Genomic DNA, 228,233 nt, shown 5'->3' on the forward strand with positions numbered 1-228,233 from the left:
TGAGCAGGTCGGCGAGGAACACGACGCCCAGCCCGCCGAGCACCGCCTGGGCGACCCAGTGCCCGCCGAAGGGCCGACCGGCCAACTCGACCAGACGCCCGCCCAGCGGGGTGAGCCCGAGCAGCAGCGCCACCACCAGCCCGAGCACGAGCGCCGACCAGCCGGCGGGGCGCAGCGCGCCGTGGAACGCCCGGCCGCGGGTCACCTGCTCGACGGGGAGCGCCCGAAGCGCGGCGAGCTGGTCGGCGCGGGGCGCCGGCGGCCGGCTCCACGGCACCAGCAGCGCCACGGCCACGACCAGCGCCACCGCCAGCCCGGCCAGGGTCAGCAGCGCCCAGCCACGCGGGGTCACCGCCCCACCCCGCCGTCGCGACCCGTCCGCGTCATGCCGCTCCCCTCCCGCTGTGACCGCCCATCCTATTGCCCGCTCCCGGCGAAGGGCCGCGGTGCCCGAGCGGACCCGACGGCGGACGGAGCGGCGCGCACGTGGGCGGGCTCAGGCCACCCGGCGGCGGGCGGCGCGGCGGGGTGCGGATGCGGAGGCGGCCGTCGGTGGCAGCACCTCCACGTCGAAGCCGGCACGGGCGAAGACCTCGATCGCGCGGTGCTCGGCCGGACCCAGGTCGGCCGCCGACGAGTCGGGGTCGAGCAGCGCGGTGACCAGGCAGCCGGAGCAGCCGGCTCCGCGGTTGCCGCAGCCGTCGCAGTCGATGAGCATGAACGCCTCCTGACGCGGTCGCCGGTGGCGCTCGGGGAAGAGACCACCACCGTCGGTCACCGAAAGGCTAAGCGGAGGGTACGACAGAACCGGACAACGAGGCAGCAGCCACCAGGAAAACGATCATCCAGCCACCACTACGCCGAAGTGGCGCGATCAGACCGCCCTCGACCCCACCACTTCGCCGAAACGGAGGCGATCACGAGCCTGGAGGCGATCATGAGCATGGAGGCGATCAGGGGCCACGCGGAAGCGCAGGAACACGAGCGTGCGCCCGCGTGCGACGGCCCGGTGGCGCGACGCGGGTCAGGACCGGGCGAGCCGCCGCACCAGGGAGTCGGCACCCAGCGGGTACGCGCCGTGCCGGCGTACCCCGTCGGCGACCTCGCGGTCCGAGGAGACCACCACCACCGGCCGGCCCGCCGGCTCGGCGCGGACCAGCCGGCGGATCAACTCGTCCGCGGTCTCGCCCTTGCGGGAGAAGAGCACCCGTACGCCGCGCGGCGCCGGCGGCAGCCCGTGGATCCGCTCGGCGCCGTCGAAGACCACGGTGACCTCGTCCCCGGTCTGCGCGGCGATCCCGCCCAGCCCGGTGATCAACCGCTTGCGCTGCTGTTCCAGCGACATGTCGCCGAAGCCGCGTTTGGTCACGTTGTAGCCGTCCACCACCAGGTGCGCCCGGGGCAGGGCGAGGAGCTGGTCCAGGCGGGCCGGGTCGTCGGTGTCGCGGGCCCGCGTCGACGCGCCGGCCGGCGCGACCCCCGGCTGGTCGGCGTAGGCGTCGGCCACGAAGTCCGCCGGAAGGGTGTCCACCGGATCCAGGGCCAGCTCCCGGCGTAGCCCGACGGCCGCCTGGCCGATCGTCTCCAGCAGCAGCCACAGCCGGGCGTCGTCGACCGAGCGGGCCTCCTTGGCGCTGGCCCGGGCCACCCCGGCCGCGGCCTCCGCCTCGGCCAGCCGGGCCCGGGCGCGGCGCAGCTCGGCGTCCGCGTCGGCCGCCGCGCGGGCCGCCCGGCCCCGCTCGGTGGCCGCCATCTCGGTGGCCTTGCGCTCCCGGGCCTGGGTCTCCCGCAGGGTACGGGCCAACTGGCGGGCCTCCTCGCGGAGCTGCCCCAGCTCCTCCCGGACCCGGGCCAGCTCGTCGCGGAGCTTCTCGGCCTCGACCCGGGCCACCGCCCGATCGTGCTCGGCCCGGCTGGCCCGCTGCTCGGCCTCCCGGACCAGCTCGGCCACGACCGCGCTGTCCGCCTCGGCCCGCACCGCCTCGCCGCTGGCCTCGATCAGCTCCCGCCAGCCCCGCGGCCGGGCCAGGTAGGCCAGGGCGGCCACCTCGACCGGGTCGGCGGCGGCCGGCGCGGTGCCCTCCACCACCGCCGCCCCGAGGTCACCGGCGTCGGCCAGCACCCGGGCGGTGACCCGCTGCCGGAACAGCGGATCGGCGGTGAGCTGGGCGGCGATCACCGGGGCGCCGAGCCGGGCGCGACGGTTCGGCGCGAACTTGGCGACCCGCCGCAGCGGCACCGGCACCTCGTCGGCGGGCAGCCCGGGCAGCACCGCGGCGGTCAACGTGACGATCCGCTGCCGAACCGGCTCGGGAAGGGTGGGCTCGGGCTCCACGGCCGACGCGTCCTCACCGGCCTCGGGCACGCCGGCCACCGGCTCCGCCGCGGAGGAGCGGTCGTCGTGCGGCTCGGCGAGGGGCATGTGGCAAGTCTCCCACCCCGAACGGGCCCACCGCCCGGTGAGTGAGCCGATCTCTCATCGTACCCCCGTGGTAACGGTGGGGGCGCAGTGACGGGAGTGTCGGACCGTGCCGTTACCGTCCCGCGGGTGACGGGTGCGGAGTACGTCCAGGAGGCGCTGGCCGGTCTGGACCGGGGGGCGGGCAGCGGGGTCGACCCGGCGCTGCCGCTCTACGCGACCACCTTCGTGGTGGTCGACCTGGAGACCACGGGCGGCGCGCCGGACGGCGGCGGGATCACCGAGATCGGCGCCGTGAAGGTCCGCGGCGGCGAGGAGCTGGGCGTGCTCGCCACGCTCGTCAACCCGGGTGTGCCGATCCCGCCGTTCATCACCGTGCTGACCGGGATCACCCAGGCCATGCTGCTGCCCGCCCCGCCGATCGAGCAGGTGCTGCCGAGCTTCCTGGAGTTTCTCACCGACGCCGTGCTGGTCGCCCACAACGCTCCCTACGACGTGGGCTTCCTCAAGGCCGCCTGCGCCCGGCACGGCTACCGCTGGCCCAACCCGCGGGTGCTGGACACCGCCGCGCTGGCCCGGCGGGTGCTGACCCGCGACGAGGTGCCCAACCGCAAGCTGGGCACGCTCGCCGCCTACTTCCGCACCGCCACCCAGCCCACCCACCGGGCGCTCGACGACGCCAAGGCCACCGTCGACGTGCTGCACGGGCTGATCGGCCGCCTGGGCGGGCACCGGGTCGACACCGTCGGCGAGGCGATCGAGTTCGCCCGCGCGGTCACCCTGACCCAGCGCCGCAAGCGGCACCTCGCCGACGGGCTGCCGAAGGTGCCGGGCGTCTACATCTTCCGGGCCGCCGACGACCGCCCGCTCTACGTCGGCACGTCCGTCGACATCGCCACCCGGGTACGCAGCTATTTCACCGCCGCCGAGAAGCGGGCCCGGATCTCCGAGATGCTCGCCGCCGCCGAGCGGGTGGAGGCGGTCGAGTGCGCCCACTCGCTGGAGGCCGAGGTCCGCGAGCTGCGGCTGATCGCCGCGCACGCCCCGCCGTACAATCGCCGGTCGAAACATCCGGAGCGCCAGGTCTGGTTGAAGCTCACCGACGAGGCGTACCCCCGGCTGTCGGTCGTGCGTGACCTCGGGCCCACCGACGTGGCCTACCTCGGCCCGTTCCGCTCGAAGCAGGCCGCCGAGCTGGCCGCCGCCGGCTTCCACGACGCGGTGCCGCTGCGGCAGTGCACCCACCGGCTCTCCCGCCGCACCACCATGCCGGCCTGCGCGCTGGCCGAGCTGGGTCGCTGCCCGGCGCCCTGCGAGCACCGGATCACCCCGGAGGAGTACGAGCTCCGGGCCGCCGCCCCGTTCCGCACCGCCACCCGGGACGATCCCGCGGTGGTGGTCGACGCCCTGCTCGCCCGGATCGAGGTGCTCGCCGCCGCCCACCGCTACGAGGAGGCGGCGGTGGTCCGCGCCCGGCTGGCCGCGGTGCTGCGGGCGGCGGTCCGGATGCAGCGCCTGGCCGCGCTGACCGGGATCGCCGAGCTGGCCGCCGCCCGGCCGGCCGCCCGGGGCGGCTGGGAGCTGGCCCTGGTCCGGCACGGTCGGCTGGCCGGGGCCGGGGTGTCCCCGCCGGGTGTCCACCCGCGACCGACCATCACGGCGATCCGGGCCACCGCCGAGACCGTGCTGCCCGGGCACGGTCCGGTGCCGGCCGCCACCGCCGAGGAGACCGAACGGATCCTGTCCTGGTTGGAGCGGCCGGAGACCCGCCTGGTCGAGACGACCGCCGGATGGGCCTCGCCGGTGGCCGGTGCGGGGCGCTTCCGCGACCTGCTGGCCAAGGCCGAGAACGGCGGATCCCACAAACTCTCGACCGAACGCTCATGACCAAGTGACCGATCGGACTACCTCCGCTCCCTTACTCTGTTAAAGAAGTGCAGACCTGCCCGATTTCGCGGGCCGGGGTGAGGAGGTGTCCCAGGTGGACGTCGACGCCGGACACGGCGCCGCCCTGGGCGGCTCCCTTCCGACCCAGGGAGAGCTGCCGCTCACCCGCCGGTTGCGCTCGCTGCTCGCCTGGCCCGTCGCCGACAGCGACCCGGTCACCGCCCTGGTCCGCGCGCACCGTGGCATCCACGCCAGCGCCGACGCCTCGGTGCTGCGCCGGGCGTACACGATCGCCGACAACATGCACCGCGGTCAGTTCCGCAAGAGCGGCGAGCCCTACATCACCCACCCGTTCGCGGTGGCACAGATCTGCGCCGACCTCGGCATGGACACCACCACCCTGGTCGCCGCGCTGCTGCACGACACCGTGGAGGACACCCGCTACACGCTCCAGGCGCTCCAGGAGGACTTCGGCCGCGAGGTGGCGCACCTGGTCGACGGGGTGACCAAGTTCGACAAGGCGTTCTACGGCACGGCCGCCGAGGCGGAGACCGTCCGCAAGATGATCGTGGCGGCGGGCAAGGACGTGCGGGTGCTCGTCATCAAGCTCGCCGACCGGCTGCACAACATGCGCACGCTCGGGGTGCGCTCCGCCGCCTCCCGGGAGCGGATCGCCCGCAAGACCCTGGAGGTGCTGGTCCCGCTCTGCGACCGGCTGGGCATCCAGACCCTCAAACGCGAGCTGGACGACGTGGTGCTGCTGCACCTGCGGCCCGAGGAGCACGCGCGGATCGCCCGGTTCGTGCACGACCGGCCGGGCTGGGACGCCTACCTGGCCGACGTGGTGGCCCGCACCCGGGTGGCGCTGCGTCGCAGCCGGGTGGACGCCGAGGTCTCCCCCCGCCCGCGGCACCTCTACTCGATCTGGAAGGACACCGTCGCCGGCGACCACACCGCCCCGTTCGACCTGCCCCGCATCGCCATCGTGGTGGACGGCCCGCCGACCGACTGCTATGCCGCGCTGGGCGCCGTGCACGGGCTCTGGCGTCCCGTGCCGGGCCGCTTCAAGGACTTCATCGCCTCCCCGAAGAACAACCTCTACCGGTCGCTGCACACGAGCGTCTGCGGCCCGCAGGACCGCACGGTGGAGGTGCTGATCCGCACCACCGAGATGCACCGCTCCGCGGAATACGGCGTGGCCGCGCACTACCGCTTCCCGGCGGCGGCGGACCGGGCCGCCGCCCGGGCGGACGAGCTGGCCTGGCTGCGCCGGGTGCTCGACTGGGAGCAGGGGACCGTCGACCCGACCCAGTTCATGGCGTCGCTGCGCTGCGACCTGGCCGAGGCGCAGATCCAGGTGGTCGCCGACGGCCGGCAGGTCGTGCTGCCGGCCGGCGCCACGCCGGTCGACCTCGCGTACGAGTTGGGCACCGAACGCGGCGACCACTGCCTCGCCGCCCGGATCAACGGCCGGCTGGCCCCGCTCTCCTCCGAGCTGGAGGAGGGCGACGTGGTGGAGATCTTCACCGAGAGCGACGCGGAGAGCGGCTTCGAGGCCGACGCGGCGCCACGCGGGCCGCGCCGGGAGTGGCTGGGCTTCGTCAAGTCGCCGCACGCGCAGATGCAGATCAACAGGTGGTTCGCCGAGCACACCGAGCCGGGCATCTCGATCGCCGACAAGGTCCGCCTCGGCCGGGCCTCGATCGGCCTGGCGCTGCGTACGCACAACCGGGGCCTCGCCAGCGACCTGCCGCTGCTGCGGCTCTCCGAGGAGCTGGGTTATCCCGACCTGGAGACGCTGCTGGTGGCCGTCTTCGACCGCTCGGTCGAGCCCGACACGGTGGTCCGGCAGCTGATCGACCTGGTCGACCACAGGCAGTGACACGAGGGGCATTCACCCGCCCCGCCCCGCCGGCCACTAGCCTGGACGGCATGATCCCCCGCGCGCGTGCCACCGGACGGGCCTTCGGCTACCGGGTTTTCTACCGGCTCCCGGTCCCGCTGCGGCGGCGGCTGGTCCGGCTGGCCGTCCCGAAATACATCGTGGGCGCGGTCACGCTGGTCCGGGACACCGAGGCCGGCGGCGCGGGGCGGATCCTGCTGCTGCGCCAGCCGCCCGGCCACAGCTGGAGCCTGCCGGCCGGCCTGCTGCAACGCAGTGAGGCGCCGGTGGCCGGCGCCGCCCGGGAGCTGCACGAGGAGTCCGGCATCCGGCTCTCCCCCGACCTGCTCCGGCCGGCCGTGCCGAACGCCGTGGTGCACGCCAAGGGCTGGGTCGACATGGTCTTCGAGGCGGAGGTGCCGGCGTCGCGCACCGCGCTGGCGGTGGACGGGGCGGAGGTCCTCGAGGCCGCCTGGCACCCGCTGGACGACCTCCCCCGGCTCAGCCGCGCCACCGCCAACCTGCTCGCCCACTACGGCATCGGCCCGCGCGCCGGCGAGGTCCCGCCGGCGACGCCACCGGCCACGTGACCGGCCCGCGCGCGAACGCCACGCGGCCGACGGCGCATGCCCCCACCGCCGGTCGCGAGCCGACGACCGGAAACGACCCGGCGACCGGCAGCGGGCCGGCGTCGGGCGTCGGGGTGTGCGCGGTGGTGCTGGCGGCCGGCGAGGGCACCCGGCTGCGACCGCTGACCGAGCGGGTGCCGAAGGCGCTCTGCCCGGTCGGGAACGTGCCGCTGCTCGACCGGGCGCTGGCCCGGCTGGCGGGGCTCGGGCTGACCGGCCCGGACCGGGTGGCGGTGAACGCCTGTCACCTGGGCGGTCAGGTGGTCGAGCGGGTCGGTGACCGGGCCCACCTGTCGGTCGAGCCGGGCGATCCGCTGGGCACCGCGGGCGGCGTGGGCCGGCTGCGGGACTGGATCGCGGGGCGGGGCGTGCTTGTCGGCAACGCCGACGCGTACCTCGCCGACCCGGCGGCCCCGCCCGGCGCGGACGTGGCCGCGCTGCTCGACGGCTGGGACGGGCGGAGCGTACGCCTGCTCGGTCAGCCGGCGGACGACCCGGACGCCCCCGGCACCTTCGCCGGCCACCGCTTCGTCGGGTTCTCGCTGTTGCCCTGGCGGCTGGTCCGCGACCTGCCGCCGGAGTTCGGTGATCTGGTCCGGGCGGTGTGGCGGCCGGCGGAGGCGGCCGGCGCGCTGACCGTGGTCTCCTACCGGGGGACGTTCTACGACACCGGCACGCCGGCCGACTACCTGGCCGCGAACCTGCACGCCGCCGGCCCGGACGGGCTTGTCGACCCGGCCGCGACGGTGGACGGGCCGGTCACCCGCTCGGTGGTCGGCGCGGGCGCGCGGGTGCACGGCACGGTGGACCGGTCGGTGATCTGGCCGGGTGCGACAGTCGCCGCCGGGGAACGCCTCGACGGTGTGATCCGGGCCGGCGCCGACCTGACCGTCCCGGCCGCGCGGTGACCGCACCGCACTAGCATGGGCCTCGTCGCCGACGAACGGAGAAACGTCCCGTGATCACCGCGATCGTGCTGATCGACTGCGCCACCGACTCCATTCCCGAGGTGGCCGAGAACCTGGCCAACCTGCCCGGCGTCAGCGAGGTCTACTCGGTGGCCGGGCACGTCGACCTGATCGCCATGGTCCGGGTCCGCGAGTTCGAGCAGATCGCCCAGGTCATCGCCGGCAGCATCTCCAAGGTGCCCGGCGTGCTGAACACCGAGTCGCACATCGCGTTCCGCGCCTACTCGCAGCACGACCTGGAGGCGGCGTTCGCGATCGGGCTCGAAAACACCGACTGACGCGCGGGTGGCCGGTCCGCCCGGGTGCGGGCGGACCGGCCACCGTCGGCCGTCGCGGCTGGTCAGCTCTGCGCGGGCGCCGGGGTCTCCGTGGTGCCCGGAGCGGGCTCCTCGGTCCCGGTGCCGCCCGGAGCCGGCGACTCGGTGCCGCCCGTCCCCGGCGACTCGGTGCCGCCCGGGCTGGGCGTGCCGCTGCCGCTGGTCTGCGGCACCGGGACGCCCAGGGTCTGGGCCAGGGCCACCAGCGCGTCGTAGTGCGCCTGAAGGACCGGCAGCGCATCCTGGGCGATCTGCACCACGGACTGCTCGGAGCCCTGTGAGATCTCGGTCTGGGTGGCCTGGATCGCCTGGACGTGGCCGGCGAGCTGGGCGGTCACCCACGCCTTGTCGAACTGGGCCCCGTTGAGGCCGTTCAGCTTGTCGAGGACCTTCTGCTGGTCGGCCGTCGGGTCCGCCGGCAACTGCACGTTGAGCTGCTGGGCGGTCGACTTCACGGTCTGGTCCAGCTGGGTGTGGTCCGTGACGAACATCTTGCCCAGGTCCTTGACCTGCTGGTTGCGGCCCTTCTGCTCGGCCAGGTTACCGGCGGTGATCTCGAACAGGTTGACCTGGTGCAACGCCTGCAGATACTGGGTGTCCTGCGTCGACGGCTGCGCCGCCGCCTGCGTCGCGGCGGCCGGCGCCAGTCCCACCACCACCAGCGCGGCCAGCAGGCCCAGGCGTTTGATTCCCCACATACGTTCCTCCCCCATGAGACGTCGGACCGCACGGATACCCGGCTGACCGGGGTTATTCCTGCGATTCCACCCGTCCGGGGCGGGGGCGGTGGGCGCGCGAGGTGTCGGACGGGGGCTCCGACCGGCCGGAAACGGGACGTGGCGCCCGCCGGAGGACTCCGGCGGGCGCCACGGTCAGTCGTACCCGGAAGGTCAGCGTCGGCTCTCGCCGCTGCTGATCTCCTCCCGCTCTCCCCGGGGCTCGACCGGGGGGTGACCCGGCGAGACGGGCGCCTCGGCCGGCTTCTCGATCGGGTAGAAGAAGCCCCGGATCGCCGGCCCGAGGGCGCCGAGCCGGTTCATCTTCTTCGGCACCACCCAGCCGGCGTAGTCGAGCGCCGGCGCGTGGCCGTCGTGCCCGTCGGCCGACGTGAGCGGCTGGTGGACCTCGACGAACCGGCCGTCGGGCAGCCGCTTGATGATGCCGGTCTCCACGCCGTGGGCCAGCACCTCCCGGTCGTGCTGCTGCAGACCCAGGCAGAGCCGGTAGGTGACGTAGTAGGCGAGCGGCGGCACCACGAGCAGGCCGACCCGACCGGCCCACGTCATCGCGTTCAAACTGATGTGGAACTTGTCGGCGATCACGTCGTTGGCGCCGGAGAGCGTCAGCACCACGTAGAAGGCGACCGCCATGGCGCCGACCGCGGTCCGTGCCGGCACGTCCCGGGGGCGCTGGAGCAGGTTGTGGTGCCGGTAGTCCTTGAGGCGGCGTGCCTCCAGGAACGGGTACATCGTCGACAGGCCCACCAGGACGCCGGGGAGCACGACCGTCGGCCAGAACAACGGCGGGATGACGTACCCGTCGCCGATCGGAATGCTGATCTCCCAACCCGGCATGAGTCGGGTCGAGCCGTCGAGGAACATGACGTACCAGTCGGGCTGGCTGGCCGCCGAGACCACCCACGCCTCGTACGGGCCGAAGTACCAGATCGGGTTGATCTGGAACAGGCCGCCCATCAGCGCGATCACGCCGAAGACGACCATGAAGAAGCCGCCCTGCTTGAGCGCGTAGCGCGGGAACATCCGCTCGCCGACCACGTTGGCGTTGGTCCGGCCGGGGCCGGGCCACTGGGTGTGCTTCTGCTTGAACACCAGGCCCAGGTGCACGCTGATCAGCGCCACCAGCAGACCCGGGATGAGCAGCACGTGGGCGATGAAGAAGCGGCTGATGATGATGGTGCCGGGGAACTCCCCGCCGAAGATCGACGAGCTGACCCAGGACCCGATCACCGGGATCGACAGGATGATGCCGGAGGCGATCCGCAGACCGGTGCCGGACAGGCCGTCGTCCGGCAGCGAGTAGCCGGTGAAGCCGGCCAGGAAGCCGACCCAGAACAGCAGCGAGCCGATGATCCAGTTGGTCTCACGCGGCTTGCGGAAGGCGCCGGTGAAGAAGACCCGGAGCATGTGGACCACGATCGCGGCCATGAACAGCAGCGCCGACCAGTGGTGCATCTGCCGCATGATCAAGCCACCCCGGACATCGAACGAGATGTCCAGGCTGGAGGCGTACGCGGCGGACATCGGGGTGCCCCGCAACGGCGCGTAGCTGCCGTCGTAGGTCACCTCGGTCATCGCCGGCTCGAAGAAGAAGGTCAGGAACACACCGGTCAGCAGCAGGACCACGAACGAGAAGAGCGCGATCTCGCCGAGCAGGAAGGACCAGTGGTCGGGGAAGACCTTGTTCAGCAGCTTGCGCAGCGGCGTGGCGACCTGGAAGCGGTCCTCCACCGCCCCGGCGGTCTTGGCCGGCAGCGCGGCCGCATCGAACTTTCGGCGCTTCATGGCCGCTCCCAGAAGTCGGGACCGATGGTCTCGGTGTAGTCGGACCTCGCCACGAAGAAGCCCTCCTCGTCCACCTCGATCGGCAACTGCGGCAGCGGCCGGTTCGCCGGGCCGAAGATCGGCTTGGCGTTGTCGGTGATGAGGAACTGGGACTGGTGGCAGGGGCAGAGCAGGCGGTTGGTCTGCTGCTCGTAGAGGCTCGCCGGGCATCCGGCGTGGGTGCAGATCTTGGAGTATGCGACGAAGTTGCCCCACATGAAGTCGCCGCGGCCCTTGCGCTCGTTGGCGGTGCGCGACTTCTGCGCGTCGTCCTCACGCAGGTGGATCAGCAGGGTCGGCGAGTCGGCGTGCTTGTTGCTGACCCCGCCCTCGATCCCCGGGAACACGGTGAGCTGGCCGCCGACGCTGACGTCCGCCGGGCGGATCGGACGGCCGTCCTCGCGGATCAGCCGGATCTTGGCACCGCCCTCGGCCGGCGCGAAGCCGGTGGTGAACATCTGGTTGTTCTTGTGCGGCTGCTCGATCAGGCCGCCGATCAGCGGCGCCGCGGCGACCGCGCCGACCGGCGCGAGGCCGGCGAGCAGCGAGATGCCGAGCAGCGGACGACGCTTCACACCCAGCTCGTCGGCCAGGTAGAGCATGGTCTCGCCGGTGATCTTGCGATCCTCCGGGTTGTCCGCCTGGTCGTGCCGGTCCTGGATCGAGACCTCCTTGGGCAGCAGCTTCTTGCCCCAGGTCAGGATGCCGAAGCCGATGCCGAGGAGAGCCAGGCCGAGGGTCAGGCCGAGCAGCGGGGTGTAGAGCTTGTCGCCGCCCCGGCCGGCCTCCCACTGCCACGGCCACCAGATGTAGATCACCAGGAAGGCGGTGGCGGCGACGCCGGTCAGCAGGAACATCAGGGCGACCGTACGGGTCAGCCGGCGCTCGGCCCGGCTGCCCGGGACCACCTGCTCCTCGTAGTGGACGATCTCGATGTCGTCCCGACGGGCGCCCTCCAGGACGACGTCGAACCGGGAGAGCCGGGGGTCGTTCACGTCGACCGGCTCCCGGCCCTGCGGGGCCTGGTGCTCGGTGTGGGTGCTCATGCCGTCACCTCGCTACGGGTGGCGCCGGTGGCCGGCACCAGGGCAATGATACAGACGTTCGGACGGGTCACGACTTACCCGCAATCCACAGGCTCGCGAAGACCAGCGCGACGATGCCGACCAGGAAGATCGCCAGGCCCTCGGTGGACGGGCCGTACCGGCCCAGGTTGAAACCGCCCTGGTCCTGGTCGTTCTTCAGCGTCTCCTGGATGTAGGCGATGATGTCCGCCTTCTCCGCCGGCGTGATCTGGTTGTCGCCGAACACCGGCATGTTCTGCGGGCCGCTCAGCATGGCGGCGTAGATCTGCCGGTCGCTGGCCGGCTTGAGGCTCGGCGCGTACTTGCCCGAGGAGAGGGCGCCGCCGCCACCGCCGAAGGCGTGGCACTGCGAGCAGTTGATCCGGAACAGCTCGCCGCCGGTGGACATGTTGGCGCCGTCACGCAGGTTGCCCGACGGCACCTGCGGGCCGCCGCCGAGCTCCTGGATGTACTGGCCGAGCTGGCGCACCTGCTCGTCGGTGAACTGCGGAGGCTTGCGCATGGCCTGGGCCTCCTGCCGGGCCATCGGCATGCGACCGCTGCCGACCTGGAACTCGACCGACGCCGACCCGACGCCGATCAGGCTCGGCCCCCGACCCTCGACGCCCTGGGCGTTGCGACCGTGACAGGTCACACAGCTCACGTCGAACAGCGCCTTGCCCTTGTTGGCGGCGGCGGTCAGGGGCGGGTTGTCCTGCGCCTGCACGCCCGGGGCGAAAACGGTGTAGGCGCCGCCGGCCAGCATCAGCGCGGCGGCCAGCCGGACCGCGGCACCCAGCCGGCGGCGGCCCCTGCTGCGCGCCACGGGCCGCCCGCGCAGTCGCGCGAGCAGACCGCGTCGGCGGTCGTTGTCAGAAGTCATGACCTGTGTCCTTAACCGGTTGGACCTTGTCTCAGGGGACGGAGCAGCGGCGCGGTTCGTGACGCGCCAAGATCACTGGAGCCAGTAGATCATGGCGTACAGCCCGATCCACACGACGTCGACGAAGTGCCAGTAGTAGGACACGACGATCGCCGAGGTGGCCTGGGCCGGGGTGAACCGGCCCATGGTGGTCCGGACCATGAAGATGATGAAGGCGATCAGACCGCCGGTCACGTGCAGACCGTGGAAGCCGGTGGTCAGGTAGAACATCGAGCCGTAACCGTCTTCGTTGATCTTGACGCCCTCGTGCACCAGGTTCCGGTACTCGTTCGCCTGACCGAGCACGAAGATCAGACCCATCACGAAGGTGATGGTGAACCACCGGCGCAGGGCGTGGACGTCGCCCTTCTCGGCCGCGAAGACACCGAGCTGGCAGGTCACCGAGGAGAGTACGAGGATCACCGTGAAGGTGGTCGCGTACGGGATGTTCAAGACCTCGGTGTGCTTCTCCCACTGCTCCGGCGCCGCCGCGCGGATCGAGAAGTACATCGCGAACAGCGCCGCGAAGAACATGAGTTCGCTGGAGAGCCAGACGATCGTCCCGACGCTGACCATGTTCGGCCGCGTCAGAGAGTGGATCCGGCTCTTGTCAATGGCTGGGGCCGCAGTCACGCGGTCATTATTGCCCTTGACCGGGACCGACGATCAGCGGGGTGGCAAACCCGCACCCACGGTGGCCCGATCGTGGTCGTCCGCTTCGCCTGACCTACGCTGAAAAGCGTGCTGCACGTCGATCAGATCCTGGCCGCCACCTCGGCGACCCTGGCCGCGGGAGGCGAAGCCGCCCCGCCGCCGTTCACGGTGGCCCGGGTGCTCACCGAGACGCGGCTGGAGAGCTGGCTCACCCTGGGCCTGGTGCTCGCCGCCGGGCTCTACCTCTACGGGGTGCACCGGCTGCGGCTGCGCGGCGACCGCTGGCCGGTGCTCCGGACGGTGGCGTTCCTCGGCCCCGGGCTGGGCGGCATCGCCCTGGTCACGGTCAGCGGGCTCGGCGCGTACGACACCGCTCTGCTCTCCGTGCACATGGTCCAGCACATGGTGCTGGCCATGGTCGCGCCGATCTTCCTGGCCCTCGGCGCCCCGGTGACGCTGGCGCTGCGCACGCTGCCGGTGCGCCCCCGCAAGCGGCTGCTCGCGGTCGTGCACAGCCGGGTGGCCCGGATCTACAGCTTCCCGCTTGTGGCGTTCGCCATCTTCGTGGCGAACCCGTTCGTGCTCTACTTCACCAGCCTCTACGAGTTCACCCTCCGGCACGAGTGGGCGCACGAGCTGGTGCACGCCCACTTCATCCTGACCGGCTGTGTCTTCTTCTGGCCGCTGCTCGGCCTGGACCCGCTGCCCGGCCGCTGGCCGTACCCGGCCCGCGCGCTGCTCATGCTGCTGTCCGTGCCGTTCCACACCGTGCTCGGGCTCACCATCATGCAGAGCGCCACCCTGCTCGGCGGCGACTGGTACCCGTCGCTGAGCCTGGCCTGGTCCGATCCTCGCAACGACCAAGTGGTCGCCGGCGGCATCCTCTGGGCCGGCGGCGAATTCGTCAGCGTCACCATGCTCGCCGTGCTGGTGATGCAGTGGATCAAGCAGTCCGAGCGCGAGGCCCGCAGGCTGGACCGCGAACTCGACCGCCAGGAGGCCCGCGAACGCGCCGCCGAGGCGAGCGCCGGGGCCGGGCCCACGGGCTGAATGTGACGCCCGCTACGATCAGCGGGCAGCTACGAGGTGGGAGCCACGTCACGATGAGCGATCGTCTTTGCACCGTCCTGCTCTACAGCGACGACCCGAAGGTCCGGGACCGGATGCGGCTCGCCGTCGGCACCCGCCCGGCGCCCGGCATCGAGATCGAGTTCGTCGAGGCCGCCGACTACGCCGGCTGCGTCCGGCTGGTCGACGACTACGAGATCGACCTGCTCCTGCTCGACGGCGAGGCGAGCCCCGGCGGCGGCATCGGCATCGCCCGCCAGATCAAGGACGACCGGGACGACGCGCCGCCGACCTGCGTGGTGCTGGCCCGCGCCGCCGACCGGTGGCTGGCCGCGTACGCCGAGGTCGACGCCACGCTCACCCACCCGCTCGACCCGGTGACCGCCGGCAGCACCGTGGCCGAGCTGCTGCGCCGCACCCACGCCGCGGCCTGATCCACCCCCGCGGCACCATCCCCCGACGCCACGGCGACGCGGCCGTGGCGCGCCCCACCGCTTCACTCACGCCGCTCGGGAGGCCCGCCATGGGCGATCGGACCTGGCCGCTTCTGCTCAACGCGCTGCTGCGCGGCGAGGAGCTCTCCACCGCCGACACCGCCTGGGCGATGGGCGAGATCATGGCCGGCTCGGCCACCCCGGCCCAGATCGCCGGGTTCGTCGTGGCGTTGCGCACCAAGGGCGAGACACCGACCGAGCTGGGCGGCCTGGTCGAGACGATGCTGACCCGCGCGGTGCCGGTGCACCTGCCCGAGGACGTCCGGTCCACCGCGCTCGACGTGGTGGGCACCGGCGGGGACCTCGCCCACACGGTCAACATCTCCACCATGGCGGCGCTCGTGGCTGCCGGCGCCGGGGTGCGCGTGGTCAAGCACGGCAACCGGGCCGCCTCCTCCTCCTGCGGCACCGCGGACGTGCTGGAGCAGCTCGGGGTGCCGCTCGACCTGACGCCGGAGCAGGTGGCCCACTGCGTCACCGAGGCCGGCATCGGTTTCTGCTTCGCCGCCCGGTTCCACCCCGGCATGCGCCACACCGGCCCGGTACGGCGGGAGATCGGCATCCCCACGGCGTTCAACTTCCTCGGCCCGCTGACCAACCCGGCGCGACCCCACGCGGCTGCGGTCGGCTGCTTCGACAGGCGGATGGCGCCGGTGATGGCGGCCGTCTTCGCGGCCCGCGGCGACTCGGCGATCGTGCTGCGCGGCGAGGACGGGCTGGACGAGTTCAGCACCGGCGCCCCGACCCGGGTCTGGGTCGCCCAGCAGGGCGCCGTCCGGGAGGTGCTGCTGGACGCGACGGAGCTCGGGGTGCCCCGGGCCACCCTGGCGGACCTGCGGGGCGGAGACGCGGTCCACAACGCCGACGTGGTCCGGCGGCTGCTGGCCGGCGAGACCGGCCCGGTGCGGGACGCCGTGCTGGTGAACGCCGCGGCGGCACTGGCGACCCAGGGGCCGCTCGACGGTGACCTGCACGAGGCGCTTCGCGCCAACCTCGGCCGGGCCGCCGAGTCGATCGACTCGGGCGCCGCCGCGGCCGTGCTGGACCGCTGGCTGGACGTCGCGCGCACCGCCTGAACGGGTGGATGTCATACCCGCATGCCAAACTACAGGGGAGTAATTTTCCGCTTTCGGGCGATGGTTCCACAGGGGACGACGGCTCCCCGCCACCGCCGGCACCCGGAGCGAGAGGAGACGCCCGTGTCGGATCGCGAGCTCTACTGCGACACCTGCGAGGGCGTCGTGCTGTTCGAGGCGCCGCTCTGCGGCGACGGGCACGGCGCCGACTGCCCCGAGCTGGTGTGCACGGGCTGCGGTGCGGCCGTGCTGGTCGCCACGATCGCGTTCCGCCCGGCGACCGTGGCGAGCACGGCGACGACAAGCGCGGCCCGCCGGCGCGCACCGCACCCCTCCCGCCGCCACGCCGCCTGACCCGTCCCGCCACGCCGCCCCCACCCGCCGGGCGTCGCCGCAGCCCGGCCCTCCCCCACCGCCACGCCGCCGGATCGGCGAGCGACCAACCGCCGGGCAGGGCGACCGACCGTAATCCGGCAGGTCCGTCCGGAGGACGGGCAGGGCCGTCCGGAGGACGGCACTCACCGCCCGAGCGGACGGTCGGCGAGCGCAGGCAGCGGGCTTACGCCGCCGAGCAGAGCGCAAACTCCACCGGCGCACACAGGCTCCGCCCGCGCCAGCTGCGCTCCCTCCCCATCCGCGACCACTCTCCGAGAGGCCCGTCCCGCTTACCGAGAAACGGCGTAGATCTTGGTATGAAACGGCCCCTGGAGGGGCCGTTTCATACCAAGATCTCTGACCGACGCCGACCCTCGCGTCGAATCCCCGTTACCCGTGGCATCGCCCCCACCCTTGTCGAGCCCGCGCCACGCTGGTGGCGGACAGGCGCCCCGGGGAGAGAGCCCCGGGAGGCCGGCGCTCGGGGCAGGGGGAGGCGAGAGGGTGGGAAGCGGCAGGCCCGCGACCCCGGAGGGGGCGCGGGCCTGCGGCGAGACGTGCGGGTCAGTGCTCGGCGGTGCGGCGGGTGCCGGAGTAGTACTCGAAGAGGAGCCCGCACGCGGCGAAGACCACCGCCACCAGGCCCAGCCCCAGCAGCCAGAACTGCCAGAACACGAGCCCCAGGCCGGCGATCGCGGCGGCCAGGGCCAGGCCGAACGGCCAGTAGCTGCCCGGGCTGAAGAAGCCGATCTCACCGGCGCCGTCGGCGATCTCGCCGTCGGCCCGGTCCTCCGGACGCAGGTCGATGCGGCGGGAGACGAACCAGAAGAAGCCGCCGCACATCGAGGTGAGCAGACCCGAGAGCATCAGCGCCACGGTGCCGACCCACTCGACCGCGCCGCTCTCGCCCCAGGTCCACAGCCCGTAGAGCATCGTGGCGCCGAAGAGGAACACCGAAATGATGGTGAAGATCTTCCACTCGGTCTTCATACCGGACCCCTCAGCTTCCCGCGCCGGCCGTCGCGTCGGACGGGTTGAAGTTGGCGGTGTTGCGCCGCGTGTCGAAGGGCTTCGTCTCGGTGGCGTACTCGGGCTCGCCGATCGCCTTGAGCGCGTCCTGCGTCGACTGGCCGTCCTTCTTGGCGGCCAGGAACTGCTCGTACTTCTCCGGTGAGACGACCCGCAGCTCGAAGTTCATGAACGCGTGGTAGCTGCCGCACAGCTCGGCGCAGCGGCCGACGAACGCGCCCTCGGTGTCGATGCTGGAGACCTCGAAGGTGTTCCGGATGTTGCCCGGCATGACGTCGCGCTTGAACAGCAGCTCCGGCACCCAGAACGAGTGGATGACGTCGCGGCTCTGCTCCTCGAACCGGATCGACCGGCCGCTCGGCAGCACCAGCACCGGGATGACCTCGCTGGTGCCCAGCACCGAGGCGACCGTGTTGGCGTCGCGGCCCTGGCCGTCGCGGTAGTTGAACTGCCAGTTCCACTTGAAGGCGACGACCTCGACGGTGACGTCGGGGTTCTTCGACTCGTTCACCACGTCGGTCTGCACGACCGCCGTGTAGTAGAAGAGCACGGAGACCACGAGGATCGGCGCGATGGTGTAGAGGAACTCCATCGGCAGGTTGTAGCGGGTCTGCACCGGCAGCTCGTTGCCGCGCTTGCGGTAGCGGACCACGCACCAGAAGATCAGGCCCCACACGAACACGCCGACGGCGAGCGCCGCGATGCAGGACGCGATCCACAGGTCGTACATGCGGTGCGACTCGGGCGTGATGCCGCCCTGCGGCCAGCCGAACCCGCCGAACGTCTTACCGACGTCACAGCCGGTGAGCGAGACCAGCAGCGCCGCCGCGCCGAGACCGAGCCCGGCGATCCGACCAGCACCACGCCGACGCCCACCGGCACCCGGGGAAGCGCTGTGCCGTACGGCCGACGGCCGTACCTCCGAACTCCTTGCGACCACCTGGTCCTGCCTCCCTAGCGCGCCGCGGCGGTTGTTTCCCTGACACCGACGGCAAAGGCGTCACCGACGGTCGCAGATTACTCGACCATGACCGGCCTGACCGTGTTGGGGTCACTGTCCGCCCCCATCGGGGGGATCTTGGGCGTACCCGGGCGATAGCGTGGGGCGTCATGAGTGACTCGCCGGTCTACCTGGACGCCGCCAGCGCCGCCCCGCTCCATCCGGTCGCGCGACAGGCGATGCTGGCCGCCCTGGACGACGGCTGGGCGGACCCGGCCCGGCTGTACGCGCCGGCCCGCCGGGCCCGCCAACTCCTCGACGCCGCCCGGGAGGCCGCCGCGCAGACGCTCGGCGTCCGCGCCGACGAGCTGTCCTTCACCCCCAGCGGTACGGCCGCCGCGCACGCCGCCGTGCTCGGAGGCCTGGCCGGGCGACGGCGGGCGGGTACGACGCTCGCGCACTCGGCGATCGAGCACTCGGCGGTGCTGCACGCCGCCCAGCGGCACACGGCGGCCGGCGGTGCGGCGGTGTCCGTACCCGTGGACCGGTCGGGCCGGCTGGACCTGGACGCCTGGGCGGCGGCGGTGGCCGCGCCCGGGGTGGCCCTCGCGGCGTTGATCGGGGCCAGCCACGAGGTGGGCACGGTGCAGCCGGTGCCCGCCGCGGCGGAGCTGTGTGCCGAGGCGGGGGTGCCGCTGTACGTGGACGCGGCGCAGGTGGTCGGCCGGGCGCCGCTGCCGTCGGGCTGGTCGGTGCTCACCGCCAGCGCGCACAAGTGGGGCGGGCCGCCCGGCGTCGGCCTGCTCGTGGTGCGCAAGGGCACCCGGTGGGAGTCGCCCTACCCGGCCGACGAGCGGGAGTCGGGGCGTACCCCCGGGGTGGTGAACCTGCCGGCGGTGGTGGCGGCGGCGGCGAGCCTGCGCGCGGCGGTGGCCGACGCGGCGGCCGAGGCGGCCCGGTTGGCGCCGCTGGTGGACCGGATCCGGGCCCGGGTGGCGGCGGAGGTGCCGGACGTCGAGGTGGTCGGCGACCCGGTGGACCGGTTGCCGCACCTGGTGACGTTCTCCTGCCTGTACGTCGACGGCGAGGCGTTGCTGCACGCGCTGGACCGGCGTGGCTTCGCGGTCTCCTCCGGCTCGTCCTGCACCTCGTCGACGCTGCGCCCGTCGCACGTGCTGGAGGCGATGGGGGTGCTGTCGCACGGCAACGTGCGGGTGTCGCTGCACCGGGAGACCACCGGGGCGGACGTGGAGCGGTTCCTGGCCGAGCTGCCCGGGATCGTCGCGGACCTGCGGGCGCAGGCGGGGGTGACCGGCCTGTGAGCGAACCGGACGAGGTGCTCGACTGCCGGGGTCAGCGCTGCCCGCTGCCCGTGATCAATCTCGCCCGCCGGGTGCCCGGGTTGCCGGCCGGCGCGGTGGTCCGGGTGCTCGCCGACGACCCGGCGGCGGCGGTGGACATCCCGGCCTGGTGCCGGCTACGCGGCCACGAGTTCCTGGAGTCCCACCCGACCGCCGGCCCCGCCTACGACGTGCGGGTGCAAGGAGGGGCCCCCGCTTAACGCCTCCGGTAGAGGAGGGGGCCCCGCTTAACACGGCGGCGGCGGTCAGGTGAGGTACGCGAGGATCCCCGGGAGCGGGTCGGTCGCCACGGCGGTGTCGACCACCAGACGCGGGCCGATCAGCGGCTCGTACTCCGCGCGGCGCACAAGCGTCTGCTCCCAGGTCACGGTCGCGTGCTCGGCCGGTGGGCGGGCCTCGATCCGGCGTCGGTGCTCCGCCTCGTCCCCGCAGTGCACCTCGATCAACCGCAGCGGCACACCGGTCCGTTCGGCCAGGTCGTGCCAGAGGCCGCGGGCGCCGGCCACCGGGTTGACCGCGTCCACGACCACGCTCAACCCCAGGCCGAGCTGCACCTCGGCGAGCCCGGCGACCGCGCCGTACGCGGCCGTCCCGGGCCCGTCGCCCACCAGGCCGTGCCGGGCCAGCGCCCGCTCGACCGGGTCGACCGGCAGGACCGGGGCGCGCAGCGCGACGCCGACCTGGGCGGCCAGAGTGCTCTTGCCCACACCGGGCAGCCCGGCGAAGACGACAAGCACCGGCCCGGCCGCCTCGCTCACAGCAGGTGCGGCCGGACGTCCTCGGCGGCCGCTTCCCCGTACGACTCGGCGAGCCGCTTCACGAACAGGTCCCGGCGGACCTCGTACTCCTGGCCACCGAAGTTCTCCAGCACCAGCGTGGCCAGCAGGCAGCCGACCTGGGCCGCACGCTCCAGCCCGACCCCCCAGTCGAGCGCGGCGAAGAAACCGGCGCGGAAGCCGTCGCCCACGCCGGTCGGGTCGACCGCCTGGATCTCCCGGGCGATCGGCACCCGGATGACGTCGATCTCCCGGCCGGCGATCTCCACCCCCTGCTTGCCGAGCGTGGTGACCCGCACCTTCACCCGGCCCAGCAGTTCCTCGTCGGTCAGGCCGGCCTTGCTCAGCAGCAGCGACTTCTCGTACTCGTTGGTCATCAGGTATTCCGCGCCGTCGACCAGGCCGAGCACGTCCGCGCCGTCCATCCGGGCGAGCTGCTGCGACGGGTCGGCGACGAACGGGTAACCCCGGTCCCGGCACTCGCCGGAGTGCCGGATCATCGCCGCCGGGTCGTTGGCGCTCACCAGCACCAGGTCGAGACCGCCGAGGCGCTGCGCCACCGGGCCCAGCTCGATGTTGCGGGCCTCGCTCATCGCCCCGGCGTAGAAGGAGGCGATCTGGCACATGTCGGTGTCGGTGGTGCAGACGAAGCGGGCCGTGTGCGCCACGTCGCTGACGTGCACCGAGTCGCAGTCGACGCCGTGCCGCTCCAGCCAGGAGCGGTAGTCGGCGAAGTCCGCGCCGACGGCGCCGAGCAGCACCGGACGCAGCCCGAGCTGGGCCATGCCGAACGCGATGTTGGCGGCCGTGCCACCGCGCCGCAGCACCAGCTCGTCGACGAGGAAGGACAGCGAGACCTTGTCGAGCTGGTCGGCGATGAGCTGGTCGGCGAAGCGGCCGGGGAAGCTCATGAGGTGGTCGGTCGCGATCGAGCCGGTTACGGCGATCTTCATGTCAACCCTCGTGGTCGGGAGCACGGCGCGGTCAGCCTACCGGTCGCCCCGGCCGTCCGAACGGCGGTCGGTCGCCGGGTGCACAACCGGACGACACCGGCCGGACACCGACCAGCCATGACAAAGCGGCGGGGCCGCCCCCGGTGGGACGGGCCCCGCCGCCAGGTCAGGCGTCGGCGGTGTCGACTCAGCTGAACGAGTCGCCGCAGGCGCAGGAGTTGCCGGCGTTCGGGTTGTCGATGGTGAAGCCCTGGGCGTCGATCCGGTCGGCGAAGTCGATGGTCGCGCCGGTCAGGTAGGGGGCGCTCATCCGGTCGACGACGACCTCGACACCGCCGAAGTCGGTGACGACGTCACCGTCGAGCGACCGCTCGTCGAAGAAGAGCTGATACCGCAGGCCGGAGCAGCCACCCGGCTGCACGGCGACCCGGAGCCGCAGGTCGTCGCGGCCCTCCTGCTCGATCAGGGCCTTGACCTTCTGCGCCGCGACGTCGGTCAGGACGACGGTGCTGGGGGCCGGCGTGGCCTCGGTCGACTCGGTCTGCGCTGGCGTGGTCACGTGGAAGTCTCCCTGCGCGGTATGAGGTCCGGACGTACTGGCCAACGCCGCACGTCCGCCAGTATTCCCGGTGGTCCGTCTCCGATCGTACGCCGCTGCCGGCGCGCCCACCCGGTGGCGTGACCAGCGGAACCGGTCAGCGGCTCCACTGGCCGGCCAGGCGGGCGCCGAGCGCCCGCAGCCCCTCGGCGGGCCGCTCCATCGCCGCCGCCACTCCCCCACGCTCCTCGCCGCCGAAGTGCTCGACCAGGCTGTAGGCCTCGGTGACGCCGGCCGCGGCGGCCTCCCGCCGGCCGGTGCTCACCCGTCCCGCCAGCACCACGCAGGGCACGCCGCGGTCGCGGGCGGACCCGGCCACCCCGGCGACGACCTTGCCGCGCAGCGACTGGTGGTCGAAGGAACCCTCCCCGGTGATCACCAGGTCGGCGGCGTCCAGCGCGGCGTCCAGGCCGACCGCCCGGGTGACCAGGCCGATGCCGGAGGAGCAGCGGCCACCGAGCGCCAGCACCGCCGCGCCGAGCCCGCCGGCCGCGCCACCGCCGGGCAGCGCGCCGAGCCCCGGCGGGCAGCCGGGCAGCGCGGCCAGCGCGTCCGCCCAGCGCTCCAGCGCCGCGTCCAGCAGCAGCACGTCCGCCCGGTCGGCGCCCTTCTGCGGGCCGAAGACGTTGCTCGCGCCGTGCAGGCCGAGCAGCGGGTTGTCCACGTCGGTGGCGGCGACGAGCGCCACACCGCGCAACCGGGGTACGCCGTCGAGCGCGGCCACCCCGGCCAGCGCCGCCCCGCCGTACGGCAGGGCCCGACCGGCGGGGTCGAGGCCGGTGACACCGAGCGGGACGAGCATCCCGGCGCCGCCGTCGTTGGTGGCGGAGCCGCCGAGCCCGATCACCACGGTCCGCGCGCCCGCCTCGACCGCGGCGGTGACGAGCAGCCCCAGCCCGTACGAGGTGGTCGCCTTCGGGTCCCGTTCCGCCGCGGACAGCAGGTGCAGGCCGCACGCCTGCGCGCTCTCCACGTACGCCACGCCGTCGTCGGTGAGGAGGATCTCACCGGCGGCGGGCCGGCCGAGCGGGTCGACCGTGGGCACCGGGATCCGCCGCCCGCCGAGCGCCCCGGCGAGCACCGCGACGAAGCCGGGGCCGCCGTCGGCGAGTGGCTTCACCAGCAGTTCGTCACCGGGGGCGACGCTTCGCCAGCCCTCGGCGATCGCGGCGGCCACCTCGGGGGCCGACAGGGTGCCGGCGAACTTGTCCGGGCAGAGCAGCACGCGCATGCCGAGCAGTGTGGCAGGCCACATCGCGGGCGGCTGCGCGGCGGCCGGGCTGTGGGACCATGGGGTCGTGACGTCGACCTGGGTTGAGCCCTCCAACACCGCCACTGCGCTGCTGCTTCTCGGCCGCGGCAGCGATCCCGCCACCGAGCGTGGCGTGGAGTGTCCGGGTGACCTCCCCGCGCCGAGCGACCCCGACCTGGTGGCCCGCGCGGCGGCGGCGAAGGCCGCGCTCGGCACGAAGGTGTTCGTGCTGGGCCACCACTACCAGCGCGACGAGGTCATCCAGTTCGCCGACGTGACGGGCGACTCGTTCAAGCTGGCCCGGGAGGCGGCGGCCCGCCCGGACGCGGAATACATCGTCTTCTGCGGCGTGCACTTCATGGCCGAGAGCGCGGACATCCTCACCACGGACGCGCAGAAGGTGATCCTGCCCGACCTCGCCGCCGGCTGTTCGATGGCCGACATGGCGGTCCTGTCGCAGGTCGAGACCGCCTGGGACACGTTGACCGACCTGGGCGTCGCGGCGGACACCGTCCCGGTGACGTACATGAACTCCTCCGCCGACATCAAGGGCTTCGTCGGCCGGCACGGCGGGGTGGTCTGCACCTCGTCCAACGCCAAGCGGGCCCTCGACTGGGCGTTCGAGCAGGGCCGCAAGGTGCTGTTCCTGCCCGACCAGCACCTGGGCCGCAACACGGCGGTGCTGGAGATGGGCTTCTCCCTCGACGACTGCGTGCTCTACGACCCGCACAAGCCGGGCGGCGGGCTCACCCCGGAGCAGGTCCGCGACGCGAAGATGATCCTGTGGCGGGGGCACTGCTCGGTGCACGGCCGCTTCACGCTCGACAGCGTGAACGACGTGCGGGCGCGGGTGCCCGGCGTCAACGTCCTGGTGCACCCGGAGTGCCGGCACGAGGTCGTCACCGCCGCCGACCTGGTGGGTTCGACCGAGTTCATCATCAAGACCATCGAGGCGGCGCCGGCCGGCTCGGCGTGGGCCGTGGGCACCGAGCTGAACCTGGTCCGCCGGCTCGCGCTGGCCCACCCGGACAAGCAGGTCATGTTCCTCGACCGGGCGGTCTGCTACTGCTCGACGATGAACCGGATCGACCTGCCGCACCTGGTCTGGGCGCTCGAAGAACTGGTCGCCGGTCGGGTGGTCAACCAGATCACGGTCGATTCCGCGACCGCCGGACACGCCCGGGCGGCGCTGGACCAGATGCTCGCCCTGCCGGGCGCTTGATCACCGTCGGTAACCTGACTGGCACGTATGTGCACCGGAAGCCCCGGTTCGTGCCCCCGCTGGTGATGTGACCGATTCCATTTTCGTCACGGAGGGCTATGCTGCCGGGGCGACGACACATGCGGGCCGGTTTTCCGGCGGCCGCGATCCGGGTAGCGAGAACCATTGCAGACCCTCACCTACACGGCAGTACCCAACGCGCTGGAGGTTGCGTTGACCGACGACGTCCTGGTCGTACACGGAGGCACTCCGCTCGAAGGGCGGATCCGCGTGCGCGGCGCGAAGAACCTCGTGTCCAAGGCGATGGTCGCCGCCCTGCTCGGCGACACACCCAGCCGGCTGTTCGACGTGCCACGGATCCGCGACGTCGAGGTGGTCCGCGGGCTGCTCGGCCTGCACGGGGTGAAGGTCACCGACGGCACGGAGGACGGCGAGCTGGTCTTCGACCCGTCCAACGTCGAGAGCGCCAGCACCGACCAGATCAACGTGCACGCCGGGTCCAGCCGGATCCCGATCCTGTTCTGCGGCCCGCTGCTGCACCGCCTCGGCCACGCGTTCATCCCCGACCTGGGCGGCTGCCACATCGGCCCCCGCCCGATCGACTTCCACCTCCAGGCGCTGCGCGAGTTCGGCGCGACCGTCGACAAGACCCCCGAGGGCCTGCACCTGTCCGCGCCGAACGGGCTGCACGGCACCAAGTTCGCGCTGCCGTACCCGAGCGTGGGCGCCACCGAGCAGGTGCTGCTCACCGCCGTGATGGCCGAGGGCGTCACCGAGCTGCGCAACGCGGCCGTCGAGCCGGAGATCATCGACCTGATCTGCATCCTGCAGAAGATGGGCGCGATCATCAAGGTCCACACCGACCGGGTGATCGAGATCCAGGGCGTCAAGCAGTTGCACGGCTACACCCACCGGCCGATCCCGGACCGGATCGAGGCGGCGAGCTGGGCGGCGGCGGCGCTGGCGACCCGCGGCCACGTCGAGGTGCTCGGCGCGCAGCAGGCCGACATGATGACCTTCCTGAACATCTTCCGGTCGGTCGGCGGCGAGTACGAGGTCACCGACGCCCGGCCGCCGAAGCTCGGCGACCCGGGCCAGGAGGGCGGCATCCGGTTCTGGCACCCGGGCGGTGAGCTGAACGCGGTGGCCCTGGAGACCGACGTGCACCCCGGCTTCATGACCGACTGGCAGCAGCCGCTCGTGGTCGCGCTCACCCAGGCCCGGGGCCTGTCGATCGTCCACGAGACGGTCTACGAGCAGCGGCTCGGCTACACCGAGGCGTTGAACACGATGGGCGCCAACATCCAGGTCTACCGGGACTGCCTCGGCGGCACCCCGTGCCGCTTCGGCCGGCGCAACTTCAAGCACTCCGCGGTGATCGCCGGCCCGAGCAAGCTGCACGCGGCCGACCTGATCATCCCGGACCTGCGGGCCGGGTTCAGCCACCTCATCGCGGCCCTGGCCGCCGAGGGCACCTCCCGGGTGTACGGCGTGGACCTGATCAACCGGGGCTACGAGGACTTCGAGGCCAAGCTGGCCGACCTCGGCGCGCACGTCGAGCGCCCCTGACCGCGTCTTCCCGGGCCCGGCGCACCGCGATGTGCGCCGGGCCCGACCGTTTGGCTACCCTTGCCGGCGTGCCGTCGCTGTTTCGTCGCAAGCCCGCCGACCTCGTCGAGGAGTCCGTCACCCCGGTGACGACCGACGAGGAGTCCGCCGCCGCCCGTCCTCGGGGCTACACGCCCAGCAAGAAGGAGCTGGGGGTGACCACCCCGAAGCGCCCGGCCGCCGGTCGCCGGCCGACCGCCCCGGCCCGCCCGCTGACCAAGGAGGAGGCCCGGGAGCAGCGCCGCGCGGCACGCGCCGAGTCCGCCGCCGAGTTCCGGCGCGAGGGCGGCCCGCGTGACCGGGGCCCGGAGCGCCTGCTGGCCCGCAACGTGGTCGACTCGCGGCGTACGGTCGGCACCTGGTTCTTCGGCGGCGCGCTGATCGTGCTGGTCGGGTCCAACCAGGCCATGCCGCCGATCGTGCGGCTGCTGTCCAACCTGCTGTGGGGCGCGCTGGCCCTCGGCGTGCTCGTCGACTCGGTGCTGATCACCCGGAAGATCAAGAAGTTGGTCCGCGAGCGCTTCCCCAGGAGCACCGAGAAGTTGGGCTCGCTCTACTTCTACGCGATCATGCGGTCGATCACGTTCCGCAAGATGCGCGCCCCCGCCCCCCGGGTCGCGATCGGCGACCCGGTCTGAGCGGAGTGTTAAGAGGGGCCCCTTCCTATACGCCAGGCGTTAACAGGGGCCCCCTCCTTTCACTGCGGTAGAGGCGGGCGACGACCTCCTCGATGTCCGGCTCGACGATGGAGATGTCGCACAACGTGGTCAGGCCGGCCAGCGCCGCCACCACCTCGGCGACGCTCGCCTCTTCCAGCGCGAAGACCAGCCGCCGCCCGTCCGCCTCCGTCCGCAGCACCGGCGCGCCGGGCAGCACCGGCGGCTCGGGCAACGCGGACTCCATCTCGGCGACGACCATGCGGCGCGAGCCGTGCCGGTGGTGCAGTTCGGCGATCGAGCCGTCGTGCACCACCCGACCGTGGTCGATGACCACCAGCCGCCGGCAGAGCCGTTCGATGTCGGCCAGGTCGTGCGTGGTGAGCACGAGCGTGGTGTCACCGGCCCCGCCCAGCTCGGCCAGGAAACCGCGGACCGCCTGCTTGCTGACCACGTCCAGCCCGATCGTCGGCTCGTCCAGGAAGAGCACCTCCGGGCCGTGCAGCAACGCGGCGGTCAGCTCGCCGCGCATCCGCTGGCCGAGGGAGAGCTGCCGGACCGGGATGTCCAGGAACTCGTCCAGGTCGAGCAGGCTCCGGCAGCGGGCCAGCCGGGCGGCGTGCTCGCCGGCCGGCACCCGGTAGATGTGCCGCAGCAGGTCGAACGAGTCCCGCAGCGGCAGGTCCCACCAGAGCTGGGACCGCTGCCCGAAGACCACCCCGATGCGCAACGCCAGCCGGGTCCGGTCGGCCACCGGCCGCAGCCCGCAGACCCGCGCCCGCCCGGCCGACGGTGTCAGCACGCCGGTGAGCATCTTCAGCGTGGTCGACTTCCCGGCGCCGTTCGGACCGATGTAGCCGAGCATCTCGCCACGCTCCACCCGCAGGTCGACCCCGTCGACCGCGGTCACCGTCCGCTTCTCGCGGCGCAGCCGCCCGGCCCGGACCCGGACCGTGAACTCCTTGCGCAGCCCGTCCATCTCGATCACGCTCATGACCCCGTACTCCGGTAGTGACGGACCCCGACCCGCCAGGCCAGGGCGGCGACCGCCGCCGCGACCACCGCGACGCCCGGCGAGGCCCAACCCACCCAGGGCGGCAGGCCGAGCGGGTCGGCGCGACCAAGCAGCGCCAGCGCCGGGTGGTAACTGACGAACGCGAACCCCATCCCGTACGCGAACAGCGCCCGGAACCAGCCGCCGTAGACGGTGATCGGGTACGAGGTGAAGTCGCGCCCGCCGTAGGTCACCGAGTTGGCCAGCTCGCCGGAGTCGACCCAGTAGAACGACACCGTGGCGGTGGTGACGAAGACCGAGCCGAAGAAGACCACCGCGGCCGGCGGGGCCAGGACGGCCAACGCGACCCGCCCCGGCGTCCAGTCGATCCCGGCCGACGCGAGCGCGAACAGCAGCACGGCCAGCCCGAACCCGGCCCGGGACGCCTTCCGCAGCGGCAGGTCCATCAGCAGCAACTGGGGCAACGCCGCGAGCGGGCGGACCAGCACCGCGTCGAAGAGGCCGGTGCGGACGTAGGTGGGCAGCCGCTCGATGTTGCCGACCAGCAGGTCGGCGGCGGCGAAACCGCACGACGACAGCCCGACCACGACGAGCGCCTCGCGCAGCGTGAAGCCGCCCAACTCGCGGGTCACCCCGAAGAGGACCAGGACGGTGACCACGTCGAACACGGTCGCGCCCACGTTGCCGACCAGGTCGACCACGAACGACGTCCGGTACGCCGCCTGCGACCGCGCCTGCGCGCCGAGCAGCGACCGGTACGCCCGCAGCACCCCCCTGTGCCCGGCCACCCCGGCGTGCTCAACCACCCTGGACCACCAGGCGGCGCTCGGCGCGCCGCTGGACCAGCCGGCAGAGCGCCAGCAGCAGCACCGCCCAGCCGAGTTGCACCCCGACCAGGCCGAGGCCGGTCGACATCGGCTCCCGCTCGACGAGCACGTCCAGCGGGACCTGGAGGAGGCTGGGGAACGGGGTGGCGTACCGCAGGGTCGCCTCCAACCAGCCGGGCAGGAAACCGAGTGGGAAGTAGAGGCCGGCAAGCGCGCCCGAACCAAGCGTCCAGAGGATCATCGGACCCCGCACGTCCTGCAACCAGTAGGCGGTGGCGTTGACCAGGTAGCGGCAGCCGAAGCAGACCACCACCGCGAGCAGGGCGGAGAGCAGGAACAGCGGCACCGTCGCCAGGTGCCGGGGCACGTGGACCGCGAAGAAGAACGGACCGATCACCAGCGGCGGCACCAGCCGGGCGAGCGCGGCGAACCCGGCCCGACCGAGGTCGATGGCGAGGTAGCTGGTGACCGGGTGCACCGGCCGCAGCAGGTCGGCGGCCACCTCGCCGGAGCGGATCCGGTCGGCCAGCTCGGTCCAGCCCCAGATGGCGATGACCGCCAGCAGCCCCTGTCCGGCCCAGACGAACGTGCCGAGCTGGGCCCGGTCGTAGCCGGCCACGGTGCCGGCCGCGTCGGTGGCGGCGAGGAAGATGTAGCAGCGCAGGAAGCCGAACACGGTGTTGGTCACGAGGCCGGCCAGGGCCACCTGGCGGTAGGTGGCGTGCCGGCGGAAACCAGCCGCCACTATCGCGCCGAATGTCCGAAACCATGGGGTAACGTGTGCGTCCGGGGGAGCTGGCACAGTGGCGGTGACCGAGCCCACGCCGTTACCCTCCTTCCGCAGCCAGGACATGCCGGACCGGGCGACTCTACCGGCACGTCCGCCGCCCGAGCGCGACAATTTCCAACGAGGTGACACCGCCGTGAGCGAGCGACGCGAGCCGGTTCCGGGGCCGCGCCGCGCGAGCCGCGGGAGGGGCTGCCGATGAGTGGCTGGGGTAGCTGGCGCGAGCCGGCGGAACCGGCCTGGGCGCTCGAGCCCACCCACGAGTGGGAGCCGCAGTTCCCCGGGCAGCGCTACCCGGGCGACATCGGCCTCGAACACCTGACGCCTCCACCGCGCCGCCGGGCCGTGGTCGGGCGGGCCGAGGTACGACCGGTCAGCCCCGCTCCCGACGACGCCTACCCGGTCAGCCCGGCGAGCCCGCACCCGATCAGCCCGACGTCGGACGCCGGCGTGTACCCGGTCAGCCCGGCGAGCCCGGACGGCACGTACCCGGTCAGCCCGGCCGAGGTGGGCACGTACCCGGTCAGCCCGGCGAGCCCCCGCGGCACGTACCCGGCCGGGCGCGGCGGCACGTACCCGGTCAGCCCGGCCGGGTCCCGCGGCACGTACCCGGTCAGTCCGGCCCTGCCGGGGACGTACCCCGTCGGTCCCGCCGACTCGCACGGACCGCGCGGGCAGCGTCCGGACGTCACGGACGGCCGGCGCTCCCGGTCCGAGGACCGGCAGCGGCCGGCCGCCGAGGCGCGGCCCGAACGTCACGACCAGCGGTGGACCCGCCCCGGGGCGGCGCCGCACCGGCCGGTCCCGACCGAGCCGGGCTGGGTGCCGGAACCGAACGAGACTCCGCACGGCGCACCGGGCTGGTCCGAGCGCCGGCCGGCGGAGGGCCGGCGCGCCCGGGCGGAGGGACGCGAGGGCTCCTCCACCGTGAGGTGGAGCCCGGCGCCCGACACCCGACGGCCGGCCGCCCCCGACGACCGGTCCGGGTCCTCGCCGGACGGGCGGCGTGAGCTGTCGCCGGAGTGGCGGCGTGAGCCTTCCCCCGACGGACGGCGCGCGCCGTCGCACGGCGGATGGCGGGACACGGGGCCCCGGGACGGTTGGCGTGAGCCGGGGGCGCGTCCCCCGGCCGACCGGCGCGAGCCAGCCGGCGACCGGTGGGAGGACAGGGCACCACGCCGGGATGAGGCCGCCCACACCGAGACCCACCGTCCGCCGCTCGGGCACGGCCGCGCCCCGCAGCGCCCGGGAACCGACCGGCACGGCGTCCCGCAGCATGCCGACACCGACCGGCACGGCGTCCCGCAGCACGCCGACGCCGACCGGCACCGCACCCCGCAGCACGCCGACACCGACCGGCACCGCACCCCGCGTCCCGCCGTCGACCAGCGGTGGAACGGTCAGCGCCCGCCCGGCGACCGGACGTACGCCCCGCAGGGCGAGTGGCCGGTCGTCGAGCGGCGACCACGTGCCGAGCCGACCGCCCGGCCCGACGAGCGGCGCCGCCCGGACGGTCACCCGGCCGACGCTCCGCGACCCGACGGTCGCACCCCCGACCAGGACGGCGTCGGCAGGTTCCGCCCGGATCCCCGGGACACCAGGCCACCCGCCAGCCGCCCGGACCACGCCGGCCCGCCCCCGGAGCCCCGGGACACCCGGCCGGCCGCGACCGGGAGCCGTCCCGAATCCGGCCGGTTCCCGCCCGAACAGGTCGGGCGACGGCCGGACTCCGCGACGCCCGCCACGTACCGGCCCCGGCCGGAGCAGTGGCCCGCCCGACCCGACGAGCCCGCCCCGGCGCGCGGTGGCGAGACGCCACCCCGGCCCGTACCGCCGGCCCGCCCGGAGGAGCCGCGACGGTCCGCTCCCCCGGGACCGGGCCCGGCCGCTCCGGCTCGCCCGGCTGCGCCGCCCGCCTACCCCGGCCCCGCGCCGACGCGGACACCCGGCGGCGGCCCGGACCAGCCCAGCCGGACCGGCCCCACGGAGGGTCGCCCGCCCCACGCCGCATCGGCCACGCCGGCGGTGGACAGCCGCCCGGAGACGCGGGACACGGGTGCGTCCCGATCGGCCCCGGCCCCGGAGCACCCTGGGCCCACCCCGCCGCGCCCGGCCCCGAACGGGCGTACCGGGGACAGCCGGCCGGCGGAGGAGGTCCGCCCGACGTCACGGGCCACGCCCGCCGGCCCGGAGCCCTGGTTCCGACCGGGCCACGCGGAGACGGCCCCCGAACGGGATCCGGCTCGGCCGACGCCCGCCGCCGGCCCGGTCCCGCCCGCCGCCGGCCCGGTCCCACCCGCCGCCGGCCCGGCGCCCTCGGTGGGCCCGGGCACGCCCGCCGAGGGCGTCGTCCCGCCGGCTCCGGCCGCACGTGACGACCAGTCGGGTGCGCCCGCCGGTCCGACGGCTGCCGGTGGCGGTCGCGACGGACGTGACGGCATGGACGGGCCGGTAAGCGCACCCGACGGCCGCGCCACCCCGGAGGAGCCGGTCGGCGCTGCCGACCTGCCCGACCCCACCCGGCGACCGGAGGGCGAGGCGGCCGGTCCAGGTACCGACGGCCGGGAGCCGTCATCCACCGGCACGCCGGCGGTCGAGGACGCCGCCCCGCCGCCGCACGCCGGTGGGGTGTCCACGGACACCACCCGGCCGGCGGCTGCCCCGCCGCGCCCCACGCCGGCCGACGACGGCCCGACCGGCACGACGACGACCGACACGGAGCCAGCCGACACCGCACCCACCGAACCGGCGCCGGCCGACACCGCACCCACGGAACCAGCGTCGGCCGACACCGCGTCCACGGAACCGGCTCCGGCCGGAACCGCGTCCACGGAACCGGTTACGGCCGACGCGAACGGGAGCGCGCCCGGCCCGGCCGACACGCGACCGGCCGACACGCAAGCGGCCGAGCCCAATCCGGTCAGCGCCACTCCCGCCGAATCAGACTCGGTCAGCGCTACAGCAGTCGAACTGGATCCGGTCGGCACCTCGACTGTCGAAGAAGATTCGGCCGGCGTGGACCGGGAGGGGCCCGAGGCGGCCGATCAGACGCCGGGGACAGAGGCGCCCGGCGACGAGGTCCGGACCGACGGGGCGCCGTACCCACCCGCTCCGGGTTCGGGGACGGCGGCCGACGACACCGCCGAGGCGGACGCCCCGGACGGACCAGACGAATCAGCCGTGCCGAGCGGGTCGGACGGACCGGACACCTCGGACGACCCGGCGGTCGAGCCGGTACCGGCGCGGCCGGTGGATCCGGAGCAGGCCCTGGCCGCCGTCGACTGGCGGCTGCACCCGGAGACGCTGCGCGAGGAGGCGCCCGATCCGGCGGAGCTGAGCCAGATCCGGGACGGCCTCACCGGCAAGCTCGGCACCGCGCTCGACAACCGCAGCCGGGCCCGGCTGCTGAGCCTGCGCTCGGTGGCGTCCCGGATCCTCGGCGACCATGACGACGCGGTCGCCGACGCGCGACTGGCCCTGACGTACGCGGAGGCCACCGGCGAGTTTCGGCGGACCTCGCTGGCCCGCGCGCGCCTCGCCGAGGTGCTGCGCTGGCGGGGCGAGCACGCGGAGGCCGACCGGCTCTTCGCCGAGGCGAACTCGTCGGAGCTGCCCGACCCGTTGCGCGCGTTGCTGCACGAGCACGCCGGACGTTCCTGCTATGACCAGGGTCGGCTGACCGAGGCGTGCCTGCACTTCGAGCGGGCGCTGGACCTGCGCCAGGGCGAGGACACGGCGTTGAACGCGCGGACCGAGGTGGCGCTGGACGCGGTCGCGGCGCGGGCCGCCGGTGACGGCTTCGGTCCGGCGCCGCGTGGCCGGGAGGAGGTGCTCGGCACGCCGCGGTACCCGGTGGCGACGTTCGACGACTCCGAGCGGCTCTGGGGGTACGCGGACGCCGACGGCGAGCTGGTGATCACCCACCGGTACGCGGAGGTGCAGCCGTTCCGCGAGGGGCTGGCCTGGGTACGACGCCCCGAGGCGTCCCGCTGGGCGTTGATCGACACCACCGGGGCGGCGCTGATCGAGGCGAACAACGGCTACCGGGCGGTGGGCGGCTTCGCCGAGGGCCTGTCGTGGGTGTCGATGGACGGCACGGGCCGGTGGATGGCCGTCGACCGGATGAACATCGTCAAGATCCCGCCCGGGTACGAGGAGGTCCGGCCGTTCCGCAACGGCCTGGCCGCGGTGCGGCGCAACGGCGGTTGGGGCGCGGTCAACCGGGATGGCGAGGTCGTGGTGCCGACCCGCTACCACGGCCTCGGCACGCCGCTGGCCGACGGCCGGCTGCTCGACGGTTTCACCGCCGACGGACTGGCCGTGGTCGAGGTGTCCGGCCGCCGGGGCGTGGTGGACCGCGCCGGCCGGATGCTCGTGGCGCCCGCGTATCCGACGCTCGTGGTGCACCCGGTGGCGTTCCTGGTCACCGTCGACTCGGGCCGCTGGGGCGCGCTGGACCGGCGCGGCGAGCCGCTGATCGACCCGGTGCACCCGGGCCGCGCCGCGGTGGCCGCGGAGATCGACCGGCTGCTCGCCGACACCAGCCCGGTGCTCTGAGCCGGGTTCACGCCGACGGGGGCGGGCCCAGCAGGTCGATGCCGTTGCGGGCGGCGGCGTGGCCGAGCGCCACCGGGTCGACCGGCCCGGGGTCGGGCAGCCGGCGTTGCGGCGCCGGCACGCCGGCCTCGGCGGCGAACCGCTCGAACCCGGCGGGGGTGGTGATCTGGAGGGCGCGCAGCGGTTCGTCCGGGCCGACCACGAAGCTGTGCGCCAGTCCCACCGGCAGCAGGACGAAGTCGCCCGGGCCGGCGGCGAGGACCTCGCCGCCGCAGTGGAACCGGGCGGTGCCGGAGAGCAGGTAGAACATCTCGTCCTCGACCCGGTGGCGGTGCAGCGGCGGGGCGAAGCCGGGCGGGTTCACGAACTCGGCGACGGTGAGCCGCTCCCGCGTGTGCCGACCGCCGGCCTTCAGTGTGCACAGGTTGCCGAGGAACCAGTAGGCCTCCCCGTCGTCGGGACCGAGCAGGTAGGGGCGGATGGACACGGCGGCCTCCCGTTTTGGATGGACAGCTCAATATTCGATAGCTGGCGTCTAGTGAATAGGTAGTTAGTATGGCGGGGACATGGCTGGAGTCAAGGACGGAAGACCCACCCGCGCCTACCGCTCGACGGTGCGCGAGGAGAACGCCAGGCGTACCCGTCAAGCCGTGGTACGGGCGGCGACCGAGCTCTTCGTGGCACGCGGCTACGCGACGACGTCACTGGCCGACGTGGCCGCCGCGGCCGGGGTGGCCCGGCCCACGGTCTTCGCCGCGTTCGGCTCCAAGGCCGCCCTGCTGCGCCAGGTGCTCGACGAGGCCCTCGCCGGCGACGACGAGCCGGTGCCGGTGGCGCGGCGCCCCTGGTTCCAGCCCGTGTTCCAGGCGCGCGACCAGGGCGCGGTGCTCGACGCGTACGCCGGGGTCTGCACGCTGATCGGCCACCGGGCCGCCGGCGCGTTCGAGACCGTGCGCCGCGCGGCGGACGAGGCGCCCGAGGTGGCCGAGCTGTGGGAGACGCTGCTGCGCAACCGGCGCGCGGGCGCCCGGATGGTGGTCGACCATCTGTTCACCGTCGACGGACCGCTGCGGCCCGACACGCCTGTCGAACCCGTCGTCGACGGGCTGTGGTTCTACAACGACCCGGCGCACTACGCGGCGCTCGTGCACCGGTGCGGGTGGGCCGAGGAGAGCTTCCGCACGTGGCTCGGCGCCCGGATGCGCGACGCCCTGCTGCCCGGCTGAGCGCCACACGGCGGCGGCGTCCGCGCGGGGCTAGGGTCGAGGGATGGAATTCCGACACCTGGGCCGCTCCGGCCTGATGGTCAGCGAGATCTCGTACGGCAACTGGATCACCCACGGCTCGCAGGTCGAGGAGGAGGCCGCGGTCGCCTGCGTGCGGGCCGCCCTCGACAGCGGCATCACCACCTTCGACACCGCCGACGTCTACGCCGGCACCCGGGCCGAGTCGGTCCTCGGTCGGGCGCTGAAGGGCGAGCGTCGCGAGGGGCTGGAGATCTTCACGAAGGTCTACTGGCCGACCGGCCCGGGCCGCAACGACCGCGGCCTGTCCCGTAAGCACATCATGGAGTCGATCGACGGCTCGCTGCGCCGCCTCCAGACCGACCACGTCGACCTCTACCAGGCCCACCGCTACGACGTCAGCACGCCGCTGGACGAGACGATGGAGGCGTTCGCCGACGTGGTGCGCGCCGGCAAGGCGCACTACATCGGCGTCTCCGAGTGGACCGCGTCACAGCTACGCGAGGCGCACGCGCTCGCCCGCGAGCTGCGCATCCCGCTGATCTCCAACCAGCCGCAGTATTCGATGCTGTGGCGGGTCATCGAGACCGAGGTGATCCCGGCCAGCGAGGAGTTGGGCGTCGGCCAGATCGTCTGGTCGCCGATGGCCCAGGGTGTGCTCTCCGGGAAGTACCTGCCCGGCCAGCCGCCGCCGGCCGGCTCCCGGGCCACCGACGAGAAGTCCGGCGCGGACTTCATCGCCAAATGGCTCACCGACGACGTGCTCACCCGGGTGCAGCAGCTCAAGCCGATCGCCGAGCAGGCCGGGCTGACCATGCCGCAGCTCGCCGTCGCCTGGGTGCTCCAGAACCCGAACGTCGCCTCGGCGATCATCGGCGCGTCCCGGCCCGAGCAGGTGCACGACAACGTGAAGGCGGCGGGCGTGAAGCTCGACGCCGGCCTGCTCAAGGCGATCGACGAGATCGTCGAGCCGGTCACCGAGCGGGACCCGGCGAAGACCGTGAGCCCGGCGCAGCGTCCGTGACACCCGTCGTCCCCGGGCCGGCGCGACGCCGGCCCGGGGGCGACAGCGGTCAGCCCTGCCAGAAGCGGATCAGGTAGAACCCGATCTGATAGAGGTCACGTGGCAGGCCGAGCGCGTCGCCGACCGCGAAGACCCCGGTGAAGAACGCGCCGCCGATCCGCGGGCTCCAGAGCAGCGCGAAGAGCAGGATGAATCCGTACGGGGCGAACAGGTCGTACATCCGCCGGTAGGCGGGACTGAGCCAGGGCTGGATCATGTTGCCGCCGTCCAGACCGGGCACCGGCAGCAGGTTGAGCACGCTCGCCATGAGCTGGAGGAACGCGAGCAGCCCGACGCCGGCCCAGAACTCCAGCGGCCCGCCCAACGACGGCCCCCAGTTCACGGCCGCGATCAACAGCAGCGTGAACAGCACGTTCGTGGCCGGCCCGGCCAGGCTGACCAGGGTGTGCCGCAGGCGGCCGGGAATGGCGTGCCGGTCCACCCAGACCGCGCCGCCGGGCAGGCCGATGCCGCCGAGCAGCAGCACCACCACCGGCAACACGATCGACAGCAGCGGGCTGGTGTATTTCAGCGGGTTGAGCGTCAGGTAGCCCCGGTGCGCGATGTCCCGGTCGCCGGACCGGTATGCGATCACGGCGTGCGCGTACTCGTGCAGGCAGAGCGAGACCAGCCAGCCGGCGACCACGAAGAGGAAGATGTCGAACCGGACGTTGCCGTACCCGTTCCAGGTCATCACCCCGCCGGCCACGAAGAGCGCGACCAGGGCCAGGAAGATCGGGCTCGGTCGGAACGCCGCCCGGGGCACGCCGAGGACCAACGGGTCGCCCGGGCGGTCGTAGCCGGTCATTCGGCCGGGGGCTGCAGGCTCATCCGGTATTCCACCCGGTCGTCCTCGACCAGGGCGACGGAGGTGACGCCGGACGTCGCGAGCTCCCGCCAGGTCTGACCGATCCACGACTCGGCGTCCGCCTGACTCGGGAACGACTCACCCGGCCCGTCGACCAGGTCGCCGTTCGTGCCCTCGTACCGCCAGCTCCACGCCATGCCGCGTCTCCCCTCGCCGCCGTCGTCCCGTGGGACGCCCAAAACCCCCGCAAGCCTAGTCGGCCGTCCCCGCGACGGCCCGCCGCCATATCGACGGGGCCGGTACGGTGGCGCGGTGCTGACTTCAGGAGCGATGCTCAGCGACCGTTACCGACTGGACGCGCGCATCGCCACCGGCGGCATGGGCGCCGTGTGGAAGTGCACGGACACGCTGCTGGGTCGCGTCGTCGCGGTGAAGGTGATGCTGCCGTCGCTGCTCGCCGACCCGGAGTTCACCACCCGCTTCCGCGCCGAGGCCCGGATGCTCGCCGCGCTGCGCCACCCCGGCATCGTGCAGGTGCACGACTTCGGCTCCGCCACGCTCGCCGGCGACAGCCGGGTCAGCTACCTGGTGATGGAGTACGTGGACGGGCGCCCGCTGACGAGTTGGGTGCGGCAGGCCGGCCGGCTCGACCCGGCGTCCACCATGTCGGTGGTGGAACAGGCCGCGCAGGCGCTGCACGCCGCCCACCTCGCCGGCATCGTGCACCGCGACGTGAAGCCGGGAAACCTGCTGGTCAAACGGGACGGCACGGTGGTGCTCGTCGACTTCGGCCTGGCCCGGGCCCACACCATGGCCGGCCTCACCGCCGCCCACATGGTGCTCGGCACCGCCTCGTACATGTCCCCGGAGCAGGCCTCCGGCCAGCCCGTCTCGCCGGCCACCGACGTCTACGCGCTCGGCGCGGTGGCGTACTACTGCCTGGTCGGCCGGCCGCCGTTCGACGGTGACCACCCGATCCAGGTGGCGATGCGGCACGTGCAGGACGAGCCGGCGCCGCTGCCGCCGACCACGCCCCCGGCGGTGGTCGAGGTGATCGCGCGGGCGCTGGCGAAGAGCCCGCGTGACCGCTTCCCGACCGCGGCGGCCCTGGCCGAGGGCGCGCGGGGCGCGCGGGACGCCACGCTCGCGGGCGGGCCGGTCCCGCCGCGCCCGCCGTGGGCGGTGAGCGGCCCGACCACCCCGGGACCGTGTGCGTCCGCGCCGCCCGGCCGCCCGGCAGCGGGGACGGATCCCGCGGACGGCCCGCCGTTACCACCCGCACCCGTCTCCCCCACGGGCGCCCCGCCGGCGCCCCTGGTCCCGCCGGGGCCGGAGGGCGGATCCGTGACGCGGCGGGAACCGGCACGGCCCGGGCGGCGGTCGATGGCGCTTGTCGGGGCCGGCGGCCTGGTGCTGGTCGCGGTGCTGACGGCCGTGGTCGTGGTGGCGCTCCGCTCTCCCGACCACCCGTCACCGGGGGCGCAGCCGACCGCGCTCGGGGGTGAGTCCGCGGTCCCCTCCCCCGTGGCGCCGGTGTCCCCGAGCGGCGCCGGACCGGCGACGCCGGGCGCGAGCCGCACCGGGCGGCCCAGCCGGTCGCCGTCGGTCACCCCGAGCCGTTCCGCGCCGCCGGCCGGCGAATCGGACGGAGACGACCCGAGCACCGGTGCGCCCACGCCGACCGGCGACCCGACGCCGCAGCCGAACCCGTACACGGCCGTCCAGGTGTGCGGCGGTGGCTACCAGGTGATCGATTCGGCCATCCTGACCAGGGGTGGGATTCGGCAGGGGCGGGTCTACCTGCTCCACAGCAGCGCGGCCGGGGCCAACTGCGTGGTGACGCTCAAGGACGCCGACGTCGGGCAGATCACCACCGTCAGCACGTACCTGCAGGTCAAGGGCGAGGGGCGGCAGACCGAGAGCGGCGGCTACCGCTACTACGCCGGCCCGGTGCGCGCGACCGCCGGCGGCGTCTGCGTGAAATGGGGTGGCTCGGCCGGCGGCGCGTCCTACGGCAGCGGCTTCGAGCACTGCGACTGACCCGCCCGTCGAGCGATCGCGGTCGCGCGGCGGCCCGCGGGCGCACCAATCGCAAGCCCCGGGGCCGAGGTGCCCGGACCCGGAGCGGGAGAACTAAGGTACGGGCATGTCCGTTGACGGGTGGCACACCCTCCTGGTGCTCGGCGGTATCCGCTCCGGCAAGTCCGGGTTCGCCGAGTCCCTGGTCGCCGACGCGCCCATGGTCCGCTACGTGGCCACCGCCCCCGCCGGGGAGCCCGACGACACCGAGTGGGCGGCTCGACTCGCGACGCACCGGGCCCGGCGGCCGGGCAGCTGGACCACCGAGGAGACCGCCGCGGACCCGGGCCGGCTGGTCGAGGTGATCGCCGCCGCCGGCCCGAACGACACGCTGCTCGTGGACGACCTGGGCGGCTGGGTCACGGTGCTGCTCGACCCGGCGCACCAGCCGGCCGACGACACCGCCACCATCGCCGAGCTGGCCGCCGCGGTGCGGGCGAGCGAGGCGCGGCTGGTGCTGGTCAGCCCGGAGGTGGGTCTGTCCCTGGTGCCCACCACCCCGCTGGGCCGGGCGTTCACCGACGCGCTGGGCGCGACCAACCGGGCGGTGGCCGACGCCTGCGACGCGGTCGCGCTCGTGGTGGCCGGGCAGACCGCCTGGCTCAAGCCCCCCACCGCGCCGATCCAGGCCACCCCGACGGACCCGGCCGCGACCTCGGCCCAGACCACTCCGGCGGACCAGACCACCCCGTCGGCCCAGGCCGCGCCGTGGGACCAGCCGGCCGGCCCGGCTCCGGTCGGGGCGCACGCCGCCCCGACCGCCACGCGATCGACGGCCACCGCGACGTCGGCCCGTCAGCGCGTCGACGACGCGGCGCTGCCGGAGGTGCTCACCCCGGCGGCGACGTCGCTGCCGGCCGCCTCCACCGCCGGCCCGGCCGACGCCGAGGACTGGGCGGCGCCCACCATGGCGCTGCCGATGATCGCCACCGGCCTGGTCATCCAGCCCGGCATGGAACTGCCGATGCCCGACGACTACACCGGCCCGCAGGCGGTCGACCGGCTCGCCACGCTGGACCTGCCCGGCGCCGGTCTGGGAGTGCTGGAGCAGGTGGTCGGCTTCGCCGCCGCCACCCAGGGCACCTCCACCCCGCGCCCGTGGGACACCGTGCGGGTGCTGCTGCTGCACGGCGACCACTCCGGCGGCGCGTCGGCCGGCACGGTGGCCGGCGAGTCGGCCCGCCGTGCCCGGCAGGCCCGCGCCGGCCGGGGCGCGCTGGCCCGGCTGGCCGCCGAGAACGGCGCCAGCCTCCAGGTCGTCGAGGCGCCCACGTCGGCGCCGTTCGAGGACGGGCCGGCGCTCTCCGACGACCAGGTCGAGGCGGCGCTGCGCTACGGCTGGCGGCTGGCCGAGCAGGCCGCCGACGCGGGCGTACACCTGCTGGTGCTGGCGGCCTGCGGGGCCGGCGCCGAGGCGGCTGCCGCGGCGGTGCTGGCGGCCACCGCCGGCGCGGAGCCGCCGGCGGTGCTCGGCCGTGTGGTCAACGACCAGGGCGAGATCGACGACAACGCCTGGATGGTCCGCTGCGCGGCCGTCCGGGACGCGCTGCACCGCACCCGGCGCTCCCCCCGGGAGGCCAAGGACGTCCTGGCCGAGCTGGGCGGCGGCGACATCGCGATGGCCACCGGCGTGCTGCTCGGCGCGACCGCCCGGCGGGTTCCGGTGCTGCTCGACGGCCCGGTCGGCACCGCCGCCGGCATGGTCAGCCGGGACCTGGCCGGGCAGGCGCGGCACTGGTGCCTGCTGCCCGACCACGGTGGCCGTCCCGGCGTGCGGCTCGCCGCCGACGTGCTCGGCCTGACGCCGCTGCTGGACCTGCGCCTCGACCTGGGCGAGGGGGCGGGCGCGCTGGCCGCCCTGCCGTTGCTGCGCTCGGCGCTCACGCTCGCCGCCACCCTGCCGGTGCACCCGTCGCTGGGCGGCGCCGAGGACGAGAGCTACGCCGAGCCCGAGCCGTCCACCCCTCGGGACGAGCCGGAGCCTGCCGAACCGGCGTTCGGCGAACCGGCGTTCGGCGAGCCCGAGTCGGCTGAGCCGGCGTTCGGCGAGCCGGCGCCGGCCGGGCCGGGTCCGACCACGATCGGGTCCGACGAGCCGGTCACGCCCGGCCGACGTGCCGACTGAGCCCCGCCTCGCCGACGGCGTCCGGCTGGCGCTCACCACGTTCACCACCGCGCCGGTCCGCGCCGGCCGGGTCGACCGGGTCACGGCCGGCACCGCGATGGCGCTGGCCCCGGCCGTCGGCGCGCTGCTCGGCGCGGTGCTCGGCGGGGCGCTGCTGCTGGCCGGGGCGCTGGCCCCGCCCCTGGTCGCCGCCGGGGTCACGGTCGGGCTGGGCGCGCTGCTCACCCGCGGCCTGCACCTGGACGGGCTGGCCGACACCGTGGACGCGCTCGGCTCGTACCGGCGGGGACCCGCCGCGCTGGCGATCATGAAGCAGCCGGACATCGGGCCGTTCGGGGTGGTCGCGCTCGTCGTCGTACTCCTGCTCCAGACCGCCGTGCTGGCGGAGCTGGCCGGTCGGGACGCGCCGGCGGCGCTCGCCGGGGTGGTCGCGGCCACGTCGGCCGGGCGGCTCGCCGCCGGCCTGGCGTGCCGCCGCGGCGTGCCGACGGCCCGGCCGGACGGGCTGGGCGCGCTGGTGGCCGGAACGGTGGGGTGGGGCGCCCTGGCGGTCGGCGCGGTCGCCGTGACGCTGCTGGCCGCGCCCGCGGTGCCGGGCCGCCCGTGGCAGGGGCCACTCGCCGTGCTCGGCGCGCTCGCCGTCGCGGCCGGGCTCCTGCGGCACCTGGTACGCCGCTTCGGCGGCATCACCGGCGACGTCCTCGGCGCCCTGGTGGAGGTCGTCACCACGCTGTCCTACCTGGGACTGGTGCTGACCGCCTGAACCGTGCCCGGTCGGGCAGGTAGCGTTCGGGTGAGTGCACCGGCGGGTCGAGGGAGACGGCATGCTCATCACGGACGACTTCCTGCCCGTACCGGTGCCGGAGTCGCTCGACGCGACCTACCTGGTGCCGATCGACGGGCTGCCCCGGGTGAGCCCGAAGACGGCGGTGGAGGGGCTGGCCGGCCGGCTCGCCGCCCCGGTGTACGGGCTGGCCCGGCAGATGCTCGACAGTCCCCTGATGAGCGTGGACACGCGCACCGTCGACGAGTTCCCCGAGCTGCCGCCGGACCTGCTCGCCGCGTTCGGGGCCACCGAGGAGCAGCTCGCCCGGCTGGCCACCGCCACCCACCTGGTGGTGGTGCAGGCCGAATACCGGCCGGGCTGGCCGCCGGCGCACGAGTGGGCGGCCCGGGCGGTCGCCGCGGCGGTCGCCGAGACGGTCGGCGGGGACGTGGTGGACGTGTTCGGGCTCCAGTTCCTCGACCCGGCGACCGCGCTGCGCTCGCTCCCGGACGAACACGGCCGGATCCGGCTCGTCGACTGGGTGCTGGTGCCCTACTCCTCCGACGCCGACGGGCTCTGGTTCACCACCAAGGGGCTGCGCCGCTTCGGGCTGCTGGAGTTGCAGGCCCAGGGCGTGCCGGACCACCTCACCCGGGCCTGGGGCGCGGTGATGACCGGGGCGGCCCGGCGGCTGCTGCGGGACTGGACCGACGGGCTGGCCGGCGAGGAGGTGCCGGCGTTCGTGCAGCTCCCGGTGCTGGCCACGGTGACCGGGCACGACATCGCGGTGGCGTACGGCAACCCGGAGCAGCACGGCGCGACCGCGCCGGTGCTGCTGCGCCTGGAGCTGGACCCGGCCACCGACCCGGACGCCGACTCGTTCCTCAGCCTCAACCCGCCGCCCGGGCATCCCGGGCCGCCGGGCCGCTACTTCGCCGCCGCCTGCGCGACGCTGTTCGACGGCATCCAGCCCGATGTCCGGTACGCCCGCACCGGCGACGCGATGAGCCGGGCGGTCGCGACCGCCCGGGCCGCGCTCGGCGACATCCGGGCCCGGTTCCTCGCCGGCGGGCTGCCGTCGGAGAGCCAGCTCGTGGTCAAGTACGGCCTGCCCGGCGACGACGGCCCGGAGTACGTCTGGGCCGGCGTCACCTCGTGGGACGCCCCGGAACGGATCGTCGGCGCGAGCGCCACCGACGCCAACAGCGACCCGAGCGTGCGGATCGGCTCGCCGGTCGTGGTGGAGGCGTCCGACGTCGTCGACTGGGCCGTCCTGGACGGCACCGGCGTGCTGGAGGGCGGCTGGACCCAGGCCGTCCTGGACGCCGGCGAGCGCCTGCGCGAGGACTGACCCGGGCGTCTCAGCCCGAGCGCCTGCGCGAGGACTGACCCGGGCGTCTCAGCGGACCGAGGGCTCGACGAACGGCGGCCGGGTCAGGCGCATCCGGGCGCGACGTCCGCGGATGTCCACCGCCAACTCCTCGCCGTCGGGCAGCTTCGGGTCGGTGTCGACCAGGGCGAGCGCGATGCCGTGCTTGAGCGTCGGGCTGAACGTGCCGCTGGTGACCACGCCGACCTGCCGGTCACCGGCGTACACGGTCATGCCGGGGCGCGGGATGGCCCGGTCCACCGCGGCGAGGCCGCGCAGCGTACGGGCCGGACCGGCGGCCTTCTCGGCGCGCAGCGCGTCCCGGCCCCAGAAGGCCGGCTTGTCCCAGCCCACCGCCCAGCCGGAGCGGCCCTGCACCGGGGTGATCTCCGGGGAGAGGTCCTGCCCGTGCAGCGGGTATCCCATCTCGGTGCGCAGCGTGTCCCGCGCGGCCAGGCCGCAGGCGCGCACGTCGGGCCCGGCGGCGAAGATCGCGTCCCAGACCGCGACCGCGTGTTCGGCGGGTACGACCAGCTCGTAGCCCAGCTCGCCGGTGTAGCCGGTGCGGCAGACGGTCAGCTCGACGCCGGCCAGCGTGGCGGCGGAGAAGCTCATGTAGTCGTGCCCGGTCGGCAGGCCGAGCGCGGTGAGCAGGTCCGCCGAGCCCGGCCCCTGGACGGCGAGCACCGCGTACGCCTCGTGCTCGTCGGTGACGGTCACGCCGGCCGGCGCGGCGGCGCGCAAGCGGCGGGCCACCTCGGCGGTGTTCGCCGCGTTCGGCACCAGGAAGACGTGGTCGTCGGCGTGCAGGTAGGCGATGATGTCGTCCACCACGCCGCCGGTGGCGTCGTCGCAGCAGAGCGTGTACTGGGCCTGGCCGGGCGCGATCCGGCCGAGGTCGTTGGTGAGGCAGGCGTTGACGAAGTCCGCCGCGCCGGGCCCGGCGACCCGGATCTTGCCCAGGTGCGAGACGTCGAAGACGCCCACCCCGGTACGCACGGCCGTGTGCTCCTTCAGCACGCCGCCACCGGCGTACTCCAGCGGCATCTGCCAGCCACCGAAGGGGGCGAGTTTCGCGCCGAGCGCGGTGTGTCGCTCGTGCAGCGGGGAACGGCGCAGCCGGGTCTCGGCAGCGGCGGAGGTCACCTCGGTCATGGGTGGCAACTTACCGGCCGGGCCCCTGGTGGTTAGCATCGGCGGGATCCCGTCGGCGCGCATCGGCGGGACAGCCACGCTTCCGGCGGGTAGGTTGCCGCCGGAGAGACCTTCATCGCCGGTACGCGACGACGCGGCCGGCCCGGCCCGCCCGGAGTAGCTTTCGTGACATCGCCCCGCACCACCCTCAGCCTGGTCGACACCGACCCCGCCGAACTCGCCGTCGACGCGATCGTGATCGGCGTGCACAGCCAGAACACCGAACCGGGCGCCGGCGCACCCGCCGCCGCCCTGCTGCTGGCCAGCGGCGCGGAGAGCATCGCCGCCGCGTTCGACGGAAAGCTGACCGAGACGCTGGCCCTGCTCGGCGCGACAGGTGGCCCGGGCGAGGTGATCAAGCTGGCCACGCTGGGCACGGTGACCGCCCCGGTGGTCGTCGCGGTCGGGCTCGGCCCGGAGCCCGCCGGCGCCGCGCCCGCCCCCGAGTCCCTGCGCCGGGCCGCCGGCGCGGCGGTGCGGGCCCTGGCCGGCGCGCCGCGGGTCGCCCTCGCCCTGCCGCTGCCCGACGACGCCGACGCCCCGGCCGCGTTGCGCGCGGTCGCCGAGGGCGCGCTGCTCGGCGGCTACCGGTTCGCCGGTTACAAGACCAAGCCGCAGCCGACCCGTCGGGAGCCGGTGGCGGAGGTGCTGATCGGGGTGCCGGACGCCGCCGACGCGACCGCCCAGGCCGAGGTGGCCCGGGCGCAGGCGGTGGCCGGCGCGGTGCGGACCAGCCGGGACTGGGTCAACACCGCCCCGAACGAGCTGCGCCCGCCGGCGTTCGCCGACTCGGTGGCGACCGCCGCCCGGGAGGCCGGGCTGGAGGTCGAGGTGCTGGACGAGGCGGCGCTGGCCGCCGGTGGCTACGGCGGCATCATCGCCGTGGGTCAGGGTTCGGAGGCGCCGCCGCGGCTGGTGAAGCTCACCTACACGCCGGCCGGCGGCGGCAACGGCAAGCGGGTCGCGCTTGTCGGCAAGGGCATCACGTTCGACACCGGTGGCATCTCGATCAAGCCGGCGCAGGGCATGTGGGAGATGAAGTCGGACATGGCCGGCGCGGCGGCGGTCGGCGCGGCCATGCTGGCGGTGGCGGCGCTCAAGCCGTCCGTGGCCGTCACCGGCTACCTCCCGATGGCGGAGAACATGCCGTCGGGCACCAGCTACCGGCCGGGCGACGTGATCAGCATGTACAACGGCAAGAAGGTGGAGGTGCTCAACACCGACGCCGAGGGCCGGATGGTGCTGGCCGACGCGATCGCCCGGGCGTGCGAGGACGGCACCGACTACCTGTTCGAGACGTCGACGCTCACCGGCGGCCAGGTGATCGCGCTGGGCAAGCGGATCGCCGGCGTGATGGGCAGCCCGGAGCTGTGCGAGCGGGTGCGGGTGGCCGGCGACGCGACCGGCGAGCCGGCCTGGCCGATGCCGCTGCCGGACGACGTACGCAAGGGCATGGAGTCCGACGTGGCCGACATCTCCCAGGTCAACGCCGGGATGGACCGGGCCGGGCACATGCTCCAGGGCGGGGTCTTCCTGCGCGAGTTCGTCACCGACGACGTGGCCTGGGCGCACATCGACATCGCCGGCCCCGGCTACCACTCGGGCGAGCCCACCGGCTATCTGACGAAGGGCGGCACCGGCGTGCCCGTCCGCACCCTGCTCGCGCTGGTCGACGACGTCGCCGCCAACGGCTGAGGTGTAAGGAGGGGCCCCCGCTTAACGCATTCTGCATAGGCGGGGGCCCCTTTTAACACCTGGCGGCGGTGGCGCTTAGAACAGCTCGGGGCGGCGCTTGCGGCGCTCGTTGTAGTCGCGCATCCGCTGGGGGTAGCCCATCAGGCGGACGTCGTAGATCGGGATGGCGGTCCGGTGCGCCCAGCGACGGGCGTCCTCCGGGCTGCCGACCCGCCGTCGGGTCCACTCGCCGTCGTCGGCGATCAATATGACTGTGGTCTCGGTGACGGTGGTCCGCGGTTCCAGAAAGGCCTCGACGCCCCGCCGGGTGCGGACAAAGTTCTCAAGGTGGTCCAGATCGGCGCGTTCGGTAGCGCGGTCGCGGCTCACCGCGGCCACCCGCTTGCGTCGTCGGAACAGCGCCACCGGACCCACTCCTCCCCCGGAATGTCATCGAAGACGGTGCCAAGGGTACGTGCCGCCGACGTGTCGTTGGGCACCTCGGTACGCGCTCGGCCGTCGGTGGTGACAAGATGACCGAGGTGGGGTGTGCCTGTTACCCCGCCGTAACCCCCGATGCAGTGACGCGACCTGGGAGTTGGATGTGAGCGAGCCGAACGACACGACCTTCGACATCGTCATCCTCGGAGGTGGTAGCGGCGGCTACGCGGCGGCGCTGCGTGCCGCCCAGCTGGATCTCTCCGTCGCGCTCATCGAGAAGGGCAAGCTCGGCGGCACCTGCCTGCACAACGGCTGCATCCCCACCAAGGCGCTGCTGCACGCCGCCGAGGTCGCCGACCAGACCCGCGAGTCCGAGCAGTTCGGCGTGAAGGCCGAGCTGGTGGGCATCGACATGGCGGCGGTCAACTCGTACAAGGACGGCGTGGTCTCCCGCCTCTACAAGGGCCTCCAGGGGATGCTCAAAAGCAACAAGGCGATCACCATCGTCGAGGGCGCCGGCAAGCTGGTCGGGAAGAACGTCGTCGAGGTCGACGGCAAGCGTTACACCGGCCGCAACATCGTGCTGGCCTCCGGCTCGTACGCGAAGACCCTGCCCGGCCTGGAGGTCGACGGCGAGCGGATCATCACCAGCGACCACGCGCTGACCCTGGACCGGATCCCGTCGTCGGCGATCGTGCTCGGCGGCGGCGTGATCGGCGTCGAGTTCGCGAGCGTCTGGAAGTCCTTCGGGGTCGACGTGACCATCGTCGAGGCGCTGCCCCGGCTGGTCGCGGCCGAGGACGAGGAGTCGTCGAAGGCGCTGGAGCGGGCGTTCCGCAAGCGGAAGATCAACTTTAAGGTCGGCAAGCCGTTCGAGAAGGTCGAGAAGACCGACAAGGGTGTCAAGCTGACCATCCAGGGCGGCGACGTGGTCGAGGCCGAGCTGCTGCTGGTCGCCGTCGGTCGCGGCCCGAACACCGCCGACCTCGGGTACGAGGAGCAGGGCGTCAAGATGGACCGCGGCTACGTGCTGACCGACGAGCGGCTGCGCACCAGCGTGCCGAACGTCTACGCGGTCGGCGACATCGTGCCCGGCCTCCAGCTCGCGCACCGCGGCTTCCAGCAGGGCATCTTCGTCGCCGAGGAGATCGCAGGGAAGACCCCCGCCGTGATCGACGAGGCCGGCATCCCGCGCGTCACCTACTGCGACCCGGAGCTGGCCTCGGTCGGGCTGACCGAGGCGAAGGCCAAGGAGCAGTACGGCGCCGACAAGGTCAAGACCTACAACTACAACCTGGGTGGCAACGGCAAGAGCCAGATCCTCAAGACCGCCGGCCACGTGAAGCTGGTCCGGGTGGACGACGGCCCGGTGGTCGGCGTGCACATGGTCGGCGCCCGGGTCGGTGAGCTGATCGGCGAGGCCCAGCTCATCTACAACTGGGAGGCGTACCCGGCCGAGGTGGCGCAGCTCGTGCACGCCCACCCGACCCAGAACGAGGCCCTGGGCGAGGCGCACCTGGCCCTGGCCGGCAAGCCGCTGCACGCGCACGCCTGACACGACAACCGCGGCGTCCGGCGACGGGCGATGATCCCACCAGGGGAATGAAGGAGTCTGGAGAACATGCCGGTATCGGTCACCATGCCCCGGCTCGGCGAGAGCGTCACCGAGGGCACCGTCACGCGCTGGCTCAAGCAGGAGGGCGACACCGTCGAGGTCGACGAGCCCCTGCTGGAGGTGTCGACCGACAAGGTGGACACCGAGATCCCGTCGCCCGCGGCGGGCGTGCTGAGCCGGATCGTCGTCGGCGAGGACGAGACCGCCGAGGTCGGCAGCGAGCTGGCGGTCATCGCCGGTGAGGGCGAGGACGCGGGCAGCGCCCCGAAGGAGGAGGCCGAGCCGGCCACCGAGCCGACGGCCGCCGCCGAGGGCACCGGCCCGGAGCCGGAGCAGGCCGCGCAGGCCGCCGCGGAGCCCGGGGCCGAGGCGGAGCAGCCGGCCGTCGAGGAGCCGGCCCAGCCCGCCGCGTCGTCGGGCGAGGGCACGCCGGTGACCATGCCGGCGCTCGGCGAGAGCGTCACCGAGGGTACGGTCACCCGCTGGCTCAAGCAGGTCGGCGAGACCGTCGAGGTGGACGAGCCTCTGCTGGAGGTGTCGACCGACAAGGTGGACACCGAGATCCCGTCGCCGGTCGCCGGCACCGTGCTGGAGATCAAGGTCCCCGAGGACGAGACCGCCGAGGTCGGCGGCGTACTGGCGATCGTCGGGGCGGCCGGCGCCGCGCCCGCCGAGGCGAAGCCCGAGCCCAAGCCCGAGCCGAAGGCGGAGGCGAAGCCCGAGCCGAAGGCCGAGCCCAAGCCGGAGCCGAAGGTCCAGGAGCCCACCCCGGGCATGTCCTACAACGAGCCGTCCGCCGAGGCGGAGCAGGCCGCCGAGCCGGCCAAGGCCGAGCAGGCGGCCCAGCCGTCCGCGCCGACCGCCGCGCCGCAGCGTCCGACCGCCCCGGCCCAGGGTGGCGGCGAGGAGGCCGCCGGTTACGTGACCCCGCTGGTCCGCAAGCTCGCCGCCGAGCACGGCGTGAACCTGGGCTCGGTCAACGGCACCGGCGTGGGTGGCCGGATCCGCAAGCAGGACGTGCTGGAGGCGGCCGAGAAGGCGAAGGCCGCCACGGCTCAGCCGGCCGCCGCCGAGCCCGCCGCCGCGAAGGCGCCGGCCCAGCCGGCCGCCAAGCCGCAGCCGAGCAGCAAGCGGGGCACCACGGAGAAGCTGCCGCGGATCCGGGCGACCATCGCCAAGCGGATGCAGCAGTCGCTGCACGAGACGGCGCAGCTCACCACCGTCGTCGAGGTGGACGTCACGAAGGTCGCCAAGCTGCGTACCCGGGCCAAGGACTCGTTCCAGGCCAAGCACGGTGTGAAGCTGTCCTTCCTGCCGTTCTTCGCGCTCGCCGCCATCGAGGCGCTCCAGACCCACCCGATCATCCAGGCCAGCATGGACCTGGAGGGCGGCACGATCACCTACCCGGCCGCCGAGCACCTCGGCATCGCGGTGGACACCGAGCGCGGGCTGCTCGTGCCGGTCATCCACAACGCCGGTGACCTCAACATGGGCGGCATCGCCAAGCGGATCGCCGACCTGGCCGAGCGCACCCGGGCCAACAAGATCACCCCGGACGAGATGGCCGGCGCGACCTTCACGCTCACCAACACCGGCAGCCGGGGCGCGCTCTTCGACACCCCGATCGTGCCGTCGCCGCAGTCGGCGATGCTCGGCACGGGCGCCGTGGTGAAGCGGCCGGTCGTGGTCAACGACCCGGATCTGGGCGAGGTCATCGCGGTCCGGTCGATGGTCTACCTGGCCATGTCGTACGACCACCGGCTGATCGACGGCGCCGACGCCGCCCGCTTCCTGACCGCGGTCAAGGAGCGGCTGGAGGGCGGCAACTTCGAGGCCGAACTCGGCCTCTGACGCACGGGACGCGAAGGGGTACGCGGCGGTCGCCGCGTACCCCTTCGTTGTTTCCGGCCCGCCGCCGGCCGCGCGCTGACAGACTCGGCCGGTGGGCGGGTACGGGTGGCGGGGGCGCCTCGGGCCGGCGGTGCCGGTGGCCCCGGGCGCCCGGGTGGACCGGTTCGAGATCTTCTTCGACCTGGTCTTCGTCTTCTCGTTCTTCATCATCACCCGGGCCACCGCGCTCCAGGTGAGCGGCGGCGCCCTGCTGCACGCCCTGCTGGTCCTCGCCGTGCTCTGGTGGTCGTGGGTGGTGCACAGCGTGGTGGCCACCCGGGTCCGGCTCGGCGAGGGTTTCGTCCCGGTGCTCATGACGGTCGGCATGGCCGCGCTGTTCACGTTCGCGCTGTCACTGCCGAACGCGTTCCGCGACCCGCGCGGCAACGACGCCGGGCCGATCGTCGCCGCGATCAGTTACACCGTGCTGCGGCTGGTGCACCTGCTGCTGTACCAGCACGCGGTGCGGGACAGCCCGGACGAACGCCGGCAACTGATCCGGTTCGCCCCGGAGGTGATCGGCAGCACCGTGCTGCTGATGGTCGCCGCGCTGGTGCCGCCGAAGATCGACGGTCTCACGTCGGCGGCCGTGGTCCGCGACGGGTTGTGGGCGACCGTCGTCCTGCTCCAGTACGGCACCGGCATCCTCGCCGGCACCTGGGGCTGGGGCGTCGCCTCCGCCGAACACTGGACGGAGCGGTACGACCTCATCCTGATCATCGCGCTGGGTGAGTCGGTCATCTCGGTCGGCGTCGGCAGCAACCTGCTCGGGCAGCCGCCCACCTGGCCGGCCGTGGTGGCGGCGGTGCTCGGCATCTTCTTCACCGCCGCGCTCTGGTGGGCGCACTACGACATGGTCGGGCCGGCCGCCCGGATCGCGCTCCACGCCGCCCGGGACGGGCCACGGGTGGCGATGGCCCGGGACGCCTACGCGTACCTGTTCCTGCCGATGATCGCGGGCATCATCCTGTTCGCGCTCGGCGCCGAGATGATCGTGCACGACATCGCCAGTCCCGACGTGCCCCCGAGCGAGTCCGCGCACGGGCCGGCCGTACCGCTGCTCTTCGGCGGGGTGGCCGCCTACATCTGCGGCAACATGCTGTTCCAGGCGCGGACGCTGCGCACGCTGAGTTGGACCCGGGTTGCGGCGGTGCTGCTGCTCGGCGCGGCCATCCCCGTCGCGCAGCGGGTGCCGGGCCTGGTCGCGATGGGGCTGCTGACCGCCATCACGGTGGGTATGGTGGCGGCCGAGGTGATCGTCTTCGATGCGGGTCGGCGTGCGCTGCGCAAGCTGGTCTTCGAGGAGCGGGCCAGCCACGAGGCGCACGAGGCGGCCTGGCGGGCCCGCTGGCACGAGCAGCCCGACGACCGCGACGAGGGCGAGTGACAGGCACGGCGTGTGAACCGGCTGTCCGGCTGCCGCGTGTCACCTCTCGGCCCCACCGTGGGGCTTTCGCGAGGGACGGGGAACCCGCATGACCATCGACACCGTTTCCGCCGGCGCGGCCGGCATCTGGCAACTCGGCGACCGGACCGTCAACCGGATGGGCCTCGGCGCGATGCGGCTGACCGCGAACGCCGACGGCAGCCCCAGCGACCGGGACCGGGCCGTCGCCGTGCTGCGTCGGGCGGTCGAGCTGGGCGTCAACCACATCGACACCGCGGCGTTCTACTTCTCGCCGCTGCGCTCGGCCAACGAGTTGATCAACCGGGCGCTGTCGCCGTACCCGGAGGATCTGGTCATCGTCACCAAGGTCGGGCCGGGCAAGGACCCGTCCGGCCAGTGGCTGCCGGCGGCCCGGCCGGAGCAACTGCGCGGCCAGGTCGAGGAGAACCTGCGCCAGCTCGGCCGCGACCACCTCGACGTGGTCAACCTGCGGGTGCACGGGCCGGAGCCGCTGGCCGAGCACTTCGGCGCGCTCACCGAGCTGGTCGACGCCGGGCTGATCCGGCACCTCGGCGTCTCCGCGGTACGCGCGCACCAGGTCGCCGAGGCGCGGACCATCGCGCCGGTGGTGTGCGTGCAGAACTCGTACGGCCTCGGCTACCGCCGGAGCCACGACGAGCTGATCCGGGACTGCGCCGCGCACGGCACCGCGTTCGTGCCGTTCTTCTCCATCGTCACCAGCGGGCGGGAGGCCGGGGCGACCGGCGAGGAGCACCCGGAGGTGCTCGCGGTGGCGCGGGAGCACGGCGTCAGCGCGGCCCAGATCCGGCTGGCCTGGGTGCTGAGCCGTGGCCCGAACGTGCTCGCCATCCCCGGCACCGGCGACCCGGCGCACCTGGAGCAGAACGTCGCCGCCGCCGCGCTCCGCCTCTCCCCCGAGGCCCTGGCGCGCCTCGACGCGGTCTGAGGTTGTTAAGCGGGGCCCCCGCCTCTACCGAATGCGTTAAGCGGGGGCCCCGCCTTACCCTTCGGCCCTCGGCAGAAGGGGCGGGTGGTGAGCGGGACGCGGGCGGACACTGGGCCGATGGCGATCTTCTCCGTGCAGGCCCGGCCCACCGACGCGACGAGCTGGGCGGAGCTGGCCCGCACCGTCGAGGCCGCCGGCTTCGACGCGCTCCACGCCGCCGACCACCCCGGTTTCGGCCCGTCGCCGTTCGTCGCGCTGGCCGCCGCCGCTGCCGTGACCAGCACGCTGGGCCTCGGTTCGTACGTGTCGAACGCCGGCGTCCGGGAACCGATCCTGCTCGCCGCCGACGTGGCCACGTTGGACGTGGTCTCCGGCGGTCGGGCGCGGCTCGGCCTGGGCGCCGGCCACACCCCCGGCGAGTGGCGGGCGGTCGGCCGGGAACGCCCCGACGTCGCCGGCCGGGTCCGCCGCTGCGTGGCGGTGGCCGAGGCGGTACGGGCGCTGCTGGCCGGGGACGAGGTCACGGTGGACACCCCGGACCTGGCCGCGCACGCCGCCCGCCTCGACGGGCCCCGGCCGGTCCAGGAGCGGATCCCGCTCACCGTCGGCACGGCCAACTCGACGCTGCTGCGCTGGGCCGGCGCGCACGCCGATGTGATCGGCCTGACCGGCTTCGGCCGCACCCTGGCCGACGGTCACCGGCACGAGGTCCGGTGGCGGGCGGACCAGCTCGACGCGCAGCTCGCCCACGTGACGGCCGGCGCGGCCGGCCGGGCCGCGCCGCCGGCCCTGGAGGCGCTGGTCCAGCGCGTCGCGGTCACCAACGACGCCGAGGCGGTCGCCGCCGAGACGGCCGCCGAGACCGGCCTCACCCCGGCGGAGCTGCTGGCCACCCCGTTCGTGCTGATCGGCACCGAAGATGAGATCGTCGCGGCGGTGGCCTCGCACCGGCGCCGCTGGGGCGTCACCCGCTTCGTGGTACGCGCCGACGCCGTCGACGCGCTCGCGCCGCTCGTGTCCCGGATGGCCGGAAACGGCTGGACTTAGAGCGCACTCGAGATAGGACACTGGGATCATGACGACGACACGACGGCTGGGCCGCAGCGGCATCGAGGTCAGCGCCATCGGCATGGGCTGCTGGGCGATCGGCGGCCCCCTCTGGGCCGGTGAGCAGCCGCTCGGCTGGGGCGAGGTGGACGACGACGAGTCGATCCGCACCGTCCACCGGGCGCTCGACCTCGGCGCGACCCTCTTCGACACCTCCAGCAACTACGGCGCGGGGCACAGCGAGCGGGTGCTCGGCCGCGCGCTCGCCGACCGCCGGGAGCAGGCGGTGATCGCCACCAAGTTCGGCTACCCGACCGACGAGGCGACCCGGCAGGCCGCCGGCGAGGACGGCACTCCCGCCTACGCGCGCCGCAGCCTGGAGGGCTCGCTGCGCCGGCTCGGCACCGACCACGTCGACCTCTACCAGCTACACCTGGGCGGCCTGCCGGTGCCGCAGGCGCTGGACCTGGTGGAGACGCTTGAGGGCCTGGTCACCGCGGGCAAGATCCGGGCGTACGGCTGGAGCACCGACGACCCGGCGTCGGCGCGGGCGTTCGCGGAGGCGGGTCCGCACTGCGCGGCGATCCAGCACGACCAGTCGGTGCTGCGGGACAACGCGGCGATGCTCGCGGTCTGCGAGGAGTTCGACCTGGCCAGCCTCAACCGGGGGCCGCTGGCGATGGGCCTGCTCACCGCCAAGTACCAGGACGCGCCGGCCGCGCGGGGCGGTGACGACGTGCGTGGGGTGGCGCCCGAGTGGCTGACCTGGTTCAGCGACGGGGTGCCGCGCGCCGAGTGGGCCGACCGGGTGGCCCGGGTCCGCGAGGCGCTCACCGCCGACGGGCGCACGCTCGCCCAGGGCGCGTTGGGTTGGCTGCTCGCGCGCAGCCCGCAGACGCTGCCCATCCCCGGCTGCCGGACCGTCGGCCAGGCCGAGGAGAACCTGGGCGCCCTGGCGTACGGGCCGCTGCCGGAGGCGTCGTTCACCGAGGTGGAACGCCTCCTCGCGGACCTGCGCACCGCTCCGGCGACCGCGTGAGCGCCGCGCCTGGGGCGTCCGACCGACGGTTCGCGTTGCCGCCCGACGCCGACGAGCGGACCCTGCTCGACGCGTTCCTGGACTTCCAGCGGGATGCCCTGGTGCGCAAGTGCGACGGCCTGTCCGACGAGCAGTTGCGGGCGCGGCCGGTGCCGTCGTCCGCGTTGTCGCTGCTCGGCCTGGTCCGGCACCTGGCGACGGTCGAACGCTGGTATTTCCAGGGCGTGTCCACGGACGCGCCCTGGCCCGGTGACCTGTTCGACCTGACCGACGATGTCGACGCGCCGTTCCACGACGTCGCCGACGCCACCGGTCCGGAAACCTTCGCGCTGTGGCGTGAACAGGTGGCGGCGTCCCGCCGCATCGCCGGTACGCGCTCCCTCGACGCGATCGGACGCACCCCGGGCTCCGGAGCCGAACGATCGCTGCGGTGGGTGCTCACCCACATGATCGACGAGTACGCCCGCCACCTGGGCCAGGCCGACATCCTGCGCGAGGCCATCGACGGCCGCACCGGGGAGTGAGCGCGTCGCGGGCTACTGGCCGAAGGTGTGGCGCAGCTCGGCGTTGATCAGTTCGTTGAGCCGCTTGCGCAGGTGGCCCAGGAGCGAGTCGTCGGGCAGCGGTTCGGCCATCAGCAGCCGCCAGCGCAGCAGGGTGCCGGCACCGCCGTCGGGCGCCAGCTCGAACCGCACCCGGGCGTCCGGCCGGCGGGGCCAGAGCGACGACCAGACGACCAGTTCCGGGTACGCGGTCTCCAGCACCCGGGGCGGCTGCTCGTCGTCGAGCAGCGCCAGCCAGGGGCGGGCGGGGTCCCGGTCGGGGTCGGTGAGCGCCTCGAACACGACCGCGGGCGGCGGCGGTTGCGTGCGTGCGCGGCTACCCACCTCGCACAGCGCCGCGTCGGTCACCGCGCCATTCTCCCCGACCCGCAGCCTTCGGGTGCGCCGAGTGAGCGATCCACCGATCTCCCCGCCGGCGGGGAGAAGTCGTGCGTGACGAGTGAGTGATTTCGCTCCACGCATCCGGATCGCGCCGCGTACCCGAAGATGTGAGCATGCGGATCCTCATGGCCGGCGTGTCCGGCTTCCTCGGCACCCGACTGGTCGGCCGTCTCACCGCGGACGGCCATCAGGTCACCCGGCTGGTCCGCCGCGCGCCGCGCACGCCGGACGAGCGGCGGTGGAATCCGTCCGCCGCGCAACTCGACCCGCAGTTCGTCGCGGACGCGGACGCGGTGGTGAACCTGGCCGGCGCGGGGGTGGGCGACAAGCGTTGGAACGACGACTACCGGAAGCTGATCCGGACCAGCCGGGTGGACAGCACGACCACGCTCGCCATCACGATCGCCGGCCTGCCGACCGCGGACCGGCCGGCGGCGCTGCTGAACTCGTCCGCGGTCGGTTGGTACGGCAACACCGGTGACCGGATCGTGGAGGAGGACGCGCCGGCCGGGGAGGGGTTCCTGGCCGACGTCTGCCGGGTCTGGGAGGCCGCGACCCGGCCGGCCGAGGACGCCGGGGTACGGGTGGTGCGGCTGCGCACCGGGCTGCCGCTGCACCGCGACGGTGGCCTGCTCAAGCCGCAACTGCTGCCGTTCCGGCTGGGTGTCGGCGGCAAGCTGGGCAACGGCCGGCAGTGGCTGCCGTGGATCTCGATGCCGGACTGGCTGGACGCGGCGGCGTTCCTGCTGGCCCGCGACGACGTGGCCGGGCCGGTCAACGTGGTCGGGCCGGCGCCTGTCACGAACGCCGAGTTCACCCGCGAGTTGGCCCGCCTGCTGCACCGGCCGGCGATCATGCCGATCCCGGCGCTGGCGTTGAAGGTGGCGCTCGGCGGGTTCGCGCACGAGGCGCTCACCAGCGCCCGGGTGCTGCCCGGGGTGCTCGGCAAGGCCGGTTTCACCTGGGCACACCCGGACCTGCCGGGCGCGCTGCGCGTCGCCCTCGCCGGGTGAGCCGGTGGGCGTTAAGCGGGGCCCCCGCCTATGCAGAATGCGTTAAGCGGGGGCCCCTCCTTGCATCTGTCAGCAGTTGATGACCCAGTAACTCGGGGCGGTCTGCTTCAGCGTGGTGGTGTAGAAGGTGTTGTAGAGGCCCATCCGCTGGCCGCTACCAAGCGCGTAGGCGTACCCGCCGGACTGGTAGGCCCGACCGGCGGCGACGTGCGCGTAGTTGCTGGCGGTGACGCAGACCGGCGCGGTGGTGGGCGACGCGGTGGGCGACGCGGTCGGGGTGGGTGCGGCGGTCGCGGTCGCCGTCGGGGTCGGGCTCGGCGTGACGCCGCCGCCTCCGAGCCCGAAGAAGAGCGCGTCGCGGTACGTCGAGCAGATGGTGTCCAGGAAGTACGCCCCGGCGGTGCCGCACTGGTCGGCGGCCGAGCCCGGGTCGACCGGGGTGCCGTGGCCCATGCCGGCGACGCGGTAGAGGCGGACCCGGTCGTTGCCGTAGACCTCCAGGCTGGTGCCGCCCGGCAGCGAGGACGTGCTGGTCGGGGTCTGCGACACGCCGAGTACGTTCGTCCACTGGTCCCGTGACTCGGTCGCGTTCGCCGTCGCCACCGTGTAGTCGCTGGCGCCGTGCCAGATGGCCACCCGGGGACGCGCTCCGGCGTATCCGGCGTACGCGCCGCGGACCAGGTCTCCCCACTGGGCGGGGGTCTTGTCCACGCCCGGGTTCATGCAGGTGAAGGCGTTGACCATGCTGGTGGCGCAGCGGTACGGGATGCCGGCGATGATCGAGCCGGCGGCGAACACGTCGGGGTAGGTGGCGAGCATGACGGCGCTCATCGCGCCCCCGGCGGAGAGGCCGCTGACGTAGACCCGGCCGGCGTCGGTGCCGTAGTTCGACTTCGCGTAGTCGACCATCTGCTTGATCGACAGCGCCTCGCCCTGGCCCCGGGCGGTGTCCCCGGTCTCGAAGAAGTTGAAGCAGGAGTTGGCGTTGTTGCCGGACGTTTGCTGCGCCACGATCAGCGCGAACTTCCACTGGTCGGCGTACTTCTGCCAGCCGGAGTTGGCGAAGTAGGTGGCGGCGTTCTGGGTGCAGCCGTGCAGCAGCACCACGGCCGGCGCGTTGCCGGGCAGGCCGTCCGGGCGGTAGGCGTACATGCTCAGGTTGCCGGGGTTGGAGCCGAAGCCGCCGACCTGGGTCAGCGAGGCGGCCTGCGCGGGCAGCGCGGCGACCAGGACACCGGCCGCGGCCAGCACGATCCCGGCCGCCGCCCCGGCGAGGCGCGTGATGAGGGTTGAGGAGCGGGACACGGGGACCTCCCGATCATGGAATGTGAACTGAATCACTCTCCGAGTTGCCGCGACGTTACGGCCGTGTTTCATCGACCGGAATGGCTGTCGGTCACACATTCACCGTCCGGGCGGTGTGCCCGGGTCCGGTTGGTAACGTCCGCTGCGTGCCGTCCTCCCCGTCCCCGGTCACCGGCCCGCCGCCCGCCCGCACCGCCCGCGACCGGCGCGCGGACCTGCTGGTGACGCTCGCGGCGCTGGCGCTGGCGCTCTGGGTGACGAGCGGGATGTGGCGGGACCCGAACACCCGCACGATCACGGTCAACTCCAGCGACCAGGCGCTGTTCGAGTGGCTGCTCGCGTTCGGCGGGCACGCGCTCACCCACGGTCAGAACCCGTTCTTCACCCACCTGATCAACGTCCCGGACGGGGTGAACCTCGCGGTCAACACCTCGATCACCGTGTACGCGGCGGTCTTCGCGCCGCTGACGTACCTGATCGGGCCGCCCGCGACGTTCCTGGTGATCCTCACGCTCAACCTGGCCGCCACGGCGGTGGCCTGGTACTGGCTGCTCAGCCGGCACCTGGTCGGCAGCCGGCTGGCCGCCGGGGTGGGCGCGCTGTTCATCGCCTACTGCCCGGCCATGGTGTCGCACGCCAACGCGCACCTGAACTGGACCGCCGGCTGGCTGGTGCCGCTGCTCGTCTGGGGCGTGTTCCGGCTGCGCCGGCCCGGCCGCGCGGTCACCGGCGGGATCGTGCTCGGCCTGCTGGTGGCGGTCGCCTTCTCGATCGCCGCCGAGGGGCTGTTCTTCACCGCTCTGGCGCTCGCCCTGTTCCTGCTGGTCCGGGCGGCACACCCGGCCCGGTGGGCGGAGGCGCGGGCCGTGCTGCCCCGGATGCTGGCCGGGCTCGGGGTGACCGCGCTGGTGGCCGGCGTGCTGCTGGCGTACCCCCTCTGGTTGCACTTCGCCGGGCCGCAACGGTTCCACGGCACCGGCTTCGACCCGCTGATCCACTCCGAGGACGTCGCCGCGTACCTGTCGTACCCGCGCCGGTCGCTCGCCGGCTGGGCCGGGTTCGGCACCTCGCTCGCGCCCAACCCGACCGAGGAGAACTCGTTCTTCGGGGTGCCGCTGCTGCTGCTCGCGGTCGCCTGCTTCGTCCTGCTGTGGCGGCGCGCGGACCGGGCGTTCCGGGCCACCCTGCTCGCGCTCGGCGTGACGGCGGTGGTCTTCGCGGTGCTCTCCTGGGGGCCGACGGTCAAGTGGAACGGCCGGCGCACCGACCAGTTGCTGCCGTTCGGGGTGCTGGACAACCTGCCGGTGGTCAACGCGGCGTTGCCGTCCCGGCTGGCCCTGGTCGTCGCGCCGGTGATCGGCCTGCTGCTGGCGTACGCGATCGACGCCCTGCGCCGCCCACCGGCGCGGCCCGACCGTCCGGACGAGCGCAGCCGGCCGTCCCGGCGGCGGGTGGCCGGCGCGGCCTGGGTGGTCGGCTTCGCCGTCGCGCTGCTGCCGCTGCTGCCCACCCCGCTGCTCACGAGCGTCCGCGAACCGGTCCCGGCGTTCATCACCGGCGGGGCCTGGAAGCGCTACGTCCCGCCCGACGGGGTCCTCACCCCGCTGCCGCTGACCGTCGACGTCTATCCGGACGGGCAGCGCTGGCAGGCGTACGCGCTGGCCCACCGGCAGGGCGAGTTCCGCATCCCGGCCGGCTTCTTCCTCGGCCCGGGCGGGCCGGACGGCCGGGGCCGGATCGGCCCGGTGCCGCGCACCTTCGACAGCCTGATGGACCAGGCCGGGAGCACCGGTCTGGTACCGATCATCACCGCGGGCAGCATCGCGGAGTCCCGGGCCGACCTGCGCTACTGGGGGGTACGGGCGGTGGTGCTGGCCGACCGGGTGCACGGCGCCAAGTACGACGTCGACGAGGAGGCGCTGCGCCGCACCGCCACCGCCCTGCTCGGCCCGCCGGAACGGGTCGAGGACGTCTGGTTGTGGCGGGTGCCGGCCGCGTGACGTCCGCCGCGGTGCCGGCGGCGTCAGGTCCGCTGCCGCGGCACCGGGCGCGTGCCGGGCGCCGGTGCCGGGACGCGACGAGTGTCACGGGTCGGCGGGCCGGGCGGCGGGACTACGCTTGCCGGGTGAGCGTGACGACTTCCGGTTTGACCACCGTCCGTGCCGGCCGGCTCGACTACCAGGCCGCCTGGGACGAGCAACGGCGGCTGCACGAGGCCGTGGTGGCCGGCGAGCGGGGCGACACGGTGCTGCTGCTGGAGCACCCGAGCGTCTACACCGCCGGCAAGCGGACCGAGCCGTGGGACCGACCGGTGGACGGCACCCCGGTGGTGGACGTGGACCGCGGCGGCAAGATCACCTGGCACGGTCCGGGGCAGCTCGTCGGCTACCCGATCGTGCGCCTGCCCGACCCGGTCGACGTGGTGGCGTACGTGCGACGCACCGAGCAACTGCTGATCGACGTCTGCGCCGAGTTCGGGCTGACCGCCGGCCGGGTCGAGGGACGCAGCGGCGTGTGGGTGCCGGAGGACGACCGGGGGCCGGCGCGCAAGGTGGCCGCCATCGGCATCCGGGTCGCCCGCGGTGTCACGCTGCACGGCTTCTCCATCAACTGCGACTGCGACCTGGGCTTCTTCGACCGGATCGTGCCCTGCGGCATCCGCGACGCCGGGGTCACCTCGCTCACCGCCGAGTTGGGCCGGTCGGTCACCGTCGCCGACGTGCTGCCGGTCGTCGAGCGGCACCTGCCCACCCTGACCCGGATCTAACCCGCCTCACCTGCGCGAATCCGCCCCAGTTCGGACAAAGATATAGATGATCATTGATATTTGATGTCGTAAATGCGACGCTAGGTATGGAAGCGCTCCCACTCCCATCCTAAGCGCCGAAGGAGGACGTAACCGTGCGTTCCCACCACCAATCCGACCAACCGCGATCAGCCGTCCGCCACCCCGTCCGCGCGCTCGTCGTGGCGCTCGCCCTGCTGGCCGGCGCGCTCGCCGTACCCGGCGCGGCCCAGGCCCACGGCACGATCGTCAGCCCGGCCACCCGCGCCTACAAGTGCTGGCAGACCTGGGGCAGCCACCACACCGACCCGGCCATGCAGCAGCAGGACCCGATGTGCTGGCAGGCGTTCCAGGCCAACGCCGACACCATGTGGAACTGGATGAGCGCCCTGCGCGACGGCCTCGGCGGGCAGTTCCAGGCCCGCACCCCCGACGGTCAACTGTGCAGCAACGCGCTGTCCCGCAACGACAGCCTGAACCGGCCCGGAGCGTGGAAGACCAGCAACATCGGCCGCAACTTCACCGTGCAGCTCTACGACCAGGCCAGCCACGGCGCCGACTACTTCAAGGTCTACGTGAGCAAGCAGGGGTTCAACCCGACCACCCAGACGCTGGGCTGGGGCAACCTCGACTACATCACGCAGACCGGCCGGTACGCGCCGTCGCAGAACATCAGCTTCAACGTCTCCACCTCCGGCTACACCGGACACCACATCCTCTTCGTCATCTGGCAGGCGTCCCACCTCGACCAGGCGTACATGTGGTGCAGTGACGTGAACTTCACCTGATCCGACCGCACCACTCCGCACCGCTCCGGCCCGGGACGCGCGCGTCCCGGGCCGGAGCGCGTCAGGGGGTGAGGCGGTGCAGGTCGCGCGGGAACGCGGTCACCTCCCGGACGTTCGCCGCGCCGGTCAACCGGGCCACGAACCGCTCCAGGCCGATCGCGAAGCCGCCGTGCGGCGGCATCCCGTGCCGGAACGCCTCCACGTACCCGGCGTACGGCTCCACCGCCTCACCCCGCGCCGCCAGAGCGGCCAGGTAGTCGGCGTACCGATGCAGCCGCTGCCCGCCGGTGACCAGCTCCATCCCCCGGAACAGCAGGTCAAAGCCATTGGAGTACGCCGGGCGGGCCGGGTCCGGGTGGGTGTAGAAGGGCCGCTTCGCCATCGGGTACCCGGTGACGAACAGGAAGTCGCTGCCGTGCTCGGTCCGGGCCCACTCCCCCAGCGCCCGCTCGTGCGCCGGCGCCAGGTCGGGCTCGTCGGCCGGCGCGCCGGCGATCGTCAGCGCGTCGGCGAAGTGCACCGCCGGGATCTCCGCGGGCACCTCCGGCACGGTCACGCCGAGCGTGTCGAGCGCGCCGCCGGCCCGGTCCACGACGCTCGCGAGCATCCCGGCCAGGGTGTCCCGCAGCACGGTCATCACGTCCCGGTGGTCGGTCACGAAGCCCAGCTCGACGTCGAGCGAGGTGTACTGGGCCAGGTGCCGGACCGTGTCGTGCGGCTCGGCGCGGAACACCGGCCCCACCTCGTACACCCGCTCGAAGACGCCCACCATGAGCTGCTTGTAGAACTGCGGCGACTGGGCCAGGTAGGCGGGGCGGCCGAACCAGTCGAGCGCGAAGACGTTCGCGCCGCTCTCGGTGGACGAGCCGACCACCTTCGGCGTGTGCACCTCGACGAAGCGCCGCCGGTCGAGCGTGGCGCGGAACCCGGCCACGGCCGCCGCCGAGATCCGCAGCGCGGCGGACCGGGTCGGGTGGCGCAGCGCGGTCGGCGCGTGGTCGAGCTGGGTGGGCAGGCTCGCGGTGAGCACCGGCCGGTACAGGTCGAACGGCGGCGGTACGGCGGGCGGGCCGAGCGGGCGTACCGTCGGCTCGACGACCTCGACCCCGGCGGGCGCGGTGGGGTTCGCGACCACCGTGCCGACCACCTCGACGACGGTCTCCTCGGTGAGCGCCTCGACCTGCGCGCGCACGTCGGGCGCGGCGACCACCACCTGGGCGAGCCCGGCGGCGTCCCGGACGATCAGGAACGCCACCGACTTGAGCAGCCGGCGGCGGTGGACCCAGCCGGCGAGCCGGACGGTCGCGCCGACGTGGGCGGGGAGCTGGTTGGACAGGATGCGTTGCACGGCGGTTACCTCCTCGATCAATCGCAACGCGATCCCCAGGGAGGTGTGGGCGAGCGGGAGCCTCGCGGTGCCACCACACCTTCGCCCCCGCCGGAGCGGGAGCCTCGTTCGTCGCCTTTTCACCGGGGCCAGCCGGGCGGGGTCTACTGGGCGCGGGTGTTAAGCGGGGGCCCCGCCTCTACCGAAAGCGTTAAGAAGGGGCCCCTCCTTACACACACACGCTGTTCTTCCCGCAGCTCGGGAGGGTCTTCGCGGACCGGCGCCAGGCCGCCTTTCCAGCATCGGCGGCTCTCTGGGCTGGCGGGTCGGTCCGCTACTCGGCTCCGTCGCAGCTCTGCCGGGCACGCTAGCACCGGGACCGCCGAGTGTGACGCCGGTTTTTTGGCTGGCCGTGTCCGGTGTCACAACGTTTCCGGGGTGACGGCGGTCGCCCGACGTTCATCGACCGCCGCCGACCGGCGTAGGCTCGATTTTGTGACGATCGAGCATTCCGCGCCGACGACTCAGCAGCCAGCGCCCACCGCGACTGTCGCTCCGGAGGGGCGGCGCATGCTGCGGATCGAGGCGCGCAACGCCGAGACGCCGATCGAGCGCAAACCGCCGTGGATCAAGGTCAAGGCCAAGATGGGCCCGGAATACACCGAGTTGCGCGGGCTCGTCTCGCGCGAGGGCCTGCACACGGTGTGCCAGGAGGCCGGCTGCCCCAACATCTACGAGTGCTGGGAGGACCGCGAGGCCACCTTCCTCATCGGCGGTGACCAGTGCACCCGGCGCTGCGACTTCTGCCAGATCGACACCGGCAAGCCGGCCGAGTTCGACGCCGACGAGCCGCGCCGGGTCGCCGAGTCGGTGGCCGCGATGGGCCTGCGCTACGCGACCATCACCGGCGTGGCCCGCGACGACCTGCCCGACGGCGGCGCCTGGCTCTACGCCGAGACGGTCCGGCAGATCCACGCCCTGCGTTCCGGCTGCGGCGTCGAGCTGCTGATCCCCGACTTCAACGCGGTGCCCGAGCAGCTCGCCGAGGTCTTCGGCGCACGCCCGGAGGTGCTGGCGCACAACGTGGAGACCGTGCCGCGCATCTTCAAGCGGATCCGCCCGGCGTTCCGCTACGAGCGGTCGCTCGACGTGATCCGCCAGGCCCGCGCCGACGGTCTGGTCACCAAGAGCAACCTCATCCTCGGCATGGGCGAGGAGCGCGCCGAGGTCTCCCAGGCGCTGCGCGACCTGCACGAGGCAGGCTGCGAGCTGATCACCATCACGCAGTACCTGCGCCCCTCCCCCCGGCACCACCCGGTCACCCGCTGGGTCAAGCCGGAGGAGTTCGTCGAGCTGCGCGAGGAGGCCGAGGAGATCGGCTTCGCCGGCGTGATGAGCGGCCCGCTGGTCCGCTCGTCCTACCGGGCCGGCCGCCTCTACCAGGCGGCGCTCACCGCACGCGAGCAGGTCGCCGTCGCCGGCTGAGGCCGGCGTCCGACCGCGTCGCCCCCCGCCGGATGCCATGATCCCAGGCATGACCGCCGGGGTACGCGAGGAGCCACGCGAGGCCGACCACCCGCGTACGCCCCGGCGTCCCCGGCTGCCGACGCTGTTGGCCCTGCTCGTCGGGTCCGCCGGGGTCGCCTACCGGCTGGCGCTGCTGCTCGCCGACGCGCCGCCCAGCAACAGCGACGAGGCGACCATGGGGCTGGCCGCCCTGCACATCGCCCGGGGTGTCGACTTCCCGGTCTGGTTCTACGGCCAGGCGTACATGGGCACGCTGGAGGCGTACCTGGCCGCGCCGCTGATCGCGGTCACCGGGCCGTCCGTGCTCGCGCTGCGGCTGCCCACCCTGGCCCTGTACGCGCTGTTCCTGCTGCTGTCCTGGCGGCTCACCCGCCGGCTCGGCGGCGACCGCTGGTACGCCCTGCTCGTCGTCGCCGTGCTCGCGCTCGGCGCGGACCGGGTGGTGAAGAACCAGCTCATCGCCGGCGGCGGCTATCCCGAGCTGAACCCGGCCGGGGCGGCGCTGGCGCTGCTCACGGTCGGGCTGTGCGCCGGCGGTCCGGGCGCGCGGCTGCCCCGCTGGGCGGCCTGGGGGCTGGTCGCCGGCGTGCTGCTCTGGGTGGACCCGCTGATCCTGCCGTTCGTGCTGACGCTCGGCGCGCTGCTGGTGGCGTGGCGGCGGCGGGAGTTGGCCGGCCGGCGCGGGGCCGTGCTTGCGGGCGCGCTGCTGCTGGGCGTCGCCCCGATGGTGTTCGACAATCTCCGGCACGGCCGTGACCCGCTCACCGCGGTGCTCGCGGCGAGCGGCTCGGGCGCGGCGGCGGGCTGGGCCGAGCGGTTGCACGGCGGTCTGGTCATCGGCCCGCCGCTGGCCCTGGGTTTCTGTTCGCCGGGGCGCTGCGCCCCGTGGCAACTGTGGTGGGCGCTCGCCTTCCCGGTCCTGCTGCTGCTCGCCGCGCTTGCCGCGTGGCGGGTGCTGCGCCGCGTCGGTCCGCCTGCCGACCGGGTGTCGGCGGGGGTGCGGTTGGCGCTGCTCGTCGGCGCGGCGGCGGTGCTGGCGGCGTACGCGTCGAGCAACGCGGCCGGGCGTACGCCGACCGAGAGTGGCCGCTACCTGTCCTGCCTCGCGGTCGCCGTCCCCGCCCTGCTCTGGCCGCTGTGGCAGGCCGCCCGCCCCTTGGCCGCCCGGCTCGCCCCACGTGCGAGCAGTGGCCGGCTCGGCGAGCGTGCCCTGGTGTCGAGCAAGCCCGAGACAGCCGGGGTCGGGGGCAGGGCGGTGGGGGCGGTGCTGGTGCTGGCGGGGGTGCTCGGGACCGGGACGGCCGCCACGGTGGACGCGATCCGGGCGGTGCCGGCCGTGCACGCCGAGGCCGACCGGCACCGGGCGCTCGTCGACACGCTCGGCGCGCTCGGCGTCCGGCACGTGCGGGGCGGCTACTGGACGTGCAACCGGCTCACGTTCGCCACCGGCGAGGACGTGGTCTGCGCGGTGGTGGACGACCACCTGCACCCCGGGTTCGACCGGCTGCCGGCGTACCGGCGGGAGGTGGCCGCGGACCCGCACGCGGCCTGGGTGGCTCCGGACGACTCACCGCTGGCCGCGACGCTGGACCGGCGGCTCGGCCCCGAACCGGGCGCGCTCGACGTGGTCACGGTGGCCGGCTGGCGGATCTATCTGCCGCGCCGCTGAGCGGGCCGGAACGCCGGGCGCGGGAACGGGCAGCCACGGATCAACGGGTTGAGCGCCGACCACTAGACTCTGCGGCATGGCAAAGCCCCAGGAGAAGGTCTCGTTCGGCCAGCGGCTGAAGCAGATCGGGATGGTGTTCACGTTCACCGCCAAGCAGGACAAGTGGTTCGCGCCGCTGGCCGCGGCGGCGGTGCTGATCCCGCTCGCGCTCACCGTGGTCGCGGTGATCGCCTGGGGCTGGATCTGGCTGCCGGTCGGCATCCTGCTCGCGCTGCTCGCCCTGCTGGTCGTGCTCAACCTGCGGTCCAACAAGGCGATGATGAACGCCGCCGAGGGGCAACCCGGCGCGGCGGCGCAGATCATGGAGAGCATGCGCGGCGACTGGCGGGTCACCCCGGCGGTCAGCTCCACCACCCAGATGGACATGATCCACCTGGTGCTGGGCCGCGCCGGCGTGATCCTGCTGGCCGAGGGGAACCCGCAGCGGGTGCGGGGCCTGCTCGGGCAGGAGAAGCGCCGGCTGGCCAAGGTGATCGGCTCGGCCCCGCTGCACGACTACGTGATCGGTCAGGGCGAGGGCGAGCTGCCGGTCCGCAAGCTGCGGATGACCGTGATGCGGCTGCCCCGCACGCTCTCCCCCAAGGACGTCAACGCCCTCGACAAGCGGCTCAAGGCGCTGACCGCGCGACCGCAGATGCCCAAGGGGGCGGTGCCGAAGAACATGCGGCCCCCGCGCGGCGCGTTCCGGCAGTCCCGGGGGCGCTGACTCCCGGCCTACTCGGAAAAAGGAGCCGGTCCCCCGCGGGGCCGGCTCCTTCGCCGTCGGGTGGGTCAGCGGCGGGGCGCGTCGGTGACGACCGCGCCGGTGAGCCGGTCGTGCAGGCCGCGCCGGTGCTGGTCCATGATCAGGGCGGGTACGACGAGGGCGAGCAGGAGCCCGCGCAGCAGCGCCCGGGCGAGCCCGATCCGGCCGCCGTCGGCCCAGGCCACGCAGCGCAGCCGGGTCAGGTACATGCCGGGGGTCTGGGCGAAGAGGCCGAGGAAGAAGCCGTATTCCAGGATCAGCACCAGGACCGGCGGCCAGCCGTCGCGGACCGGGTCGGCGAAGGACCGGGCGACAAGCAGGCAGAGCACCCAGTCGATGACGAGCGCGCCGAAGCGGCGGCCGAGGCCGGGGGGCGTGAAGGCGGGGTCGGTGGCGGGCGGCACCGGTGCGGCGGCGGTATCGGTCACAGCGGACAGGGTAACGTCGCCTCGGCACTCACCGAAAAATCCGACAATGCCTTCAAAAGCCATTAGATCGTACGGGCGCTGACGCTCCGCGAGCGACGTAACACGGCGGAAACAGGGGGGACACCCCCGGGCAACCGCCCGGCCATAGCGTCGCCAAAAGTCAGCCACCGGAGTGGACCTGCCAGGAGGACGTGTGTTCGCCAATCCCGAGGAACTCCTGCGATACCTCAGCAACGAGGACGTGAAGTTCGTCGACGTACGCTTCTGTGACCTGCCCGGGGTCATGCAGCACTTCAACATCCCGGTCGAGTCCGTCAACGACGACCTCTTCACCGACGGCCTCGCGTTCGACGGCTCGTCGATCCGCGGCTTCCAGGCGATCCACGAGTCGGACATGCTCCTGCTCCCGGACGTCGCCACCGCCTTCATCGACCCGTTCCGCGCGCAGAAGACCCTCGCGCTGAACTTCTTCATCCACGACCCGTTCACCCGCGAGGCCTACTCCCGCGACCCCCGCAACGTGGCCAAGAAGGCCGAGGCCTACCTCGCCGCCAGCGGCATCGCCGACACCGCCTACTTCGGCGCCGAGGCGGAGTTCTACATCTTCGACTCCATCCGCCACGAAACCTCCGCCAACCAGTCGTTCTACTACATCGACTCGATCGAGGGCGCCTGGAACACCGGCCGCGAGGAAGACGGCGGCAACCGCGGCTACAAGACCGCCTACAAGGGCGGCTACTTCCCGGTCCCCCCGGTCGACCACTACGCCGACCTGCGCGACTCGATCGTGCGCCGGCTCGTCGACACCGGCTTCACCGTGGAGCGCTCGCACCACGAGGTCGGCACCGCCGGCCAGGCGGAGATCAACTACAAGTTCTCCACCCTGCTGCACGCCGGTGACCAGCTCCAGCTCTTCAAGTACATCGTGAAGAACGAGGCGTGGGCCAAGGGCAAGACCGCCACGTTCATGCCCAAGCCGCTGTTCGGTGACAACGGCTCCGGCATGCACACCCACCAGAGCCTCTGGCTGAACGGCGAGCCGCTGTTCTACGACGAGACCGGCTACGCCGGCCTGTCCGACACCGCCCGCTGGTACATCGGCGGCCTCCTGCACCACGCGCCGTCGCTGCTCGCCTTCACCAACCCCACGGTCAACTCCTACCGGCGACTCGTGCCCGGCTTCGAGGCACCGGTCAACCTGGTCTACTCCCAGCGCAACCGCTCCGCCTGCACCCGCATCCCGGTCACCGGCAGCAACCCCAAGGCCAAGCGCGTCGAGTTCCGCGTGCCGGACCCGTCGGCCAACGTCTACCTCGCCTTCTCCGCGATGATGATGGCCGGCCTCGACGGCATCAAGAGCAAGATCGAGCCGCCGGCCCCGATCGACAAGGACCTCTACGACCTGCCCCCGGAGGAGTGGGGCGACGTCAAGCAGGTCCCCGGCTCGCTGCCGGCCGTGCTCGACTCGCTCGAGGCCGACCACGACTACCTGCTCGACGGCGGCGTGTTCACGCCGGACCTGATCTCCACCTGGGTCGACTGGAAGCGGGCCAACGAGGTCGACCCGGTGCGCCTGCGCCCGACCCCGCACGAGTTCGCCATGTACTACGACTGCTGAGCACGCTCGTCAGCACCGGCCGGGCCGGCTCCGCGATTGGCGGGGCCGGCCCGGCCGTTCCGTCGCCCCCCGGGATCACGCCACCTTCCGGCGGCGCAGCCCGGCCCGGACGCCTGCCACCAGGACGGTCACCACGAGCGCGGTCATCAGCACCGCGCCGGGCGCCTTGGTGAACCGGGCCAGGTTGGTGCCGTCCGGCAGCGTGAGCACCGACGCCACCACGCAGGGCGCCACGAACCAGACCGTCCGGGCCGGCGGCGTCACCACCACCGCGAGCAGCGCCAGCGGCCAGATCGCGTACCACGGGTGGAAGACCGGGGCGAGCAGCACGGTGGCGGCCAGCGCCAGGCCGGCGCCGAGCAGCGCCACCCGGATCCGGGCCGTCTCCGCCGGACGGGCCGTCCCCGGGCCGGCGTCGTCGCGCCGGCGCAGCGCGGTCCACGCCCGCCACCAGAGCGCCACCAGCACCCCGACCAGCAGCACCAGCCCGACCGCCCGGGTCACCGGCACCGCGTGCGGGTGACGACCGGCCAGCCCACCGACGTAGTCGACCACGAAACCGACAGCGGTCGGCGGCGACGTCCACTGCTGGGAGTCGGCGCTGTGGCCGAGCCCGGCCACCCAGCCCACGCCGAGGCCGGTGGCGAGCGAGACGACGAGCAACGTGCCGAGCACCACCGCGGCCAGCCGGCCACCGTCGCGTACCAGGGCCCGCCAGGTGTGACGGCCGGGCACGGCGGCGAGCGCCGCGAACGGGAGCACCACCACGGCGGTCGCCTTCACCGCGACCGCCAGGCCCAGCAGCACCCCGGCCACCGGCAGCGCGCGGAGCCGGCCCGGTCGCCCGACCAGGACCAGCAGCCCGGCCAGCATCAGGCCGAGCGCCAGCGCGTCGTTGTGCGCGCCGGCCACCAGGTGCACGCCGACGAGCGGGCAGGCCAGCACCAGCCACACCGCCCGCCGGGCCGGCACCCCGGCGGCCCGGGCCAGGCCGGGCAGGCAGGACGCGACGAGCAGCACCCCGGCCACCGCGACCACCCGGAGCAGCACGATCGCCCCGACCAGGCCACCGCCGGCGAGCACCGCCAGGCCGGCCAGCAGGACGAAGAACGGCCCGTACGGCGCCGGGGTGTCCCGCCAGATCGGCGACACCGAGTCGGTCCACGGGCAGCCGGCCGCGGCGACCCCCACCCGGTACGGGCTGGCACCCTCCGTCCAGGTCCAGCCCTGGCAGACGTACGAGTAGACGTCGCGGCTGCCCAACGGCGGCGCGGCCAGCAGCGGCAGCGCCCAGAGCCCGGCGGTCAGGTACGCCCACCGGCTCGACGGGGCGCCCCAGCGCAGCGACCACCAGGCGCCCACCAGCAGCACCGTCCCCACCAGCCAGCAGCCGAGCGTCACCGGCCCGTGTGGGGCCTGCCAGAGACCGGCGAGCGTGGTCCGGGGCGGGGCGTCGGGCCGGGCCCCGCCGAGCCAGCCGGCGGCGGTGAGCAGGGCCGCACCGGCGAGACCGGCGTACCGGGCGAGGTCGGCGGCGACCGGTCGGACCGGCGCGTCGGGCTCGCCCACCGGCACACTCCTCAGTCCGCCCCCACCGGCTCCCGCACCTTGCGAGCCGACCGTACCAACCGGACGACCAGCACGATCACGAACAGCGTCATCAACGGCGCGCCGGGCATCTTGGTGAAACGGGGCAGACCGGTCCCGTCGGCCAGCACCAGAAACGCCGACACCAGGGTGACGATCGCGAACCAACCGGTCCGGCGGGCGGTGGCGGCCAGCACCGCCAGCGGCCAGAGCCAGTACCACGGGTGGAACAGCGGGGCGAGCGCGACCGTGGCGACAAGCGCCAGCGCCGCGTGCCAGAACGGCTCGCCCCGGCGCCACGCCCGGAACCAGAGCCAGATCAGCAGCACGACAAGCACCACCATGCCGATCGCCCGGGTCGCCGGCAGCGCGTCGACGTGCACCCCGAACGGCGCCAGCAGATAACCGACGGTCTGCCCGACCGCGGTCGGCGGCGAGGTCCAGGCCACCACCAGCCCGCCCTGCTCCAGGCCGCTGACGAAGCCGAGGCCGAGACCCGCGGCCAGGGTCACGGCGGCCAGCGCGGCCAGCGCGCCGCCGACCACCCACCCGCCGTCGCGGATCAGCGCCCGGACCCGGTACGGCCCGACGACCGCGGCCAGCGCCGCGAACGGCACCACCACGAACGCGGTGACCTTGATGCTGGCGGCCAGGCCGAGCAGCAGCCCACCGGCGAGCAGCGGACCCGGCCGGCCCGGTCGGGACGCCACCACGGCCAGCCCGGCGACGAGCAGGCCGACCATCATCGCGTCGTTGTGCGCCCCAGAGGCCAGGTGCACCGGCACCAGCGGGCTGGCCAGCGCCAGCCAGAGCGCCCGCTCCGGCGGCACCCCGCAGCGGCGGGCCAGCGCCGGCAGCGCCCAGGCGGTCAGCGCCACCCCGGCCAGGGCGAGCAGCCGGAACAACGCGACGGCGCCCCACAGCGACCCGGTGGCCTTGACCACCGCGCCGGCGAGCAGCACGAACAACGGACCGTACGGCGCCGGGGTGTCCCGCCAGATGTACGAGATGGTGTCCAACCACGGGCAGGGCAGCGCCGACACGCCCTGCTCGTACGGGTTGAGCCCGGCCGAGAAGCTGGCACCCTGACAGGCGTACGCGTACACGTCCCGGCTACCGAGCGGCGGCGCGACGAGCATCGGCAGCAGCCAGATCGCGACCGTGACGAGCACCCACCGGCTGGACGGGATCCGGTCCCGCAGCGACCACCACGCCCAGGCCAGCAACGCGGTGCCGACCAGCCACAACGCGATGATCAGCGGCCCGTCCGGGCCCTGCCAGATACTGACCGGGGTGGGGCGCAGGTCGCCGTCGGGCAGGGCGCCGCCGAGGTACGCGGCCACGGCGAGCAGCACCGAGCCCGCCAGGCCGGTCCAGCGCGAGAGGTGGTGAGACACATTCGCCATGCTGCCAGTACGGTGGTCCGCGATCAGGAGGTGGGCATGCGGGGCGGTCGGGTGGTGGTGGTCTCGGCCGCGTCGGCGCTCGTCCTCGCCGCGCTGTACCTGATCCTGCCGGCCACCGGCTCGGACCTGTCCGCCCAGGTCGCCCGCGCCGGTTTCTTCGCCGCGCACGGGCCGGCCCTGGTCGACCTGCGCTGGTACGGCGGGGTGCACCCGTGGGGTTACAGCCTCGTCTCCCCGCCGCTGATGGCGCTGCTCGGGGTACGCCCCACCGGCGCGCTCGCGCTGCTCGCCTCGGCCACCGCGTTCGCGGCGCTGCTGGTCCGCCTCCGGGTGCCCCGGCCCCTGCTCGGCAGCCTGGTCGGGGTGGTCACGATCGCCGGCAACCTGGTCTCCGGCCGGGTCACCTACGCCCTCGGCGTCGCGTTCGGCCTGGCCGCGCTGCTCGCCCTCACCCTGCCCGCCCGCACGACGCGGGCCTGGGCGGTCGGCGCGGCCGATCCACTGTCCGCCGCCTCGGCCGGCCCGCCGTCCGCCGCCTCGGCCAGCCCGCCGTCCGCCGGCTCGGCCGGCCTGCCGTCCGCCAGCTCGGCCGGCCCGCTGCGTGTCGGGGCGGCCGGCCGGGTCGGTCTGTTGCGTATCGGGGCGGCCGGCCGGGTCGGTCTGTTGCGGGCCGGGGCGGTCGGCGTGGCCGCGCTGCTCGCCTCGGCGGCCAGTCCGGTGGCCGGGCTGTTCGTCGGGCTCGCCGGTGTCGCGCTGTTGCTCACCCGCCGGTGGGCCGACGGCCTGCTGCTCGCCGTGCCGGCCGCCGCGCCCCTCGCCGTGACCGGGCTGCTGTTCGGCGAGGGCGGTTGGATGAACATCAGCCGGGCCGACACGGTCCACGCCGTGGTGACGAGCCTGCTGGTGGCGGCGCTCGTGGCGTACCGGCCGGTGCGGGTGGGCGCGCTGCTCTCGGCGGCCGGGGTGCTGGCGGCGGCGCTGCTGCCCACCCCGGTCGGCTTGAACGCCACCCGCCTGGTGGTGATGTTCGCGCTGCCGGTGCTGGCCGCCGCCGCCACGCCCCCCGCATGGCTCGACGCCGGCCGGCTCGCGGGGCGGTTTCGGCGGGGCGTCGGGGTGGTCACGCTGGCCGCGCTGCTGGCGGTGGTGTGCTGGTGGCAGCCGCCGGTGGTCACGGCGGACCTGCGCAGCGCCGGCGATCCGACGGCCGACCCGGCGTACTTCGCGCCGCTGCGCGCCGAGCTGGGCCGGCGCGGCCTCACCGGGCGGGTGGAGGTGCCGCCGACCCGCAACTACTGGGAGGCGGCCCGCCTCGGCGAGGTGCCGTTGGCCCGGGGCTGGCTGCGTCAGGCCGACATCGACCGCAACCCGCTGTTCTTCACCACCGTGCCCGGCGCGCCCGGCACCGGCGTCCCGCTGACCGCCGACAGCTACCGGGCCTGGCTGCTCGACAACGCGGTGCAGTACGTCGCCGTGCCCGACGCCGAGCTGTCCTGGGTGGGGCGGCCGGAGGCGGAGCTGGTGGCCGCCGGTCAGCCGTACCTGACCGAGGTCTGGTCGGACCGGCACTGGCGGCTGTACGCGGTCGCCGCGCCCACCCCGTTGGTCGGTGCCCCCGGCGAACTGGTCCGGCAGGACGGCGCCTCGGTCACGTTCCGCGCGTCCGCTCCCGGCCCGGTCCCGATCCGGGTCCGCCACGACCGCTGGCTGACCGTCACCGGCGGCGCCACACTCTCCCCCGACGGCGACTGGCTCACGGTCACGGTCCCCCGCCCCGGCACCTACACCCTCACCAGTTGACCGCCCCCGGCGGTGTTAAGCGGGGGCCCCTGCTATACCGCAGGCGTTAAGCGGGGCCCCCGCCTTACAGGGGGGCTTCGAGGATGCGCTGGACGACGGTGCGGGAGTGCCGGGCGGTGCGCAGATAGTCGTCGAGGAACTCGCCCGGGTCCTCGTGGCCGAGCAGGCGCACCACGCCGGCCAGCTCCACCCCGTGCCGGGGCAGTTGGTCACCGGCCCGGCCCCGCACCAGCATCAGCGCGTCGCGGACCTGGGCGGCGAGCGTCCAGCCGGCGGCCAGCTCGGCCGCGTCGTCGGGGTCGAGCAGGCCGGCGTCGCGGGCGGCGGCCAGGGCGTCGAGCGTACGGGTGCCGCGCAGCGCGGGCAGCCGGCCGGCGTGCCGGAGCTGGAGGAGCTGCACCGCCCACTCCACGTCGGCGAGCCCGCCCCGGCCCAGCTTGGTGTGGGTGGCCGGGTCGGCGCCCCGGGGCAGCCGCTCGGTCTCCACCCGCGCCTTGATCCGGCGGATCTCCACCACCTGTTCGCGGGTCAGCCCGTCGGCCGGGTAGCGCACCGGTGCGATCATCGCCTCGAACTCGGCGCCCAGCTCGGCGTCGCCGCAGACGAACCGGGCCCGCAGCAGCGCCTGCGCCTCCCACACCCGCGACCAGCGCGCGTAGTACTGGGCGTACGCGGCCAGGCTGCGGACCAGCGGCCCCTGCCGGCCCTCGGGGCGCAGGTCGGCGTCGACACCGAGCGGCGGGTCGGGGGCGGGCGCGGAGAGCAGCCGGCGCAGCTCCTCGGCGATCGCGTGCGCGGCGGCGCTGGCCGCGCTCTCCTCCACCCCGGGCGGCGGGTCGTAGACGAAGAGCACGTCGGCGTCGGAGAGGTAGTTGGACTCGTAGCCGCCGAGGCGGCCCATGCCGATCACGGCGAAGCGCAGCCCCGGCGGGCCGGGCTGGGCGGCCCGGGCGGCGCACAGCGCGGCGGTCAGGGTGGCGTCGGTGACGTGGGAGAGGGCGGTGCCGACGGCGCTCACGTCCACCATGGTGGGCCGGCGTTCCCCGCCGCCGGTCGGGCGCGGGGTGAGCGGGGCGAGCGACCCGGCGCGGCTGAGCACGTCGGCGGCGGCGATCCGGACCAGTTCCCGGCGGCGCAGCGCGCGGACCGCGCGGGTGGCCTCGACCGGGTCGTCGTGCCGGGCCGCCGCGGCGACGAACCCCTCGACGAGCGTCTCCCGGCGGGGCGGGGTCAGCTCGGTGTCCTCGGCCAGCAGCCGCAGCGCCTCGGGCTCCCGGGCCAGCAGGTCGGCGGCGTAGCGGGAGGAGGAGAGCACCCGGGCCAGCCGGCGCGCCACCGGGCCGGAGTCGCGCAGCAGGCGCAGGTACCACGGGGTGCTGCCCAGCTTGTCGGAGACCTTCCGGTAGTTGAGCAGCCCGCGGTCCGGCTCGGGGGCGTCGGCGAACTCGTCGAGCAGCACCGGCAGCAGCGTGCGCTGGATCGCGGCGGTGCGGCTGACGCCGCCGGTGAGCGCCTGGAGGTGTCGCAGCGCCCCGGCCGGGTCGGCGAAGCCGAGCACCTCCAGGCGGTGCCGGGCCGCCTCGGGGGTCAGCCGCAGACCCTCGGCCGGCACCCGGGCCACCGATTCCAGCAGCGGCCGGTAGAGCAGCTTGGCGTGCAGCCGGCGTACCTCGGTGGCGTGGGTGACCCACTCGGCGCGGAACTCCTCCACGGCGCTGCGGCCGGGGGTGGCCACGTAGCCGAGCGCGGCGGCGAGCCACCGCAGCGCGGCCGGCTCGGTCGGCACGGTGTGGGTGCGGCGCAGGCCCTGGAGCTGGAGCCGGTGCTCGACGGCGCGCAGGAAGCGGTAGCCGCGCAGCAGCGCCTCGCCGTCGGCGCGGCCGACGTAGCCGCCGGCGACCAGGGCGCGCAGCGCCGGCACGGTGCCCGGCACGCGCAGCGACTCGTCGCCGCGGCCGTGTACGAGCTGAAGCAGTTGGACGGCGAACTCGATGTCGCGCAGCCCGCCCGGACCGCGCTTGATCTCGCGTTCCAGCTCCCTCGGCGGGACGTTGTCGAGGATCTTGCGGCGCATGGACCGGACGTCGGAGACCGCCTCCGGGCGTTCGGCGGCGGTCCAGACCAGCGGGGCGAGCGCGTCGATCCACTCCCGGGCCAGCTCCGGGTCCCCGGCTGCCGGACGGGCCTTGAGCAGCGCCTGGAACTCCCAGGTGCGGGCCCAGCGGCGGTAGTAGGCCAGGTGGCTGGCGAGGGTCCGGACCAGCGGGCCCCGGTTGCCCTCCGGGCGCAGCGCGGCGTCGACCGGCCAGGCGACCAGCCCGCACACACCGATCAGCCGGGTGGCGACCTGGGTGGCGGCGGTCAGGTCGTCGTCACCGGCGGCGACGAAGATGACGTCCACGTCGGAGACGTAGTTGAGTTCGTCGCCGCCGCACTTGCCCATCGCCACCACCGCCAGCCGGGGCGGGGCCGTGCCCTCGGGCAGTTCGTCGACGGCGATGTCGTAGGCGGTGGCCATGGTGGCGTCGGCGAGCCGGGACAGCGCCGCCATGGTCTGTTCCAGGCAACGCCCGCCGGTCAGGTCGGCCGCCGCGATCCGCAGCAACGCCAGCCGGTACGCGTGCCGCAGCAGCGGGACCGCGCCGGTGAGCGTGGTCAGCTTCGCGGCGGCGGTCAGGTCGAGCCGGCCGTCCGCGGTCGGGGCGAGCCCGTCCGGCTCGGTGGCCAGCACCGCCCACTGCCCGGGGTTCGCCACCAGGTGGTCACCGAGCGCCGAGGAGGCGCCGAGCACCGCGACCAGGCGGCGGCGCAGGCCGGGGTCGGCGGCCAGGGCGTCGCGGACCGCCGTCTCGTCGCCGAACCGCCGCTCGGCCTCGACGAGCCGGTGCAGTTGGCGCAGCGCCAGGTCCGGGTCGGCGGCCCGGGACAGCGCGGTGAGCAGCTCGGCGGCGTGGTCGTCGGCCGGTTCCTGGGTGTCCGGCCGCCACAGGGCGAGCCCGTCCGGGCCGACCAGGTCGACCGCGCGCGCCCCGCCGGCGCCCTCGGCGAAACCGTAGCGGGCCAGGCGCCCGTGGGTCGGCCGGGTCACCTCAGGCCCCGAGCAGCGGCAGGCTGCGGCGCGGGTTGTCGTCGCCCAGCTCGCCGAGCGCGAGCGCGGCGAACCGGATCGCGAACGGTTGCCATGCCTCCTCGACGTCGGCCATCGCCCGGTCGCACGCGGCCACCACCAGCTCCGGGTCGTAGCCCAGCTCGGCCAGCATCGCGGAGTCGCGGGACCAGTCGGCGACCATCGCGGTGTCGCACTCGATGTGGAACTGGAGCCCCCACGCCCGATCCCCGAGGCGGAACGCCTGGTGCGGATGGCGGGTGGACGCGGCCAGCAGCGTCGCGCCGTGCGGCAACTCGGTGATCTCGTCGGCGTGCCACTGGAGCACGTCGGGCATCAGCGGAACGTAGCGGAACAGTGGGTCGGTCTCGGCGGCGTCGCGCCGGCCCACCACGGTCGGCCCGACCTCCGGCCCGGACGGGCTGCGCTCGACCTGACCGGCGTGCGCGGTGGCGAGCAGTTGCGCGCCCAGGCAGATCGCCAGCGTGGGCACCCGCCCGCGGACGGCCTTGCGCAGCAACCCCTCCACCGCCGGGAACCAGGGCGCGCCGGGGCTGCCGTCGGCCAGCGGGTGGGCCTGCTGTTCGCCGCCGAGCACCACGAGCGCGGCGTACCCCTCCAGGTCGGCGGGGAGCGGATCGCCCGCGTGCGGGCGCAGGACGCGCAGCTCCAGGCCCCCCTCGGTGAGCCACTCGCCGAGGCGGCGGAGGTCGTCGGTCGGGTCGTTCTCGATCACCAGCGCGGTCGCCACGACGTCGAGGCTAGCCGGTACGCCCGAACGCGGGCGGCGCGGCTCGGCGGCACTAGGCTCGCGGACGTGCCCACCGACGACTGCCTGCGCCCACCGGCCCTGCGTCCCGGCGACGCGGTGATGCTGGTGTCGCCCTCCGGGCCGACCCGTCCCGAGCGGGTGGCCCGCGGCATGGAGCTGCTCACCGGTTGGGGCCTGCGCCCGGTGCCCGCGCCCCACGCGTACGCCCGGCGGGGTTATCTGGCCGGCGACGACGCGCAGCGGGCCGACGACCTGAACCTCGCGTTCGCCGACCCGGAGATCCGCGGGGTGATCTGCACCCGGGGCGGGTACGGCGCGCAGCGGGTGGTCGACGCGATCGACATGGCGGCGGTGCGCCGTGACCCGAAGGTGGTGGCCGGCTTCTCCGACATCACCGCGTTGCAGTTCGCGCTCTGGCGGGGCGCCCGGCTGGCCGGGGTGCACGGTCCCGGGGCCGCCTGGCGGGACGAGCGCACCCCGCTCCGCTCGGCCGAGTCGCTGCACGCCGCGCTGATGACCACCGCGCCGGTGACCGTGACGGCGGTCGAGGCGGAGGAGACGTACCCGGTGCGGGTGCCCGGCCGGGCCGAGGGCCGGCTGATCGGCGGCAACCTGTGCCTGGTCACCGCGTCGATCGGCACTCCGGACATGCCCGACCTGACGGGGGCGATCCTGCTTGTCGAGGAGGTGCAGGAGCCGCCCTACAAGGTCGACCGGATGCTGACCCACTTGCGTCGCTGCGGCGCGCTGGCCGGCGTGGCCGGGGTGGCGGTCGGGCAGTTCACCGAGTGCGCCGACGGCTGGGACACGACGGTGGTGGACGTGCTCACCGACCGCCTGGGCGACCTCGGCGTGCCGGTCCTGGGCGGCCTGCCGATCGGTCACGGCCCCGACCAGCTCACCGTCCCGGTGAACACCCGGGCCACCCTGGACACCACCACAGCCACCCTGACGGTGACCCCCGCCGTCCGCTGACGTCAGGCGGGCGGGGTGAGGTGGGCCACCGCGCCGGTTTCCAGGGCGGTCCAGACCGCGCCGTCCGGGGTGCGTGTCAGGCCGTGGGGTTCGGAGTGCGGACTGGGCAGCGGGTAATGGGTGAACGTGCCGTCCGGGTCGACGTGGGCGACGCGGTTGGCGGCCCACTCGGTGAACCAGCAACCGCCGGCCGGGTCGGCGACGATCGCGTGCGGGCGGGCCGCCCGGTCCGGCAGCGGGAACTCGTCGACGCGCCCATCCGGGGTGATCCGGCCGAGCTGCCCGGCGGCGATCTCGACGAACCAGAGCGCGCCGTCGCCGCCCCGGGTGATGCCGACCGGCCCGGCGGCGTCGGTGGGCAGCGGGTGCAGCGTCACCGAGCCGTCCAGCCCCACCCGGGCGATCGCGTTCGCCTGGTTGAGCGTGAGCCAGAGCGCGTCGTCCGGGCCGGCGGTCAGCATCGACGGGAAGCCCTTGGCCACCGGCAACGGGAACGTGCTGACCGTTCCGTCGACGGTCACCCGACCGACCGTGTCGTCCCCCATGCCGGCGTACCAGAGCGCGCCGTCGGGGCCGGCGGCCAGGCCGCACGGGGCGCAGCCGGGCGGCAGCGCCACCGAACTGCTCTCGCCGTCGACGGTGATCCGGCCGAGCCGGTGGTCGCCGGAGCGGGTGTACCAGAGCGCGCCGTCGGGGCCGGTGGTGATGATCAGGGGCCGGCTCTCCGGCGGGTCGGTGCGGTAGGTCCGTACGTCGCCGTCGCGGCCCAGCCGGGCGACGCCGCCGGAGCCGGCCAACGTCAGCCAGAGCGCGCCGTCCGGTCCGACCGTGATCGAGTACGGGCCGGAGCCCGGCCCGGTGAGCGCGACCTCGCGGATGACGGGCTGCTGTGTCATGGAGTGGCCTCTCGTCGGGAATCCGCCCAGCCTTCCCATCGTCGAGGTGAGCGCGCAACCGCATTTGTCCCGGTCCGGGGCGCGGATTGCCAGCTCGCTGACAGGTTCGCCACGGGTTGCCCCCAGCTCCGGCGGTCACTGTCGGTGACGTCATCGCACCACCACCGCGAAGGAGACCCGCATGATCCGCACGACACGGAAGCGTCTGCTGGTCGGCTTGGCCGCCGCCGGAGTGCTCAGCGCCGGAATCGCCGCCCCGACGGTGGCGCTCGCCGACGACAACAGCCCGAGCGCCAGCGCCGACCAGGGTGACCGCCGCGCCGACCGGCAGTCCGAGTTCGCCGACGCGCTCGCCAAGGAGCTTGGCGTACCGGCCGACAAGGTCACCGCCGCGCTGGAGAAGCTGCGCGACCAGCGGCAGGCCGACCGGCCGGAGCGGCCGAAGCCGCCGTCGACGGAGGACCGGCAGGCCGCCCTGAAGGAGCGGCTGGACCAGGCCGTCGAGGACGGCAAGCTGACCCAGGAGCAGGCCGACGCCGTGCTCAAGGCCGTCGAGGCCGGCGTGTTCCCCGGCCCGGGCGGCGCGGGCGGTCCCGGCCACCGCGGCTGGCACGGCCCGCACGGCAAGCCCGGCACCGCCGGTCAGGACGGCACCGCCGGTCAGGACGACGCGCCCGGCCAGGGCGGTAAGTGACCCGGTGGCCCCGTCACCCCTCGCCGGCCGCATCTCCCTCCAGGCCGGCCCCGGCGGGGCCACCCTCGCTCAGAAGGCGGGGGCCCCGCTTAACGCCTCCGGTATAGGCGGGGCCCCGCTTAACACCGCCCGTCCGCCGACGGACCTCAACGAGCTGAGGTTTGGGTGCGGTTGTCGTTGCCAGGGCGACGACAACCGCACCCGAAGCACGCTCAGCCCCCGGCCGGCGGGGTGAAGACGCCGAGCAGGTTGCCGGACGGGTCGCGCAGCCGGGCGTGGGTCAGGCCGGTCGGGGTGGTCACCGGCGACGCCACCACCGTGCCGCCGACCTTCTCGGCCTGCCGGCAGCTCTCCGCCACGTCCGCCACCTGGGCGTAGAAGATCGCGTAGTTGTCGGCGGCGGAGTCGGTGCCCCGGATCGCGCCGCCGATCCCCCGCTCACCGTCCGCCGTCGTCTGCCGGTACGACCGGCCCGGGCCACCCTGCTCCTCGAAGCTCCAGCCGAACAGGTCGGCGTAGAACCGCTGCGCCTCGTCCGGCCGGTCGGAGCCGATCTCGAACCAGGTCACGGGCGTGCTGGACATGCTGCCTCCTCATCGCGCCGGCCGGCTGGCCGGCGTCGTCAGGATCCAGCGTCGGGCAGGTCCGCGACAGCGTCCTGTCGGAGTTTCGGCGTCAGCTTCTCCGGATCCTTGACCAGCGGAACCAACCGGCGCACCAGGTCGGGCCGCCGCTCGCCGTACCGGTGGACCAACTCGTTGAGAATCGCCGCCCGGACCGGCACCGTCGCCACGCCCGTCTCGTACAGCCGAACGACCACATCCGCGACGGCCTCGTCAGTCGGGGAGTCGTGCAGCCCCAGGGGCGACTTCGCCACTGCCTCGACGACCGCGGCGAGCCGCTGGTCGACCCGCCGGTCCGCGCCGAGGACCCGGTACACACAGCGCATCATCGCCGACGGGATCACTTGGGAGTCGGGCAGGTCGAGCAGGTGCACGGCGTCCACCACGTCGGCCACCACCTCGGCGGACGCCCCGTCGTCGGAGGCCACCCGGTCGAGCAACAGGCGGAGGAAGGCGACCCGGTCCCAGTCGGGGACCACGTCCCTACCGTGCTCGGCCAGGAACACACACCGCAGGTACACCCGCCGTCGTTCCTCCTGCGTCGCCGCACGCAACGGCAGCAGCCACGCCTCGAGCAACACGTGGGCGGCGGTCGACGAGCCGCCCGAACTCAAGCCGACGACCATGGCGAGTGCCGTGGCGAGCTTGTCGAACATCGGCTCCAGCGCACCGGCCGACACCGCCCCGTCGACGTCACAGGCGAGGTGGGCGGCGCGACGGACCCGGGTCAGCATCTCGGCCGACAGGCCGAGGCCGTTGGCGTACGCCGTGCGCGGCGCGCCGAGCGCCCAGAGCGGGTCGGCGTTCGGCGGCACCGCGAGCCGGTCCCCCAGCCGCAGCCGCACGTCCCGGTCCGGCCACGCGCCGAGCCGGTCCAACGCCAGCAGGTCGCTGAGGCTCTGCCACTCCTCCGGCGCGAGCTGGGAGCGCCACAACCCCACCTGGGCCCGCCACTCGGCCACCGGATCCTCCGGAAACAGCGTCCGCCCGACGGCCTCCCTCGCCGCCACCAGGATCAGCAGCACCAGGTTGGCGGTGTAGGCGGCGCACCGGGCGGGCTCCCGCAGGCGACGGGGACGGTAGTCGTCGAAGCGGCGGCTACCGGTCGCGTAGGGCGCGGCCCGGAACAACCGCACCAGCAGGTCGGCCCAGGCACGCCAGTCGCGCAGCCGCTCCTCGACGAAGCCGAGCACGGTGGACCGGCTGCTGAGCACGGCGTACGAGAGCAGGGCGTGCAGCAGGTCGTCCTCGACCGGCTCGCCGGTGAGCGTGAGGCTTGCCGCCCGCTGCCGGGCGATCAGGTCGTCGACCACCTGCGCGGTGAGCCGGGCCACCAGGTATTCGCCGAACGTGGCGTGCAGGAACTCGTACGTCTCGCGGCGTCGCGCCTCGTCGCCGCCGCGGGCGCGGTAGATGAAGAAGAACCGGCCCAGCACCACCTCGGCGGCGGCCAGCGGCGCGCGCAGCCCGTCCCGTCGGTCCGACGCCGACGGCGACCCGCCGAACGGCAGCGCGGCCAGGTCGGCGTCCAGCTCGGCGGCGCTCACCCACTGCACGCCCCGGTTGAACATCGCGAAGGCCACCACGGCGAGCCGGCACAGCTCCGCCTCGACCGCCCGATCCAGCTCCGGCTCGGGCAGGCCGTCGCGTAGCTTGACCACCTCCCGCCGGGCGAAGCGGCGCAGCAGCCGCTCGTACAGCTCGCCGCGGCGCAGCTCGCCGGCCTGGCGCAGATCGTGGCCCTCGGCGTCGTAGAGGGCAAGCATCAACAGCAGCAGCGGCTGCTCGGCGAGCTCCCGGTGCGACAGCACCGTGGCCGGGTCGAGCCGCCGGGCTCCAGGTGCCCGGAACGCCGCGGCGTTGACCCGGTTCCAGGTGCGCACCCAGGCGTCGACGCGGGCCTCGTCGAACGGCTCCAGCCGCACCGCGACGGTGCCGGGTGGCGGCTGGGCGCGGTCGGCCACGGTGGTCCGGCTGGTCACCACCACCGCCACCGGCCGGCCCTGGTCGGCCTCCCGCCGTTGGAAGGCGGCCACCCGCCGCAGGTAGTCGGTCTGGCTGACGCCGGTGGCCTGCAACAGCTCGTCGAAGCCGTCGAGCAGCACCACCGGCAGCGCGTCGCCGGCCGAGCGGGCCAGCACCGGCCACTCGCCCCGTTCTCCGGTGACCTGGCGCACCGCCTCCTCGATCTGCTCCTGGATGTCGCCGGCCGCGTACACGTCGCGGAGCACCACCCGGACCACCAGGAAGTCGGCGGCGGGCAACCGGGCGGCGACGATCCGGGTGAGCACCGACTTGCCGGAGCCGGGTTGCCCGAGCACCAGCAACGGGGCCCGGACCGCACCGAGCGAGGTGAAGTGGACGACGAGCGCCTGCCAGAGGTCGTCGCGCTGCGGCCGGCCGTCCCACCAGCTCTCGTCGCTGGGCCGCGCGGTCGCGCCCAGGTCGGCGATCCGGCACAGCGGCGGCACGTACGCCTGGCCGAGCGTCGGCACGGTCAGCCCGGCCGGCACGTCACCCGAGGCGATGATCGGTCGGTCCAGGTCGGCGGTGTACGCGGCGGCGAGGCCGGCCCGCCGCCCGTCCGGAGCCGATCCGGTGGACAGGTCGGCCAGGGTCCGGTGCAGGTCGGCCAGGCCCAGTGACAACCGGCGGACCTCGACCCGGGTGGCCTCGTGTTCGTGCAGGCCGACCCAGAAGGACACCTCGGGGAAGTCGACGGCGAGCCGGTGCAGCAGGGCGACGTACCTGTCGACGGCGGCGTCGGGGAGACCGGCGAGGGCCCGCTCGGTGGCCCGCCAGCCCCGGTCGGAGAGCGCGTCGCCGGCCGCCAGCCCGCGAAGGAAGGCGAGGAGCCGGTGGGCCAGCCACCCGTACCAGTCGACGAGCGCCGACCGCAGCGCCGGCTGCGGCAGGTGCGGGCCGGGCGTCGGCGCCGTGGTGGCGAACAGCGCCGCGGTAAGGTCGTTCCCGGCCTGCCGGGCGCCGGCCAGCAGCAACTGGTCGGCCCGGTCGATCGCCGCCTTCCCGAGGTCGATCGGCGGGCCGACCGCGTTCAGCGCCTCGAAGAAGGCGGTCACCGCGATCACCGCGTGCGCCGCCTCCAACCGCTGCGTCCGCCCGTACCGGGACAGGCCGGAGCGCTTCTCGGACACGCCGCGCACCAGCTCGTGGCCGAGCCGGACGAACTCCGCCTTGGCGCCGAAGACGCCGAGCAGCGCCGGCACCGGCGCCGACGCGGCCACCAGCACCCCGCCCGTCAGCTTGTCGAACCAGTCGAGGACCTTGCTCTTGTCGCCGCCGAGCAGGCGGACGGCATCGGCGTAACTGAGCGTGTCGGGCACGCGCGTTCCTCCCCAAGGGACGGCGGACCCGCCAGCCTCCCCCATCGGAAACGGAAGCGCTGTCGGGTTTCAGACCAGACTGAGCGGGCGCACCCGGTCGACCGGGAGGTCGAGGTCCTCGGGGCGCAGCTCCCGGGTCACCGGCTCGGCCAACGGGTGCACGGCGCGGATCCGGTCGGTGCGGAAGCACCGGAGACCGTCCCGCAGCCGGCACCAGGCGACCAGATACCAGTGCGTCGAGTTGCCCAGGTAGGCCAGCGGCTCCACGTCGCGCAGCGAATCCGCGCCGTCGCGGTCGGCGTACCGCAGGCGCAGCACGCGCCCGGCGGCGACCGCGTCGGCGACGGCGGCCGGGACCGGCGTGCCCGGCCCGTCGCCGACCAGGTGCACCCGGCCGGCGAGCCGGTGCGCCTCGGCGACCGCGGCGGGCGGCATCACCGCGACCAGCTTGCGCAGCGCGGCGCCGGCGGCCGGGGCGAACGGGGAGCCGCCCAGCCGGTGCAGCGCCACGGCCATCGCCACCGCCTCGGCCGGGGTCAGGTTGACCGGCGGCAGCGTGCGCGCCCGGTCGACCGCGTAGCCGCCGGTGCGGCCCGGCTCGGCCCAGATCGGCACCCCGGCGCCCTGGAGAGCGGTGATGTCCCGCTCGACGGTGCGGGTGCTGACCTCGAAGCGCCGCGCCAGCCAGCGCGCGCTGCGCGGGCGCGGCGACACCGCGCGCAGCTCGTCCACCAGGGCGTAGAGACGGTCCGTGCGGTTCACTCCCCGGACGCTAGACCGGGGGTACGACACGGTGGCCTAGAGCGACAGGTAGCGCTGCCGCTCGTAGGGGGTGACCTCGCGGCGGTACTGCTCCCACTCGGCCCGCTTGTTGCGCAGGAAGAAGTCGAAGACGTGCTCGCCGAGCACCTCGGCGACCAGCTCCGAGCCGGCCATCACGTCGATCGCCTCGGACAGGTTCTCCGGCAGCGCCTCGTAGCCCATGGCGCGGCGCTCGGCGCTGCTCAGCGACCAGACGTCGTCCTCGGCGCCCGGGGGCAGCTCGTAGCCCTCCTCGATGCCCTTCAGCCCGGCGCCGAGCATGACCGCGAACGCCAGGTAGGGGTTGGTCGCCGAGTCCAGCGACCGGACCTCGACCCGGGCCGAGTTCGGCTTGCCGTAGGCGGGGACGCGGACCAGCGCGGACCGGTTGAGGTGACCCCAGCAGACGTACGCCGGGCTCTCGGTGATCCGGTCCGGCAGCGCCTGCGGGAACAGCCGCTTGTACGAGTTGACCCACTGGTTGGTGACCGCGGTGTATTCGCGGGCGTGGGTGAGCAGCCCGGCGATGAACGACTTGGCGACCTTGGACAGCTTCATCGGGTCACCGCCGTCGTGGAAGGCGTTGCGCTCCCCCTCGAACAGCGACAGGTGGGTGTGCATCCCGCTGCCCGGCTGGTCGGTGAACGGCTTCGGCATGAAGCTGGCCTGCACGCCGGTGGAGAGCGCGACCTCCTTCACCACGTGCCGGAACGTCATGATGTTGTCGGCGGTGGTGAGGGCGTCGGCGTAGCGCAGGTCGATCTCCTGCTGGCCGGGGGCGACCTCGTGGTGGCTGAACTCCACCGAGATGCCGATCCGCTCCAGCGCCAGCACCGCCTGGCGGCGGAAGTCACGCGCCACCGCGTGGGTGGTGTGCTCGAAGTAGCCGCCGGTGTCGACCGGGGTGGGCACGGAACCGTCCTGCGGGCCGTTTTCCAGCAGGAAGAACTCGATCTCCGGGTGGGTGTAGAAGGTGAAGCCCTTGTCGGCCGCCCGGGAGAGCATCCGGCGCAGCACGTGCCGCGGGTCGGCCCAGGAGGGGCTGCCGTCGGGCAGCAGGATGTCGCAGAACATCCGGGCGCTCTCGCCGCTGACGCCGCCCTCGAACGGGAACACCTGGAACGTGGTCGGGTCGGGCATGGCCACCATGTCCGACTCGAAGACCCGGGCGAAGCCCTCGATCGCGGAGCCGTCGAAGCCGATGCCCTCCTCGAAGGCGGCCTCCAGCTCCGCCGGGGCCACCGAGACGCTCTTCAGCGTACCGAGCACGTCGGTGAACCACAGCCGGACGAAACGGATGTCCCGCTCCTCCAGCGTACGGAGGACGAACTCCTGCTGACGGTCCACAGCCACCCCTCGTGACATGTACGTTTTCCACCGGTCGGGTCGGCCCGGCTGACCGCTCAGTCTTCCCCGGGCTCGTTACGCCGACGTTACGCCCTCCCCCGCCGGGTCGTCCTGCCGTGTCCCGCCCCCAGAGACGCCGGCAGGTCAGCCGACCGGTCAGCCGGCAGCTCAGCCGGCAGGTCAGCCGGCCGCTCAGCCGGCCGCGAGTGGCCGGAGTCTCCCGCGACCGGCCGGATTCGACCGGGACGGCTGGGGGAAGATGGGGACATGCCCACCCTGCGTCTCGCTCTGTGCCAGGTCAACCCGACGGTCGGCGACCTCACCGGCAACGCCGACCGGGTCCGCGCGTGGACCCGCAAGGCGGCCGACTCCGGCGCCCAGCTCGTCCTCTTCCCCGAGCTGATGGTGACCGGCTATCCGGTCGAGGACCTGGTCTTCCGCCGGTCCTTCGTCGCCGCGTCCCGGGCGACGCTGCACCGGCTCGCCGCCGACCTGGCCGGCGACGGCCTCGGTGACCTGCCGGTGCTTGTCGGCTACCTGGACGCGGACGGCCCGCCGCAGGTCAGCGCCGACGCCGAGCCGGGCCGGGGGGCCCGCAACGCCGCCGCGCTGCTGCACCGCGGCGAGGTGGCGGCCACCTACTTCAAGCACCACCTGCCCAACTACGGAGTGTTCGACGAGGACCGCTACTTCGTCCCCGGCGACACGCTGACCGTGGTGCGTCTCGGCGGGGTCGACGTGGCGCTGACCATCTGCGAGGACCTGTGGCAGGCCGGGGGCCCGTTCGCGGTGGCCCGGCAGGCCGGCGTCGGGCTCGTGCTCAGCATCAACGGCTCGCCGTACGAGCTGAACAAGGACGACGCCCGGCTGCCGCTGGTGCGCCGGCGCGCCGCCGAGGCGGGCGCCGCCGTCGCGTACGTGAACATGGTCGGCGGCCAGGACGAGCTGGTCTACGACGGCGACTCGCTGATCGTCGACGCGGACGGCACGCTGCTGGCCCGCGCGCCGCAGTTCGTGGAGCACCTGCTCGTGCACGACGTGACGCTGCCGGCGGCGCCGGAGGCGACCGGCGGCGCGTCCGACCTGGCCGACGGGATGCGGCTGGTCCGCCGCGAGGTGCCGGCGATCCCGCCCGCGCCGGCCGGACCGGCGGCCACCGGCGGGATCATCGAGCCGGTCGCCGACGAGGCCGAGGTGTGGCAGGCGCTGGTGCTGGGCCTGCGCGACTACGTCGACAAGAACCGCTTCCCCTCGGTGGTGCTCGGCCTCTCCGGCGGCATCGACTCGGCGGTGGCGGCGGCCCTCGCGGTGGACGCGCTCGGCCCGCAGCGGGTGGTCGGCGTCTCGATGCCCAGCCAGCACTCCTCCGAGCACTCCCGCACCGACGCCGAGGAACTGGCCAAGCGCACCGGCCTGGACTACCGGATCGAGCCGATCCAGCCGATGGTCGACACGTTCCTGTCCAACATGTCGCTGTCCGGCGTGGCGGTGGAGAACCTCCAGGCCCGGGTACGCGGCGTGATCCTCATGGCGCTGTCGAACCAGGAGGGCCACCTGGTGCTCACCACGGGCAACAAGAGCGAGCTGGCGGTGGGCTACTCGACGCTCTACGGCGACTCGGTGGGCGGCTACAACCCGGTCAAGGACGTGTGGAAGACGCTGGTGTGGCGGCTGGCGAAGTGGCGCAACGCGGACGCCACCCGGCGCGGCGAGACCCCGCCGATCCCGGAGAACTCGATCGGCAAGCCGCCGTCGGCCGAGCTGAGCCCCGGCCAGCTCGACAGCGACACGCTTCCCGACTACGACGTGCTCGACCCGATCCTGATCGGCTACGTCGACGGCGACCTGGGCCGGGACGGCCTGATCGAGTCCGGCCACGACCCGGCGGTCGTCGACAAGGTGCTGCGGATGGTGGATACCGCCGAGTACAAGCGGCGGCAGTCCGCGCCCGGCACCAAGATCTCCATGAAGGCGTTCGGGCGGGACCGGCGGCTGCCGATCACCAACCGTTGGCGCGAGGACGGCTGACCGTACCTCGGCCGGGGAGTGAATTCCTCCACTCCGACCTGCCCGCGGCCGGTCGCCCGGTGCGACGATCGCGGGGAACCCGGGGACCGCGCGCGCGGCCTCGAGGAAGGAGATTGTCATGGTGGAGTCCACCCCGACCGAGGTGACCGCCCTCTACGGCGGGCCGGCCACCCGGCGGATCCGCACCCGCGACCTGCTCGCCGCCAAGGAGCGTGGCGAGCGGTGGGCGATGCTCACCTCGTACGACCAGTACACCGCCTCGATCTTCGACCAGGCGGGCATCCCGGTGCTGCTGGTCGGCGACTCGGCGGCGAACAACGTCTTCGGCTACGAGACCACGCTGCCGGTGACCGTCGAGGAGCTGCTGCCGCTGGTCCGCGCCGTGGTGCGGGCCACGAAGCACTCGCTGATCGTCGGTGACCTGCCGTTCGGCTCGTACGAGGAGGGGCCGGCGCAGGCGCTGCGTACCGCGGTGCGGTTCATGAAGGAGGGCGGCTGTCACGCGGTGAAGCTGGAGGGCGGCCGGCGCTGCGCCGCCCAGATCGAGGCGATCGTCGGCGCCGGCATCCCGGTGATGGCGCACATCGGGTTCACCCCGCAGAGCGAGCACACCCTCGGCGGCTACCGGGTGCAGGGCCGCGGCGACACCGCCGAGGAGGTGCTCGCCGACGCCCGGGCGGTGACCGAGGCGGGCGCGTTCGCGGTGGTGCTGGAGATGGTGCCCGGCGAGGTGGCCAAGCGGGTCACCGGTGAGCTGCCCATCCCCACCGTCGGCATCGGCGCCGGGCCGGACACCGACGGCCAGGTGCTGGTCTGGCAGGACATGGCCGGGTTGCGCGCCGGCCGGGCGCCGCGCTTCGTCAAGCGCTACGCCGACCTGGCCGGCACGCTCACCGACGCCACCCGCCGCTTCGCCGACGAGGTGCGCGGCGGCGACTTCCCCGCCCCCGAGCACACCTTCTGAGAGGTAAGGAGGGGGCCCCGCTTAACGCTTTCGGTAGAGGCGGGGCCCCCGCTTAACACCGGACGGTTAAGCGGGGCCCCCGCCTAACCGCGGGGCGGGGGCGCTCAGAGATCCGTCACCCGGATGCCGGCGTGCGCCTTGTACCGCTTGTTGATCGCGATCAGGTTCGCGGTGAACGCCTCGATCTGGTGGGCGTTGCGCAGCCGGCCGGCGTAGATGCCCCGCATGCCGGGAATCCGGGCGGCCAGCGCGGCGACCACGCCGATCAGATCCCGGTCCTCGGTGCAGATCAGCACGTCGAGGTCGATCCGGTCGACCTCCGGGTCGGCCAGCAGCGGCGCGCTGACGTGGTTGAACGCGGCGCACACCCGGGAGTCGGGCAACAGCGCGGCGGCCTGCTGCACGGCGCTGCCCTCGGCCACGGCCAGCGCGTACGGGCCCTGCTTGTCGAAGCCGAGCGGGTTGACGCAGTCCACGACGATCTTGCCGGCGAGCGGGCCGGCGAGCGCGGCGACGGTGGCGGCGTGCCCGTCCCACGGCACCGCGACGATCACCACGTCGCTGCGCCGGGCGACCTCGTCGTTGTCGGCGCCGGAGACCGTGGCGTTGGCCGGTACGCCGGGCGACGCGGCGATCTCGGCGGCGGCCTGGGCGGCCCGGTCGGCGGCGCGGGAGCCGATCAGGACGGTCTGCCCGGCCCGGGCGAACCGGTAGGCGAGACCCCGCCCCTGGTCGCCGGTGCCACCGATGATGCCGATGGTCAGCCCGGATATGTCGGGCAGCGTGGTCGCGTCGTAAGCCATACGGCCATCCTCGCAAAGCGTGGCCGGCGTGGCGCGTCGAGGCGCTGTGAGAATCCCCGCGCCAGGCCACGCGGGCCGCTGGCGCCCGGCCCCGCTCAGGCGCCGGCGAGCGCGAGACGGCCGGGTCAGGCGCGCTCGAAGGCGACCTTCCGCTCGGCCGGGTCGGCGACGGTGAGCCGGACCCGGACGCGCTCGCCGAGCGGCAGCTCGCCGGTGCAGCGGGCCCGCACCGGCGGCTCGTCCAACGCGACCGTGCCGCCGGGCGGCCGACCGGCGCGGCCGTTGCCCGCCGGGCGCGGCTCGTCCACGTCCAGCACCGCCGCCTCGAACGTCTCCCCCACCCGGTGCGCCAGCAGCACCGCCTCGGCCAGTTCCACCGCGCCCCGGGTCGCCGCGCCGGCGACCCGGTCGGTCGTCGCCATCACCTCCGGCAGCTTCGGCAACGCCTCCCGGAGGTGCGCGGGCACCTCACGGCCGTCGTGCAGGGCCAGGCAGACCTCGGTGGCGTACCTGTCGGCGAGCCGGCGCAGCGGCGCCGTGACATGCGCGTACGCGGCGGCCACCCCGCCGTGCTCCGGCTGCTCGGGCGCCGCGCCGTCGAAGGCGGTGTACGCGGCGCCGCGCATCAGCTCGGCGGCCTGGTCGACGAAGGCGGCGGCTCGGGGTTGCGACGCGTCCAGCCCGGCGAGCACCCGCCCGACCGGGGTGCCCTCCGGCCAGGCCACGCCGAGCGGGTCGGCGGCCAGGCGCAGCCGCCGCACCGCCTCCGGTTTGGGCCGGGGCATCGTCCGCAGCAGGCCGATCCCGCCGGCGAGCATGATGTCGGCGGCGGCCATGCCGGTCAGCAGCGAGATCTGAGCGTTGTGTTCCTCCATCGCGGCGGGCCCGCGCAGCACCAGCCGCCACCCGTCGCCGTCGGGTTCGACGTCCTGCTCGGGCAGCGGCAGGTTGATCGCGCCCCGGTCCAGCCCGCGGGCGGTGAGCAGCGCGCCGATCTCGGGCAGCAGGGCGATCGGCTCGGGCAGGCGGCCGGCGTCGGCGTCGCGTTGCACGCCGCCGTAGTCGAGCTTGGCGCGGCTGCGTACCCGCGCTCGTTCGAGGCTGACCGCGACGGCGCCGCCGTCGGCGTCCAGGTCGATGGTCCAGAGCACGGCGGCCCGGTCGACGTCGGGGAGCAGGCTGGCCGCGCCCTCGCTGAGCGTGTGCGGGTGCAGCGGCACGTTGCCGTCGGGCAGATAGACGGTCTGCCCGCGCCGCCAGGTCTCCGCCTCAAGATCCCCGCCGGGGCGTACGTGGGTGAGCACGTCGGCTATCGCGTACCGCACGCGGTAGCCGCCACCGGGACGGCGGCTGAGGTGCATGGCCTGGTCGAGGTCGCGGGAGGTCGCCGGGTCGACGGTGACGAACGGGATGTCGGTCCGGTCGGCGACGGCCGGCAGCGGCGCGGCGGCAGCCCTGTCCGCCTCGCGCTGGGCCGCGGGCGGGAAGTTCTCGGGCAGTCCCAGCTCGCGGCGCAGCGCGCCGAAGTCGATGCGGGGCGCCAGTACACGTCGGATCACCACGCGGTCAATCCTGACAGCGCTCCGCACGTTCCGCTCATCGGCGCGGCGGCGCCGCGCGAGTCCACCACGCGGCGCGGCACCGCGAGGCGGCGCGCCCTGCGCGCACGCCGGCCGGGCCGAAGGACCGCCGTGTTAGGAAGGGGCCCTTCCTATACCGAATGCGTTAACCGGGGCCCCTTCCTAACACTCAGGCCCGGCGGGGCGACGCCTTGCGCGCGGTGGTCTTGCGCGCCGTCGTGGTCTTGCGCGCCGGCGCCTTCTTGGCCGTGGTGGTCTTCTTCGCGGCGGTGGTCTTGCGCGCCGTCGTGGTCTTGCGCGCGGGCGCCTTCTTGGCCGCCGCCTTGCGCGCCGTGGGACGGGTCGAGGCGGTGGTCTTCTTCGCCGCCGAGGTGACCTTCCGGGCCCCGGTGGTCTTCTTCGCGGGTGCCTTCTTCGCCGCCGTGGTCTTCTTCGCCGCGGTGCTCTTCCTGGCCGCGGTGGTCTTCTTCGCCGGCGCCTTCTTGGCGGGTGCCTTCTTCGCGGGCGCCTTCTTGGCCGCCGTCGCCTTCTTCGCAGCCGTGGCCTTCCTGGCGGGCGCGCTCTTGGCCGTGGTCCTGGACGCCGGCGCCTTGCGCGCCGCCGACACGACCTTCTTCGTGGCCGCCTTCTTCGCGACCGCCTTTCTGGCCGGCGTCCGTCCGGCGCCGGCGCCCGAGGCGTTCGGCGACGCCTTGGTGACCGTCGTCGTCCTACCCGCGGTGGTCTTCTTCGCGGTCGTCCGTTTCGCGGCCGGGCGGGTGGCCTGCTGTGCTACGGCCATCTCGGTTCCCTTTCCTGGGGACGTGCTCTCGCCCTCGCGGAGCACGGATCACCTCGACGCGGTCCGTCCCGCGCCGTCTATCGGCCCTCCCCGGCCCAACGGGCGTCCTCGGCTTCCCACGCTTCGTTGCGCTCCTGCACCCTCTGCAGGGCGTTCTCCGCGTCGGCGGCTGAGGCGTACGGTCCGAGAACGTGCTTGGCGGGGCACACGTCGGCATCGGTCTCGACCCGGTGGTGTCGCGTGCACCAGTAGTAGTGCCCACCACTTCCGTCGTCGCTCATGCGCTCACTGTGCACCGGGAAACGCCCGGCCGCCACCGGAACGCCGCAAATAGTCGCCGCCTTCTCCACATTAGACCTGGTCGGGGCCGTTTCACCGGGGAACGGCGTAACGGCTCCCGGACGCCGCTCAGGTGGCGACCGGGACGGGCTCCGGACCGGGTACGGCGGCCGGGGCCGGCCGCGCCACCGCGACGGCGTAGGCCACCGCGTAGGGCGTGCAGGCCAGGTAGAACATCGGCTCGACGAGCACCCGGTCGGTGATGAGGAACCGTTCCCACTCGGTCGGACGGGGCAGCCCGAACGACGAGTCGGTCCAGCAGGTCAGCAGCCACAGCGGCGCGGAGATCCGGTCCACCGCGTCCGGCGGCAGCTCGGTGGTCGGCGGGGTCGCCGGGATGGTGGACACCACCGTGAGGACCACCGCCGCGTCGGCGGCGACGAACGCGCCCAGCAGGCCGACCAGCCAGGCCGACCGGGTCCGCCCGCGGTGGGCCAGCACCCCGGCGGCCCAGAGGGCCGGCACCAGCAGCGCCAGCCAGAGCAGCAGCCCGGGCACCATCTCCGTCAGGCCGCTCTCGGCCCGGCTGGCGAACCAGCCGAGCACCACGGCCAGCGTGACGGCGATCGGCGCCACCACGCCGAGCGCCGTGGGCAGCGCCCCAACGCGTACGGTCCGGCGTGCGGTCCGGGTGACGACGAGCGCGAGCAGCGTCCCGAGCCCGGCCACGACGGCGGACCAGATCGGCATCTGCGCCGCGGTGGGCCACACTGCGGCGAAGGACAGCCACCCGTAGGTCGCGTTCATCACCACCGCGGCGAGCACGAGGACCGCGACGCAGGCCGGCGGCGCGAGCAGCAGGACCCCGGCGGTACGCCACAGGCGGGCCGGCACCGCGGTCCGGTCGACGAGCGGCGTGGCGGCCCGACTGGTGGCCAGGCTGGCGGCGAAGCGAAGCATGGTCCACCGCCGGCCCGTGCGGGCCAGCTCGTGCAGCTCGGCGGCCCACTCCCGGGCCAGCTCGGCCCGCAGCTCCGCCGGCCAGCGGCGCACCGCCAGGCGCAGCAGGAGAGCGGCGAGTCGCCCGGTCACCACGCCGGCGCCCCGGCCGGGCCGGGGCCCTCGTGGGGGCGTTGCGCGGGGGTGAGGGCGCGCACCTCGGCCAGGGCCAGCCGGGCGGATCGGGTCCCCTCGCCGGTGAGGCGGTAGTAGCGGCGGGCCGGGCGGCCGGCGGCGACCGGGTCGACGGCCTCCCAGTCGGCGGCGAGCCAGTCGGCCGCCTGGAGGCGGTGCAGCACCGGATAGAGCGTCCCGCTGGGCAGGCCGGTGAGCCGCATGAGGTCGAGGCCGTAGCGGGGCGCGTCGGGCTCGGCGAGCAGCGCCGAGAGCACTTTGATCACGGGTATGGTCAGCCGCACCGCCGTACTATATCGCATCTCTACATAGGGGGTGACGCATCCGCTCCCGGGCGTGGCCGTTTAGCAGGCGGCTCCACGATCGACCATCGGCCGGCGAGTCCCACTTATGGGACCGGCGGCCGGTGGGACGGGACCGCACAGGTGGATCACCAGCCGGCCGGATGCGGCCCGGACCTCCGTATGTAAGCCTCTACGCAGCATATTCGCGGGAGGCGCCGGCTGTCAGCCCGCGCGGCGACCGGCCCACCCGGACGACCCCTGGGGAGAGAACCGTGGGCAACCTCGACGTCGCGTTGAAAAACGCGATGAACATCGACGGCGCGATCGGCGCCGCGCTCGTCGACTACACGAGTGGCATGACGCTCGGCGTGGCCGGCGGCACCGGCGAGATCGACCTGACCGTCGCCGCCGCCGGCAACACCGACGTGGTGCGGGCCAAGCTGCGCACCATCGAGATGCTGAAGCTCGACGACGAGATCGAGGACATCCTGATCACGCTCGGCACCCAATACCACCTGATCCGGCCGCTGAGCAACCACACCGGCAAGGGCCTGTTCCTCTATCTGATGGTGAGCAAGAGCCGGGCCAACCTGGCGATGGCCCGGCACCAACTGCGCGCGATCGAGGAGAGCCTGGACCTGTGACCCGGGTGGAGAACCTCCCACGCCGCACGCCCGGCCGCAGGGGCGCCCTACCGCCGCCGTGCACCCTGCCACCCTCACTGGCCGGCAACCCGGCGCTGCCGTACCCGGCCATCGGGCAGGAACTGTCCGCGCTGCGGCTCCAGATCCCCGGCGTGCACGGCTGCGTCCTCGGCGGCGTCGACGGCCTGCTCATCACGCACAACCTCCAGAACGACGCCAGCCCCGACGACCTGGCCGCGCTCGCCGCCACCATGTTCGGACTGGGCCGCCAGGTCGGGTCCCGGCTGGGCCAGGGCGACTTCCAGCAGTCCACGGTCCGCAACGAGCACGGCTACCTCAGCGTCTACGCGGTCAACAAGCAGGCGCTGCTCGCCGTGGTCGGCACGGACAGCATCAACGTGGCCCGCCTGCACCTGCACGCCCCGACCACCGCGGCCCGCCTGGCCGAGCTGCTCGACGGCGTCACCCCGACCACGCCCTGACGCGCCGCCGGTCGCGCCGGCCCCTCAGGGGGTACGGCGTGACCGGCGCGCGGATCAGGCTGGTCGGCGGCCGGCTTTCAGCGCGGCTGCGGTGTCGACCACGCGCCGAGCCTGGTGACGGGCGGCCCGCAGGGTGACGTCACCGGGCGGCCCGTCGCCGACCACGTGGGACGTGCCGTAGGGATTGCCCGACCGGAACTGGATCGGGTCGGTGTAGCCGGGGGGCACGATGATCCCGCCCCAGTGGTAGAAGACGTTCGACAACGACAGGATGGTCGACTCCTGCCCGCCGTGGCGGGTGTTGGAGGCGGTGAAGGCCGAATAGACCTTGTCGGCGAGCTTGCCGTGGAACCACAGTGGACCGAGCGTGTCGATGAATGCCTTGAGCTGGCTCGACACGGCGCCGAAGCGGGTGGGGGTGCCGAACAGGACCGCGTCGGCCCAGTCCAGGTCGTCGCCGGCGGCCACGTCGACGTCGGCGGTGTCCTGGACGTGCCGGGCCCACTCCGCCCTGGCGTTGATCGCCTCGGCCGGGGCGGTCTCGGCCACCCTGCGCAGGCGTACGTCCGCGCCCGCCTCCGCCGCGCCCTCGGCGGCGGCCCTGGCCAGGCTGTGCACGGTGCCGGTGGCGCTGTAGTAGATGATCGCGAGGTGTACGGCTTCCATGATCGGTCTCCCCCGTCGGGCGCTCGTCAGGCGATAGTGTTCGGTTCACCGATACGACGGAACAGCCCCGCCGAACGTCAGGCGGCGGGACGAGGGGGAGCCGGCGGCAGCATGACCAACCCCACCGGGCCAGGGCTCGACTGGCCCGATCCGGCCCTGAGCGAGCGGCGTCGACTCGTCAATCTCGCGTACCGGATGCTCGGATCCCTCGCCGACGCCGAGGACGTCGTGCAGGAGACGTACGCCCGCTGGTTTGCCCTGACGCCCGGGCGGCGGGACGCGATCGAGGCCCCCGGCGCCTGGCTGACCACGGTCGCCGGCCGGATCTGCCTCGACCTGCTCGGCTCGGCGCGCGCCCGACGGGAACGCTACGTGGGGCAATGGCTCCCGGAGCCGCTGCCCGACCGTGCGGAGTGGACCAGCGGCCGGACGGACGGTGACCCGGTCGACCGGGTCACCCTCGACGAGTCGATCGGCATGGCCTTCCTGGTGGTGCTCGAATCGACGACCCCCGCCGAGCGCGTCGCGTTCGTCCTGCACGACGTGTTCCGCTACTCCTTCGCCGAGGTGGCCGAGGTCGTCGGCCGTACGCCGGGCGCGTGCCGCCAGTTGGCCTCGTCCGCCCGCCGCCGCGTCCGCGCGGCGCGGACCCCCGGCGTGCCGGACGCCACCCGGGCCGGCGTCGTCCGGGCCTTCAGGCAGGCGTGGGAGGCCGGCGACATCGATGCGCTCGTCGGCCTGCTGGCCCCCGACGCCACCGCGACCGGCGACGGTGGCGGGCGCGTCCGCGCCGAACTCCACCCGGTCGAGGGGGCCGCGCGGATCGCCCGGTTCTTCGTCGGTCGCGCCCGCACCGCGGCCGGCGTCACGATCCTGGAGCGTACGGTCAACGGCCAGCCCGGTCTGGTGGCGCAGGTGGACGGTGTCGTCGGGGCGGTGCTGGCGTTCGACATCGCGGGTGACCGGATCAGGAGCATCTGGACGATCCTCAACCCCGACAAGCTCCGCCCCTGGACGACCGGCTGACCCGGACGAGCGTCCCGAGACGCCGCCGGGCTGGTCCGCCCTCGCTTCAGGCGCCGAGGCGCGCCGTCCACGCCGCCACGTCGGCGACCGTGGCGTTGCCGCCGCAGAGCACCAGTCCCAGCCGGGCGCCGGCACCCACCCGGTCGCGGACGAGGCGTGCCGCCGGCACCAGGCATCCGGCGGCCGGCTCGGCCCAGACCTTCGCGTGCTCGGCCAACTCCACCGTCCCCCGCACCGCCTCCGCGTCGGAGACCACGAGCACGTCACTCACCAGCGCCGTCACGTGGTCGTAGGTGAGCTGCGAGACGGTCGGCGCGCTGAGCGTGGTGACGATCGACGACAGCGGCACCTCGACCGGCCCGCCCTTGGCCAGGGCCTGCGACATCGCCTGCGCGCCCTCGGTCTCCACCCCCCACACCCGTACCCCCGGCCGGCGTGCCCGCAGGGCCGCCGCCACCCCCGAGATCAACGCCCCGCCGCCGATGCTGACCAGCACGTCGGTCACCTCACCCGCGTCGTCGGCGAACTCCAACCCGACCGTGCCCTGCCCGGCGAGCACCACCGGGTCGTCGAACGGATGCAGCAGGGTCAGGCCGTCCTCCCGCAGCCGGGCCATGAGCGCGAACGCCTCCGCCATGCCGTCGGTCAGCCGGACGTCTGCACCGGCCGCGCGGGCCACCTCGACGGCACGCGCCGGCGCCGTCGACGGCATCACCACGGTCGCCGCCACGCCCAGGGCGCCGGCCATCACCGCGACCGCGATGCCATGGTTGCCGCCGCTGACCGCCACCACGCCCGCCGCCCGCTCGGCCTCGTCCAGGACGAGCAGCTTCGCCGCCGCGCCCCGGGCCTTGAACGATCCGGTACGTTGCAGCAGCTCCAGCTTGGCGGTGACGGGTACGCCGAGCAGCTCGGACAGGCCGGGGCTGGGCACGGTCGGCGTGTGGACCACATGACCGGCGATCCGGTCGGCGACGGCCTCGATGTCCGCAAGCTCGATCATCAGCGAAGCGTAGCCACCCGCCGGTGCAGCGACCATCGGCCCAGGTCCTGATCCGGACTCACGCAGTCTTCATGCCGGTCACGTCGTATTCGAACAACGCCTTGTTGGAGTTCCGCTTACGGATGGTCTCCACCCTGACATCCGAGTAGCCCAGTTCGCGCAGCATCACGGCATACCAGGTGTGCGCGGGCACCTCATGCTTGTAGAAGGTGGAGTTTCCGACGATGTAGGAAACGCTGCCGCCCGGCTTCAGATGCTTGGTGATGCTCTGGAAGTGGAGCCACATGTCGTGGTGATACTTGTGGACATAGGTGGCAAGCAGCGGGCCGTTCCTGCCTCCGTCTGCCGCGATGCGCTCGCGAACCACCCTCATCGCCTCGTCAACCGGCGTCTCGACCTCCGGTTTCCACGTGTTGAGCTTGCTCGTGGCGGTGCCCCACGTGCCGCCGATGGCACGCCAGTCAAGCTCGCCGGCGTCACTGGCCACGTCGAGGTGGCGGAGCCAGTACATGTACGGCCGAAGCTCACGGATATAGCTCATCCGATTGACGTACGGCGGTGAGGTCAAGACGAAATCGGCAGGTTTCAGGTCGTCCAGACCCGTCCGCGAATCGCCGTGTCGAACGACCGCCGTGCCGGCGAGATCAAACCGCGCGGATTCGATGATTGTCGCCATCTCCGTGGCATAGGTGCCGAGCGCCCGCTCGATGTCGTCCAACGCGAACAGCGTCTGCTCGGCCGAGGCTTCCTTGAAAGACATCGACTGATGGTTGAACGCCGCGTTGGAGCAGGAGATCAGCGAACGGCAGAGACCGATTTCCAGCAGGTCGCGGACCTGCCCGTCGAAACGGTCGATCTCGTGCCGGAGTGCCTTCAGCGCGTGGAGGGCACCCGGCGACCACCACTTCTCAATCTTGAACAGGCTCGGCTGCCAGAGGTCGTTGTCCCGGTCGTGGGCCCGCGCCGCGTCGAGCACACTCTTCGCCGCGTCAGCGACCGCGAGGAGCGTGCCCTCCCGGTAATTCGTCGTCTTGACCGTGCCGAGCCAGACCAGGAACGGGTTGATGTCCACCGACTGCCCCCGGTGGCCGAGCTCGGCAGCCGCGAGAGGCGTCGTACCGGTACCCGAGAAGGGGTCGGTGATGATGCTGCCGCTCGGCATGTGCGAGATGCGATCACGGACGAGACGCACCCCGTAGGCCGGCGTGAGGCGGAGCCAGCCGTGCCGCCCCTGACCCATGTTGGCGCGGAACGTCATATGCTCGTTGCGGCTGTGCGCCGCCCGCTCGATGATCGCCGTCATGTCGCCTCCAGGAGTCGCCGGAGAATGCTCTCCACGCCCGCGCGCAGCTCGGTGGTGTTCCGCTGGAAGAAGCCGGCCAGGTCGTAGCCGACAACGTCGCGCAGGAAGTCGAAGGTGCTGCGTAGGGGGTCGTTCGCGCCTACGGAGCCCAGGAGGACACTCCAGTTGCCCGTCAGGTACCGCGCGCGGACAACCATGTTGATCTGCGTACTCATAATCGCGAGGACGGGCAGATAGCCGTGGCCCAGCGCCTGCGCGGCGTTGGCGAGGTCGGCGTTCTGCCGCTTGGAGTCGGCACTCTTGTAGCCCTGCCGGACCTCGAAGACCGCACCCTTCAGGGGAACGGAAATACCAAGCGCGGCACGCTGCTGCTCAATCCAGTCGGCAACGCGACCACCTGCCGTCGCGTCGGGAATGTCTCCGACCTCGACGCGCCCATCGAGCGACAGGACCCGCATCTTCCTGGTCTCGTCCTCCGTCTCTGGAAGGATCTCGTACGACCACTTGACCTGATCCTCGGACAGTGCGAGCTCGTCCTTGAGCACTTGTCGGAACATGCGCTCGCAGCCGATGCCGAGCTGTCGATAGACCGACGTCATGCCGCCTGCGGCCTTGTGCGCGGCGAACATCAGCGGCGAGTCGAAGCCCATCCAGTGATACAGCGGGTCAGCGCCGTACAGGGCGGTGAAGCCGACAAGATCGACTTCCTCGCCACCTCCCATCTTGGGGAGGTAACCCGCCGAGGTGCGGAGTGGCGCGAGCAGGATCTCCCGGTACAGACCGTCCCGGTCCTCGGTGCTCCACGCCATGGGTTGGAAGCCTACGGCAACCCTCAGACGACCTCCGGGCACCCACGCCCCACGCACGGCGGCGCGGAAGCCCGCACGTCGACCACCGTCGAACGCCTTGCGGAAGCTGTAAGACGAGCGCCTGATCGTGGCCCGTCAGGGCAGCGGCACCTTCGTCCGCGCCAACACCGAACCCCCGGTAGGGCTACGGCCCCACATCGAGCGAGCGTTCGAGGCTACGAACGTCACGATCGACTTCGCCGGACGCTGTACAACGCGATTCAAGAGACCTTGGACAAGGTCCGCATCGGCCGGCTCACCCCGGAGTCCATCCGGGTACGCGTGCTGATCTCCGACATGACCGCCCCGACGGCGATCCCCTGCCGCGCCGAGGACCAGGCCGACGACCCCGGCATCCGCGCCCGAGCCCACCGGATCACCGACCGGTCCACCCACGCCGTCACCGACGCCGTATAGGAACTTGCCGACATCGGGCTGGCCAAGACCGCCACCATTGAGGTACGCGCGTCCACAACGCCGCACCCTTGTTCAAGCTATTCATCATCAATGAGCAGGAAGCCTTCTTCGGCTTCTATCCCGTCGTCGGGCACACCGTCTCCGTGAACGGCAAGCCGATGGCGATCTACGACGAGGCAAGGACGCGATCCTCTTCCCGTTCACGCCCAGCGACGAGGACACCAGCAATGACGCCCTCTACGTCGAGCAGGCCCGCGCCTGGTTCGACAGTCTGTGGGGCACCATCGCCCGCGAGTACGCGTCGTGACCGCCGCCAACCTGGCCAAGGTAATCGACCGCGCCCGACGGTTGGGCGCTGGCCCCACCGGTCGTATGCGGCCGGTCTCCGTTGCTGCCGCATGACCCCGGTGAGCTACTGGGAGCCCACCGTCAGGCTGCACTGGTCTTGCGTGACCGGTCTCCGTTGCGGCAGGACGTGGGCGAGGACGGCGCGGGCGATCTGCTGGTCGCTGCACCGATGGTACGCGACCGGTCTCCGTTGCGGCACGCTGGATCGACCATGACCCTCAGCAACGCGGGCACCGGTGACAAGCGGGAGCGCGAACACCACCTCACGGTCGACGTACCTCCCGGCACCTACCTGATCCGCACTGCCTACGTCGAGCCCGAGGATGGGACAGCACTGGTGCTGGTGCAACTGGCCGACCAGACGCTGGCAGCGTGAGCGCACGCGCAACAGGGATTCATCCGAGACGGCTCGCTCATCCCGCACCCGTCCGCTTCTGGCGAGGAATCCAGACCGACCTCGCGGCCTGGGCATCGGCCACGTGGATCTGTAATGGCCGTTCCACCGTCACCCGGACATAGCCCTGGAGTTCGTCCTCCCCCATCCTCTCGCCCGGACCCTTCCTCCCCCAGCGCCTAACAATCTCGACGGCCAAAGCTTCGTCAATTGTTTCCACCTCGCATTCGGGTGCCACGGATTCGCCGTCCAAGTTAACGCCCTCCTCGACTGTCAGGAGGCGGGCCATATCAGCAACGTACAGTCGGTCTTTGCTAATTTCGTGCCACTGGACTACCGGCAAGCCGAACAGCTCTCCAGAAACATATCGACCAAGGGGAGTGGCGTGGTTACGTGCCCAGTACCGCATCGATAATCCGAGGCTCCCAGCAAGCTGCCTATCCACCGGAGCGATAATGACAGAGGGATGGTAGCCTACATCCTGCAAAGATTCGATTGCCTGCCTTAAGCGCTCAACCGCTCGACCGCGTCCCCGGATTTTCGACGCATTCCTACACACTTCGAGCACAAGGGCGCCGACCTCGCTCCGAGCTAGCGAACCTCCCAGATCCTTGGCTAGGTGGTCCAGCCCCACCCAGTTTGACGGTGTGACAAAAAGTCCCTTGTGATGCAATTGGCAATAATACCCGAACTTACTGCCTGTCCAATTCTCGGCGACGAGTGAATTCACAGGGACGCGGCACAGATCCGCGAACCCGGGAAGCACCCTCTGGGCCGACCATGCCTCCAGCACATCGTTCTTGAAAGATTGAATCTTCTCGGGATCGAGTGAGCGCCTGACAAGGCGTTCGTGCTCGATCCGCACTTGGACAAGGCGGGCAGCATCCAAACCCTGGGAGGCTCTAGATGCGGCGGCCAGCCGCTGCTCCTGGACAAGCCCCGCCAATCCGATTATGGAGTCCCCCGCCAAATCGTCGATGAAGGATTTCGTTCGGTTGATCCGTTCCTCTGTCATCCAACCTGCAGGTGGAACAGCCCCTCCGCTGGGACTAATGAGGAGAATTAGAGCGAATGCATGCAGCAGAGGCCCTTGGTCGTCGATGAAGTGCGCTTCCCCGGACGGCAGCGAGGACAGGACCCAATCGGACAGCGGTCCCCGCCCTCCTTCCAGCGCCACCCCAACAGCAGGCACAACTCGTTCCAAATCATTGAAGGTACGCGCCATCCGCAATAAGACGTGCTGGAAACCTTCATCCAATGGGCTCTTAGCGCCCAAATGGAGACCCCAACCCAGTAGAGACATCCGGAGTGTCATCTGCAGGGCTGCGAGGTCCCGACGCAGCTGGGCAGTGGCAATTACCTCGGGCTCCTGCTCTTCTAGATACGACGCACTTTCGCGCGAATCGGCGTCGTCCAGGAAGGAAGTTGCCAACTCGACGTCTAGATCGATGCCCCAATTCGAGATGATACCCGAGAACTCTCTATCAATTTCATCGAATAGCTTGTCGTCCCGATTCTCCAACAGGCGTCTGAGCGACTCACCGATCGCTCGAAAGACTACCCTTCCTGATTCGGCGGCCCGCTCCTTGCCTTCGAGGCTTAGCTCAGGGTCCTCAAAGCGAGGGAAGATGCGGTAGTTGCACAGCTCGACCAGAAACCTGCATAGCGTTCCGTTGATTACCTCGTGCAGGTCGCGACCGGCATTGCGAGGGAAATGCAGGCTTGAGACAGCAAGGCTACAAGCCCCTCTAAGAATGTCCGGCGCGTCTACATCTATTGCCTCCACACCCACTCGATACACGATTCCGGCCAGCGCCCGCGCCTGTTCGCGAAGGCCCCTCTCGATTGCCGCATCCAAGAGCGCCCACACGTCACGTTGTAAGTCGTGCATAGGTGTCAACTGAAAGAAGTTGGCTCTATCCAAGAAGCGACCGCTCAGCCGTTGGCCATATTGCGCCCAAGCGTGAGGCCAAGCGAGCCAAAGATGGGTGTAGGAATCAACAACCTCCGCCATCCCTGCACTGGATTCTGATCTCAGGGCCTCGATGCCCTCCTCCTTGAGCTGGCCGAGGAGACGTCCGATTCCTCCGTTCTCGCTTCTGGGCGTCAACACGGCAATCGACTTCGACGGGATGATGGATTCTGTGCCCTGCGTCGCCAACAAGGGCCGCCCCGCTGCTACTTGGTCACCAATGCGGACAAGCAGTGAAACTGAGGACGCAGTCGCTTTTGCGAAAGACGCCAGCCGACCGAGGTGTATGTCATAAACCGTGCTCGCTTCCAATGCACGGAACTGAGGCGACCCCACACTGCGGAAGAATACGCCCCTGACGTCGAAACCGGCCTCAGCAGCTACCTTCTCCAGCCCACGAGAAGCCATTCGTTCAATCGCCTCCTGCCGGACAATGTCCCGCACAGTCAGGTCTACCTCATTTAGCCGCTGCCCACGCAGCCATGATGCATCGATGATCCTCATAGCTCGGTAAACGAGTAGCGGCAACGCGACGATCCCTGAAACGGCGATGGCTGCAGCAAAGTGCGCGGCGACGATTGGAGGGGTCGTGGACCGCCAGAAGAGGGCGACAGGAATAGCCGTAAGGCCAGCACCGCCCAACATCAAATATTGAGCTAGCCCCGAGCGCCTTGCGTACTCCCATATCGAGATTGCGGGTCGGGATCGAGTCAGCCCTTCAAAGGCAAACAGAACAACCGCGGTCACTAGGGCCAAGATGGAGCCCTCGACCTGCCAGAGTAAGCCCAACACGTTCCGAGAGTTGTTTCCGTCGCGAAACACCGTTAGCGGCGGCATTCCCCAACCGCCTATTAGCGTCTTCGACTCGAGCACAGCAAGCGCGATTGCTAACATCGGCATGATAAGAGGAAGAACGTGCGGCATTGCAAGTGCTTCCCACAGCCGGCGCAGATGTCGCCGATCGCGAAGTTTCAAACCAGCCTCACGCTGCGCCCGAAGAACTCCGGCGGTTGCAAGTCTGCGAAGCGAGTTCCGCCCATAAAAGCGACTACGGACTCGTGCCTTCCACAGCCGATCCGCTGGAACCTGTCGCACGTCGCCCATGCCACACCTCATCGAGTCCGGTACAGCAGGCTACATGCAGATGCGGCGATGCATGGGCCCGCTCGGACGTTAGCCACCGCTAAGGCGGGTGTTGCCGAATTGGCCTCTACTGGGCTAGATCAAGGCACCGCGCTGCGCGCGGTGCGGGGCGGGAAGCCGCCCCGGCCGCCTTCGGCGCCGGGGCTGTGAGCCACCGACAGCCGCCGGTACACCGCCCCACAGTCGGATCTCAGCTCAGCGCGAGTTCGCCCGGGAAGCGCTCATGAAGCGCGGCAACCAGACGGCGTAGGCAGTCCTCAAGGCTGTGGCCATCAACCCTGATCGCCGCACCAGGGAGCCGCTGACCCGAGACCACCACCGTCCACGGCTTGCGCTCCCGTTCGCCGTCAATCTTGACCATCGCGACCAGGCCCATCTCTCCCAGGTGCTCCAGCAGTTCCGGCACGCACTCGTCCCACCTCATCCATGAATGGGATCACCGACGCCGCTACGGAAGCCAGCGGGTCGGCCTGGTCGTGCGTCGGGGCTTCCGGCTGCCGCGCCAGTCCAACCCCGGGACTGGCTTGCCCCCGTGTCGCAGGGTCATGGCACAGCTCCACCGTTAGGACATGCCCGGCCCTCAGCGGCACCGCCAGCCCGACCGCAAAGGGCAAACTGAGCCAGCGCTCAGGGCGTCTCCAGGGCGTCAGGGCGTCGTCAGGGCGTCAAACGCCGGCCAATGTTGACCAACACCGACCATCGACGCCCGAACATAGAACCATCTCAGAGCCTTGATCAGGTCTCTGAGCTGGTGGGCGACGGACGAGTCGACCTGTACGCCGGATTTTGTGCCCGGCACGCCCGTAGGCGCGCCGGCGGCGGCCATCCATCTCGGCCTGCCGTCGCCGGCAGGCTCCAGCGGCCTACCCGCAGACATCGGGCGGGCAGCCCTCAAGCGTCTGCGCGGGTCGTCATCTTGCGGTGACGGCCCTTTCTTGGCCTTGCTCCGGGTGGGGTTTACCGAGCCACCCCGGTCACCCGGGGTGCTGGTGGGCTCTTACCCCACCGTTTCACCCTTACCGTCCCGTGTGGGGCCGGCGGTCTGTTTTCTGTGGCACTGTCCCGCGGGTCGCCCCGGGTTGCCGTTAGCAACCACCCTGCCCTGTGGAGTCCGGACGTTCCTCGGCGGCGGGCCGTGAGGCCCGTCGACGCGACCGCCCGGTCGACTCGTCCGTCGCGCCCTCATCCTAACGACGTGCCCACCGTCCCCATTTCCGCCCCGGCGGGCAGGGACCCAACGCCAGGTCGGCGAGGTGGCGGTATCGCCGACCGTCGGATACCGCCACCTCGCCGACCTGGCGAAGTAGGCCCCGAGCGAGGGCGGCACCGAGGCCATCGTCGTACTAGCCTCGGGGGATCATGGATCTCTCGGACGTCGCGTTGCTGCTGGTCGCCGGCGTGGCCGCGGGCACGGTGAACGCGGTCGCCGGCGGCGGCTCCCTGATCACGTTCCCGGCGTTGATCGCGACCGGCCTGCCGCCGGTGGCGGCCAACGTCTCGAACTCGGTTGCGGTCTTTCCGGGGTACGCGGCGAGCGTGGCGGGCAGCCGGGCGGATCTGCCGCGCGGGCGGGCGCTGTGGTCGCTGTTGCCGACCGCGGCGGTGGGCACGGTGCTCGGGTGCGTGCTGCTGCTGGCGACGCCGGCCCGCGCGTTCGAGCTGGTGGTGCCGTTCCTGGTGCTCGGCGCGACCGCCGTGCTGGCGTTCCAGGATCCACTGCGCCGGTTGGTCGGCCATCCGGCGCGGATGAGCCCGCGCCGTCGTACCGTCACCGTGCAGACCATGGTCCTGGTCGGCACGGTGTACGGCGGCTATTTCGGCGCGGCGCTCGGGGTGATGCTGGTGGCCGGGCTGGCTCTGGTGCTGGACGCGACGTTGGCCCGGGTCACGGCGGTGAAGAACCTGCTCTCGGCCGTGGTGGGGTTGACCACGCTCGTGGTGTTCGCCCTGTTCGGCCCGGTGCAGTGGGTGGCCGTCGCGGTGGTCGCGCCGGCCACCCTGATCGGTGGGTACGCGGGCGCCCGGCTGGCCCGCCGGCTGCCGGCGGTGGTGTTGAAGACGGTGATCGTGGTGTTCGGTACGACGATCGGCCTCTACCTGCTGTGGCGCGCGCTGACCTGAGTCAGTACGCCTCCCCCACCGGCTCCTCCGGGGCGTGCTCGGCGGCGCGGGCGGCCCGGTTCCAGATCAGCCGTTCGCCGTAGCCGGCCGCCATCAGGTGGCCGAAGGCGAGGTAGACGAGCACGCCCACGGCGAGCACTCCGAAGCCGACCCAGAACGGCAGCGCGAGGCCGTGTTCGGCAAGCTTGCCGGAGATGATCGGCGCGGGGGCGGCGGCGCCCCAGCGGACCAGGTTGAACGCGCCGGTGGCGACGCGGCGGTCGGCGGAGCCGAGGCCGAGCGCCAGGTCGGTGAGGTTGGCGTTGGCCAGGCCCATGAACAGGCCGGCGACGACCAGGACGACGAGCGACATGGCGGTGCCGGTGGAGGTGGCGAACAGGACCATGCAGAGCAGCAGGCCGAGGAGGGCCACGCCGACGGTCTGCACGGCGCCGATGCGGTGCGCGAGCCGGTGGCCGATCAGCAGGATGCCGGCGGCCAGGCCGAGGCCCCAGCCGGTGAACGCGAGGCCCAGCGGGATGACGTCGAGGTGCAGGAACAGCGGCGTGTAGCCGAGGACCACGAAGAAGACGAAGTTGTAGGCGGCGGTGACCACGCAGAGGGTGATGAACGCGGGTTTGCGGTAGGTGGCGAAGATCTGGCCGACCCGTACCGGTGCCTGCTTGTTCGTGGGTTCGCGGAGCTTGCGTGCGGCGACGGCGAGCGCGAGCACCATGAACACGCCGCAGACGAAGAACGGCAGCCGCCAGCTAACCTCGCCGAGCAGGCCACCGATCAGCGGGCCGACGGCGAAGCCGAGGCCGAGCGCGGTCTCGAAGAGGCCGACCACCCATTCCCGGTCGTTGGCGAGGTTGACGAGCACGACCATGGCGGTGGCGAAGAACATCGCGTTGCCGAGTCCCCAGACGCCGCGCAGCACCGAGAGTTGGACGATGTCGTTGCTGAACGAGGCGCCGATCGCGGCCAGGCCGACCACCGAGACGCCGGTGATGAGGACCGGTTTGAAGCCGAACTTCCCGCTGGCCAGGGTCGCCGGGATCATGCCGACGGCCATCACCGCGATGTACGCGGTGAAGAGCAGTTCGACCTGCCAGGCGGTGACGCCGATGGCCTCGCCGATGGCGGGCAGGATGGGGTCCACCACGGCGATGCCGGCGATGGCGAGGAACGCCACGAGCGTGGTGGCGTAGATGGCACTGCGGTTGGGCTCGGATCGCCGATCCACTCCGCGACCTCCCGGATAGCTGTATCATGCAGGTAGTTTCCTTGTATCATACAGCTATGAGTGATGACGTCGACGCTGGCGCGAAGGAGATCACACTCGGTCGGATCGAGACCGAGGTGGCGTTGTTGATGCGGCTGGGCGAGGCCACCCGGCGCGGCACCGGCTCCGTCGAGCACCGGCTGCTCGACCGCGCCGCGTACGTGATCCTGCGGCACCTCGACGACGCCGGCCCGCAGAACGTCTCCGCGCTCGCCGCCCGGCTGAACCTGGACGGCTCCACGGTCACCCGGCAGGTCTCCGCGCTCCAGCGGGACGGGCTGATCGCGCGTACCCCCGACCCGGTCGACGGGCGCGGCACGGTGATCTCCGCAACGCCGGCCGGGCTCCAGCGGATGGCGGCCGTGCAGGCCGCCCGCACCCGGCTCTACGGCGAGATGCTGGCGGCCTGGTCCGACGCCGACCGCGACACCCTCGCGGAGCTGCTGCACCGCCTGAACGAGGCGCTCGACGCCCGCAACCGACGCCGCTGAGGTGTTAAGCGGGGCCCCCGCCTATGCAGAAAGCGTTAAGCGGGGGCCCGCCTTCTACGCGACGGGTTCCGGCGCGGAGTCGGCGCGCTCGGCGGCGATCCGCGGGTCACCCTCGTCGGCGAAGTAGTCGTCCGGCGTGGTGCCGTCCGGGCCGTCCGCCACCTTCGCCGCCCGCAGCGCCAGCGTGCCGAGCGCGGCCACCACCAGGTTCACCAGCACCGCCACGATCCCCACGTAGATCGTCTTCTTGGTGTCGAAGCCGAAGTCGGAGAGCGGGAACGCCGAGCCGGCGAAGTGCTCCTTGCCGGTCGCCGGGTTGCCGACCTGGTAGAGCATCCACATGCCCATCCCCATGCCGGCCACCCAGCCGGCGATCAGCGCGTCCCGGTGGAACCAGCGGGTGTAGAGGCCCAGCGCCACCGCCGGCAACGTCTGGAGGATGATCACGCCGCCGATGAGCTGGAGGTCGATGGAGAACTGCGGATCGAGGAAGACGATGCACGCCACCGCGCCGACCTTCACCACCAGCGACGTGATCTTCGAGACGTTCGCCTCCTGCGCCGGGGTCGCGTCCCGCCTCAGGTACTCCTTGTAGATGTTGCGGGTGAACAGGTTCGCCGCCGCGATCGACATGATCGCCGCCGGCACCAGCGCGCCGATGCCGATGGCCGCGTACGCCACGCCCGCGAACCAGTCCGGGAACTGGTTGTCGAACAGCAACGGCACCACCGTGTTGCCGTCCACGCTGCCAGCCTTCGCGCCCGGCAGCGGCTTCACGTCCGCCGCGATCGCCATGTAGCCGAGCAGCGCGATCAACCCCAACAGCAGGCTGTACGCCGGCAGCGCCGACATGTTCCGCTTGATCACGTCGCGGTTACGGCTGGCGAGCACGCCGGTGATGCTGTGCGGATACAGGAACAGCGCCAGCGCCGAGCCGAACGCCAACGTCACGTACTGGATCTGGTTGTTGGCGTTGAGCAGGATCCCGTCGCCCGGCGCGGGTGTCGCCTGGAACTTCGCGTCGGCGGCGTCGAAGATGCTGCCCCAGCCGCCCAGCTTGTAGGGCAGGTAGACCACCGCCACCAGGATCACCACGTAGATCAGCGAGTCCTTGACGAACGCGATCAGCGCCGGCGCACGCAGCCCCGACTGGTAGGTGTAGGCCGCCAGGATCGCGAACGCGATGATGATCGGCAGGTGCCGGGCCACCGCGCTGTCGCCGGTGACGCCCATGGTCTTGAGCACCGCCTCGATGCCCACCAACTGCAACGCGATGTACGGCATGGTGGCGACGATCCCGGTGATCGCGACCAGCAGCGCCAGGACCGGTGAGCCGAACCGGTTGCGGACGAAGTCGGCCGGGGTGACGAAGCCGTGCCGGTGCGACACCGACCAGAGCCGGCACAGCACCAGGAACACCAGCGGGTAGATGACGATCGTGTACGGCACCGCGAAGAACCCGGCCGCGCCGGCCCCGAAGATCAGCGCCGGCACCGCCACGAACGTGTACGCGGTGTAGAGGTCACCGCCGACCAGGAACCAGGTGATCCAGCCGCCGAAGCTGCGCCCGCCCAGCCCCCACTCGTCGAGGTGGCCCATGTCCTGCGGGCGGCGCCACCGGGCAGCCACGAAGCCCATGGCGCTGACCAGCAGGAACAGCACGGAGAAGACGATGATCTCGGTGAGGTGGTCGCGCCACATCAGTGGTCACCCCGCTTCTTCTTCGTCATCTGGTAGACGAGCGTGGTGGTGCCGACGCCGAGCAGGATCCAGGCCAGTTGCAGCCAGTAGAAGCGCGGGAAGCCGAACAGCCGGGGCGAGTCGGCGTTGAACAGGGCCGGGATGAGCGGCACCACGATCGGGATGAGGAGCAACCAGTTCCAGGGACTCTTGTCCTTCGCCCGGGAACGCGCCGTGTCAGGCGCCTCCGGTTCCGGTGCGGCCATGGGACACCCTCCGGCAAGTCGTAGCCATGTGACGGCCGGAGGCTACGACCCTGTGACCGCGGTCACGTTCAAGACATCGATGTCGATGCGCCGAACGGTGGCCCGGATGCGCCGAACGGCCCACCACCCGGGCCGGTCGTCACAGGTCCGCGAGGTGGGAGGTGTCGTTGACCGAGCGGACCGCGACGCCGCCGTCCGGGTACAGGTCGAGCACCGAGACGCCCGCGGTGTCCAGGTAGAGCCGGTGCAGGAACGCGTCGCCGGCGGCGAGCGCGTCGCGCAGCACCAGCTTGATCGGCGAGACGTGCGAGACGACCACGACGATCTCCCCCGGGTACGCCGACCGCAGCCGGTCCACCGCCCGGCCGGTGCGTTCGGCGACCGCCGTGAACGACTCGCCCTCCGGCGGCGCGACCCGGGTGGACGCGAGCCAGGCGTCCAACTCGCCCGCCCAGCCCTCGCGTACCTCGGCGAAGGTGCGCCCCTCCCAGACACCGAAGTCGCACTCGACCAGGTCGTCGTCGGTGCGTACCGGCGGGTTGCCGACCCGCGCGGCGATCGCCTCCGCGGTCGCCGTACACCGGGACAGCGGCGAGCTGACCACGGCCGCGACGGACGGCGCCAGCTCGGCCACCCGGGCGGCGGTGGCCCGGGCCTGGGCCCGGCCCCGCTCGGTGAGCGGCACGTCGACCCGGCCGGAGTAGCGCTTCTGCCCGGTGCGCTCGGTCTCGCCGTGCCGCACCAGGATCAGCCGGGTGCCCTCCTCGGTCGGGCGGGGCTCCCAGGAGGCGGGGGTGGTCGCCGGGTCGGTGCCGGTGGCCTTCGCGACGGCCGCCTCCCGGCCGCTCGACGCGGCGGTCGGCGCGGTCCCGGCAGTCGGCGCGCCGCCAGCGGTCGCGCCCGGCGCGGTCCCGGCAGTCGGCGCGCCGCCAGCGGTTCCGGCGGTCGGCGGGCCACCAGCGGTCCCGGTCGGCGCGCCACCAGCGGTTCCGGTGCCGGCGCCGGCCGCGGCGGCGTCCATGGCGGCGTTGGCCAGGGCGTCGGCGTGCCGGTTGCGCTCCCGGGGGATCCAGGTGAAGCGGACCGCGGCGAACCGGCCGACCAGCGCGGCGGCCTGGGCGGCGAGCGGGCGCAGCCCGGGGTGCTTGATCTGCCACCGGCCGCACATCTGCTCGACCACCAGCTTGGAGTCCATCCGCGCCTCGACCTCGGCCGCGCCCAGCTCGGCGGCGGCCTCCAGCCCGGCGATCAGACCGCGGTATTCGGCCACGTTGTTGGTGGCCGTGCCGATCCCCGCCGAGCGTTCGGCGAGCACCTCGCCGGTCTGCGGGTCCCGGACCACCGCGCCGTAACCGGCCGGACCCGGGTTGCCCCGGGAACCGCCGTCGGCCTCGATCACGACCGCGCGCACCGCCACGGCGGCTACAGTCCCGACTCGTTGGTCCGGACCATGATCCGCCGGCACTCCTCGCAGCGGACCACGTCGTCCGGGTCCGCCTTGCGGATCCGGGCCAGGTCGGCACCGGAGAGCTCCAGCCGGCAGCCGCCGCAGCGACCGGCGGTGAGCAGCGCGGCGCCCAGCCCGGTGTCCTCGCGGATCTTGTCGTAGAGGGTGACCAGGTCCGCCGGCAGGTCACCGGCGAGCGGCTGGCGGGAGGTGCGCTTGAACTCCTCCTCCTTGGCGATCTCGGCGAGCGCGTCGTCGCGGCGCTGCTCGGCCGCCGCCCGGCGCTCCCGGGCCTCGGCGATCCGCCCCTCGATGCCGTCGAGGACGCCCTGCGCGGTCTCCCGCTGCTCCATCAGCTCCAGCTCGGCGTCCTCCAGGTCGCTCTGCCGGCGGTTGAGCGAGACCAGCTCGTGCTGGAGCGCCTCCAACTCCCGGGCCGGGCCGCTGCCCGAGGCGAGCCGGGCCTCGTCCTTGCTCTTGCGCGCCCGCACCTGGTCGACGTCCTTCTCCAGCCGGGCGATGTCCCGGTCCAGGTCGTCGACGGCCACCTGGGCGCGGACCCGCTCGTCCTCGAGCGCCGACAGCTCGCGCGCGAGCGCCTCCAGCTCGGCCCGTTCCGGCAGGCTCCGGCGGCGGTGCGCGAGCTGGGCCAGCGTGGTGTCGATGGCCTGCAGGTCGAGCAGGCGACGCTGCACCTTCGGGTCAGCCTTCACGGTCGGGGCTCCTTGTCGTCCGGTCGGGGCGCGGCGGCGTGCACGGTCCACGGGTCGGTGTCCAGGTCGGACACCACGGTCTCGACGCCCAGCTCGTCGGCCAGGTGGGCGGCCAGGTCGTCCAGCCACGGCCGTTCGGTCGCCCAGTGGGCGGCGTCCAGCAGGGCCGGGCCGCCGGCGGCGAGGTGCTCGCCGGCCGGGTGGTGGCGCAGGTCCGAGGTGAGGAACGCGTCCACCCCGGCGGCAGCCGCCTCGGCGAGGAAGCCGTCCCCCGAGCCGCCGCTGACGGCGAGGGTACGAACCATACGCCCGGGATCCCCCGCGGCGCGAACGCCCCAGGCGGTGACGGGGAGCACGGCGGCGGCCAGCCGGGTCAACTCGGCCAGGGTCATCGGGGTGGGCAGCTCACCGATCCGGCCGATGCCCCGGTCGGGGCCGTGGGCGGGCGAGCCCGGGCGGGGTGGGTGCAGCGGGCGCAGCCCGGTCAACCCGAACCGGGCGGCCAGCGCGTCGGACACGCCCGGGGCGGCCACGTCGGCGTTCGTGTGCGCCACGTACAGCGCGACGTCGGCCTTGATCAGCCGGTGCACGATCCGCCCCTTGAACGTGGTGGCGGCCACCGAGGAGACGCCGCGCAGCAGCAGCGGGTGGTGCGCGACGATCAGGTCGGCGCCGGCGGCGAGCGCCTCGTCCACCGTCTCCGGGACCACGTCGACGACGCAGGCGACCCGCCGCACCGGGCGGTGGGGCTCGCCCAGCACCAGACCGACCCGGTCCCATTCCTCGGCCCAGGCGGGCGGATAGCGGCGGTCCAGGGCGGCCACCACGTCGGCGACCGTGGGCGGCGATCCGGTTGTGCTCACGGCCGGCCAGCTTACCGGCGTCCGGTGGCGTACACGTCCACGGCGGTTAAGCGGGGGCCCCGGCACAACCGAATGCGTTAACAAGGGGCCCCGGCTTACACCTCAGGCGACCGGCGCGACGGGCGCGACCGGGTCGCGCAGGGCGTCCAGGCCGGCCGACCACGGGAAGGCGTCCAGGTGCCGCTCGCCGGTCCCGGGCGGATGCAGGCGGACGACGTCGTCGCCGAAGACCACCCGGACGCCCCACTCGGTGAGCCGGGCCAGGCTGGCCCGGAACGCCGGGTGCGTGGCCATCGCCACGTTCGTGAACGGGACGGCCGCGATCGGCACTCCGAGCCCCTGCGCCTCGACCAGCAGGCCGAGCGCGAGGGTGTCGGTGATGCCGGCCGCCCACTTGTTGACCGTGTTGACCGTCGCCGGGCAGACGAGCATGGCGTCCGCCGGGGGCAGCACGTCGAGGTCACCCGGGTTCTTGTAGTGCGTACGGACCGGGTTGCCGGTCTGCCGGGCCAACGCCGTACGGTCGACGAACTTCGCGCCGTCCGGCGTGGTGACCACGCAGACCATCCAGCCGTCCGACTGGGCGAGGTCGACCAGCCGGCCGACGTGACGGGCCAGCGGCGAACCGCAGGCGATGACGTAGAGCACCCCGCGGTGCCCGTCGCTGCTGCGCGGACCGCTCATCCGACCCGCTCCGCGCTCATACTCCGACTCCCATGTGCTCAGCCAACTCCGCAATCGGCGAAGGCGGCGCACCCCGTGTGCGACGCAGCACGTCCGACATCAGCTCGTGGGCGATGGGCCGGCAGCGGATCTCCGAGGGCGCGAGCCGGTCGCCCTGCAACAGCATCTCGCCGGCGCTGGCGACGTCGCCGATCTGGGCGTAGCCCCGGGCCAGGTCGAGCAGGTGGTGCGCGCGCCGCTCGGGCAGCAGCGCGTTGAACGCGTGCTCGTTGAGCTGCTGGTGCGTCTCCACCGCCCGACCGCCGTCACCCAGCTCGACCGCCGCGGCGGCGCGGTGCAGCTCCACGTTGGTCGGGCCGAACGACGTCCAGTAGTGGTTGTGGTCGCCGCCGAGCAGGACGGCCGCCTCGGCGGCGCCGCCGAGCAGGTCGTCCACGGTTGCCGAGTCACCGATCCGGGCGGCGGCCATCGCGCCCTGGAGCAGCAGGATGCCGTAGACCGAGAGGCGCTTGGGGTCGTCGGTGTGGTCGCCGCCGGACGCGAGCCGGTCGGCGATCCGCACGTTGAGTTCCAGCGCCGGGCGGGGGCGACCCATCGCGACCAGGGCGTTGCAGACCCGGGTGGTGGCGATGCCGGCGAGCAGGGGGTCGTCGGCCCGCTGGGCGACCGCCGTCGAGCGGTCGGCGGCCAGCCAGGCCAGGTGGCACTCGCCCAGCTTGCGCAGCACCGAGGAGGCGATCTGGTAGACCTGCGCGAGCAGGTGCGCGGCCTCGCGGCCCTGGTCGTCACCGCCGTACACGGCGTCCGCGGCCTGTGCGTCGCGCAGCAGCTTGGGCAGCGCCCGGGTCAGCATGCCGTAGCGGCCGTACTGGTAGGTGAGCCAGGCGTGGTTGACCGCCTTGCGCATGTCGGCGAGCGGCGGCGGGAAGGGCGCCGCGTCGAAGTAGGCGCTCATCGAGTCGTACCGCTCCAGGGCGGCGCGGATCTCCTCCACCTCGACCTGGTCGATGCAGTTGAGCGCGTCGGTGCGCCGCTCCGGGTCCTTGCCGTGCAGCAGTTGCACGTCGATCCGGAGGATGTCGGCGATCTCGTAGAGCACGGAGAACTTGTCCAGCCGGCGGACGCCGCGCTCCACCTTGTCCACCCAGCTCTTCGACTTGCCGAGCCGGTCGGCGAAGACCTGCTGGGACATCTTGCGGCGGCTCCGCCAGTAGGCCACCCGCCGGCCTACGGGTAGTTCGTCCATCCGTGCTTCCTCCCCCGGTCGGCGCCGGCCGCCGGCCTGATGTCCACCAGGTTTGCCCTGGTCGCACAGGTTGTACGTCAGCCGTCCGGCCAATCCTCATAGTTTCGTGCAAGTTGCACCAGCCGTTCGCCAACTCAACGACCGTGGGTTACGGCAGTGACGGTTTTCGACGTGTGACGGTTCTCGACGGGGTGGCGGTGGACGGTTCGGTGGGACGAGAGGGGATGGCACACATGTGGGGGAACGTCCGACCGCGCGTCGCTCACCTGACACCGCTGGAACGGGTGCGGCTGCGCCGGGTCGCCGTCCGGTACGCGCTGCACGGCTGGCCGGTCACGCCGGGCGCCTGCCTGGCCAACCGCCGCTTCGTCTGCGGCCGGGCCGGCTGCCCCACGGTCGGCTGCCATCCGGCGCTCGAAGACTGGGACCACGGGGCGAGCGCCGACCCGGCCCGGGTGGCCACCTGGTGGCGCAGCCGTCCACACGGGGTGCTGCTGCCCACCGGACGCGCGTTCGACGTGCTGGAGGTCGCCGCCCACCTGGGCCGGCGGATGCTGGCCACCGTCGCCACCCACCCGGCCGGCTTCGGCGTACGCGGGCCGGTGCTCGTCACCCCGACCGGCCGGTGGATGTTCCTGGTCCGCCCCGGCGACCCGCTGCGGCCGGAGCTGGAGCACTGCTTCCACGTGGTGCGGCACGGCACCGGATCGTGGATCCCGGCCCCGCCGACCCGGCTGCCGGAGGGGACGGTGCGCTGGGCGGTCGCCCCGGAGCAGGCCCGGTGGCAGCTTCCCGACTCCTACCTGGTGCAGAACGCGCTTGTCGAGGCGTTGCGGGCGGCCGGGGTCACCCTCGCCCCGGAACTGCTCCCCGGCCACCTGCCCCTGCCCCGGCGCGGTCGCTGACCCGCGGCCGGTCGCCGGCCCGGGCCCGTCGCCGCCGGAGACGGTTGCCCGACAGAGACCTCCTCGGCACCGGCCTCGTTGTGTCAGGCGAGGCGCGTACGCGCCAGAGCGGGGGTTTGAGGATGTCCAAGGACGACGCGGCCCGCCACACCGGCGGCACCGAACCACCACGGCACCGCCGCCGCCCGCACCCGTGGGGCTTCACCCGCCCCCGAGGCGCCCGCCCCCCGGGTGGCTCCCGCCCGCCAGGCCCCCGCCCCGCCATCCTCCACCGCCCCCTCCGCTGACTCCACGCCCCTCCCCCTCTCCCGCACCGCGCTGATTCACGGAAAGAGTGCCTATCCGACCGCGCGTAGGCACTCTTTCCGTGAAACAGCGCATCCGAGGTGAGGGGTTACGGGGTTACGGGGAGGGTGCGGGAGTGGTGGAGGCGGGAGTCGTCCGTCACCACGGCGTGCTGCCAGGGGGCGGGGAGGCGGTCCAGCCAGGTGATGCCGGTGGGGGCGCCCATCGCCACCGCCGCCGTCGCGTACGCGTCGGCCTCGCCCAGGTCGGGGCCGACCACGGTGACCGAACGCAGGCCGACCGCCGGGGCGCCCCGGCGCGGGTCGACGACGTGGTGCCCGCGCTCGTACACCCCGGAGGTGGCGACCGCCAGATCGGTGCCGGTCAGCACCAGGCAGGTGGCCGCCGGGTCCCCGGGATGGCGCACGCCGATCCGCCACGGCTCGCCGCTGGATGAGTGGCCGCGTACCCGCACGTCGCCGCCGGCGTTCACGCAGTGGTTCGGGGCGCCGGCCGCCACCAGCCGGTCCGACGCCACCTGCGCCGCCCAGCCCTTCACGTAGCCGGACGGGTCCAGCCGGCCGGTCGCGTACACGTCGAAGAAACCGTCGGTGGCCGTCCACAGGTCGGCGCAGCGTTCCAGCACGGCCCGCAGGTCGGCGGACGCCTCGGCCAGCGGCAACCCGCCCCGGTCCAGCCGGCACACCTCGCTGTCGTCCCGGTAGGTGCTGAACCGCGCGTCCACCTCACGCATCCAGTCGAACGTGTGCCCGGCCAACTCGCCCAGGGTGGCGGCGGGCAGATCGTCGGCCAGGTCGAGGCTGATCGCCGTACCCATGACGTGCGCGACCCGGCGCAGGCCGGGCCGACCGGCGGCGGCGGCGGCGACCAAACCGTCAGGCCTTGTCGAGCGCGCTCTGGAGCGACCGTTTGTAGGCGGTGCTGGTGTAGGTGGCGCCGGAGACGGTGCTCAGGTTGGCGCTCTGCTTGGCCACCACCTCGCCCGAGCTGCCGCTGTAGCGGGCCTGCACGTCGTCGCTGCGCTGACCGGACTGCCCGCCGAGCGGCATGCCGGTCGCGGTGGCGTCGACGATCCGGCTGCCGCTGAGCGTGATCCGGACCTGGAGCGAGCCGTACTCGTAGCTGACCGACGACCCGGTGACCGTGCGCGTGGTGGGCTTCGGGGCCTTGGTGGTCCTCGGCGCGGCCGGCGCGGTGCTGGTCCGGGCGCCACCCCGGCTGGCCGGCTTCCGGTCGGCCGAGGGACTGGCGCTCGGCTTGGCGGACGGCTTCGTCGACGCGCCGGGCGACGCGGAGACGCTGGGCGCGGCCGATCCGGTGGCGCCGTCGGGCGCGGGCGTACCGCCCGGGGTGACCGGCGCCAGCGCGGCCGGCACGTCACCGGCGGTGGCCGGCCCGACGCCCGGGCCGCCCTTGAGCACCACGAGCGCGGTGGTGCCGGCGGCCAGTCCGGTGATCGCGAGGAGCGCGCGACGCATGGTGGGTGCCTTCCTACAGCTCGAACGCGGTGAGGTGGATCTGGCGGCGGGGCACGCCCGCCGCCCGCAACACCCTGATCGACTCGTCGACCAGGCCGCCCGGCCCGCACAGGTAGACGTCGCGTCGGGTCAGGTCCGGCACCAGCCGGCGCAGCCCCTCCGGGTTCATCACCTGGCGCGGCCCGGGGTCGTCGCGGCGGCCGATGACGTACCAGACCGAGGTCTGCCGGGCCTGGGCGAGCCAGTCCAGCTCCCGGTGCAGCAGCACGTCGGCGGGCTGGCGCGCGCGGTAGATCAGCGCCGCGCCCGGCGGCAGTTCCTCAAGCATGGCCCGCAGCGGCGCGATGCCGCTGCCACCGGCGATGAGCAGGGCCCGCTCGCGGGTACGGTGCGCGGCGGTGACCGTGCCGAACGGGCCCTCGGCCCAGGCCCGGGTGCCCGGGGTGAGGTCCCGCAGCTCGGCGGTGTGCTTGCCGACGACCTTCACGGTGAGGCGCAGCCACCGGCCGTTGGCCGCCGCGGAGACCGAGAACGGGTGCGACTCCCACCAGCAGCCGGGGTTGAGGAACCGCCAGCGGAAGTACTGGCCGCCGAGCAGGTCGATCTGGTTGAGCCGGTGCCCGGTCAGGTAGATCGAGATGGTGTCCGGGCTCTCCGCCACCACGTCGGCCACCCGCAGCCGGTGCCGCAGGTTGAACGCCAGCGGCGCCAGCACCCGGCCCCACAGCAACGCGGCCACCACCAGCAGGTACGCGCCGATCCAGCCGATGCGCACCGGGCCGGGCTCGTAGAGCTGGGCGCCGTTGCTGAACTGGTGCGCGTAGCCGAGCAGCAGCGCGAGATAGCTGGTCAGGTGCAGGACGTACCAGAGTTCGTAGGGCAGCCGACGGCGCACCCCGCGGACCGCGGTGAACCCGACGAGCACCAGGACGCCGGCCGCCGCGAACGCGGAGAGCATGTCCTCGTAGTCGGTCAGCAGCGCGCCGACCTCGCCGTGCACGGAGTTGCGTTCCTGCCGGGCGTAGCCCACCACCAGCAGGGACATGTGGGTGAGCACCGCCACCAGCAGCGTCGCGCCGACGTCCCGGTGCAGCCGGGAGATCCGCTCGCCGCCGAGCGTGCGTTCCAGCACGCCGAGCCGGCTCATCGCCAGCACCTGCACCAGCAGCAGGTAGCCGGCGATCAGGCCGGTGATCCGGCCGCCGGCGGTGAGCAGGTCGGCGGTGTCGGTCAGCGAGCCGGCCGGGGTGTCCAGCCACCAGGGCAGGACGGCGGCGACCAGGCCGAGCCAGAAGAGCGCCGTCAGGAACCGCCGGCCGCCGGGACCGCGGCGCGGCCGGCCCGGTGGTACGGGAGCAGCCGGACGGCCGCCGTACGGGGCGGGATGCCCGGTACGGCGGCCGGCGGCCTGGATTTCCTGGTATGTCACGCGTACATCTTGATCGGGGTGAACTTCTGCTTCGGGAAGACCTTGTCCACCTCGGCGGTGGTCAGACCGAAGCGACCCTGCGCCACCGACCCGTAGACGTTGAACATGTTGTTGTACTCCGGCACGTCGCCGCTGTCCAGCTTGCTCAGCCCGCTCCACGTGCCGAGCAGCGAGCCGGCGAGCTTACGGCCGGACAGCACGGTGACCACACCGCCGTGCCCGTGGTCGGTGCCGCCCTTGTTCGAGGCGACCCGCCGGCCGAACTCGCTGGACACCATGATCGTCACATCGGACGCCTGGTCGCCCAGGTCGGTGAAGAACGCCGCCATGGCGTTGGCCAGCTCGTTGAGCCGCCGCCAGAGCTGGCCGCCCTGGGCGGTGCCCTGGTTCTCGTGGGTGTCGTAGCCGCCCATGCCGACGGTCGCCACCCGCACGTTCGCCCCGCCCTTGATGAGCTGGGCGAGCTGCTTGAAGGCGTTGCCGACGCCCTCGTACTTGACGCCGGCCGCGGCGGCGTACGGCTTCGCGGCGAGCTTCTGCGCGGTGGCGAGCGCGCCCATGCCCTCGATGACCGCGTCCTCCACCGGGTGGTTGATCCCGGTGAACAGGCCGCGGATGGCCTTCTCGGTGGCCGCGCGGTACTTGTCGGCGCCGTTGAGCCGCAACTCGCCGACGTTGTTGAGGGCGAGCGCGCCGTTCACGCCGACGAGGGAGCGGGGCAGCGTGCTGCCGATGCCGACGCTGCGGAACGCGGTGCCCTTGCCGAGCGCGTCGACCAGGCTGTCCAGCCAGCCCCGGCCGCCGGTCTCGCCGGGCAGGCCGCCCAGGTTGCAGGCGTCGGCGGCCTGGAAGTGGCTGCGGGACAGCCGCGGGTCGGACACCGCCGGCACGAAGCCGAGCTGACCGGCCTTGAGCCACTTCTCCAGCGGGGCGAACGCGCTGGTCAGCTTGAACCCGCGGTCCAGGGCCAGCGAGTCGTTGCCGAGCAGCAGGTCCGGGCGGGCCTTGCTGAGCACCGGGTCGCTGGCCGGCGCGACCAGGCTCAGCCCGTCCAGCCCGCCGTAGAGGAAGACGTGGATCAGGGTACCGGTCTTGGTCGCCGCGAACGACGCGGAGGTGGTCACGAACTGGGCGGTGGCGAGCGCGGTCGCGGTGGCCGCGGCGCCGGCGACGAAGGTACGCCGGGTGACGCCCCGGCCGTCCTGCTGGGCCTCCTCGACCTCCTCCAGCCGGCGGTACCGGTCCGCCTCGGCCGCGTTCTCGGCCGCGACGACGTCCGCCTCCGCGCGCAGCAGCGCCTCGGCCGGGTTGTCGGCCAGCCGCCGCACGTCGGGGCATTCGGGGTGCAGGGGGTACGGGTTCACGGTCATCTCCATCGAATGCCTCACCGGAGGTGGTGCTGGGGGGACGCGAGGATCGTCCGCGCGACCGCGGCGATGGCCCCGTTGAAGGTGGCGTCGACCTTGGCGCCCTCGGACACCCCGGCCACGGCGAGCACGAGCTTCTTCTCCTTGGCGCTGAGCTTCTGGTGCACGAGCTTCTGGGCCAGCGCGTCCACGTACGCCCCGGCGGTCGTCGGCGGCTTCGCCACCAGCTTCTCCGGCTTGACGTAGGTGAACTGCTTGCGCCAGCCGCCGAGCAGGTCGCCGGCCTCGTTCCAGCCGTCGACCATGGTGCCGGCCGAGGTCCAGGCCAGGTAGACGTCGGCGTAGCCGTCCGGGGTGGGCTTGCCCATCGGGTAGTGGCCCAGCTCGCGCATCTTGTCCTGGATCTGCCGCAGGCCCTGGGCGAACGGCGTGCGCCGCTTGTCGCCCTCGAACCCGGCCGTCGCGTCCGGCCCGACACCGAGCGACCGGTACGTGGCCACCAGGTACTCCATCGGGCGGCGTACCTTCTGGCCGACCGCGGCCCAGAACTCCGAGGAGCTGAACAGCGTCGCCAGCACCGGCCGGATGTTGCCCTTGTTCGTGGTGTACGCCTTGGCCAGCCGGTCCACGATCGACTTCGGCGGGGTGTCGGAGACGAACCGGGTGGCCAGGTTCTGCGCCACGTACTTCGCCGTCGACGGGTGCAGCGCGATGTACCGGATGTAGGAGTCGATCACCTTGTCGGCGACCTTCGGGTCGTTCGAGTTGTTGGCGTGGGTGAACCCGAGGATCTTCACCTTGCCCACGTAGTGCCGGTCGCCGAAGAACATGTACTTGCCGTCGGCGACGCCGCGTCCGGTCTGGAGCATGGCGGCCTGCCGCACGTCCTTCTCGGTGTAGCCGCCGTCGACGCCGACCGAGTAGAGCTCCAGGTTCTCCCGGGCCAGGTTCTCGTTGATGGCGTCCTTGCGCGAGTCCACCTGGTTCAGATAGAGCAGCAGCGCCGGGTGCTTGTTCGCGGCGACCAGCATGTCCGGGTAGCTGCCCAGCGCGTGCTTGCGGATGACGTCCCGGTCGAACGCGTTGCGGTAGATCTCGCCGCCGTCGAAGTCGGCCGCCACGTGCAGGAAGTCGTTCCAGAAGTCGACCATCACCTCGAAGAGCTGGCGGTCGGACCAGATCTGCCGGGCGATGGTGGCGTCCACCGTCTCCCGGGCCGGGTCGACGCCGCGCTCGTTGAGCTGGTCCCGCTGGTCGCGGAGCTGCGTCGGGCTGAGCTTGAGCGAGGGCAGCTCGGACAGCTTCAGCTCGCCCTTCGTCGGGGCGATCTTCTCCGGCTCCAACTGCTGACGCAGCCAGTCGTCGATGCCGAGCTTCTTGATGTCGGCGATCACCTTCGGCGTCGGGCCGAACGTGACCCGGCTGGCGAGGTGCCGGATCGGGTCCTTGGCGAGCACCGTCTTCACGGTCACCTCGGTGGCCGCGGCGGCTGCCGCCGGGCCGGCGAAGATCCGGCCGCCGGACGGGGCGTTGCGCTTGAGCGCCGCGCCCGCCCGGGAGCCCATGTAGCTCTCGTTCTGCTCGGTGTAGGTCCGCACCGTGCTGGGCTGCTGCCCGCTGGGCCGGGCCTGGGTGCCGTCGGTGGTCACCGTGCCGGTGGCGTCACCGGCCTCCGCGCCGTCGGTGAACAGTCCACGAAGCTGCGGGGACAGGGCCAGGGCCGCGCCACCGGCGACCACCGCCGCGCCACCGAGCGTGGCGAGGGCACGACGCCGGCCGCGACGCGGGGCGTCGTCCTCGTCGTCGTCGAAGTGGGGCAGGCCCGGGCCGGCCGGCGGCACGTACCCGCCGGCGGGCTGCGCGTAGCCGGGTCCACCGATCGGCTGCGCGTAGCCGGGTCCGCCGGTCGGCTGCGCGTACCCGCCGGGCTGGGCGAAGCCGTTCGGTCCGACCCACTGCGGACCCGGGGCGGGCTGCGGCGCCGGGGCGGGGTGACCGCCGGCGTACGCGGCAGGGTTCAGGTCGCGGTACCCGTCCGGGTGGGGGTGCTGGTATCCGTCCCAGCCGCGGTCGTCCCGGGGTCGACGCGGTGGCACGTTCAGGTCGGCCATGTACCTATCCCGTTTTCTTCGAGCGCCGGCACGCCTGCCACCCGGGGGGTCAGGTGGGAGGGGCGGCGACGGTTGCCGGAGAGTTGCTACGGGAAAGTAACCATGCCTCCTCCGCGGCTCAAGGTGGCCCGAAACCGCTCGTGGGCGCACTTAAGACGGTGCTCAGGCCACGAGGCGGGCCAGCCCGTGCCCGCATCCCCGCCGGCACCCCCGGGAGCAGGGCCGACCTGCCCGCCGGCCGCCCGAACGCGCGGTTTCGGCCCGCGCCGGCCGTCCCGCCCGCGTTCACGCCCTCAGGCAAACTTAAGGTGCTGCTAAGCCCCTCCTACCCTGCCGTCCCGCGCTCCCCCTCCCCGACTCGCGGCACACATTCCCGGAAAGAGTGGGCATCGGCGCGCGGATGCCCACTCTTTCCGCGAAACCGGGCGCATGCCGCGCGGGGTGGGGGGCGTGAGGGGGCGGGAATTCGGGTATGCCGCCGAACCGCTGAAGCCGTGAGGGGAAGGCATCGCCATGCTCAGCCAAGAGGATCAGCGCAGGTTCGAACAGATCACCCGCCAACTGCGGGAAAGCGACCCGCGGTTCTTCGCCCGGTTGGACAACCGGGTCCGGGGCCGCCGGGGCCGGTACATGATGCTGCTGACGATCGTGCTGTGGGCCTCGCTGCCGGCGATGACCGTGCTGGCCGGACGGTTGGCCGGGGCGATCTGCGCCATGGTGCTGGTCGCCAACGCCGCCGTGATGTGGCGCTTCCGCCGCCGCCTGATGTGAGCGTAAGGAGGGGCCCCCGCTTAACGCCTCCGGTATAGGAGGGGCCCCCGCTTAACCGTTCGGCAGGCGCCCGAACTCCCGGTACGCGCGGCGCAGCCGCTCGGCCAGGCCCGGACCGCCGATCTCCGGACCGGGCGGGGGTAGCTGCCGCAGCAGCAGCTCCGAGCCGGTGTCCAGAGTGGGCGGACGGTCGGGCAACGGCACCGGGGCGAGCCAGAACCGGTCCACCTCCTCCACCGGGTCGACCGCCGGCAGCCCGGCCAGCACCCGCCCGGCGCCGGCCACCGGCGGCGCCGCGACCGCCGGCCCGCCCACCGCAGCCGGGTCCACCGCGACACCGGCCGCCGCCGCAGTCCCGGCCGCCGCGATCCCGGACGACGCGCCACCGGCAAACGCAGCCCCGGCCGACGCGGCCAGGTCCGCCGAGGTTCCGGGCGGCGCGGCCGGATCCCCGCCGGCGGGGCGGACGCCGCGCAGCGTACGCAGCCGGTCGAGCAGATCGCCCCGGGACCGGCCGCGCCAGTGCAGCAACTGGAACGGGTCGGCGTCGAACGCCTCGGCCAGCAGGTAGAAGGTCGCCGCCAGATGCTTGCACGGCACCGCGAAGTCGGGGCACCCGCAGCGCTGCGCCAGCTCGTCGACGTCGGCCGGGAACAGCGGCGCGCCCGCCGCGTCGAACAACTCCTCCAACTCCGCCGGCAGGTCACCGGCGAGCAGCCGGGCGCTGAAGAACGCCTGCCCCGCCAGCTCCGCCTCCACCCGCCGCCAGACCCTCTCCGGGTACGCCGGAAGCCCGATCCGCACCGGGTACGGACGCGGACGGGACCCCTGCACGTCCGCGGTGACCAGCCCCGGCGAGACGTCCAGCCGGAGCACCTGGCCCCGGCGTGCGTACGCCCGGCCACGGGTCAGCCGGGAACCGAGCGCGAACGACTCCAGCACCTCCAGGAAACGCCGGGACCACCAGGACTGCCCGATCGCGCCCCGGGTGCTGCGCGCCCGCAGTCCGCCCTCGACCCGCCGCGGCGGCCGGAAATCCTCGAACCGACCCGTGGTCACTCGACCACCGCCCCCGACTCCAACGTGAACAGTTCGCGCAGCGTGTCGGTGGACAGCTCGGTCACCCACTGTTCGCCGCTGCCCACCACCGACCGGGCCAGGCTCCGCTTTTCGGCGATCATGGCGGCCACCTTCTCCTCCACCGTGCCGGCGCAGACGAACTTGCGTACCTGCACCCGGCGACGCTGGCCGATGCGGAACGCCCGGTCGGTGGCCTGGTCCTCGACCGCCGGGTTCCACCAGCGGTCCACGTGCACCACGTGGTTGGCGGCGGTCAGGGTGAGCCCGGTGCCGCCGGCCTTCAGCGACAGCACGAACAGCGGCGGCCCGTCGGGCGTCTGGAACCGCGCCACCATGGCGTCCCGCTCGGCCTTGCCGACGCCGCCGTGCAGGAACAACACCTCCCTTCCGGTACGCGCCGACAGGTGCCCGCGCAGCATCCCGCCGAACTCGGCGTACTGGCTGAACAGCAGCGCCTTCTCCCCCGCCGCGAGTACCTCGTCGACGATCTCGTCGAGGCGTTCCAGCTTGCCCGAGCGGCCGGCCAGGGCGGAGCCGTCGTGCAGCAGTTGGGCCGGATGGTTGCAGACCTGCTTGAGCCGGGTCATGGTGGCCAGCACCAGCCCCCGGCGCTCGATCCCGTCACTGGACTCGATCTTCGCCATCATGTCGTCGACCACGGCCCGGTAGAGGGCGGCCTGCTCGGCGGTGAGGTTGCAGAGCACCTCCATCTCCAACTTCTCCGGCAGGTCCGTGATGATCGACGGGTCGGTCTTGAGCCGGCGCAGCACGAACGGGCCGGTGACCCGACGCAGCCGCTCGGCGACCTCGGCGTCGCCGTGCCGCTCGATCGGTTCGGCGAACCGCTTCCGGAACGTCGCGGCCGGGCCGAGCAGCCCCGGGTTGGCGAACTGCATGATGGACCAGAGGTCGGCGAGGCGGTTCTCCACCGGCGTACCCGTGACCGCGACCCGGTGCCGCGCGGGCAGTGAGCGGACCGCCTCGGCCTGGCGGGTCGCGGCGTTCTTGATCGCCTGCGCCTCGTCCACCACCACCCGGTGCCAGTCGACGCCGGCCAGGTCGACGGCGTCCCGGGCGGCCACCGAGTAGGTGGTGAGCACCAGGTTCGCCGCTTCGACGGCGGCGGTGAACTCGTCGCCCCGGGCCCGCTCGGCGCCGTGGTGCACGTGCAGCCGCAGCTCCGGCGCGAACGTCGCGGCCTCCCGCTGCCAGTTGCCGACGAGCGACATCGGGCAGACCAGCAGCGTGGGTCCGGCCTCCGGCGGGTCACCGGCGAGCAACGCGAGCAACTGCACGGTCTTGCCGAGCCCCATGTCGTCGGCGAGGATCCCGCCCAGCCCCAGCGACTGGAGGAAGGACAGCCAGGCCAGCCCGCGTCGCTGGTACGGCCGCAGCGTCCCGACGAAGCCCGGCGGCGGGTCGGCCGGGGTGAGCCGCCGCTCCGCCTCCCCGGCCAGCAGCTCACCGAGCGCCCCGTCGGCGACCACGTCGAGCACCGGCAGCTCACCGCCGCGTTCCTCGCCGGAGAGCCCCATCCGCAGCAGGTCCGCCACGGTCAGCTCGCCCGACGAGCGGAGCAGCCGCAGCCCGGCCTCCAGCCGCTGCGGGTCCAGCTCGACCCACCGGCCGCGCAGCCGCACCAGCGGCGACTTCAGGTCGGCGAGCGAGGCCAGCTCCTCGGCGGTCAGCGGCTGGTCGCCGAGCGCCACCTCCCAGCGGTAGTCGACGAGCGCGTCCAACCCCAGCGCGCCGGCGGTCGCGGCGACCGCGCCCGGGGCGCTGCGGCTGCGCGCCCGCAGCCGCGCGCCCAGGCGCGACGACGACCGCCGCCACCAGGACGGCAGCAACACCCCGAAGCCGGCCGCGTGCAACACCGGCGCGCCCTCGCGCAGGAACCGGTGCGCGCCGTCGGCATCCAGCTCCATTCCCTCAGGCACGGCGGTACGCAGGGCGGCGTCCACCTCGGGCCACAGTCGGCTGGCGCGGCCCAGCTCGGCCAGGAGCGTCTCCTGCGGGTCCACGCCCCGGGCGGCGAGCGCGGGCGCGGGCCGCTGCCAGATGTGCCCGGCGTCGACCACGAGCCCCGGCTCGTCGGCCGGGTGCAGGCCGAACTCCACCTGCCACGCGCCGCCCTCGACCAGCTCGGCGACCGGGTCGGCGGCCGGCTCGACCAGGCGGAACGTGGCCCGTACCGCGCCACCGGCGGCGTCGCGCTGCCAGGCGTCCAGCTCGGCGCGCAGCGTCGCCAGCGCGGCCGGGTCGGCGGTGAAGGCACGCTCCGGTCCGGTGAGCGCGGTCAGCCAGCCCGGCACCGCGCCGACGGGGCGCATCCCCCGGGACAGCCGGGTGTCGGCCAGGGCCACCCGCGCGGCGGCGTCGACAAGCGCGTCGAGCGCCTCCGCCACCAGCTCACCCGCTCCCGCGCCGTCCGCCCGCCCCGCCGCTCCGACCCAGCCGCCCGCCGCATCCGGGTGCGCGTCGCCGGCGCGGTCCGGCGACGCCGAAAGGTGGACGCCCGAGGGTGTGGGTGCATCTGTTGTCGCCTGGGCGACAACAGATGCACCCGAAGCCGCCGGCTGCCACTCGCGGGCGGCGCGGGCTGCCGGGGGCAGGGCCGACGCCAGGTCCCGGGCCCAGGCCGCGTCCGTGCCGGTGAGCAACGGCCGCCAGAGCGCCAGCGCGGTGGCCTCGTCCACCGCCCGCCGCCTCCGCCGGGAGCCCTGCGAGTGAGCGGCCGTCATGTCGGCCTCGCCCGCCCGCCGTCCTCGCCGGGACGTCGCCGAGTGATAAGCGGGGCCCCCTCCTATACCGGAGGCGTTAAAAGGGGCCCCCGCCTTATCGACCAGGGTGGGGAGCAGGCGGCCACGGGTCACCAGGTCGGCGGCGAAGTCGGCCAGCTCGGCCAGGTGGCGCAGGCTCGCACCGACCGGGTCCGGCCGGGGCGCGCGCAGCAGCGCGTAGGCGTCGTCCGGGGCGTACGCCAGGGCGGGGACCCGCCATCCGGCGCGGGTGACCGGACCGCGGGCCGGGTCCGCGACGGCGGTCCGGACCAGCTCCGGCGAATCCACCGGCGAGCCGGCGCGGGTGGGCAGGCCGAGCAGTACGGAGACCGGCCGACCGGGCGTCGCGTCGAGCGCGGCGGCGAGGGTGTCGTGGTCGGCGGCGAAGGGGTGCGGCCGTTCGCGCGGGGCGCGGCCGGGCCGGCGGGGCGCCCGGGGCGGCAGCGTGCTGTCCTCGGCCCACAGGGCGAGCCCGGCGCCGGGCAGCCACAGCCCGTGGATGACCAGCACGTGCTCTCCCCCTCGACGACGCCCGGGGGCCAGGATAGGCGGCCGGGCGTGGATATCGTCGGCGCCATGGTCGACCTTCTCGTGATCGGCGGGCTGGGCGTGGACGTCCGCGCCCGGGTGCCCGCGCTGCCGCTGCCCGCCGCCGACTCGCTGACCGTGCCCCCGGTCGAGCTGCGGATCGGCAACACCGGCGCCGGGGTGGCGTTGGCCGCGCACGCGCTCGGCCTGCGGGTGACGCTCGTCGACGTGCTGGGCGCCGACCCGGCCGGCGACGTGGTGCGGGCGGCGCTGGCGCGTACCTCGGTGCGGACCCTGCTGGTGGACGCGCCCGCCGGCACCCGACGGTCGGTGAGCCTGGTCGACCCGGACGGCCGCCGGATGTCGCTCTACGACCCGCGGCCCTGGTCCGGTCCGGCGCCGTTCACCGACCGGGAGTTGGCCGCGCTGGTCGCCGAGGCGGCCCACGTCCACGTGTCGATCATGGATTGGGCCCGGGACGCCCTGCCGGTGCTGCGCGGCGCGACGTCGGTCAGCACCGACCTGCACGACTGGGACGGCGAGAACGACTACCACCGGCCGTTCGCCGAGGCCGCCGACCTGGTGTTCGTCAGCGGCGTCAAGCTGGGTGAGCGGGCCGGTGCGGTGGTGGCCGGGCTGGCGCCGCGCACGGTGCTGGTCACCGGCGGGGCGGCCGGCGCCACGCTGTACGCACCGGCCGCGCCGCCGACGCACGTGCCGGCTACCGCCCCGCCCGCGCCGGTCGTGGACACCAACGGCGCCGGGGACGCCTTCGCCGCCGGGCTGATCGCCGCCCGGCTGCGCGGCGCCGGCACGCGGGACGCGGCCCGGTACGCCGCCCGGGTGGCCGCCGCCGCGTGCGCCCACGACGGAATGGAGTATCCGGACGGGCTGCTGCCCCGCGACTGAGTCTCAGATCGCGCCGGTCTCCCCGTCGGTCAGCTCGCGCAGGATGTCGGCGTGCCCGGCGTGTCGGGCGGTCTCCTCGATCAGGTGCACGAGCACCCAGCGCAGCGACACCTCGCCGAGCTGCGGGTGCGGCACCACATGGTCGAGGTCGAACCGGGCGGCGATGACCCGGGACCGGGCGCAGGCCGCCTCGTACGCCTCGGCGAGCGCCTCGACGGTGTCGTCGGGGCCCAGCGTGAAGCTGGCGTCGGCGTCGGCCTGGGAGGTGAGGTAGACGTCGCCCGGCTCCGGCGCGAACAGCCGGGCGAACCAGTTGCCCTCGACCAGGGCGAGGTGCTTGAGCAGCCCGGCCAGGGTGGTCAGCGAGGGCACCAGCCGCCGGGCGGCGTCGGCGTCGGCGAGGCCGCGCGCCTTGCGCAACACGGTGGCGCGGTGGAAGTCGAGGAACGCGTCGAGGATCGCCCGTTCGTCGCCCGTGCGGGCGAGGACCGGACCGAGCGTCGGATCGATCGTCGGGGTCGCCATCTCCGGACCCTAGCCGCCGGACCGGGCCGCCCGCTGCCCCGCTATCCGCTGCGCGTGCCCTCCGGCCGGGGCAGGATGGGCGTATGGCTTCCTCGGTGCACATCCCCCTGGTCGGCGGCGCGGCCGACGGCGAAACCGTCACGGTCGAGCTGGACGCCAACGGCCGCCCGCCGCTCACCCACCACCACCTGGGGCCGGGTGGGCTGGCCGAGGCGCAGATCTACGAGCTGGAGTCGGAGGACCGGCCGGAGGGCGAGTGGGTCTACAGCTGGCGCGGCCCGGCGGCCTGACCGCGCCGCCGAGCGCCGCGCCGCCGAGCCGCCGAGCCGCCGGGAGGCTCAGGCGGTCGGGGTCAGCGTGCGGGCCCGGATGCTGTCCAGCACGCTCCGCGTCACCTGCGAGGTGCCGCGCGCCTGGTCACACACCTCCGCCACCCGGCGGGCGGTCTCGCCGGCCCGGGCGGCCCGCTCGTCCCAGAGCCGGTCCACCTCGGCCAGCAGCGGGCCCTCCACCTCCCGTTCCATGCCGCGCAGCGCCGGCACGCCGAGCCGCTGGGCCAGGTCGAAGACCTTTCCGGCGTACGGCAGCGGCAGGAACGGCGTGTTCATCATGGCGGCGAAGATCAGGAAGTGCAGCCGCATACCGACCGCGAGGTCGAAGTGGCGCATCAGGCCCAGGATCTGCGCCGGGCGGTAGTCGCCGTGCAGGATCCGCCCCCGGTCCGCGGCGATCATGTGCGACAACACCCCGTGCGAGTGTCGGATGTCGTCGCGTTCCATCGGGACGAACAGCACATGCGCGTCGATGCGGTGCACCAGGAAGTCACCGATCTGGGCGAGCAGCCGGTGGTAGCCGTCGACGTCGAGACGTTCCGCGGCCCGCCCCGGCTCCCGCACGCTCAGCCCGACCAGCCGGGACCCCGCCGGCACGCCCTCCTCGCGCAGCCACTGCGCGGGGAACTCCTCCGGCGTGAGCAGGAACGCCGGGTCACCGGTGACGGTGATCGGGTTGACCAGACCGGCCTCCTCCAGCACCATCCGCGACTCCTGGTCGCGGACGGTCACCTCGACCGCCTGCGCCAGCGTCTCGCGCACCATGCCGGTGTCCACCCCGTCGGTGAGCGGGCCGACCCCGACCGCGTACGTGAGCAGCGGCAGGCCCCGCTCCTGGGCGACCCGGACCACCCGCAGGTAGCGCCGGGCCTCCTTGTCGTAGAGGATCCCGCCACCACCGAGAATGAGCAGGTCGAGCTGGTGGAGCACCTGTGAGGAGTCGACCCGGCTGACGCCCTCCCACGGCACCGCCTCGACGTCGGGGTGCGCCAGCGCGGTGTGCGCCGGGTTGCGGGAGAACACGATGATCCGCGCGTTCGGCTCGTGTTGCCGCAGATCGGCCAGGAGACCCGTGAGGATCGCCTCGTCGCCGAGGTTGCGACCGCCGTACGAGCCGAGCACGCCGATGGTCAGTCCGGTGCGTTCCCGCATCCGTGGCTCCTTCCCCGGGGCGTCGCGGTGGCGTTCCCGCGTTCCCGGGGAGGTAACCCCGCCAAAGCACCCTTCAACCCCCAAAGCTCGCAGGTAAGGAGGGGGCCCTTATTAACGCATACGGTAGAGAAAGGGCCCCCTCTTAACCGCGAGGCGTTAAAAGGGGCCCCCGCCTTACTCGGTTGCCCGGGGAGCGCGCGTCGCGCACGGTGGGACGGTGACAAGTCAGTCGAAGACCCGCGTCCGGTGGCACGAGTTGCCGGCCCACGTCCGTACCGCGATCGAGGCCGTCCTCGACGACCGGGTGGTGGCGGCGGAGTCGCAGCCGGGCGGCTTCTCCCCCGGCACCGCCGACCGGGTCCGCACCGCGCGCGGCGGACGCGCCTTCGTCAAGGCGGTCAGCCCGGCGCAGAACGACCACAGCCCGACCATGCACCGGGCCGAGGCCCGCATCGCCGCCGCGCTGCCCGCGAGCGCGCCGACGCCCCGGCTGCTCGGCAGCCACGACGACGGTGACTGGATCGCGCTCGTCTACGCCGACGTCGAGGGCCGGCACCCGGTCACCCCGTGGGACGCCGGCGAGCTGACCGCCGTACTGTCCACCCTGGAGTCGATGGCGGCCACGCTCACCCCCGCTCCCGCCGTCGCGACTGCCACCGCGACCGAGTCGCTCGCCCACGACTTCGCCGGCTGGCGCCGGATCGCCGCCGACCCGCCGGCCGACCTCGACCCGTGGGCCCGCGCGCACCTGCCCGAACTGTGCGCCGCCGCCGACCGGGGCCTGGCCGCACTGGCCGGCGACACCCTCTGCCACCTCGACGTCCGCGCGGACAACCTGCTGCTCGGCCCGGACGGCCGGGTCACCGTGGTCGACTGGCCCTGGGCCTGCCGCGGCCCGGCCTGGTTGGACAGCCTGCTCACCGTCGTCAACGTGCAGGTGTACGGCGGCCACGATCCGGACGCCCTGCTGGCCACCCGGCCGCTCACCGCCCGCGTCGACCCGGCCGACCTGACCGGGGCGCTGGCCGGCTTCACCGGCTTCTTCCTCGACGCCGCCCGGCAGCCGCCGCCGCCCGGCATCCCGACCGTCCGGGCGTTCCAGCGCCTACAGGCCGACGCGCTGCTCCCGTGGCTCGCCCGCCGACTGGGCGGATGAGGTCAAACCCGCTTCGGGTACGCGACGACAGCGCACCAGGCCGGCGCGAAGGTCAGCGCCGGACCGCTTTCGTGTACGCGACGAAGACGCGCCAGCACGACGGCGCGAAGGTGAGCGCCGGGCCGGACGGGTCCTTGCTGTCCCGCACGCCGACGACACCGGGCAGGTTGTCGGCCACCTCGACGCAGGCACCACCGTTGGAACCCGAGCGGGTCGACGTACGCCAGCGCGCACCGATCAGATCCATGAGCTTGCCGCCTCCTTGATCAGGTCGAGGGACTGCCTTCGGGACAGCGCTTCCCCTCGCACCGCCTCCCAGTGCGCTTCCAGCGCGCCGATGTCCTCGCTCTGGTGCATCATCTGCGCCCGGATCTGATGATCGAGGTATGCGGCCACCGAACCGTCGGTCAGGCTCGCCATGATGAAGCCGCCCTGAAGCGCGGGATAGAGCCCTGCTTCCTCCGGGATCACCAGGATCTGCACGTGCGGCAGCACGGCCATCTTCACCATGTGCGCCAATTGTTGGCCCATCAGTCCCGCGTGTGCGGCGAGAGGCCGACGAAGCACCATCACGTCGATGACGGCCACGAGACGGCAGGGATGTTCCCGGGTGATGATCGCCTGTCGTCCCAGCCGGGAGGTGACGCACCGGTCGATCTCCTCGGCGCTCATCAGGCTCTCCGCCAGCGTCATCCGCGCGTATGCCTCGGTCTGGAGGATGCCCGGCACGTAGGCCGGCTCATACCAGCGCAGCATGCTGGCCGCCCGCTCGTCGTCCACCCAGGCACGCATCCACGGCGGAGCCCCGTCGATCAGCGAAGCGTGGTGCAGCATGCGGAGGAACAGGCCGCCCGTCTCCAGCGCCTGGTCCATCGCGGTCAGGTAGTCGATCTTCGGCGGGCGCTGGCCGGTCTCCACGCCGGACACGTGCGACGGGGAGTAGTTGATCCGCCGGGCCAGTTCCTCCTGGCTGAACCCGGCCCGCACACGGGCCTGGCGCAGCTCACCGGCGATGAAGTCCCACCACGACCCACCCACGCTCTCCCCTTTCGCGCCGTGAACTCCCATGCCCGCCCGGGCCCTGACCCGAGCCCACCCAGCCGCCACCAGGAACGACGTGGCGGCTTCCCACCGTAGTGCCGTCCTCTACAGACTGTCATCCGGAGGTCCGATTCCCGCTCGGCCGCCACCGGGCCGCCCCGATGTCCCCCCCGATGCCGGGGCGGCCCACCCTCCGACTCAAGGAAGGTCGTGATGAACGTGGCCGCGTTTCCCGTACCCCGGCTCGGGCCGCACCCGGACCGGCCTCGCGCCTGCCCGCCGGGCCAACCGGCGCATTTGCCGATCCGACCGCTGTGGCTCTGCCGCGCCTGCGGCTCGCCGTGGCCGTGCGCCCAGGCCCGGCTGCTGCTCACGACCGAGTACGCCGACCGCCCCGTCGACCTGGCCGTCTACCTGTCCGGGCTCTATCACGAGGCCACCCACGACCTGTTCCGGCTCGACCCGCACGAGGGGCCCACGCCCCGCGAGCTGTTCGACAGGTTCGTCGGCTGGGGCCCGTACCGCCGGGGTGTGGCCGGATCGGCCTAGGCTCGACCACCGTGCCCGCCGAGCTGACGGTGCGTCCGGCGACGCTGGACGACGACCCCGACCGGATCTTCGACCTGCTGTGGCAGTTGGCCCCTTCGGACGACCGCCCCGCCCCGGACGCTCTCGCCGGCGCGTGGCGGGATCTGCACGCCCAACCGGGCCGGACGCTGCTGCTGGCCTTCCTCGGTCCGCGACTGGTCGGCACGGTGGACACCCTGGTCGCGCCGAACCTGACGCACGGGGCGCGGCCGTTCATGCTCGTGGAGAACGTGGTCGTCGACCATGCGGCCCGGCGTCAGGGGGTGGCCGCCGCGCTGATGCGGTCGGCCGTCGACAGTGCCCGGTCCGCCAACTGTTACAAGATCCAACTGGTCTCGAACCACCGCCGCGTCGAGGCGCACCGCTTCTACGAGAGCGCCGGCTTCACGCCGTCCGCCACCGGCTACCGCCGCTACCTCTGACCCACCCCACCCCACCCCGCCCGCCCCTCCCCCCCTCCTCGTCGATCATGGAGTTGTGGTGCCAGGAAATGTCACCTTCGACCGTTTCATCCACGACCACAACTCCATGATCGACGCGGCTCACGGCTCGCGGGAGAGGGACGGGGCGCGAGGGGGTGCGGGTTACCGGCGGATGGGTGGCAGGGCGGGGGCTCCGAGCGGGTCGGTCAGCAGCGGGGAGAAGCCCAGTTCGGCGGCCCCGATCAGGGTGGCGTCGTAGCCGAGTGCCGAGACGGCGAGCCGGGCCTTGTCCCGCGAGACGGGTAGCACGTTCGCGGCGATCCGGCTGCGCACCTGGGCGGACGCGCCGGGGAACACCTCGCACAGCGTGCCACCGAAGATCACCACGCCGGGGTTGAACAGGTTGATCAGGTTAGCCACCCCGATGCCCAGCCAGTCACCGATGTGCCGCAGGGCCGCCCGGGCGGCGGTGTCGCCCTGCTCGGCGGCGGCGACCACGGCCCGGACGGCGTCGCGTCCCCGGTGGTCGGCCGGGCGGCCGGCTTCGTCGAGCAGCGCCCGCTCGCCGACCTCGGCCTCCAGGCAACCCCGGGAGCCGCAGCCGCAGGGCCGACCCTGGTACGGGTTGACGAGCATGTGCCCGACCTCGGAGCCGTACCCGCCGTCGCCGTCGAGCAGGTCCCCGCCGACGATGATCCCGCCGCCGACGCCGACGTCGCCGTGCAGGTAGATCAGGTTCTGCGCACCGACGCCGGCGCCACGCTGGTGTTCCGCCATCGCGCCCAGGTGGGCCTCGTTGCCGACCAGGACCGGCAGGCCCAGGTCGAGCCGCCGGGCCAGCTCGGCGCCGAACGCCTGGTCCACCCAACCCAGGTCCGGCCCGAACCGGACCATCCCGTCGCCCGGTCGGATCATCCCGCAGTAGGACGCTCCGATGCCCACGCACACCGCCCCCGGCGGCGCGTCCCGGTGCAGCTCCCGCCCGAAGCCGGCGAGCACGGACACCACCGAGTCGAGGTCGACGCCCGCCCGGGGCCGGGTCGCCTCCAACCGGGCCGACACCGTCCCGCCGAGGGCGACGCGGGCGGCCACGAGCCGGTCGACCGCGATGTCGAACGCCAGGACGTAGACGGTGTCCGACTCCGGCCGGACCACGAAGGACGGCCGCCCGGCCCGGCCGCTCGCGGTGGCGGGCACCTCCCGGACCAGGCCGGCCGCCGCGAGTTCGGACGTGAGCGCCAGGACCGTGCTGCGGTTGACGCCCATCCGGTCGGCCAGCTCGACGCGGGAGGCCGGGCCGCCCAGGTGGACCCGGCGGAGCAGCGCGCCGAGGTTGCGGCGACGGGTGTCCCCCTGCGCCTGCCGGTCCGCGGCCAGATCCTTCAGCATCGACCACCTCGTCAGCGGACACGTCGCGTGTCATCCGAGGATAGACCTCAACCATCCGCCAACCGGCCGGCGTTCATTCCAGCGAGGGGGTGGGCATGTCCGAGTCGTTCCACGAGTTCGTGGTGCAGCGGTCACCCGCGCTGTCGCGGACCGCGTATCTGCTGACCGGGGACCATCACCTCGCCGAGGATCTGTTGCAGGGTGCGCTGGCCCGCACCTACCGGCACTGGCGGCGGATCCGCGGCGGCGACCCGGAGGCGTACGTGCGCCGGGTCATGTACCACCAGCAGGTCTCGTGGTGGCGCCGGCGACGGGTGGTGGAGCGGCTGGACGCCACGCCGGCCGAACGGGGCGCCGGCGACCACACCGAGGACACCGCGTTGCGGCTGAGCGTGGTCGCCGCGTTGCGCCGGCTCACCGCGCGGCAGCGGGCCGTGGTGGTACTGCGCTACTACGAGGACCTGACCGAGGCGCAGGTGGCCGACGTGCTCGGCTGTTCGGTGGGCACGGTCAAGCGGCACGGGCACGACGCCGTACGCCGGCTCCGGGACCTCGTCCCCGACCTGTGGGAGCGGACGTCGGAGGGGAGCGGGCGGTGAGCGTACGGCTGCGGGAGGCGTTGCGGGAGGCGGCGGCCGAGGTCCCGGCGTACCAGGTGCACGACCGTGCGGTACGGACCGCGCGGCGCACGCGGCGGCGTACCGCCGCGGTGGTCGCGGTGGTGCTGGCGCTCGTGGCGTTCGTGCCGGTGGCGGTACGCGGCGGCCCGACCGCGCCGGTGCCGGCGGACGCGGGTGGGGCAGCGCTGCCGGACCGGCTCGGCCTGCCGCCGCTCGGCGCGTTGCGGGCCACCGACCGGCCCCGGCTCGGCCCGGCGTCGGTGGTGTTCAGTGGGCAGGCGCGCGGCCTGACCGGGCCGATCGACGAGGACGGGACCGTCTGCATCGTCGGTGCGGACGCGGACCGCTACCGGAGCTGGACGGTGGGGTACGAGGCGCCGGCCGGCGAGGAGGTGCTGCTCTCTCCCGACGGGCGGCGGCTCGCCGTGCCGAGCGGATCGGACGACCGCCCCGGCGTGGATCTGATCGATTTGGTCACCGGCGCAGTCCAGCGCCTGGCCAGCCCCCGCAGTGGCAGCACCTTCACCGAGCCGGTCGGCTGGACGCCGGACGGGTCGGCGCTTGTGGTCCGGGACACCACGTCGACGGATCCGGAGGGCAGCGCCGCCGTCAACACGCTCAGCCTGGTCCGGCTCGACACCGGCCGAGCGGTCCGCCTCCTGGAGACCTCGCAGGTGCCGGTCTTCGGCACTCCGGTGGCGTTCACCGCCGACGGCTCCCGCCTGGCCTACCAGGTCGGCGACAAGGTGCTGGTGTCGAGCGCGGACGGACGGCAACTGTCCTCGTTCGCGCTCCCGGCGGACAGCGCGCTGGCCGGCAAGGGCGCCTGGCTGCCGGACGGCTCGCTGGCCCTGGTCAACCGCGATCCGGTGACCGACCGGTGGGGACTGCGCCGGGTCGACGTCGAAGGGCGGGAGCTGCCCGCGCCGGCGCTGCCGACCGTCTCGGGGGTGACGGCGATCCGTCTGCTCGGTTGGCAGGCGGACGGGAGCGCGTGGGTGGTCGCCTACCGGCCCGAGCCGACCATGCCGGTTCCACCCGCCGACGGGCTGGAGATCGACCAACGCACCTGGTACGGGCACGTGCGGTCGATCCGGGTGCTGGAGCTGACGCCGGGGGCTGCCGCGCCGGCCACCCTGCTCACCGCGCCGGACGAGGTGCTTGCCATCGACGTGGCGGATGAGGTGGTGCGCGCGGGCCGGGTGCGGGAGGCGCACCCGCCGTCCGGGCCGGGTGGCCGGGCGTGGTGGGGCCTGAGCCTCGTGGCGCTGGTGCTCGGCGGCGTGATCGTCCACCGCCGGCTGCGGCGCGGGCGGCGGCTCAGCCGGGGGCCCGTGCGGTATGGGTGAGGAACGGCAGGACCGCCGCCGGCAGGGCGGGTGACGTGACCACGTCGGCGTGGGTCAGACCGGGCAGGACGGCCAGCCGGGACGCAGGGCGGTCGTCCGTGTCCCGCCGGCCGCCGCCGAGCAGGGCGAAGAAGTCGGCCATGTGGCGTACCGGGATCGCGTCGGCGTCGGCGAAGACCAGCAGCACCGGCATCGGCAGCGCGGCCACCTCGGCGGACCAGTCGTAGTCGCGGCGCAGCAGCTCGCCGCTGCGCGCCCAGAGCGTGGGCCAGTCCTGCGGCCGGGGCGCGACCCGCGCGTACCGCTCGTGGGCGGGGGTGCCGCGCATCCGTTCGGCGGCGCGTTCGTCGTGGGCGGACATCGCGGCCAGCGCCTCCGGGTGCCAGCCCCGCCGCCGGAACGGCGTGGAGACCAGGACCAGGCGGCGGACCAGCGTGGGGTGCTGGATGGCGGTACGCAGGGCCACCCCGCCGCCGAGCGAGTAGCCGAGCAGGTCGACCTGGGGCAGGTCGAGGTGGCCCAGCAGCGCGGCCACGTCGTCGGCCATCGACTCGTGGCGCAGCGGCCGGTCCACGTCGGCGGTGCGGCCGTGGCCCTGGAGGTCGACCGCGATCAGCCGGCGGCGGGTGGCGAGCGCGGGCCGGACCGGCGCGAACGTCTCCGTCGACCCGTAGGAGCCGTGCAGCAGCACCAGCGGCTTGCCGGCGCCGTGCTCCTCGTACCAGATCCGCAGTCCGCGTACGTCCGCATAGCTCACCGCCTGATCGTGCCGCCGCGGGCCGCGCCGACGGGTGCGTTCGCTCAGCCGCGGGGGCGGGCGCGCAGGTGGGCGCGCTCGCCCTGGCTGCCGAAGAGGCTGAGGAACTCCACCCCCTGGTCGTCGGCGCGGCCGAACCAGTGTGGGACCCGGGTGTCGAACTCGGCCGCCTCGCCGGGGACGAGCACCAGGTCGTGTTCGCCGAGCACCAGGCGCAGCCGTCCGTTGAGCACGTAGACCCACTCGTACCCCTCGTGGGTCTTCGGCTCGGGATCGGCCCGGCCGCCGGCCGGGATGATCAGCTTGTACGCCTGGATGCCGCCGGGCCGCCGGGTGAGCGGCAGCATGGTCATCCCGAACGCGGCGACCGGCCGCAGGTGGATGCGCGGGTCACCGGTGGGTGGCGCGCCGACCAGCTCGTCCAGGGTGACGCCGTGTGCCTTGGCCAGCGGGAGCAGCAGTTCGAGCGTGGGCCGGCGGCCACCGGACTCCAGCCGGGACAGCGTGCTCACCGAGATGCCGGTGGCGGCGGAGAGGTCGGCGAGCGTGGTCTCCCGCTCGCGGCGCAGGGCGCGCAGCCGGGGGCCGACCGCGTCGAGGGCCTGGTCGAGGTCGTCGTCCATGCCACCAGTTTGCCACAACGGCAACAATGTTTGCGCTTCTGCCAAGGGCTGTCGCACGCTTGGCGCGGAGGTGGTCACGATGACCGAGCTACGGGAAGACGGCTACGAGGTGGTGGTGATCGGTGGCGGCGCGGCCGGTCTGAGCGGGGCGCTGATGCTGGCCCGGGCCCGCCGGTCGGTGCTTGTGGTCGACGGGGGCAACCCGCGCAACGCGCCGGCCGAGGGGGTGCACGCGCTGCTCGCCCTCGACGGCGTGCCCCCGGCCGAGCTGCTGGCACGCGGGCGGGACGAGGTCCACCGCTACGGTGGGCACCTGCTCACCGGCGAGGTCGAGGCGGTGCGCCGCGACGGCGACGGGTTCGACGTGACGCTCGCCGACGGCCGCCGGGTGCGGGCCGGGCAGATACTGGTGGCCACCGGCCTGGTGGACGAGCTGCCGGAGGTGCCCGGGCTGCGCGAGCGTTGGGGCCGGGACCTGGTGCACTGCCCGTACTGCCACGGGTGGGAGGTGCGCGACCGGCCGATCGGGGTGATCGGCAGCGGCCCGATGTCGGTGCACCAGACGCTGCTGTTCCGGCAGTGGAGCGACGACGTGGTCCTCTTCCGCCACGCCGCGCCGCCGCTCACCGACGAGCAGGCCGAGCAGCTCGCCGCGCGCGGCGTGCCGGTGGTCGAGGGCGAGGTCGCGGCCGTCGAGGTGGTCGGGGACCGGCTGACCGGGGTACGCCTGCGCGACGGTCGCACGGTCGCCCGCGAGGTGCTGACCGTCGCGCCCCGGATGGTGGCGCGGACCGGGTTCCTGGCGGCGCTGGGGCTGCGCGCGGTGCCGCACGAGAGCGGGTCGGGCGAGTACGTGCCGGCCGACCCGGCGGGGCGTACCGACGTTCCCGGGGTGTGGGTGGCGGGCAACGTGACCGACCTGTCCGCGCAGGTGGGGGCCGCGGCGGCGACCGGCGCCCGGACGGCCGCGATGATCAACGCGGACCTGGTGGCCGCGGAGACGCGCGCGGCGGTCGAGGCGCGCCGCCGCGGCGACCGACCTCGCGAAAAGGCCCTAACCTGACAATTCTTCCCCTAGGTTGGAATGCGCAGGAGGCAGCCGAGCGCGGGGGGCGACGTGGAGAGCTATCCGGCGATCGAGGATCACGGGCTCATCGGCGACCTGCAGACCGCCGCGCTGGTGACCTGCGACGGCACGATCGACTGGTTCTGCGCGCCGCGCTTCGACTCGCCGAGCATCTTCGCCGCGCTGCTGGACAAGGAGAAGGGCGGCTACTTCCGGATCGCCCCGCACGACGTCCGGTACGTCACCAAGCAGCTCTACCTGCCCGGCACCCCGATCCTGATCACGCGGTTCATCAGCGCGGACGGCGTCGCCGAGGTGATGGACTTCATGCCGGTCACCGGCGAGCGGATCACCGACGCGCACCGCCTGGTCCGCATGGTCAACATGGTCCGGGGCAGCATGCGCTTCAAAGTGGAGTGCCGGCCCCGGTTCGACTACGCCCGGCAGAAGCACCAGCTCGAACGCCACCGCAACGGGTACGTCTTCCGCAGCCCGTCGGCGACGCTCACGTTCAACCCGGTCGACCCGGTGCGGCAACTCATCGCGCAGGGCGGCGACATCCGCCTCGACGACGACGACCTGGTCGCGTACGGCACGCTCCACGAGGGCGACACCGGCGGGGTGGTCCTGGAGACGGCCGGCACGGAACCACGGATCATCTCCCCGGAAGAGGTCCAGGGGATGTTCGAGTGGACCCGGGACTACTGGCGGCGCTGGGTCGAGCGCTCCCGCTACACCGGCCGGTGGCGGGAGATGGTCGAACGCTCGGCCATCACGCTGAAGCTCATGACGTACGCGCCGACCGGCGCGATGATCGCCGCGCCCACCGCCGCGCTGCCCGAGCTGGTCGGCGGCACGCGCAACTGGGACTACCGCTACACCTGGGTACGCGACACCTCGTTCTCCGTGCACGCGCTGCTCGGCCTCGGCTTCACCGACGAGGTCAGCAGCTACATGAACTGGCTGGACGAGCGGATCCGCGAGGCCGGCGACCACCAGGACCCACTGAAGATCATGTATCGGGTGGACGGCTCCTCCGACCTGCACGAGGAGGTGCTCGACCACCTGGAGGGCTACCGCGGCTCCCGCCCGGTGCGGATCGGCAACGGCGCGGCCGACCAACTCCAGCTCGACATCCACGGCGAGGCGCTCTACGCCATGCACCTCGCCGACGAGCAGGGCATCCGGGTGTCCCACCAGGTGTGGAAGAGCACCGTCCGGCTGGTCGACTGGCTCTGCCACAACTGGGACCAGCGCGACGCCGGCATCTGGGAGAGCCGGCACCACCCCCGCAACTACACCTTCGGCCGGGTGATGTCCTGGGTGGCGCTGGACCGGGCCATCCGGCTGGCCACCCGCACCGGCCGCCCCGGGGACATGACCTGCTGGATCGAACAGCGGAACCGGATCTACAACCAGGTCATGGCCCGCGGCTACCACCGGGAACGCGCCAGCTTCGTGCAGGCGTACGACGAGAACGTGCTCGACGCCGCGCTGCTGGCCATGCCGTCGGTCGGCTTCGTCACGCCGAGCGACCCGCTGTGGCGCTCCACCCTGGCGTCGATCGAACGGGACCTGGTCTCGGACAGCCTGGTCCACCGCTACGATCCGGTGCACTCCCCCGACGGCCTCCCCGGCCACGAGGGCACCTTCAACATGTGCACGTTCTGGTACGTCGAGGCGCTGGCCCGCACCGGACGCCTGGACGACGCCCGTCTCACCTTCGAGAAGATGATCACGTTCAGCAACCACCTCGGCCTGTACGCCGAGGAGATCGCCGCGACGGGTGAGCAGATCGGCAACTACCCGCAGGCGTTCAGCCACCTCTCCCTGATCAACTCGGCGCTGGCGCTGAACGACCTGATCGACGCCGAGGCCGACGCCCGCCGCCGCCAGTAGCGCGGCCCGCCTCGGGCTCCGGCGCTTCATCGACTCCATTCCGGTGAAGTGGCCGTGTCCCGGTCGGTCCGATGCCACCATGTCGGCGTAGTGGTGTCGATCATCCCCGATGTGGGCATCATCGCTCAGGTGGCGGAGGAACGGGGGGCCGGCGCGGAGCCGGTGGTGTTGTTCGCGTCCCGGTGGTGGCCGGCGGTGCTCGTACCGCTCGGGCTGCTCGCCCTGATCATCGTGCTCGCCCTCCGGGGAAGCCTCGGCTCCCTCATCGTGCCCCTCGGGATGACCGCCGCCACCGTCGTCTCGGCCTGGCTGCACCGCGACGGCGCGCTGCTCGCCGACGACACCGGGCTGCTGGTCCGACACCGGGGCACGGTCACCCGAAGCTACCGGTGGTCCGAGATCCACCAGGCCGGGCTCGCCCGTCCCGGCTTCGGCCGGCTCGCGCTCGCCGTGTACCCGGACGGCGGCCGGTGGGACGTACCCGGCCCGAACAGCGCGGTCATGGTCGGGCAGGTGTGGCTGTGGCGGCAGCCCGACCCGGAGAGCCGCGAACGAATCGAGGCGGCGCTGCGCGACCACGGCGTCCACGTCGTCGACCCACTCGCCTAATGCCTTGTCGGAAGAGCCATGACCTGGGACGCTCCGGCGGTGATCGACAAGCCGGGCGTGGACGAACGGCTCCTGGCGGCCGAGGTGGCCGACGCCTGGGCCGTGGACGTCGCCGACCTCGTGTTCCTGCCGGTCGGGCTGGACGGGCAGGCATGGGCCTACCGGGTGGACACGTCCGACGGCGGGCGGTGGTTCCTGAAGCTGCGCCGAGGCGAGTTCACCCCGGCCGCCGTCCTGCTGCCCAGCTTCCTCCGCGCCCACGGCATCCGGCAGGTGGTGGCTCCGGTGGACCTGGCCGGTGGCGGAACCGCCCACCGGTTCGGCGACCACCAACTCCTGCTCTACCCGTACCGCGACGGCGGCAGCCTCTGGGGTCGCGGTCTCACCGACCGCCAGTGGATCGAGTACGGCGAGTTCCTCGCCCACCTGCACGCGGTCCCGCCGAGCACCGAGATCGCCGCCGTCCTGCCGGTCGAAACCTACCGGTCGGACGCTGGCGAGCGGCTGCGCGCCCTCGCGGAACAAGCCGCGACGAGCGCGGCTCTGGGTGCGTTCTGGCACCGGTACGGCGATCCGCTGCACCGGCTGGCGGAGACGGTCGACGCGCTGGCCGCGAGCGTGCCGCCGGCCCCGCACGTCATCTGCCACGCCGACATCCACCCCGGCAACCTGATCGCCGACGGCGACGGTCCGCTGCACGTCGTGGACTGGGACGCGCCGGTCCTCGCGCCGCGCGAGCGGGACCTGATGTTCGTGCACAGCCCGGACTTCGGCGACCACCCGATCGACGCGCGCCGCGCGGCGCTCTTCCACCAGGGGTACGGGCCGGTGGAGCCGGAGCCGACGTTGCTGAGCTACTACCGCGCCGAGCGGCACCTCGACGACGTCGCCGCGTTCCTCGCCGGCATCCTCGACCCCGGCGCCAGTGCGGAGTCCCAGGCGAACGACTTGCACTGGCTCACCCGCATCGCGGAGACGGTCGCCGACCCGGGCTACGCGCCCTGAACTGTGCTGGTGGGTGGTGGGCGCGGCAGGTTTCGAACCTGCGACCCCTCGCTTGTAAGGCGAGTGCTCTCCCGCTGAGCTACGCGCCCGGAACGCCCGTACGGCGGGCCGGAGCGGCAAGCTTACCTGCCGGCCTCCGGCCCGGTCGAACGTGTCTGGGGTGGGATCAGCCGCCGACGGCCTCGGCCAGCGCCTTGCGCCAGCCCTGCTGGTCGCGCGCCTCGCCGGGCATGTTCATCTCGGCGAAGCGGACCACGCCGGCCTTGTCGATGACGAAGGTGCCCCGGTTGGCGATGCCGGCGACGTCGTTGAAGACGCCGTACGCCTGGGCCACCGCGCCGTGCGGCCAGAAGTCGGCGAGCATCGGGAACTGGTAGCCCTCCCGGTCGGCCCAGATCTTGTGGGCGTAGACCGAGTCGACGCTGACGGTCAGCACCTGGACGTCGTCGTTGGCGTAGTCGTCGAGGTTGTCCCGTACCTCGCACAGCTCGCCCTGACAGATGCCGGTGAAGGCCAGCGGGTAGAAGACCAGCAGCACGGTCTTGCGCCCCCGGAGGTCCGAGAGCCGGACCTCCTGGTTGTTCTGGTCCTTGAGCAGGAAGTCGGGCGCCTCGGCGCCAACCTCGATGGGCATGCGTGCTCCTACTTCTTGCTCTTGGAGCCGCGCCGCAGCACGAGGCGGGCGCCGTTCCAGTCGCGGCCGGCGTTGATGGTGGAGGTCTGCTGGAGGCCGGCGCTCTGCGCGCTCTCCGCGACCTCACTCGGCTCGACGTGGCCGTCCCGGCCGGCCTTGGGCGTCAGGAGCCAGACCACACCGTTGTCCGCCAGCGGCCCGAGGGCGTCGACGAGGAGCTCGAAGAGGTCACCGTCGCCGTCGCGGTGCCAGACCAGTACCGCGTCGACCACCTCGTCGGTGTCCTCGTCGACAAGTTCTCCACAGCGGTCGGTCAGGGCGTCCCGGAGATCGGAATCGACGTCGTCGTCGTAGCCCATCTCCATGACGACCATGCCCGGTTCGATGCCGAACCGGTCCGCCAGGCTGCGTACCCCGTCGGCGGCCTGACCAGCGGTCGCGCTCACTGTCGCGTGCCTCCTCATCTCGTCCCTGCTCGCGGTGCCCTGCGACACCGTCCGGCCCAGTCCACACAGTTGCGGCTCGCTGCGCAAGTGGCGCACCGGTTGGAAGGGAATTTACCGTGCCAGCAGCGTACGGGCACCCTGGGTGATGGCTTCCTCGGAGACGAGCACCTGGTGAGCAGCCGGACCTAATGGTACAAACGAGTCAAGTGCGGCCACCCGTCGCGCCGCCCCGACGTAGCCGGTGTCGACGAGCGCGGCCAGCACCCCCTCGCCCACCCCGCCGGAGCGCCGCGTCTCGTCCACCACCAGCACCCGGCCGGTCGCCGACGCCTCCCGGATGATGTCCGCCACCGGCAGCGGGGCGAGCCAGCGCAGGTCCACCACCCGGCTGCCGACGCCCTCGTCGGCAAGCGTCGCCGCCGCCCGCAGCGACATCCGCACCCCGTTACCGAACGTGATGATGGTGAGGTCCTCGGCGGAGCCGATCCCGTACACCCGGGCCCGGCCGACCGGCACGTGCCGGTCGGCCCAGGCACCCGGCTCGGCATAGTCGGCCAGCCACTCACCGTCACCCTCCGCGTAGAGGTCGCGGGCGTGGTAGAGCGCGATCGGCTCCAGGAACACACAGACCGCGCCGTCCACCCGGGCCGAGGCCAGGCAGGTACGCAGCATCGGCGCGGCGTCGTCGGGCCGGGCCGGCACCGCGATCACCAGCCCCGGCACGTCGCGCAGCACCGCCACCGAGTTGTCGTTGTGGAAGTGCCCGCCGAAGCCCTCCTGGTACGCCAACCCGGCCACCCGCACCACCATCGGGTTGCGGAACGCGCCCCGGGAGAAGAACCGCATGGTGGCCGCCTCGCCCCGCAACTGGTCCTCGGCGTTGTGCAGGTACGCCAGATACTGGATCTCCGGCACCGGCAGCATGCCGGCCAGGCCGGCGCCGAGCCCGAGCCCGAGGATCGACGTCTCGTCCAGCAGCGTGTCGAACACCCGCGCCGCCCCGAACCGGTCCCTCAGCCCCTTCGTCACCCCGTACACCCCGCCCTTGGCGGCCACGTCCTCACCGAACACGGCCATCCGGGGATGGTCGAGCATGCCGTCGGCGAGCGCCGCGTTGATGCTCTGCGCCAGCGTCAGCGGCCCGGTCAACTCCGGCGGCTTGCCGCCGAACGCCTCCGCCCGCGCCCCCGCGCCCGGCCCCGCCGCGTACGCCGCCGACCCGGCGACCGCTCGGGCCACCCGCGCCGGGCGGCGCGGCGCCAACTCCGCCACCACCTCGACCGGGGACGTCAGCTTCGGCTCGTCCAGCACCTCCTCGGCGATCCGGCGTAGCTGCCAGCCCCGCTCGTCGTACCGGGCCAGCAGTTCCTCGCCGCTCGCGAAGCCGGCCGCGACCAGCCGGCGGGCGGTGACCAGCAGCGGATCCCGCGCCACGTCCGCGGCGATCTCCGCCGGACTCCGGTACGCCGACTCCGCGTCCGCGCCGGCGTGCCCCATCAGCCGTACCGTGCTCAGGTGCAGCACGGCGGGCCGGCGGTGCCGGCGTACCCAGGCCGCCGCCTCCGCCGCCACCCGGTGCGTCTCCACCACGTCCGTGCCGTCCGCGGCGAAATAGCGGAGACCGGGCCGGGACCGCAGCGTCGCGGCCACCCACCCCTGCGGTGAGCGCACGCTGATCCCGAGCCCGTTGTCCTCGCAGACGAACAGCACCGGGATGCGCAGGCCGGTGTGGTCGTACCACCCGGCGGTGTTGAGCGCGGCGGTGGCGGTGGCATGGTTGACCGAGGCGTCGCCGAACGAGCAGACCACCACCGCGTCCGGCGGCCAAACCGCGACCTCCGGGTCGCCGTCGACGTGCCGCCCGTCCCGGCGCAGCCGCTCCAGCGCCAGGCCCAGGCCGACGGCCCGGGGCAGGTGCGAGCCGATGGTCGAGGTGGTCGGCACGACCGCGAGGTCCGCCCGACCGAAGACCTTGTGCCGGCCGCCGGCGATCGGCTCCGCCGCCGAGGCGACCATGCCCCGCAGCACGTCACGCGCCGCCGACGCGAAGGCGTCGTCGAGGGCCGGCGGCGGCAACCCGGGTACGCCGACAGTGGCGTCACCGTCCGCATCCACCGCGACGCCCGCTCCCGCCGGCAGGCTGGCCGCCTCCACACCCGCCCCCGGCACGGGGCGGCCCGCACCGGCACCCGCCTCCTCCGCGAGGTGGCCCGCTTCCACACCCGTCCCCGTCCCCGCCGCTGTCCCGCCCGCACCGGCACCCGCCGCGAGGCGGCCCGCTTCCACACCCGTCCCCGTCCCCGCCGCTGTCCCGCCCGCACCGGCACCCGCCGCGGGGCGGCCCGCACCCGCATCCGTTCTTGCCGCGAGGTCGCCCGCCTCGGCACTGCCCTCGCCCGAACCGGCTCCGCTGGAGGCGGCATCTCCACCCGAGCCGGTGACCCCACCCGAGATGCCCGCTTCATCCGTTTCCGCTCGCCCAACCCGAGCGCCCGCCACCACGGACCCAGGCGCAGCTTCGAGATCTTGGTAGGAAATGGCCCCCATAGGGGCACTTTCGTACCAAGATCTACTCGCCTCCCGCATATCAGAAGATCCATCTCGGAAAGCGGGATCGGGGCGGGTGTCCGGGGCGGGTGCCGGCGGGGCGGGCGGGGCGAGAGCGGGCGGGGCGGGAGCGGGGGCGGGTGGGGCGGGTGGCGGTGGCGCGGTGACGGGGAAGGCACCGGCGGCCTGGGCGGCGCGAAGACAGTAGAAGGCGCCGGAGCGGTAGTGCAAAAGGGCCGGATCGGTGGGGCGGAGCGCGGCGGCAACCGCGGCGTTGCCCTCGTGGCCGGCCGACCCGATCGTGTAGTAGCCCTCACCGAAGCCACGCAGCCAGCGCCCGGCGAGGTCGAGCAGCCGGCTGGTGACCTGCGCGTCGAACAGCGCCAGCGCCTGCGCCCCGGTCAGCGCCCCACCATCGGGCCGCGCCTCACCGTCACGCGCCGACGGCTCACCGTCGCGTGGCAGTGGCTCGTCGAGGTCGCGCCGCTGGTCCGGCGCGCCGAGCGCGGCCAGGTCGGCACGGAGCTGGTCGTCGAGATCGTGCGGGGTGGTCACGTCGGACAGCATTACCGACTGATGCCCACCTCGCCCAGTCGGACACGTTCCGCCCGGCGTGGCTCAGCTCTCGCCGCACTCCGCCGGGCACCCGCCGTCGGACACCTTCCAGACCAGCTCGCGCAGCGTGGTCAGCTCGTCGGCGCTCAGGCCGTCGAGCAGTCGGGAGTCCGACATCACCCGCCCGACCTGCTCGCGCACCTGCCGGCCCCGGGCGGTGACCACGAGCGCCTTCTGCCGCCGGTCGGTCGGGTCGGTACGCCGCCGCACCAGGCCGGCCTGCTCCAGCCTGTCGGCCAGGCCGGTGACGTTTGACCTGTCGCAACCCAGTTGCTCGGCGAGTTCACGGGCCGGCAGCGGATGGTCGGGGTCCAGCTCGTACAGCGCCCGTCCGGCGGCCGGGGTGAGACCCAGCGCGGCGATCCCCTCGTCCTGAAGGTGCCGCATCGCGGCGGCGACGTGCAGGAGTCGACGCACGATGTCTCCGGCCAGGCCGGCCCGGCCGGCCCGTTCGCCGTCGGCCGGCACGGTGGGTGGCGCCATCCGCCCAGCATACGTGATTCATCAACAATTGAACTGATCTACTATGCGGTCGGGGATGCCGGTGTCCGGGGCAACCACTGCCGGCCGGACCGCCCGGCGGGCGGCGAACGCGCCGGCCAGCAGCAGCGCGGCGGTGGCGAGCGCCGGTGGCAGCGCGAGCGCGCTCCCGGCCGCCCCGGCGGCCGTCAGGCCCAGGTGCAGACCGCCCACCACGGTCACACCGAGCACGGCGGCGAGCAGCGTGCCGGTGGAGACGAACGCGGACAGAGCAGCCGCCGCGCTCGCCGGGACGACGTCGGCGAGCCGGGTGACGAGCGGGCTGAACGCCGCCGCGTGCGCCGCCCCACCGAGCAGCAGCAACACGCTGCCGGCCGCCCACGGCCAGCCCCGCGCCGACAGCCCGGCGACGGCCACCACCACCGCGGCCAGCACCGACGGCCCGGCCACCGGCAGGACCGCCCGGACCGGTCCGGGAAGTCGGGCCACCGCCAGGCCGCACAGGGCGAAACCGGTGGCGTACGGGAGGAAGGCCGACCCGGCGGCGAGGGCGCTGAGTCCCAGCACGTCCTGCGCCCGCAGGGTGAACACGAACAGGAAGCCGGCGTAACAGCCCATCACCACGCAGCAGGCCAGCAGTCCGGCCGGCACGACAGGGTGGCGCAGCACTGTCACGTCCAGCAGGGGCGCCCGGTCCCGCCGGGCCCGCCGATGCTCGTACCGGAGGAAGAGCCGTAGCCCGACGGCGCCGGTGGCGACCGCGACCACGCGGATCCACGTGGCGGCGTCGAGGACCAGCGGCAGCACGAGCGTGAGCATCGCCGCCGCCAGCAGCCCGGCGCCGGGCAGGTCGAGTGGCTCCCGCCGGAGCGGTACGGCCGGCGGGTCGGCCAGGACCCGCCGGCCGACGAGGTGCAGGACCACCCCGACCGGCACGTTGACCAGGAAGGCCAACCGCCAGGTGAGACCGCCGAGGTCGAGCGTCACCAACAGCCCGCCGAGGATCTGGCCGGCGGCCACGCCGAGGGCGAGAACCATCGAGTACGCCCCGATCGCCCTCGCGCGGGTCCTGTCCGGCACCGCGCTGCGGATCAGCGCCAGCACCTGCGGCACCATGAGCGCGCCGGCCGCGCCCTGGGCCACCCGGGCGAACACCAGCGCGACAGGTGTCGGAGCCAGTCCGCAGGCGGCCGAGGCGAGCGTGAAGCCGGCCAGGCCGAGCAGGAAGACCCGGGGACCGCCGTGTCGGGCGCCGAGCCGCGCGCCGACCACCACGAGCACGGCGAAGGTGAGCGTGTAGCCGGCGAGCACGAGCTGCTGGACGGCGGCCGGGCCGCCCAGGTCGGCGCGGATCGCGGGGGCGGCCACGGCCGCGATCGAGGTGTCCATGGAGGCCATCGCCTGGCCGGTGAGCAGGACGACGAGCAGTGCGGCGGGACGCCGGTGCGATGCGGTCACGCCGGCCACCCTGCCGACCGCACGCCGCCCGGGTCTTGTCGATCCTTGCGGCCCTCGCGTGTCGGCCGGGCCGCCTACGCTGATCCGCGTGCGCACCGCGAGTCGACTGCTGGCCCACCCGGACTTCCGGGTCAGCGTGGTGCGCTGCCGCGACGACCACACCGGCTGGTCCGCGCCGGAGCCGGCCGGCGCGTACGGTCTGGTGCTCACCCGGCGCGGCGCGTTCCGGCGGGCCGGGCGCGACGGCGACACGTGGGTCGGGCCGACGGTCGCCTACCTCAGCGTGCCGGGCGAGGAGGAGCGGTTCGCCCATCCGGCGGGCGGCGACGAGTGCACCTCCGTGCACCTGTCGCAGCGCCTGTGGCGGGAGCTGTTCGACGACCGGCCGGCGCCGGGCACGGTGCACGTGGACGGCCACGTGGATCTCGCCCACCGGCTGCTGCTGCGCGACGTCGCCGACCCCGACCACGCGGCGGCCGAACGGCTGGTCCGTCTGGTCGGCCGCGCCGCCGCACCGGTGACGGGCGGCGGCGGGCCGGATCGCCGGGTGGTCGAACGGGCCCGGGCCGCGCTGCACGACGACGCCCCGGAGGCCGCCGGGCTGCTGCCGCTGGCCCGGGCGCTCGGCGTCTCGCCCTACCGGCTCAGCCGCGCGTTCCAGGCCCGGGTGGGGGTGCCGCTGACCCGCTACCGCAACGGCCTGCGCGTGGCGCGGCTGCTGGACCGGATCGAGCAGGGTCAGGTGCGCCTGGCCGAGCTGGCCGGTGAGCTGGGCTTCGCCGACCAGGCGCACCTGACCCGCACGGTCCGCGCCCACCTCGGCCACACCCCGGGTGAGCTTCGCCGGCTGCTCGGCTGACGTCGCCCGTTTTCCTCCGCGGGCCACGTGTTCGGCGGAAAGTGCCGTGCGGTCGCCTGGGTGTCACCTGGCGGCCATCGACGCTCGCCAGGCTGCCGGAGTCGACGAACCGGACTCCGGGGAGGAAACCCGTGGCACTGTCCCGACGTACCATCCTGCTCAGCGGCGCGGCGCTCGGCGCCGCCGGCGCGGTCACCGGCCTGCCGCTCGCGGCGGTCGCGTCGCCCGGCCCGCTGCGACGCGACCCGTTCACGCTCGGGGTGGCCTCCGGCGACCCGGAGCACGACGGCTTCGTGTTGTGGACCCGGCTGGCGCCCGACCCGCTGGCCGAGGACGGCCTGGGCGGCGTGCCGTCCCGGGTGGTGCCGGTGTCCTGGGAGGTGGCGGCCGACGAGCGCTTCCGGCACGTGGTGCGGCGCGGGGTGCGGCTGGCGAGGCCGGAGTCGGCGCACAGCGTGCACGTCGAGGTGGGCGGGCTGCTCCCCGGGCGGGAGTATTTCTACCGGTTCCGGGCCGAGCGCTGGCTCTCGCCGGTCGGCCGCACCAGGACCGCGCCGCCGCCGTGGCTGATGCCGTCCGCGCTGGCCATGGGCTTCGTCTCCTGCTCGCAGTACGAGCACGGCTACTTCACCGCCTACCGCCGGCTGGCCGAGACCGAGCCGGAGCTGATCCTGCACCTCGGCGACTACCAGTACGAGTACGCGAAGGACACCTACACCGTGCCCGGCGGCAACCCCCGGGACCACGAGGGGCCGGAGACCCGGACGCTTGCCAACTACCGGCAGCGGCACGCCCAGTACAAGACCGACGCCGACCTTCAGGCGGCGCACGCGGTGGCCCCCTGGGTGGTGGTCTTCGACGACCACGAGGTGGAGAACAACTGGGCCGACGAGGTGCCGGAGGCCCCGGACCCGGACTTCCTCGCCCGGCGGGCGGCGGCGTTCCAGGCGTACTACGAGAACATGCCGCTGCGCCGCACCTCGATCCCACGCGGCATCGACATGCAGCTCTACCGCCGGGTGCGCTGGGGCCGGCTGGCCACGTTCCACATGCTCGACACCCGGCAGTACCGGGACGACCAGGCGTGCGGCGACGGCTACAAGAGCTGCGCGGCGGCGTCGGACCCGACCCGGTCGATCACCGGGGCCGAGCAGGAGGCGTGGCTGCTGGACGGGTTCCGCCGCTCCGAGGCCCGCTGGGACCTCCTCGGCCAGCAGGTCTTCTTCGCCCAGCGGGACAACGACGCCGGCCCGCTCACGGTCACCAGCATGGACGCCTGGGACGGGTACGTCGCCTCGCGGGACCGGATCACCCGGGGCTGGGTGTCCGCCGGGGTGCGCAACCCGGTCGTGCTCACCGGCGACGTGCACGCGCACTGGGCCAGCGACCTGAAGCTGGACTACGCGGACCCGACCTCGCGCACGGTCGGCAGCGAGTTGGTCTGCTCCTCGATCACGTCGACCGGGGACGGCGCGGACTCCCCCACCGGGTCGCACCCGTGGCTGGCGTTCAACCCGCACCTGCGCTTCCAGAACAACCTGCGCGGGTACGTCCGCACCACGATCACGCCGACAGACCTGACCGCGAACTTCGACGTGCTGCCGTACGTGAGCCGGCCGGACGCCCCGGCGTACACCCGGGCCACCTTCGTGATTGAGGATCGCGTCCCCGGCCTGAACCTGACGTACGACCGCCCCCCGGCCCCCGCCCGCACCGCCGCCCCGAACATCGACCAGTCCCGCGAGACCGTCGAGCAGGAAACCCTCCGCCCGTAACCCCGCGCTGATTCACGGAAAGTGTGGCTGTCCGGCCTCGGATGGCCACACTTTCCGTGAATCGGGGGCACCGCCCCCGGCGGGGGTCAGGCGGGGAGGAAGGAGAGGCGGACCTGGCGGTCCGGGTTGTCGCCGTTGGGGTCGACCAGGCAGATCGACTGCCAGGTGCCGAGCTGGATCCGCCCGTCGAGTACCGGCAGCGTCGCGTACGGCGGCACGAACGCCGGCAGCACGTGGTCCCGGCCGTGCCCGGGTGAGCCGTGCCGGTGCCGCCACCTGTCATCGGTGGGAAGCAGGTCGTCGAGCGCGCGGAGCAGGTCGTCGTCCGACCCGGCGCCGGTCTCGATGATCGCCAGCCCGGCCGTGGCGTGCGGGACGAAGACGTGCAGCAGCCCGTCGCCGGCCCCGGCGACGAAGCGTTCCGCCTCGGCCGTGATGTCCCGGACCGTGGGCCGGGAACCGGTCCGGACGTTGATCACCTCACTGCGCATAGGGCGCATTCTGCCGCAGCGGCCCGGTTCCCGCCGGTGCGGTCGGCGCACCCGCCGGTCGCACAAAGTTACCGGTGGGTATCTGTGTTCAGCGTCGCGTCTGGGGGAGCCAGACGTGACGACGAGCGCCACGAGGGGGCAGGATGGCGCTAGAGACCTATCCCACTCAGAACCGAGGGAACGCCTGTGGCTACGGAACGCAAGCGCCCGGTGATCACCGCTGGTCTGCCGAGCCAGCTTCCGGACATCGACCCTGAAGAGACAAGCGAATGGGTCGAGTCGCTCGACGGTGTCATCGACGAGCGCGGAACCAAACGCGCCCGCTACGTCATGTTGAGCCTGCTGGAGCGGGCCCGCGAGCGCCAGGTCGGGGTGCCGTCGCTGACCACCACCGACTACATCAACACCATCCCGCCGGAGAGCGAGCCGTGGTTCCCCGGTGACGAGCACATCGAGCGGCGGCTGCGCGCCTACATCAGGTGGAACGCCGCCATGCTCGTGCACCGGGCGCAGCGCCCGGAGATCGGCGTGGGCGGCCACATCTCCACGTACGCCAGCTCCGCGTCCCTCTACGAGGTCGGCTTCAACCACTTCTTCCGGGGCAAGGACCACCCCGGCGGCGGCGACCACATCTACTACCAGGGTCACGCCTCCCCCGGCATGTACGCGCGGGCGTTCCTGGAGGGCCGGCTCAGCTCCGAGCAGCTCGACGGCTTCCGGCAGGAGCTGTCGCACCCGGGTGGCGCGCTGCCGTCGTACCCGCACCCGAGGCTGATGCCGGACTTCTGGGAGTTCCCCACCGTGTCCATGGGCCTCGGCCCGCTGAACGCGATCTACCAGGCCCGGTTCAACCGCTACCTGCACCACCGCGGCATCAAGGACACCTCCCAGCAGCACGTCTGGGCGTTCCTCGGCGACGGTGAGATGGACGAGGTCGAGTCGCTCGGCGCGATCGGCGTGGCCGCGCGCGAGGAGCTGGACAACCTCACCTTCGTGATCAACTGCAACCTCCAGCGGCTGGACGGCCCGGTCCGCGGCAACGGCAAGGTCATGCAGGAGCTGGAGGCGTTCTTCCGGGGCGCCGGCTGGAACGTCATCAAGGTGGTCTGGGGCCGGGAGTGGGACCCGCTGCTCGCGGCGGACACCGACGGCGCGCTGGTCAACCTGATGAACACCACGCCCGACGGTGACTACCAGACCTACAAGGCGGAGTCCGGGGCGTACGTCCGGGAGCACTTCTTCGGTCGGGACGCGCGGACCCGCAAGATGGTCGAGCACCTCTCCGACGACGAGATCTGGAACCTCAAGCGGGGTGGCCACGACTACCGCAAGCTCTACGCGGCCTACAAGGCGGCGACCGAGCACACCGGCCAGCCGACGGTGATCCTCGCCAAGACCATCAAGGGCTGGACGCTCGGCTCGCACTTCGAGGGCCGTAACGCCACGCACCAGATGAAGAAGCTGACGCTCGACGACTTGAAGCTGTTCCGCGACCGGCTCTACCTCGACATCCCGGACAAGCAGTTGGAGGAGAACCCCTACCTCCCGCCGTACTACACGCCGGACGAGAAGTCGGACGAGATGGAATACCTGCGGGAGCGGCGTCGCCAGCTCGGCGGCTACCTCCCGTCGCGCACCACCGCGCCCAAGACGCTGGCCATCCCGGGCAGCGAGCGGTTCGCCGACGTCAAGCGCGGGTCGGGCAAGCAGAAGGTGGCCACCACGATGGCCTTCGTCCGCCTGCTCAAGGACGTGATGAAGGACAAGGAGTTCGGCAAGCGCTGGGTGCCGATCATCCCGGACGAGGCCCGCACCTTCGGCATGGACTCGCTCTTCCCGACCCAGAAGATCTACTCGCCGCACGGCCAGCGCTACACCTCGGTCGACCGGGAGCTGTTCCTGTCCTACAAGGAGTCGACGACCGGGCAGATCCTGCACGAGGGGATCAACGAGGCCGGTTCGGTCGCCTCGTTCACCGCCGCCGGCACGTCGTACGCCACGCACGGCGAGCCGATGATCCCGATGTACATCTTCTACTCGATGTTCGGGTTCCAGCGCACCGGCGACGGGTTCTGGGCGGCGGCCGACCAGATGGCGCGGGGCTTCGTGCTCGGCGCCACCGCCGGCCGGACCACGCTCAACGGCGAGGGGCTCCAGCACGAGGACGGCCACTCGCTGCTGCTCGCCGCCACCAACCCGGCGGTGGTCGCGTACGACGCGGCGTTCGCCTTCGAGCTGGCGCACATCCTGGAGGACGGCCTGCACCGGATGTACGGCGAGGCGCAGGAGAACGTCTTCTACTACCTCACCGTCTACAACGAGCCGATCTTCCAGCCGGCCGAGCCGGAGGGCGTGGACACCGAGGGCATCGTCAAGGGCATCTACCGCTACTCGCCGGCGCCGCAGGTCGGCGACGACGCGCCGAAGGCCAACATCCTCGCCTCCGGCACCGGCATGCAGTGGGCGCTCAAGGCGCAGCAGCTCCTCGCCGAGGACTGGGGCGTGGCCGCCGACGTGTGGTCGGTGACGTCCTGGACCGAGTTGCGCCGCGACGCGGTGGAGTGCGAGGAGCACAACCTGCTCAACCTGGGTGCGGAGCAGCGGGTGCCGTACATCCAGCGGAAGCTGGCCGACGCCGACGGGCCGAAGATCGCGGTCAGCGACTGGATGCGCGCGGTGCCGGACCTGATCGCGCGCTGGGTACCGGGCGACTACACCTCGCTCGGCACCGACGGCTTCGGCATGTCGGACACCCGGCACGCGCTGCGCCGCCACTTCCACGTCGACGCCGAGTCGATCGCGGTCGCCACGCTGCGGCAGCTCGCGCTGCGCGGCGCCGTCCCGGCCGAGGTGCCGGCCGACGCCGCCCGCAAGTACGCGCTGGACGACGTGACGGCCGCCCCCGTCGGCGAGACCGGCGGCGACAGCTAGGTGTAAGGAGGGGCCCCTTCTTAACGCCTCCGGTAGAGAAGGGGCCCCTTCTCACAGGCAAACGACGATGGTCCGGCGATCCCTGGTGGGGATGCCGGACCATCGTCGTTGCGGGCGACGCCGGGACTGCGGCTCGATCAGCCGACGGCGGCCAGGTCGGTCAGCCGGGCCAGCGAGTCCTCCAGGTCGGCGCCGACCCGGCGCAGGCCGAGCCGCAGCAGGGCGGCCTTGACCGGCCCGGCGGGCCACCGCACGACGATCAACCGGACCACGGTGCCGCCGACCTCCTCGTCCGAGGTCAGCTGGACGTAGATCTCGGTGCGCGCCTCGGCCCGGGCACCGGCGCCCTTGGCCCGCTCACGCCAGCCGATCAGGGTCGGCTCCTGATAGGCGATCACCTCGGCCTCGTGGGCGGCGCCGCGTCCGGCCTGGACCAACTGCCGCCGGCCGAACCCCTCCCCGGACAGAACCTCGGCCGCGCGGACCCCCGCCAGCCAGGCCGGCAACTGCTCGGCCCGCTGCACGACGTCCCAGACCTCTTCCACAGGCGCCACCACGTGTGCGCTACGTTCCACGAGGATCATTAGTGTCTTTCCCCCACTTAAATCACATCCGCGATATTTGGCACTCTATGTGTAAATCGGACTTAAGTGGACGGGATCGGAAAAAGACACGCCGGCAGCACTTGTGCCGCCCGGCTTCCCGGCCTATAGCGCGTCGCCCACCGGAGCCCTAGAGTCGCGAACACGCTTCACGTTCTCGGGAGGGTGAATTGACGACCGTGCCGATGCCCGACTTCCCCGCCGGCTTCCGCTGGGGGGTGTCCACCTCCGCGTACCAGATCGAGGGGGCGACCACAGTCGACGGCCGCGGGCCCTCCATCTGGGACACGTTCGCCCACGAGGCCGGCCGGATCGTCGACGGCAGCACCGGTGACCAGGCGTGCGACCACTACCACCGGCACGCCGAGGACACCGCGCTGCTGGCCGGGCTGGGCGTGTCCGCGTACCGGTTCTCGATCGCCTGGCCGCGCGTGCAGCCCACCGGCGCCGGCCCGGCGAACACCGCCGGGCTGGACTTCTACGACCGGCTGGTGGACGGCCTGCTCGCCGCCGGCATCGACCCGGTCGCCACGCTCTTCCACTGGGACCTGCCGCAACCCCTGGAGGACGCCGGCGGCTGGCTCCACCGCGACACCGCCGCCCGCTTCGCCGAGTACGCCGACCTGACCGCGACCCGCCTCGGCGACCGGGTCAAGCTCTGGATCACGCTCAACGAGCCGTTCATCCACATGACCCTGGGCTACGGCATCGGCACCCACGCGCCCGGCCGGGCGCTGCTCTTCGACGCCTTCCCGGCCGCACACCACCAACTCCTCGGGCACGGCCTCGCGGTCGCCGCGCTGCGCGCCCGCACCGCGAGCCCGGTGGCGATCGCCAACAACTACTCGCCGGTGCGGCAGGTCGGGGACACCGACGCGGACCGGGCCGCCGCGCAGGCGTACGACGCGCTGCACAACCGGCTCTTCACCGATCCGCTGCTCGGCCGCGGCTACCCCGACGCGCCGGGCCTCGACCCGGCCGTGATCCGCGACGGCGACCTGGACGTGCTGGCCGCGCCGATCGACGTGCTCGGAGTGAACTACTACAACCCGACCGGCGTCCGGGCGCCCGAGGAGGGCTCCCCGCTGCCGTTCGAGATGGTGCCGCTGGACGGTTACCCGCGCACCGCCTTCAACTGGCCGGTCGCCCCGGACGGGCTGCGCGAGCTGCTGCGCCAACTCCACCACCGGTACGGCGACGCGCTGCCGCCGATCCAGGTCACCGAGAGCGGCTGCGCGTACGACGACGCCCCGGACGCGCAGGGGCGGGTGGACGACCCGGACCGGATCGCCTACCTGGACGGACACGTGCGCGCGGTACACGAGGCGATGGCCGAGGGCTTGCCGGTGACCGGGTACTTCGTCTGGTCGCTGCTGGACAACTGGGAGTGGGCGGAGGGGTTCACCAAGCGGTTCGGCCTGGTGCACGTCGACTACCCGACGCAGCGGCGTACCCCGAAGTCCTCGTACGCCTGGTTCCGGGACCTGGTCCGGCGATGACCACGGTCAACCCGACGCCGGCCTCGCTGCCGGCGGCGCTCGCCGAACCGACCGTGCCGGTGCGGCGGAGTTGGATCGCGCTGATCTTCGCGGCGAACCTGGGCGTCTGGATGGCGTTCTTCACCCCGATCCAGGTGCTGCTGCCGCAGCAGGTGGAACGCATCGCCCCGGCCGACAAGGAGGCGATGCTGGCGGTGGTGACCGGCCTCGGCGCGCTCGCCGCGGTGCTGGCGAACCCGCTCGCCGGCGCGCTGTCGGACCGTACCTCCCTGCGGTTGGCCAACCGGCACTTCGGCCGCCGGCACGTCTGGACCGCGACCGGCGCGGTGGTCGGTGCGCTCGCCCTGGTGCTGCTGGCCCGGCAGGACAGCATCGCCGGGGTGGCGGTCGCCTGGGTGGCCGCGCAGGTCTGCTTCAACGCCATGCTGGCCAGCCTCACCGCCGCGATCCCGGACCGGGTCCCGGTGGCCCAGCGCGGCGGCGTCTCCGGCTGGGTGGGCATCCCGCAGGCGCTCGGCCTGGTCGTCGGCGCGGTGCTGGTGACCGCCGTGGTCACCGGCAACGCCGCCGGGTACGCGGCGATCGCGCTCGCCGTGCTGCTGCTGTCGCTGCCGTTCGCGCTGCTCACCCAGGACGACCCGCTGCCCCGGGAACACCGGTCGCCGCTGCGGGGACGCGCCCTGCTCGCCTCGATGTGGATCAGCCCGCGCCGCCACCCCGACTTCGCCTGGGCCTGGTTCACCCGGTTCCTGGTGCAGACCGGCAACGCGCTCGGCACGCTCTACCTGCTCTATTTCCTCACCGACGGGGTGCGGGTGGCCGACCCCGAGGGGTCGCTGCTGGTGCTGATCCTGCTCTACACGCTCGGCATGATGCTCACCGCCGTGGTCGCCGGGCGGATCTCCGACCGGTCCGGGCGGCGCAAGGTGTTCGTGATCGTGTCCGGGCTGATCATGGCGGTGGCGGCGACGCTGCTCGCGGTGGCGCCGGTCTGGTCGATGGCGATCGTCGCCGCGCTGCTGCTCGGCGCCGGCTACGGGGTCTACCTGGCGGTGGACGCCGCGCTGATCACCCAGGTGCTGCCCGCCGCCACCGACCGGGCCAAGGACCTCGGCGTGATCAACATCGCCAACTCCGCGCCACAGGTGCTGGGGCCGGCGCTCTCCGCCCCGATCGTGGTCCACCTGGGCGGCTACCCGACCCTGTACGCGGTCACCGCGGCCGTCACGCTGCTCGGCAGCGCGCTGGTTGTGAAGATCCGCTCCGTACCGTGAGCGCCCCGTCGTGCGCCTCGTGTTAAAAGGGGGCCCCGCCACCTCCGTATGCGTTAAGAAGGGGCCCCTCCTTAACCGCTGGCCGGCGGACGTAGGCTGGGGAACGTGACGGTACGTGTACGCTTCGCCCCCTCCCCGACCGGAATGTTCCACGTCGGCGGCGCCCGCTCGGCCCTGCAGAACTGGATCTTCGCCAAGCAGCAGGGCGGAGTGTTCGTGCTGCGCGTCGAGGACACCGACGCGGCCCGCAACCGGCCCGAGTGGACCGAGGGCATCCTCTCCGCGCTCGACTGGATCGGCATCGCGCGCGGCAGCTACGAGGGCCCCTACTTCCAGTCCGCGTACGCGGGTGAGCACCGCGCCGCCGCGCAGCGGCTGTACGAGGGCGGCCGGGCGTACTACTGCGACTGCACCCGGGAGGCCGTGCAGGCGCGTACCGGCTCGCAGCACCGCGGCTACGACGGCTTCTGCCGCGACCGGGGCCTGCCGGCCGGCGAGGGGCGGGCGTTGCGCTTCCGCACCCCGGACGAGGGCGAGACCGTGGTGGTCGACCTGATCCGCGGCGAGCCGACGTTCGAGAACAAGCTGATCGAGGACTTCGTCATCGCCCGCGGCGACGGCTCCCCGGTGTTCCTGCTGGCGAACGTGGTCGACGACATGACCATGGGGATCACCCACGTGATCCGGGCCGAGGAGCACCTGCCCAACACCCCGAAGCAGCAGTTGCTGTGGGACGCGCTCGGGGTCAAGCCGCCGGTCTGGGCGCACGTGCCGGTGGTGGTCAACGAGAAGCGGCAGAAGCTGTCCAAGCGGCGGGACAAGGTCGCCCTGGAGGCGTACCGGGACGAGGGCTACCTCGCCGACGCGATGCGCAACTATCTGATGCTGCTCGGCTGGGCGCCGTCGGGCGACCGGGAGATCGTGCCCTGGCCGGTGATCGAGGACGAGTTCCGGCTCGACGAGGTCAACCCGTCCCCGGCCTTCTTCGACGAGAAGAAGCTGCGCGCCTTCAACGGGGAGTACATCCGGGCGCTGCCGGTCGACGGGTTCGTCGCCGCCTGCCAGCCGTGGCTCACCGGCACCGACACCATCCCCCCGCCGCCGTGGCAGCCGGACGAGTTCGACCCGGCCGCGTTCGCGGCGGTGGCCCCGCTGGCGCAGACCCGGATCGCGGTGCTCAGCGAGATCGTGCCGAACGTCGACTTCCTCTTCCTGGCCGACCCGCTGATCGACGAGGCGGCCTGGGCGAAGGCGATGAAGGAGGGCGCGGCCGAGCTGCTGGACGCGGCGATCGCCGCGTTCGAGGCGTTGGAGCCGTGGGACGCCGGGTCGCTGAAGGCCACGCTGGAGGCGGTCGGCGCGGAGCGCGGGCTGAAGCTCGGCAAGGCACAGGCGCCGGTCCGGGTCGCGGTCACCGGGCGCACCGTCGGGTTGCCCCTGTTCGAGTCGCTCGAGGTGCTCGGCCGCGACCGCACGCTCACCCGCCTGCGCGCCGCCCGCATCCGCCTGATCTGACCCTCCCCACAACACCCGCAAGCGCGTCGCGGATCTTGGTACGGGCTCGCCCTCGGGAGGGCGGATCCGTACCAAGATCCGGTAACGGGTCCCCGCGCGGCGGGCGCGCGGTCAGCCGCGGGCGCGGCGGCGCAGCAGCAGCGCCGCGCCGGCCAGCGCGGCGAGCACCACCACCGGGGCGGCCACCCACAGCCAACCCGTACCCCCGTCGTCGTCCGTCGCCGCGGCGGGCGTCGGACTCACCGGCGACGGCGACGCGGGGGCGCTGGTGGGCGGGGCGGCGCTGGTGGGCGCGGCGCTGCTGGGCGCCGTGCTCGCCGGCGGGGCCTGCGCCGGGGTGGTCAGGGTGAACCGGATCTCCCCCTTGATCGGGTGTCCGTCGTCGGAGCCGAGCTGGTAGGCCACGACGTAGAGCCCGGCCGCGCCCGGGGTGAACGGCACGCTCACCCGCTTGCCGGAGAACGTCGGCGCGCCACCCGCGGCGGACACGTCGTCCGGCCCGGTGACGGTGACCTTCGTCGTGGCCTCCTTCGGCGTGGCGAGGAACCGCAGCTCGATCCGCTTCGGCGCGGTGGCCACCCGGGCCCCGTCGCGCGGATCGCTGCCGGTGAGCGAGTTGTGCGCGGCGGCCGGCGCGGCCGGCAGCACCAGCGGCACCGCCGCCGCCACCCCGAGCACCGCGAGCCAGATACGTGCCCTATGGGCGACCCTGCCCCCCATGAACTCCTCCGTCCGGGTAGAATCCGGCCACTGATCATCGGCCACTGGTTTGTCGGTCTCAGCTCGCAGATAGTTCCAAATACTCTTCCACCAGCTGCAACCACGCGACGTTCTGCGGAGTCTTTGAGGTGGAGCAGGTCCAGTGTGACCGGCAGCGGAAGCCAGCCATCGAACGGGGCGAGGAGGCGGCGATGGTCCGTAAGGTGAGACAGCGGGCGGCGGTCGTGGCCGGGGCGGCGTTGGCACTCACGTGCGCACTGGGCCTCACCGGCGCCGCGGCGGCTCAGGCCGCGCCGAAACCGAAGCTCGCCCCGGCCGGGGTGGACATCACCGGCGACCAGCTCGCCCAGCCGCTGAAGCTCCGGGCCGACACCAGCCCGGCCGAGGTCAACATGGTCATCGACCAGGTCAAGTGGCTGGGCACGACCGGGCAGCTACGCGGCCCCGCGGCCAAGGACCTCGGTCCGAAGTACACGGTGGTGGTGCTCGCCGCCGGCAGCCCGCAGCACACCTACGACCTGTTCCCGCTGGCCAAGGGCGGCCCCCGGGTCTACCGGCCGGCGAAGCAGCCCGACCTGAGCCACCCCCGGGCGGGCTGGTTCTTCGGGCGTCTCAACATGTCCGAGACCCTGCGCGCCGTCGGGGTGCCACTGGCGCCTCAGTTCGACACCATCTCCGGCGGCGTCGGCGGCGGCGAGCGCGTGCTGCCGGAGGACGCGCTCGACCCGGTGGGCAACCTGGACACCGCGCTCGGCGACCTGCAGCGGCTGCTGCTGCTCAACGTCGGGGTGGTGCTCGTCATCACCGTCGGGCTGGCCGGCATCGCGCTTCTGGTGCGCCGCCGCACCCGCTGAGCTTCGGCTCAGGGCCGCCCGCACCCGCCGACGCCGACACGCCAAGCGCGTGGTCAGCACCAGCGGCGCGGCGGGCGCTCCCGGCGGACGGCGCGGTTGCGCGGGCGCACCGCGCCGTGCTGGTGACCGCCCGCCCAGCCGTCCTGGTCGCTGAGGCAGCTACGGTCCGACGACGGCTCGACCGCGGGATGCGCCGGCTCGCCGGACCGCTGGCGCGGCACCGCCGCGTCCTCGTCGGCACGCTCGGGCGCCCAACCGGCGGTCGGCTCGCCCGGATGGGTCAGGCCCACCCGGCGCGGCTGGTCGTGACCCGGCCGGCACGGCTCGTCCTGGGCGCAGCCGTGCTCGGCCTCCCCGTGCGCCATCCCGGTCTCCTCACCTTCGCCTTCGCCCGTCGGGCGGAACTCCCCGACGCGCCCTGACACCGTACTGGCCCGACCCGACGGGATCGTCAGCGCGTACCGGTGGAGATCGTCCGTCCGCGGCGGCACCGTGGGATCGGAGTGGATCCGCTGGTCAGGGCGTGTCAGGCTGATGCGGTGAGCGAACCGGGCGGAACGGAGACGTCGGCGACGCTGCGTCGCATCGAGCGGGCCGCGGGCGCCCTGGCCACCGCAAGCGTCGCCCGGATGGACGAGAGCCTGCCGTGGTTCCGGGAGCTGCCGGCCGACCAGCGTTCCTGGGTGATGCTCGTCGCACAGGCCGGCGTCCGGTCGCTGGTGCAGTGGCTGCGTCAGGGCGGCGGCGCGACCGACCGGACCCAGGAGGTGTCGGACGAGGTCTTCGACGCCGCGCCGCAGGCGCTCGCCCGCTCGATCAGCCTCCAGCAGACCGTGGCGCTGATCAAGGTGACCATCGAGGTGGTCGAGGAGCAGGTGTCGGAGCTGGCCGTGCCGGGCGAGGAGCAGTCGCTGCGGGAGGCGGTGCTGCGCTTCTCCCGGGAGATCGCGTTCGCCGCCGCCCGGGTCTACGCCCGGGCCGCCGAGACCCGTGGCTCCTGGGACGCCCGGTTGCAGGCGTTGCTCGTCGACGCGCTGCTGCGCGGCGACTCGCCGGACGTGCTGGCGAGCCGGGCTGCGGCGCTCGGCTGGTCGGACGCGCCGCCGGTGGCGGTGGCGGTCGGACGATCGCCCGGCGGGGAGGTGGCGGCCGTGCTGCACACCGTCTACCGGCAGGCCCGGCGGATCGGCGTCGAGGTGATCGGCGGGGTGCACGGCGACCGGCTGGTGGTCGTGCTCGGCGGGGCGGCCGATCCGCTGGCCGCCGCCGACAAGCTGCGACCGGCGTTCGGCGACGGTCCGGTGGTCGTCGGTCCCGCCGTGCCCAGCCTGGACGAGGCGACCGAATCCGCGCGGGCCGCGCTCGCCGGTTTCCGGGCCGCGCCGGCCTGGCCGACCGCGCCGTGCCCGGTCGCCGCCGCCGAGCTGCTGCCCGAACGGGCGCTCGCCGGCGACACCGAGGCCCGTCGCCGGCTGCGCCACGACGTGTACGCGGCGCTGGCCCGCGCCGGCGGCGAACTGCTGGAGACGCTCGACGCGTTCTTCGCCGCCGGTGGCACGCTGGAGAGCGCCGCGCGGGCGCTGTTCGTGCACCCGAACACGGTGCGCTACCGGCTCAAGCGGATCGCCGAGGTGACCGGCTTCTCGCCGCTCGCCCCGCGGGACGCCTTCGCGCTCCAGCTCGCGCTGACGGTCGGCCGGCTGGACCCGGTGGCACCGGCAGTCACCGCCGTCCCGAACCAGACACCGGGCGCGTCCGGGCGGAAAGTTACCCGGAGTGGCGATGACCACCGCCGATCTTTGTAGGATTCCTCTAAAGCTTCTAGTGCGGTTTCGTGCCGCGCGTTACAGCGCGACCCGCGAATATCCGTCAGAGTCGTACACGTGCTCGCCGTACTCTCCCCCGGACAGGGTTCGCAGAAGCCCGGTTTCCTGAACCCCTGGCTCGACCTCGCCGGCGTCGAGGCGCGCCTGCGCTGGTGGTCGGCGCTGGCCGGGGCCGACCTGGTCCACCTCGGCACCCGGGCGGACGCGGACGAGATCAAGGACACCGCCCGCACCCAGCCGCTGCTGGTCGCCGCCGCGCTGCTCGCCGCCGAGCACCTGCCGATGCACGACGTCGCGCTGGTCGCCGGACACAGCGTGGGCGAGCTGGCCGCCGCCGCGCTGGCCGGGGTGCTGCCCGCCGAGGCGGCCGTGACGCTCGCCGGCGTACGCGGCCGGGAGATGGCCGCCGCCTGCGCGCTGGAGCCGACCGGGATGGCCGCGGTGCTCGGCGGCGACCCGGACGAGGTGCTCGCCGCGCTGGACGCGCACGGGCTGCACCCGGCCAACCGCAACGGCGCCGGCCAGATCGTCGCCGCCGGCGCGATCGCCGGGCTGGAGAAGCTCGCCGCCGAGCCGCCGGGCCGGGTCCGGATCATCCGACTCCAGGTGGCCGGCGCGTTCCACACCCCCTACATGGCGCCGGCCGAGGCCGCCCTGGCCGGCGTGGCCGGCGGGGTCACCGTGGCCGACCCGACCCGCGTCCTCCTGTCCAACCTCGACGGCGCCCCGGTCGGGCACGGCCGGGAGATGGTCCAGCGGCTGGTCCGACAGGTCACCGCCCCGGTCCGCTGGGACCTGTGCATGCGCGCCCTGGCCGATCTGGGCGTCACCGGCGTGCTCGAGCTGCCGCCGGCCGGCACGCTCGCCGGCCTGGTCAAGCGGGAGCTCAAGGGCGAGGGCGCACCGGAGATCGTCACCCTGAACACCCCTGACGACCTGCCCGCCGCGCGGCACCTCATCGCCCGGCACGGCGGGCCCGCCGTCCACCCGCCGACGTCCCGCTTCCGGGTGGTGGTCTCCCCCGCCGCCGGTGTCTTCACGCCGGTGGCCGACCTGGCCGAGGGCGCCGAGGTGGGCGCCGGTCAGGTCGTCGGCCACGTCGCCGGTCGGCAGGGGCCGGTCGAGGTGACCGCCCACCACACCGGGTCGCTCACCGAATGGCTCGCGCACCACGACGACCCGGTCGCACCGGGCCAGCCCCTCGTCCGCATCGGAGGATCGCACTAATGGCCGGCAGCCGGATCGCCGCGATGGGGCACTACCAGCCCTCCCGCATAGTCACCAACGACGAACTCGCACAGATGGTCGACACCAACGACGAGTGGATCCGGGACCGGGTCGGCATCGTCTCCCGCCGGATCGCCGGTGACGAGACGGTGGCCGACATGGCCACCGCCGCGGCCGGCAAGGCGCTGGCCAACTCGGGCCTCACCGCCGCCGACATCGACCTCGTCGTGGTGGCGACCTGCACCTCCGTGGACCGCAGCCCGAACGTGGCCTGCCGGGTCGCGGCCAAGCTCGGCATCAGCGCGCCGGCGGCGTACGACATCAACACCGCCTGCTCCGGTTTCGCGTACGCGTTGGGCACGGCGGACCACGCGGTCCGGGCCGGCGCGGCGCGCAACGCGATCGTCGTCGGCGCGGAGAAGCTCTCCGACTTCACCGACTGGACCGACCGGTCGACGTGCATCATCTTCGGTGACGGCGCCGGTGCGGCCGTGGTCACCGCGACCTCCGACGACGAGCCGGCCGGGATCGGGCCGGTGGTGTGGGGTTCCGCGCCGGAGAAGAGTGACGCGGTCCGGATCGAGGGCTGGCAGCCGTACGTCGCACAGGAGGGCCAGTCGGTGTTCCGCTGGGCCACCACCGCGCTGGCCCCGCTCGCGCTCCAGGCCTGCGAGCGGGCCGGGGTGGACCCGTCGGAGCTGGCCGCGTTCGTGCCGCACCAGGCGAACGGCCGGATCATCGACGGCATCGCCAAGCGGCTGAACATCCCGGACGCGATCATCGCCAAGGACATCGTCGAGTCCGGCAACACGTCGGCGGCGAGCATCCCGCTGGCCCTGTCGAAGCTGGTCGAGCGGCGTGAGGTGCCCTCGGGCGCCCCGGTGCTGCTGTTCGGTTTCGGTGGCGGCCTGACCTACGCCGGTCAGGTCGTCCGCTGCCCCTGAAAACCCCCTCGGGCGCGAACGCGCTCCAGGCGCGGTGGCCGGCGTCGCCGGCCACCGGAAAACCCGATGAGAGGAACCAACCGTAATGACCCGTGACGAGATCACCGCCGGCCTCGCCGAGATCCTCGAAGAGGTTGCCGGCGTGAACCCGGACGACGTGGCCGAGGGGAAGTCCTTCACCGACGACCTCGACGTCGACTCGCTCTCGATGGTGGAGGTCGTGGTGGCGGCCGAGGAGAAGTTCGGCGTCAAGATCCCGGACAACGAGGTGCAGAACCTGAAGACCGTCGGGGACGCGGTCAGCTACATCGAGGCGCAGTCCTGATCATGAGTCGCCCCGACGTCGTCGTCACCGGGCTCGGCGCGACGACCCCGCTCGGCGGGGACGTCGCGTCGACCTGGGACGCCATGCTCGCCGGCCGCTCCGGGGTGGGTCCGCTCACCCAGGAGTGGGCCGGGCAACTGCCCGTCCGGATCGCCGCCCAACTGGCGGTGGAGCCGTCCGAGGTGCTCGACCGGGTGAAGCTGCGCCGGTTGGACCGGTCCGAGGCGATCGCCCTCATCGCCGCGCGGCAGGCCTGGGCGGACGCCGGGCTGGCCGACGCCGGGCCGGACCCGGAACGGCTGGCGGTGAGCGTCGGCTCGGGCATCGGCGGCGCCACCACCCTGCTCGCCCAGGACGACATCCTGGAGGCGTCCGGCCCGCGGCGGGTCTCCCCGCACACGGTGCCGATGCTGATGCCGAACGGCCCGGCCGCCTGGGTCGGGCTGGAGCTCGGCGCCAAGGCCGGGGTGCACGCGGTGGCAAGCGCCTGCGCGACCGGCGCGGAGGCGATCTCGCTGGGGCTGGACCTCATCCGCGCCGGCCGGGCCGACGTGGTGGTGGCCGGCGGCACCGAAGCGGTCATCCACCCGCTGCCGATCGCCGGCTTCGCCTCGATGCGGGCCATGTCGACCCGCAACGACGACCCGGAGCGGGCCTCCCGGCCGTGGGACCAGGGTCGGGACGGATTCGTGCTGGGTGAGGGCGCGGGCGTGGTGGTCCTGGAGCGGGCCGACCACGCCGCCGCCCGCGGCGCCCGCGTCTACGCGCGCCTGGCCGGCGCCGGGATCACCTCTGACGCGTACGACATCGTGCAGCCGCACGCCGAGGGTGAGGGCGCGGTGCGGGCCATCGCCCGGGCGCTCGCCGACGCGGACCTACCCGGCCGGGACATCGTGCACGTCAACGCGCACGCCACCTCCACCCCGGTCGGCGACATGCTGGAGATCGGCGCGCTGCGTCAGGCGGTCGGCGACCACGTGCTGCTCACCGCCACCAAGTCGATGACCGGGCACCTGCTCGGCGCGGCCGGCGCGCTGGAGTCGATCGCCACCATCCTGTCCATCCGGGACGGCGTGGTGCCGCCCACGATCAACCTGGACGACCCGGACGACGGGTTGAACCTGGACGTGGCCGCGCACAAGGCCCGGCACCTGGAGATCCCCGCCGCGCTGAACAACGCGTTCGGTTTCGGCGGCCACAACGTGGCGCTGGTCTTCACCCGCCCGTGAGATGTGAGGAGGGGCCCCTTCTTAACACACGTGTGTTAAGAAGGGGCCCCTCCTCACCTCCGGTTGCGGGGATGCTGTCGGGCGGTCCGCTCGTTGCCGCGCCGGTAGTTGCCGGTCCATCGCGCCATCACCAGTTGCGGGTCGTCGTCGACCTCGGCCAGGAACTGCGCGGCCCGGCCGCCACGCAGCGTGCCGGCGGCCCGCCCGTGATGGGTGATCACCACGGTGCCGTCGGCGCGTTCGACGTAGCGGAAACCCTGCGGCGCCTCTCCCATGGGCGCACCCTGCCATCCGGACGCCCCGCGCCGCATCCGGTTTCGGCGCGCGCCGAAGGTGTTAAGCGGGGGCCCCTCCTATACCGCAGGCGTTAAGCGGGGCCCCCTCCTTAACCCTCGCAGGTGGTGGCGGGGAGGCCGGGGACCGGCACCGGGGAGTGGCCCGTCGGGCGGGCCTTGCCGGCGAGCACCGCGGCCAGCGCGTCCATCGACGCCCGGGTGGACGAGTAGGTCGCCAGCACCGTCGGCGACTTCGCCCCGGACAGCACGTACGGGGTGTCCATCGCCACCGTCACGGCCGCGTCGGCGCGCAGGTCCTTCGCGCCGTCGCCGTACCCGACGAGGTGCACCACGGTCCCGCCGGAGGACACCACCTTCACCCCGGCGGCGGTGAGCGCCTCGGTCAGCGCGGCCCGGGTGCGGTCCCGGCCACCGGAGGAGGTGACCCGGATCGGGCCCTTCACCGCGCCCCCGCACCGGCCGCGCAGCACGGTCACCGCGGCGGCGGCCAGGTCGGCGGCGGCCTTGCGGTGGTCGGCGCCGGCAAGCGTCGACAGCGCCGGCTGCGGACTCCCGGCCAGCCGGAACTTCATGGTCAGCACCCGGGTGACCGCCTCGACCAGGCGGGCGCGCGGCAGCGAACCGTCCGTCAGCGCGGCGCGCAGCCCGTCGTACGCCTGGCCCACGTTCGGGGTCATCAGGATGAGGTCGTTGCCGGCCTTGAGCGCGCGGACCGCCGCCTCGCCCGGCGACCACTTCTTCGCCGGCGCCATGTTCATCCCGTCGGTGATCACCACGCCCTGGAAGCCGAGCTGGCCGCGGAGCACGTCGGTGAGCACCTTGTGGGAGAACGTGGCCGGGGTGCCCGGGTCGATCGCCTTGACGTTCAGGTGGGCCGACATCACCGCCATGGCGCCGGCGTCGATCCCGGCGCGGAAGGGCGGGAACGCGGTGCGGTCCAGCACGGCCCGGGACTGCCCGACCACCGGCAGCTCGGAGTGCGAGTCGGCGGCGGTGAGGCCGTGGCCGGGGAAGTGTTTGACCGCGGCGCCGACGCCCTCGGCCTGGAGCCCGCGTACCGCGCCGGCCACCTGGGGCGAGGCGGTCGCCGGGGTGGCGCCGAAGGAGCGGGAGCCGATCACCGTGCTGCGGGTGACAAGCACGTCGGCGACCGGGGCGAAGTCCAGGTTGATCCCCATCGCGGCCAGTTCGGCCCCGGCGGCCCGCCAGGCGGCCTCGGTCAGCGCCGGGTCACCGGCCGCGCCGGCGGCGAGCGGGCTGGGTAGCTGGGTCACCCCGTCGGTGATCCGGGTGACCACGCCGTACTCCTGGTCGGTGCCGATCAGGAGGGGCGCGGCGCCGGCGGGCAGCTTGCCGGCGGCGGAGCGCAGCCCGTCGGTGAGCGCGCGGACCTGCTTCGGGTTGTCGACGTTCGTGGTCTCCTGGTTGCCCGAGGTGGGGTCGTCGGCGCTGAAGCCGACCAGGATCACCCCGCCGAGGCGATATTTCGCCACCATCTCGGCGGGCGTGTCGACGCCGGCCAGGGCGCGGTTGCCGGCGGCCGAGCCGGCCGAGACCTCGGTGGCCGAGCTGCCGTAGGCGTACGGCATCAGCACCTGCCCGACCAGGTCCTCGTCGGCGAGCGTGGCGACCAGGGCGGCGGCCCGGGCGGCCGGGTCGGCGGGAGCCGGGTCGGTCGGGGCCGGTGTGCTCGACGACGACGCCGGGGTCGACGGGGTCGGGCGTGGCCGGTCCGGCCCGTCCGAGCACCCGGAGACGAGCAGCGCGGTCAGTGCGGCGAGCGCGACGGCGGAGCGCCGCGGGGATATCGACACGGGCCCCACCGTATCGGGGCAACTCGCTCCACCGTCATCCCACCCGGGTGAGCAGCGTCACCGGCGCGCCGTCGCCGGCGTACCGGTAGGGCTCCAACTCGGCGTCCCAGGCGGTGCCGAGCGCCTTGTCCAGGGCGTGCGCGAGCGCCTCCGGGGCCCGGGCGGCGGCCATCAGGCTGCGCAGCCGGTCCTCGCCGAGCTGGATGTCGCCGGCCGCGCCGACGGTGGCCCGGAACAGGCCCCGGCCCGGGACGTACATGAAGCGTTCGCCGTCGACGCCGGGACTGGGCTCCTCGGTCACCTCGAAACGGATCATGGGCCACTGCCGGAGGGCAGCGGCCAGCTCGGCGCCCGTCCCCGGGCTGCCGGTCCAGCCGCACTCGGCGCGGCGGGCGCCGGGGTCGACGGGTTGACCCGTCCAGTGCAGGTTGACCGGCGCGGCGAGGACGCGCGCGATTGCCCACTCGACGTGCGAGCACACGGCGAGCGGGGTCGAGTGGACGTATACGACGCCACGCGTTGGCACGGTGACCTCCCGGTGAGCCGAGGTGCGTCTTCCCCTACGACCTCGTCACCCGAGTGGTCTCTGGACACACATGATGACCGGTGTGACAGGTGGTGCGCCAGCGAATCGGAAAATTCGCCGGGGTCGGGCGGCGGGAAATAGCCGGGTGGCCGACCCGGTTGTGTCCGGTGAACGGCGCGACCACCAGCCGGGTGTCGCGTTCGTGTACAGTTCTCTGGGCGGTTCTGTGCCGCCGCACGTCTTCGCGGGCCGGCGCTCACCCCGGGCGTCACTCGCACAGCCCCCGGACGGCCTTGCCGTCCCCACCGTACGTCTGCAAGGAGTACCTCCGTGGCGAGCAACACCTCTAAGACCGCGCGCGCGTCAGTCCGGGCCGGCCAGGCTGGCCAGGGTGGCGCCCTCAGCGTGCTGGGCGAGTTCAAGTACCTGATCCCGCTCAACGGCGGCAAGCACGCCTACGTGCGCAACCTGACCAACGGCAAGACCGCGCACCTGCGCACCGACTCCGACGCCTTCGTCGAGGAGATCCGGGTGCTGGCCGCCGCCGGCCACGCCGCCAAGATCCGTGCCGAGCTCAACGGCCTGGCCGCGGCCCACCCGGACCACGGCTGGGACGCCACCGAGAAGCGTCTGGTCGAGGCCGGCGTCTTCGAGGGCTGAGCGCCCTCACCGCACCATCACGACCGCCCGTCGGGGATCACCCCGGCGGGCGGTCGCGCGTCTTCTCCTCCTCCGGCAGCACCGTGACCGCACCGGTGGCCAGGTCGTAGAGCGCGCCCACCACGGCCAGGTCCCCGGCCGCCACCGGGCCGGCGAGCCGGTCGTCGGCGCGCAGCGCGGCCACCGTCCGCCGCACGTGCCGGCGGATCGCCAGCGGGTGGACGGCCGGGTCGTCGACGCCGACCTCGACCACCGCCGGGGCGATCCGGTCCACCACGTAGGCCAGCGCGCCACCGGGCCGCCGCCCGGTGCGCACCGCGTCGACCGCCGACCCGACCGCGCCGCAGCGCTCGTGGCCGAGCACCATCACCAGCCGTACGCCGAGTTGCCCCACCACGTACTCGATCGAGCCGCACACCGCCCGGTCCAGCACGTGCGCGCCGGTGCGGATGACGCAGATCGAGCCGAACGTCTGGTCGAAGATCGCCTCCAGCGGCACCCGGGAGTCGATGCAGCCCAGCACCACCGCGTACGGCTGCTGGTCGCCGGAGGCCACCGCGGCGGCGGCGCTGACGTCGTGCCCGTGCAGGGGCTGGCCGCTGACGAAGCGGCGATTGCCGGTGAGCAGCTCGGCCAGGGCGGCGCGGGGGCTCCGGGCGGCGGGGGTGGACGGCATGCCCCCAGCCTGGTCACCGATCCGACCGGGCGCGGGTGGACGCTGAATCTTCTCCCGCCCCGATTGCCGTGGTGTCATGGCGGGTAACGCCGATGTTACCGCCGGGTCGCCCCGGTGACGCACCCGACGGCCCGGGAGGTGGACCATGGAACTGCGACTTCCCGACGACGTACGCCTGCACGTCACGGCGACCGGGCCGGTCGACGCCGAGGTCACCGTGGTCCTGCTGCACGGCTGGACGCTCGACGGGCGGAGCTGGCACCGCCAGATCGCCGACCTGCGAGAACACTTCGGTGATCGGGTGCGGGTGATCGCCTACGACGCGCGCGGGCACGGCCGGTCGAGCTGCCTGACGCTGCGCGACGCCACCCTGGCCCAGCTCGGCGACGACCTGGCCGCGGTGGTCGACGAGTTCGCCCCGTCCGGCCCGGTGGTGCTGGTCGGGCACTCGATGGGCGGGATGACCGTGATGGAGTACGCGCACCGCCACCCGGACCGGTTCGCCGCCCGCACCGCCGGCCTGGTCTTCGTCTCGACCACCGCCGAGGGGCACGCGCACACCGTCTACGGGCTCTCGCCCCGGATCGCGCGGCTGATCCGGCTCGCCGAGACCACCGGCGCCGGCGTGCTGGCCCGCTGCGGCGGCTGGCGACCGCCGCGCGCGTTGCTGCGCGCGCTGCGCCCCAGCATCCGCTGGATGCTCTTCGGCGACCGCTGCGACCCGGCGGACATCCGGCTGGTCACCTCCGCGGTGGCGCGCGCCACGCTGCGCTCGATCGGCGGGTTCCGCGCGTCGATCGGCACTCAGCACCGGCTGGACACGCTCGCCGCGCTCGGCGGCCTGCCGGCCGCCGCGCTGGTCGGCGACCGGGACCGGCTCACCCCGCCGCCCTGCGCCGAGTCCATCGCGGCGGCGCTGCCCACCACGGAGCTGACCGTCTGCCCCGGCGCCGGCCACATGCTGATGATGGAGCGCCCGGACGAGGTGAACACCGCCGTCGCCGGCGTGCTGCGCCGGGTGCTCGCCGGACCGTCCGCTCCTGACCGCCGGAAGGCGAAGGCCCGCCAGACGGCGAAGGCCCGCCCGGCGGTGGCCGCCTGACCGCTCCCGGACGGGCCGGGAAACGGGTGGGAAGGGCCGGATAACGGGCAACCTGCGCCGGTCGAGCGGCATGGCCGTGACATCGGGGTTGCCGCCGGCCCGTACCCTCATTCAGCCCGTTGTGCCGTCCGACCACAGGAGCACCGCGTTGACCGACCAGACCACGCTGGACCGGGAGATCGCCGCCGAACAGCGGCACCTCGATCGGGTGTACGCCCGGCTGGCCGAACTGCGCCGGTCCGCGGCCGACGCCGAGCGGGAGGGTTACCGGATGGCGCGGGTCGGCACCTTCGGCGCGCTTGTCGAGCGGGACGCGATGGTCTTCCATGCCGCGCAGCGCCGGCACGTGCTCGACGCCGAGCACGAGGGGTTGGTCTTCGGCCGGCTGGACCTGCGCACCGGGCAGGTGCTGCACGTGGGGCGGCTCGGCGTGCGCGCCGACGACGCCGAGACGCTGGTGGTGGACTGGCGGGCCCCCGCCGCCGCCGCGTTCTACCAGGCCACCCCGGCCGAGCCGCGTGGTGTGGTGCGCCGGCGCACGATCCAGTCGGCCGCCGAGAAGGTGACCCGGATCGAGGACGACCTGCTGGATCCGGAGGCCGCCCCGGCGGACATGGCGGTGGTCGGCGACGGCGCGCTGCTGGCCACGCTGTCCCGGGCCACCGGCCGGGGCATGCGGGACATCGTCGCGACCATCCAGCGGGAACAGGACGAGGCGATCCGCTCCCCCGGCAACGGCGTCACGATCGTCTCCGGCGGCCCGGGGACCGGCAAGACGGCGGTGGCGCTGCACCGGGCCGCGTACCTGCTCTATTCCGATCGGGCCCGCTATGCCGGCGGCGGCATCCTGGTGGTCGGCCCGTCGGGCGTGTTCGTCGAGTACATCGCCTCGGTGCTGCCCTCGCTCGGCGAGGAGACCGCCACGCTGCGCTCGCTCGGTTCGCTGTTCCCGGGCCTGTCGGCGACGCGGACCGACCCGCCGGAGGTGGCGGCCGTGAAGGGGTCGCTGCGGATGCGCCGGGTGCTGGAACGGGCGGCGCGGGACGCGGTGCCGGACTCCCCGGCCGAGCTGCGCCTGCTCTACCGCGGCGAGTTGCTGCGGTTGGAGCGGCCGGCGTTGGATGCGGTGCGGGACCGGACGCTGACCCGGGGCGCGCGCCGCAACGAGGTGCGCCGGGCGGCGTTCGACGCGGTGCTCGCCGCGCTCTACGCGCAGGCCCGCACGCTGCGGGTGGGCCGGCTGCCGGAGCAACCCGCGTTCGAGGACGAGATCATCGAGCGGCCGGAGTTCCGCGACTTCCTGCGGGCCTGGTGGCCCCGGCTGCTCCCGCGCCACGTGCTGGGTTGGCTGGCCCGGCCCGAGCGGCTGCGCCGGTACGCCGGCGGGATCCTCTCCTCGGCCGAGATCCGGCTGCTCACCGACGCCTACCGGACGCTCGCCGACGAGGGCCCGACGGTCGCCGACGTCGCCCTGCTCGACGAGTTGGACGCGCTGCTGGGCAAGCCGGTGCAGCGGGCCCGGCCGAAGCGGGACCCGTACCAGCTCGCCGGCGGCGTGCGCGAGCTGAGCACGTACGCCGATCGGCAGCGCGCCGCCCGCGCGGCGGCCCGGGAGCGTCCGGCGGACTACCGCGAGTACGCCCACGTGGTGGTGGACGAGTCGCAGGACGTCTCGCCGATGCAGTGGCGGATGGTCGGGCGGCGCGGCCGGCTGGCGTCCTGGACCGTGGTCGGCGACCCGGCGCAGACCGCCTGGACCGGTGATCCGCAGGAGCTGGACCGGGCCCGGGACCAGGCGTTGGGGCGCCGCCGCCGGCACCGCTACGAGCTGACCACCAACTACCGCAACTCGGCGGAGATCTTCGCGGTGGCGGCGGCGGAGATCCGCCGGTTGTACCCGGACCTGACGCTTCCCGAGGCGGTGCGCTCGACGGGCGTGCCGCCGGTGCGGCGCACCGTGGCCGCGGCCGAGCTGCCGGCGGCCACGGTCGAGGCGGCCGGGGCGCTGCTGGCCGAGGTCGAGGGCACGGTCGGTGTGATCACGCCGGTGCCGCGCCGGGACGAGGTGGCCGGCTGGCTGGGCCAGCTCGGCGCCGGCCGGCTCCAGGTGGTGACCAGTCTCCAGGCCAAGGGCATGGAGTACGACGGGGTGGTGCTCGTCGCGCCGGGTGAGATCCGGGCCGACCCCGGCTCGGGGGTACGCACGCTCTACGTCGCGCTCTCCCGGGCCACCCAGCGGCTGACCACGCTCGACCCGGTGGGGTGACCCACCCTCACTTGCACACATAGCGATGTGAGCATAGATTGGTTCCGGCCGAGGCACGGAGCGGAGGTGCGCGGTGGGCGCAGGTCATGACCACAGCGGCGCGGTGACGAACGCGGCGCAGCGCCACGCCGGCCGGCTCTGGGCGGCGTTCGCGCTGCTCACCGTGTTGATGCTGGTCGAGGCGGTGGCCGCCTTCACGACCGGCTCGCTCGCGCTGCTCTCCGACGCCGGGCACATGTTCACCGACGTGCTCGGCATCGGCATGGCGCTCGCCGCGATCACCGCCACCCGCCGCGCCCGGACCGATCCGCAGCGCACGTTCGGGCTCTACCGCCTCGAGGTGCTCGCCGCGCTCGCGAACGCGGTGCTGCTCGGCGCCGTCGCGGTCTACGTCCTGGTCGAGGCGGTACGCCGGTTCGGCGAGCCGCCCGAGGTGCTCGCCGGGCCGATGCTCGTGGTGGCCGTGCTCGGGCTGCTGGCCAACATCGCCGCCTTCGCGCTGCTGCGAGCCGGCGCGCAGGAGAGCATCAACCTGCGCGGGGCATACCTGGAGGTGCTGGGCGACCTGCTGGGCTCGCTCGGGGTGATCGGCGCGGCGCTCGTCATCGCGTTCACCGACTGGTGGTGGGCCGACCCGGTGGTCGCGGTGGCGATCGGCCTGTTCATCCTGCCGCGCACCTGGCGGCTCGGCCGGGCCGCGGTGCGCATCCTGGTGCAGGCCGCGCCGGAGCACCTCCAGGTGACCGCGGTGCACGACCGGTTGGCCGCCGTGCCCGGCGTGGCGGAGGTGCACGACCTGCACGTGTGGACGCTCACGTCGGGGATGGACGTCGCCTCGGCGCATCTGACCACCGACCCGCGCGCCGAGGTCGCCACCGTGCTCGCCGCCGCCCGGGCCGCCCTGCACGAGGACTTCTCGATCGATCACGCCACGTTGCAGATCGAACCCGGAGCGTCCGCCGGTGGCTGCGGACCGACCGAGTGGTAATTAGGACAAACTTAAATCTGAGTGGCTATTGTTGGCAATTGCCGGTTTTGCCCGGTATGCGGCTCCGGCTGGTGGAGCCGGGTCCGGGCAGCGCCGGTAGGCTCGATCGCGGTCATCCCGCGGGCGTCACTCCGGCGCCGGTGGAGCGGCCATCGCCTAATCGCCCGTGGGGCGAGCCGGGGAACCACGTACGTGGGGTGCATCCGCGTCAGCGGTAGGGATCTTCCGTCCCGAACCCGTCAGCTAACCCGGTCGGCGGTTGACGGAAGGACACGTGAATGCCCACAGTGGCACCTGTACGACGGACGGCCGCCCGATTGGCGGCCCTGCTCGTCGCGACGCTGGCCCTCGGCGTCGCGACCGCGCCGGTCTCCCCCGCCTCGGCGGCGGCACCGACCGGCCGGCTCGCCGCCGCACCCGGCGATGACGACGAGGGCGGCACACCGACCCTGCGCGCCCAGCTCGACGCCGCGAGCAAGGGCTGGCTGGAGGCGAAAGGCGCGCTGAACCGCTCGGTGACCCGCCAGAAGCAGCTCAACGACCGGCTCACCACGATCGGCGCGGAGCTGACCGAGCGCGACGCCAAGGTCGGCGAGATCGCCGGGGTGGCGTACCGCACCGGCCGGATGGGCACCGCCGCGGCGCTGCTCGCCAGCAACAGCCCGGAAGGCTTCATGGACCGGGCCGCGGCGCTGGAGACGGTCGCCGCGAACGAGGACCGGACCCTGCGCGAGCTGATCGCCACCCGGGACGAGGCGGTCCGCACCCGGACCGCGCTCACCGTCGAGATCAGCGAGCAGCGCAAGCAGGTCGCGGTGATGGCCAAGCGCAAGGAGCAGGCCGAACGGGCGTTGGAGGTGGCCAACCGCAAGCCGGCGGCGAGCGCCGGCAGCAGTGGCGGCAGCAGCGCCCGGGGCTCGTCCTCGGCCAACGCGAAGCCGGCCAAGCGCAACTCCGACGGCTCGTGGCCGGCGGAGTCGTGCAGCGTCAACGACCCGACGCCGGCCAGCGGCTGCATCACCCCGCGCACGCTGCACGCGCTGCAACAGGCCAAGGCGGCCGGCTTCACCAGGTACGTCTCCTGCCACCGGCCCAGCGGCTCGGGTGAACACCCGAAGGGACGGGCCTGCGACTTCGCGGCCCAGAAGAACGGCTTCGGCGGCGTCGCCAGCGGCGGCGACAAGACGTACGGCAACAACCTGTCCGCGTACTTCATCCGCAACGCCGACCGGCTCGCCGTGCTCTACGTGATCTGGTTCAAGGAGATCTGGCTGCCCAGCAGCGGCTGGAAGTCCTACAGCGGGGGCAACGGCGACCCGTCCAGCGACCACACCAACCACGTGCACCTGTCGGTCTACTGAGCACTACGCTCCCCGACGTACACCGGGTGTCGCCGCGTGGCCCACGTCGTGGGCCACGCGGCGACCGACGATCGGTGGCATGGGACGACTCTCGCCGACCGGTCGCAAGGCGCTGCTCACCGCGCACCTGGTCACCTCGCTGGGCTGGCTTGGCACCGACCTGGGGCTGCTCGCGCTCGGCGTGGCCGGACTGCGCGGCGCCGACCCCGAGGTGGTGTACCCGGCGGCGGCGCTGCTCGCCACCTGGCTGTTCGCGCCGCTGAGCGTGGCGGTCTGGTTGGTCGGCACCGCCAGCGCGCTGCTCACCCCGTGGGGCCTGCTGCGCTGGCGCTGGGTGCTGGTGAAGTTCGCGCTCACCACCGTGATGCTCGGCCTGGTGCTGCTCCTGCTCACGCCCCGGATCCGGCACCTCGGCGCGCTCGCCGGGGCCGCCGACACCCACCTGCGGGTGGATCTGGTGGTGCCGCCGGCCGTCTCGACCACGCTGCTCCTGGTCGCCACCGTGCTGTCCACGTACAAGCCGTGGGGACGGCTGCGGCGCAGCGGCTGACTCGCCACGTCAGGCCGGTCGACCCTCCAGGGTCGCGCCGAGACGGGCGGCGAGACCCAGGTGGGCGGCGCGGGCCTGCCGGAACGCGTAGCCGAACAACGGCGCCGGTGCGGTGAGCGTGATCTCCACGTCGATCCGCACCACGCCGTCGGGCTCGTCGCGCATCCGGGTGTGGTTGCGCACCGTCGTCGCCGGCTGCTGCCGGGCCACGGTGACCACTTCGTCCTCGTTGGCGATCAACACGTCCGCCTGGTAGGTCACCGGGAAGTGCAGCGGGCCGAGCTCCAACCGGTCGGTGATCGCGTAGCTGGCGAGCGCGCCCGGCCGGGGCGGCAACTGGCGGACCCGCACGATCAACGGATGCAGCTCACCCTGCCGGCTCAGGTCGCCGAGCAGGGCCACCGCGTCCGCCCGGCGGCACCGGGCCTGCACGGTGTAGCTGAAGCTGTCGCTGCTCTGCAACCCGTCCCCCTCGCCGTCATGGGTCCGGACGATCGTCCCGTACCGGGGCCGGGCTGGCAACGGGTCGAAAGTCCCCGACCGGCGAGGGCCGGGTGGAGTCAACGCGAGGCGCCGACGATGGGGGGGCGGTGACGCTCAGGCGCCGGGGAGCACCTCGGGCGCCTCGTCGGCGAACCACGGCTCGGGCGCGCCGAAGAGGCCCAGCAGGCCGGTCACCCAGAGCTGCCGGTGCACGAACCGGCTCGGCTCGGTGACCACGAGCTTGACGCCGCTGACCTCGCACGTCTGGAAGCCGGCGACCATGGCGCTGATGCCGACGGAGTCGATGAACGTGACGAGCCGCATGTTGAGCTCGATCCGTGCGGGACGCCCCTTGGCCAGCACTTCGGCGATCGACTCCCGCACCTCGTATGCGGTGTCGACATCGATCTCCCCGCGGGGCGCGATCTGGACAACACCACCCGGACGCATCGACTTCACGATCGACAGGCTCACGCGAGCACCTCCACTCGCCCCTTCGGGCGCCTCATCAGTACGCGGGCCGCGACCGAGAGTATTCCTCCAACGGCCCCGGTCGCCACCCCCGGGGATGAGCAATTTGCGGACTGGGCACACCTGGGCGAACCCAATCCGGACTTGCGGGTTCCGATTTCCTCTTCGTCGCGGACCGCGACCGGCCGAACGACTGGTCCGAGTCGGCCGATCCGCCGACCCAGGGTAGCGGGCGCACGCACGTCGCGGCCAACACCCGTTCCCCGGCGCGTTCACCCGCTTCGTCCCGTTCCGCCCCCTAACACCCCCGCCGTCCGCATCCCGGGAGCCCGGAGATCTTGGTACGGAACCGCCCCGGCCGGGGCGGTTCCGTACCAAGATCCAGCCCCGTGTGGTTTGGCGGAGGGGTGGGCGGGGCACTGCCCCCGGGAGTCAAGCGTGACGTGCCGGATCAGCGCCGGAGTCCGAAGTGGCCGTCGGGCTTCGTCACCCGAGGAGGTATAACGATGTTCGGATCCAGCCTGATGGACCGCCGCAGCAAGCCCGAGCGGGTCGCGGACCAGGCGTGGCAGCACCTGCTCACCGCCGTCGGCTCCGCCGGTGACAGCGTGCGGGACGCCGCACTCGCCGCCCGCCGCAACTCCTCCGGACTGGCCGACGACGCCACCGACCTGGTCGGCTCCGCCGCCGACGAGGCACGCCGCCGGGCCGGCCTCGCCTTCGACGCGCTCGCCGGACGCCGGCCCGCGCTGCCCTGGACGCTGCTGATCGCGGCGGCCCTGACCGGCGCCGCCATCGGCTGGGCCGCCGGCACCGCCGCCCGGGCGGCCGGCAGCCGGGGACGCGACGCGGACGAGATCGAGTTCGTGGACGTCGACCGGCCGAACTCCCCGGCCGACCTGGACGGCTGACCGCACCTCGCCCCGCACGCGGCAGCCGTCCTCGGTCACGGCTCCGGTCACGACAACGACGGCCGCCCCCGACACTGCGGGGGCGGCCGTCGGTGCGATCAGCCGTCGGTCAGACCGGTCAACGGGCCGCGCAGGACACCGTCGGCACCCGGTTGCCGCCGGTGACGGTGCCGGTGAAGCCCACAGTGGTCGATCCGCCGACGGCGAGGTTGCCGTTCCAGCCGGCGTCGGTCACCGTCACCGCCGAGCCGGTCTGGGTGTGAGACCCGTTCCAGAGCTGGCTGATCCGCTGCCCGTCCGGGAAGGTCCAGGTCAACGTCCACCCGGCGATCGGCGTGGTGCCGGAGTTGCGCACCGCCACCTCACCCTGGAAACCGCCCGGCCAGGTGTTCGTCACGGTGTAGGTGGCGGCGCAGCCGCGCCCGGTCGACGTGGGCGTCGGCGTCGGGCTGGGAGAGGTCGGCGTCGGCGTCGGCGTGGGACTCGGCGACGTGGGCGTCGGGGTGGGACTCGGCGACGTCGGGGTCGGCGTCGGGCTGGCCGAGGTCGGCGTCGGCGTGGGCGTGCCGCCGAGCCGGTCCGCCACCAGGACGCCCCGGCCGTTGGTGCCCAGGTAGACCCGCCCGTAGACGCGCGGGTCGCCGGTGAGCGCCTCGCCCGCGTTGCCGTACTGGTGCTGGTCGTCGTTGATCCGCACCCAGGTCGCGCCCGCGTCGTCGGAGCGGTACACCCCGTGCGCGCCGTCGACCGTGCCGATGGTGAACAACGCCGGGTACGTCTTCCCGGGTGCCGCCTTCCCGAAGCCGACGTTCACCGTCGTGGACACCCCGGCCGCCTTCGTGAAGCTCGCGCCGGAGTTGGTGGAGTGCCAGAGGCCGCCCTCGCCGGCCAGCCAGATGTCGCCCTCGACCCCGGGCAGCGCCTTGAACTTGACCCCGGTGGTGGGCAGGCCGGTCGCCGCGGTGGCGGTGAAGGCCGCCCCGCCGTTGGTGCTGACGTAGAACTTCCCGTTGCTGAACCCGTAGAACTTGTTCGGGTTGACCCGGTCCGACTCGACCGTGGCGTTGGCCGGGATGCCGGTGGCGGCGGTCCACGAGTTGCCGAAGCCGACCGAGCGGACGACCTGCTGGCCGGCGTCACCCGGCGACCAGACGAACTGACCGCCGTCGGCGGACGCGGCCACCGTGCCGCCGTTGTTGATCCCACCGGGCTCCGTGCCCTGGAACCAGTTCGCGCCGCCGTCGGTGGAGAACGCCACGTGGCTGTCGTTGGGCCGGTCGGAGTCGGTGAAGTTGCCGGCCCGGACCATGATCGCCGGCTTGGTCTCGGCGTAGTCGAGGCTCGTGGTGCTGGTGAAGACCGGCTGGGTGAACATCATCGCCGGCACCGCGCTCAGGTCGGTGTGGCGGAAGCCGCCGATGTCGCCGAGCCCGCTGATCAGGGGCGCGCCGCTGGGCGGGCTGATCAGGTCGAGCGCGGCGGTCTCCTCCAGCCCCTTGACCATCGGCGTGATGGTGAAGGTGCCACCGGTGTCCCACTTGGTCAGGCCGGTGGTGCCGTAGATCGTCGCGCCGGTGCCGTACATCATCCGGTCGCTGTCGAACGGGTCGATCTCCAGCGACTCGTTCATCCAGCCCAGTTTCGGGGTCTCCTCCGGCGGCGCCGGGTTGGCGCCGAACGTCAGCCACGGCACCGAGCTGACGTCCATGGCGTACTTCTTGCTGCGGTTCGGATAGCTGGTGAAGTCCCAGATCCGGGTCCAGGTCGCGCCCCCGTCGGTGCTGCGCCAGAAGATCGCGTCCGGCCACCAGGAGATCTGGGTGGCGACCATGAGCGTGTTCGGGTGCTGGCGGTCGATGGTCAGCCCGGAGTAGCCGAAGTAGGCGTCGCCGCTCGACGATGGGACCGGGCTGATCTGCGTCCAGGCGCCGGTGGCCCGGTTGAACTTCCACACGTCGCCCTTGCCGCCGTCGTACGGGCCGCCGGTGTCGCTGGTGGCGATGTAGAGGTAGCCGCCGACCGGGTCCACCACACCCTTGTGCGCCAGGTAGCCGGTGGGCTGGCCGGGGATCCGCTCCCAGGTCACGCCGGCGTCGGTGCTGCGGTAGACCGGGTTCTGCTTGTCCGCCACCCCGACGTAGATGGTCTTCGTGGCGGTGCCGGCCGTGCCCGTGCTCTTGTCGAAGCTGACCCAGGTCAGGCCCTGGTTCTGGCTCTGGTAGCCGGTGCTGTCGTTCGGGTCGGCCCGGTAGTTGCCCACGTTCGGGAACGCGGTGACCTTGGCCCAGGTCGCCCCGTAGTCGGTGCTGCGCCACAGGCCGTTGCCGCCCTCGGCGCCGTAGTAGAGGACGCTGTTGCGGTTCGGGTCGACCGCCAGCCGCTCCCCCATGCCCCGGCCGGGCATGTTGCCGCCGTTCTTGAACGGCAGCTCGGTGGCCTGCCAGGTGGCGCCCTTGTCGGTCGAGCGCAGGATCGCCCCGTGGTTCGGGTCCCAGTCGTTCGTGTACATGCCGACCGCCGCGTACACCCGGTTGGTCTGCACCGGGTCGGTGGCGAGGCTCACCACGCCGTTCCAGCCCCACCGGTCCGCGCCGACCCAGTCCAGCAGCGGCGTCCACGACCGCGAGCTCTGCTCCCAGCGGTACGCCCCGCCGATGTCGGTCCGGGCGTAGATCAGGTTCTTCTCGGTCGGGTTGAAGACGATGCCGGGGACGAAGCCACCGCCGTCGATCCGGACGTTCTTCCAGGTGTACGGCTCGGACGCGGCGGCGGCGGCCGGGGTGATGCCGGTGCTGGCGAGCGGCACGACGACGGCTGCGACCGTGGCGGCGAGCGCGACGGCGGCCAGGCCGGCGAGACGTGTGCGCATGGGGGGCGGTCCTCTCGGTTGCCCTGATGGGGGGACGGGAGCAGGGGGTGACGCTTCGTCGGGGAGCTGCCCGGGCTCCCCGTCGGCTTGCTGGCTCCCGCAGCCGAGGGACCCTCAGCGTACGCCGTCCGATCGATCTATGGAAGCGCTCCCACGCCCACCTTTTCCGGGTGAGGGCGGCTCACCCGGTCGCGCGCAGGATCGCAGGTGCGCCGAGCGGGTGCGCGCCACCGACCGGGAGGAGAGCCGGATGGCCACCGAGACCACCACCGAGACGGACCGGACGACGCACACCGCCGTGACGCGCGCCCTGGAGTGGGACGCGTTCCTGCCGGTGGGGGCGCTGCGCGTGACGGTCGCCGACGGCTGGGTCACGCTGCGCGGCGAGGTCGAGTGGGAATACCAGCGGCGGGCCGCCGACCGCGCGGTCGGCCGGCTGCCCGGCGTACGCGGGCTGAGCAACCGGATCACCGTCCGGGTGGGGTGAGCGCCGATACCACCCGACCCGGGTGAGCCGGCCTCACCCGGGCGCGGGCCAGGGTGGGAGGCATGAGTGATCCGAACGGGCTGATCGCACCCGGGCGGCGGGTGAGCGCCCGATGAGCACACCGTTGCAGGTCACCACCGCGCGGCTGCGCGTCCCGGTCACCGAGCGGGACCACGTCCGCGGGCCGTCCGACGCCCCGGTGACGATCGTCGAGTACGGCGACTTCCAGTGCCGGTACTGCGGCGCCGCCTACCCGAACCTGGCCGAGGTGCTGCGCCAGCGGGCCGACACGGTGCGGCTGGCGTACCGCCACTTCCCGATCACGAACGTCCACCCGCACGCGGAGAACGCGGCCGAGACCGCCGAGGCCGCCGGCGCACGAGGCCGGTTCTGGGAGATGCACGACTGGCTCTACGAGCACCAGGACCAGCTCGATCCGGTGCACCTGTCGCTCGGCGTCGAGCAGGTCGGCCTGCCGCTCGACGAGGTCAACGCGGAGGTGGCCCGGCAGGCCCACGCCGACCGGGTCCGGCAGGACTTCGTGGGCGGGATCCGCAGCGGGGTCACCGGCACCCCGTCGCTGTTCGTCAACGACGTCCGCCACGACGGCGGCTACGAACTGGCCGAACTCCTGGCCGTGGTGGACTCCGCCGCCGGCGCCTGAGCGGGTCGGTCAGATCAGCCGCAGCTCGCGTGCCCGCCGGACCGCCTCCCGGCGGCGGGTCGCGTCGAGCTTGCGGTAGATGTTGCGTACGTGGGTCTTCACCGTGTTGACCGACAACGACAGCTCGGCGGCGATCTCCACGTTGGTCAGGATGCTCTGCAGGTAGCGCAGGACGGTCAGCTCCCGTTCGGTGAGCGGCTCGTCCAAGGCCCGCGCCGGCACCTCCGGCGTCCCGTCCGTCCGCCGCGCGTCCACGTCGCGCACCAGGTCGTCCACGGTCGCCCAGTAGGCGGTGCCGGTGTCCCGGTGGGTGGCCAGCAGGTCGCGTACCCCCGGCTCGGCCCGGGTGAAGACGCGCCGGCAGCCCTCCGGCTCGGCCAGTGCCAGCACCTCCTCCAGCAGCCGCCCGGCCCGCCGCCCGTCCCCCGCCGCCCCGGCCAGCGCCGCGTCGAGCAGTCCGGCCCCCAGCCGGACCGGCAACGGCCAGCCGGTCGCGGCCGGATCGGTCCAGTCGGGCAGCGCCCGCTCGGCCGCGCGGGGGTCACCGGACCGCAACCACAGCCGGGCGGACGCCAGCGCCAGCGCCGGATCGGTCGGGTCGCCGCCCGTCTCGTCCAGCAACGCGCGGGCCCCGCCCAGGTCACCGGCCGCGGCGCGGAGTTGGGCCTCCCCGGCGGTGAGCCAGGCCGCCATCTCGCCGCCGGGCGCCACCGTCCGGGCCGCGGTGAGCGTGCGCGACGCCGTCGCCGGCTGGCCGCCGTCGGCCAGCAGCCCGGCCCGGCAGAGCGCGGCCAGTGCCGCCCCGCCCGGCTCCGCGCCGGCCGGCCCGGCGAGCGCCAGGTGGGCCGCCGCCTCCGCCGGCCGGTCCCGGTGCCAGGCCACGAGCGCCAACGCCAGGTACGCGTAGCCGCAGTCCGCCCGCGACGACCAGCCCTGGCAGGGCGGCATGGACAGGGCCGCCCGGGCGTGTTCCTCGGCGGCACGCAGCGCGCCCCGGGCCGCCTCCAGCACCGCCGACCGGCTGGCGCAGAGCAGCTCGGTCCGCGGCCGGCCGGCCCGTCGCGCCGCCGCGAGCGCCGTGCCGAACCACCCGCCCGCCGCCGGCAGGTCCCCCTCGGCCAACGTCACCAGCCCCAGCGCGGCGCCCGCGACCGCCCGTACGTCGTCCGCATCGACGCTCCCGGCACGCGGGTCGACGCCGGGACCGGCAGGCCCGCCGGGCACGGTGGACGCGGTCGGCACGCCGGGCACGGTGGACGCGGTCGGTCCGCCGGGCGCGGTGGCGAGCAGGCGGTCGGCGGCCCGGCGTACCTCCTGGTGGTCGTCGGCGAGCCGGGCCAGGCTGATCTCGACCGCGGTGGCCAGCCGGCGGAACCGGTCGCGGCGCGGCGCCGGCAGGTCGGCGGCGTGGGCGAGCGCCCGCCGCACCTGCCCGCCGGCGGCGGCCGGGTCCCCGGCGTACGCCCGCTCGGCGGCTGCCGCCAGCGCCAGCTCGGGATCCCGGCGGACCGCCTCGGCCGGCGGCTCGGGCGGTGCCGGCGCGGCGGCCCGGTCCGGCTCGCCCGGCGCCAGCTCCGGCCAGCGGGTGATCAGCAGGTCGGTGGCGTCGGCCCACTCGCCGGCGGCGAGCGCGTGCCGCAGCGCCTCGGCTGGCCGGTCGTGCGCGGCGAACCAGCCGGCCGCCCGCCGGTGCAGCTCACGCAGCTCGTCGGCGGGCAGCCGGCTCAGCTCGTCGCGGAGCAGGTCGGCCAGGAGCGGGTGCGGTCGGTACCAGGGCGGGCTGCCGCCGTCGGACTGCACGAAGCCGCCGTCGCGGGCCGCCTCGGCCAACAGGCGCCCGGCGTCGGCCCGCCCGGTCACCGTGACCGCCAGGTCGGCGTGGAGCGCGACCGCCACCGCGCCGAGGCGCAGCACGTCGCGGGCCGCCGGGTCCAGCGGCGCGAGCACCTCGCCACGCAGGTACGCGGCCACGTCCGGCTGGTCGCCGGTGAAGTGGTCCACCGCGCGGGCCGGGTCGACGCCGGCGCCGAGCGCCAGCGCGGCGAACCGCAGCCCGGCCGGCCACCCCGCGGTCCGCGAGGTGAGCCGGGACACCGCCTCGGCCGGCACCGGCACGCCGTGCGCGACAAGCAGGTCGGCCACCTCGTCGACGGTGAACGACAGCTCGTCCGGACCGAGCACGGTCAGCTCACCGGCCAACCGCCACCGGTGCAGCGACAACTGCGGTTCCCGCCGCGCGGCGGCCACCAGCCGCAGCCGCCCGTCGCCGTGGCGGAGCAGAAACTCCAGCCCGGCCAGCGCCGCCGGGTCGGTCACCCGGTGCAGATCGTCCAGGACCAGCAGCACCTGGTGCTCCCGCTCGGCGAGCGCGGCGGCGAGCGCCTCCACCTGCTCCGGCCGGGGCGGGCCGTCCGGCACCGGTGGGGGCGGCCCCTCCTCCGGGTTCCCGGCGACCGCGGTGCGCAGCGCCGCGGCCAGGTACGCCCAGAGCCGCCCGGCGGTGTCGCCGTCGGCCACGCTCACCCAGACCGGCGCCGGACCGGACCGCGCCGCCCGCGCCCAACCGGACAGCAGGGCCGTCTTGCCCCAGCCGGCCGGCGCGAGGAGCAACGTGACCGGTCCCGCCGCCCCCCGCTCCAGCCGGTCCACCAGCCGGGGGCGCAGCACCGCCGGTTCGGGCGGCGGGGGCGGCGTCAACCGGGACGCCAGCAGCGGCGGCCCGGCGACCCGGGACGGCGCGGCGATCCCAGGCGGCGCGGCGGTCCCGGTTGGCACGGTGGCGAACCCGGCCCGGTCGGCCTCCTGCGGCATGCGTCCCTCCCCCGTCGGTGCGCGGGGCGGTTACCCGGCCCGCGCCGGTTCACCCCTTCGGGGCGAACCCGGGTCACCCGGGCCGCCGCGACCGTGGAGGGACGCGGGAGGCCGGCGCGCACCGCCGGCCGCCGCCCGGAGTGACCGCGACCTCGGGAGGGCCTGTGGCTCGGACCGGACGACTTGCCGCCGGCGTACTCGCCGTGGTGGCCGGCGGCGCGCGTGCCCTCGTACGGCGGCGGGCCGCGACCGACCCGCGGCCGGCGCGCTGGCAGGTGGTGACCGTGACCGGGCGGCCCGAGCAGGTGCTCCCGGCCGGGCGGTGGCCCGAGCCGCTGCGCCGGCTCGACGGCGCGGTCGAGGTGTGGGCCCGCCCGGCCCCCGGCGGGCGCGGCACCGAGCTGGCGGTACGCCCGCTGGGCGGGGCGCCGACGCTGCCCGGGCTCGCCGCGCACCTGGTCGGCGACGACCCGGGCCGGTTCCTGCGGCAGGTGCTCCGGGAGACCCGGCAGCTCCTGGAGACCGGCGAGGTGCTGCGGGCGGACCGCTCGCCGCTCGACCGCCCGGGGACGGCGCGGTGAGGGCGCTGTGCTGGGAGGGCGCCGGCGCGCTCGCCGTACGCCAGGTCCCCGACCCGGAGCTGCGCAACGCCCGCGACGTGATCGTCCGGGTGCGGCGCAGCGTGACCTGCGGCGGCGACCTGCCGTTGCTGGCCGGGCGGGTGCCCGAGGCGGCGGCCGGCGAGGTGCTCGGGCACGAGTTCCTCGGCGAGGTGGTCGAGGTCGGGCCGGACGTACGCCGGCACCGGGTCGCCGACCGGGTGGTGGTCGGCGCGGCGGTCGCCTGCGGTTCGTGCTGGTTCTGCCGGCAGGGGTTGCTGGCCTGCTGCGACAACGGGACCGGCGGCGCGGCGGCCGAGCCGGAGTGGGGACCGCCCGCCGCCGGGTGCTACGGCCGGCCCGCCCGCCTCGGCGGCTTCGCCGGTGGCCACGCCGAGTACGTCCGGGTGCCCTACGCCGACGTCGGCGCGCACGCCGTCCCGGAGGAGGTCGACGACGACCGGGCGGTCTTCGCCGCGGACGCCGCGCCGGCCGGCTGGCACGGGGTGGAGGTCGGTGGCGTCGGCCCGGGCGACGTGGTGGCCGTCTGGGGCGCGGGCGCGGTCGGCCAGCTCACCGCCGGGGCGGCCGTGGACCGCGGCGCGGCCCGCGTGCTCGTGGTCGACGAACACGACGACCGGCTGCGGATGGCCGCCCGGCACACCGGCGCCGAGCCGCTCCACCACCGGTCCGTGGACGTCCTCGCCGAGCTGCGGGAACGCAGCGGCGGCCGGGGGCCGGACGTCTGCGTGGACGCGACCGGCCCGCCGTCGGCCCCGGCGCGCTGGCCGTCGGCCGGTCCGGACGGCGGGGTGGCGCTCCGCGAGGCGGTGCACGCCTGCCGCAAGGGCGGCACGGTGGTGGTGCTCGGCGGCGGGACGCCGTTCGTGGACCGGTTCCCGCTCGGCGCGGTGACGGACAAGGGCCTGGCCGTACGCGGCGGCAGCCGGGCCGGGCCGGACGCCATCCCCGCGCTGCTGGACCGGATGGCCCGGGGCGAGCTGGTCACCGAGCACCTCGCCACCCACCGGCTGCCGCTGGACCGGGGCGCGCACGGCTACGCGCTGTTCCGCGACCGGACGGACGGATGCGTCCGGGTGGCGTTCACCCCGTGATCCCGGCCGGCGCGGATGGCACACTCGGCGGATGCCCACCGACCGCACGTACGACCTGGTCCTGTTCGGCGCCACCGGCTTCACCGGCGGCCTCACCGCCGAGTACCTGGCCCGGCACGCGCCGGACCGGCTGCGCTGGGCGCTCGCCGGGCGCAACCCGGCCAAGCTGGCCGCCGTGCGTGACCGGCTGGCCGCGATCGATCCCGGGCTGGCCGAGCTGCCGCTGCTCACCGCGGACGTGACCGACGCGGCGTCGCTGCGGGCGGTCGCGGACAGCGCCCGGGTGGTCGCCACCACGGTCGGCCCGTACGTGCACCACGGCGAGCCGCTGGTGGCCGCCTGCGCCGCCGCCGGCACCGACTACCTCGACATCACCGGTGAGCCGGAGTTCGTCGACCTGATGTACGTGCGGCACCACGCCGAGGCGGTGCGCACCGGGGCCCGCCTGGTGCACGCCTGCGGCTTCGACTCGATCCCGCACGACCTGGGCGTCTGGTACACGGTCACGCAACTCCCCACGGACGGGCCGGTCACCGTGGACGGCTACGTCCGGGCCGGCGGCCGGTTCTCCGCCGGGACCTACCATTCGGCGCTCACCGCGTTCTCCCGCACCGGCGAGACGAGCCGGGCGGCGAAGGCCCGCCGGGCGGTCGAGCCGCGACCGGACGGGCGGCGGGTACGCGCGGTGCCGGGCAAGGTCGGGCGGATACCCGAGTTCGGCCAGTGGGCGGTGCCGCTGCCCACCATCGACCCGCAGGTCGTCCGCCGGTCGGCGGCGGCCCGCCCGGAGTACGGCCCGGACTTCCGGTACCGGCACTTCGCCGCGCTGAAGCGACTGCCCACGGTGCTCGTCGCCGGGGTCGGGCTGGCCGGGGTGATGGGGCTGGTGAAGCTGCCGCCGACCCGGCGGTGGCTGCTCGGCCGGCTCGCCTCCGGGCAGGGGCCGAGCGCCGAACAGCGGGCGAAGTCCTGGTTCCGGGTGCGGTTCGTGGGCGCCGGCGGGGGCCGGCGGGTGGTGACCGAGGTGGCCGGCGGCGACCCCGGCTACGACGAGACCGCCAAGATGCTCGCCGAGTCGGCGCTCTGCCTGGCCTTCGACGACCTGCCGGAGACCGCCGGCCAGCTCACCCCGGTGGCCGCGATGGGCGACGCGCTCCTGGACCGCCTGGTGCGCGCCGGCATCACCTTCCGCACGCTGGAGGGGTAAGGCGGGGCCCCCGCTTAACGCATTTGGTAGAGGCGGGGCCCCCGCTTAACACCTTGGGACGTTGACCCTCGACCCGGTGGAGGGCACAGGATGACGGCCGTGGAGAGCGAGCTTCGCAGCATCGGTGAGCTGGCCCGGGCCAGCGGGTTGACGGTGAGCGCGCTGCGGTTCTACGACCGCTGCGGCGTGCTGCCGCCGGCCCGGGTGGATCCGGTGACCGGCTACCGCTGGTACACCGGCGACCAGGTGGCTCCGGCCCGCCTGGTGGCCGGGCTGCGCCGGGTCGGCATGCCGCTGGCCGGCATCGCGGAGGCGCTGCGGCACCGGCACCATCCGGCCGAGGTGCACCGCCTGCTTGACGCGCACCTGCGCCGGCTGGAGGACGGCCTCGCCGACGCGCGTCGCGAGCTCTCCCGGATCCGTAGCCTGATCGACCCGGAGGAGACCGTCGTGACCACCCGCCTCGTGCTGTCCCGCACCGACCTGACCGCCGCCGTCGCCGCCGTACGCTTCGCCGTCGGCACCGACCCGGAGCTGCCGGCCCTGAGCGGCGTGCTGCTGACGGTCGAGCCGGACGGCGTACACCTGATCGCCACCGACCGGCACCGGCTGGCGGTGGCCCGGGTCGACGCCACGGTCGACGGCCCGCCGGTGGGCGCGCTGCTGCCGGTGGCCGCCGTGGACGAGCTGCGCGCGCTGCTCGACACCGGCGCGGCCACCGTGGAAGCCGTCGTCGCGGACCGGGTGACGTTCTCCGTGGCCGACCGTACGCTGACCGCCGTCCCGCTGCCGTACGACTTCCCGGACTACCGCCGGCTGCTACGCACGCAGCTCGGCGACGCGCCCGCGTACCGCATCCCGGTGGACGGCGCGGCGTTGCGCGCGGCGCTGCGCGCCGACGGCGTCCGGGTATGTCACCGCACGCACGACGGCGTCGCGCACGAGGTGGTCGCGCTCGGCCTGGACGGCCGGGGTGAGCTGCGGCTCGTCGACCCCACCACCGCCGGGGCCGCCGACGGCCCGGACGGCGCGGGCGGTGGCGCGGATGGTGGGCTGCGGGTCGGGCTGAACCGGGAGTACCTGCTCGACGCGCTGGACGCCGGCGGCGGCCAGCTCGTGCTGGAGCTGGACGGGCCGATCACGCCGCTGGCGGTGCGCCGGGCCGACGACGCGCGTGCGTTCTCCATCCTCATGCCGGTGCGCCTGTAGTCCGGCCCCGGGCCGGCGGGGCGGCGACGGTAGCATCTTGGGGTCCCACCTGACTGCCTGGACGGAGGCGTACGAGCAGCATGCTCGACATGGAGTTGATCCGGAAGGATCGCGAGGCGGTGGCGACCGCGCTGGCGAAGCGTCTGGATCCCGCCGAGGTCACCCGGGCGCTTGACGACGTCCAGCGGCTCGACCAGGAGCGACGCGCCCTGATCACGGAGATCGACGCCGAGCGGCAGCGCCGCAAGGCCGAGGCGCGCGCGTACGCGGAGGCGAAGCGGTCCGGCGCCACGCCGCAGCCGGTCGCCCCGGAGGCCGAGCGCAAGCAGCTCGCGGAGCTGGAGTCCCAGCTCGACGAGGTGCAGTCCCGGCTGCGCTCGGCGATGAGCGAGCTGCCCAACCTGCCCGCCGACGACGTGGTCGCCGGCGGCAAGGAGGCCAACCGGGTGGTGCGGACGTTCGGCGCGGCGCCGGCCATCGAGAAGGTCCGCGACCACGTGGAGTTGAGCCGCGCGCTCGGCCTGGTCGACCACGAGCGGGGCGTGAAGCTCGGGGGCTCCGGCTTCTGGATGTACACCGGCCTGGGCGCCCGCCTGGAGTGGGCGCTCGTCAACTGGCTGATCGAGCGGAACGTCCAAGCCGGGTACGAGTTCCTGCTCCCGCCGCACCTGCTGCTGGACACCGCCGGTTTCGCCGCCGGGCAGTTCCCGAAGTTCTACGACGACGTCTACCACCTGGACCGGCAGTCCGCCCCGCGCGGCCAGTTCCTGCTGCCCACGGCGGAGACGGCGATCCTCGGCGCCTACCAGGACGAGATCCTGGAGACGTCGAAGCTGCCGCTGAAGGCGTTCGCCTACACGCCCTGCTACCGGCGTGAGGCGGCCGGCTCGCACTCCGACGAGCGGGGCACGGTGCGCGGCCACCAGTTCAACAAGGTGGAGATCTTCCAGTTCACGCTGCCGGAGCAGGCCGACGCCGCGCTGGAGGCGATGGTGGGTCACGTCGAGGGCCTGGTCGACGCGCTCGGCCTGCACTTCCAGACCAGCCTGCTGGCCGCCGACGACGCCAGCGCCTCGATGAAGAAGACGCTCGACGTCGAGGTCTGGATGCCGAGCACCGGGAAGTACAAGGAGGTGTCGTCGGTGTCCTGGGCCGGCGACTACCAGGCCCGCCGGGCGGCCATCCGCTACCGCGAGCCGGGCGGCAAGCAGACCCGGTTCGTGCACACCCTCAACGGGTCGGCGCTGGCCACCAGCCGGCTGTTCCCGGCCATCCTGGAGCAGTGCCAGCAGCCCGACGGCTCGGTGGTGGTGCCGGAGGTGCTGCGCGACAAGCTCGGCACCGACCGTCTCACTCCGACCCGCTGATCACCTGACGCACGGGGGCCGGTTCCGCCGGCCCCCGTCGTGCGTCTGGCGTGGTGTCGGCTGTGGTGTTAAGCGGGGCCCCTTCCTCTACCGAATACGTTAAGCGGGGGCCCCTCCTTACCAGCGCGAGCAGCGCGAGCGCGAGCGCGGCGAGCAACGCCGGGCCGGCGCTGTCGAGCGTGCGTACCAGCGCCTGCTGGACGGTGGCGGCGGCCACCACCACCGGGTCGCCGAAGGCGTCGTGCCGGCCCTGGGCCAGCCGCACCTCGTACCAGCCGTACCAGGCGACGTAGCCGCCGGCGACCAGCAGCACCAGGCCGCTCAGGCGCGGCACCCACGCGCCGGCGCCGCGCAGCCGGGCCACGACCCGGCCGCGCAGCAACGCCACCGCGAGCGCGGCCACGCCGACCACCAGGGCCATCCCGAGGGCGTACGCGCCGAACAGCGCCAGCCCGCGCAGCGGTGAACCGGCCCGCAGGCTCGTCACCACGATCGCCAGGAACGGCGCGATCGCGCAGGTGAGCGACGTGAGCGCGTACGCGGCGCCGAACAGCGTCATGGACGGCCAGGTGCGGGTGAGCCGGGGCGCGGTGGTGAACGGGCGCGGCGCGGGCAGCCGCCGGCCGGCGAGCAACCAGACGCCGGCCAGCGCCAGCAGCACGCCGAGGGTGACGGTCAGCCAGGGCAGCCTGGGGCGCAGCCAGTCGGCGGCCGGGGCCACGGCCAGCCCGAACGCGCCGAAGACGAGCGCGTACCCGAGAGTCAGCCCGGCGGTCGCGGTGAGCGCCCGGCCGACCGCGCGCCCGTCGCCGGGGCCGGCCACCAGCAACGACAGGTACGCGGGCAGCATCGCGAAGCCGCACGGGTTGACCGCGCCGAGCATGCCGGCGGTCAGCGCGAGCAGCAGCGCGCCGGTCATCCCCGGGCCAGCGTCTCGACCTGCCGGGTCAGCGCGTCGCCGTCCAGGAAGCCCTGGTGGATCACCTTGCCGTCCCGGTCGAGGACCACGAACGTGCTCTGCTCGACCACCTTGAACCGGCGCCACACCGCGCCGGCCCGGTCGTCGAGTTGCGGGGTGCCGGCCAGGTCGAACTCGGTGACGAACTCCTTCATCGCCTTCTGCTCGCCCAGCCCGGCGACGCCGACGATCGGCACGGTGTCCCGGTACTTCGGGGCGATCTCGGCGACGGTCCACGCCTGGCTGGCGCACGTGGCGCACCAGGGCGCCCAGAACCAGAGCACGACCGGCCGCCCGGCGAGGGCGGCGGCGGAGAACGCCGTACCGTCGAGGGTCTTTCCGGCGAACGACAGCGCCGTGGGGACCGTCGCCGGCGCGGCCGGCGAGGCGGTCGCGGCCGGGCCGGTGGTGGTCGCGGCGGCGGAGGGCGCGGCGGCCACCGCGTCCACCGGCGCGTCGGGCCGGTCCGCGCCGACCGCGCAGGCCGCCGTGCCGGCGAGCGTGGCGGCCAGCACGGTGGCGGCGCCGAGGTGTCGGACGGTACGGGGTGGCATCGGCGGCTCCTGGAGTGGCCGGCTAGTCGGACTTGACCAGCCGGAGCGCGAGTTCGGGACAGACCTTGACCGCCTTGAGCGCGCCCTCGCGCAGCCAGGTCGGCACCGGGGTGGGCGGGAAGGCCGGGTAGCCGTTGCCGTCGAGCCGGATGAAGTCCGGCACCACGTGCGCGCAGAGCCCGTGGCCGTCGCAGCGGGACCAGTCGAGGGTGAGTTTCTGCGGGTTGCCGTCGGGCGAGCCGGGCAGGCCCATCGTGCCCTTGACCCGCTTGCCGCAGCCCTCGCCGGTGGCGTGCAGCCGCAGGTCGTCGGCGAACACCTCCATGGCGGACAACGCGAACCGGGCGGTGCCGTCGGGGTGGCTGCACGCGCCGCGTCCCTTGACGTCGCCGGCCGCGGCCCGGACCAGCTCGATCGGCGCGCTGCCGGAGACCGCGAGGTCGACGGAGCGGGCCAGGTCGGGCAGGCCCATCTTGCACGGGCCGCACTGCCCGGCGGACTCGCCGGCCAGGTAGCGGACCACCTGGGCGGCCTCGCCGAGCGGGCAGGTGTCGGCGCCGAGCGGCACGATGATGCCGGCGCCGAGCGTCCCGCCGACCGCGGTGAGGCCCTTGCGGGAGACCTCGGCCCGGTCGGCCGCCTCGGCGGTGATCCACTTGCCGTGGTAGCCGCCCATCAGGATGCCCGGGCCGGGCGGCACCTCGCACAGGTCGAGGATCTCGCGCAGCGGGGTGCCGGCGGCGCACTCCACCACGGCCGGCCGTTTCGCCGACCCGGTGACGGTGAGCAGCACCGTGCCCGGCTCGTCGTCGGTGCCGAGCGCCGCGTACTCGTACGGGCCGATCCGGGCGGCGATGGCGAGCTGGGAGTACGTCTCGGCGTTGGAGAGCAGGGTGGGCAGCCCGTTGACGCCGGAGTCGCTCGACCGCTTCTTGGTGCCGGGCGGGATGTGCGGCAACCCGTTGATGCCGTTGACGAGCGCGCCGCCCTCGCCGGAGATGAACCGGTGCGGCACGGTGACGATGGTGGTCGGCACCGGCATCCGCCGTTCCTGCAACGCCTCGGTCAGCGAGGGCCGGCCCACGTCGTCGTCGGCCACCCCGATCACGATCTCCTCGGCGTCGAGCGCGAACGCGGCGAGCGCGGCGCCGTCCAGGATGAGGTGCGGGGCCCGGGTGAGCAGCACCTTGTCCTTCCAGCTCGCCGGCTCGCCCTCGGTGGCGTTGACCACCACCACGGCGGCGAGGTCCTGCCGCTCGCAGGACTCCAGCACCGCGCGCAGCTTGCGGGCGAACGGGAAGCCCGCCCCGCCCTTGCCCTTGAGGTCGATGGCCTCGGCGAGCCGGAGCAACGCGCCCGGCTCCATCGGGCCGATCGGGCCGTGCACCTCCTCGTGCGCGAGCAGGTCCAGCCGGCCGAACTCGGAGAACCCGGCGGTGAGCCGGGGCTCCCCGACGCAGGCGACCGGCGGGACGGTCGTCCGCATCACCGGGCCTCACCCCGCAGCCCGGCCCAGTACGCGCCGTCGACCGCGTCCGCGTCGGCCTTCTTGCGGCGGCCGGAGCGGGTCTCCTTGGTGGCGCGCATGGCCCGGCGGGAGGCGAGGTCGACGAGCGTGGGGGTGTCGTCGACAAAGACGTCGTCGTCGGCGGCGTAGCGGGCCGGCGGGCGCCAGTAGTCCGGCTCCTCCGGCACGTCCTCCTCGTCCCGGTAGCGCCGGCCGGCGCCGCTGCGCGGCTCGGCCGAGATCGGGGTGCCGGAGATCGGGCCCGCTGAGATCGGACCGGCCGAGATCGGCTCGCTCGCCCAGCGGCGCGGGCTGTCCCACGGCTCCTCCGCCTCGTCGCTCGGGCGCGGCGGCGCGGAGTAGCGGGCCACCTCGGCCGCGGTGGCGTACCGGCTGCTGTCCGGCGGCGCGGAGTGGCGGCCCCCGGTGTCCGGCGGGGCGGAGTGCCGGCCACCGCTCTCCGGCGGCGCGGAGTACTGCACGGCCATGTCCTCGTCGGCCCCGGACCGGCGGCTGACCCGTTCCTCGGTGTCGCGACGGCGACGGCGGGGCCGTTCCTCGTCCCGCCGGCCGACCGGCTCCAGTTCCCCGGTGTTGCGCCGGACGGCGGACACCCGCTCGGAGTCCCGGCTCCGGCGCGCCGGCTCGCGCTCGTCGTCGCGTACCCGCGTGGTGGTCACCCGGTCGTCGTCGCGACGCCGGGACGTGCGCGGCGCGGCCGGGGCCTCCTGGGTCCGGGCGCGGCGGACCGGCTCGGCCGGTTCCTCGGCGCGTCGCCGGGCGGTGGCCGCGCGGACCGGTTCGCGCAGCGACCCGGGCTCCGGCACCACGGGTACGGCGAAGCGCTCGGGGTCGCGCTGCCGGGCGGTGCCGGCCGGCGCGGTCCAGGTGGTGGTGGTCTCGGCCCAGCGGCCCTTGCCGGCGCCGCTCTCCTCCTTGCCGGCGGCCTTCTTGCGGGTCAGCGCCGCGAACACGCCGGTACGTTCCTCGCCCTTGCCGGCCATCGCCTTGTTCAGCGCGGCGGCCTGGTGCTGTTCGCGGCTGCGCTTGCCGAGGTGGACGGAGAGGCGCACCAGCAGCGCCACCAGCACGAGCAGCACGCACGCGAGATAGCTGAGCACCACCCAGCTCTTCGCGGCCCGGCCGGCGTTGAGCCCGTGGAAGAGCGCGAACGGCCAGGACACGTACGCCATCGAGTGCAGCGACCGCCAGAACCACTTCGGCCCGACGCCGGCGAACCGGACCCGGATCAGGCCGGTCCAGAGCACGCCGACCATCAGCAGCGCGGCGACGGTGCCCAGCCCGACGTAGAGGCCGTTGCCGCCGACGAACGGCACCACCGCGTCGGTCGGACCGGCCCGGCCGATCGCGATCTTGGTGATGACGTGGAACACCAGCCCCGCCACGCCGAGCACGCCGGTGGCGCGGTGCGCCGACTGGAGCAGCACCCGGTGCCGGATGAGCAGCACCAGCCGGTCGGTGGCGAGCAGCCCCAGCATCACGGTGAGGCTGAGCGACACCAGGGCGACCACCCCGGCGAAGAACTCGGTGAAGAAGAACCCGTACGAGTACATGACGCCACCGGCGCCGGCCAGCTCCACACCGGCCCACACCAGGCCGAGCGCGGAGGCGCCGAGTGCCACCATCGCGGACTTCGACATGGTCCGGACACCACGGCTACTGGTGGTGGTCCGGACGGTCGTCGACTTCTCGTTCTGCTGTGCCCGGCCCATCTGCTCCTCGATCGTCTCGCGGCGGCGCCCCCACCGGCCGACCCTGCTCCCCACTCAGGTACGGAGCGACGGCCCGCACGGATCACCTCCGGTGGCGAATTTCTCGACCGATTCCTCGAACCGTCCCGACCGGGCGCGCGTGTAGCGCCGTACGCAACGACGGATGCCCATGCATTGACATGTTGTGCAACACGCTCGTAACCTTGCGGAAAATTTCAGTGCCGACTGCAAGAAGTCGGCACCGACGCCCGCAGGAGTCCTGATGCATCGACGCCGATGCCGCGCCGCCGCGCTCGCCCTGGGCGTGGCCGCGAGCCTGCTCGTCCCGACCACCGTGGCGGCACCCCCGGCCGCCGCCTCCCCCGCCGGCGGCAAGAAGGTCATCGTCCAGCTCTTCGAGTGGAACTGGACCTCGGTGGCCAGCGAGTGCACGAGCACGCTCGGCCCCGCCGGCTACGGCTACGTCCAGGTGTCCCCGCCGCAGGAACACGTGAACAGCAGCCCGTGGTGGGTGTCCTACCAGCCGGTCAGCTACCGGATCGAGTCCCGCAAGGGCACCCGCGCCCAGTTCCAGTCCATGGTCAACACCTGCCACAACGCCGGCGTCAAGGTGATCGTCGACGCGGTGGTCAACCACATGTCCGGCCAGGACAACGGCGGGACCGGGTGGGCCGGCACGTCGTACGGGCACTACACCTACCCGGGCACCTACTCCGCGGCGGACTTCCACTACTGCGGGCGCAACGGCACCAACGACATCGCCAACTACCACGACCGGTACGAGGTGCAGAACTGCGAGCTGGTGAACCTCGCCGACCTGAAGACCGAGTCGGACTACGTCCGCGGCCGGCTGGCCGCGTACCTCAACGACCTGCTCTCGCTCGGCGTCGACGGGTTCCGGCTGGACGGCAGCAAGCACATGCCGGCCGCCGACATCGCGGCGATCAAGGCCCGGCTGTCCCGCCCGGCCTACCTGGTGCAGGAGGTCATCTACGGCGCGGGTGAGCCGGTGCAGCCGACCGAGTACACCGGCAACGGCGACGTGCACGAGTTCCGCTACGGCAAGGACCTGGCCCGGATGTTCACCAGCGAGCGCCTGGCGTACCTGAGGACCTTCGGCGAGTCCTGGGGCTACCTGCCGGGCGGATCCGCGGTGGTCTTCACCGACAACCACGACACCCAGCGCGACGGCGGCGTGCTCACCTACCGCGACCGCGGCGAGTACGCGCTCGCCAACGCCTTCATGCTGGCCTGGCCGTACGGCACCCCGGCGGTGATGTCGAGCTTCACGTTCAGCAACAAGGACCAGGGCCCGCCCTCGGACGGCAGCAACCGGATCACCAACACCACCTGCTACTCCGGCTGGGAGTGCGAGCACCGCTGGCCGGTGATCGCCAACATGGTCGGCTTCCGCAACGCCACGGAGGGCGCGGCGGTCGCCAACTGGTACGACAACGGCTACCAGCACATCGCGTTCAGCCGGGCGGGCAAGGGCTACCTGACGCTCAACGACGAGGACTTCGCGATCAGCGGCCGGTCGTACTACACCGGGCTGCCGGCCGGGCGCTACTGCGACGTCGTCCACGGCACGTTCCGCAACGGCTCGTGCAGCGGGCCGGTGGTCACCGTGGACCCGTCCGGCTGGTTCGCCGCGACCGTCAACGCGCACGACGCGATCGCCATCCACGTCGGCGCGAAGCTGAGCTGACCCGGTCCGGAGGCCCCCGTACCGCAGTTCACGGCGCGGGGGCCTCCGGTCGGTTAAAGTCGTTTTCGTGCCTTTTGACCAGATTTCTGGGCGGCGACTGTCCGGCTGGCTGTTCGCCGCGCTCGGCGTACCGCTGCTGGTGGCCACCGCCCTGCTGGTCGGCCACGCCCTCACCGGCGCCCCGCCGCCCACGCCCGTCGTCGCCGGCCCGACCACCCCGGCGCCCGCCAGCCCGACGCCCGTGGAGTCCGTGCCACCCGCCGCGCCCGCGCCGGCCGACCTGCCGGTGGTCACCTACGATCCGGCGCCCCGCGGCTTCCCCGCCGACCCGTCCCCCGCCGACACCGGGCCGCTGCCCGAGGGGGTCCGACCGAACCGCAAGATCGCCGCGTACGACGCGCCCGGCGGCCGGCCGCTGGCGTTCCTCGCGCCGACCATCAGCGGCGTCCGGCTGACCGTGCCGATCGTGGAACGCCGGGTCGGCTGGACCGCGGTGCTGCTCCCCTCGGCCAACCGCACCATCGCCTGGCTGCCCGCCGGCGGCTGGACCACGGTGGTGCTACGCGACCAGATCGTGGTGGAACGCCGCACCCACCGGCTCACCTGGCGCCGGGACGGTCGGACGGTACACACCTGGCCGGTCAGCCTCGGCATGCCCGGTCAGCTCACCCCGCTCGGCCGCACCTTCGTGCTGGGCCGCACGCCGCCCCCGGAGGAGGTCTACGGCGGGGTCGACATCTTCGCGCTCGGCGCGATCCCCGACGACCCGGACGCGGTGCCCACCGGGCTGCGCGGCGCCCACATCGGACTGCACACCTGGTACAACGACGACACGCTCGGCGAGGACGTCACGAACGGCTGCATCCGGCTGACCCGCAGCGCCCAACGCCAACTCCTCGCCGAACTGGTCCCCGGCACCAGCTTCGTCGTCGTCGACCGCCTGTAAGGCGGGGGCCCCGCTTAACGCATTCGGTAGAGGCGGGGGCCCCGCTTAACAAGCACCTGTTAAGCGGGGCCCCCGCCTTTCACCCCAGCAGCCAGCCGTTGGCCTCGGCCAACCGGACCGCGTCGGCGCGGTTGCGAGCGCCGGTCTTGCCGATGGCCGCCGACAGATGGTTACGGACCGTGCCCTCGGACAGGTGCAGCGTCGCCGCCAGCTCGGCCACCGTGCCGCCGCCCCGGGCCGTCCGCAGCACCTCCGTCTCCCGCTCGGTGAGCGGGCTCGCCCCGGTCGCCAGCGTCTCGGCGGCAAGCGTCGGGTCGACCACCCGCAGGCCGGCGTGCACCCGGCGGACCGCGTCGGCGAGCTGCCGGGCCGGGGTGTCCTTGACCACGAACCCGTTCGCGCCCGCCTCCATCGCCCGGCGCAGGTAGCCGGGCCGGCCGAAGGTGGTCACCACGAGCACCCGGCAGCCGGGCAGCGCGGCCCGGAGCGCCGCCGTCGCCGCCACCCCGTCCAGGCCGGGCATCTCCACGTCGAGCAGCGCCACGTCGGGCCGGGTACGCCGTGCCTCCGGCACCACCTCGTCGCCGCGGCTCACCTCGGCCACCACGGTGAGGTCCGGCTCCAGCGACAGCAGCGCGGCCAGCGCGCCCCGGACCAGCGCCTGGTCGTCGGCGAGCAGCAGCCTGATCGGCTCGGTCACCCGCGTACCCTCCCGTTCGTCTCCGGCGCCGTGACCCGGAGCAGGAATCCGCGCCCGGGCGCCCGGGCGACGGTCACGGTGGCGTCGAGGCGATCCGCCCGCTCGCGCAGCCCGACCAGCCCGTGCCCGGTCGTCGGCGCCGCGCCGGCCGGCCCCCGGCCGTCGTCGCGCACCTCCACCGCCGCCGGTTCCACCCGGATGACGCACCGCCGCGCGCCGCTGTGCCGCACCACGTTCGTCACCCCCTCGCGGACCGCCCAGCCGAACAGCTCGTCCAGGTCCGCCGGCAGCGCCGGCACCGTCTCCGGCAGCTCCGCGGCGACGCCGGCGGCGGCCAGCGCCGACCGGGCGCCGGCCAACTCGGACGCCAGATCCACCCCGCGGTACGCCCCGACGGTGCCCCGCACGTCGGCGAGCGCCTCCCGGGCCAGCCGCTCCACGTCGGCGATCTCGGTGGCCGCCCGGGCCGGGTCCAACTCCAGCAGCCGGCCCGCCAGCTCGGCCTTCACCGCCACCACGGTCAGCGAGTGGCCGAGGATGTCGTGCAGGTCCCGGGCGGTACGGGCGCGTTCCTCGGCCACCGCGAGCCGGTGGATCTCCTGTTGCGCGGCCTGCAACTCGCCGTTGCGTTGGGCCAGCCGGCTCACCCCGAACATGGCGAACGAGGCGAGCAGCACCGCGAAGACGACCGTGCTCTCCGACTCCCAGCCGGGCACCAGGTGCGAGGCGACGGGTGGGGTCACCGCGGCCAGCACCACCACGATCAGGGACTCCACCGGCGGCAGCAGGAACACCGCGGCGGCGGCCACGAACACGAGCGTGGTCAGCCAGTCCCCGCCGGTGCCCGGGATGCCGACCAGGCCGAGCGCGAGCAGCAGCGCGAGCAGCAGCCGGGCCCGGCCGACCGGGGTCGGGAGGTGCCGCTGCCGGCGGGCCCGACCCCACTCGAAGATCAGCACGTACGCCACGCCGAAGGCGATCACGGAGCCGAGCCCGAGCAGCCGCCGCCACAGCTCCGGCTGGTGCAGCGCGGTGAGGAACGGGATGTTGAGGAAGAAGAGCCAGACCGCCGCCAGCAGCCAGCCGGTGAACCGCCAGTGGCGACGGTTCACCGGCCGGGCCGGGGCGTTCGGCGACGTCACGCCCACCACGCTAGTGCCCGCCGCCCCGGTCAGACCCGGGTGGTGTCGCGGCGGAACAGGCGGGCGGCGCCCAGACCGAAGAAGGCAGTCCAGGCGGCGACGTTGCCGACCGCCGCCCAGTCCACCCCGGTGCCGGTCAGCGGCGCGCGGGCGAGCTGACCGACCCCGTACACCGGGGTGAACGTGGCGATCTGCCGCATCACGTCGGGCAGCAGATCGAGCGGGACGAACAGGCCGCCGAGCATGGCCAGGATGGCCAGCGCCGGGCCCATGAACTGCATGACGTTCTCGGCCGGGGCGAGGTAGCCGACGAACAGGCCGAACGCGGCGAAGACGAGCGAGCCGATCCAGGCGGTCAGGCCGGACTCCACCCAGACGTGCGCCGGCAGCCGGACGCCGGAGGCGGCGCCGACCACGAACTCCACGAGTACGCCGGCCAGGCCGAGCACCATCGCGGTGGCCACCTTCGTCGCCACGTACGCGGCGGGGCGCAGCGGGGTCAACCGCAACTGCCGGCTCCACCCCAACGCCCGCTCGGTGGCCACGGCGGCGCCGGCGCTCGTGGTGGCCACCATGGCCGCGTACACGGCGAGGCTGATCATGATCCAGCCGGTGACCGGAAGGCCGTTGTCGAGCTTCTCGCCGCGCGAGGGCAGGCCGAAGAGGAGGAAGAACACCGCGGGCATGACCAGGATGAACATCAGCGTGCGGCGGTTGCGCAACACCCGGCGGATCTCGATGCCGAGTACGGCGGCGGAGAAGCCGCCCAGGGCGGGGGGTCGGCGGTCGGCCCGGACGGGCGTGGGCGAGGTGGACGTGGGCGACGTGGTGGTCATGGCGAGGGCTCCCGGTCAGGCGGCGGTCAGGGCGAGGAAGGCGTCCTCGAGGTTGCGTGAGGTGATCTCCAGGTCCCGGGCGTCGGTCCGGGTCAGCAGGTGCCGGGCGACGACGTCGGAGTCCTCGCTGTGCACGAGGATCGCGTCGCCGCGTACCTCGACGGACCGGACGCCGGGCAGCGCGGCGAGCGCGGCCTGGTCGGCGCCGGGCAGGGTGGCCCGGACGATCCGGCCGGCGGCCAGGTTCTTGATCTCGGCGGTGGTGCCGTCGGCGACCACCCGACCGGCCCGCACCAGCACGATCCGGTCCGCGTACGCATCGGCCTCGTCCAGGTAGTGGGTGGCGAACAGCACGGTCCGGCCGGAACGGGCGTCGGCCCGGATCGCCTGCCAGAAGTCGCGACGGCCCTCGACGTCCATGCCGGTGGTCGGCTCGTCCAGCAGCATCAGGTCCGGGTCGGGCAGCAGCGCCAGCGCGAACCGCAGCCGCTGCTGCTGGCCGCCGGAGCACTTGCCCACCGCCCGGTCGGCGATGTCGGCGATGCCGGCGCGTTCCAGCACCTCGGTCACCGGGCGGGTGTGGCCGTAGAAGTGCGCGGTCATCCGTACCGTCTCGGCGACGGTGAGGTCCTTGAGCAGGCCGCCGGTCTGCATCACGGCGGCGACCCGGCCGAGCCGGACGGCGTCGGTCGGGCTGCCGCCGAAGACGTGGACCGTGCCGGCGTCCGGGCGGGCCAGCCCGAGCAGCATGTCGACAGTGGTGGTCTTGCCGGCGCCGTTGGGCCCGAGGAAGGCCACCACCTCACCCGGGGTGATCCGCAGGCTGAGCCCGTCGACGGCGGTCACCGGGCCGAAGGTCTTGGTGAGTCCGGCCAGTTCGACGGCCGGTGCGGTGTCGGTCATGCCAACGATGCTCCGGCCTGCGGCGTCCTGGGCCTTGGCGCGGCCGTCACCTTCCGCCCGTGACATTTGTCAGGTGCCCCGGCGTGACGCACCGACGGCGGTCAGCGCACCCGGAACCGCCGTGCGCACGCGCCGTCGTGGTCGGGCCGGAGTCGGCAGCGCTGCCCGTCCCCCACCCGCCGGTCGCAGAAAACCCAGTGACGTACGTTCTGGTCGTCCTCCGGGGACACCGTGGTTCCGCCGGGCTCGGTCTGCGGCAGCACGTGCGTCCAGTGCGCGATCACCCGGGCCAGCCGCTGGGCGGACAGCAGGTCGTTCACGACGACCGGCAGGTGGATCACCCATCGTTCAGTCATGACGGGAGCCCCTCTCGTCGAGATTCGCCAATGGAAGGGCGGGTCCGCCGACCCGCCCCGCACCTGCGGACCCGCCCGGCACCTGCCACCGCAGCCTTCCTCGGCGGTACGGCAGCAGGGCAATTTCGGACCTACTCCTCCAGTCACCCAAGGGGAGAAAGTCCTCACTCATCGTGCACGGTTCAATCCCCTTACGCAACTCCCGATTTGGGACAGGGTCGTTGCGCATCACGCCCGGACACTCCACACTGGTCGGCATGACCGGAAGTCCGACCGTCCGTCGCCGACGACTCGCCGCCGCCCTCCGTCGACTTCGTGAGCAGACGGGGATGACGGCCGACCAGGCGGCAAAAGAGGTCGGCATCTCGAAGTCCGCCCTGAGCCGCATCGAGAACGCCCAGGTCTCCGTGATGCCGCCCGTGGCGCGAGGTCTCCTCGACCTCTACGGCGTGGAGGGCGACGAGATCGATGCGCTCGTGCAGGTGGCGCGGGACGCCCGCAAGCGCGGCTGGTGGCAGGCATACGACGACGTCCTGCCGGACTGGTTCGAGGTCTACGTCGGACTGGAGGCCGAGGCGTCAGAGATCCGCGCATTCCAGCCTCAGCTCATCCCCGGTCTGCTCCAGACCGCCGACTACGCCCGCGCGGTCGTCCGGGCCGAGCACCCGGACTCGCCCGACAACGAGATTGAGCGTCGCGTCGAGCTGCGGATGCGCCGCCAGTCCAACGAGTCGCCGCCGAACCTGTGGGTAGTGCTGGATGAAGCCGTCCTGCGACGGCCGGTCGGCGGCGCGGCAACGTTCAAGGCGCAGCTGCACCGGCTGGCCGAGGAAGCCGACCGTCCCGGCAACACCGTGCAGATCCTGACGTTCGCGGCCGGTGAGTACGGCTCGATGGGGAGCGCCTTCAGCCTGCTCGCCTTCCCGGAGCCGGCCGATCCGGGCGTCGTCTACGTCGAGACCCGCGCGGGTAGCCTCTACCTGGAGGGCCAACAGGTCAGGGAATACACGCGAGTCTTCGAGCATCTGGTCGCCACAGCAGCCGGTGCCCGCAGGTCGCGCGACCTGATCCGGGAGGCGATCAACCAGCTCTGAGGAGACGACCCGGGTGGACGAGACCAACCAGGCCGCGACGATCTGGCGGAAGAGCACCCGCAGCAACGGCTCCGGCGACTGCGTCGAGGTCGCCGACCGCCTCTCCGGCCAGGTCGGCGTGCGGGACAGTAAGAACGCGCACGGCCCAGTCCTCCTCTTCGACGGGCAGGCGTGGCGGAGCTTCCTTCGCGCTCTCCAGCAGGAACGTTCTGTCGACTGACACGCGCCGGCGCGGTGTGGTGAGAGAAGGATCAGCGCATGACTTCCACCGATTTCGACTCGAACGGCGAGCCACACACCCGGCCAACTCAGGCAGCCGGGCATGACACCTCCGCCAACGCGGTCCGGGCCGCGAGGGCCTTGGAGATGCGCCGCGAGTTCGCCGCGTGGCTCAAGAGCGGCGGCCTCCCGGATCTCACTGATGTGGCCCCCACCGCGTCAAAACGGCCGCCCGGCACAACCCTTGGTTAGTTCTCGCTGAGTGCGAACCGAACCAGTTAAGCGGGGCCCCTTCCTCTACCGGATCCGTTAACAAGGGCCCCTTCCTTACATCTCCTCGCGGGCTCGGCGGGGCAGCAGGAACGCGCCGGCCACGGTGACCAGCACCAGGCCCAGCTCCGCGACGAGCGTGACCCGCACCGCGTGCCCGACACCGCCCGACGCGGCGTCGAAGAAGATGGTGCCCAGGAGCGCCACCCCGAGCGCGCCGCCGAGTTGCTGGACGGCGGTGAGCGTGCCGGAGGCCGAGCCGGTCTCCTCCTCGTCCACGCCGGAGAGCACGATGTCGAAGAAGGGCGCCATCACCAGCCCCATCCCGAGGCCGACCGCCAGCAGCGCGGGCACCAGCCGCCACGGGGTGACGTCGTCACCGACCAGGCGCAGGGTGAGCAGCATCCCGGCGACGCCGGCCAGCACCACCACGAGGCCGAGGTGGATCAGCCGCCGGCCGAGACGCCGGGCGAGGCCCATGCCGGCCAGCGCGAACGCGAGCACCATGCCGAGCGCCTGCGGCACCGAGGCCAGGCCGGTGCGCAGCGGTGACCAGCCCAGGCCGAGCTGGAGATAGAGGCTGAAGACCAGCGAGAAGCCGGTGAGCGCGGTGAAGAACGCCAGGCCGGCGACCAGGCCGCCGGTGAAGGCGCGACGGCGGAACAGCGTCGGCACGACCAACGGGTCACGGCCCGCGCGCTGCCGGGCCCTCTCGTAGCGGACGAAGACCGCGAAGACCAGCGCCGCGCCGACCGGCATGGCGAGCGTCCAGCCGGGCCAGCCCAGTTCGCGGCCCTGCACCAGCGGGTAGACGAGCAGCACCGCGCCGAGCGAGACGAGCAGCACGCCGGGCAGGTCGAGCCGGGTGGCCCGGGACGCCCGGGACTCGGGCAGGAGGCAGAGCGCGCCGAGCGCGGCGAGCAGGCCGAGCGGCACGTTGATCAGGAAGATGGCCCGCCAGCCGGTGCCGGCCAGGTCGGCGTCGACGAGCCAGCCGGCGAGGATCGGGCCACCGACGGCGGAGAGCCCCATCACCGGGCCGAACGCGCCGAACGCGGCGGCCAGTTCCTCGCCCGAGAACATCTCCTTGATCAGGCCGAGCCCCTGCGGGAGGAGCAGGGCGCCGAAGAGGCCCTGCACGACGCGGGCGGTGATCAGCGTGCCCGGGCCGGCGGCGAGCGCGCACAGGGCCGAGGCGGCGGTGAATCCGAGCACCCCCACCAGGAACATGCGGCGGCGGCCGTAAAGGTCGCCGAGCCGGCCGCCGGTGACCAGGCCGACGGCCATGGCCAGCGTGTAGCCGGCGCCGAGCCACTGGATCAGGGCGGGCGCCCCGCCGAGATCGGCCCGGATGGCCGGGCCGGCGAGGTTGGTGACCAGCACGTCCAGCAGGTCCATCACCTCGGCGCTGAGGATCACCGCGAGCGCGATCCAGCGCCAGCGGTGACCGGTGCCGGGCGTCCCCGCCCGCTCCGGCGTCACGGTTTCAGTGGTCATGACTCCCCCGATCGGTCGAACAGTGTTCGTTGTCGAACACTGTTCTAGCAACGAACGGCGTTCGCAGCAAGTACGATGTTCGAGTCCCGACCGCCGGAGGTGCCCGTGAGCGACCAGCCCGCCCCGCCCTGGCGCACCCGCGCCCGCAGCCGGCCGGCCCCCCGCCAGCCGCTCAGCCAGCAGGCCGTGGTGGACGCCGCGCTCGCCCTGATCAGCCGGGAGGGCCTGGGGGCGCTGAGCATGCGGCGGGTGGCCCAGGAGCTGGGCACCGGGCCGGCGTCGCTCTACGCCCACGTCTCCGGCAAGGAGGAGTTGCTCGAACTGCTCGTCGACCGGGCCAGCGCCGACATCGTGGTCCCGGCGCCGGACCCGACCCGGTGGGCCGAGCAGATCCGTGAGGTGGCCTGGGCGGCGTACCGCGTCTACGCCACCCACACCAACCTGGCGCTCGCCTCGCTCGCCACCATCCCCACCGGCCCGAACGCGCTGCGCGTCACCGAGGGGATGCTGGAGATCCTGCTCGCCGGCGGCGTACCGCCCCAGCGGGCGGCCTGGTTCCTCGACCGGCTCTTCCTCTACATCGCCGGCGACGCCTACGAGGGCGCGCTCTACGCGGAGAAGGCCCGCGCCGCCGGGCAGGACCCGACGACCTGGTGGGCCAACCTGCACCGACAGCTCCGGGCCTACTACGAGGGCCTGTCGGCGTCGACGTACCCGCGCGTCCTGGGCCACCTGGACGAGCTGATGGCCGGCGCTGGCGACGAGCGCTTCGGCTTCGGCCTGGACCTGCTGATCGACGGGCTGGCCGCCAAGGCGCCGGTCGGGAGTGAGGGCCGCCGGGCCGGGTAACCCGCGCCATGGGCGTACCGACCGGACGTGTCGACACGATCGTGCTCATCCACGGTCTCTGGATGACCTCACGGAGCTGGGAGCACTGGGCCGACCGCTACGCGGCGCGCGGCTTCCGGGTGCTCACCCCGGCCTGGCCGGGCATGGACCGCGAGCCGGCGGAGCTGCGGGCCGACCCCGCGCCGATCGCCGGCCAGCGGATCACCGACATCGTCGACCACTACGCGGCGATCATCCGGGAGCTGCCCCGCCCGCCGATCGTCATGGGGCACTCGTTCGGCGGCCTGGTCGCCCAGTTGCTGCTGGACCGCCGGCTCGGCGCGGCAGTCGTCGGCGTGCACCCCGCGCCGGTCAAGGGCGTGCTCAAGCTGCCGCTGAGCACGCTGCGCTCCGGGTTCTCCATCCTGCACAACCCGGCCAACCGGCACCGCGCGGTGCCGTTCACCGCCGAGGACTTCCGGTACGCCTTCGGCAACACGCTCACCCGGGCGGAGTCGGACGCCGCCTGGGAGCGGTACGCCGTACCCGGCGCCGGCCACGTGCTGTTCGAGGGCTCGTTCGCCAACCTCGACCCGCACCCGGCCACCGAGATCGACCGCACGCGCGACGACCGCGCCCCGCTGCTGATCACCGCCGGCGGGGAGGACCACGTGATCCCGCCGTCGCTCGCCACCAGCCTGGCCAACCTCTACCGCGGCTCGACCGCGATCACCAGCTACCGGGAGTTCCCCGGCCGCTCGCACTTCGTCGGCGGCGAACCGGGCTGGGAGGAGGAGGCCGACTTCGCGCTGGAGTGGGCCGTCGAGGCGGCCAACGAGTTCTCCCCCACGGTCGTCAGCGAGTCGCCCCGCCGTGCCGCCGGATGAACGATGTCGCCGCCCCGACCCAACATCTGGCCGATATCACGATCAGAGCGTGTCGTAGACGTCGCCACGGTGGCCCAGGTGGATCACGAGGACGACCAGCGCACCGTCGCGGACGGTGTAGATGATGCGGTAGTCACCGACCCGGATCCGTAGCAGGCCGGGGTGACCGGTGAGCGCCTTGACACCAGCCGGGCGGGGCTCGGTGGCCAGCCCGGCGAGAGCGGCGACGAGGCGGGCCTGTACGGGCTTGTCGAGCTTGCGCAGCAGCTTGGCCGCGGCTCGATCGATCTGCACGGTAAAGACCTGCTCGGATGGCACGCTCACAGGCCCAGCTCGTCACGCAATGCACTGAGCGGGACAGGGGTGTCGCCGGCATCGATCCGAGCGAGGGCGTCGCGGGCCGCCGAGACGTCGGCAGCGTCCTCTGCTCGTTCGATCGCTTCGGCCAAATCGGCGGGGACGATGGCGGCCAAGCGCTGCCCCCGACGGGTTACGTAGGTGATCCGGCCGGCGTAGTGAGCACGGGACACCACATCCGCGAGGCTGTCGCGGGCATCGGAGATCGGAAGTTCGGCAGCGGGCTCACTCATGCTCTGATTGTACAGGCCGTACGAAACGTACGACTGCACACAGATCTCAAGCCATTCACACGGCTGCTGGGGCTGGTGTGTTGGTGGGTGGGGCGGGTATCACGGAGCGATGAGGGCGAGTTTCCGGCTGGGCAAGGTCGCGGGCGTGCCCGTCGGCGTCAACTGGAGTGTCCTGGTCATCTTCGTGCTGATCGCCTGGACGCTGTCGGCAAGCCTGTTCCCGCGCTCGTACCCCGGCCACTCCGCGGTCGCCTACGCCGCCGCCGGCCTGGCCGCCGCGGTGGTCTTCTTCCTCGGCCTGCTCGCCCACGAGGTGTCGCACGCGGTGGTGGCCAAGCGCAACGGCATCGAGGTCGAGGGGATCACGCTCTGGCTCTTCGGCGGCGTCGCCGAGTTGAAGGGCGAGGCGAAGGATCCGGGCGCCGAGCTGCGGATCGCCGGCGTCGGGCCGCTTGTCAGCCTGGTCATCGGCGTGGTGTTCGGCGCGATCGCGGTGGCGGTCGCGGTGGCCGGCGGGCACGGCCTGCTGCTCGGCGCGCTGTCCTGGCTGGCCGGCATCAACGTGCTGCTGGCGCTCTTCAACGTGCTGCCGGCCGCACCGCTGGACGGCGGGCGGCTGCTGCGCGCGGCGGTGTGGAAGGCCACCGGCGACCGGACCCGGGCGTCGGTGGTGGCCGCCGGCGCCGGCCGGGTGCTGGGCATCGTGCTGATCGGCCTCGGGTTGTGGCGGTTCCTGTCCGGCGCCGGCTTCGGCGGGCTCTGGCTGGCGCTGATCGGCTGGTTCCTGATCGGCGCGGCCGGCATGGAGGAGCGGCAGGCGCGGATGGGTGACGCGCTGCGCGGCATCCGGGTCGGGGACGTGATGACCCCGCAGCCGCAGACCGCGTCCGGCGACCTGACCGTGGCCGACTTCGTCGACCACTACCTCTTCGCGTACCGGCACTCGGCGTTGCCGCTGACCGAGAACGACCGGCCGGTCGGCCTGGTCACGCTCGACCGGGTACGCGGCGTCGCGACGGACCGCCGCCCGTCGACCACCCTGGCCGAGGTGTCCTGCCGGGCCGACGAACTGGTGCTGGCCCGCCCGGACGAGCAGCTCACCGACCTGCTCCCCCGGCTCAACGAGTGCACCGACGGCCGGGCCCTCGTGGTGGTCGACGACCGGTTGGTCGGGATCGTCTCACCGAGCGACATCAGCCGCGCGGTGCAGCGCGGCAGCATGCGCGCGCAGGCGCCCGCCGGCCGCTGACCCCGCGCCGCAACGCGACGGCCGCGCCTCGGCCGCGCCCGAACGCGGCGGCCCCACCTCGGCCGCGCCGGAACGTGACGGCCGGACCTCAGTCGCGGGGGAAGTAGCGGTCCAGCTCGTCGGTGCGGAACTTCCCGGCCGGGTCGAACTCACGCAGCAGCGCGGCGAAGTCGGCGTGCCGGGGGTACGCGGCGGCCGGATCGCGGTCGAACAGCTTGCCCCAGTGCGGGCGCGGCGCGAACGGGGCGAGCCGCTGCTCCACCTCCGCCAGCACGGGCGCGACCGCCACCGGGTCGCCGATCCAGGTGAAGTGCAGCGCCAGCGTGTCCCGGCGGAAGTTCGGGCTCAGCCACAGCTCGTCGGCGGCCACCGTCCGCAGCTCGCAGATCTGGAGGACGGCGGCGATCCGCTCGGCGACCGGGTCGAGCGCGGTGAGCGCCACCGCCGCGTCGGCGCGGGCCACGTGCCACTCGGACTGGAGTTCGTCGCCGCTGCTCGGGGTGAAGCCGAGCCGGAAGTGCGGCAGCCGCTCGTGCCACGGCCCGGGCTCGCCGAACTGGGCGGTGCAGTGCTCCGGCGACATACCGGGCACCGGGTGCTGCGGCGTCCCGGCGGCGACGGTGTCCAGCCAGTCGGCGGGCGGCGGCGCCTGGTCGGCGTACTGCTTGATCCACACCTGGTCGAAGCGCTCCGACCGCCAGTCGGTGAAGACGCTGACGCTGTACGCGGCGCCGAGCGCCTCGTCGAGGGCGGCGCGGGGCAGGCCGAGCCGGACGTACTGCCGGATCTCGAACGTGGGGACCACGTCGAGCGTGAGCCGGGTGACCACGCCCAACGCGCCGAGGTTGACCACCAGACCGGCGAAGGCCGGGTCGGTCCGGTCGACGGTGCGCAGGTCACCGTCGGCGGTGACCAGTTCCAGGGCGGCCACGGCGGCGGCCAGGTTGCGGTTGGCGACGCCGGAGCCGTGGGTGGCGGTGGCGACCGAACCGGCCACCGAGATGTGCGGCAGCGAGGCGAGGTTCGCCAGCGCGTACCCCTTGGCCTGGAGCGCGGTGGCCAGGTCGCCGTAGCGCAGTCCGGCGGCGACGGTGACGGTGCCGCGGTCCGGGTCGAGCGCGACGGTGGGCGGCAGCCCGCCGAGCGCGATCTGCGTGCCCGTGGTGTCGCCGAGCCGGTTGAACGAGTGGCCGGTGCCGACGGCCCGGACCCGGTCCGCGTCGGCGACCAGCCGGCGCAGCTCGTCCAGGGAGGTGGGCCGGTGCCGGGTCCGGGCCGACCAGCGGACGTTGCCGGCCCAGTTGGTGTCGGTCATGCGCTGCATCATCCGCCATCGCGGGCGGGCAGGGTTGCTCCGGGGTCGAAGCGGGAATCCTGCGCGGATGAGCAGCTACCGCGACCCGAGCCTCCACGGTGACGTGTACCCGTCGGAGGAGGAGATCGACCCGACCGGCGTCGACCCGGACGAGACCGGGGCCGAACCGGACCGGGCCAGGGCCGGGACCAGCGCCGGGGCCGGGCCGGACCGGACCGCGCCGGTGCCGACGCCGGAGCCCGAGCCGGCCCCGACGCCGCACCCGGGGCCGCCGCCGCGCGACGGGCGGGGCCGGTCCATCGTGACCCGGCACCTGGACGGCTCCGTCGAAGTGGTGACCGACCTGGACGGTGACGGGGTGGCCGACGTGGTGCAGGTCGACATCGACGGCGACGGCGTCCCGGACGTGGTGTACCTGGACCGCGACCGGGACGGCCGGCTCGACACCGTCCGGCGGGCGTAGGCCCGCTCAGAGCTGCGGCATCACCTCGGCGGCGACCAGCTCCAGGTGGTCCAGGTCGGCCAGGTCGAGCACCTGGAGGTAGGCCCGGGCGCTGCCCGCCTCGGCGTACCGGCCGAGCGTGTCCACCACCTCGGCGGGCGTGCCGGCGGCGCCGTGGGCGCGCAGCTCGGCGGCGTCCCGGCCGATCGCCTCGGCGCGGCGGGCCACCTCGGCGTCGTCCCGGCCGCAGCAGAGCACGAGCGCGTTGGACCAGATCATGGTGGACGGGTCCCGGTCGATCTCGGCGCAGGCGTCCCGCACCCGTTGGAACTGCGCCGTGGTGTCCTCGACGGAGACGAACGGCAGGTTGAACTCGTCGGCGTAGCGGGCGGCCAGGCGGGGGGTGCGCTTCGGGCCCATGCCGCCGAGCAGGATCGGCGGGCGGGGCCGCTGCACCGGCTTGGGCAGCGCCGGTGAGTCGCTGACCGGGTAGTACTTGCCGGGGAAGTCGAACGTGGATCCGGCCGGCGTGGACCAGAGCCCGGTGATGACCGCGAGCTGCTCCTCCAGCCGGTCGAACCGCTCACCCACGGACGGGAACGGGATGCCGTACGCGGTGTGCTCCTCGGCGTACCAGCCGGCGCCGATGCCCAGCTCGACCCGGCCGCCGCTCATCTGGTCGACCTGCGCCACGGTGATGGCCAGCGGGCCGGGCAGCCGGAAGGTGGCGGCGCTCATCAGCGTGCCGAGCCGGATCCGGGTGGTGTCGCGGGCCAGGCCGGCGAGCGTGGTCCAGGCGTCGGTGGGGCCGGGGTCACCGCTCACCGAGCCCATCTTCAGGTAGTGGTCGGAGCGGAAGAACGCGGCGAAGCCCGTCTCCTCCGCCCGGCGCGCCACGGCGAGCAGCTCGTCGTAGCTGGCCCCCTGCTGAGGCTCGGTGAAGATCCGAAGTTCCATTCCCCGAGCATAGGACCGCCGGGTCCTGATCTCAGGTCGCGCGGGCCGGCAGGTCCGGCAGCGTGATCGCGGTGGCCGCCCGGCGGACGCCCTTCAGGTTGCGCTCGGCAAGCGCACGGACCCGGTCGCGCCGGGTGACCCGGCGCGGGCCGCGTCGACGGAAATCGTCACCGTTCCATTTGGTAATGGGACGACGACGCCGACCGGAAACCCGCGACGCAGCCGGGCGGATATGACAATCACGTGACGATTCTCTATCACTTTCTTCATATGCGGCGGTCCGCGCCCATAACCCGGAAGTAGCGCCCTCCCACCAGCAGAAACGCCGTACTCAGGCACGATGCGCGCGTGTACCCGATGTTCCGGGCGACCGAATTCGACCGCCGGCATTTGTGTGGTGGTCCACATTCCCCGCAGCCTCGGTTGGATTAATCGCGATGACGTCGGTAGGTTTCCGTGCCGGCCCTCATGGCCCGCCGTACGTGACCGATGTTGATATCACGGACGAGACCGAAGACCGCCCCGCCGGCACACCCCGCCGACGGCCGGCGTCGGAGAGGGGATCGTGTCCGCGCTCGCAGTGCAGTCGCTCTACAAAATATTCGGGAACCGAGCTGACGAAGCGGTAAGACGCCTGGCGGACGGCGCGCCACGCGCCGAGGCCCTGGCCGGCCTGTCGGCCACGGCCGCCGTCATCGACGCGACCTTCGACGTACGCCCCGGCGAGATCTTCGTCGTGATGGGCCTGTCCGGCTCCGGGAAGTCGACCCTCATCCGGATGCTCAACGGCCTGCTCCGGCCCACCGCGGGCACCGTGCGGGTGGACGACGTCGACCTGACCTCGCTCAAGCCCGCCGCCCTGCGCAAGCTGCGCCGGGACAAGATCAGCATGGTCTTCCAGCACTTCGCGCTCATGCCGCACCGCACGGTGGCGGAAAACGCCGGGTACGCGCTCGAGGTCGCCGGCCGCCCCAAGGCCGAACGGCGCGAGCGCGCGATGGACGCGCTGCGCATGGTGGGCCTGACCGAGTGGGCGGACCACCTCCCGCACGACCTCTCCGGCGGCATGCGGCAGCGCGTCGGCCTGGCCCGCGCGCTCGCGGCCGGCACCGACATCCTGCTCATGGACGAGGCGTTCTCGGCGCTCGACCCGCTCATCCGGCGGGAGATCCAGGACCAGCTCCTGGAGCTCCAGGCCGAGCTGGGCAAGACGATCATCTTCATCACCCACGACCTGAACGAGGCGATGCGCCTCGGTGACCGGATCGCGGTGATGCGGGACGGCCGGATCGTCCAGATCGGCACGGCCGAGGAGATCCTCACCGACCCGGCCAACGGGTACGTGGCGCAGTTCGTGGCCGACGTGGACCGCAGCCGCATCCTCACCGCCGCCTCGGTGATGGAGAAGCCGCACCAGGTTCTCGACGTCAGCGCCGGCCCGCGGGTCGCCGCCAAGGCGCTGCGGGAGACCCAGACCTCGGTGGTCTACGTGACCGGCCCGGGCAAGCGGTTCCTCGGCACGGTGACCGAGGACGAGGTGCTGCGCGCGCTGCGCGAGAACCGGACCACCCTCGACGGGTACGTCTCGACCGAGCGGGTCCGCACCGTCGCCGAGGACACCTCGGTCGCCGACCTCTTCGCCGACTGCGCGGAGAGCCAGCACCCGGTGGCGGTCCTGGACGACCGGGGCCGACTGGCCGGGGTGATCCCCCGGATCACGCTGCTCAGCGCCCTGGCCAGCACGACACCGGACGAGCCGACCGCCGAAGAGGAGATCCCGGCATGAGCCTGCGCGAATTCCCGCTCGACGCCGCGCTGCCCCGGGTGCCGCTCGGCGAGTGGATCGAGGCCGGCGTCGACTGGGCCACCCGCACCCTCGGCCCGCTCTTCGACGCCGTCACGGCCGTGGTCGAGGGACTCGTCGGCCCGCTCGAACAGTTGCTCAACGGCGTACCCGCGGTGGCGGTCGTGGCGGTGCTGGCCGGGCTCGGCTGGTGGCTGCGCGGCTGGAAGTTCGCCCTCGGCGCGGCCGTCGGCCTCCTGCTGGTGGCCGGCATGCCCTACTGGGAGGAGACCATGAGCACGCTCGCGCAGGTGCTCGTGGCCAGCCTGCTCGCCCTGCTGCTGGCGATCCCGCTGGGCGTCTTCGTGGCCGAGAACAGGCGGGCGTCCGCGGTGGCCCGGCCGGTGCTGGACTTCATGCAGACCATGCCCGCGTTCGTCTACCTGCTCCCGGCGCTGTTCTTCTTCGGCATCGGCACCGTGCCGGGCGTGCTGGCCACGGTGGTGTTCAGCATGCCCCCGGGCGTACGCCTGACCGAGCTGGGCCTGCGCCAGGTCGACAAGGAGATCGTGCAGGCCGCCGAGTCCTTCGGCGCGCCGCCGTGGATGGTGCTGCTGCGCACGAAGGTGCCGCTGGCGCTGCCGACCATCATGACCGGCGTCAACCAGGTGATCATGCTGTCCCTGTCCATGGTGGTCATCGCCGGCATGGTCGGCGCCGGCGGCCTCGGCGACGTGATCATTTTCGCGCTGTCCCAGGTCGAGGTGGGCGCCGGGTTCGAGGGCGGGATCGCCGTCGTGGTCCTCGCCGTCGTGCTCGACCGGCTCACCGACTCCGCGGGCGACCGGTTCCCCTCCGCCCGGGCCCAGCGCCTGGCGCGCGAGGCGGCCTGACCGGTCGCCCTCCCCGCCGGCACCCCTGGTTCCGCCCACGCGGAACCACCGGCAACCCCGCAAGGAAAGGAAGTTCTGTGTTGACGACGATGAAGCGCGTTCTCGCGCTGGCGGTGACCGCCGCCCTGGCCCTCGGCGGCGCGACCGCCTGCGGCGACGAGTCCGACGGCGCGTCCGGATCCGGTGGCGACAAGAAGATCACCATCGGTTACATGGCCTGGGACGAGGCGATCGCCGCCTCCCACCTGTGGCAGAACATCCTCAAGGAGAAGGGCTACGAGGTCCAGCTCAAGAACCTGGAGGCCGGCCTCGTCTACGGCGGTCTCGCCAACGGCGACATCGACCTGTTCCTGGACGGTTGGCTCCCGCTGACCCACGCCTCCTACATGGAGAAGTACGGCGACAAGCTGGAGAAGCTGGGCGTCTGGCACGACGACGCCAGCCTCAGCATCGCGGTGCCCGAGTACGTCGAGGGCGTCGAGTCGCTGGAGGACCTGGCCGGCAAGGCCGACACGTTCGGCGGCGAGATCATCGGCATCGAGCCCGGCGCCGGCCTCACCAAGGCCACCCAGGAGCAGGTGCTGCCGCAGTACGGCCTGGACGGCGCGATGAAGCTGAAGACGTCGTCCACCCCGGCCATGCTGGCCGCGCTCGACGGCGCGATCGCGGACAAGAAGCCGATCGTGGTCACGCTCTGGCACCCGCACTGGGCCTACGCCAAGTACGAGCTGAAGGACCTGGCCGACCCGAAGGGCACCCTCGGCCAGGCCGAGCAGATCAACACGTTCGGCCGGCTGGGCTTCGGCGAGGACTTCCCCGAGGTCACCGACATGCTGAAGAAGTTCAAGATGGATGGTGACCAGCTCGCCTCGCTGGAGGACCTGATGTTCAACGTCCACAAGGGCGACGAGGAGAAGGCGGTCGAGGAGTGGCTGAAGGCCAACCCCGACTACCTGAAGACGCTCGCCTGAGCGATCCCGCGCACGACGAGGGGCCCCGCCGGTTCGGCGGGGCCCCTCGTCGTTCACCGGTCGAGGTGGTCGGCCGGCGCGGTCTGCAACAGCCAGGCCAGTGGCATCCGGGCGTGTTCGGCGTACCGGCCGTCGCCGGTCAGCTCGTGCAGCGTCACGGTCTGCGCGCCGTCGCGATCCACGACCCAGTAGCGCGGGATGCCGGCCGAGGCATATTCCCGGACCTTGGTCACCGAATCCATCGCCTCCGAACCGGGTGAGACGATCTCGACGGCCAGCACGAGGTCGGCCACGGTCGACCAGACGCCACGCCCGGGCGGCTTGCACCACACGCTCAGGTCGGGGATCCGCCCGCCGTCGCCGTTGCGGCCGGGCACCCGTACGCCGACCGCCTGGAGCACCTGCTCGGGCGGCCAGCCCGCCCTGATCAGCCAGGCGAAGAGGCGGCTCGCGATGATCGCGTGCTCCGAGTCGGGCGGCGGCATGACCGACAGGACCGTCTCGGGGCTGGTCTCGTAGCGGTGACCGTTCGGGTCGGCGGCGTTCATCGTCGCCACGTCGTCGAGCGTCACGACGGCGGGCATGTGCATGCCGACGGCCTCAGCGCTCATGCCGCCATCCTAGGTGAGGGACCGGCTCGGACACGCCCACCGGCGCCGCGGAGATGGCAAGATCGCGTGCGTGACGAGTGTGTCCCGCCCGTACGGCGCGCTGCCGCGGATCGTCCGGGCGGAGGCGTTCGCGGACGTCCCGCCCCACCGTTTCCTGGCGGTGCTGGAGGCGGTCACGATGATCCTCACCATCCCCGGTCGGGCCGCCGAGCGGGTGGACGCGCTGGTCGTGCCCACCGGGCAGGGCGAGGACTGGCGGCTCACCGACGCGATCCGCGCCTGGGAGGCCGGCCCGTCGCTGCGTCACCTGCTGGTGGCCGGCACCAACCCGGCCGAGCGGACCCACCGGCCGCTGACGCTGGACCGGCTGCGCGACCTCGGCCTGCGCCGGGTCGACGGCGTCGTGCTCCAGACCGAGCCGGCCACCGACACCGGCCGGCAGGCCGCCTGGATCGTCGACCGGGTCCACGCCCTGGGCATCGGCAGCGTCGCGCTCGTCGTCTCCCCGTACCACCTGGTCCGGGTCTATCTGACGGTGCTGCGGGCCGCGGACGCCGCCGGGCTGCGGCTCCCGATGGTCCCGCTGCCGGTCGCGGTCGCTCCGCACGAGCCGGTCCCGGAGACCGGCGCGGCCGGCTACGACCTGGTGGCCGGCGAGGTCGGGCGGCTGCTGCGCTACGCCGACGAGGGGTGGGTCGCGACCCCGCAGCGACTGCGCGACTACCTGCGCTGGCTCTGGACCGCACACCGCGCCCTGCTCGTCGGCGAATAGCAGCCGCGTGCGCGCCGCTGCCAGCGGCGTGTGCGTGCGCTGCCAGCGGCACCGGCCATGGTCGGTGCCATGACATACGCATTCGAGGCGGAGGGCCTGGTCAAGCGGTTCGGTACGACGACCGCGCTGGCCGGGATCGACCTCGCCGCACGACGGGGGACCGTGCTGGGGGTGCTGGGGCCGAACGGCGCCGGCAAGACCACTGCGGTGCGGATCCTCGCCACCCTGCTGCGCCCGGACGGGGGCCGGGCCACGGTCGGCGGCCACGACGTGGTCGCCGACGCCGGGAAGGTACGCCGGATGATCGGGCTGACCGGGCAGTACGCCTCGGTCGACGAGGACCTGACCGGCACCCAGAACCTGGTGCTGATCGGCCGGCTGCTCGACCTGAGCGGACGCGACGCCCGGGCCCGGGCGGCCGAGCTGCTCGCCTGGTTCGACCTGACCGAGGCGGCCGGGCGCCCGGCCAAGACGTACTCCGGTGGCATGCGCCGCCGGCTGGACCTGGCCGCGAGCCTGGTCGGCCGGCCGGACGTGATCTATCTGGACGAGCCGACGACCGGCCTGGACCCGGCCAAGCGCGAGGAGATGTGGGGCGTGGTCCGCTCGCTCGTCGACGACGGCTCCACGGTGCTGCTGACCACGCAGTACCTGGACGAGGCCGACGCGCTCGCCGACGAGATCTCGGTGATCGACCACGGCCGGGTGATCGCGCACGGCACGCCCGGCGAGTTGAAGCGGATCGCCGGCACCCAGACCATCGTGGTCCGGCCGACCGAGCCGGACCGGATCGGCGACGTCGCCGACATCCTGCGGGCCAGCACCGGGACCGATCCGGAGCTGCCCCGGCCCGGCCTGCTCACCGTGCCGGTGGACGACGACGCCACGTTCACCGCGGTGGTCCGCCGGCTCGACGACGCCGGCATCGGCGTGGTGGAGCTGGCGTTGCGCCTCCCCAGTCTCGACGAGGTGTTCTTCACGCTGACCGGCCACGGCGCCGGGGAGCCCATGGAGGTGGCGGCATGACCACGATCACCCGTACGGCGGCCACGCCGCCCCGCACCAGCGCGCCCCGGGCCGGCTCCCGCCCGTTCGGGCTGGCCCGGCACAGCCTCGCGCTCGCCAAACGCAGTCTGATCAAGACGCTGCGCACGCCCGAGCAACTGCTCGACGTGACGCTCCAGCCGATCGTCTTCGTGCTGATCTTCGTCTACCTGCTGGGCGGCGCGATCTCCGGCTCGCAGCACGCCTACCTCCAGTTCCTGCTGCCGGCGATCATGGTGCAGACCGTGCTGTTCGCGTCCATCGCGACCGGCGTCAGCCTCAACACCGACATCGAGAAGGGCGTCTTCGACAGGTTCCGCAGCCTGCCGATCGCCCGGTCCGCGCCGCTCGTCGGCTCCGTGGTCGGCGACCTGGTCCGGTTCGTGGTCTCGATCTCCGTGCTGCTCGCGTTCGGCTACGCCATCGGCTTCCGGATCGGCACCGATCCGCTGTCCACGCTCGCGGCCTGCCTGCTGACCATCGCGTTCGCGTTCGCGGTCACCTGGATCGGCGTCCTGCTCGGCATGGTGATGCGCAGCCCCGGCGCCGTGCAGGGCACCGCGTTCCTGGTGTTGTTCCCGCTGACCTTCGGCACCAACATGATGGTGCCGACCGACACGCTGCCCGGCTGGTTGCAGTGGTGGGTCGGGGTGAACCCGGTGGCCGACGTGATGGAGGCGGCCCGGGGTCTGATGATCGGCGGTCCGGTCGCCGGGCCGGTGACCCGGTCGCTGCTCTGGACCGTGGCGATCATCGCGGTCTGCGCGCCGCTCGCCGTCCGCGCGTACCGGCGCCGCGCCTGACCGGTCTCACCGAGCCGGGTCGCCGCCCACGAACGCGAGGGCGTCGGCCCGGCTCAGGCCGTGCCCCCGGGCGTACGCGGCGGCGTACCCGTCGTCGCCCAGCTCGGTGCGCAGCCGCTCGGCGAGCCGCTGCGCGTCCGGGTTGGACCGGTCCGGCCAGCCGCGCAGCGAGTCGGACGTGCCGAGCAGTTCCGCGGCCCGCTCGTACCGGCCCTCCGCCTCGGCGATCGCCACCCAGCCGACCGCCATCACCGCGATCACCGGCATGTCCCGGGCGGCGAGGCCACGGACGGTGGCCTCGGTCAGGCACCGGCGTGCGCCCGGCACGTCGCCGCGGGCGAGCGCGAGGTGGCTCATCGCGGCCAGCAGCAGCCCGCGGAACTGCGGCGCGACCATCGGCGCGGCATCCTGGCGGCGCATCGCGTCGGCGAAGCACTCCTGCGCCTCGTCGAGCGAACCCTCCAGCCGGGCGATGTCGCCGAGCGTCATCAGCCCGAACGCGGCGTCCCGGCCGTCCCGGTCGGCCACCCGGTCGGCGACGAACCGGCGCAACTCGGCCTTGGCCCCGGCCACGTCACCGGAGCGGGCCCGGATGGCCGCCAGCCAGATCAACTGGAAGCCCGGCTCGGCGCCCGGGGTGAGTTCGCGGACCAGCCGGGCCGACTCCTCGAGCGCGGCGGTCGCCGCCGCGAAGTCGCCGCGCTTGGTGAGCGCGTCGGCGTAGTTGCTCAGCACCATCGACAGGCTCCACCGCTCGCCGACCACGCGCAGCTCATCGATCGCGCGGATCGAATCGCGCAGCATGCCCTCGCCGTCGCCGTCGTTCTCCCTGATCTGGCTGCGCATCGCCAGCAGCGTCCCGTCGGTCCACGGGTCCGGATGCCCGCGCGCCCGGTCCACCGCGGCGATCCCGGCGGCCGTGTCATCGGTGAAGATCGACAGCGCCGGTTCGAGCAGCGCCACGATCGGATGGTCCGTGCCCTCCGCCGCCCGCACGGCGGCGGTCAGTTCCGCGACCTGCTCGTCGGTCGGCTCGGCGGCGTTGTGGAACATCTCCGTGATCACCCGGATGGCGAGCACCACGGCCCGCTCCGCCACCGGCGCCGGCCCGGGCAACGCGAGCGCCCGGGCCAGCACGTCGCCGCCGATCCCGCCGTCGTCGCCCCAGATCACCAACGGCAGCGCCAGCGCCGCGCCGATCCGCAACGCGGTGTCCGCGTCACCGGCGTCGCAGGCGAAGTGCAGCGCGCCGACGATGTTCTCCCGCTCCACCGTCAGCAACCGCAGCCAGGGCAACTGCCCGGCGGTACGCAGGTGCGGCTCGGCGGTCCGGACCAGGTCCCGGAAGTACGCCGCGTGCGCGGCGCGCGCCTCGGCGGCCGTCCCGGCGGCGGCGAGCCGCTCCAACCCGTACTCCCGGATGGTCTCCAGCATCCGGAACCGCCCGTCGCCGACCACCTGGAGCAGCGACTTGTCGACGAGCGCGTCCAGCAGCGCGGCGGCGGCCGGGCCGGCGACGCCGGCCGCCGAGTCGGCGGTGACCGAGGCGGGAAACACGGCGAGCCGCTCGGCCAGCCGGCGCTCGTCGCCGGTGAGCAGCCCCCAGCTCCAGTCCACCACCGCCCGCAGCGTCCGGTGCCGGGGCAGCGCGGTCCGGCTGCCGCCGGTCAGCAGCCGGAACCGGTCGTCCAGACCGGCCGCGACCTGCCGCGGCGAGAGCGTCCGCAGCCGCGCCGCGGCCAGCTCGATGGCGAGCGGCAGGCCGTCCAGGCGGCGGCAGATCTCCACCACGTCCGCGACGTTGTCGCCGGTCACCGCGAAGCCGGCGCGCACGGCCACGGCCCGGTCGCGCAGCAACTGCACCGACGGGTACGCGACCGCGTCGGCGGCGGTGACGTCGACCGGCGGCAGGCGCAACGGCGGTACGGGCTCCAGCGCCTCACCGACGATGCCCAGCGGCTCGCGGGACGTGGCCAGCACCCGCAGCCCCGGGCAGCGGCCGAGCAGCTCCTCGGCGAGCCGGGCGGCGGCCTCGACGACGTGCTCGCAGTTGTCCAGCACGATCAGCGTCTCCTCGGCGGCGATCGCGTCGACCAGTCGTCCGAGCGTGTCGCGCGCGGTCGCCCGAGCCGGTTCCCGCGTCCGGTCCCGCCGGCCGAGCGTGTCGAGCACGGCGCGCGGCACGTCGGCCGGGTCGGTGATCGGCGCCAGCTCGACCAGCCAGGCCCCACCGGATGCGCGACCGGTCAGCCGTCCCGCCGCGACGGTCGCCAGTCGGGTCTTGCCCGCCCCGCCCGGCCCGATCAGCGTGACCAGCCGGTTGTCAGCGATCAGCCCGGTGAGCCGGCCCAGGTCCTCGTCCCGCCCGACGAACGTGGTGAGCGCGGCGCGCAGGTTCCCGCGCGGCGCGGCGGCCACCGGCGGCGGGGCCGCGTCACCCCGCAGCAGGGCCAGGTGTGCCGCCCGCAGCTCGGGCGAGGGGTCCACGCCCAGCTCGTCGGCGAGCCGTGCCCGGACCCGCTCGTACGCGGCCAGCGCCTCGGCGGGTCGCCCGGCGGCGGCGAGCGTCCGCAGGTGCAGCGCGGCCAGCCGCTCCCGCAGCGGATGCGCGGCGGTCAGCTCGTCCAGCTCGGCGACGAGCAACTCCGGCCGGCCGATGGCCAGCTCCGCCTCGATCCGGTCCTCCTGCGCGGTGAGGCGCAACTCGGCCAGCCGCGCCCCGGCGGCCGTCGCGTAGGGCGCGTCGGCCACCTCGGCCAGCGCCGGGCCCCGCCACAGCGCCAGCGCGTCCCGCAGCGTGGCGAGGGCGGTGTCGGCGTCCCCGGCGCGCAACGCCTCCCGGCCCGCGCGGGCCAGTCGCGCGAACCGCTCGGCGTCCACGTCGTCGGGGTCCAGGTCGAGCCGGTAGCCGGCCGGACCGCTGCGTACCCCGAGCCCGGGGACGGCCCGGCGCAACCGGGACACGAGCGTCTGCACCGCGTTCGCGGTGTCGGCGGGCGGCGCGTCCGCCCAGAGCGCCTCGGCCAGCGCCGGCACGCTCACCGGGCGGCCCGGGTCCAGGGCGAGGCGGATCAGCAGCGCCCGCAGCCGCGCCCCGGCGACGTCGACCGCCTGCCCGCCGTCGCGGACCTCCAACGGCCCGAGGATCCCCACCCGCACGCTGTCACTCTCTCACCCGCGCCCCCCGGCCAGGTCATCCGGTACGACCTGCGCAGCGCGACGCAGGACGCGCCCCGCCGTCCGCGCCGATCATGGACTTGTGGCACCTCACAAAAGCCACCTTCGCCGCATTCCCTGGCACCACAAGTCCAAGATCGACGGGATGGGCGAGCCGGCTGGTCTCAGTCCGGTGCGGCGAAGACCTGCGTGAAGATGATGACGAACGAGGCGGACGCGATAACGAGGGGCGCCGAGGGCCGGGGTGACCGTCAGCGCCAGACCCAGGGCGGCGACCACCACGACCCGCTGGTCCCTGGTGAGGCGCGACCACACCGCCCGCTGCACCACTCCGGTTGGAACCCGGAGCCGGACCTGTTCGCGTCCAACCAGGACTTCGAAGTGCGCCCGCTGGACCGGGTGACGATCGGGGACGACCTGGCCGCGTTCTGCCGGGCGCACTTCTCACGCATGCCGCACCAGTATTGGCACGGCCCCCTCCCCCCGGCGCGCGACTACGTACGGCGTCACCCGCCGCCGTGGGCGTAGGCGTTCACTCGTCGCCGCGGACTTCCAGCGGCCCGAACATCCCGCCCGCCGCGCTTCACCAGGCGGTCACCGAGCCTGCGGAAGGCATCCTCGATCGCGAGACGGTCCAGGAGCGGATCATCAGAGTTCATGCCACATCCAACTCGTGCGCCGAGACGTAGACACCACGGCGGCGGAAGGCGGCCGGAGCGTGGACGACCGCATCCACCCGGGCGGCGCTCGTGTTGAACGGGAACCAGAACCTGCGCAACGACCGTGTCTCGACCCACGACGGCGCGCCGCGCCCATCCTTCGCGCTCAGGTGCTCGGCCAGGGCAGCGAGGAACACGTCCCAGTGCTCGTCTCCCGTGTATGCGGGTTCGCCGTCCAACAGTGTCCCGCGGTCTTCACGGGGCTCCCAGCGGTATTCCTCCAGGAACTCCGCCACCAACCGCCACCGCCGACTGTCGTCCGCACCGGTGAGCAGAGCCCCCAGGCGCGCCACGGTCAGCGGCTCGTAGCTCGCAGCATGCTTTCCCACCCTTCCCACGCTAGTGCAAGGAAGGGCGCCAACACGGGGTGCCGCCGCAGCTCACCGCAGTCACTCGTCGCCGCGGACGCGGGCGTGCAGATGCATGTCGTGGCGGCCGTCGGCGTGGACGGCGTCGCTGCGCTTGGTGCCCTCCAGGCGGAACCCGGCCTTCACCGCGACCCGGCAGGAGGCGTGGTTGCGGGTGGAGTGGTCCAGGTACAGACGGTGGAAGCGACCCTCGGCGAGGGCCCAGGCGCTGACCGCCCGCAACGCCCGCGAGGCCACGCCCGCTCCACGGGCGGTGGGGACCACCCAGTACGCGCAGCCGGCCACCCCGTCGGCGAGGTTCCAGCCGCCCACGGCCATCCGTCCCAGCACCTCGCCGCCGCCCCGGGTCATCGCCCAACTCGCCCCCGTCTCCCGCGTCCAGGCCTGGCGGCAGTGCTCGAACCATTCTCGGACCTGCTCCTCGGACCCGGGCCGACGGGTGTGCCAGCGCTGGATCTCCGGATCCTGGTAGGCGGCGAAGAACGTCGGCGCGTCGGCGGCCTCCCAGGGTCGCAGGACGACGTCGCCGACGGCGGTGAGTGTCGGCTGAGGTCTGGCGGCGATGGTGCCGGCGATGATCGTCGGTGGTGTCGACAGTGGAAACCTCATCCGCCGATCCTCCACCACGCCGGGGAAATGCGGTGACACCGACGGGTCGGTCAGCGATGCTGCGGACCATGACCATCGTTCGCGCCAACCCCGAGGGCGTGCACTCCACCCCGGGATACCACCACGTCACCGTCGTTCCCGCCGGGCGTACCGCCTATCTCGCCGGCCAGTGCCCGCTGGACGCGGCCGGCGCGCTGGTCGGGGCGGACGACGTCGACGCCCAGGTCGACCAGGTCGCCGCCAACGCGCTGGCCGTGCTCCGGTCGGTCGGCGCGGGCCCGAAGCACGTCGTGCGTACCGTGATCTATGTGGTGAGCGCCGACCGGTCCGTGCTCGCCCAGGTGTGGCAGCGTTTCCTGGACTCATCCCTGGCGCCCGCGTTCACCACCGCGAGCACCCTGCTCGGCGTCGCCCAGTTGGGCTTTCCCGGGCAACTGGTCGAGCTGGACGTGACCGCGGCCCTGCCCGACACGCCGTAGACCGGCTCGGGACGTCACCGGTCCCGGCGGTTGGCTCTGTCGTACGACTCCCGGGCGTCGAGCAGCTCGTCCCAGTGCCTCTCGGTCCAGGCGCACGCCACCTCGATCGGGCCGAGCATGCTGCGACCGACAGGCGTCAACTCGTACTCGACGTGCGAGGCACGCCCGGCGTGGACCGTGCGCCTGACCAGACCGTCGCGTTCGAGGGCGCGCAGCGACCGGGTGAGCACTTTCGGGGTGACCCGGCGCAGTGGCACGCGAAGCTCGGAGAACCGGCGCGGCCCACCCTCCAGGCACCGGATGATGAGCGCCGCCCACTTGTCGCCGAACCGGATCGGGTTGAGCGAGGACGGGCACAGCTCGTCGAACATGTCGGCGGGCAGCGGTTGCCTCATGTCGCTGACGATAGCCGGTATCCCCGAGGTAACCACGGCTGTCGTTAGCGTCGGCGGAACCGGCCGGGCGTGAAGGTTCCGGCCCCGTGAGAGGCGAACCGTGATGGACATCGTGATCTTCGGCGCCGGCGGTCGCGCCGGGCGGCAGGCCGTCGCCGAGGCACGGCGGCGCGGCCACCAGGTCACCGCCGTGGTACGCGACCCGGCACGCCACCGTGACATGGCCGACGCGCGGGTGGTGGCGGGTGACGTCACGGACGCGGCAGACGTCGCACGGGTGGCCACCGGACACGACGCGGCGATCAGCGCGGCGGTGGACCTGACCGTGCCGCCGTACGACTTCTTCACCGCCTCCTCCCGCGCCCTGGCCACCGGGCTGGCGAAGGCGGACGTACGCCGTCTGGTGGTGGTCGGCCTCGCGCCGGTCCTTCCCGGGGCGTCCGGCGGCGCCCTGATGGACGAACCCGGCTTCCCGAACGAGCATCGCCCCTTCTACCTGGGTCACGCGGCGGGCCTCGCGGAGCTGCGGACGTGCGACCTCGACTGGGCGTACGTGGCGCCCGCCGGCGACTTCGACCACGCCGGCACCCGCACCGGGCGTTACCGGCTCGCCGAGCACGGCGATCCGGCCAGCAGGATCAGCTACGCGGACTTCGCGATCGCGCTGCTCGACGAGATCGACGCACCTCGCCACCGTCGTCGCACCGCAAGCATCGGGGAGGCGTGACACCCGGTCGCGCCGCGTGCAGGAGGTGATCCGCCGGCCGGGCGCCGCGTTCGGCGCCCGGCCGGCGGAGCGTGACAACTACAGGTACGGGCGGGTGATCAGCTCGATGGCATGGCCCGCGGGGTCCTTGAAGTAGACACCCCGGCCGCCGTGCTCGTTGTTGATCTCGCCGGGGCGTCGCATCTGCGGGTCGGCCCAGTGCTCGACGCCCTGGTCGCACAGCCGCCGATAGGCGCGGTCGAAGAGGTCGTCGTCGATCAGGAACGCATAGTGCTGCATCTGGATCTCCACCGGCGGCTCGGCGAACTGGAGCAGCACGCCGTCGGTGAGCTGGACGTTGGTGAACGGGCCCCAGGACGGGGCCGCCGGCAGTTCCAGCAGTTCCCGGAAGAACCGGGCCGAGGCGTCGCGGTCCCGGGTGGCGATGATCGTGTGGTTGAACGAAACTGTCATGTGGTTGACCTCGCGGTGCTCGACACGAATGGGAACCTTCGCTGCGCAAGCCGCAGGGGGGGTCCACGTGCCGAGCCGGAAGGGTGCTGATCGCGCACCCGCCGTGCGGTCAGCCCTCCACCGGGTCGCCAATCCGTGCGTGGCGTCGAGCCGGTCCGGTGTTCACGATCGCTGACGCTACGTGACCGGACCTGCTGCGGCAAGGACGGGCGACCGCCGGACCCGGCGGTTCATCGGCCGAGACGGAATCGGGCGGCGAGGTCGTCGGCCAGGTCGCGCACGTCCCGCGAGCCGTCGACGGTCACCACCGACAGACCTGACTGCGCGGCCTGGCGGCAGACTTCGGCGTCCCACAGCTCGTCGCGGGCCAGTCGCAGGGCGAGCGCCTCACCGTGGTCGCTGTCGCCCCAGTTCGCCCGAGCCCGGACCGGGTCGGCGAACCGCGCGCGTAGCGCCGCGTGCCGGAACGTCGGCGTGGGCAGCAGGAACGCCGCCTGCTCCGGCCATGTCAGCAGCGGGGCGACCTCACGGGGCAGCGTGCGGAAGTCGTCGACCAGGACGGGCCGGTCCGCGGGCAGCGCCAGCAGGTCGTCCACCACGAAGCCGAACGTCTCACCGTGCAGGCTCGGCATCGACGCGAAGACATCCTGCGCGCTGCGGCCGTTCCACCGCTGCGCGTCCGAGGCGTGCAGTAACGCCCACAGGTAGGGCTGCTCCGCGGCGTTACACCGACCGACGTAGCCGCGCTCCCCGCGGTCACCGTCGTAGATCAGCACGTCGTGGCGCTCGGCCAGCGCGCGGGCGAGTGTGCTCTTGCCCGTTCCGGTGCCTCCCGCCAGCCAGCGCACGTGCGACAGCCGGCTCGCGAGGTTCACGTTGCGATTCTTGATCGCCATGCCGATAGACAATGCCGACATCACGGGCTAATAACCAGTCTTGTTCTTCTTCCCGAACCGGATGAAGATGAGGGAGGGGAACAGGCACTTTCGGCGGCGTCGGATACTCTCGCGCGGCGCCTCAGACGGTGCGTCACTCGCCGGCAGCGCAGGACATGGCCGGCCGGCCCGGGAAGCAGCTGACGCAGGCCCTGCCTGCGGCGCGGGCGGACAAGCGCCGTCCGATCAAGCGGATCACCCGACGCGCATCCTCATGACCTGCAATTGACCAGTAAGCCTCACCGGCCGGCCGCCTCCCGCGCGTTCCGCTCCACCATGTCCCGATGCGCGGCCCGGGTCGCGGCGTCGGACGCCGGCACGTTGGTGGTCGCGGGAAGAAGACCGACCGCGCCGTCGATCAACTCCCGAACGATGTCGGCATGACCGGCGTGGCGCTGCGTCTCGGCGGTCACATGGACCAGGATCTGATGCAGCGTCACGTCGCCGCCGTCGCCCCACCACGGCACCCGCCCGACCGCGTCCAGTGGCAACGCCTCGATCGTCGCGTCCGCGTGCGCCCAGGCGCGCCGGTACAGGTCGACGACGGATTCGCGCGACTCCGTCGGCAGCACCCATGCCTCCCACGCCTCCTCCCCCTCGGGCCATCGGGGTACGGCGTCACTCGGGCGTCCGAAGGTCTCACCGAAGTATCCGAACTCGCCGCGGGCCAGGTGCTTGACCAGGCCCAGCAGGTTCGTCCCGGTGGGCGTCAGCGGACGGCGCGCGTCGTATTCGCTGAGCCCGTCGAGCTTCCACACCACCGCCTCACGTGCCCCGCGCAGATAGTCGAGCAGGTCCGCCTTCGGGTCGAAGATCGCCATGACGGACAGCATGCCGCACGCGCGCCCGGTTGCGCGGCCCCGCCGCACGTGAGGTCACGAGGT

Annotated in this window: 211 protein-coding genes, 1 tRNA gene, 1 other RNA gene, 2 pseudogenes and 1 riboswitch (1 of these 216 cut by a window edge); of the genes and pseudogenes, 105 read left to right on the top strand and 110 right to left on the bottom strand. The window is 73.5% G+C overall.

The features are described 5' to 3' along the window. The 3 genes from O7619_RS24955 to O7619_RS24965 all read right to left on the bottom strand — a co-directional run. On the bottom strand, positions 1–352 hold the 5' end (the start) of the coding sequence (locus tag O7619_RS24955) for a M48 family metallopeptidase (RefSeq protein ID WP_282283744.1). It extends 908 nt beyond the left edge of the window; only the first 352 of its 1,260 coding nucleotides appear in the window; it begins with the start codon at positions 350–352; its stop codon lies off the left edge, out of view. 144 nt (positions 353–496) lie between these two features. After that, positions 497–718: a hypothetical protein gene (locus O7619_RS24960; RefSeq protein ID WP_282288938.1), complete on the bottom strand. Its 222-nt coding sequence runs from the start codon at positions 716–718 to the stop codon at positions 497–499. A gap of 306 nt (positions 719–1,024) precedes the next feature. Then, positions 1,025–2,422: an NYN domain-containing protein gene (locus O7619_RS24965; protein ID WP_282283746.1), complete on the bottom strand. Its 1,398-nt coding sequence runs from the start codon at positions 2,420–2,422 to the stop codon at positions 1,025–1,027. A 126-nt stretch (positions 2,423–2,548) separates the two neighbouring features. On the opposite strand from O7619_RS24965, the gene O7619_RS24970 reads away from it, so the two are divergent. From O7619_RS24970 to O7619_RS24990, 5 genes are all read left to right on the top strand, one after another. Further along, positions 2,549–4,306 carry a DEDD exonuclease domain-containing protein gene (locus tag O7619_RS24970; RefSeq protein WP_282283747.1) on the top strand — a complete coding sequence of 586 codons (1,758 nt, stop codon included), beginning with the start codon at positions 2,549–2,551 and terminating at the stop codon, positions 4,304–4,306. Positions 4,307–4,400: 94 nt separating this feature from the next. Continuing rightward, positions 4,401–6,188 carry a RelA/SpoT family protein gene (locus tag O7619_RS24975; RefSeq protein WP_282288939.1) on the top strand — a complete coding sequence of 596 codons (1,788 nt, stop codon included), beginning with the start codon at positions 4,401–4,403 and terminating at the stop codon, positions 6,186–6,188. Between the two features lie 50 nt (positions 6,189–6,238). Then, positions 6,239–6,778 carry an NUDIX domain-containing protein gene (locus tag O7619_RS24980; RefSeq protein ID WP_282283748.1) on the top strand — a complete coding sequence of 180 codons (540 nt, stop codon included), beginning with the start codon at positions 6,239–6,241 and terminating at the stop codon, positions 6,776–6,778. A 122-nt stretch (positions 6,779–6,900) separates the two neighbouring features. After that, complete coding sequence (locus O7619_RS24985) at positions 6,901–7,725, top strand: sugar phosphate nucleotidyltransferase (RefSeq protein WP_282283749.1); 825 nt, start codon at positions 6,901–6,903, stop codon at positions 7,723–7,725. A gap of 50 nt (positions 7,726–7,775) precedes the next feature. Next, a complete protein-coding gene (locus O7619_RS24990; protein WP_281587382.1) occupies positions 7,776–8,063 on the top strand; it encodes an Lrp/AsnC ligand binding domain-containing protein in 288 nt (95 codons plus the stop codon). A gap of 62 nt (positions 8,064–8,125) precedes the next feature. On the opposite strand, the gene O7619_RS24995 is transcribed toward O7619_RS24990, so the two are convergent. From O7619_RS24995 to O7619_RS25015, 5 genes are all read right to left on the bottom strand, one after another. Then, positions 8,126–8,800 carry a DUF4142 domain-containing protein gene (locus O7619_RS24995; RefSeq protein WP_282283751.1) on the bottom strand — a complete coding sequence of 225 codons (675 nt, stop codon included), beginning with the start codon at positions 8,798–8,800 and terminating at the stop codon, positions 8,126–8,128. A 192-nt stretch (positions 8,801–8,992) separates the two neighbouring features. Next, positions 8,993–10,624 (bottom strand): ubiquinol-cytochrome c reductase cytochrome b subunit, encoded by a 1,632-nt coding sequence (locus O7619_RS25000; protein ID WP_282283752.1) that lies wholly within the window; start codon positions 10,622–10,624, stop codon positions 8,993–8,995. Further along, entirely contained in the window at positions 10,621–11,709 is a 1,089-nt protein-coding gene (locus O7619_RS25005; RefSeq protein WP_282283753.1) for a Rieske 2Fe-2S domain-containing protein, read from the bottom strand. The genes O7619_RS25000 and O7619_RS25005 overlap by 4 nt, the downstream gene beginning before the upstream one ends. A gap of 67 nt (positions 11,710–11,776) precedes the next feature. Beyond that, positions 11,777–12,610, bottom strand: a complete 834-nt coding sequence (locus O7619_RS25010) for a c-type cytochrome (protein ID WP_282283755.1) — start codon at positions 12,608–12,610, stop codon at positions 11,777–11,779. Positions 12,611–12,682: 72 nt separating this feature from the next. Then, a complete protein-coding gene (locus tag O7619_RS25015) occupies positions 12,683–13,282 on the bottom strand; it encodes a heme-copper oxidase subunit III (protein WP_282283756.1) in 600 nt (199 codons plus the stop codon). 126 nt (positions 13,283–13,408) lie between these two features. On the opposite strand from O7619_RS25015, the gene O7619_RS25020 reads away from it, so the two are divergent. The 4 genes from O7619_RS25020 to O7619_RS25035 all read left to right on the top strand — a co-directional run bounded on the left by O7619_RS25020 (position 13,409) and on the right by O7619_RS25035 (position 16,295). Next, on the top strand, positions 13,409–14,353 hold the full coding sequence (locus O7619_RS25020) for a cytochrome c oxidase assembly protein (protein ID WP_282288940.1): 945 nt from the start codon (positions 13,409–13,411) through the stop codon (positions 14,351–14,353). A gap of 53 nt (positions 14,354–14,406) precedes the next feature. Continuing rightward, the gene (locus O7619_RS25025; RefSeq protein ID WP_091059310.1) at positions 14,407–14,805 is read left to right on the top strand and encodes a hypothetical protein; all 399 of its coding nucleotides are present in this window, start codon (positions 14,407–14,409) and stop codon (positions 14,803–14,805) included. Positions 14,806–14,894: 89 nt separating this feature from the next. Further along, a complete protein-coding gene (trpD, locus tag O7619_RS25030) occupies positions 14,895–15,941 on the top strand; it encodes an anthranilate phosphoribosyltransferase (protein ID WP_282283757.1) in 1,047 nt (348 codons plus the stop codon). A gap of 123 nt (positions 15,942–16,064) precedes the next feature. Continuing rightward, a complete protein-coding gene (locus O7619_RS25035; protein WP_282283758.1) occupies positions 16,065–16,295 on the top strand; it encodes a hypothetical protein in 231 nt (76 codons plus the stop codon). Between the two features lie 585 nt (positions 16,296–16,880). Here the strand turns inward: O7619_RS25035 and O7619_RS25040 are convergent. Together O7619_RS25040 and coxB are read right to left on the bottom strand one after the other, a co-directional pair. Continuing rightward, on the bottom strand, positions 16,881–17,306 hold the full coding sequence (locus O7619_RS25040) for a cytochrome c oxidase subunit 4 (RefSeq protein ID WP_282283759.1): 426 nt from the start codon (positions 17,304–17,306) through the stop codon (positions 16,881–16,883). Between the two features lie 10 nt (positions 17,307–17,316). Beyond that, positions 17,317–18,285 carry a cytochrome c oxidase subunit II gene (coxB, locus tag O7619_RS25045; RefSeq protein WP_282283760.1) on the bottom strand — a complete coding sequence of 323 codons (969 nt, stop codon included), beginning with the start codon at positions 18,283–18,285 and terminating at the stop codon, positions 17,317–17,319. 170 nt (positions 18,286–18,455) lie between these two features. On the opposite strand from coxB, the gene O7619_RS25050 reads away from it, so the two are divergent. Together O7619_RS25050 and O7619_RS25055 are read left to right on the top strand one after the other, a co-directional pair. Continuing rightward, positions 18,456–19,607, top strand: a complete 1,152-nt coding sequence (locus O7619_RS25050; RefSeq protein ID WP_282283761.1) for an aminotransferase class V-fold PLP-dependent enzyme — start codon at positions 18,456–18,458, stop codon at positions 19,605–19,607. Beyond that, the gene (locus tag O7619_RS25055) at positions 19,604–19,846 is read left to right on the top strand and encodes a sulfurtransferase TusA family protein (RefSeq protein ID WP_282283762.1); all 243 of its coding nucleotides are present in this window, start codon (positions 19,604–19,606) and stop codon (positions 19,844–19,846) included. Before O7619_RS25050 ends, O7619_RS25055 begins: the two co-directional genes overlap by 4 nt. A gap of 45 nt (positions 19,847–19,891) precedes the next feature. Here O7619_RS25055 and O7619_RS25060 read toward each other — a convergent pair whose 3' ends face one another. From O7619_RS25060 to O7619_RS25075, 4 genes are all read right to left on the bottom strand, one after another. After that, the gene (locus tag O7619_RS25060; RefSeq protein WP_282283763.1) at positions 19,892–20,404 is read right to left on the bottom strand and encodes an ATP-binding protein; all 513 of its coding nucleotides are present in this window, start codon (positions 20,402–20,404) and stop codon (positions 19,892–19,894) included. Then, on the bottom strand, positions 20,401–21,375 hold the full coding sequence (locus tag O7619_RS25065; protein ID WP_282283765.1) for a carbohydrate kinase family protein: 975 nt from the start codon (positions 21,373–21,375) through the stop codon (positions 20,401–20,403). Before O7619_RS25065 ends, O7619_RS25060 begins: the two co-directional genes overlap by 4 nt. Before the next feature lie 187 nt (positions 21,376–21,562). After that, complete coding sequence (gene erpA / locus O7619_RS25070) at positions 21,563–21,934, bottom strand: iron-sulfur cluster insertion protein ErpA (protein WP_281587369.1); 372 nt, start codon at positions 21,932–21,934, stop codon at positions 21,563–21,565. 136 nt (positions 21,935–22,070) lie between these two features. Beyond that, positions 22,071–23,228 (bottom strand): glycerate kinase, encoded by a 1,158-nt coding sequence (locus tag O7619_RS25075; RefSeq protein WP_282283767.1) that lies wholly within the window; start codon positions 23,226–23,228, stop codon positions 22,071–22,073. Positions 23,229–23,271: 43 nt separating this feature from the next. On the opposite strand from O7619_RS25075, the gene nadA reads away from it, so the two are divergent. The 3 genes from nadA to O7619_RS25090 all read left to right on the top strand — a co-directional run bounded on the left by nadA (position 23,272) and on the right by O7619_RS25090 (position 26,693). After that, entirely contained in the window at positions 23,272–24,447 is a 1,176-nt protein-coding gene (gene nadA / locus O7619_RS25080) for a quinolinate synthase NadA (protein ID WP_282283768.1), read from the top strand. Between the two features lie 213 nt (positions 24,448–24,660). Further along, positions 24,661–26,016, top strand: a complete 1,356-nt coding sequence (gene murA / locus O7619_RS25085) for a UDP-N-acetylglucosamine 1-carboxyvinyltransferase (RefSeq protein WP_348774336.1) — start codon at positions 24,661–24,663, stop codon at positions 26,014–26,016. Between the two features lie 29 nt (positions 26,017–26,045). After that, on the top strand, positions 26,046–26,693 hold the full coding sequence (locus tag O7619_RS25090; protein ID WP_282283769.1) for a DUF3043 domain-containing protein: 648 nt from the start codon (positions 26,046–26,048) through the stop codon (positions 26,691–26,693). Between the two features lie 25 nt (positions 26,694–26,718). Here O7619_RS25090 and O7619_RS25095 read toward each other — a convergent pair whose 3' ends face one another. From O7619_RS25095 to O7619_RS25105, 3 genes are read right to left on the bottom strand one after another with little or no spacing between them, the layout of a single operon-like run. Beyond that, positions 26,719–27,705 carry an ATP-binding cassette domain-containing protein gene (locus tag O7619_RS25095; RefSeq protein ID WP_282283770.1) on the bottom strand — a complete coding sequence of 329 codons (987 nt, stop codon included), beginning with the start codon at positions 27,703–27,705 and terminating at the stop codon, positions 26,719–26,721. Then, a complete protein-coding gene (locus O7619_RS25100) occupies positions 27,702–28,532 on the bottom strand; it encodes an ABC-2 family transporter protein (protein WP_282283771.1) in 831 nt (276 codons plus the stop codon). Before O7619_RS25100 ends, O7619_RS25095 begins: the two co-directional genes overlap by 4 nt. Further along, entirely contained in the window at positions 28,525–29,298 is a 774-nt protein-coding gene (locus O7619_RS25105) for an ABC-2 family transporter protein (RefSeq protein ID WP_282283772.1), read from the bottom strand. Before O7619_RS25105 ends, O7619_RS25100 begins: the two co-directional genes overlap by 8 nt. Positions 29,299–29,538: 240 nt before the next feature. Between O7619_RS25105 and O7619_RS25110 the strand changes: the two genes are divergently transcribed. Beyond that, the gene (locus O7619_RS25110) at positions 29,539–33,897 is read left to right on the top strand and encodes a WG repeat-containing protein (RefSeq protein WP_282283773.1); all 4,359 of its coding nucleotides are present in this window, start codon (positions 29,539–29,541) and stop codon (positions 33,895–33,897) included. A 7-nt stretch (positions 33,898–33,904) separates the two neighbouring features. Here the strand turns inward: O7619_RS25110 and O7619_RS25115 are convergent, their stop codons facing one another. Beyond that, the gene (locus O7619_RS25115; protein WP_282283774.1) at positions 33,905–34,384 is read right to left on the bottom strand and encodes a cupin domain-containing protein; all 480 of its coding nucleotides are present in this window, start codon (positions 34,382–34,384) and stop codon (positions 33,905–33,907) included. A 79-nt stretch (positions 34,385–34,463) separates the two neighbouring features. On the opposite strand from O7619_RS25115, the gene O7619_RS25120 reads away from it, so the two are divergent. Further along, positions 34,464–35,123: a TetR family transcriptional regulator gene (locus O7619_RS25120; RefSeq protein ID WP_282283775.1), complete on the top strand. Its 660-nt coding sequence runs from the start codon at positions 34,464–34,466 to the stop codon at positions 35,121–35,123. A 43-nt stretch (positions 35,124–35,166) separates the two neighbouring features. After that, complete coding sequence (locus O7619_RS25125; RefSeq protein ID WP_282283776.1) at positions 35,167–36,165, top strand: aldo/keto reductase family protein; 999 nt, start codon at positions 35,167–35,169, stop codon at positions 36,163–36,165. 49 nt (positions 36,166–36,214) lie between these two features. Here O7619_RS25125 and O7619_RS25130 read toward each other — a convergent pair whose 3' ends face one another. Together O7619_RS25130 and O7619_RS25135 are read right to left on the bottom strand one after the other, a co-directional pair. Further along, the gene (locus O7619_RS25130; protein ID WP_282283777.1) at positions 36,215–37,012 is read right to left on the bottom strand and encodes a site-2 protease family protein; all 798 of its coding nucleotides are present in this window, start codon (positions 37,010–37,012) and stop codon (positions 36,215–36,217) included. Beyond that, positions 37,009–37,209 carry a hypothetical protein gene (locus O7619_RS25135; protein ID WP_282283778.1) on the bottom strand — a complete coding sequence of 67 codons (201 nt, stop codon included), beginning with the start codon at positions 37,207–37,209 and terminating at the stop codon, positions 37,009–37,011. Before O7619_RS25135 ends, O7619_RS25130 begins: the two co-directional genes overlap by 4 nt. 115 nt (positions 37,210–37,324) lie before the next feature. On the opposite strand from O7619_RS25135, the gene O7619_RS25140 reads away from it, so the two are divergent. From O7619_RS25140 to O7619_RS25155, 4 genes are all read left to right on the top strand, one after another. Next, positions 37,325–39,052: a serine/threonine protein kinase gene (locus O7619_RS25140; protein WP_282283779.1), complete on the top strand. Its 1,728-nt coding sequence runs from the start codon at positions 37,325–37,327 to the stop codon at positions 39,050–39,052. A gap of 106 nt (positions 39,053–39,158) precedes the next feature. Then, positions 39,159–41,216: a bifunctional adenosylcobinamide kinase/adenosylcobinamide-phosphate guanylyltransferase gene (locus O7619_RS25145; RefSeq protein WP_282283780.1), complete on the top strand. Its 2,058-nt coding sequence runs from the start codon at positions 39,159–39,161 to the stop codon at positions 41,214–41,216. Next, positions 41,206–41,979, top strand: coding sequence for an adenosylcobinamide-GDP ribazoletransferase (locus O7619_RS25150; protein ID WP_282283781.1), 774 nt, complete (start codon positions 41,206–41,208; stop codon positions 41,977–41,979). Before O7619_RS25145 ends, O7619_RS25150 begins: the two co-directional genes overlap by 11 nt. Before the next feature lie 61 nt (positions 41,980–42,040). Then, the gene (locus O7619_RS25155; protein WP_282283782.1) at positions 42,041–43,333 is read left to right on the top strand and encodes a DUF2314 domain-containing protein; all 1,293 of its coding nucleotides are present in this window, start codon (positions 42,041–42,043) and stop codon (positions 43,331–43,333) included. Positions 43,334–43,381: 48 nt separating this feature from the next. Here O7619_RS25155 and gcvT read toward each other — a convergent pair whose 3' ends face one another. Then, complete coding sequence (gene gcvT / locus O7619_RS25160) at positions 43,382–44,506, bottom strand: glycine cleavage system aminomethyltransferase GcvT (protein ID WP_282283783.1); 1,125 nt, start codon at positions 44,504–44,506, stop codon at positions 43,382–43,384. 165 nt (positions 44,507–44,671) lie between these two features. Here gcvT and O7619_RS25165 point away from each other — a divergent pair, with 165 nt between their 5' ends. Continuing rightward, on the top strand, positions 44,672–46,240 hold the full coding sequence (locus tag O7619_RS25165) for a leucyl aminopeptidase (protein ID WP_282283784.1): 1,569 nt from the start codon (positions 44,672–44,674) through the stop codon (positions 46,238–46,240). Positions 46,241–46,315: 75 nt separating this feature from the next. Here O7619_RS25165 and O7619_RS25170 read toward each other — a convergent pair whose 3' ends face one another. After that, on the bottom strand, positions 46,316–46,645 hold the full coding sequence (locus O7619_RS25170; RefSeq protein ID WP_282283785.1) for a hypothetical protein: 330 nt from the start codon (positions 46,643–46,645) through the stop codon (positions 46,316–46,318). Positions 46,646–46,823: 178 nt separating this feature from the next. Between O7619_RS25170 and lpdA the strand changes: the two genes are divergently transcribed. The 7 genes from lpdA (at position 46,824) to O7619_RS25205 (ending at position 55,129) form a co-directional block, all read left to right on the top strand. After that, complete coding sequence (gene lpdA, locus O7619_RS25175; RefSeq protein WP_282283786.1) at positions 46,824–48,215, top strand: dihydrolipoyl dehydrogenase; 1,392 nt, start codon at positions 46,824–46,826, stop codon at positions 48,213–48,215. A 66-nt stretch (positions 48,216–48,281) separates the two neighbouring features. Further along, positions 48,282–50,126 (top strand): 2-oxoglutarate dehydrogenase, E2 component, dihydrolipoamide succinyltransferase, encoded by a 1,845-nt coding sequence (sucB, locus tag O7619_RS25180; protein WP_282283787.1) that lies wholly within the window; start codon positions 48,282–48,284, stop codon positions 50,124–50,126. A gap of 91 nt (positions 50,127–50,217) precedes the next feature. Continuing rightward, positions 50,218–51,552 (top strand): low temperature requirement protein A, encoded by a 1,335-nt coding sequence (locus O7619_RS25185; RefSeq protein WP_282283788.1) that lies wholly within the window; start codon positions 50,218–50,220, stop codon positions 51,550–51,552. Between the two features lie 88 nt (positions 51,553–51,640). Further along, complete coding sequence (locus tag O7619_RS25190; RefSeq protein WP_282283789.1) at positions 51,641–52,519, top strand: oxidoreductase; 879 nt, start codon at positions 51,641–51,643, stop codon at positions 52,517–52,519. Positions 52,520–52,636: 117 nt separating this feature from the next. Beyond that, on the top strand, positions 52,637–53,566 hold the full coding sequence (locus O7619_RS25195; protein WP_282283790.1) for an LLM class flavin-dependent oxidoreductase: 930 nt from the start codon (positions 52,637–52,639) through the stop codon (positions 53,564–53,566). 28 nt (positions 53,567–53,594) lie between these two features. After that, positions 53,595–54,605 (top strand): aldo/keto reductase, encoded by a 1,011-nt coding sequence (locus O7619_RS25200; RefSeq protein WP_282283791.1) that lies wholly within the window; start codon positions 53,595–53,597, stop codon positions 54,603–54,605. Next, positions 54,602–55,129 (top strand): DinB family protein, encoded by a 528-nt coding sequence (locus tag O7619_RS25205; RefSeq protein ID WP_282283792.1) that lies wholly within the window; start codon positions 54,602–54,604, stop codon positions 55,127–55,129. Before O7619_RS25200 ends, O7619_RS25205 begins: the two co-directional genes overlap by 4 nt. A gap of 12 nt (positions 55,130–55,141) precedes the next feature. On the opposite strand, the gene O7619_RS25210 is transcribed toward O7619_RS25205, so the two are convergent. Then, positions 55,142–55,516 carry a hypothetical protein gene (locus O7619_RS25210; protein ID WP_282283795.1) on the bottom strand — a complete coding sequence of 125 codons (375 nt, stop codon included), beginning with the start codon at positions 55,514–55,516 and terminating at the stop codon, positions 55,142–55,144. A gap of 146 nt (positions 55,517–55,662) precedes the next feature. On the opposite strand from O7619_RS25210, the gene O7619_RS25215 reads away from it, so the two are divergent. Continuing rightward, on the top strand, positions 55,663–56,562 hold the full coding sequence (locus O7619_RS25215) for a TIGR01777 family oxidoreductase (RefSeq protein ID WP_282283796.1): 900 nt from the start codon (positions 55,663–55,665) through the stop codon (positions 56,560–56,562). A gap of 69 nt (positions 56,563–56,631) precedes the next feature. Here O7619_RS25215 and O7619_RS25220 read toward each other — a convergent pair whose 3' ends face one another. Further along, positions 56,632–57,867: a PHB depolymerase family esterase gene (locus O7619_RS25220; protein WP_282283798.1), complete on the bottom strand. Its 1,236-nt coding sequence runs from the start codon at positions 57,865–57,867 to the stop codon at positions 56,632–56,634. Between the two features lie 146 nt (positions 57,868–58,013). On the opposite strand from O7619_RS25220, the gene O7619_RS25225 reads away from it, so the two are divergent. The 3 genes from O7619_RS25225 to O7619_RS25235 all read left to right on the top strand — a co-directional run bounded on the left by O7619_RS25225 (position 58,014) and on the right by O7619_RS25235 (position 61,440). After that, positions 58,014–59,867 (top strand): DUF2079 domain-containing protein, encoded by a 1,854-nt coding sequence (locus O7619_RS25225; RefSeq protein ID WP_282283799.1) that lies wholly within the window; start codon positions 58,014–58,016, stop codon positions 59,865–59,867. A gap of 125 nt (positions 59,868–59,992) precedes the next feature. Further along, positions 59,993–60,634: a lipoyl(octanoyl) transferase LipB gene (gene lipB, locus O7619_RS25230; RefSeq protein WP_282283801.1), complete on the top strand. Its 642-nt coding sequence runs from the start codon at positions 59,993–59,995 to the stop codon at positions 60,632–60,634. 134 nt (positions 60,635–60,768) lie between these two features. Continuing rightward, entirely contained in the window at positions 60,769–61,440 is a 672-nt protein-coding gene (locus tag O7619_RS25235; RefSeq protein ID WP_282283802.1) for a lytic polysaccharide monooxygenase, read from the top strand. Between the two features lie 61 nt (positions 61,441–61,501). Here the strand turns inward: O7619_RS25235 and aspS are convergent, their stop codons facing one another. After that, positions 61,502–62,788 carry an aspartate--tRNA(Asn) ligase gene (gene aspS, locus O7619_RS25240; RefSeq protein WP_282283803.1) on the bottom strand — a complete coding sequence of 429 codons (1,287 nt, stop codon included), beginning with the start codon at positions 62,786–62,788 and terminating at the stop codon, positions 61,502–61,504. Positions 62,789–63,205: 417 nt separating this feature from the next. On the opposite strand from aspS, the gene lipA reads away from it, so the two are divergent. From lipA to O7619_RS25255, 3 genes are all read left to right on the top strand, one after another. Continuing rightward, positions 63,206–64,252: a lipoyl synthase gene (lipA, locus tag O7619_RS25245; RefSeq protein ID WP_282283804.1), complete on the top strand. Its 1,047-nt coding sequence runs from the start codon at positions 63,206–63,208 to the stop codon at positions 64,250–64,252. A gap of 49 nt (positions 64,253–64,301) precedes the next feature. After that, positions 64,302–65,963: a DUF423 domain-containing protein gene (locus tag O7619_RS25250; RefSeq protein ID WP_282283805.1), complete on the top strand. Its 1,662-nt coding sequence runs from the start codon at positions 64,302–64,304 to the stop codon at positions 65,961–65,963. A 76-nt stretch (positions 65,964–66,039) separates the two neighbouring features. Next, entirely contained in the window at positions 66,040–66,729 is a 690-nt protein-coding gene (locus O7619_RS25255) for a DUF4191 domain-containing protein (RefSeq protein ID WP_282283806.1), read from the top strand. 65 nt (positions 66,730–66,794) lie between these two features. Here the strand turns inward: O7619_RS25255 and O7619_RS25260 are convergent, their stop codons facing one another. Then, the gene (locus tag O7619_RS25260) at positions 66,795–67,196 is read right to left on the bottom strand and encodes an RDD family protein (protein ID WP_348774337.1); all 402 of its coding nucleotides are present in this window, start codon (positions 67,194–67,196) and stop codon (positions 66,795–66,797) included. Between the two features lie 193 nt (positions 67,197–67,389). On the opposite strand from O7619_RS25260, the gene glnA (O7619_RS25265) reads away from it, so the two are divergent. Then, positions 67,390–68,814, top strand: coding sequence for a type I glutamate--ammonia ligase (glnA, locus tag O7619_RS25265; protein WP_282283807.1), 1,425 nt, complete (start codon positions 67,390–67,392; stop codon positions 68,812–68,814). 75 nt (positions 68,815–68,889) lie between these two features. Here glnA (O7619_RS25265) and mptB (O7619_RS25270) read toward each other — a convergent pair whose 3' ends face one another. After that, positions 68,890–70,383, bottom strand: a complete 1,494-nt coding sequence (mptB, locus tag O7619_RS25270) for a polyprenol phosphomannose-dependent alpha 1,6 mannosyltransferase MptB (protein ID WP_282283808.1) — start codon at positions 70,381–70,383, stop codon at positions 68,890–68,892. 11 nt (positions 70,384–70,394) lie between these two features. Then, a complete protein-coding gene (mptB, locus tag O7619_RS25275) occupies positions 70,395–71,831 on the bottom strand; it encodes a polyprenol phosphomannose-dependent alpha 1,6 mannosyltransferase MptB (RefSeq protein ID WP_282288942.1) in 1,437 nt (478 codons plus the stop codon). Positions 71,832–71,843: 12 nt separating this feature from the next. Here mptB (O7619_RS25275) and O7619_RS25280 point away from each other — a divergent pair, with 12 nt between their 5' ends. Then, complete coding sequence (locus O7619_RS25280) at positions 71,844–73,607, top strand: hypothetical protein (RefSeq protein WP_282283809.1); 1,764 nt, start codon at positions 71,844–71,846, stop codon at positions 73,605–73,607. A 64-nt stretch (positions 73,608–73,671) separates the two neighbouring features. Here O7619_RS25280 and O7619_RS25285 read toward each other — a convergent pair whose 3' ends face one another. Both O7619_RS25285 and O7619_RS25290 read right to left on the bottom strand, forming a co-directional pair. Beyond that, the gene (locus tag O7619_RS25285; protein ID WP_282283810.1) at positions 73,672–76,695 is read right to left on the bottom strand and encodes a bifunctional [glutamine synthetase] adenylyltransferase/[glutamine synthetase]-adenylyl-L-tyrosine phosphorylase; all 3,024 of its coding nucleotides are present in this window, start codon (positions 76,693–76,695) and stop codon (positions 73,672–73,674) included. Between the two features lies 1 nt (position 76,696). Continuing rightward, on the bottom strand, positions 76,697–77,464 hold the full coding sequence (locus tag O7619_RS25290) for a type 1 glutamine amidotransferase (protein ID WP_282283811.1): 768 nt from the start codon (positions 77,462–77,464) through the stop codon (positions 76,697–76,699). A 66-nt stretch (positions 77,465–77,530) separates the two neighbouring features. Between O7619_RS25290 and O7619_RS25295 the strand changes: the two genes are divergently transcribed. Then, the gene (locus O7619_RS25295) at positions 77,531–78,460 is read left to right on the top strand and encodes an LD-carboxypeptidase (protein WP_282283812.1); all 930 of its coding nucleotides are present in this window, start codon (positions 77,531–77,533) and stop codon (positions 78,458–78,460) included. Positions 78,461–78,462: 2 nt separating this feature from the next. On the opposite strand, the gene O7619_RS25300 is transcribed toward O7619_RS25295, so the two are convergent. Beyond that, entirely contained in the window at positions 78,463–79,356 is an 894-nt protein-coding gene (locus O7619_RS25300) for a virginiamycin B lyase (RefSeq protein ID WP_282283814.1), read from the bottom strand. A 181-nt stretch (positions 79,357–79,537) separates the two neighbouring features. Here O7619_RS25300 and O7619_RS25305 point away from each other — a divergent pair, with 181 nt between their 5' ends. Continuing rightward, complete coding sequence (locus O7619_RS25305; protein WP_282283815.1) at positions 79,538–80,050, top strand: hypothetical protein; 513 nt, start codon at positions 79,538–79,540, stop codon at positions 80,048–80,050. 212 nt (positions 80,051–80,262) lie between these two features. On the opposite strand, the gene O7619_RS25310 is transcribed toward O7619_RS25305, so the two are convergent. The 4 genes from O7619_RS25310 to glnA (O7619_RS25325) form a co-directional block, all read right to left on the bottom strand. After that, a complete protein-coding gene (locus tag O7619_RS25310) occupies positions 80,263–80,634 on the bottom strand; it encodes a VOC family protein (RefSeq protein WP_282283816.1) in 372 nt (123 codons plus the stop codon). Between the two features lie 38 nt (positions 80,635–80,672). Next, entirely contained in the window at positions 80,673–84,017 is a 3,345-nt protein-coding gene (locus O7619_RS25315; RefSeq protein WP_282283817.1) for an AAA family ATPase, read from the bottom strand. A gap of 69 nt (positions 84,018–84,086) precedes the next feature. Next, on the bottom strand, positions 84,087–84,779 hold the full coding sequence (locus O7619_RS25320) for a WYL domain-containing protein (protein ID WP_282283818.1): 693 nt from the start codon (positions 84,777–84,779) through the stop codon (positions 84,087–84,089). Positions 84,780–84,815: 36 nt separating this feature from the next. After that, a complete protein-coding gene (gene glnA / locus O7619_RS25325) occupies positions 84,816–86,165 on the bottom strand; it encodes a type I glutamate--ammonia ligase (RefSeq protein WP_282283820.1) in 1,350 nt (449 codons plus the stop codon). 267 nt (positions 86,166–86,432) lie between these two features. Between glnA (O7619_RS25325) and O7619_RS25330 the strand changes: the two genes are divergently transcribed. Continuing rightward, the gene (locus O7619_RS25330; protein WP_282283821.1) at positions 86,433–88,193 is read left to right on the top strand and encodes an NAD+ synthase; all 1,761 of its coding nucleotides are present in this window, start codon (positions 86,433–86,435) and stop codon (positions 88,191–88,193) included. A 118-nt stretch (positions 88,194–88,311) separates the two neighbouring features. After that, positions 88,312–89,157: a 3-methyl-2-oxobutanoate hydroxymethyltransferase gene (gene panB / locus O7619_RS25335; protein ID WP_282283822.1), complete on the top strand. Its 846-nt coding sequence runs from the start codon at positions 88,312–88,314 to the stop codon at positions 89,155–89,157. Positions 89,158–89,261: 104 nt separating this feature from the next. On the opposite strand, the gene npdG is transcribed toward panB, so the two are convergent. The 6 genes from npdG to O7619_RS25365 form a co-directional block, all read right to left on the bottom strand. Then, positions 89,262–89,960, bottom strand: coding sequence for an NADPH-dependent F420 reductase (gene npdG, locus O7619_RS25340; RefSeq protein WP_282283823.1), 699 nt, complete (start codon positions 89,958–89,960; stop codon positions 89,262–89,264). A 125-nt stretch (positions 89,961–90,085) separates the two neighbouring features. After that, complete coding sequence (locus O7619_RS25345) at positions 90,086–91,522, bottom strand: RNB domain-containing ribonuclease (RefSeq protein ID WP_282283824.1); 1,437 nt, start codon at positions 91,520–91,522, stop codon at positions 90,086–90,088. A 187-nt stretch (positions 91,523–91,709) separates the two neighbouring features. Further along, on the bottom strand, positions 91,710–92,321 hold the full coding sequence (locus O7619_RS25350) for a histone (RefSeq protein WP_282283825.1): 612 nt from the start codon (positions 92,319–92,321) through the stop codon (positions 91,710–91,712). Positions 92,322–92,398: 77 nt separating this feature from the next. Next, positions 92,399–92,602 carry a hypothetical protein gene (locus O7619_RS25355; protein WP_282283826.1) on the bottom strand — a complete coding sequence of 68 codons (204 nt, stop codon included), beginning with the start codon at positions 92,600–92,602 and terminating at the stop codon, positions 92,399–92,401. A 127-nt stretch (positions 92,603–92,729) separates the two neighbouring features. Further along, complete coding sequence (locus O7619_RS25360) at positions 92,730–93,695, bottom strand: hypothetical protein (RefSeq protein ID WP_282283828.1); 966 nt, start codon at positions 93,693–93,695, stop codon at positions 92,730–92,732. Next, the gene (locus O7619_RS25365) at positions 93,689–94,018 is read right to left on the bottom strand and encodes a PadR family transcriptional regulator (RefSeq protein WP_282283829.1); all 330 of its coding nucleotides are present in this window, start codon (positions 94,016–94,018) and stop codon (positions 93,689–93,691) included. The genes O7619_RS25360 and O7619_RS25365 overlap by 7 nt, the downstream gene beginning before the upstream one ends. A 272-nt stretch (positions 94,019–94,290) precedes the next feature. Between O7619_RS25365 and O7619_RS25370 the strand changes: the two genes are divergently transcribed. Together O7619_RS25370 and O7619_RS25375 are read left to right on the top strand one after the other, a co-directional pair. Beyond that, positions 94,291–94,662 (top strand): hypothetical protein, encoded by a 372-nt coding sequence (locus O7619_RS25370; protein ID WP_282283831.1) that lies wholly within the window; start codon positions 94,291–94,293, stop codon positions 94,660–94,662. Continuing rightward, the gene (locus O7619_RS25375) at positions 94,659–95,144 is read left to right on the top strand and encodes a roadblock/LC7 domain-containing protein (protein WP_282283833.1); all 486 of its coding nucleotides are present in this window, start codon (positions 94,659–94,661) and stop codon (positions 95,142–95,144) included. Before O7619_RS25370 ends, O7619_RS25375 begins: the two co-directional genes overlap by 4 nt. Before the next feature lie 54 nt (positions 95,145–95,198). Here the strand turns inward: O7619_RS25375 and wrbA are convergent, their stop codons facing one another. After that, positions 95,199–95,810, bottom strand: a complete 612-nt coding sequence (gene wrbA / locus O7619_RS25380) for an NAD(P)H:quinone oxidoreductase (protein WP_282283834.1) — start codon at positions 95,808–95,810, stop codon at positions 95,199–95,201. A 111-nt stretch (positions 95,811–95,921) separates the two neighbouring features. Here wrbA and sigJ point away from each other — a divergent pair, with 111 nt between their 5' ends. Then, the gene (gene sigJ / locus O7619_RS25385) at positions 95,922–96,836 is read left to right on the top strand and encodes an RNA polymerase sigma factor SigJ (protein WP_282283836.1); all 915 of its coding nucleotides are present in this window, start codon (positions 95,922–95,924) and stop codon (positions 96,834–96,836) included. 46 nt (positions 96,837–96,882) lie between these two features. Here sigJ and O7619_RS25390 read toward each other — a convergent pair whose 3' ends face one another. The 3 genes from O7619_RS25390 to O7619_RS25400 are packed head-to-tail and all read right to left on the bottom strand — an operon-like array spanning position 96,883 to position 99,951. Next, the gene (locus tag O7619_RS25390; protein WP_282283838.1) at positions 96,883–97,839 is read right to left on the bottom strand and encodes a threonine/serine dehydratase; all 957 of its coding nucleotides are present in this window, start codon (positions 97,837–97,839) and stop codon (positions 96,883–96,885) included. 58 nt (positions 97,840–97,897) lie between these two features. Further along, positions 97,898–99,142, bottom strand: coding sequence for a DNA methyltransferase (locus O7619_RS25395; RefSeq protein ID WP_282283840.1), 1,245 nt, complete (start codon positions 99,140–99,142; stop codon positions 97,898–97,900). Then, positions 99,139–99,951, bottom strand: a complete 813-nt coding sequence (locus O7619_RS25400; protein WP_282283841.1) for a hypothetical protein — start codon at positions 99,949–99,951, stop codon at positions 99,139–99,141. Before O7619_RS25400 ends, O7619_RS25395 begins: the two co-directional genes overlap by 4 nt. A 115-nt stretch (positions 99,952–100,066) precedes the next feature. Between O7619_RS25400 and O7619_RS25405 the strand changes: the two are divergent. Beyond that, a pseudogene (locus O7619_RS25405) lies at positions 100,067–100,714 on the top strand (GntR family transcriptional regulator); the annotation flags it as partial. Between the two features lie 252 nt (positions 100,715–100,966). Further along, on the top strand, positions 100,967–101,131 hold the full coding sequence (locus tag O7619_RS25410) for a hypothetical protein (protein ID WP_282283843.1): 165 nt from the start codon (positions 100,967–100,969) through the stop codon (positions 101,129–101,131). 37 nt (positions 101,132–101,168) lie between these two features. Here the strand turns inward: O7619_RS25410 and O7619_RS25415 are convergent, their stop codons facing one another. From O7619_RS25415 to rnpB, 3 genes are all read right to left on the bottom strand, one after another. Continuing rightward, positions 101,169–104,015 carry a hypothetical protein gene (locus O7619_RS25415; protein ID WP_282283844.1) on the bottom strand — a complete coding sequence of 949 codons (2,847 nt, stop codon included), beginning with the start codon at positions 104,013–104,015 and terminating at the stop codon, positions 101,169–101,171. A gap of 439 nt (positions 104,016–104,454) precedes the next feature. Further along, a complete protein-coding gene (locus O7619_RS25420) occupies positions 104,455–104,670 on the bottom strand; it encodes a hypothetical protein (protein WP_282283845.1) in 216 nt (71 codons plus the stop codon). Between the two features lie 353 nt (positions 104,671–105,023). Then, an RNA gene (rnpB, locus tag O7619_RS25425) (RNase P RNA component class A) lies at positions 105,024–105,434 on the bottom strand. Between the two features lie 189 nt (positions 105,435–105,623). Here rnpB and O7619_RS25430 point away from each other — a divergent pair. Beyond that, positions 105,624–106,385 (top strand): sulfite exporter TauE/SafE family protein, encoded by a 762-nt coding sequence (locus O7619_RS25430; protein WP_281587305.1) that lies wholly within the window; start codon positions 105,624–105,626, stop codon positions 106,383–106,385. Between the two features lies 1 nt (position 106,386). On the opposite strand, the gene O7619_RS25435 is transcribed toward O7619_RS25430, so the two are convergent. After that, positions 106,387–107,610 carry an MFS transporter gene (locus O7619_RS25435; protein WP_282283846.1) on the bottom strand — a complete coding sequence of 408 codons (1,224 nt, stop codon included), beginning with the start codon at positions 107,608–107,610 and terminating at the stop codon, positions 106,387–106,389. A gap of 56 nt (positions 107,611–107,666) precedes the next feature. Between O7619_RS25435 and O7619_RS25440 the strand changes: the two genes are divergently transcribed. Beyond that, the gene (locus O7619_RS25440) at positions 107,667–108,140 is read left to right on the top strand and encodes a MarR family transcriptional regulator (protein WP_282283848.1); all 474 of its coding nucleotides are present in this window, start codon (positions 107,667–107,669) and stop codon (positions 108,138–108,140) included. A 54-nt stretch (positions 108,141–108,194) separates the two neighbouring features. Here O7619_RS25440 and O7619_RS25445 read toward each other — a convergent pair whose 3' ends face one another. The 7 genes from O7619_RS25445 to O7619_RS25475 form a co-directional block, all read right to left on the bottom strand. Then, the gene (locus O7619_RS25445; RefSeq protein WP_282283850.1) at positions 108,195–109,841 is read right to left on the bottom strand and encodes a sodium:solute symporter; all 1,647 of its coding nucleotides are present in this window, start codon (positions 109,839–109,841) and stop codon (positions 108,195–108,197) included. Beyond that, positions 109,841–110,086 (bottom strand): DUF3311 domain-containing protein, encoded by a 246-nt coding sequence (locus O7619_RS25450; protein WP_282283852.1) that lies wholly within the window; start codon positions 110,084–110,086, stop codon positions 109,841–109,843. The genes O7619_RS25445 and O7619_RS25450 overlap by 1 nt, the downstream gene beginning before the upstream one ends. Before the next feature lie 139 nt (positions 110,087–110,225). Continuing rightward, on the bottom strand, positions 110,226–111,503 hold the full coding sequence (locus O7619_RS25455; protein WP_282283854.1) for a bifunctional RNase H/acid phosphatase: 1,278 nt from the start codon (positions 111,501–111,503) through the stop codon (positions 110,226–110,228). Between the two features lie 5 nt (positions 111,504–111,508). After that, complete coding sequence (locus O7619_RS25460; RefSeq protein ID WP_282283856.1) at positions 111,509–112,246, bottom strand: C4-type zinc ribbon domain-containing protein; 738 nt, start codon at positions 112,244–112,246, stop codon at positions 111,509–111,511. Further along, positions 112,243–113,073, bottom strand: coding sequence for a Nif3-like dinuclear metal center hexameric protein (locus O7619_RS25465; RefSeq protein ID WP_282288943.1), 831 nt, complete (start codon positions 113,071–113,073; stop codon positions 112,243–112,245). Before O7619_RS25465 ends, O7619_RS25460 begins: the two co-directional genes overlap by 4 nt. A 138-nt stretch (positions 113,074–113,211) precedes the next feature. Next, positions 113,212–113,793 (bottom strand): flavoprotein, encoded by a 582-nt coding sequence (locus tag O7619_RS25470; protein ID WP_282283857.1) that lies wholly within the window; start codon positions 113,791–113,793, stop codon positions 113,212–113,214. A 16-nt stretch (positions 113,794–113,809) separates the two neighbouring features. Continuing rightward, positions 113,810–115,039 (bottom strand): helix-turn-helix domain-containing protein, encoded by a 1,230-nt coding sequence (locus O7619_RS25475; RefSeq protein ID WP_282283859.1) that lies wholly within the window; start codon positions 115,037–115,039, stop codon positions 113,810–113,812. A gap of 224 nt (positions 115,040–115,263) precedes the next feature. Between O7619_RS25475 and O7619_RS25480 the strand changes: the two genes are divergently transcribed. Beyond that, the gene (locus tag O7619_RS25480; RefSeq protein WP_282283860.1) at positions 115,264–115,944 is read left to right on the top strand and encodes a bifunctional DNA primase/polymerase; all 681 of its coding nucleotides are present in this window, start codon (positions 115,264–115,266) and stop codon (positions 115,942–115,944) included. Between the two features lie 394 nt (positions 115,945–116,338). On the opposite strand, the gene O7619_RS25485 is transcribed toward O7619_RS25480, so the two are convergent. Genes O7619_RS25485 through O7619_RS25505 form a run of 5 tightly spaced genes read right to left on the bottom strand, consistent with a single transcriptional unit; the run spans position 116,339 to position 122,635 of the window. Then, complete coding sequence (locus O7619_RS25485) at positions 116,339–117,067, bottom strand: FAD:protein FMN transferase (RefSeq protein WP_282288944.1); 729 nt, start codon at positions 117,065–117,067, stop codon at positions 116,339–116,341. Positions 117,068–117,125: 58 nt separating this feature from the next. Continuing rightward, positions 117,126–117,728, bottom strand: a complete 603-nt coding sequence (locus O7619_RS25490) for an FMN-binding protein (RefSeq protein WP_282283861.1) — start codon at positions 117,726–117,728, stop codon at positions 117,126–117,128. 13 nt (positions 117,729–117,741) lie between these two features. Further along, entirely contained in the window at positions 117,742–119,157 is a 1,416-nt protein-coding gene (locus tag O7619_RS25495; protein WP_282283862.1) for a ferredoxin reductase family protein, read from the bottom strand. Beyond that, positions 119,154–120,527, bottom strand: coding sequence for a DUF1501 domain-containing protein (locus tag O7619_RS25500; protein WP_282288945.1), 1,374 nt, complete (start codon positions 120,525–120,527; stop codon positions 119,154–119,156). The genes O7619_RS25495 and O7619_RS25500 overlap by 4 nt, the downstream gene beginning before the upstream one ends. A 14-nt stretch (positions 120,528–120,541) precedes the next feature. Continuing rightward, positions 120,542–122,635, bottom strand: coding sequence for a DUF1800 domain-containing protein (locus O7619_RS25505; protein ID WP_282283863.1), 2,094 nt, complete (start codon positions 122,633–122,635; stop codon positions 120,542–120,544). Positions 122,636–123,148: 513 nt separating this feature from the next. Between O7619_RS25505 and O7619_RS25510 the strand changes: the two genes are divergently transcribed. After that, on the top strand, positions 123,149–123,406 hold the full coding sequence (locus tag O7619_RS25510) for a DUF3040 domain-containing protein (RefSeq protein ID WP_282283864.1): 258 nt from the start codon (positions 123,149–123,151) through the stop codon (positions 123,404–123,406). A 51-nt stretch (positions 123,407–123,457) separates the two neighbouring features. Here the strand turns inward: O7619_RS25510 and O7619_RS25515 are convergent, their stop codons facing one another. Further along, positions 123,458–124,465, bottom strand: a complete 1,008-nt coding sequence (locus tag O7619_RS25515; protein ID WP_282283865.1) for an SWIM zinc finger family protein — start codon at positions 124,463–124,465, stop codon at positions 123,458–123,460. Next, entirely contained in the window at positions 124,462–127,776 is a 3,315-nt protein-coding gene (locus O7619_RS25520; protein ID WP_282283866.1) for a DEAD/DEAH box helicase, read from the bottom strand. Before O7619_RS25520 ends, O7619_RS25515 begins: the two co-directional genes overlap by 4 nt. 66 nt (positions 127,777–127,842) lie before the next feature. Between O7619_RS25520 and O7619_RS25525 the strand changes: the two genes are divergently transcribed. After that, a complete protein-coding gene (locus tag O7619_RS25525; RefSeq protein WP_282283867.1) occupies positions 127,843–128,703 on the top strand; it encodes a carbohydrate kinase family protein in 861 nt (286 codons plus the stop codon). A 3-nt stretch (positions 128,704–128,706) separates the two neighbouring features. Here O7619_RS25525 and O7619_RS25530 read toward each other — a convergent pair whose 3' ends face one another. Then, a complete protein-coding gene (locus tag O7619_RS25530; RefSeq protein ID WP_282283869.1) occupies positions 128,707–129,228 on the bottom strand; it encodes a DinB family protein in 522 nt (173 codons plus the stop codon). Positions 129,229–129,311: 83 nt separating this feature from the next. Here O7619_RS25530 and O7619_RS25535 point away from each other — a divergent pair, with 83 nt between their 5' ends. After that, complete coding sequence (locus tag O7619_RS25535; RefSeq protein WP_282283871.1) at positions 129,312–129,518, top strand: hypothetical protein; 207 nt, start codon at positions 129,312–129,314, stop codon at positions 129,516–129,518. A 48-nt stretch (positions 129,519–129,566) separates the two neighbouring features. On the opposite strand, the gene O7619_RS25540 is transcribed toward O7619_RS25535, so the two are convergent. After that, positions 129,567–130,712, bottom strand: a complete 1,146-nt coding sequence (locus O7619_RS25540; protein ID WP_281587285.1) for a polysaccharide pyruvyl transferase family protein — start codon at positions 130,710–130,712, stop codon at positions 129,567–129,569. 217 nt (positions 130,713–130,929) lie between these two features. Here O7619_RS25540 and O7619_RS25545 point away from each other — a divergent pair, with 217 nt between their 5' ends. Beyond that, positions 130,930–131,868 (top strand): phosphotransferase, encoded by a 939-nt coding sequence (locus O7619_RS25545; RefSeq protein WP_282283873.1) that lies wholly within the window; start codon positions 130,930–130,932, stop codon positions 131,866–131,868. Positions 131,869–131,920: 52 nt separating this feature from the next. On the opposite strand, the gene O7619_RS25550 is transcribed toward O7619_RS25545, so the two are convergent. Further along, positions 131,921–132,115 carry a DUF397 domain-containing protein gene (locus tag O7619_RS25550; protein ID WP_282283874.1) on the bottom strand — a complete coding sequence of 65 codons (195 nt, stop codon included), beginning with the start codon at positions 132,113–132,115 and terminating at the stop codon, positions 131,921–131,923. Next, a complete protein-coding gene (locus O7619_RS25555; protein ID WP_282283875.1) occupies positions 132,106–132,936 on the bottom strand; it encodes a helix-turn-helix transcriptional regulator in 831 nt (276 codons plus the stop codon). Before O7619_RS25555 ends, O7619_RS25550 begins: the two co-directional genes overlap by 10 nt. 186 nt (positions 132,937–133,122) lie before the next feature. On the opposite strand from O7619_RS25555, the gene O7619_RS25560 reads away from it, so the two are divergent. Together O7619_RS25560 and O7619_RS25565 are read left to right on the top strand one after the other, a co-directional pair. Continuing rightward, the gene (locus O7619_RS25560) at positions 133,123–133,458 is read left to right on the top strand and encodes a hypothetical protein (protein WP_282283877.1); all 336 of its coding nucleotides are present in this window, start codon (positions 133,123–133,125) and stop codon (positions 133,456–133,458) included. An 11-nt stretch (positions 133,459–133,469) separates the two neighbouring features. Then, on the top strand, positions 133,470–133,919 hold the full coding sequence (locus O7619_RS25565) for a GNAT family N-acetyltransferase (protein ID WP_282283878.1): 450 nt from the start codon (positions 133,470–133,472) through the stop codon (positions 133,917–133,919). A gap of 162 nt (positions 133,920–134,081) precedes the next feature. Here the strand turns inward: O7619_RS25565 and O7619_RS25570 are convergent, their stop codons facing one another. Further along, positions 134,082–135,308, bottom strand: coding sequence for an ROK family transcriptional regulator (locus O7619_RS25570; protein ID WP_282283880.1), 1,227 nt, complete (start codon positions 135,306–135,308; stop codon positions 134,082–134,084). Between the two features lie 95 nt (positions 135,309–135,403). On the opposite strand from O7619_RS25570, the gene O7619_RS25575 reads away from it, so the two are divergent. Beyond that, positions 135,404–135,907, top strand: coding sequence for a SigE family RNA polymerase sigma factor (locus tag O7619_RS25575; protein ID WP_282283882.1), 504 nt, complete (start codon positions 135,404–135,406; stop codon positions 135,905–135,907). Continuing rightward, positions 135,904–137,277, top strand: coding sequence for a hypothetical protein (locus O7619_RS25580; protein ID WP_282283884.1), 1,374 nt, complete (start codon positions 135,904–135,906; stop codon positions 137,275–137,277). The genes O7619_RS25575 and O7619_RS25580 overlap by 4 nt, the downstream gene beginning before the upstream one ends. Here O7619_RS25580 and O7619_RS25585 read toward each other — a convergent pair. Together O7619_RS25585 and O7619_RS25590 are read right to left on the bottom strand one after the other, a co-directional pair. Beyond that, positions 137,249–138,034: an alpha/beta fold hydrolase gene (locus O7619_RS25585; protein ID WP_282283885.1), complete on the bottom strand. Its 786-nt coding sequence runs from the start codon at positions 138,032–138,034 to the stop codon at positions 137,249–137,251. The two genes, O7619_RS25580 and O7619_RS25585, sit on opposite strands and share 29 nt — an antisense overlap. A 44-nt stretch (positions 138,035–138,078) precedes the next feature. Continuing rightward, the gene (locus tag O7619_RS25590) at positions 138,079–138,657 is read right to left on the bottom strand and encodes an XRE family transcriptional regulator (protein ID WP_282283886.1); all 579 of its coding nucleotides are present in this window, start codon (positions 138,655–138,657) and stop codon (positions 138,079–138,081) included. A 79-nt stretch (positions 138,658–138,736) separates the two neighbouring features. Between O7619_RS25590 and O7619_RS25595 the strand changes: the two genes are divergently transcribed. From O7619_RS25595 to O7619_RS25610, 4 genes are all read left to right on the top strand, one after another. Beyond that, entirely contained in the window at positions 138,737–139,720 is a 984-nt protein-coding gene (locus O7619_RS25595) for an NAD(P)/FAD-dependent oxidoreductase (protein WP_282283887.1), read from the top strand. 54 nt (positions 139,721–139,774) lie between these two features. Next, positions 139,775–141,622 (top strand): glycoside hydrolase family 15 protein, encoded by a 1,848-nt coding sequence (locus tag O7619_RS25600; protein ID WP_282288946.1) that lies wholly within the window; start codon positions 139,775–139,777, stop codon positions 141,620–141,622. 111 nt (positions 141,623–141,733) lie between these two features. Continuing rightward, on the top strand, positions 141,734–142,231 hold the full coding sequence (locus O7619_RS25605) for a hypothetical protein (protein ID WP_282283888.1): 498 nt from the start codon (positions 141,734–141,736) through the stop codon (positions 142,229–142,231). 18 nt (positions 142,232–142,249) lie between these two features. Then, the gene (locus tag O7619_RS25610; RefSeq protein ID WP_282283889.1) at positions 142,250–143,236 is read left to right on the top strand and encodes an aminoglycoside phosphotransferase family protein; all 987 of its coding nucleotides are present in this window, start codon (positions 142,250–142,252) and stop codon (positions 143,234–143,236) included. Between the two features lie 14 nt (positions 143,237–143,250). On the opposite strand, the gene O7619_RS25615 is transcribed toward O7619_RS25610, so the two are convergent. From O7619_RS25615 to O7619_RS25640, 6 genes are all read right to left on the bottom strand, one after another. Continuing rightward, positions 143,251–143,325, bottom strand: a tRNA-Val gene (locus O7619_RS25615). Between the two features lie 77 nt (positions 143,326–143,402). After that, entirely contained in the window at positions 143,403–143,870 is a 468-nt protein-coding gene (locus O7619_RS25620; RefSeq protein ID WP_282283890.1) for a peroxiredoxin, read from the bottom strand. A gap of 8 nt (positions 143,871–143,878) precedes the next feature. Further along, positions 143,879–144,316, bottom strand: coding sequence for a DUF3052 domain-containing protein (locus tag O7619_RS25625; RefSeq protein WP_281587272.1), 438 nt, complete (start codon positions 144,314–144,316; stop codon positions 143,879–143,881). A gap of 111 nt (positions 144,317–144,427) precedes the next feature. Beyond that, positions 144,428–147,418: a thiamine pyrophosphate-dependent enzyme gene (locus O7619_RS25630; RefSeq protein WP_348774338.1), complete on the bottom strand. Its 2,991-nt coding sequence runs from the start codon at positions 147,416–147,418 to the stop codon at positions 144,428–144,430. A gap of 63 nt (positions 147,419–147,481) precedes the next feature. After that, positions 147,482–147,961, bottom strand: a complete 480-nt coding sequence (locus tag O7619_RS25635) for a MarR family winged helix-turn-helix transcriptional regulator (RefSeq protein WP_282283892.1) — start codon at positions 147,959–147,961, stop codon at positions 147,482–147,484. 21 nt (positions 147,962–147,982) lie between these two features. Next, entirely contained in the window at positions 147,983–149,416 is a 1,434-nt protein-coding gene (locus O7619_RS25640) for an MFS transporter (RefSeq protein ID WP_282283893.1), read from the bottom strand. A gap of 88 nt (positions 149,417–149,504) precedes the next feature. On the opposite strand from O7619_RS25640, the gene O7619_RS25645 reads away from it, so the two are divergent. Both O7619_RS25645 and O7619_RS25650 read left to right on the top strand, forming a co-directional pair. Next, complete coding sequence (locus O7619_RS25645; RefSeq protein ID WP_282283894.1) at positions 149,505–150,275, top strand: AraC family transcriptional regulator; 771 nt, start codon at positions 149,505–149,507, stop codon at positions 150,273–150,275. 131 nt (positions 150,276–150,406) lie between these two features. Further along, positions 150,407–152,050, top strand: a complete 1,644-nt coding sequence (locus O7619_RS25650; protein ID WP_282283895.1) for an alkaline phosphatase D family protein — start codon at positions 150,407–150,409, stop codon at positions 152,048–152,050. Positions 152,051–152,136: 86 nt separating this feature from the next. Here the strand turns inward: O7619_RS25650 and O7619_RS25655 are convergent, their stop codons facing one another. Continuing rightward, the gene (locus O7619_RS25655) at positions 152,137–152,541 is read right to left on the bottom strand and encodes a YjbQ family protein (protein ID WP_282283896.1); all 405 of its coding nucleotides are present in this window, start codon (positions 152,539–152,541) and stop codon (positions 152,137–152,139) included. A 186-nt stretch (positions 152,542–152,727) separates the two neighbouring features. On the opposite strand from O7619_RS25655, the gene aceE reads away from it, so the two are divergent. Beyond that, on the top strand, positions 152,728–155,472 hold the full coding sequence (aceE, locus tag O7619_RS25660) for a pyruvate dehydrogenase (acetyl-transferring), homodimeric type (protein ID WP_348774339.1): 2,745 nt from the start codon (positions 152,728–152,730) through the stop codon (positions 155,470–155,472). 137 nt (positions 155,473–155,609) lie between these two features. Here aceE and O7619_RS25665 read toward each other — a convergent pair whose 3' ends face one another. Beyond that, positions 155,610–156,056: an SRPBCC family protein gene (locus O7619_RS25665; protein WP_282283897.1), complete on the bottom strand. Its 447-nt coding sequence runs from the start codon at positions 156,054–156,056 to the stop codon at positions 155,610–155,612. A gap of 203 nt (positions 156,057–156,259) precedes the next feature. Between O7619_RS25665 and O7619_RS25670 the strand changes: the two genes are divergently transcribed. The 3 genes from O7619_RS25670 (at position 156,260) to gltX (ending at position 160,362) form a co-directional block, all read left to right on the top strand. Beyond that, positions 156,260–157,573, top strand: a complete 1,314-nt coding sequence (locus tag O7619_RS25670) for a GH1 family beta-glucosidase (protein WP_282288948.1) — start codon at positions 156,260–156,262, stop codon at positions 157,571–157,573. Further along, a complete protein-coding gene (locus O7619_RS25675; protein WP_282283898.1) occupies positions 157,570–158,847 on the top strand; it encodes an MFS transporter in 1,278 nt (425 codons plus the stop codon). The genes O7619_RS25670 and O7619_RS25675 overlap by 4 nt, the downstream gene beginning before the upstream one ends. A gap of 105 nt (positions 158,848–158,952) precedes the next feature. Further along, positions 158,953–160,362 (top strand): glutamate--tRNA ligase, encoded by a 1,410-nt coding sequence (gene gltX / locus O7619_RS25680; RefSeq protein ID WP_282283899.1) that lies wholly within the window; start codon positions 158,953–158,955, stop codon positions 160,360–160,362. A gap of 111 nt (positions 160,363–160,473) precedes the next feature. Here gltX and O7619_RS25685 read toward each other — a convergent pair whose 3' ends face one another. Continuing rightward, positions 160,474–161,082, bottom strand: coding sequence for a copper resistance protein CopC (locus tag O7619_RS25685; RefSeq protein WP_282283900.1), 609 nt, complete (start codon positions 161,080–161,082; stop codon positions 160,474–160,476). Positions 161,083–161,273: 191 nt separating this feature from the next. On the opposite strand from O7619_RS25685, the gene O7619_RS25690 reads away from it, so the two are divergent. Continuing rightward, the gene (locus O7619_RS25690; protein WP_282283901.1) at positions 161,274–161,936 is read left to right on the top strand and encodes a hypothetical protein; all 663 of its coding nucleotides are present in this window, start codon (positions 161,274–161,276) and stop codon (positions 161,934–161,936) included. Positions 161,937–161,989: 53 nt separating this feature from the next. On the opposite strand, the gene O7619_RS25695 is transcribed toward O7619_RS25690, so the two are convergent. Then, positions 161,990–162,301, bottom strand: coding sequence for a hypothetical protein (locus tag O7619_RS25695; RefSeq protein ID WP_282283903.1), 312 nt, complete (start codon positions 162,299–162,301; stop codon positions 161,990–161,992). A 138-nt stretch (positions 162,302–162,439) separates the two neighbouring features. On the opposite strand from O7619_RS25695, the gene O7619_RS25700 reads away from it, so the two are divergent. From O7619_RS25700 to fabF, 5 genes are all read left to right on the top strand, one after another. Beyond that, the gene (locus tag O7619_RS25700; RefSeq protein ID WP_282283904.1) at positions 162,440–163,741 is read left to right on the top strand and encodes a helix-turn-helix domain-containing protein; all 1,302 of its coding nucleotides are present in this window, start codon (positions 162,440–162,442) and stop codon (positions 163,739–163,741) included. A 78-nt stretch (positions 163,742–163,819) separates the two neighbouring features. Beyond that, the gene (locus O7619_RS25705) at positions 163,820–164,989 is read left to right on the top strand and encodes an acyltransferase domain-containing protein (protein ID WP_282283905.1); all 1,170 of its coding nucleotides are present in this window, start codon (positions 163,820–163,822) and stop codon (positions 164,987–164,989) included. Then, complete coding sequence (locus tag O7619_RS25710; protein WP_282283907.1) at positions 164,989–165,933, top strand: beta-ketoacyl-ACP synthase III; 945 nt, start codon at positions 164,989–164,991, stop codon at positions 165,931–165,933. The genes O7619_RS25705 and O7619_RS25710 overlap by 1 nt, the downstream gene beginning before the upstream one ends. Before the next feature lie 85 nt (positions 165,934–166,018). Beyond that, positions 166,019–166,258 carry an acyl carrier protein gene (locus O7619_RS25715; RefSeq protein ID WP_007072348.1) on the top strand — a complete coding sequence of 80 codons (240 nt, stop codon included), beginning with the start codon at positions 166,019–166,021 and terminating at the stop codon, positions 166,256–166,258. A 2-nt stretch (positions 166,259–166,260) separates the two neighbouring features. Then, a complete protein-coding gene (fabF, locus tag O7619_RS25720; protein WP_282283909.1) occupies positions 166,261–167,487 on the top strand; it encodes a beta-ketoacyl-ACP synthase II in 1,227 nt (408 codons plus the stop codon). Positions 167,488–167,540: 53 nt separating this feature from the next. Here fabF and O7619_RS25725 read toward each other — a convergent pair whose 3' ends face one another. The 3 genes from O7619_RS25725 to O7619_RS25735 form a co-directional block, all read right to left on the bottom strand. Further along, positions 167,541–167,762, bottom strand: coding sequence for a hypothetical protein (locus O7619_RS25725; RefSeq protein WP_282283910.1), 222 nt, complete (start codon positions 167,760–167,762; stop codon positions 167,541–167,543). 110 nt (positions 167,763–167,872) lie between these two features. Beyond that, on the bottom strand, positions 167,873–169,606 hold the full coding sequence (locus O7619_RS25730) for a glycoside hydrolase family 3 protein (protein WP_282283912.1): 1,734 nt from the start codon (positions 169,604–169,606) through the stop codon (positions 167,873–167,875). Between the two features lie 25 nt (positions 169,607–169,631). Further along, positions 169,632–170,123 (bottom strand): DUF3145 domain-containing protein, encoded by a 492-nt coding sequence (locus O7619_RS25735; protein ID WP_281587256.1) that lies wholly within the window; start codon positions 170,121–170,123, stop codon positions 169,632–169,634. 330 nt (positions 170,124–170,453) lie between these two features. On the opposite strand from O7619_RS25735, the gene O7619_RS25740 reads away from it, so the two are divergent. Further along, positions 170,454–170,783 carry a hypothetical protein gene (locus O7619_RS25740; RefSeq protein WP_281587255.1) on the top strand — a complete coding sequence of 110 codons (330 nt, stop codon included), beginning with the start codon at positions 170,454–170,456 and terminating at the stop codon, positions 170,781–170,783. Positions 170,784–170,820: 37 nt separating this feature from the next. On the opposite strand, the gene O7619_RS25745 is transcribed toward O7619_RS25740, so the two are convergent. Continuing rightward, positions 170,821–171,459, bottom strand: coding sequence for a carbonic anhydrase (locus O7619_RS25745; RefSeq protein ID WP_282283915.1), 639 nt, complete (start codon positions 171,457–171,459; stop codon positions 170,821–170,823). Positions 171,460–171,604: 145 nt separating this feature from the next. On the opposite strand from O7619_RS25745, the gene O7619_RS25750 reads away from it, so the two are divergent. The 5 genes from O7619_RS25750 (at position 171,605) to O7619_RS25770 (ending at position 177,726) form a co-directional block, all read left to right on the top strand. Beyond that, on the top strand, positions 171,605–172,561 hold the full coding sequence (locus O7619_RS25750) for an alpha/beta hydrolase (RefSeq protein ID WP_282283916.1): 957 nt from the start codon (positions 171,605–171,607) through the stop codon (positions 172,559–172,561). Between the two features lie 148 nt (positions 172,562–172,709). After that, complete coding sequence (locus O7619_RS25755; protein WP_282283917.1) at positions 172,710–174,827, top strand: AAA family ATPase; 2,118 nt, start codon at positions 172,710–172,712, stop codon at positions 174,825–174,827. A 73-nt stretch (positions 174,828–174,900) separates the two neighbouring features. Continuing rightward, positions 174,901–175,815: a cation diffusion facilitator family transporter gene (locus O7619_RS25760; protein WP_282283919.1), complete on the top strand. Its 915-nt coding sequence runs from the start codon at positions 174,901–174,903 to the stop codon at positions 175,813–175,815. A 143-nt stretch (positions 175,816–175,958) separates the two neighbouring features. Further along, positions 175,959–176,089: riboswitch (cyclic di-AMP (ydaO/yuaA leader) on the top strand. A gap of 4 nt (positions 176,090–176,093) precedes the next feature. After that, the gene (locus O7619_RS25765; protein WP_282283920.1) at positions 176,094–177,176 is read left to right on the top strand and encodes a hypothetical protein; all 1,083 of its coding nucleotides are present in this window, start codon (positions 176,094–176,096) and stop codon (positions 177,174–177,176) included. Between the two features lie 79 nt (positions 177,177–177,255). Next, complete coding sequence (locus O7619_RS25770; RefSeq protein ID WP_282283921.1) at positions 177,256–177,726, top strand: hypothetical protein; 471 nt, start codon at positions 177,256–177,258, stop codon at positions 177,724–177,726. Between the two features lie 9 nt (positions 177,727–177,735). Here the strand turns inward: O7619_RS25770 and O7619_RS25775 are convergent, their stop codons facing one another. Together O7619_RS25775 and O7619_RS25780 are read right to left on the bottom strand one after the other, a co-directional pair. Continuing rightward, complete coding sequence (locus O7619_RS25775) at positions 177,736–178,248, bottom strand: SRPBCC family protein (protein ID WP_282283922.1); 513 nt, start codon at positions 178,246–178,248, stop codon at positions 177,736–177,738. 75 nt (positions 178,249–178,323) lie between these two features. Beyond that, entirely contained in the window at positions 178,324–178,683 is a 360-nt protein-coding gene (locus O7619_RS25780) for an STAS domain-containing protein (protein WP_281587247.1), read from the bottom strand. 503 nt (positions 178,684–179,186) lie between these two features. Between O7619_RS25780 and O7619_RS25785 the strand changes: the two genes are divergently transcribed. After that, a complete protein-coding gene (locus O7619_RS25785) occupies positions 179,187–179,591 on the top strand; it encodes a hypothetical protein (protein ID WP_282283923.1) in 405 nt (134 codons plus the stop codon). A 118-nt stretch (positions 179,592–179,709) separates the two neighbouring features. On the opposite strand, the gene O7619_RS25790 is transcribed toward O7619_RS25785, so the two are convergent. Next, on the bottom strand, positions 179,710–182,460 hold the full coding sequence (locus tag O7619_RS25790; RefSeq protein ID WP_282283925.1) for a cellulose binding domain-containing protein: 2,751 nt from the start codon (positions 182,458–182,460) through the stop codon (positions 179,710–179,712). A gap of 250 nt (positions 182,461–182,710) precedes the next feature. Here O7619_RS25790 and O7619_RS25795 point away from each other — a divergent pair. Together O7619_RS25795 and O7619_RS25800 are read left to right on the top strand one after the other, a co-directional pair. Then, positions 182,711–182,938, top strand: a pseudogene (locus O7619_RS25795) (BON domain-containing protein); the annotation flags it as partial. A 121-nt stretch (positions 182,939–183,059) separates the two neighbouring features. Then, positions 183,060–183,611 carry a DsbA family protein gene (locus tag O7619_RS25800; RefSeq protein ID WP_282283927.1) on the top strand — a complete coding sequence of 184 codons (552 nt, stop codon included), beginning with the start codon at positions 183,060–183,062 and terminating at the stop codon, positions 183,609–183,611. 9 nt (positions 183,612–183,620) lie between these two features. Here O7619_RS25800 and O7619_RS25805 read toward each other — a convergent pair whose 3' ends face one another. After that, positions 183,621–186,422, bottom strand: coding sequence for a LuxR C-terminal-related transcriptional regulator (locus O7619_RS25805; RefSeq protein WP_282283928.1), 2,802 nt, complete (start codon positions 186,420–186,422; stop codon positions 183,621–183,623). Positions 186,423–186,586: 164 nt separating this feature from the next. On the opposite strand from O7619_RS25805, the gene O7619_RS25810 reads away from it, so the two are divergent. The 5 genes from O7619_RS25810 (at position 186,587) to serS (ending at position 191,919) form a co-directional block, all read left to right on the top strand. Further along, a complete protein-coding gene (locus O7619_RS25810; protein ID WP_282283929.1) occupies positions 186,587–187,003 on the top strand; it encodes a hypothetical protein in 417 nt (138 codons plus the stop codon). After that, on the top strand, positions 187,000–188,136 hold the full coding sequence (locus O7619_RS25815; RefSeq protein WP_282283930.1) for an alcohol dehydrogenase catalytic domain-containing protein: 1,137 nt from the start codon (positions 187,000–187,002) through the stop codon (positions 188,134–188,136). Before O7619_RS25810 ends, O7619_RS25815 begins: the two co-directional genes overlap by 4 nt. 31 nt (positions 188,137–188,167) lie before the next feature. Then, entirely contained in the window at positions 188,168–189,343 is a 1,176-nt protein-coding gene (locus tag O7619_RS25820; RefSeq protein WP_282283931.1) for a saccharopine dehydrogenase NADP-binding domain-containing protein, read from the top strand. A gap of 90 nt (positions 189,344–189,433) precedes the next feature. Next, positions 189,434–190,552, top strand: a complete 1,119-nt coding sequence (locus tag O7619_RS25825; protein WP_282283933.1) for a MerR family transcriptional regulator — start codon at positions 189,434–189,436, stop codon at positions 190,550–190,552. An 80-nt stretch (positions 190,553–190,632) separates the two neighbouring features. Beyond that, positions 190,633–191,919: a serine--tRNA ligase gene (gene serS, locus O7619_RS25830; RefSeq protein ID WP_282283935.1), complete on the top strand. Its 1,287-nt coding sequence runs from the start codon at positions 190,633–190,635 to the stop codon at positions 191,917–191,919. On the opposite strand, the gene O7619_RS25835 is transcribed toward serS, so the two are convergent. Genes O7619_RS25835 through O7619_RS25850 form a run of 4 tightly spaced genes read right to left on the bottom strand, consistent with a single transcriptional unit; the run spans position 191,903 to position 196,725 of the window. Beyond that, the gene (locus O7619_RS25835; RefSeq protein WP_282283936.1) at positions 191,903–192,838 is read right to left on the bottom strand and encodes a cytochrome c biogenesis CcdA family protein; all 936 of its coding nucleotides are present in this window, start codon (positions 192,836–192,838) and stop codon (positions 191,903–191,905) included. The genes serS and O7619_RS25835 overlap by 17 nt on opposite strands. Beyond that, a complete protein-coding gene (locus O7619_RS25840; RefSeq protein WP_282283937.1) occupies positions 192,835–193,431 on the bottom strand; it encodes a redoxin domain-containing protein in 597 nt (198 codons plus the stop codon). The genes O7619_RS25835 and O7619_RS25840 overlap by 4 nt, the downstream gene beginning before the upstream one ends. A 22-nt stretch (positions 193,432–193,453) precedes the next feature. Continuing rightward, positions 193,454–194,920 carry an NADH-quinone oxidoreductase subunit NuoF family protein gene (locus O7619_RS25845; RefSeq protein WP_282283938.1) on the bottom strand — a complete coding sequence of 489 codons (1,467 nt, stop codon included), beginning with the start codon at positions 194,918–194,920 and terminating at the stop codon, positions 193,454–193,456. After that, a complete protein-coding gene (locus O7619_RS25850; RefSeq protein ID WP_282283939.1) occupies positions 194,917–196,725 on the bottom strand; it encodes a hypothetical protein in 1,809 nt (602 codons plus the stop codon). Before O7619_RS25850 ends, O7619_RS25845 begins: the two co-directional genes overlap by 4 nt. A 208-nt stretch (positions 196,726–196,933) precedes the next feature. Between O7619_RS25850 and O7619_RS25855 the strand changes: the two genes are divergently transcribed. Further along, positions 196,934–198,379 (top strand): alpha-amylase family glycosyl hydrolase, encoded by a 1,446-nt coding sequence (locus O7619_RS25855; protein ID WP_282283941.1) that lies wholly within the window; start codon positions 196,934–196,936, stop codon positions 198,377–198,379. Positions 198,380–198,446: 67 nt separating this feature from the next. Next, positions 198,447–199,325, top strand: coding sequence for a L,D-transpeptidase family protein (locus O7619_RS25860; protein WP_282283942.1), 879 nt, complete (start codon positions 198,447–198,449; stop codon positions 199,323–199,325). A gap of 79 nt (positions 199,326–199,404) precedes the next feature. On the opposite strand, the gene O7619_RS25865 is transcribed toward O7619_RS25860, so the two are convergent. The 5 genes from O7619_RS25865 to O7619_RS25885 form a co-directional block, all read right to left on the bottom strand. Beyond that, positions 199,405–200,025: a response regulator transcription factor gene (locus tag O7619_RS25865; RefSeq protein ID WP_282283944.1), complete on the bottom strand. Its 621-nt coding sequence runs from the start codon at positions 200,023–200,025 to the stop codon at positions 199,405–199,407. Next, positions 200,022–201,167 (bottom strand): sensor histidine kinase, encoded by a 1,146-nt coding sequence (locus O7619_RS25870; protein ID WP_282283946.1) that lies wholly within the window; start codon positions 201,165–201,167, stop codon positions 200,022–200,024. The genes O7619_RS25865 and O7619_RS25870 overlap by 4 nt, the downstream gene beginning before the upstream one ends. 29 nt (positions 201,168–201,196) lie before the next feature. Then, on the bottom strand, positions 201,197–202,003 hold the full coding sequence (locus tag O7619_RS25875) for an ABC transporter permease (protein ID WP_282283947.1): 807 nt from the start codon (positions 202,001–202,003) through the stop codon (positions 201,197–201,199). Between the two features lie 15 nt (positions 202,004–202,018). Beyond that, positions 202,019–202,906: an ABC transporter ATP-binding protein gene (locus O7619_RS25880; RefSeq protein WP_282283948.1), complete on the bottom strand. Its 888-nt coding sequence runs from the start codon at positions 202,904–202,906 to the stop codon at positions 202,019–202,021. A 101-nt stretch (positions 202,907–203,007) separates the two neighbouring features. Then, positions 203,008–203,262, bottom strand: coding sequence for a hypothetical protein (locus O7619_RS25885; protein ID WP_282283949.1), 255 nt, complete (start codon positions 203,260–203,262; stop codon positions 203,008–203,010). 257 nt (positions 203,263–203,519) lie between these two features. On the opposite strand from O7619_RS25885, the gene O7619_RS25890 reads away from it, so the two are divergent. Together O7619_RS25890 and O7619_RS25895 are read left to right on the top strand one after the other, a co-directional pair. Then, positions 203,520–204,356, top strand: coding sequence for a helix-turn-helix transcriptional regulator (locus O7619_RS25890; RefSeq protein ID WP_282283950.1), 837 nt, complete (start codon positions 203,520–203,522; stop codon positions 204,354–204,356). 13 nt (positions 204,357–204,369) lie between these two features. Next, on the top strand, positions 204,370–204,576 hold the full coding sequence (locus O7619_RS25895) for a DUF397 domain-containing protein (protein WP_282283951.1): 207 nt from the start codon (positions 204,370–204,372) through the stop codon (positions 204,574–204,576). Between the two features lie 326 nt (positions 204,577–204,902). Here O7619_RS25895 and O7619_RS25900 read toward each other — a convergent pair whose 3' ends face one another. Beyond that, positions 204,903–206,342 (bottom strand): MFS transporter, encoded by a 1,440-nt coding sequence (locus O7619_RS25900; RefSeq protein ID WP_282283952.1) that lies wholly within the window; start codon positions 206,340–206,342, stop codon positions 204,903–204,905. Positions 206,343–206,447: 105 nt separating this feature from the next. Between O7619_RS25900 and O7619_RS25905 the strand changes: the two genes are divergently transcribed. Next, positions 206,448–207,191 carry a TetR/AcrR family transcriptional regulator gene (locus tag O7619_RS25905; RefSeq protein WP_282283953.1) on the top strand — a complete coding sequence of 248 codons (744 nt, stop codon included), beginning with the start codon at positions 206,448–206,450 and terminating at the stop codon, positions 207,189–207,191. A gap of 8 nt (positions 207,192–207,199) precedes the next feature. Continuing rightward, positions 207,200–208,057, top strand: coding sequence for an alpha/beta fold hydrolase (locus tag O7619_RS25910; RefSeq protein WP_282283954.1), 858 nt, complete (start codon positions 207,200–207,202; stop codon positions 208,055–208,057). Between the two features lie 42 nt (positions 208,058–208,099). Here O7619_RS25910 and O7619_RS25915 read toward each other — a convergent pair whose 3' ends face one another. Then, a complete protein-coding gene (locus O7619_RS25915; RefSeq protein ID WP_282283955.1) occupies positions 208,100–208,351 on the bottom strand; it encodes a type II toxin-antitoxin system RelE/ParE family toxin in 252 nt (83 codons plus the stop codon). Positions 208,352–208,377: 26 nt separating this feature from the next. Continuing rightward, a complete protein-coding gene (locus O7619_RS25920; protein ID WP_282283957.1) occupies positions 208,378–208,647 on the bottom strand; it encodes a type II toxin-antitoxin system prevent-host-death family antitoxin in 270 nt (89 codons plus the stop codon). Between the two features lie 109 nt (positions 208,648–208,756). On the opposite strand from O7619_RS25920, the gene O7619_RS25925 reads away from it, so the two are divergent. Next, positions 208,757–209,896, top strand: a complete 1,140-nt coding sequence (locus tag O7619_RS25925) for a site-2 protease family protein (RefSeq protein WP_282283959.1) — start codon at positions 208,757–208,759, stop codon at positions 209,894–209,896. A gap of 88 nt (positions 209,897–209,984) precedes the next feature. Here the strand turns inward: O7619_RS25925 and O7619_RS25930 are convergent, their stop codons facing one another. Then, positions 209,985–211,211, bottom strand: a complete 1,227-nt coding sequence (locus tag O7619_RS25930; protein ID WP_282283960.1) for an FAD-binding protein — start codon at positions 211,209–211,211, stop codon at positions 209,985–209,987. Positions 211,212–211,278: 67 nt separating this feature from the next. On the opposite strand from O7619_RS25930, the gene O7619_RS25935 reads away from it, so the two are divergent. Beyond that, positions 211,279–211,674 carry a hypothetical protein gene (locus tag O7619_RS25935; protein WP_282283961.1) on the top strand — a complete coding sequence of 132 codons (396 nt, stop codon included), beginning with the start codon at positions 211,279–211,281 and terminating at the stop codon, positions 211,672–211,674. 6 nt (positions 211,675–211,680) lie between these two features. On the opposite strand, the gene O7619_RS25940 is transcribed toward O7619_RS25935, so the two are convergent. Next, positions 211,681–212,610 (bottom strand): LLM class F420-dependent oxidoreductase, encoded by a 930-nt coding sequence (locus O7619_RS25940; RefSeq protein WP_282283962.1) that lies wholly within the window; start codon positions 212,608–212,610, stop codon positions 211,681–211,683. 565 nt (positions 212,611–213,175) lie between these two features. Between O7619_RS25940 and O7619_RS25945 the strand changes: the two genes are divergently transcribed. From O7619_RS25945 to O7619_RS25955, 3 genes are all read left to right on the top strand, one after another. After that, a complete protein-coding gene (locus O7619_RS25945) occupies positions 213,176–214,396 on the top strand; it encodes a glycine betaine/L-proline ABC transporter ATP-binding protein (RefSeq protein ID WP_282283964.1) in 1,221 nt (406 codons plus the stop codon). Next, the gene (locus tag O7619_RS25950) at positions 214,393–215,286 is read left to right on the top strand and encodes an ABC transporter permease subunit (protein WP_282283966.1); all 894 of its coding nucleotides are present in this window, start codon (positions 214,393–214,395) and stop codon (positions 215,284–215,286) included. The genes O7619_RS25945 and O7619_RS25950 overlap by 4 nt, the downstream gene beginning before the upstream one ends. An 89-nt stretch (positions 215,287–215,375) precedes the next feature. Further along, positions 215,376–216,257: a glycine betaine ABC transporter substrate-binding protein gene (locus tag O7619_RS25955; RefSeq protein WP_282283968.1), complete on the top strand. Its 882-nt coding sequence runs from the start codon at positions 215,376–215,378 to the stop codon at positions 216,255–216,257. A 53-nt stretch (positions 216,258–216,310) separates the two neighbouring features. Here O7619_RS25955 and O7619_RS25960 read toward each other — a convergent pair whose 3' ends face one another. After that, entirely contained in the window at positions 216,311–216,868 is a 558-nt protein-coding gene (locus O7619_RS25960; RefSeq protein ID WP_282283969.1) for a Uma2 family endonuclease, read from the bottom strand. 70 nt (positions 216,869–216,938) lie between these two features. Between O7619_RS25960 and O7619_RS25965 the strand changes: the two genes are divergently transcribed. The 3 genes from O7619_RS25965 (at position 216,939) to O7619_RS25975 (ending at position 219,487) form a co-directional block, all read left to right on the top strand. After that, entirely contained in the window at positions 216,939–217,640 is a 702-nt protein-coding gene (locus tag O7619_RS25965) for an ElyC/SanA/YdcF family protein (RefSeq protein WP_282283970.1), read from the top strand. 69 nt (positions 217,641–217,709) lie between these two features. After that, positions 217,710–218,666 carry an ATP-binding cassette domain-containing protein gene (locus O7619_RS25970; protein ID WP_281587209.1) on the top strand — a complete coding sequence of 319 codons (957 nt, stop codon included), beginning with the start codon at positions 217,710–217,712 and terminating at the stop codon, positions 218,664–218,666. Continuing rightward, positions 218,663–219,487, top strand: coding sequence for an ABC transporter permease (locus tag O7619_RS25975; RefSeq protein ID WP_282283972.1), 825 nt, complete (start codon positions 218,663–218,665; stop codon positions 219,485–219,487). Before O7619_RS25970 ends, O7619_RS25975 begins: the two co-directional genes overlap by 4 nt. 6 nt (positions 219,488–219,493) lie before the next feature. On the opposite strand, the gene O7619_RS25980 is transcribed toward O7619_RS25975, so the two are convergent. Further along, complete coding sequence (locus O7619_RS25980; protein ID WP_282283974.1) at positions 219,494–222,646, bottom strand: BTAD domain-containing putative transcriptional regulator; 3,153 nt, start codon at positions 222,644–222,646, stop codon at positions 219,494–219,496. 213 nt (positions 222,647–222,859) lie between these two features. Between O7619_RS25980 and O7619_RS25985 the strand changes: the two genes are divergently transcribed. Beyond that, on the top strand, positions 222,860–223,192 hold the full coding sequence (locus O7619_RS25985; protein ID WP_282288949.1) for a hypothetical protein: 333 nt from the start codon (positions 222,860–222,862) through the stop codon (positions 223,190–223,192). Between the two features lie 127 nt (positions 223,193–223,319). On the opposite strand, the gene O7619_RS25990 is transcribed toward O7619_RS25985, so the two are convergent. After that, a complete protein-coding gene (locus O7619_RS25990) occupies positions 223,320–223,712 on the bottom strand; it encodes a hypothetical protein (protein WP_282283975.1) in 393 nt (130 codons plus the stop codon). A 60-nt stretch (positions 223,713–223,772) separates the two neighbouring features. Further along, complete coding sequence (locus tag O7619_RS25995; protein WP_282283976.1) at positions 223,773–224,360, bottom strand: GNAT family N-acetyltransferase; 588 nt, start codon at positions 224,358–224,360, stop codon at positions 223,773–223,775. A 68-nt stretch (positions 224,361–224,428) separates the two neighbouring features. On the opposite strand from O7619_RS25995, the gene O7619_RS26000 reads away from it, so the two are divergent. Beyond that, on the top strand, positions 224,429–224,839 hold the full coding sequence (locus tag O7619_RS26000) for a RidA family protein (RefSeq protein WP_282283977.1): 411 nt from the start codon (positions 224,429–224,431) through the stop codon (positions 224,837–224,839). Between the two features lie 14 nt (positions 224,840–224,853). Here O7619_RS26000 and O7619_RS26005 read toward each other — a convergent pair whose 3' ends face one another. Further along, positions 224,854–225,234: a helix-turn-helix domain-containing protein gene (locus O7619_RS26005; RefSeq protein WP_282283979.1), complete on the bottom strand. Its 381-nt coding sequence runs from the start codon at positions 225,232–225,234 to the stop codon at positions 224,854–224,856. A 103-nt stretch (positions 225,235–225,337) separates the two neighbouring features. Here O7619_RS26005 and O7619_RS26010 point away from each other — a divergent pair, with 103 nt between their 5' ends. Then, positions 225,338–225,961: an NAD(P)H-binding protein gene (locus tag O7619_RS26010; RefSeq protein WP_282283980.1), complete on the top strand. Its 624-nt coding sequence runs from the start codon at positions 225,338–225,340 to the stop codon at positions 225,959–225,961. 78 nt (positions 225,962–226,039) lie between these two features. Here O7619_RS26010 and O7619_RS26015 read toward each other — a convergent pair whose 3' ends face one another. The 3 genes from O7619_RS26015 to O7619_RS26025 form a co-directional block, all read right to left on the bottom strand. Then, positions 226,040–226,414 (bottom strand): VOC family protein, encoded by a 375-nt coding sequence (locus O7619_RS26015; protein WP_282283981.1) that lies wholly within the window; start codon positions 226,412–226,414, stop codon positions 226,040–226,042. A 230-nt stretch (positions 226,415–226,644) separates the two neighbouring features. Further along, positions 226,645–227,310 (bottom strand): hypothetical protein, encoded by a 666-nt coding sequence (locus O7619_RS26020; RefSeq protein ID WP_282283982.1) that lies wholly within the window; start codon positions 227,308–227,310, stop codon positions 226,645–226,647. A 278-nt stretch (positions 227,311–227,588) separates the two neighbouring features. Then, positions 227,589–228,170 (bottom strand): DinB family protein, encoded by a 582-nt coding sequence (locus O7619_RS26025; protein WP_282283983.1) that lies wholly within the window; start codon positions 228,168–228,170, stop codon positions 227,589–227,591. Positions 228,171–228,233: the final 63 nt, after the last annotated feature.

The sequence above is a fragment of the Micromonospora sp. WMMD998 genome, assembly GCF_029581235.1.
Taxonomy (GTDB): domain Bacteria; phylum Actinomycetota; class Actinomycetes; order Mycobacteriales; family Micromonosporaceae; genus Micromonospora.

Coding starts and splice junctions, on each gene's coding strand:
- O7619_RS25505 (WP_282283863.1), bottom strand. CDS start 122,635: ATGGCCGACCTGAACGTGCCACCGCGTCGACCCCGGGACGACCGCGGC.
- O7619_RS25195 (WP_282283790.1), top strand. CDS start 52,637: ATGGCGATCTTCTCCGTGCAGGCCCGGCCCACCGACGCGACGAGCTGG.
- O7619_RS25620 (WP_282283890.1), bottom strand. CDS start 143,870: ATGCCCATCGAGGTTGGCGCCGAGGCGCCCGACTTCCTGCTCAAGGAC.
- O7619_RS25800 (WP_282283927.1), top strand. CDS start 183,060: ATGAGCACACCGTTGCAGGTCACCACCGCGCGGCTGCGCGTCCCGGTC.
- O7619_RS25005 (WP_282283753.1), bottom strand. CDS start 11,709: ATGAGCACCCACACCGAGCACCAGGCCCCGCAGGGCCGGGAGCCGGTC.
- O7619_RS25500 (WP_282288945.1), bottom strand. CDS start 120,527: ATGACCGTGAACCCGTACCCCCTGCACCCCGAATGCCCCGACGTGCGG.
- wrbA (WP_282283834.1), bottom strand. CDS start 95,810: ATGGAAGCCGTACACCTCGCGATCATCTACTACAGCGCCACCGGCACC.
- O7619_RS25120 (WP_282283775.1), top strand. CDS start 34,464: ATGGCTGGAGTCAAGGACGGAAGACCCACCCGCGCCTACCGCTCGACG.
- O7619_RS25065 (WP_282283765.1), bottom strand. CDS start 21,375: ATGAAGATCGCCGTAACCGGCTCGATCGCGACCGACCACCTCATGAGC.
- trpD (WP_282283757.1), top strand. CDS start 14,895: ATGGGCGATCGGACCTGGCCGCTTCTGCTCAACGCGCTGCTGCGCGGC.
- O7619_RS25840 (WP_282283937.1), bottom strand. CDS start 193,431: ATGCCACCCCGTACCGTCCGACACCTCGGCGCCGCCACCGTGCTGGCC.
- O7619_RS25215 (WP_282283796.1), top strand. CDS start 55,663: ATGCGGATCCTCATGGCCGGCGTGTCCGGCTTCCTCGGCACCCGACTG.
- O7619_RS24980 (WP_282283748.1), top strand. CDS start 6,239: ATGATCCCCCGCGCGCGTGCCACCGGACGGGCCTTCGGCTACCGGGTT.
- O7619_RS25430 (WP_281587305.1), top strand. CDS start 105,624: ATGGATCTCTCGGACGTCGCGTTGCTGCTGGTCGCCGGCGTGGCCGCG.
- O7619_RS25960 (WP_282283969.1), bottom strand. CDS start 216,868: ATGAGCGCTGAGGCCGTCGGCATGCACATGCCCGCCGTCGTGACGCTC.
- O7619_RS25970 (WP_281587209.1), top strand. CDS start 217,710: ATGACATACGCATTCGAGGCGGAGGGCCTGGTCAAGCGGTTCGGTACG.
- O7619_RS25410 (WP_282283843.1), top strand. CDS start 100,967: ATGACCCTCAGCAACGCGGGCACCGGTGACAAGCGGGAGCGCGAACAC.
- O7619_RS25900 (WP_282283952.1), bottom strand. CDS start 206,342: ATGACCACTGAAACCGTGACGCCGGAGCGGGCGGGGACGCCCGGCACC.
- O7619_RS25725 (WP_282283910.1), bottom strand. CDS start 167,762: ATGGGAGAGGCGCCGCAGGGTTTCCGCTACGTCGAACGCGCCGACGGC.
- O7619_RS26000 (WP_282283977.1), top strand. CDS start 224,429: ATGACCATCGTTCGCGCCAACCCCGAGGGCGTGCACTCCACCCCGGGA.
- O7619_RS26020 (WP_282283982.1), bottom strand. CDS start 227,310: ATGGCGATCAAGAATCGCAACGTGAACCTCGCGAGCCGGCTGTCGCAC.
- O7619_RS26025 (WP_282283983.1), bottom strand. CDS start 228,170: ATGGCGATCTTCGACCCGAAGGCGGACCTGCTCGACTATCTGCGCGGG.
- O7619_RS25440 (WP_282283848.1), top strand. CDS start 107,667: ATGAGTGATGACGTCGACGCTGGCGCGAAGGAGATCACACTCGGTCGG.
- O7619_RS25095 (WP_282283770.1), bottom strand. CDS start 27,705: ATGAGCGTGATCGAGATGGACGGGCTGCGCAAGGAGTTCACGGTCCGG.
- O7619_RS25450 (WP_282283852.1), bottom strand. CDS start 110,086: ATGGCCGCACCGGAACCGGAGGCGCCTGACACGGCGCGTTCCCGGGCG.
- serS (WP_282283935.1), top strand. CDS start 190,633: ATGCTCGACATGGAGTTGATCCGGAAGGATCGCGAGGCGGTGGCGACC.
- O7619_RS25710 (WP_282283907.1), top strand. CDS start 164,989: ATGGCCGGCAGCCGGATCGCCGCGATGGGGCACTACCAGCCCTCCCGC.
- O7619_RS25330 (WP_282283821.1), top strand. CDS start 86,433: ATGCCCACCCTGCGTCTCGCTCTGTGCCAGGTCAACCCGACGGTCGGC.
- O7619_RS25595 (WP_282283887.1), top strand. CDS start 138,737: ATGACCGAGCTACGGGAAGACGGCTACGAGGTGGTGGTGATCGGTGGC.
- O7619_RS25875 (WP_282283947.1), bottom strand. CDS start 202,003: ATGACCACCACGTCGCCCACGTCCACCTCGCCCACGCCCGTCCGGGCC.
- O7619_RS25145 (WP_282283780.1), top strand. CDS start 39,159: ATGTCCGTTGACGGGTGGCACACCCTCCTGGTGCTCGGCGGTATCCGC.
- O7619_RS24960 (WP_282288938.1), bottom strand. CDS start 718: ATGCTCATCGACTGCGACGGCTGCGGCAACCGCGGAGCCGGCTGCTCC.
- O7619_RS25920 (WP_282283957.1), bottom strand. CDS start 208,647: ATGAGTGAGCCCGCTGCCGAACTTCCGATCTCCGATGCCCGCGACAGC.
- O7619_RS25880 (WP_282283948.1), bottom strand. CDS start 202,906: ATGACCGACACCGCACCGGCCGTCGAACTGGCCGGACTCACCAAGACC.
- O7619_RS25540 (WP_281587285.1), bottom strand. CDS start 130,712: ATGCGGGAACGCACCGGACTGACCATCGGCGTGCTCGGCTCGTACGGC.
- O7619_RS25765 (WP_282283920.1), top strand. CDS start 176,094: ATGCCCACAGTGGCACCTGTACGACGGACGGCCGCCCGATTGGCGGCC.
- O7619_RS26015 (WP_282283981.1), bottom strand. CDS start 226,414: ATGACAGTTTCGTTCAACCACACGATCATCGCCACCCGGGACCGCGAC.
- O7619_RS25835 (WP_282283936.1), bottom strand. CDS start 192,838: ATGACCGGCGCGCTGCTGCTCGCGCTGACCGCCGGCATGCTCGGCGCG.
- O7619_RS25250 (WP_282283805.1), top strand. CDS start 64,302: ATGACCGCCGGGGTACGCGAGGAGCCACGCGAGGCCGACCACCCGCGT.
- O7619_RS26005 (WP_282283979.1), bottom strand. CDS start 225,234: ATGAGGCAACCGCTGCCCGCCGACATGTTCGACGAGCTGTGCCCGTCC.
- O7619_RS25555 (WP_282283875.1), bottom strand. CDS start 132,936: ATGGGAGTTCACGGCGCGAAAGGGGAGAGCGTGGGTGGGTCGTGGTGG.
- O7619_RS25570 (WP_282283880.1), bottom strand. CDS start 135,308: ATGCTGAAGGATCTGGCCGCGGACCGGCAGGCGCAGGGGGACACCCGT.
- O7619_RS25790 (WP_282283925.1), bottom strand. CDS start 182,460: ATGCGCACACGTCTCGCCGGCCTGGCCGCCGTCGCGCTCGCCGCCACG.
- O7619_RS25310 (WP_282283816.1), bottom strand. CDS start 80,634: ATGTCCAGCACGCCCGTGACCTGGTTCGAGATCGGCTCCGACCGGCCG.
- sucB (WP_282283787.1), top strand. CDS start 48,282: ATGCCGGTATCGGTCACCATGCCCCGGCTCGGCGAGAGCGTCACCGAG.
- O7619_RS25805 (WP_282283928.1), bottom strand. CDS start 186,422: ATGCCGCAGGAGGCCGACCGGGCCGGGTTCGCCACCGTGCCAACCGGG.
- O7619_RS25745 (WP_282283915.1), bottom strand. CDS start 171,459: ATGCCGTCCACCCCCGCCGCCCGGAGCCCCCGCGCCGCCCTGGCCGAG.
- O7619_RS25975 (WP_282283972.1), top strand. CDS start 218,663: ATGACCACGATCACCCGTACGGCGGCCACGCCGCCCCGCACCAGCGCG.
- sigJ (WP_282283836.1), top strand. CDS start 95,922: ATGACCAACCCCACCGGGCCAGGGCTCGACTGGCCCGATCCGGCCCTG.
- O7619_RS25690 (WP_282283901.1), top strand. CDS start 161,274: ATGGTCCGTAAGGTGAGACAGCGGGCGGCGGTCGTGGCCGGGGCGGCG.
- O7619_RS25750 (WP_282283916.1), top strand. CDS start 171,605: ATGGAACTGCGACTTCCCGACGACGTACGCCTGCACGTCACGGCGACC.
- O7619_RS25785 (WP_282283923.1), top strand. CDS start 179,187: ATGTTCGGATCCAGCCTGATGGACCGCCGCAGCAAGCCCGAGCGGGTC.
- O7619_RS25125 (WP_282283776.1), top strand. CDS start 35,167: ATGGAATTCCGACACCTGGGCCGCTCCGGCCTGATGGTCAGCGAGATC.
- O7619_RS25110 (WP_282283773.1), top strand. CDS start 29,539: ATGAGTGGCTGGGGTAGCTGGCGCGAGCCGGCGGAACCGGCCTGGGCG.
- O7619_RS26010 (WP_282283980.1), top strand. CDS start 225,338: ATGGACATCGTGATCTTCGGCGCCGGCGGTCGCGCCGGGCGGCAGGCC.
- O7619_RS25350 (WP_282283825.1), bottom strand. CDS start 92,321: ATGGCCGTAGCACAGCAGGCCACCCGCCCGGCCGCGAAACGGACGACC.
- O7619_RS25480 (WP_282283860.1), top strand. CDS start 115,264: ATGGCACACATGTGGGGGAACGTCCGACCGCGCGTCGCTCACCTGACA.
- O7619_RS25305 (WP_282283815.1), top strand. CDS start 79,538: ATGATCCGCACGACACGGAAGCGTCTGCTGGTCGGCTTGGCCGCCGCC.
- O7619_RS25655 (WP_282283896.1), bottom strand. CDS start 152,541: ATGCGCAGTGAGGTGATCAACGTCCGGACCGGTTCCCGGCCCACGGTC.
- panB (WP_282283822.1), top strand. CDS start 88,312: ATGGTGGAGTCCACCCCGACCGAGGTGACCGCCCTCTACGGCGGGCCG.
- O7619_RS25190 (WP_282283789.1), top strand. CDS start 51,641: ATGACCATCGACACCGTTTCCGCCGGCGCGGCCGGCATCTGGCAACTC.
- O7619_RS25280 (WP_282283809.1), top strand. CDS start 71,844: ATGCGGGGCGGTCGGGTGGTGGTGGTCTCGGCCGCGTCGGCGCTCGTC.
- O7619_RS25090 (WP_282283769.1), top strand. CDS start 26,046: ATGTGCGCCGGGCCCGACCGTTTGGCTACCCTTGCCGGCGTGCCGTCG.
- O7619_RS25575 (WP_282283882.1), top strand. CDS start 135,404: ATGTCCGAGTCGTTCCACGAGTTCGTGGTGCAGCGGTCACCCGCGCTG.
- O7619_RS25010 (WP_282283755.1), bottom strand. CDS start 12,610: ATGACTTCTGACAACGACCGCCGACGCGGTCTGCTCGCGCGACTGCGC.
- O7619_RS25255 (WP_282283806.1), top strand. CDS start 66,040: ATGGCAAAGCCCCAGGAGAAGGTCTCGTTCGGCCAGCGGCTGAAGCAG.
- O7619_RS25685 (WP_282283900.1), bottom strand. CDS start 161,082: ATGGGGGGCAGGGTCGCCCATAGGGCACGTATCTGGCTCGCGGTGCTC.
- O7619_RS25000 (WP_282283752.1), bottom strand. CDS start 10,624: ATGAAGCGCCGAAAGTTCGATGCGGCCGCGCTGCCGGCCAAGACCGCC.
- fabF (WP_282283909.1), top strand. CDS start 166,261: ATGAGTCGCCCCGACGTCGTCGTCACCGGGCTCGGCGCGACGACCCCG.
- O7619_RS25695 (WP_282283903.1), bottom strand. CDS start 162,301: ATGGCGCACGGGGAGGCCGAGCACGGCTGCGCCCAGGACGAGCCGTGC.
- O7619_RS25355 (WP_282283826.1), bottom strand. CDS start 92,602: ATGAGCGACGACGGAAGTGGTGGGCACTACTACTGGTGCACGCGACAC.
- O7619_RS25040 (WP_282283759.1), bottom strand. CDS start 17,306: ATGAAGACCGAGTGGAAGATCTTCACCATCATTTCGGTGTTCCTCTTC.
- O7619_RS25395 (WP_282283840.1), bottom strand. CDS start 99,142: ATGACGGCGATCATCGAGCGGGCGGCGCACAGCCGCAACGAGCATATG.
- O7619_RS25950 (WP_282283966.1), top strand. CDS start 214,393: ATGAGCCTGCGCGAATTCCCGCTCGACGCCGCGCTGCCCCGGGTGCCG.
- O7619_RS25155 (WP_282283782.1), top strand. CDS start 42,041: ATGCTCATCACGGACGACTTCCTGCCCGTACCGGTGCCGGAGTCGCTC.
- O7619_RS25530 (WP_282283869.1), bottom strand. CDS start 129,228: ATGGCGACCCCGACGATCGATCCGACGCTCGGTCCGGTCCTCGCCCGC.
- O7619_RS25050 (WP_282283761.1), top strand. CDS start 18,456: ATGAGTGACTCGCCGGTCTACCTGGACGCCGCCAGCGCCGCCCCGCTC.
- O7619_RS25930 (WP_282283960.1), bottom strand. CDS start 211,211: ATGACCGACACCAACTGGGCCGGCAACGTCCGCTGGTCGGCCCGGACC.
- O7619_RS25535 (WP_282283871.1), top strand. CDS start 129,312: ATGGCTTCCTCGGTGCACATCCCCCTGGTCGGCGGCGCGGCCGACGGC.
- O7619_RS25550 (WP_282283874.1), bottom strand. CDS start 132,115: ATGGATCTGATCGGTGCGCGCTGGCGTACGTCGACCCGCTCGGGTTCC.
- O7619_RS25995 (WP_282283976.1), bottom strand. CDS start 224,360: ATGAGGTTTCCACTGTCGACACCACCGACGATCATCGCCGGCACCATC.
- O7619_RS25665 (WP_282283897.1), bottom strand. CDS start 156,056: ATGATCCTCGTGGAACGTAGCGCACACGTGGTGGCGCCTGTGGAAGAG.
- O7619_RS25675 (WP_282283898.1), top strand. CDS start 157,570: ATGACCACGGTCAACCCGACGCCGGCCTCGCTGCCGGCGGCGCTCGCC.
- O7619_RS25415 (WP_282283844.1), bottom strand. CDS start 104,015: ATGTTAGCAATCGCGCTTGCTGTGCTCGAGTCGAAGACGCTAATAGGC.
- O7619_RS25075 (WP_282283767.1), bottom strand. CDS start 23,228: ATGTGGCCTGCCACACTGCTCGGCATGCGCGTGCTGCTCTGCCCGGAC.
- O7619_RS25635 (WP_282283892.1), bottom strand. CDS start 147,961: ATGGCGCCACCCACCGTGCCGGCCGACGGCGAACGGGCCGGCCGGGCC.
- O7619_RS25130 (WP_282283777.1), bottom strand. CDS start 37,012: ATGACCGGCTACGACCGCCCGGGCGACCCGTTGGTCCTCGGCGTGCCC.
- O7619_RS25890 (WP_282283950.1), top strand. CDS start 203,520: ATGACCGGAAGTCCGACCGTCCGTCGCCGACGACTCGCCGCCGCCCTC.
- O7619_RS25390 (WP_282283838.1), bottom strand. CDS start 97,839: ATGATCGAGCTTGCGGACATCGAGGCCGTCGCCGACCGGATCGCCGGT.
- O7619_RS25670 (WP_282288948.1), top strand. CDS start 156,260: ATGCCCGACTTCCCCGCCGGCTTCCGCTGGGGGGTGTCCACCTCCGCG.
- O7619_RS25610 (WP_282283889.1), top strand. CDS start 142,250: ATGACCTGGGACGCTCCGGCGGTGATCGACAAGCCGGGCGTGGACGAA.
- O7619_RS25715 (WP_007072348.1), top strand. CDS start 166,019: ATGACCCGTGACGAGATCACCGCCGGCCTCGCCGAGATCCTCGAAGAG.
- O7619_RS25925 (WP_282283959.1), top strand. CDS start 208,757: ATGAGGGCGAGTTTCCGGCTGGGCAAGGTCGCGGGCGTGCCCGTCGGC.
- O7619_RS25910 (WP_282283954.1), top strand. CDS start 207,200: ATGGGCGTACCGACCGGACGTGTCGACACGATCGTGCTCATCCACGGT.
- O7619_RS25885 (WP_282283949.1), bottom strand. CDS start 203,262: ATGACTGAACGATGGGTGATCCACCTGCCGGTCGTCGTGAACGACCTG.
- O7619_RS25510 (WP_282283864.1), top strand. CDS start 123,149: ATGCTCAGCCAAGAGGATCAGCGCAGGTTCGAACAGATCACCCGCCAA.
- O7619_RS25770 (WP_282283921.1), top strand. CDS start 177,256: ATGGGACGACTCTCGCCGACCGGTCGCAAGGCGCTGCTCACCGCGCAC.
- O7619_RS25135 (WP_282283778.1), bottom strand. CDS start 37,209: ATGGCGTGGAGCTGGCGGTACGAGGGCACGAACGGCGACCTGGTCGAC.
- O7619_RS25935 (WP_282283961.1), top strand. CDS start 211,279: ATGAGCAGCTACCGCGACCCGAGCCTCCACGGTGACGTGTACCCGTCG.
- O7619_RS25490 (WP_282283861.1), bottom strand. CDS start 117,728: ATGCGTCGCGCGCTCCTCGCGATCACCGGACTGGCCGCCGGCACCACC.
- O7619_RS25590 (WP_282283886.1), bottom strand. CDS start 138,657: ATGGACGACGACCTCGACCAGGCCCTCGACGCGGTCGGCCCCCGGCTG.
- gcvT (WP_282283783.1), bottom strand. CDS start 44,506: ATGACCGAGGTGACCTCCGCCGCTGCCGAGACCCGGCTGCGCCGTTCC.
- O7619_RS25560 (WP_282283877.1), top strand. CDS start 133,123: ATGAACGTGGCCGCGTTTCCCGTACCCCGGCTCGGGCCGCACCCGGAC.
- O7619_RS25820 (WP_282283931.1), top strand. CDS start 188,168: ATGCCCACCGACCGCACGTACGACCTGGTCCTGTTCGGCGCCACCGGC.
- O7619_RS24995 (WP_282283751.1), bottom strand. CDS start 8,800: ATGTGGGGAATCAAACGCCTGGGCCTGCTGGCCGCGCTGGTGGTGGTG.
- O7619_RS25025 (WP_091059310.1), top strand. CDS start 14,407: ATGAGCGATCGTCTTTGCACCGTCCTGCTCTACAGCGACGACCCGAAG.
- O7619_RS25400 (WP_282283841.1), bottom strand. CDS start 99,951: ATGGCGTGGAGCACCGAGGACCGGGACGGTCTGTACCGGGAGATCCTG.
- O7619_RS25525 (WP_282283867.1), top strand. CDS start 127,843: ATGGTCGACCTTCTCGTGATCGGCGGGCTGGGCGTGGACGTCCGCGCC.
- O7619_RS25940 (WP_282283962.1), bottom strand. CDS start 212,610: ATGGAACTTCGGATCTTCACCGAGCCTCAGCAGGGGGCCAGCTACGAC.
- npdG (WP_282283823.1), bottom strand. CDS start 89,960: ATGGCTTACGACGCGACCACGCTGCCCGACATATCCGGGCTGACCATC.
- O7619_RS24965 (WP_282283746.1), bottom strand. CDS start 2,422: ATGCCCCTCGCCGAGCCGCACGACGACCGCTCCTCCGCGGCGGAGCCG.
- O7619_RS25955 (WP_282283968.1), top strand. CDS start 215,376: ATGAAGCGCGTTCTCGCGCTGGCGGTGACCGCCGCCCTGGCCCTCGGC.
- O7619_RS25855 (WP_282283941.1), top strand. CDS start 196,934: ATGCATCGACGCCGATGCCGCGCCGCCGCGCTCGCCCTGGGCGTGGCC.
- O7619_RS25985 (WP_282288949.1), top strand. CDS start 222,860: ATGATGACGAACGAGGCGGACGCGATAACGAGGGGCGCCGAGGGCCGG.
- O7619_RS25485 (WP_282288944.1), bottom strand. CDS start 117,067: ATGGGTACGGCGATCAGCCTCGACCTGGCCGACGATCTGCCCGCCGCC.
- O7619_RS25470 (WP_282283857.1), bottom strand. CDS start 113,793: ATGAGCGGTCCGCGCAGCAGCGACGGGCACCGCGGGGTGCTCTACGTC.
- O7619_RS25200 (WP_282283791.1), top strand. CDS start 53,595: ATGACGACGACACGACGGCTGGGCCGCAGCGGCATCGAGGTCAGCGCC.
- O7619_RS25825 (WP_282283933.1), top strand. CDS start 189,434: ATGACGGCCGTGGAGAGCGAGCTTCGCAGCATCGGTGAGCTGGCCCGG.
- O7619_RS25475 (WP_282283859.1), bottom strand. CDS start 115,039: ATGGACGAACTACCCGTAGGCCGGCGGGTGGCCTACTGGCGGAGCCGC.
- O7619_RS25300 (WP_282283814.1), bottom strand. CDS start 79,356: ATGACACAGCAGCCCGTCATCCGCGAGGTCGCGCTCACCGGGCCGGGC.
- O7619_RS25445 (WP_282283850.1), bottom strand. CDS start 109,841: ATGTGGCGCGACCACCTCACCGAGATCATCGTCTTCTCCGTGCTGTTC.